The sequence below is a fragment of the Allobacillus halotolerans genome, from assembly GCF_018967645.1.
In the GTDB taxonomy this organism is placed as follows: Bacteria; Bacillota; Bacilli; order Bacillales; family Alkalibacillaceae; genus Allobacillus; species Allobacillus halotolerans.
Genome location: NZ_JAHLZF010000001.1, coordinates 1 through 230,686, shown reverse-complemented (window position 1 = coordinate 230,686; position 230,686 = coordinate 1). Strand labels below are relative to the sequence as shown.

General features: G+C 38.6%; 246 protein-coding genes, 1 other RNA gene and 2 pseudogenes (1 of these 249 cut by a window edge). 188 read left to right on the top strand and 61 right to left on the bottom strand.

Annotation, left to right across the window (positions count from 1 at the left end):
- Nucleotides 1-1,077, top strand: partial view of a vitamin B12-dependent ribonucleotide reductase gene (locus KQ486_RS01220; RefSeq protein WP_216686546.1) — the 3' end only. Its footprint begins 2,610 nt before the window's first position; the window shows 1,077 of its 3,687 coding nt (coding positions 2,611-3,687); its start codon lies beyond the left edge, outside the window; the stop codon is at nucleotides 1,075-1,077.
- A 534-nt stretch (nucleotides 1,078-1,611) separates the two neighbouring features.
- Here the strand turns inward: KQ486_RS01220 and KQ486_RS01215 are convergent.
- Nucleotides 1,612-1,971 (bottom strand): SA1362 family protein, encoded by a 360-nt coding sequence (locus KQ486_RS01215; RefSeq protein ID WP_144158490.1) that lies wholly within the window; start codon nucleotides 1,969-1,971, stop codon nucleotides 1,612-1,614.
- Between the two features lie 123 nt (nucleotides 1,972-2,094).
- Here KQ486_RS01215 and KQ486_RS01210 point away from each other — a divergent pair, with 123 nt between their 5' ends.
- The 31 genes from KQ486_RS01210 to KQ486_RS01065 all read left to right on the top strand — a co-directional run bounded on the left by KQ486_RS01210 (nucleotide 2,095) and on the right by KQ486_RS01065 (nucleotide 29,526).
- On the top strand, nucleotides 2,095-2,577 hold the full coding sequence (locus KQ486_RS01210; protein WP_144158493.1) for a YqhR family membrane protein: 483 nt from the start codon (nucleotides 2,095-2,097) through the stop codon (nucleotides 2,575-2,577).
- A gap of 81 nt (nucleotides 2,578-2,658) precedes the next feature.
- Nucleotides 2,659-3,093, top strand: a complete 435-nt coding sequence (aroQ, locus tag KQ486_RS01205; protein WP_216686545.1) for a type II 3-dehydroquinate dehydratase — start codon at nucleotides 2,659-2,661, stop codon at nucleotides 3,091-3,093.
- Between the two features lie 13 nt (nucleotides 3,094-3,106).
- Complete coding sequence (locus tag KQ486_RS01200; RefSeq protein ID WP_216686544.1) at nucleotides 3,107-4,168, top strand: M24 family metallopeptidase; 1,062 nt, start codon at nucleotides 3,107-3,109, stop codon at nucleotides 4,166-4,168.
- Between the two features lie 23 nt (nucleotides 4,169-4,191).
- On the top strand, nucleotides 4,192-4,752 hold the full coding sequence (efp, locus tag KQ486_RS01195) for an elongation factor P (RefSeq protein WP_144158502.1): 561 nt from the start codon (nucleotides 4,192-4,194) through the stop codon (nucleotides 4,750-4,752).
- 275 nt (nucleotides 4,753-5,027) lie between these two features.
- On the top strand, nucleotides 5,028-6,023 hold the full coding sequence (gene spoIIIAA / locus KQ486_RS01190; protein ID WP_216686543.1) for a stage III sporulation protein AA: 996 nt from the start codon (nucleotides 5,028-5,030) through the stop codon (nucleotides 6,021-6,023).
- Nucleotides 5,965-6,477, top strand: a complete 513-nt coding sequence (gene spoIIIAB / locus KQ486_RS01185; RefSeq protein ID WP_144158508.1) for a stage III sporulation protein SpoIIIAB — start codon at nucleotides 5,965-5,967, stop codon at nucleotides 6,475-6,477. The genes spoIIIAA and spoIIIAB overlap by 59 nt, the downstream gene beginning before the upstream one ends.
- 17 nt (nucleotides 6,478-6,494) lie before the next feature.
- The gene (gene spoIIIAC, locus KQ486_RS01180) at nucleotides 6,495-6,704 is read left to right on the top strand and encodes a stage III sporulation protein AC (RefSeq protein ID WP_144158511.1); all 210 of its coding nucleotides are present in this window, start codon (nucleotides 6,495-6,497) and stop codon (nucleotides 6,702-6,704) included.
- Between the two features lie 13 nt (nucleotides 6,705-6,717).
- A complete protein-coding gene (gene spoIIIAD, locus KQ486_RS01175) occupies nucleotides 6,718-7,110 on the top strand; it encodes a stage III sporulation protein AD (protein ID WP_144158514.1) in 393 nt (130 codons plus the stop codon).
- A 16-nt stretch (nucleotides 7,111-7,126) separates the two neighbouring features.
- The gene (gene spoIIIAE, locus KQ486_RS01170) at nucleotides 7,127-8,293 is read left to right on the top strand and encodes a stage III sporulation protein AE (RefSeq protein WP_144158517.1); all 1,167 of its coding nucleotides are present in this window, start codon (nucleotides 7,127-7,129) and stop codon (nucleotides 8,291-8,293) included.
- 13 nt (nucleotides 8,294-8,306) lie between these two features.
- Entirely contained in the window at nucleotides 8,307-8,903 is a 597-nt protein-coding gene (gene spoIIIAF / locus KQ486_RS01165) for a stage III sporulation protein AF (RefSeq protein WP_216686542.1), read from the top strand.
- Between the two features lie 4 nt (nucleotides 8,904-8,907).
- Nucleotides 8,908-9,519 (top strand): stage III sporulation protein AG, encoded by a 612-nt coding sequence (spoIIIAG, locus tag KQ486_RS01160; protein ID WP_144158523.1) that lies wholly within the window; start codon nucleotides 8,908-8,910, stop codon nucleotides 9,517-9,519.
- A gap of 10 nt (nucleotides 9,520-9,529) precedes the next feature.
- Nucleotides 9,530-10,228, top strand: coding sequence for a SpoIIIAH-like family protein (locus KQ486_RS01155; protein ID WP_216686541.1), 699 nt, complete (start codon nucleotides 9,530-9,532; stop codon nucleotides 10,226-10,228).
- A gap of 257 nt (nucleotides 10,229-10,485) precedes the next feature.
- Nucleotides 10,486-11,004 carry an acetyl-CoA carboxylase biotin carboxyl carrier protein gene (gene accB, locus KQ486_RS01150; protein WP_144158529.1) on the top strand — a complete coding sequence of 173 codons (519 nt, stop codon included), beginning with the start codon at nucleotides 10,486-10,488 and terminating at the stop codon, nucleotides 11,002-11,004.
- A 13-nt stretch (nucleotides 11,005-11,017) separates the two neighbouring features.
- A complete protein-coding gene (gene accC, locus KQ486_RS01145; RefSeq protein ID WP_144158532.1) occupies nucleotides 11,018-12,379 on the top strand; it encodes an acetyl-CoA carboxylase biotin carboxylase subunit in 1,362 nt (453 codons plus the stop codon).
- Nucleotides 12,380-12,395: 16 nt separating this feature from the next.
- Nucleotides 12,396-12,785 carry an Asp23/Gls24 family envelope stress response protein gene (locus KQ486_RS01140; RefSeq protein ID WP_144158535.1) on the top strand — a complete coding sequence of 130 codons (390 nt, stop codon included), beginning with the start codon at nucleotides 12,396-12,398 and terminating at the stop codon, nucleotides 12,783-12,785.
- Between the two features lie 182 nt (nucleotides 12,786-12,967).
- Nucleotides 12,968-13,348 carry a transcription antitermination factor NusB gene (gene nusB / locus KQ486_RS01135; protein WP_144160108.1) on the top strand — a complete coding sequence of 127 codons (381 nt, stop codon included), beginning with the start codon at nucleotides 12,968-12,970 and terminating at the stop codon, nucleotides 13,346-13,348.
- Between the two features lie 13 nt (nucleotides 13,349-13,361).
- Nucleotides 13,362-14,216 carry a bifunctional 5,10-methylenetetrahydrofolate dehydrogenase/5,10-methenyltetrahydrofolate cyclohydrolase gene (locus KQ486_RS01130; protein WP_144158538.1) on the top strand — a complete coding sequence of 285 codons (855 nt, stop codon included), beginning with the start codon at nucleotides 13,362-13,364 and terminating at the stop codon, nucleotides 14,214-14,216.
- Between the two features lie 29 nt (nucleotides 14,217-14,245).
- A complete protein-coding gene (xseA, locus tag KQ486_RS01125; protein WP_144158541.1) occupies nucleotides 14,246-15,598 on the top strand; it encodes an exodeoxyribonuclease VII large subunit in 1,353 nt (450 codons plus the stop codon).
- Nucleotides 15,591-15,848 carry an exodeoxyribonuclease VII small subunit gene (gene xseB, locus KQ486_RS01120; protein WP_144158544.1) on the top strand — a complete coding sequence of 86 codons (258 nt, stop codon included), beginning with the start codon at nucleotides 15,591-15,593 and terminating at the stop codon, nucleotides 15,846-15,848. The genes xseA and xseB overlap by 8 nt, the downstream gene beginning before the upstream one ends.
- Entirely contained in the window at nucleotides 15,838-16,716 is an 879-nt protein-coding gene (locus KQ486_RS01115) for a polyprenyl synthetase family protein (RefSeq protein ID WP_255439594.1), read from the top strand. The genes xseB and KQ486_RS01115 overlap by 11 nt, the downstream gene beginning before the upstream one ends.
- Before the next feature lie 699 nt (nucleotides 16,717-17,415).
- On the top strand, nucleotides 17,416-18,024 hold the full coding sequence (locus tag KQ486_RS01110; RefSeq protein WP_144158550.1) for a CNNM metal transporter family protein: 609 nt from the start codon (nucleotides 17,416-17,418) through the stop codon (nucleotides 18,022-18,024).
- A gap of 17 nt (nucleotides 18,025-18,041) precedes the next feature.
- Nucleotides 18,042-19,934, top strand: coding sequence for a 1-deoxy-D-xylulose-5-phosphate synthase (dxs, locus tag KQ486_RS01105; protein WP_144158553.1), 1,893 nt, complete (start codon nucleotides 18,042-18,044; stop codon nucleotides 19,932-19,934).
- Between the two features lie 3 nt (nucleotides 19,935-19,937).
- Nucleotides 19,938-20,744 carry a TlyA family RNA methyltransferase gene (locus KQ486_RS01100; protein WP_144158556.1) on the top strand — a complete coding sequence of 269 codons (807 nt, stop codon included), beginning with the start codon at nucleotides 19,938-19,940 and terminating at the stop codon, nucleotides 20,742-20,744.
- A 73-nt stretch (nucleotides 20,745-20,817) separates the two neighbouring features.
- Entirely contained in the window at nucleotides 20,818-21,270 is a 453-nt protein-coding gene (gene ahrC, locus KQ486_RS01095; RefSeq protein ID WP_216686540.1) for a transcriptional regulator AhrC/ArgR, read from the top strand.
- 13 nt (nucleotides 21,271-21,283) lie between these two features.
- Nucleotides 21,284-23,005 (top strand): DNA repair protein RecN, encoded by a 1,722-nt coding sequence (gene recN / locus KQ486_RS01090; protein ID WP_144158564.1) that lies wholly within the window; start codon nucleotides 21,284-21,286, stop codon nucleotides 23,003-23,005.
- A gap of 228 nt (nucleotides 23,006-23,233) precedes the next feature.
- The gene (gene spoIVB / locus KQ486_RS01085; protein WP_144158567.1) at nucleotides 23,234-24,307 is read left to right on the top strand and encodes a SpoIVB peptidase; all 1,074 of its coding nucleotides are present in this window, start codon (nucleotides 23,234-23,236) and stop codon (nucleotides 24,305-24,307) included.
- Between the two features lie 218 nt (nucleotides 24,308-24,525).
- Nucleotides 24,526-25,305 carry a sporulation transcription factor Spo0A gene (gene spo0A / locus KQ486_RS01080; RefSeq protein ID WP_216686539.1) on the top strand — a complete coding sequence of 260 codons (780 nt, stop codon included), beginning with the start codon at nucleotides 24,526-24,528 and terminating at the stop codon, nucleotides 25,303-25,305.
- A 138-nt stretch (nucleotides 25,306-25,443) separates the two neighbouring features.
- The gene (locus tag KQ486_RS01075) at nucleotides 25,444-26,805 is read left to right on the top strand and encodes an aspartate kinase (protein WP_216686538.1); all 1,362 of its coding nucleotides are present in this window, start codon (nucleotides 25,444-25,446) and stop codon (nucleotides 26,803-26,805) included.
- Nucleotides 26,806-26,866: 61 nt separating this feature from the next.
- On the top strand, nucleotides 26,867-26,989 hold the full coding sequence (locus KQ486_RS14535; RefSeq protein ID WP_255439595.1) for a hypothetical protein: 123 nt from the start codon (nucleotides 26,867-26,869) through the stop codon (nucleotides 26,987-26,989).
- Complete coding sequence (putP, locus tag KQ486_RS01070; RefSeq protein WP_144158580.1) at nucleotides 26,986-28,485, top strand: sodium/proline symporter PutP; 1,500 nt, start codon at nucleotides 26,986-26,988, stop codon at nucleotides 28,483-28,485. Before KQ486_RS14535 ends, putP begins: the two co-directional genes overlap by 4 nt.
- Nucleotides 28,486-28,575: 90 nt before the next feature.
- Nucleotides 28,576-29,526, top strand: coding sequence for an agmatinase family protein (locus tag KQ486_RS01065; protein WP_375713310.1), 951 nt, complete (start codon nucleotides 28,576-28,578; stop codon nucleotides 29,524-29,526).
- Nucleotides 29,527-30,021: 495 nt separating this feature from the next.
- On the opposite strand, the gene KQ486_RS01060 is transcribed toward KQ486_RS01065, so the two are convergent.
- Nucleotides 30,022-30,276 carry a DUF2627 family protein gene (locus KQ486_RS01060; RefSeq protein ID WP_216686537.1) on the bottom strand — a complete coding sequence of 85 codons (255 nt, stop codon included), beginning with the start codon at nucleotides 30,274-30,276 and terminating at the stop codon, nucleotides 30,022-30,024.
- A 139-nt stretch (nucleotides 30,277-30,415) separates the two neighbouring features.
- Between KQ486_RS01060 and KQ486_RS01055 the strand changes: the two genes are divergently transcribed.
- The 9 genes and pseudogenes from KQ486_RS01055 to KQ486_RS01020 all read left to right on the top strand — a co-directional run bounded on the left by KQ486_RS01055 (nucleotide 30,416) and on the right by KQ486_RS01020 (nucleotide 40,184).
- Nucleotides 30,416-32,482 carry a sigma 54-interacting transcriptional regulator gene (locus KQ486_RS01055; RefSeq protein ID WP_216686536.1) on the top strand — a complete coding sequence of 689 codons (2,067 nt, stop codon included), beginning with the start codon at nucleotides 30,416-30,418 and terminating at the stop codon, nucleotides 32,480-32,482.
- Between the two features lie 61 nt (nucleotides 32,483-32,543).
- Entirely contained in the window at nucleotides 32,544-33,641 is a 1,098-nt protein-coding gene (locus tag KQ486_RS01050; RefSeq protein ID WP_144158589.1) for a Glu/Leu/Phe/Val family dehydrogenase, read from the top strand.
- 87 nt (nucleotides 33,642-33,728) lie between these two features.
- On the top strand, nucleotides 33,729-35,150 hold the full coding sequence (lpdA, locus tag KQ486_RS01045) for a dihydrolipoyl dehydrogenase (protein ID WP_216686535.1): 1,422 nt from the start codon (nucleotides 33,729-33,731) through the stop codon (nucleotides 35,148-35,150).
- Nucleotides 35,151-35,168: 18 nt separating this feature from the next.
- Complete coding sequence (locus KQ486_RS01040) at nucleotides 35,169-36,179, top strand: thiamine pyrophosphate-dependent dehydrogenase E1 component subunit alpha (RefSeq protein ID WP_144158595.1); 1,011 nt, start codon at nucleotides 35,169-35,171, stop codon at nucleotides 36,177-36,179.
- Nucleotide 36,180: 1 nt separating this feature from the next.
- Entirely contained in the window at nucleotides 36,181-37,164 is a 984-nt protein-coding gene (locus tag KQ486_RS01035) for an alpha-ketoacid dehydrogenase subunit beta (RefSeq protein ID WP_216686534.1), read from the top strand.
- Nucleotides 37,165-37,182: 18 nt separating this feature from the next.
- Nucleotides 37,183-37,350: pseudogene (locus KQ486_RS14685) on the top strand (biotin/lipoyl-containing protein); the annotation flags it as partial.
- Between the two features lie 168 nt (nucleotides 37,351-37,518).
- Nucleotides 37,519-38,463, top strand: a pseudogene (locus KQ486_RS01030) (dihydrolipoamide acetyltransferase family protein); the annotation flags it as partial.
- Nucleotides 38,464-38,645: 182 nt separating this feature from the next.
- Nucleotides 38,646-39,077, top strand: coding sequence for a BrxA/BrxB family bacilliredoxin (locus tag KQ486_RS01025; protein ID WP_216686532.1), 432 nt, complete (start codon nucleotides 38,646-38,648; stop codon nucleotides 39,075-39,077).
- 156 nt (nucleotides 39,078-39,233) lie between these two features.
- Nucleotides 39,234-40,184 carry an aromatic acid exporter family protein gene (locus KQ486_RS01020; RefSeq protein ID WP_216686531.1) on the top strand — a complete coding sequence of 317 codons (951 nt, stop codon included), beginning with the start codon at nucleotides 39,234-39,236 and terminating at the stop codon, nucleotides 40,182-40,184.
- Between the two features lie 108 nt (nucleotides 40,185-40,292).
- Here KQ486_RS01020 and prli42 read toward each other — a convergent pair whose 3' ends face one another.
- Nucleotides 40,293-40,436 (bottom strand): stressosome-associated protein Prli42, encoded by a 144-nt coding sequence (gene prli42, locus KQ486_RS01015; protein WP_246065292.1) that lies wholly within the window; start codon nucleotides 40,434-40,436, stop codon nucleotides 40,293-40,295.
- Nucleotides 40,437-40,587: 151 nt separating this feature from the next.
- Here prli42 and KQ486_RS01010 point away from each other — a divergent pair, with 151 nt between their 5' ends.
- The 6 genes from KQ486_RS01010 (at nucleotide 40,588) to KQ486_RS00985 (ending at nucleotide 47,134) form a co-directional block, all read left to right on the top strand.
- On the top strand, nucleotides 40,588-42,246 hold the full coding sequence (locus KQ486_RS01010; protein WP_216686530.1) for an acyl-CoA mutase large subunit family protein: 1,659 nt from the start codon (nucleotides 40,588-40,590) through the stop codon (nucleotides 42,244-42,246).
- A 54-nt stretch (nucleotides 42,247-42,300) separates the two neighbouring features.
- The gene (locus KQ486_RS14585) at nucleotides 42,301-42,705 is read left to right on the top strand and encodes a cobalamin B12-binding domain-containing protein (RefSeq protein ID WP_144158613.1); all 405 of its coding nucleotides are present in this window, start codon (nucleotides 42,301-42,303) and stop codon (nucleotides 42,703-42,705) included.
- A complete protein-coding gene (gene mce / locus KQ486_RS14580; protein WP_144158616.1) occupies nucleotides 42,702-43,109 on the top strand; it encodes a methylmalonyl-CoA epimerase in 408 nt (135 codons plus the stop codon). The genes KQ486_RS14585 and mce overlap by 4 nt, the downstream gene beginning before the upstream one ends.
- 2 nt (nucleotides 43,110-43,111) lie before the next feature.
- Entirely contained in the window at nucleotides 43,112-44,659 is a 1,548-nt protein-coding gene (locus tag KQ486_RS00995) for an acyl-CoA carboxylase subunit beta (RefSeq protein ID WP_144158619.1), read from the top strand.
- Nucleotides 44,660-44,671: 12 nt separating this feature from the next.
- Entirely contained in the window at nucleotides 44,672-45,808 is a 1,137-nt protein-coding gene (locus tag KQ486_RS00990; RefSeq protein WP_144158622.1) for a M20/M25/M40 family metallo-hydrolase, read from the top strand.
- An 81-nt stretch (nucleotides 45,809-45,889) separates the two neighbouring features.
- Nucleotides 45,890-47,134, top strand: a complete 1,245-nt coding sequence (locus tag KQ486_RS00985) for a DNA polymerase IV (protein ID WP_216686529.1) — start codon at nucleotides 45,890-45,892, stop codon at nucleotides 47,132-47,134.
- Nucleotides 47,135-47,231: 97 nt separating this feature from the next.
- Here the strand turns inward: KQ486_RS00985 and KQ486_RS00980 are convergent, their stop codons facing one another.
- The 4 genes from KQ486_RS00980 to KQ486_RS00965 are packed head-to-tail and all read right to left on the bottom strand — an operon-like array spanning nucleotide 47,232 to nucleotide 51,369.
- Nucleotides 47,232-48,602, bottom strand: coding sequence for an aldehyde dehydrogenase (locus KQ486_RS00980; RefSeq protein WP_144158628.1), 1,371 nt, complete (start codon nucleotides 48,600-48,602; stop codon nucleotides 47,232-47,234).
- A gap of 17 nt (nucleotides 48,603-48,619) precedes the next feature.
- Entirely contained in the window at nucleotides 48,620-49,537 is a 918-nt protein-coding gene (rnz, locus tag KQ486_RS00975; protein ID WP_144158631.1) for a ribonuclease Z, read from the bottom strand.
- A 15-nt stretch (nucleotides 49,538-49,552) separates the two neighbouring features.
- Complete coding sequence (namA, locus tag KQ486_RS00970) at nucleotides 49,553-50,578, bottom strand: NADPH dehydrogenase NamA (RefSeq protein WP_144160114.1); 1,026 nt, start codon at nucleotides 50,576-50,578, stop codon at nucleotides 49,553-49,555.
- Between the two features lie 38 nt (nucleotides 50,579-50,616).
- Nucleotides 50,617-51,369: a glycerophosphodiester phosphodiesterase gene (locus KQ486_RS00965; protein WP_144158634.1), complete on the bottom strand. Its 753-nt coding sequence runs from the start codon at nucleotides 51,367-51,369 to the stop codon at nucleotides 50,617-50,619.
- Nucleotides 51,370-51,602: 233 nt separating this feature from the next.
- Between KQ486_RS00965 and KQ486_RS00960 the strand changes: the two genes are divergently transcribed.
- Nucleotides 51,603-52,514 carry an MBL fold metallo-hydrolase gene (locus KQ486_RS00960; RefSeq protein WP_246569038.1) on the top strand — a complete coding sequence of 304 codons (912 nt, stop codon included), beginning with the start codon at nucleotides 51,603-51,605 and terminating at the stop codon, nucleotides 52,512-52,514.
- Between the two features lie 153 nt (nucleotides 52,515-52,667).
- On the opposite strand, the gene KQ486_RS00955 is transcribed toward KQ486_RS00960, so the two are convergent.
- Nucleotides 52,668-53,591 (bottom strand): aldo/keto reductase, encoded by a 924-nt coding sequence (locus tag KQ486_RS00955; RefSeq protein ID WP_144158639.1) that lies wholly within the window; start codon nucleotides 53,589-53,591, stop codon nucleotides 52,668-52,670.
- Between the two features lie 108 nt (nucleotides 53,592-53,699).
- Here KQ486_RS00955 and KQ486_RS00950 point away from each other — a divergent pair, with 108 nt between their 5' ends.
- The 21 genes from KQ486_RS00950 (at nucleotide 53,700) to KQ486_RS00850 (ending at nucleotide 71,903) form a co-directional block, all read left to right on the top strand.
- On the top strand, nucleotides 53,700-54,242 hold the full coding sequence (locus KQ486_RS00950; RefSeq protein ID WP_216686528.1) for an NUDIX domain-containing protein: 543 nt from the start codon (nucleotides 53,700-53,702) through the stop codon (nucleotides 54,240-54,242).
- Nucleotides 54,243-54,245: 3 nt separating this feature from the next.
- Nucleotides 54,246-55,412 carry an endonuclease Q family protein gene (locus KQ486_RS00945; RefSeq protein WP_246569036.1) on the top strand — a complete coding sequence of 389 codons (1,167 nt, stop codon included), beginning with the start codon at nucleotides 54,246-54,248 and terminating at the stop codon, nucleotides 55,410-55,412.
- Between the two features lie 75 nt (nucleotides 55,413-55,487).
- Nucleotides 55,488-56,117 carry a stage II sporulation protein M gene (gene spoIIM, locus KQ486_RS00940; RefSeq protein ID WP_144158645.1) on the top strand — a complete coding sequence of 210 codons (630 nt, stop codon included), beginning with the start codon at nucleotides 55,488-55,490 and terminating at the stop codon, nucleotides 56,115-56,117.
- A gap of 117 nt (nucleotides 56,118-56,234) precedes the next feature.
- Entirely contained in the window at nucleotides 56,235-56,693 is a 459-nt protein-coding gene (gene fur / locus KQ486_RS00935) for a ferric iron uptake transcriptional regulator (protein ID WP_216686527.1), read from the top strand.
- 171 nt (nucleotides 56,694-56,864) lie between these two features.
- Nucleotides 56,865-57,752, top strand: coding sequence for a site-specific tyrosine recombinase XerD (gene xerD / locus KQ486_RS00930; protein WP_144158651.1), 888 nt, complete (start codon nucleotides 56,865-56,867; stop codon nucleotides 57,750-57,752).
- 39 nt (nucleotides 57,753-57,791) lie between these two features.
- The gene (gene deoB / locus KQ486_RS00925; RefSeq protein ID WP_144158654.1) at nucleotides 57,792-58,967 is read left to right on the top strand and encodes a phosphopentomutase; all 1,176 of its coding nucleotides are present in this window, start codon (nucleotides 57,792-57,794) and stop codon (nucleotides 58,965-58,967) included.
- Between the two features lie 22 nt (nucleotides 58,968-58,989).
- Nucleotides 58,990-59,811 (top strand): purine-nucleoside phosphorylase, encoded by an 822-nt coding sequence (locus KQ486_RS00920; protein WP_370512013.1) that lies wholly within the window; start codon nucleotides 58,990-58,992, stop codon nucleotides 59,809-59,811.
- 15 nt (nucleotides 59,812-59,826) lie between these two features.
- Complete coding sequence (locus KQ486_RS00915; protein ID WP_216686526.1) at nucleotides 59,827-61,131, top strand: pyrimidine-nucleoside phosphorylase; 1,305 nt, start codon at nucleotides 59,827-59,829, stop codon at nucleotides 61,129-61,131.
- Nucleotides 61,132-61,316: 185 nt separating this feature from the next.
- Nucleotides 61,317-62,489 (top strand): D-alanyl-D-alanine carboxypeptidase family protein, encoded by a 1,173-nt coding sequence (locus KQ486_RS00910; protein WP_216686525.1) that lies wholly within the window; start codon nucleotides 61,317-61,319, stop codon nucleotides 62,487-62,489.
- Between the two features lie 77 nt (nucleotides 62,490-62,566).
- Nucleotides 62,567-62,920 (top strand): anti-sigma F factor antagonist, encoded by a 354-nt coding sequence (gene spoIIAA, locus KQ486_RS00905; protein ID WP_216686524.1) that lies wholly within the window; start codon nucleotides 62,567-62,569, stop codon nucleotides 62,918-62,920.
- Nucleotides 62,917-63,357, top strand: coding sequence for an anti-sigma F factor (gene spoIIAB / locus KQ486_RS00900; RefSeq protein ID WP_216686523.1), 441 nt, complete (start codon nucleotides 62,917-62,919; stop codon nucleotides 63,355-63,357). The genes spoIIAA and spoIIAB overlap by 4 nt, the downstream gene beginning before the upstream one ends.
- Nucleotides 63,358-63,366: 9 nt before the next feature.
- Nucleotides 63,367-64,119: an RNA polymerase sporulation sigma factor SigF gene (sigF, locus tag KQ486_RS00895; RefSeq protein WP_216686522.1), complete on the top strand. Its 753-nt coding sequence runs from the start codon at nucleotides 63,367-63,369 to the stop codon at nucleotides 64,117-64,119.
- 948 nt (nucleotides 64,120-65,067) lie between these two features.
- Nucleotides 65,068-65,682 (top strand): stage V sporulation protein AA, encoded by a 615-nt coding sequence (locus KQ486_RS00890; protein ID WP_186278479.1) that lies wholly within the window; start codon nucleotides 65,068-65,070, stop codon nucleotides 65,680-65,682.
- On the top strand, nucleotides 65,672-66,091 hold the full coding sequence (locus tag KQ486_RS00885; RefSeq protein ID WP_144158675.1) for a stage V sporulation protein AB: 420 nt from the start codon (nucleotides 65,672-65,674) through the stop codon (nucleotides 66,089-66,091). Before KQ486_RS00890 ends, KQ486_RS00885 begins: the two co-directional genes overlap by 11 nt.
- Nucleotides 66,092-66,105: 14 nt before the next feature.
- On the top strand, nucleotides 66,106-66,552 hold the full coding sequence (gene spoVAC, locus KQ486_RS00880; protein WP_144158678.1) for a stage V sporulation protein AC: 447 nt from the start codon (nucleotides 66,106-66,108) through the stop codon (nucleotides 66,550-66,552).
- Nucleotides 66,553-66,570: 18 nt separating this feature from the next.
- Nucleotides 66,571-67,578 (top strand): stage V sporulation protein AD, encoded by a 1,008-nt coding sequence (spoVAD, locus tag KQ486_RS00875; RefSeq protein WP_144158681.1) that lies wholly within the window; start codon nucleotides 66,571-66,573, stop codon nucleotides 67,576-67,578.
- Nucleotides 67,578-67,934, top strand: coding sequence for a stage V sporulation protein AE (gene spoVAE / locus KQ486_RS00870; protein WP_216686521.1), 357 nt, complete (start codon nucleotides 67,578-67,580; stop codon nucleotides 67,932-67,934). The genes spoVAD and spoVAE overlap by 1 nt, the downstream gene beginning before the upstream one ends.
- Nucleotides 67,935-67,947: 13 nt before the next feature.
- Entirely contained in the window at nucleotides 67,948-69,435 is a 1,488-nt protein-coding gene (locus KQ486_RS00865; protein ID WP_144158687.1) for a spore germination protein, read from the top strand.
- Nucleotides 69,436-69,667: 232 nt separating this feature from the next.
- Complete coding sequence (gene lysA, locus KQ486_RS00860) at nucleotides 69,668-70,945, top strand: diaminopimelate decarboxylase (protein ID WP_144158691.1); 1,278 nt, start codon at nucleotides 69,668-69,670, stop codon at nucleotides 70,943-70,945.
- 20 nt (nucleotides 70,946-70,965) lie between these two features.
- Entirely contained in the window at nucleotides 70,966-71,397 is a 432-nt protein-coding gene (locus tag KQ486_RS00855; RefSeq protein WP_144158694.1) for a peptidylprolyl isomerase, read from the top strand.
- Between the two features lie 158 nt (nucleotides 71,398-71,555).
- Nucleotides 71,556-71,903, top strand: coding sequence for a GNAT family N-acetyltransferase (locus KQ486_RS00850; RefSeq protein WP_144158697.1), 348 nt, complete (start codon nucleotides 71,556-71,558; stop codon nucleotides 71,901-71,903).
- Between the two features lie 152 nt (nucleotides 71,904-72,055).
- Here the strand turns inward: KQ486_RS00850 and KQ486_RS00845 are convergent, their stop codons facing one another.
- Nucleotides 72,056-72,532: a DUF309 domain-containing protein gene (locus tag KQ486_RS00845; protein WP_144158700.1), complete on the bottom strand. Its 477-nt coding sequence runs from the start codon at nucleotides 72,530-72,532 to the stop codon at nucleotides 72,056-72,058.
- Nucleotides 72,533-72,619: 87 nt separating this feature from the next.
- Here KQ486_RS00845 and KQ486_RS00840 point away from each other — a divergent pair, with 87 nt between their 5' ends.
- From KQ486_RS00840 to KQ486_RS00770, 16 genes are all read left to right on the top strand, one after another.
- On the top strand, nucleotides 72,620-73,372 hold the full coding sequence (locus tag KQ486_RS00840) for a segregation/condensation protein A (protein WP_246569034.1): 753 nt from the start codon (nucleotides 72,620-72,622) through the stop codon (nucleotides 73,370-73,372).
- Nucleotides 73,363-73,953 carry an SMC-Scp complex subunit ScpB gene (scpB, locus tag KQ486_RS00835; protein WP_216686519.1) on the top strand — a complete coding sequence of 197 codons (591 nt, stop codon included), beginning with the start codon at nucleotides 73,363-73,365 and terminating at the stop codon, nucleotides 73,951-73,953. The genes KQ486_RS00840 and scpB overlap by 10 nt, the downstream gene beginning before the upstream one ends.
- 24 nt (nucleotides 73,954-73,977) lie before the next feature.
- The gene (locus tag KQ486_RS00830; protein ID WP_144158709.1) at nucleotides 73,978-74,445 is read left to right on the top strand and encodes a DUF3907 family protein; all 468 of its coding nucleotides are present in this window, start codon (nucleotides 73,978-73,980) and stop codon (nucleotides 74,443-74,445) included.
- A gap of 262 nt (nucleotides 74,446-74,707) precedes the next feature.
- Complete coding sequence (locus tag KQ486_RS00825; protein ID WP_144158711.1) at nucleotides 74,708-75,604, top strand: D-alanyl-D-alanine carboxypeptidase family protein; 897 nt, start codon at nucleotides 74,708-74,710, stop codon at nucleotides 75,602-75,604.
- Entirely contained in the window at nucleotides 75,598-76,185 is a 588-nt protein-coding gene (locus KQ486_RS00820; RefSeq protein WP_144158714.1) for a nucleoside recognition domain-containing protein, read from the top strand. The genes KQ486_RS00825 and KQ486_RS00820 overlap by 7 nt, the downstream gene beginning before the upstream one ends.
- On the top strand, nucleotides 76,186-76,710 hold the full coding sequence (locus KQ486_RS00815) for a spore maturation protein (RefSeq protein ID WP_144158716.1): 525 nt from the start codon (nucleotides 76,186-76,188) through the stop codon (nucleotides 76,708-76,710).
- Between the two features lie 161 nt (nucleotides 76,711-76,871).
- Entirely contained in the window at nucleotides 76,872-77,006 is a 135-nt protein-coding gene (locus KQ486_RS14530) for a hypothetical protein (protein WP_274237326.1), read from the top strand.
- Nucleotides 77,007-77,268: 262 nt separating this feature from the next.
- Nucleotides 77,269-78,018, top strand: coding sequence for a pseudouridine synthase (locus KQ486_RS00810; RefSeq protein WP_144160123.1), 750 nt, complete (start codon nucleotides 77,269-77,271; stop codon nucleotides 78,016-78,018).
- Nucleotides 78,019-78,085: 67 nt separating this feature from the next.
- Nucleotides 78,086-78,625, top strand: coding sequence for a thiol-disulfide oxidoreductase ResA (gene resA / locus KQ486_RS00805; RefSeq protein WP_216686518.1), 540 nt, complete (start codon nucleotides 78,086-78,088; stop codon nucleotides 78,623-78,625).
- A gap of 30 nt (nucleotides 78,626-78,655) precedes the next feature.
- Complete coding sequence (resB, locus tag KQ486_RS00800) at nucleotides 78,656-80,293, top strand: cytochrome c biogenesis protein ResB (RefSeq protein WP_246569030.1); 1,638 nt, start codon at nucleotides 78,656-78,658, stop codon at nucleotides 80,291-80,293.
- 25 nt (nucleotides 80,294-80,318) lie between these two features.
- Nucleotides 80,319-81,506 (top strand): c-type cytochrome biogenesis protein CcsB, encoded by a 1,188-nt coding sequence (gene ccsB, locus KQ486_RS00795; protein ID WP_216686517.1) that lies wholly within the window; start codon nucleotides 80,319-80,321, stop codon nucleotides 81,504-81,506.
- 28 nt (nucleotides 81,507-81,534) lie between these two features.
- Nucleotides 81,535-82,251, top strand: coding sequence for a response regulator transcription factor (locus KQ486_RS00790; protein WP_216686516.1), 717 nt, complete (start codon nucleotides 81,535-81,537; stop codon nucleotides 82,249-82,251).
- Entirely contained in the window at nucleotides 82,251-84,026 is a 1,776-nt protein-coding gene (locus KQ486_RS00785) for an ATP-binding protein (RefSeq protein WP_144158731.1), read from the top strand. The genes KQ486_RS00790 and KQ486_RS00785 overlap by 1 nt, the downstream gene beginning before the upstream one ends.
- A gap of 146 nt (nucleotides 84,027-84,172) precedes the next feature.
- The gene (gene sigX, locus KQ486_RS00780) at nucleotides 84,173-84,703 is read left to right on the top strand and encodes an RNA polymerase sigma factor SigX (RefSeq protein WP_144158734.1); all 531 of its coding nucleotides are present in this window, start codon (nucleotides 84,173-84,175) and stop codon (nucleotides 84,701-84,703) included.
- Nucleotides 84,700-85,932 (top strand): RsiX family anti-sigma factor, encoded by a 1,233-nt coding sequence (locus tag KQ486_RS00775; protein ID WP_144158737.1) that lies wholly within the window; start codon nucleotides 84,700-84,702, stop codon nucleotides 85,930-85,932. The genes sigX and KQ486_RS00775 overlap by 4 nt, the downstream gene beginning before the upstream one ends.
- Before the next feature lie 78 nt (nucleotides 85,933-86,010).
- Entirely contained in the window at nucleotides 86,011-86,577 is a 567-nt protein-coding gene (locus tag KQ486_RS00770; RefSeq protein WP_144158740.1) for a DUF4256 domain-containing protein, read from the top strand.
- A 50-nt stretch (nucleotides 86,578-86,627) separates the two neighbouring features.
- Here the strand turns inward: KQ486_RS00770 and KQ486_RS00765 are convergent, their stop codons facing one another.
- Complete coding sequence (locus tag KQ486_RS00765) at nucleotides 86,628-87,119, bottom strand: inorganic diphosphatase (RefSeq protein WP_144158743.1); 492 nt, start codon at nucleotides 87,117-87,119, stop codon at nucleotides 86,628-86,630.
- Between the two features lie 77 nt (nucleotides 87,120-87,196).
- Nucleotides 87,197-87,448 (bottom strand): ferredoxin, encoded by a 252-nt coding sequence (locus tag KQ486_RS00760; protein WP_144158746.1) that lies wholly within the window; start codon nucleotides 87,446-87,448, stop codon nucleotides 87,197-87,199.
- A gap of 143 nt (nucleotides 87,449-87,591) precedes the next feature.
- Between KQ486_RS00760 and KQ486_RS00755 the strand changes: the two genes are divergently transcribed.
- The 41 genes from KQ486_RS00755 (at nucleotide 87,592) to KQ486_RS00555 (ending at nucleotide 123,657) form a co-directional block, all read left to right on the top strand.
- Nucleotides 87,592-88,632, top strand: a complete 1,041-nt coding sequence (locus KQ486_RS00755; RefSeq protein WP_216686515.1) for a YpbB family protein — start codon at nucleotides 87,592-87,594, stop codon at nucleotides 88,630-88,632.
- Between the two features lie 5 nt (nucleotides 88,633-88,637).
- Complete coding sequence (locus tag KQ486_RS00750) at nucleotides 88,638-90,107, top strand: RecQ family ATP-dependent DNA helicase (RefSeq protein ID WP_216686514.1); 1,470 nt, start codon at nucleotides 88,638-88,640, stop codon at nucleotides 90,105-90,107.
- A 4-nt stretch (nucleotides 90,108-90,111) separates the two neighbouring features.
- Nucleotides 90,112-90,696 (top strand): CPBP family intramembrane glutamic endopeptidase, encoded by a 585-nt coding sequence (locus KQ486_RS00745; RefSeq protein WP_216686513.1) that lies wholly within the window; start codon nucleotides 90,112-90,114, stop codon nucleotides 90,694-90,696.
- Between the two features lie 6 nt (nucleotides 90,697-90,702).
- Nucleotides 90,703-90,936 (top strand): hypothetical protein, encoded by a 234-nt coding sequence (locus KQ486_RS00740; protein ID WP_216686512.1) that lies wholly within the window; start codon nucleotides 90,703-90,705, stop codon nucleotides 90,934-90,936.
- A gap of 121 nt (nucleotides 90,937-91,057) precedes the next feature.
- Nucleotides 91,058-91,693, top strand: a complete 636-nt coding sequence (locus KQ486_RS00735; RefSeq protein ID WP_216686511.1) for a CBS domain-containing protein — start codon at nucleotides 91,058-91,060, stop codon at nucleotides 91,691-91,693.
- 176 nt (nucleotides 91,694-91,869) lie between these two features.
- Complete coding sequence (locus KQ486_RS00730) at nucleotides 91,870-92,442, top strand: genetic competence negative regulator (RefSeq protein ID WP_216686510.1); 573 nt, start codon at nucleotides 91,870-91,872, stop codon at nucleotides 92,440-92,442.
- A 21-nt stretch (nucleotides 92,443-92,463) separates the two neighbouring features.
- Nucleotides 92,464-93,396, top strand: a complete 933-nt coding sequence (locus KQ486_RS00725) for a D-alanine--D-alanine ligase family protein (RefSeq protein WP_216686509.1) — start codon at nucleotides 92,464-92,466, stop codon at nucleotides 93,394-93,396.
- A gap of 108 nt (nucleotides 93,397-93,504) precedes the next feature.
- Nucleotides 93,505-94,776 carry a Glu/Leu/Phe/Val family dehydrogenase gene (locus KQ486_RS00720; RefSeq protein ID WP_144158770.1) on the top strand — a complete coding sequence of 424 codons (1,272 nt, stop codon included), beginning with the start codon at nucleotides 93,505-93,507 and terminating at the stop codon, nucleotides 94,774-94,776.
- A 233-nt stretch (nucleotides 94,777-95,009) separates the two neighbouring features.
- Nucleotides 95,010-95,990, top strand: a complete 981-nt coding sequence (locus KQ486_RS00715; RefSeq protein WP_216686508.1) for a YpdA family putative bacillithiol disulfide reductase — start codon at nucleotides 95,010-95,012, stop codon at nucleotides 95,988-95,990.
- A gap of 18 nt (nucleotides 95,991-96,008) precedes the next feature.
- Nucleotides 96,009-96,962, top strand: coding sequence for an asparaginase (locus KQ486_RS00710; RefSeq protein WP_144158776.1), 954 nt, complete (start codon nucleotides 96,009-96,011; stop codon nucleotides 96,960-96,962).
- Nucleotides 96,963-97,257: 295 nt separating this feature from the next.
- Nucleotides 97,258-98,064, top strand: coding sequence for a spore cortex-lytic enzyme (sleB, locus tag KQ486_RS00705; RefSeq protein WP_144158779.1), 807 nt, complete (start codon nucleotides 97,258-97,260; stop codon nucleotides 98,062-98,064).
- 16 nt (nucleotides 98,065-98,080) lie between these two features.
- On the top strand, nucleotides 98,081-99,421 hold the full coding sequence (gene ypeB, locus KQ486_RS00700; protein ID WP_144158782.1) for a germination protein YpeB: 1,341 nt from the start codon (nucleotides 98,081-98,083) through the stop codon (nucleotides 99,419-99,421).
- 91 nt (nucleotides 99,422-99,512) lie between these two features.
- Nucleotides 99,513-100,202 (top strand): flagellar brake protein, encoded by a 690-nt coding sequence (locus KQ486_RS00695; RefSeq protein WP_216686507.1) that lies wholly within the window; start codon nucleotides 99,513-99,515, stop codon nucleotides 100,200-100,202.
- The gene (cmk, locus tag KQ486_RS00690; RefSeq protein WP_144158788.1) at nucleotides 100,199-100,882 is read left to right on the top strand and encodes a (d)CMP kinase; all 684 of its coding nucleotides are present in this window, start codon (nucleotides 100,199-100,201) and stop codon (nucleotides 100,880-100,882) included. The genes KQ486_RS00695 and cmk overlap by 4 nt, the downstream gene beginning before the upstream one ends.
- On the top strand, nucleotides 100,883-101,464 hold the full coding sequence (locus tag KQ486_RS00685; RefSeq protein WP_216686506.1) for a lysophospholipid acyltransferase family protein: 582 nt from the start codon (nucleotides 100,883-100,885) through the stop codon (nucleotides 101,462-101,464).
- Nucleotides 101,465-101,527: 63 nt separating this feature from the next.
- Nucleotides 101,528-102,667 (top strand): 30S ribosomal protein S1, encoded by a 1,140-nt coding sequence (gene rpsA, locus KQ486_RS00680; RefSeq protein WP_216686505.1) that lies wholly within the window; start codon nucleotides 101,528-101,530, stop codon nucleotides 102,665-102,667.
- A gap of 461 nt (nucleotides 102,668-103,128) precedes the next feature.
- Nucleotides 103,129-104,439, top strand: coding sequence for a ribosome biogenesis GTPase Der (der, locus tag KQ486_RS00675; protein WP_144158797.1), 1,311 nt, complete (start codon nucleotides 103,129-103,131; stop codon nucleotides 104,437-104,439).
- 16 nt (nucleotides 104,440-104,455) lie between these two features.
- A complete protein-coding gene (locus KQ486_RS00670) occupies nucleotides 104,456-105,484 on the top strand; it encodes an NAD(P)H-dependent glycerol-3-phosphate dehydrogenase (protein ID WP_216686504.1) in 1,029 nt (342 codons plus the stop codon).
- Between the two features lie 90 nt (nucleotides 105,485-105,574).
- The gene (locus tag KQ486_RS00665; protein ID WP_216686503.1) at nucleotides 105,575-105,838 is read left to right on the top strand and encodes a stage VI sporulation protein F; all 264 of its coding nucleotides are present in this window, start codon (nucleotides 105,575-105,577) and stop codon (nucleotides 105,836-105,838) included.
- Nucleotides 105,839-106,094: 256 nt separating this feature from the next.
- Nucleotides 106,095-106,292: a DUF2768 domain-containing protein gene (locus KQ486_RS00660; RefSeq protein ID WP_144158806.1), complete on the top strand. Its 198-nt coding sequence runs from the start codon at nucleotides 106,095-106,097 to the stop codon at nucleotides 106,290-106,292.
- Nucleotides 106,293-106,306: 14 nt separating this feature from the next.
- Entirely contained in the window at nucleotides 106,307-107,017 is a 711-nt protein-coding gene (locus tag KQ486_RS00655; RefSeq protein WP_216686502.1) for a YphF family lipoprotein, read from the top strand.
- Nucleotides 107,018-107,172: 155 nt separating this feature from the next.
- Nucleotides 107,173-108,651, top strand: a complete 1,479-nt coding sequence (spoIVA, locus tag KQ486_RS00650; protein WP_144158812.1) for a stage IV sporulation protein A — start codon at nucleotides 107,173-107,175, stop codon at nucleotides 108,649-108,651.
- A 330-nt stretch (nucleotides 108,652-108,981) separates the two neighbouring features.
- Nucleotides 108,982-109,254, top strand: coding sequence for a non-specific DNA-binding protein Hbs (gene hbs, locus KQ486_RS00645; RefSeq protein WP_144087326.1), 273 nt, complete (start codon nucleotides 108,982-108,984; stop codon nucleotides 109,252-109,254).
- Nucleotides 109,255-109,577: 323 nt separating this feature from the next.
- On the top strand, nucleotides 109,578-110,231 hold the full coding sequence (locus KQ486_RS00640; protein WP_216686501.1) for a heptaprenyl diphosphate synthase component 1: 654 nt from the start codon (nucleotides 109,578-109,580) through the stop codon (nucleotides 110,229-110,231).
- Between the two features lie 13 nt (nucleotides 110,232-110,244).
- Nucleotides 110,245-110,949 carry a demethylmenaquinone methyltransferase gene (locus tag KQ486_RS00635; RefSeq protein ID WP_216686500.1) on the top strand — a complete coding sequence of 235 codons (705 nt, stop codon included), beginning with the start codon at nucleotides 110,245-110,247 and terminating at the stop codon, nucleotides 110,947-110,949.
- A 17-nt stretch (nucleotides 110,950-110,966) separates the two neighbouring features.
- The gene (locus KQ486_RS00630; protein WP_216686499.1) at nucleotides 110,967-111,941 is read left to right on the top strand and encodes a polyprenyl synthetase family protein; all 975 of its coding nucleotides are present in this window, start codon (nucleotides 110,967-110,969) and stop codon (nucleotides 111,939-111,941) included.
- Between the two features lie 83 nt (nucleotides 111,942-112,024).
- Nucleotides 112,025-112,471: a nucleoside-diphosphate kinase gene (gene ndk, locus KQ486_RS00625; RefSeq protein WP_144158824.1), complete on the top strand. Its 447-nt coding sequence runs from the start codon at nucleotides 112,025-112,027 to the stop codon at nucleotides 112,469-112,471.
- Between the two features lie 162 nt (nucleotides 112,472-112,633).
- On the top strand, nucleotides 112,634-113,407 hold the full coding sequence (locus KQ486_RS00620) for a CheR family methyltransferase (RefSeq protein WP_274237301.1): 774 nt from the start codon (nucleotides 112,634-112,636) through the stop codon (nucleotides 113,405-113,407).
- A 15-nt stretch (nucleotides 113,408-113,422) separates the two neighbouring features.
- Nucleotides 113,423-114,589 (top strand): chorismate synthase, encoded by a 1,167-nt coding sequence (gene aroC, locus KQ486_RS00615; protein ID WP_216686497.1) that lies wholly within the window; start codon nucleotides 113,423-113,425, stop codon nucleotides 114,587-114,589.
- On the top strand, nucleotides 114,586-115,689 hold the full coding sequence (gene aroB / locus KQ486_RS00610) for a 3-dehydroquinate synthase (RefSeq protein WP_216686496.1): 1,104 nt from the start codon (nucleotides 114,586-114,588) through the stop codon (nucleotides 115,687-115,689). The genes aroC and aroB overlap by 4 nt, the downstream gene beginning before the upstream one ends.
- Nucleotides 115,677-116,969 carry a 3-phosphoshikimate 1-carboxyvinyltransferase gene (aroA, locus tag KQ486_RS00605; RefSeq protein ID WP_144158836.1) on the top strand — a complete coding sequence of 431 codons (1,293 nt, stop codon included), beginning with the start codon at nucleotides 115,677-115,679 and terminating at the stop codon, nucleotides 116,967-116,969. Before aroB ends, aroA begins: the two co-directional genes overlap by 13 nt.
- 20 nt (nucleotides 116,970-116,989) lie before the next feature.
- Entirely contained in the window at nucleotides 116,990-118,243 is a 1,254-nt protein-coding gene (locus tag KQ486_RS00600) for a tetratricopeptide repeat protein (RefSeq protein ID WP_186278484.1), read from the top strand.
- 16 nt (nucleotides 118,244-118,259) lie between these two features.
- A complete protein-coding gene (locus tag KQ486_RS00595) occupies nucleotides 118,260-118,808 on the top strand; it encodes a ReoY family proteolytic degradation factor (RefSeq protein ID WP_144158842.1) in 549 nt (182 codons plus the stop codon).
- Nucleotides 118,809-118,823: 15 nt separating this feature from the next.
- A complete protein-coding gene (locus tag KQ486_RS00590; RefSeq protein ID WP_144158845.1) occupies nucleotides 118,824-119,285 on the top strand; it encodes a DUF2487 family protein in 462 nt (153 codons plus the stop codon).
- Nucleotides 119,286-119,418: 133 nt separating this feature from the next.
- On the top strand, nucleotides 119,419-119,928 hold the full coding sequence (locus KQ486_RS00585) for a QcrA and Rieske domain-containing protein (protein WP_144158848.1): 510 nt from the start codon (nucleotides 119,419-119,421) through the stop codon (nucleotides 119,926-119,928).
- Nucleotides 119,929-119,931: 3 nt separating this feature from the next.
- Nucleotides 119,932-120,606 carry a menaquinol-cytochrome c reductase cytochrome b subunit gene (gene qcrB / locus KQ486_RS00580; RefSeq protein WP_144158851.1) on the top strand — a complete coding sequence of 225 codons (675 nt, stop codon included), beginning with the start codon at nucleotides 119,932-119,934 and terminating at the stop codon, nucleotides 120,604-120,606.
- Nucleotides 120,607-120,641: 35 nt separating this feature from the next.
- Nucleotides 120,642-121,478 (top strand): menaquinol-cytochrome c reductase cytochrome b/c subunit, encoded by an 837-nt coding sequence (locus tag KQ486_RS00575; protein ID WP_144158854.1) that lies wholly within the window; start codon nucleotides 120,642-120,644, stop codon nucleotides 121,476-121,478.
- Nucleotides 121,479-121,574: 96 nt separating this feature from the next.
- Entirely contained in the window at nucleotides 121,575-122,159 is a 585-nt protein-coding gene (lhaT, locus tag KQ486_RS00570; protein ID WP_144158857.1) for a lipoprotein heptaprenylglyceryl N-acetyltransferase LhaT, read from the top strand.
- A 39-nt stretch (nucleotides 122,160-122,198) separates the two neighbouring features.
- Nucleotides 122,199-122,387, top strand: a complete 189-nt coding sequence (locus KQ486_RS00565) for a hypothetical protein (RefSeq protein WP_216686495.1) — start codon at nucleotides 122,199-122,201, stop codon at nucleotides 122,385-122,387.
- Between the two features lie 42 nt (nucleotides 122,388-122,429).
- The gene (locus KQ486_RS00560; RefSeq protein ID WP_144158862.1) at nucleotides 122,430-123,110 is read left to right on the top strand and encodes a zinc metallopeptidase; all 681 of its coding nucleotides are present in this window, start codon (nucleotides 122,430-122,432) and stop codon (nucleotides 123,108-123,110) included.
- A 91-nt stretch (nucleotides 123,111-123,201) separates the two neighbouring features.
- Nucleotides 123,202-123,657, top strand: coding sequence for a hypothetical protein (locus tag KQ486_RS00555; protein ID WP_144158865.1), 456 nt, complete (start codon nucleotides 123,202-123,204; stop codon nucleotides 123,655-123,657).
- A gap of 65 nt (nucleotides 123,658-123,722) precedes the next feature.
- Here the strand turns inward: KQ486_RS00555 and KQ486_RS00550 are convergent, their stop codons facing one another.
- Nucleotides 123,723-124,595: a YitT family protein gene (locus tag KQ486_RS00550; protein ID WP_144158868.1), complete on the bottom strand. Its 873-nt coding sequence runs from the start codon at nucleotides 124,593-124,595 to the stop codon at nucleotides 123,723-123,725.
- A gap of 135 nt (nucleotides 124,596-124,730) precedes the next feature.
- On the opposite strand from KQ486_RS00550, the gene KQ486_RS00545 reads away from it, so the two are divergent.
- From KQ486_RS00545 to nth, 16 genes are all read left to right on the top strand, one after another.
- Nucleotides 124,731-125,075: a nucleotide pyrophosphohydrolase gene (locus KQ486_RS00545; protein WP_144158871.1), complete on the top strand. Its 345-nt coding sequence runs from the start codon at nucleotides 124,731-124,733 to the stop codon at nucleotides 125,073-125,075.
- Nucleotides 125,068-125,871 carry a 4-hydroxy-tetrahydrodipicolinate reductase gene (gene dapB / locus KQ486_RS00540; RefSeq protein ID WP_144158874.1) on the top strand — a complete coding sequence of 268 codons (804 nt, stop codon included), beginning with the start codon at nucleotides 125,068-125,070 and terminating at the stop codon, nucleotides 125,869-125,871. The genes KQ486_RS00545 and dapB overlap by 8 nt, the downstream gene beginning before the upstream one ends.
- Nucleotides 125,872-125,882: 11 nt before the next feature.
- Nucleotides 125,883-126,299: a methylglyoxal synthase gene (gene mgsA / locus KQ486_RS00535; protein WP_144158877.1), complete on the top strand. Its 417-nt coding sequence runs from the start codon at nucleotides 125,883-125,885 to the stop codon at nucleotides 126,297-126,299.
- Nucleotides 126,292-127,413 (top strand): N-acetyl-alpha-D-glucosaminyl L-malate synthase BshA, encoded by a 1,122-nt coding sequence (gene bshA / locus KQ486_RS00530; RefSeq protein ID WP_144160126.1) that lies wholly within the window; start codon nucleotides 126,292-126,294, stop codon nucleotides 127,411-127,413. The genes mgsA and bshA overlap by 8 nt, the downstream gene beginning before the upstream one ends.
- Nucleotides 127,414-127,428: 15 nt before the next feature.
- A complete protein-coding gene (locus KQ486_RS00525; protein WP_216686494.1) occupies nucleotides 127,429-128,634 on the top strand; it encodes a CCA tRNA nucleotidyltransferase in 1,206 nt (401 codons plus the stop codon).
- Nucleotides 128,610-129,581 (top strand): biotin--[acetyl-CoA-carboxylase] ligase, encoded by a 972-nt coding sequence (locus KQ486_RS00520; protein ID WP_144158882.1) that lies wholly within the window; start codon nucleotides 128,610-128,612, stop codon nucleotides 129,579-129,581. The genes KQ486_RS00525 and KQ486_RS00520 overlap by 25 nt, the downstream gene beginning before the upstream one ends.
- A gap of 14 nt (nucleotides 129,582-129,595) precedes the next feature.
- Nucleotides 129,596-130,432: a 3-methyl-2-oxobutanoate hydroxymethyltransferase gene (gene panB, locus KQ486_RS00515; RefSeq protein ID WP_216686493.1), complete on the top strand. Its 837-nt coding sequence runs from the start codon at nucleotides 129,596-129,598 to the stop codon at nucleotides 130,430-130,432.
- Nucleotides 130,429-131,310 carry a pantoate--beta-alanine ligase gene (gene panC / locus KQ486_RS00510; protein ID WP_216686492.1) on the top strand — a complete coding sequence of 294 codons (882 nt, stop codon included), beginning with the start codon at nucleotides 130,429-130,431 and terminating at the stop codon, nucleotides 131,308-131,310. Before panB ends, panC begins: the two co-directional genes overlap by 4 nt.
- Nucleotides 131,310-131,693 carry an aspartate 1-decarboxylase gene (panD, locus tag KQ486_RS00505; RefSeq protein ID WP_144158891.1) on the top strand — a complete coding sequence of 128 codons (384 nt, stop codon included), beginning with the start codon at nucleotides 131,310-131,312 and terminating at the stop codon, nucleotides 131,691-131,693. The genes panC and panD overlap by 1 nt, the downstream gene beginning before the upstream one ends.
- Before the next feature lie 62 nt (nucleotides 131,694-131,755).
- Nucleotides 131,756-134,437 (top strand): helicase C-terminal domain-containing protein, encoded by a 2,682-nt coding sequence (locus KQ486_RS00500; RefSeq protein WP_216686491.1) that lies wholly within the window; start codon nucleotides 131,756-131,758, stop codon nucleotides 134,435-134,437.
- A gap of 40 nt (nucleotides 134,438-134,477) precedes the next feature.
- Entirely contained in the window at nucleotides 134,478-135,224 is a 747-nt protein-coding gene (locus tag KQ486_RS00495; RefSeq protein ID WP_216686490.1) for a hypothetical protein, read from the top strand.
- A 103-nt stretch (nucleotides 135,225-135,327) separates the two neighbouring features.
- Nucleotides 135,328-135,834 (top strand): cell wall elongation regulator TseB-like domain-containing protein, encoded by a 507-nt coding sequence (locus KQ486_RS00490; protein ID WP_144158900.1) that lies wholly within the window; start codon nucleotides 135,328-135,330, stop codon nucleotides 135,832-135,834.
- A gap of 30 nt (nucleotides 135,835-135,864) precedes the next feature.
- A complete protein-coding gene (locus KQ486_RS00485; protein WP_216686489.1) occupies nucleotides 135,865-137,052 on the top strand; it encodes a pyridoxal phosphate-dependent aminotransferase in 1,188 nt (395 codons plus the stop codon).
- A gap of 14 nt (nucleotides 137,053-137,066) precedes the next feature.
- Complete coding sequence (gene asnS / locus KQ486_RS00480; RefSeq protein WP_144158906.1) at nucleotides 137,067-138,359, top strand: asparagine--tRNA ligase; 1,293 nt, start codon at nucleotides 137,067-137,069, stop codon at nucleotides 138,357-138,359.
- A 150-nt stretch (nucleotides 138,360-138,509) separates the two neighbouring features.
- Nucleotides 138,510-139,172 (top strand): DnaD domain protein, encoded by a 663-nt coding sequence (locus tag KQ486_RS00475; RefSeq protein WP_246569027.1) that lies wholly within the window; start codon nucleotides 138,510-138,512, stop codon nucleotides 139,170-139,172.
- An 11-nt stretch (nucleotides 139,173-139,183) separates the two neighbouring features.
- Nucleotides 139,184-139,849, top strand: coding sequence for an endonuclease III (gene nth / locus KQ486_RS00470; RefSeq protein ID WP_144158912.1), 666 nt, complete (start codon nucleotides 139,184-139,186; stop codon nucleotides 139,847-139,849).
- A 284-nt stretch (nucleotides 139,850-140,133) separates the two neighbouring features.
- On the opposite strand, the gene KQ486_RS00465 is transcribed toward nth, so the two are convergent.
- Nucleotides 140,134-142,776, bottom strand: coding sequence for a transglycosylase domain-containing protein (locus tag KQ486_RS00465; RefSeq protein WP_144158916.1), 2,643 nt, complete (start codon nucleotides 142,774-142,776; stop codon nucleotides 140,134-140,136).
- Nucleotides 142,777-142,778: 2 nt separating this feature from the next.
- Nucleotides 142,779-143,384 (bottom strand): Holliday junction resolvase RecU, encoded by a 606-nt coding sequence (gene recU, locus KQ486_RS00460; RefSeq protein ID WP_144158919.1) that lies wholly within the window; start codon nucleotides 143,382-143,384, stop codon nucleotides 142,779-142,781.
- Nucleotides 143,385-143,611: 227 nt separating this feature from the next.
- Here recU and KQ486_RS00455 point away from each other — a divergent pair, with 227 nt between their 5' ends.
- From KQ486_RS00455 to KQ486_RS00405, 12 genes are all read left to right on the top strand, one after another.
- On the top strand, nucleotides 143,612-144,574 hold the full coding sequence (locus KQ486_RS00455) for a DUF2515 family protein (protein WP_186278486.1): 963 nt from the start codon (nucleotides 143,612-143,614) through the stop codon (nucleotides 144,572-144,574).
- A gap of 108 nt (nucleotides 144,575-144,682) precedes the next feature.
- Complete coding sequence (locus KQ486_RS14525) at nucleotides 144,683-144,811, top strand: hypothetical protein (protein WP_255439603.1); 129 nt, start codon at nucleotides 144,683-144,685, stop codon at nucleotides 144,809-144,811.
- Between the two features lie 60 nt (nucleotides 144,812-144,871).
- Nucleotides 144,872-145,225: a DUF1798 family protein gene (locus KQ486_RS00450; RefSeq protein WP_186278487.1), complete on the top strand. Its 354-nt coding sequence runs from the start codon at nucleotides 144,872-144,874 to the stop codon at nucleotides 145,223-145,225.
- A gap of 45 nt (nucleotides 145,226-145,270) precedes the next feature.
- Nucleotides 145,271-145,684 carry a cytidine deaminase gene (gene cdd, locus KQ486_RS00445; RefSeq protein ID WP_144158928.1) on the top strand — a complete coding sequence of 138 codons (414 nt, stop codon included), beginning with the start codon at nucleotides 145,271-145,273 and terminating at the stop codon, nucleotides 145,682-145,684.
- A 58-nt stretch (nucleotides 145,685-145,742) separates the two neighbouring features.
- On the top strand, nucleotides 145,743-146,291 hold the full coding sequence (locus KQ486_RS00440; RefSeq protein WP_216686488.1) for an SLOG family protein: 549 nt from the start codon (nucleotides 145,743-145,745) through the stop codon (nucleotides 146,289-146,291).
- A gap of 13 nt (nucleotides 146,292-146,304) precedes the next feature.
- A complete protein-coding gene (gpsB, locus tag KQ486_RS00435; protein ID WP_144158934.1) occupies nucleotides 146,305-146,595 on the top strand; it encodes a cell division regulator GpsB in 291 nt (96 codons plus the stop codon).
- Between the two features lie 86 nt (nucleotides 146,596-146,681).
- Nucleotides 146,682-147,068, top strand: an RNA gene (rnpB, locus tag KQ486_RS00430) — RNase P RNA component class B.
- A 58-nt stretch (nucleotides 147,069-147,126) separates the two neighbouring features.
- Nucleotides 147,127-148,263, top strand: coding sequence for a THUMP domain-containing class I SAM-dependent RNA methyltransferase (locus tag KQ486_RS00425; RefSeq protein WP_246569025.1), 1,137 nt, complete (start codon nucleotides 147,127-147,129; stop codon nucleotides 148,261-148,263).
- 18 nt (nucleotides 148,264-148,281) lie between these two features.
- Entirely contained in the window at nucleotides 148,282-149,784 is a 1,503-nt protein-coding gene (locus KQ486_RS00420) for a carboxypeptidase M32 (protein WP_216686487.1), read from the top strand.
- 32 nt (nucleotides 149,785-149,816) lie between these two features.
- Nucleotides 149,817-150,881, top strand: a complete 1,065-nt coding sequence (locus KQ486_RS00415; RefSeq protein WP_216686486.1) for a type III polyketide synthase — start codon at nucleotides 149,817-149,819, stop codon at nucleotides 150,879-150,881.
- A complete protein-coding gene (locus KQ486_RS00410) occupies nucleotides 150,878-151,399 on the top strand; it encodes an isoprenylcysteine carboxyl methyltransferase family protein (RefSeq protein WP_246569023.1) in 522 nt (173 codons plus the stop codon). The genes KQ486_RS00415 and KQ486_RS00410 overlap by 4 nt, the downstream gene beginning before the upstream one ends.
- On the top strand, nucleotides 151,399-152,229 hold the full coding sequence (locus KQ486_RS00405) for a sulfurtransferase (protein ID WP_216686485.1): 831 nt from the start codon (nucleotides 151,399-151,401) through the stop codon (nucleotides 152,227-152,229). Before KQ486_RS00410 ends, KQ486_RS00405 begins: the two co-directional genes overlap by 1 nt.
- Before the next feature lie 110 nt (nucleotides 152,230-152,339).
- On the opposite strand, the gene KQ486_RS00400 is transcribed toward KQ486_RS00405, so the two are convergent.
- The 3 genes from KQ486_RS00400 to KQ486_RS00390 all read right to left on the bottom strand — a co-directional run bounded on the left by KQ486_RS00400 (nucleotide 152,340) and on the right by KQ486_RS00390 (nucleotide 154,729).
- Nucleotides 152,340-153,020, bottom strand: a complete 681-nt coding sequence (locus KQ486_RS00400) for a queuosine precursor transporter (RefSeq protein ID WP_216686484.1) — start codon at nucleotides 153,018-153,020, stop codon at nucleotides 152,340-152,342.
- Nucleotides 153,021-153,197: 177 nt separating this feature from the next.
- Nucleotides 153,198-153,398, bottom strand: coding sequence for a cold-shock protein (locus KQ486_RS00395; RefSeq protein ID WP_144158949.1), 201 nt, complete (start codon nucleotides 153,396-153,398; stop codon nucleotides 153,198-153,200).
- 299 nt (nucleotides 153,399-153,697) lie between these two features.
- Nucleotides 153,698-154,729: a C40 family peptidase gene (locus KQ486_RS00390; protein WP_144158952.1), complete on the bottom strand. Its 1,032-nt coding sequence runs from the start codon at nucleotides 154,727-154,729 to the stop codon at nucleotides 153,698-153,700.
- A gap of 148 nt (nucleotides 154,730-154,877) precedes the next feature.
- Here KQ486_RS00390 and KQ486_RS00385 point away from each other — a divergent pair, with 148 nt between their 5' ends.
- The 11 genes from KQ486_RS00385 (at nucleotide 154,878) to KQ486_RS00335 (ending at nucleotide 160,823) form a co-directional block, all read left to right on the top strand.
- Nucleotides 154,878-155,834: a thymidylate synthase gene (locus tag KQ486_RS00385; RefSeq protein ID WP_144158955.1), complete on the top strand. Its 957-nt coding sequence runs from the start codon at nucleotides 154,878-154,880 to the stop codon at nucleotides 155,832-155,834.
- A 14-nt stretch (nucleotides 155,835-155,848) separates the two neighbouring features.
- Complete coding sequence (locus tag KQ486_RS00380; protein WP_144158958.1) at nucleotides 155,849-156,334, top strand: dihydrofolate reductase; 486 nt, start codon at nucleotides 155,849-155,851, stop codon at nucleotides 156,332-156,334.
- A gap of 93 nt (nucleotides 156,335-156,427) precedes the next feature.
- Entirely contained in the window at nucleotides 156,428-156,592 is a 165-nt protein-coding gene (gene tatA, locus KQ486_RS00375) for a twin-arginine translocase TatA/TatE family subunit (RefSeq protein ID WP_144158961.1), read from the top strand.
- 43 nt (nucleotides 156,593-156,635) lie between these two features.
- The gene (tatA, locus tag KQ486_RS00370) at nucleotides 156,636-156,836 is read left to right on the top strand and encodes a twin-arginine translocase TatA/TatE family subunit (RefSeq protein ID WP_144158964.1); all 201 of its coding nucleotides are present in this window, start codon (nucleotides 156,636-156,638) and stop codon (nucleotides 156,834-156,836) included.
- 109 nt (nucleotides 156,837-156,945) lie between these two features.
- On the top strand, nucleotides 156,946-157,704 hold the full coding sequence (tatC, locus tag KQ486_RS00365; RefSeq protein ID WP_144158966.1) for a twin-arginine translocase subunit TatC: 759 nt from the start codon (nucleotides 156,946-156,948) through the stop codon (nucleotides 157,702-157,704).
- Nucleotides 157,705-157,719: 15 nt separating this feature from the next.
- Nucleotides 157,720-157,944, top strand: a complete 225-nt coding sequence (locus tag KQ486_RS00360) for a YozE family protein (RefSeq protein ID WP_144158969.1) — start codon at nucleotides 157,720-157,722, stop codon at nucleotides 157,942-157,944.
- Between the two features lie 152 nt (nucleotides 157,945-158,096).
- Complete coding sequence (locus KQ486_RS00355) at nucleotides 158,097-158,345, top strand: DUF2584 family protein (RefSeq protein ID WP_144158971.1); 249 nt, start codon at nucleotides 158,097-158,099, stop codon at nucleotides 158,343-158,345.
- A 76-nt stretch (nucleotides 158,346-158,421) separates the two neighbouring features.
- Nucleotides 158,422-159,087: a uracil-DNA glycosylase gene (locus KQ486_RS00350; RefSeq protein WP_144158974.1), complete on the top strand. Its 666-nt coding sequence runs from the start codon at nucleotides 158,422-158,424 to the stop codon at nucleotides 159,085-159,087.
- Nucleotides 159,088-159,155: 68 nt separating this feature from the next.
- A complete protein-coding gene (vrrA, locus tag KQ486_RS00345) occupies nucleotides 159,156-159,605 on the top strand; it encodes a VrrA/YqfQ family protein (protein WP_216686483.1) in 450 nt (149 codons plus the stop codon).
- 21 nt (nucleotides 159,606-159,626) lie between these two features.
- The gene (gene msrA / locus KQ486_RS00340; RefSeq protein ID WP_144158980.1) at nucleotides 159,627-160,577 is read left to right on the top strand and encodes a peptide-methionine (S)-S-oxide reductase MsrA; all 951 of its coding nucleotides are present in this window, start codon (nucleotides 159,627-159,629) and stop codon (nucleotides 160,575-160,577) included.
- A 45-nt stretch (nucleotides 160,578-160,622) separates the two neighbouring features.
- Nucleotides 160,623-160,823: a DUF6501 family protein gene (locus KQ486_RS00335; RefSeq protein ID WP_144158984.1), complete on the top strand. Its 201-nt coding sequence runs from the start codon at nucleotides 160,623-160,625 to the stop codon at nucleotides 160,821-160,823.
- Nucleotides 160,824-160,926: 103 nt separating this feature from the next.
- Here the strand turns inward: KQ486_RS00335 and KQ486_RS00330 are convergent, their stop codons facing one another.
- Nucleotides 160,927-162,114 (bottom strand): M14 family metallopeptidase, encoded by a 1,188-nt coding sequence (locus KQ486_RS00330; protein ID WP_216686482.1) that lies wholly within the window; start codon nucleotides 162,112-162,114, stop codon nucleotides 160,927-160,929.
- Nucleotides 162,115-162,368: 254 nt separating this feature from the next.
- On the opposite strand from KQ486_RS00330, the gene KQ486_RS00325 reads away from it, so the two are divergent.
- The 4 genes from KQ486_RS00325 (at nucleotide 162,369) to KQ486_RS00310 (ending at nucleotide 169,466) form a co-directional block, all read left to right on the top strand.
- Complete coding sequence (locus tag KQ486_RS00325; RefSeq protein ID WP_144158990.1) at nucleotides 162,369-162,605, top strand: ferredoxin family protein; 237 nt, start codon at nucleotides 162,369-162,371, stop codon at nucleotides 162,603-162,605.
- A 103-nt stretch (nucleotides 162,606-162,708) separates the two neighbouring features.
- Nucleotides 162,709-163,746, top strand: a complete 1,038-nt coding sequence (locus KQ486_RS00320) for a GGDEF domain-containing protein (protein WP_144158993.1) — start codon at nucleotides 162,709-162,711, stop codon at nucleotides 163,744-163,746.
- 48 nt (nucleotides 163,747-163,794) lie between these two features.
- The gene (locus tag KQ486_RS00315) at nucleotides 163,795-167,376 is read left to right on the top strand and encodes a dynamin family protein (protein ID WP_216686481.1); all 3,582 of its coding nucleotides are present in this window, start codon (nucleotides 163,795-163,797) and stop codon (nucleotides 167,374-167,376) included.
- A gap of 101 nt (nucleotides 167,377-167,477) precedes the next feature.
- Entirely contained in the window at nucleotides 167,478-169,466 is a 1,989-nt protein-coding gene (locus KQ486_RS00310) for a S9 family peptidase (protein ID WP_216686480.1), read from the top strand.
- A gap of 44 nt (nucleotides 169,467-169,510) precedes the next feature.
- On the opposite strand, the gene msrA (KQ486_RS00305) is transcribed toward KQ486_RS00310, so the two are convergent.
- Both msrA (KQ486_RS00305) and KQ486_RS00300 read right to left on the bottom strand, forming a co-directional pair.
- Nucleotides 169,511-170,038 (bottom strand): peptide-methionine (S)-S-oxide reductase MsrA, encoded by a 528-nt coding sequence (gene msrA / locus KQ486_RS00305; protein WP_216686479.1) that lies wholly within the window; start codon nucleotides 170,036-170,038, stop codon nucleotides 169,511-169,513.
- A gap of 100 nt (nucleotides 170,039-170,138) precedes the next feature.
- Nucleotides 170,139-170,285: a lmo0937 family membrane protein gene (locus KQ486_RS00300; RefSeq protein ID WP_186278488.1), complete on the bottom strand. Its 147-nt coding sequence runs from the start codon at nucleotides 170,283-170,285 to the stop codon at nucleotides 170,139-170,141.
- A gap of 130 nt (nucleotides 170,286-170,415) precedes the next feature.
- Between KQ486_RS00300 and KQ486_RS00295 the strand changes: the two genes are divergently transcribed.
- Nucleotides 170,416-170,733: an SCP2 sterol-binding domain-containing protein gene (locus tag KQ486_RS00295; protein WP_216686478.1), complete on the top strand. Its 318-nt coding sequence runs from the start codon at nucleotides 170,416-170,418 to the stop codon at nucleotides 170,731-170,733.
- A 52-nt stretch (nucleotides 170,734-170,785) separates the two neighbouring features.
- Entirely contained in the window at nucleotides 170,786-172,828 is a 2,043-nt protein-coding gene (locus tag KQ486_RS00290) for a penicillin-binding transpeptidase domain-containing protein (RefSeq protein WP_216686477.1), read from the top strand.
- Between the two features lie 51 nt (nucleotides 172,829-172,879).
- Here KQ486_RS00290 and KQ486_RS00285 read toward each other — a convergent pair whose 3' ends face one another.
- On the bottom strand, nucleotides 172,880-173,797 hold the full coding sequence (locus KQ486_RS00285) for a glycerophosphodiester phosphodiesterase family protein (protein ID WP_216686476.1): 918 nt from the start codon (nucleotides 173,795-173,797) through the stop codon (nucleotides 172,880-172,882).
- A 186-nt stretch (nucleotides 173,798-173,983) separates the two neighbouring features.
- Here KQ486_RS00285 and KQ486_RS00280 point away from each other — a divergent pair, with 186 nt between their 5' ends.
- Complete coding sequence (locus KQ486_RS00280) at nucleotides 173,984-175,249, top strand: mechanosensitive ion channel (protein WP_144159016.1); 1,266 nt, start codon at nucleotides 173,984-173,986, stop codon at nucleotides 175,247-175,249.
- A gap of 112 nt (nucleotides 175,250-175,361) precedes the next feature.
- On the opposite strand, the gene KQ486_RS00275 is transcribed toward KQ486_RS00280, so the two are convergent.
- The 3 genes from KQ486_RS00275 to KQ486_RS00265 form a co-directional block, all read right to left on the bottom strand.
- A complete protein-coding gene (locus KQ486_RS00275; protein ID WP_216686475.1) occupies nucleotides 175,362-176,342 on the bottom strand; it encodes a superoxide dismutase in 981 nt (326 codons plus the stop codon).
- A 109-nt stretch (nucleotides 176,343-176,451) separates the two neighbouring features.
- On the bottom strand, nucleotides 176,452-176,886 hold the full coding sequence (locus KQ486_RS00270; protein ID WP_216686474.1) for a YndM family protein: 435 nt from the start codon (nucleotides 176,884-176,886) through the stop codon (nucleotides 176,452-176,454).
- An 84-nt stretch (nucleotides 176,887-176,970) separates the two neighbouring features.
- Nucleotides 176,971-177,564 carry a DUF421 domain-containing protein gene (locus KQ486_RS00265; RefSeq protein WP_216686473.1) on the bottom strand — a complete coding sequence of 198 codons (594 nt, stop codon included), beginning with the start codon at nucleotides 177,562-177,564 and terminating at the stop codon, nucleotides 176,971-176,973.
- A 179-nt stretch (nucleotides 177,565-177,743) separates the two neighbouring features.
- On the opposite strand from KQ486_RS00265, the gene KQ486_RS00260 reads away from it, so the two are divergent.
- The 7 genes from KQ486_RS00260 to KQ486_RS00230 all read left to right on the top strand — a co-directional run bounded on the left by KQ486_RS00260 (nucleotide 177,744) and on the right by KQ486_RS00230 (nucleotide 183,521).
- Complete coding sequence (locus KQ486_RS00260) at nucleotides 177,744-178,994, top strand: D-alanyl-D-alanine carboxypeptidase family protein (protein ID WP_216686472.1); 1,251 nt, start codon at nucleotides 177,744-177,746, stop codon at nucleotides 178,992-178,994.
- 174 nt (nucleotides 178,995-179,168) lie between these two features.
- Complete coding sequence (locus tag KQ486_RS00255) at nucleotides 179,169-179,393, top strand: DUF2188 domain-containing protein (RefSeq protein ID WP_144159028.1); 225 nt, start codon at nucleotides 179,169-179,171, stop codon at nucleotides 179,391-179,393.
- Between the two features lie 197 nt (nucleotides 179,394-179,590).
- On the top strand, nucleotides 179,591-179,833 hold the full coding sequence (tatA, locus tag KQ486_RS00250; RefSeq protein ID WP_144159031.1) for a twin-arginine translocase TatA/TatE family subunit: 243 nt from the start codon (nucleotides 179,591-179,593) through the stop codon (nucleotides 179,831-179,833).
- 523 nt (nucleotides 179,834-180,356) lie between these two features.
- A complete protein-coding gene (locus tag KQ486_RS00245) occupies nucleotides 180,357-181,070 on the top strand; it encodes a hypothetical protein (RefSeq protein ID WP_216686471.1) in 714 nt (237 codons plus the stop codon).
- On the top strand, nucleotides 181,067-181,813 hold the full coding sequence (locus KQ486_RS00240; RefSeq protein WP_216686470.1) for a hypothetical protein: 747 nt from the start codon (nucleotides 181,067-181,069) through the stop codon (nucleotides 181,811-181,813). The genes KQ486_RS00245 and KQ486_RS00240 overlap by 4 nt, the downstream gene beginning before the upstream one ends.
- Nucleotides 181,814-181,992: 179 nt before the next feature.
- Complete coding sequence (locus KQ486_RS00235) at nucleotides 181,993-182,547, top strand: ComF family protein (RefSeq protein WP_216686469.1); 555 nt, start codon at nucleotides 181,993-181,995, stop codon at nucleotides 182,545-182,547.
- Between the two features lie 5 nt (nucleotides 182,548-182,552).
- Entirely contained in the window at nucleotides 182,553-183,521 is a 969-nt protein-coding gene (locus tag KQ486_RS00230; protein WP_216686468.1) for a DNA-processing protein DprA, read from the top strand.
- A gap of 128 nt (nucleotides 183,522-183,649) precedes the next feature.
- Here the strand turns inward: KQ486_RS00230 and KQ486_RS14520 are convergent, their stop codons facing one another.
- Nucleotides 183,650-183,775, bottom strand: coding sequence for a hypothetical protein (locus KQ486_RS14520; protein ID WP_274237237.1), 126 nt, complete (start codon nucleotides 183,773-183,775; stop codon nucleotides 183,650-183,652).
- Between the two features lie 92 nt (nucleotides 183,776-183,867).
- On the opposite strand from KQ486_RS14520, the gene KQ486_RS00225 reads away from it, so the two are divergent.
- The 3 genes from KQ486_RS00225 (at nucleotide 183,868) to KQ486_RS00215 (ending at nucleotide 187,226) form a co-directional block, all read left to right on the top strand.
- Nucleotides 183,868-184,074: a hypothetical protein gene (locus KQ486_RS00225; protein WP_144159046.1), complete on the top strand. Its 207-nt coding sequence runs from the start codon at nucleotides 183,868-183,870 to the stop codon at nucleotides 184,072-184,074.
- A gap of 102 nt (nucleotides 184,075-184,176) precedes the next feature.
- Entirely contained in the window at nucleotides 184,177-186,120 is a 1,944-nt protein-coding gene (locus tag KQ486_RS00220) for an AMP-binding protein (protein WP_274237234.1), read from the top strand.
- Between the two features lie 47 nt (nucleotides 186,121-186,167).
- Nucleotides 186,168-187,226, top strand: a complete 1,059-nt coding sequence (locus tag KQ486_RS00215; RefSeq protein ID WP_216686467.1) for a DmpA family aminopeptidase — start codon at nucleotides 186,168-186,170, stop codon at nucleotides 187,224-187,226.
- Between the two features lie 11 nt (nucleotides 187,227-187,237).
- On the opposite strand, the gene ypfJ is transcribed toward KQ486_RS00215, so the two are convergent.
- The 15 genes from ypfJ to KQ486_RS00140 all read right to left on the bottom strand — a co-directional run bounded on the left by ypfJ (nucleotide 187,238) and on the right by KQ486_RS00140 (nucleotide 207,215).
- Entirely contained in the window at nucleotides 187,238-188,092 is an 855-nt protein-coding gene (gene ypfJ, locus KQ486_RS00210; protein WP_144159052.1) for a KPN_02809 family neutral zinc metallopeptidase, read from the bottom strand.
- Nucleotides 188,093-188,539: 447 nt separating this feature from the next.
- Complete coding sequence (locus tag KQ486_RS00205; protein ID WP_144159055.1) at nucleotides 188,540-189,319, bottom strand: Cof-type HAD-IIB family hydrolase; 780 nt, start codon at nucleotides 189,317-189,319, stop codon at nucleotides 188,540-188,542.
- A 179-nt stretch (nucleotides 189,320-189,498) separates the two neighbouring features.
- A complete protein-coding gene (locus tag KQ486_RS00200) occupies nucleotides 189,499-191,145 on the bottom strand; it encodes an FAD-binding dehydrogenase (protein ID WP_216686466.1) in 1,647 nt (548 codons plus the stop codon).
- A 70-nt stretch (nucleotides 191,146-191,215) separates the two neighbouring features.
- A complete protein-coding gene (locus KQ486_RS00195) occupies nucleotides 191,216-192,742 on the bottom strand; it encodes an acyl-CoA carboxylase subunit beta (RefSeq protein ID WP_216686465.1) in 1,527 nt (508 codons plus the stop codon).
- 30 nt (nucleotides 192,743-192,772) lie between these two features.
- Nucleotides 192,773-193,552, bottom strand: coding sequence for an enoyl-CoA hydratase-related protein (locus KQ486_RS00190; protein ID WP_216686464.1), 780 nt, complete (start codon nucleotides 193,550-193,552; stop codon nucleotides 192,773-192,775).
- Nucleotides 193,553-193,567: 15 nt separating this feature from the next.
- Entirely contained in the window at nucleotides 193,568-194,467 is a 900-nt protein-coding gene (locus KQ486_RS00185; RefSeq protein WP_216686463.1) for a hydroxymethylglutaryl-CoA lyase, read from the bottom strand.
- Between the two features lie 22 nt (nucleotides 194,468-194,489).
- A complete protein-coding gene (locus KQ486_RS00180) occupies nucleotides 194,490-194,699 on the bottom strand; it encodes an acetyl-CoA carboxylase biotin carboxyl carrier protein subunit (RefSeq protein WP_144087855.1) in 210 nt (69 codons plus the stop codon).
- Between the two features lie 12 nt (nucleotides 194,700-194,711).
- A complete protein-coding gene (locus KQ486_RS00175) occupies nucleotides 194,712-196,055 on the bottom strand; it encodes an acetyl-CoA carboxylase biotin carboxylase subunit (RefSeq protein ID WP_144159070.1) in 1,344 nt (447 codons plus the stop codon).
- A gap of 22 nt (nucleotides 196,056-196,077) precedes the next feature.
- On the bottom strand, nucleotides 196,078-197,715 hold the full coding sequence (locus KQ486_RS00170) for an AMP-binding protein (protein WP_216686462.1): 1,638 nt from the start codon (nucleotides 197,713-197,715) through the stop codon (nucleotides 196,078-196,080).
- A 20-nt stretch (nucleotides 197,716-197,735) separates the two neighbouring features.
- Complete coding sequence (locus KQ486_RS00165) at nucleotides 197,736-198,878, bottom strand: acyl-CoA dehydrogenase (protein ID WP_144159076.1); 1,143 nt, start codon at nucleotides 198,876-198,878, stop codon at nucleotides 197,736-197,738.
- 118 nt (nucleotides 198,879-198,996) lie between these two features.
- On the bottom strand, nucleotides 198,997-199,617 hold the full coding sequence (locus KQ486_RS00160; protein WP_144159079.1) for a TetR/AcrR family transcriptional regulator: 621 nt from the start codon (nucleotides 199,615-199,617) through the stop codon (nucleotides 198,997-198,999).
- 167 nt (nucleotides 199,618-199,784) lie between these two features.
- On the bottom strand, nucleotides 199,785-202,052 hold the full coding sequence (locus KQ486_RS00155; RefSeq protein ID WP_216686461.1) for a YhgE/Pip domain-containing protein: 2,268 nt from the start codon (nucleotides 202,050-202,052) through the stop codon (nucleotides 199,785-199,787).
- A gap of 219 nt (nucleotides 202,053-202,271) precedes the next feature.
- Nucleotides 202,272-204,719 carry a DNA topoisomerase IV subunit A gene (gene parC, locus KQ486_RS00150; RefSeq protein WP_375713311.1) on the bottom strand — a complete coding sequence of 816 codons (2,448 nt, stop codon included), beginning with the start codon at nucleotides 204,717-204,719 and terminating at the stop codon, nucleotides 202,272-202,274.
- A gap of 11 nt (nucleotides 204,720-204,730) precedes the next feature.
- A complete protein-coding gene (parE, locus tag KQ486_RS00145; RefSeq protein WP_216686460.1) occupies nucleotides 204,731-206,683 on the bottom strand; it encodes a DNA topoisomerase IV subunit B in 1,953 nt (650 codons plus the stop codon).
- 115 nt (nucleotides 206,684-206,798) lie between these two features.
- Nucleotides 206,799-207,215: a CoA-binding protein gene (locus KQ486_RS00140; protein WP_144159087.1), complete on the bottom strand. Its 417-nt coding sequence runs from the start codon at nucleotides 207,213-207,215 to the stop codon at nucleotides 206,799-206,801.
- A gap of 199 nt (nucleotides 207,216-207,414) precedes the next feature.
- Here KQ486_RS00140 and plsY point away from each other — a divergent pair, with 199 nt between their 5' ends.
- The 4 genes from plsY (at nucleotide 207,415) to yidD (ending at nucleotide 210,500) form a co-directional block, all read left to right on the top strand.
- Nucleotides 207,415-207,996: a glycerol-3-phosphate 1-O-acyltransferase PlsY gene (gene plsY, locus KQ486_RS00135; RefSeq protein WP_144159090.1), complete on the top strand. Its 582-nt coding sequence runs from the start codon at nucleotides 207,415-207,417 to the stop codon at nucleotides 207,994-207,996.
- Between the two features lie 44 nt (nucleotides 207,997-208,040).
- Entirely contained in the window at nucleotides 208,041-209,234 is a 1,194-nt protein-coding gene (locus KQ486_RS00130; RefSeq protein WP_338082053.1) for a CapA family protein, read from the top strand.
- An 81-nt stretch (nucleotides 209,235-209,315) separates the two neighbouring features.
- A complete protein-coding gene (folE2, locus tag KQ486_RS00125; protein ID WP_216686459.1) occupies nucleotides 209,316-210,236 on the top strand; it encodes a GTP cyclohydrolase FolE2 in 921 nt (306 codons plus the stop codon).
- Between the two features lie 21 nt (nucleotides 210,237-210,257).
- Nucleotides 210,258-210,500, top strand: coding sequence for a membrane protein insertion efficiency factor YidD (gene yidD, locus KQ486_RS00120; protein ID WP_144159096.1), 243 nt, complete (start codon nucleotides 210,258-210,260; stop codon nucleotides 210,498-210,500).
- Nucleotides 210,501-210,577: 77 nt separating this feature from the next.
- On the opposite strand, the gene KQ486_RS00115 is transcribed toward yidD, so the two are convergent.
- The 7 genes from KQ486_RS00115 to KQ486_RS00085 all read right to left on the bottom strand — a co-directional run bounded on the left by KQ486_RS00115 (nucleotide 210,578) and on the right by KQ486_RS00085 (nucleotide 217,118).
- Nucleotides 210,578-210,874, bottom strand: a complete 297-nt coding sequence (locus KQ486_RS00115; RefSeq protein WP_216686458.1) for a hypothetical protein — start codon at nucleotides 210,872-210,874, stop codon at nucleotides 210,578-210,580.
- 3 nt (nucleotides 210,875-210,877) lie between these two features.
- Nucleotides 210,878-211,297 carry an acyl-CoA thioesterase gene (locus KQ486_RS00110; protein WP_216686457.1) on the bottom strand — a complete coding sequence of 140 codons (420 nt, stop codon included), beginning with the start codon at nucleotides 211,295-211,297 and terminating at the stop codon, nucleotides 210,878-210,880.
- Between the two features lie 239 nt (nucleotides 211,298-211,536).
- Nucleotides 211,537-211,770, bottom strand: a complete 234-nt coding sequence (gene tlp / locus KQ486_RS00105; RefSeq protein ID WP_216686456.1) for a small acid-soluble spore protein Tlp — start codon at nucleotides 211,768-211,770, stop codon at nucleotides 211,537-211,539.
- A gap of 58 nt (nucleotides 211,771-211,828) precedes the next feature.
- Entirely contained in the window at nucleotides 211,829-211,975 is a 147-nt protein-coding gene (locus tag KQ486_RS00100; protein WP_144159108.1) for an FbpB family small basic protein, read from the bottom strand.
- Nucleotides 211,976-212,053: 78 nt separating this feature from the next.
- Nucleotides 212,054-212,632, bottom strand: coding sequence for a TlpA family protein disulfide reductase (locus KQ486_RS00095; RefSeq protein WP_216686455.1), 579 nt, complete (start codon nucleotides 212,630-212,632; stop codon nucleotides 212,054-212,056).
- Nucleotides 212,633-212,845: 213 nt separating this feature from the next.
- Complete coding sequence (gene acnA, locus KQ486_RS00090) at nucleotides 212,846-215,554, bottom strand: aconitate hydratase AcnA (protein ID WP_274237220.1); 2,709 nt, start codon at nucleotides 215,552-215,554, stop codon at nucleotides 212,846-212,848.
- A 517-nt stretch (nucleotides 215,555-216,071) separates the two neighbouring features.
- Nucleotides 216,072-217,118, bottom strand: coding sequence for an ATP-binding protein (locus KQ486_RS00085; protein WP_216686453.1), 1,047 nt, complete (start codon nucleotides 217,116-217,118; stop codon nucleotides 216,072-216,074).
- Between the two features lie 228 nt (nucleotides 217,119-217,346).
- Here KQ486_RS00085 and KQ486_RS00080 point away from each other — a divergent pair, with 228 nt between their 5' ends.
- Nucleotides 217,347-217,778, top strand: coding sequence for a DUF2621 family protein (locus KQ486_RS00080; RefSeq protein ID WP_216686583.1), 432 nt, complete (start codon nucleotides 217,347-217,349; stop codon nucleotides 217,776-217,778).
- Between the two features lie 40 nt (nucleotides 217,779-217,818).
- Here the strand turns inward: KQ486_RS00080 and KQ486_RS00075 are convergent, their stop codons facing one another.
- The 6 genes from KQ486_RS00075 to KQ486_RS00050 form a co-directional block, all read right to left on the bottom strand.
- Nucleotides 217,819-218,295: a CcdC family protein gene (locus tag KQ486_RS00075; RefSeq protein ID WP_216686452.1), complete on the bottom strand. Its 477-nt coding sequence runs from the start codon at nucleotides 218,293-218,295 to the stop codon at nucleotides 217,819-217,821.
- 4 nt (nucleotides 218,296-218,299) lie between these two features.
- Nucleotides 218,300-218,755, bottom strand: coding sequence for a Na(+)/H(+) antiporter subunit B (locus tag KQ486_RS00070; protein WP_216686451.1), 456 nt, complete (start codon nucleotides 218,753-218,755; stop codon nucleotides 218,300-218,302).
- A 76-nt stretch (nucleotides 218,756-218,831) separates the two neighbouring features.
- Nucleotides 218,832-219,536: a cytochrome c biogenesis CcdA family protein gene (locus KQ486_RS00065; RefSeq protein WP_216686450.1), complete on the bottom strand. Its 705-nt coding sequence runs from the start codon at nucleotides 219,534-219,536 to the stop codon at nucleotides 218,832-218,834.
- Nucleotides 219,537-219,690: 154 nt separating this feature from the next.
- Nucleotides 219,691-219,933, bottom strand: coding sequence for a YneF family protein (locus KQ486_RS00060; protein WP_144159132.1), 243 nt, complete (start codon nucleotides 219,931-219,933; stop codon nucleotides 219,691-219,693).
- A gap of 151 nt (nucleotides 219,934-220,084) precedes the next feature.
- Entirely contained in the window at nucleotides 220,085-222,094 is a 2,010-nt protein-coding gene (tkt, locus tag KQ486_RS00055) for a transketolase (protein ID WP_216686449.1), read from the bottom strand.
- A 154-nt stretch (nucleotides 222,095-222,248) separates the two neighbouring features.
- The gene (locus tag KQ486_RS00050; protein WP_144159138.1) at nucleotides 222,249-222,479 is read right to left on the bottom strand and encodes a DUF896 domain-containing protein; all 231 of its coding nucleotides are present in this window, start codon (nucleotides 222,477-222,479) and stop codon (nucleotides 222,249-222,251) included.
- Between the two features lie 156 nt (nucleotides 222,480-222,635).
- Here KQ486_RS00050 and lexA point away from each other — a divergent pair, with 156 nt between their 5' ends.
- A complete protein-coding gene (gene lexA / locus KQ486_RS00045) occupies nucleotides 222,636-223,256 on the top strand; it encodes a transcriptional repressor LexA (RefSeq protein ID WP_144159141.1) in 621 nt (206 codons plus the stop codon).
- An 84-nt stretch (nucleotides 223,257-223,340) separates the two neighbouring features.
- Here lexA and KQ486_RS00040 read toward each other — a convergent pair whose 3' ends face one another.
- The 8 genes from KQ486_RS00040 to KQ486_RS00005 form a co-directional block, all read right to left on the bottom strand.
- Nucleotides 223,341-224,078, bottom strand: a complete 738-nt coding sequence (locus tag KQ486_RS00040; protein WP_216686448.1) for a class I SAM-dependent methyltransferase — start codon at nucleotides 224,076-224,078, stop codon at nucleotides 223,341-223,343.
- Between the two features lie 90 nt (nucleotides 224,079-224,168).
- On the bottom strand, nucleotides 224,169-225,437 hold the full coding sequence (locus KQ486_RS00035; RefSeq protein ID WP_236782476.1) for a DNA polymerase IV: 1,269 nt from the start codon (nucleotides 225,435-225,437) through the stop codon (nucleotides 224,169-224,171).
- Nucleotides 225,438-225,461: 24 nt separating this feature from the next.
- Nucleotides 225,462-225,785, bottom strand: a complete 324-nt coding sequence (locus tag KQ486_RS00030) for a YolD-like family protein (protein ID WP_212367597.1) — start codon at nucleotides 225,783-225,785, stop codon at nucleotides 225,462-225,464.
- Nucleotides 225,786-225,788: 3 nt separating this feature from the next.
- Nucleotides 225,789-226,013 carry a hypothetical protein gene (locus KQ486_RS00025; RefSeq protein WP_144159150.1) on the bottom strand — a complete coding sequence of 75 codons (225 nt, stop codon included), beginning with the start codon at nucleotides 226,011-226,013 and terminating at the stop codon, nucleotides 225,789-225,791.
- Between the two features lie 412 nt (nucleotides 226,014-226,425).
- On the bottom strand, nucleotides 226,426-227,064 hold the full coding sequence (locus KQ486_RS00020) for an Ltp family lipoprotein (protein WP_212367595.1): 639 nt from the start codon (nucleotides 227,062-227,064) through the stop codon (nucleotides 226,426-226,428).
- Between the two features lie 423 nt (nucleotides 227,065-227,487).
- Entirely contained in the window at nucleotides 227,488-228,207 is a 720-nt protein-coding gene (locus KQ486_RS00015) for a hypothetical protein (RefSeq protein WP_212367593.1), read from the bottom strand.
- A 380-nt stretch (nucleotides 228,208-228,587) separates the two neighbouring features.
- On the bottom strand, nucleotides 228,588-229,922 hold the full coding sequence (glnA, locus tag KQ486_RS00010; RefSeq protein WP_216686447.1) for a type I glutamate--ammonia ligase: 1,335 nt from the start codon (nucleotides 229,920-229,922) through the stop codon (nucleotides 228,588-228,590).
- 83 nt (nucleotides 229,923-230,005) lie between these two features.
- Nucleotides 230,006-230,401: a MerR family transcriptional regulator gene (locus KQ486_RS00005; protein ID WP_216686446.1), complete on the bottom strand. Its 396-nt coding sequence runs from the start codon at nucleotides 230,399-230,401 to the stop codon at nucleotides 230,006-230,008.
- Nucleotides 230,402-230,686: the final 285 nt, after the last annotated feature.

The following is a 230,686-nucleotide window of genomic DNA, read 5'->3' as shown; positions in this document are numbered from 1 at the left end:
GTCAATCTAGCAGCCATTGCGGACAAGCAGCAAGCGAAGCCTGATTTTGAAAAGTTGAAAGAAACTGTAAGAGTTGGCGTTCGTATGCAAGATAATGTCATTGACTCAACGCCATATTTTCTTGAGGACAATAGAGTGCAAGCACTAGGAGAAAGAAGAATCGGTTTAGGTGTTATGGGATTACATGATCTCTTGATTTATTGTCAAACGGAATATGGTTCCAATGAAGGTAATCAATTAGTTGATAAAATATTTGAAACGATTGCCACAACAGCCTACCGTGAATCCATTCAACTGGCTAAAGAAAAAGGAAGCTTCCCATTCTTAATCGGGGAGACGGAGGAAGAAACGCAAGAACTTAGACAGCGTTTCATTGAGACAGGGTATATGCAAAAGATGCCAGAAGATATTCGTGAAGGTGTTCTACAATATGGAATTAGAAACTCTCATTTGTTAACAGTTGCACCAACCGGCTCAACAGGAACAATGGTAGGTGTGTCAACAGGATTAGAGCCATATTTCTCCTTCACTTACTATCGTAGTGGAAGACTTGGTAAATTTATCGAAGTTAAAGCGGATATTGTAAACGAATATTTAGAACTTCATCCAGAGCAAGATCCAGATAACCTTCCGAAGTGGTTTGTTACGGCAATGAGTCTATCACCAGAGGCCCACGCAGATACACAATGTGTCATTCAGCGTTGGGTAGACAGCTCTATTTCAAAAACGGTCAATGCGCCTAAAGGGTACCGTGTCGATCAAGTGGAACAAGTGTACAGAAGATTATATAAAGGCGGTGCTAAAGGTGGTACGGTTTATGTAGACGGTAGTCGAGATAGCCAAGTATTAACCTTGAAAGCCGAAGAAAATGATTTCTCTGAGCAGACAGAATTGTTCGAGGAAGAAGAAAAGAAAGTTGTCCTTGTCGATACTGTTAAAGAGTTGGAAAAGACGAATATGAACATCGGTTCTGAAATCGGTGATACTTGCCCGGTTTGTCGCCAAGGGAGTATTGAAGACGTTGGTGGATGCAACACATGCACAAACTGTGGTGCTCAGTTGAAGTGTGGATTGTAGATATTGAATAGAATAAAGAGAAGCAGTCTTTATTCTATGAACAGTGTTCTAAATGAATGGTAGTTTTAAAAATTAACCAATTAATAAAAGATGATCTCGATCGAAATTCGGGATCATCTTTTTTAGTTCGTTTTCATAAGACTCAATTTCATAATTGCTCTTTTTTAAATGCTTTAGTTGAACTAGCTGTATTTCTCTGGATCTAGTCTTCGCTAGATAGACTAGCCAGCTACCTAATACTCGGTCTATTCGACTGAAATCAGAGTCACGCATTCGATTCGGTTGATTAGCCGCTATCTATTCGATCGAAATCAGAATCTCGTTTCCGATTCGGGCATTGATACTCTCTGAACGACGTTTTACGCTTCCCTGACAACGATGAGCGCAAATTTTTGAAATTGATTCATTAAGGTGTTTTAAAAATCGGAAGCCAAATGACAAAATGAAACCCTAGCTTTGGACTTTTTTAATAGTCCACTGGCTAGGGTTATGGTTGCAATCATAGATGTTGTATTACAAGTAGCAAGCATATTATTATTTTTTATTACCTTCAATAACGCGCAACTCTGGTTGATTGCCTGATCTTTTTTTGATCCGCGGCATCCGTTGCAGTTTTGATTGGCCACCTGTCTTTGCTTTCATGTTTGGTTTTACTTTAGCTCCAGATTTTCCATACATCTGTTTTGACTGCTTCAGTGCCTTTTTATAACCACTACTCACATTGCTTCTTCTTCGTACTAAGAAGAAATAGAGTAGAAAACCAACAATGACTGCGACACCAATCATCATCAGCATATTTCGTAAAAAGCCTCCTGGATTGATAATCAGTTGGCCTACTAAACCAATTACAGCAAGAATCGCAATTCCATAAGCTATCCATTTACCCCACTTCATTATTAGGCACTCCTTTCTATCCGACCTTTATTTATCATCATTATACCACTTTTGGATATCTATATACCTATTCTTATTGTATGATTTTCCCTTAATCGTCCAAATTAAAACCGAGGTGATTTGATGAGTGAGGAAAGTTATCCGAGAAAAAATCAAAATTTACTGGTGAAAAGCTTGGTAACTGGTTTTGTCGGTGCGTTATTATGGGGGGCAATCAGTTCGCTTGGTTACTTCATGTCTTTTTCGACTGTTTCGCATGCGAGTTTTATCCTTCGTTCGTTTTTTACAGGAAGCTGGACAGAAGGGTGGTCTGGAGAACTGATCAGCCTTCTCATCCTTGGTTTATTAGGCACCATTCCGGCAATTATTTATTATTATTTCTTTAAAAAGTTCGCACGTGTCATTCATGGGGTAATCTATGGAGTGATCTTATGGGCAGTTTTTTTCATTTTGCTAAACCCATATTTCTCTTACGTTCCAAATTTTAATGAACTAGAAATGGATACGATTGCGGCAACGGTTTGCCAGTTCGTTATGTACGGAGTATTCGTCGCCTACACGATTGCTTTTGATGCGAATGGTGAGCGGATTACTTTTCAAGAATAAGATTACAATTATCGGATGAATAACATGCCTGTACATTTTATGATAAACTAAAATTATTGTAGGAAAAAAAGGGGAATAGGCATGGAGAAGATTCTACTTCTAAATGGACCGAATTTAAATATGCTTGGCAAACGAAATCCTCAAGTGTATGGAACGGTTAATTTTGAAACGATTGAGAAACGTGTGCGAAACTTCTTGGTTGAACACGATATTTCTTTAGAGAGTTTTCAATCGAATCATGAGGGGGAATTAATTGATGCTCTTCATGAAGCGGATGACAACTATTCAGGGATTATTTTTAATCCAGGAGCCTATTCGCATACAAGCATTGCATTAAGAGATGCAGTGGAAGCCATTTCGACACCTGTCGTAGAAGTGCATATTTCCAATATTTATGCTAGAGAATCTTTTCGACAGTATTCGTATCTAGCTCCTGTAGTTTCGGGGCAAATTACCGGATTTGGGATAGAAGGATACTTAATGGCAGCTTATTCATTTTTGAAAAAACAATCATAAAGGGGAGAAAAACATGGAGAAACTACATAAGCTCAGAGAAATCATTAGAGAAGAAAGTGTAGACGGCATGTTGATTACGAATGGACAGAACAGACGTTATATGACTGGATTCACAGGTACTGCCGGAGTCGTATTGGTTACTGAAGATGAAGCTGTTTTCATTACTGATTTTCGGTATACAGAACAAGCGAAGGATCAAGTAAAAGGATTTACGATTGTCGAGCATAAAGGCCCGGTTCACGTCGAAGTGGCAACCCAAGTCGAACAACTGGGAATCAAGAAATTAGGATTCGAGAAACAAGATTTGACTTATGCCATATTTGAACTTTATAAAAATGCGCTAAAGAGTGAATTTGTTCCAGTTAATGGATTAGTGGAGAAATTACGCATTGTAAAATCTGATGAAGAACTTGCAATCATGAAAGAAGCCGGCAAAATTGCAGATGCCGCTTATGAACATATCCAGGGATTCATTAAACCAGGCGTCAAAGAAATTGACGTTTCGAATGAATTAGAATTCTTTATGCGTAAGCAAGGTGCAACGTCATCATCCTTTGATATAATTGTTGCTTCTGGTTACCGAGGAGCTTTACCTCATGGAGTTGCCTCCGATAAGGAAATTCAATCGGGAGAGCTAGTCACCCTTGACTTTGGCGCATTATATAAAGGATATTGTTCAGATATTACCCGTACGTTAGCCGTTGGTGAAGTCAGTGACCAATTAAAAGAAATTTATGATACCGTTTTACAGGCACAGCTCAAGGGAATGGAAGGGACAAAAGCCGGCATGACAGGAAAAGAGGCTGATGCACTTACCCGTGATTATATTGAAGAAAATGGATACGGCTCTTATTTTGGACACTCTACTGGTCACGGATTAGGGATGGATGTACATGAAGCGCCAAGCTTATCTTTGAAATCGGATACCGAGTTGAAACCAGGTATGGTTGTAACCATTGAACCAGGGATCTACATCCCGAATGTCGGCGGTTGCCGAATTGAAGATGATATTGTTATTACTGAAAATGGCAATGAACCACTGAACTTTTCAACAAAAGAATTAATTACTCTTTAAAAGAGAGTAGAGGAGGAATAGGAATGATTTCAGTAAACGATTTTAAAACAGGACAAACAATCGAGCTTGATGGTTCCATTTGGCAAGTTCTCGAATTTCAGCACGTAAAACCGGGTAAAGGTGCAGCGTTTGTTCGGTCGAAATTAAAAAATCTTGAAAACGGGAATACCCAAGAAAAAACGTTCCGAGCTGGAGAGAAAGTGAACACGGCACATTTGGAACGTCGCCCAATGCAATATTTATACTCGGTAGATGAAGACCATACATTTATGGATACAGAAACATATGATCAACTTGATATTCCAGGAGATACGATTAAAGAAGAACTGAACTTCTTAAAAGAAAATAGCCAAGTGACCGTTATGATTTATGACGGAAAAACACTGGGCATTGAATTACCAAAGAACGTTGAACTTGAAGTAATCGAAACCGAACCCGGCATAAAAGGTGATACAGCCAGTGGTGGAACAAAACCTGCAAAACTAGAAACAGGATATTCTGTACAAGTACCTTTCTTTGTCAACCAAGGAGACCGGTTAGTCATAAGTACAAGTGATGGAAAATATGTTTCCAGAGCTCACTAAATTTTGAATGAAAATTAAACCTGTAGTTAACGCCAATTTAGACGTTAACTACAGGTTTTTTTATACCCGGAATAATGTCTTTCTACCACTTTTTAATTACCCTCTGTTTTACTCCTTCTTTAATTAAAATTAATCAGACAACGAAATATATCATGATTCTCGCGAAATTCTCTTAAGCGTTAACGAAATAAGAATCACTTAAGTAATAGATTTCAAACGCATAACTCGAACCTACGCCTCATAGAATGAGATAAGACAAGCAAGGGGGAAGTTTTTTGGAAGAAGTATTAAACGTGTTACCACCATATATTGTAAGCAAAATAAAAGAATCTGTAACAGCGAGTGAACTGAACGAATTAGAAGAAATTCGGCTTCGGGTTCACCGACCGACTGAAGTGGTATTAACGTCAAGATCGATCATGATTGATTCCATTCAGCTGACCCAAGAAGAATCGAAAAGATTTTTAGCTCGAATTAGTCAGCATTCTGTATATCGGTTAGAAGAAGAGCTGAAAAGAGGGTTCATTACTTTACCTGGAGGGCACCGGATAGGTTTGAGTGGATCAGTGAATATCCAAGATGGAATGGTTAAGGCAATTAGCCATGTTTCATCATTTAATATCCGGGTTGCTAGAGCAATTATTGGTTCTGCTCAGATGATTAGTCCAATGATCATGGACAACCATTCAAATGTGTTGAATACGTTGATTGTGGGTCCACCGAAAACAGGAAAAACAACTATTTTGCGAGATATCATCAGGCAAATAAGCGATGCAGAGAATGGTTTTCAGCACCATCGTGTTGGGTTAATTGATGAGCGAAATGAAATTGCAGCGACATTAAACGGTATCCCACAACAGCCTGTCGGAAATCGAACGGATGTAATGTCCGATTGTCCGAAGGCAGAAGGAATCATAATGATGATTCGATCAATGTCTCCAGAAGTGATTGTTGTAGATGAAATTGGCCATGAAAAAGACTCACAAGGGTTACTTGAGGCAGTCTATGCAGGAGTTAAGTTGATCTGTAGTGTTCACGGAGAATCGATAGAAGATATACAGAAAAGACCTTCAATTCAAGCGTTAATTCGTGAAAGAGCCATCGAGCGCTTTGTTTTCCTAGATCGACTGTCCCCACCTGGTACTGTCAAAAACGTATATAACCATCGGTTTGAAGAAATCAAAAGAGCCGAGAGGATAAGGAGTGTACAGCATGAAATGGATCGGCATGCTGCTCATCCTGTTCACGTGCACGTGGGTAGGAATCGATAAATCAAATAAGTTTAAAGGTAGAACCAATCAATTACGCGAATTCATTCAAGCACTGCAATTAATGGAAGCAGAAATGACATTTGGAAAGTTGCCGATTCAGTCATTGTTTGAATTACTTTCTGAACAATTAAGCGAGCCAGTTTCCCACTTTTTCGACGATCTCAATAAGCGACTCACACACGTTGATTATTCACTTCAAGAAGTTTGGCAGGAGACCATTCAAAATCACTTTCATCGGCTGGCACTGACTAAAAAAGATCTCCATGTATTGAAGCAATTTGGAGATACATTAGGATTGCACGATTTAGTGCAACAAAAGAAACAAATTGAGTTAGCATCGATTCATTTACATAAGCAGTTGAATGAATCTGTTGAAGAGGAGAAACGGTTTGCGAATATGAGCCGAACATTGGGATTACTGACAGGCGTTTTAATTGTATTGGTTTTGATTTAGGAGAGGGGGATGAATCGATGCAAGATATTTATATTTTGTTTCAAGTGGCAGGTGTCGGCATTATTGTCGCAATCATTCATACCGTTCTGAAACAAATGGGTAAGGAAGACATTGCTCATTGGGCAACTTTAATTGGCTTTATTATCGTCTTAGTGATTGTCATCGATTACTTATCCCGTTTATTCAACCAAATTAAATCCGTTTTTATCTTACAAATGATCATGTAAAGGAACGGTATACATGGGATCAATTTTACAGCTTTTCGTTATTATCATGGTAGCCGCAATGTTAGTCGTCATCGTCCGTGAACAAAATGAGTCTATTAGTTTTTTACTCGTTTTACTCCTTGGAATTTTTGTTTTTTTGTTTGTGTTAAACCAAGTCGAACAACTATTTAATTTATTTCAGTCCATTGTTTCTAAATTCGATGTATCACTGCTGCACCTAGATACGATGATCAAAGTAATTGGTGTGGCGTATCTGACAGAATTCATCTCACAGCTTTTAAAAGATGCTCAGTTGAACTCAGTTGCCGTCAAGGTCGAAATAGTCGGTAAACTTTTTATCCTATTATTAGCTTTACCGATTTTCATCTCAGTCCTTGAAACATTAATGTCATTTATTCCGCAATAAAAAGGAGATTAGATCGATGCGGTTTTTCGTCGCCTTCTCTGTCGTTGTCTTTATGATTTTAGCTTTTATTCCTGTACATGCAACTGCAGAGGAGCAACAAATGGACTTGGAAATGGATGAGCAATGGATCGACACCGAAGAAATACAAGTCTATTGGCAGGACGCACTCAGACAATATCGTGAATTTATACCACTATCTGCAGATGAACATTGGTTGGATGCTGTAAAAGATGGATCCATCTTTTCGATTAAAGATTGGTTCAATGGGTTCCTACTGTTTTTCTTGGAAGAATGGCGTACAAATGGCAAGTTAATCGGCATGCTATTTTTACTCTCCTTATTGAGTGTCTTTTTGAAAATTCTCGTCGGTTCATTTGAAAATAGCTCAGTCAGTAAGATCAGTTACTTAGTTATTTTTGGTGTTTTATTGACTGTGGCGATATCTAGTTTCTACCAAGCCGTTAATTATACAACAGAAACAATTGAGTCGCTAAGTCACTTTATGTTTGCCTTATTACCACTCATGTTAAGTTTGATGGCTTCATTTGGAAATGTTGCGACGGTTGCTTTTTTTCAACCATTAATACTTGTGTTTACCCAAGTTTCAGGAGTTCTGATCAGTAAGTTGGTTCTACCGTTACTATTCATTTCAGCAATTTTACATATTGCTAGTTTCGTTAACGAGGAGTTTAACGTTTCACGCCTGGCTGATCTATTTAAATATGTTGCTTTTGTCATTATGGGTGCATTTTTAACCTTATTTGTTTCACTCATGTCTTTGCAAGGTGTGAATGCTGCTGTGACAGATGGTGTCGCGATCAGAGCTGCCAAGTATGTGACAAGCAATTTTATTCCTGTCATAGGCCGGATGTTCACAGATGCTACGGATACAGTTCTCTCAGCTTCCATATTATTAAAAAATTCGATCGGGATTGCAGGTGTCATCATCATCTTGTTGATTACTTTATTTCCTGTCATTAAGGTACTTGTGATTGGATTGATTTTCAAAGTGACTTCTGCAGTACTTCAACCGATTGCCGATGGTCCAGTCGTGGATTTAATCGATGTAATGGGAAAATACATTCTATATATTTTAGTTGCTTTATTACTCATGTCACTCATGTTTTTCTTTGCGATTGTGATGTTGATTATTGTCAGTAACATGACGCTGATGATCCGCTAAGGAGGTGTCTCCAATGTCATTTTTAATGAACTGGGTTTCGCAAATCGTCTTATTTATTTTCTTGGCGACAATTGTCTCCTTATTGATACCGAAAAATTCACATGAAAAAGTAATTAAGCTCGTATTTGGATTAATTGTGTTTCTATTATTTCTTCATCCATTGAAAATGATTTTCCAAGTGGAACCTGATCAAATCATTTCGCAAATACAGTTGGAGGAATTCTTACAAGGAGAAAAAGTTATAGAAAAAGAGATTTCTGATAAAAAAATAGAAATACAAGCCTCCACTGATGCATATATATTAGAACAGCTAGAAAAACAAGTAGAAAACACGGTAGGTGAGGAGTTGATGGCTACATATGGCGTAAGTGTTCAAGACATTTCTATCCAGATGAAAGAAAGCGCAACCGAAGAAGAACCTCAAATGGACGAGGTTACATTCAGACTTGCAGAAAATAAGCAAGAATTAGTCGAACCAATTGAAGATGTATCAATCCCTGCTAGTAACCATACAGACCGGAGAGATCGTGATATAGAAATCGCACAGTCGATTTCTTCATTATTAGATCTTCCTCTTCAGGCAGTTGAAATTGAATGGGAAGGAGGATGATCCGATGGGTCTTAAACAGTGGTTTCAAACAGAATCCGAGAAAGGTCAAAAACCTACTAAAAAATCATACGTTTTGCTAATTGGGCTAGTTGGAATCTTGTTCATTCTCGTTTCAAATATCTTTTCAGATTCTTCGAAAGAGGATGAACAACCAATGACAGAAAAGCAAGAAGTATTTCTGAAGAATGAAGCCAAAAAAGAAACAAATGAACGGAACATCACTCAAATTCAAGAGGAAACAGAAGATATGTTGACAGAAGCATTGAATGCTCTTGCAGGCGTATCCGATGTACAAGTTGTCGTTCAATTAAATGCTTCGGATTTAAAAATTTATGAAAAAAACCAAACAACTAGTTATCAAAAAACCGATGAAGATGATCAGAATGGTGGTACGCGCACAGTTGATGACGAAACCGTCGAAGATCAAACAGTGCTAATTCGAAAAAACAATAATGAAGAACCATTGTTGATTCAAACAAGAAACCCTGAGATTCGAGGGGTGTTAGTCATTGCAGAGGGGGTTGATCAAATTCAGGTCAAGCAAATGGTAATCGATTCAGTTTCAAGGTTGTTAGATGTATCTACGCACCGAATAGCAGTAATGCCAAAAAGTTAGGAGGAATATAATGGTTTTAAAGAAACAAACAGTCTGGTTGATTACAATGTTGAGTTTATTGATTGTATTGAGTGTGTACTATATGCTTCCGGGTGATGACCAAGCAGCGATGAGTGATTTAGAGGATGACCAAAAAGAAGAAGAACGTTCAGATGAAGAAGAAGGTGACGATGCTGAAAGTGGAAATTTCGTCGTATCTGAGCTACCAACAGGTGATTATTTCCAAACCATCCGACTCGAAACGGAAGATGCTAGAAGTGAAATGAAAGAAAAGCTCTCCGAAGTCATTTCTTCCACTACAGCGACTAGTGAAGAAAAAAATGACGCCATGGACCAAATCTATTCCATTGAAACCGTTTCTCAAAAAGAATCTTTGTTAGAAAAGATGATCATTCAAGAAAAAGACTATGAAGATGTCCTTGTTCGTAAAGACGATACAAATGTAAATGTTACTGTTATGGCCAATGAGTTGTCCAAAACAGATGCCAACCATATTATGCAAATGGCGCGTGATGAATTTGGTATGTTGGACGTTTCAGTAAAGTATCAAGGTGAAGTCAGTCAACAAGAGGAATCCGGTGATGAACAAGAGCAAGACGAATCTGGTGATAATGAACAGTCACAGCAAGACGAATCCGGTGATGATGAACAATCGGATGATACGCAAGAGGATGAAGAACAAGAGCAAGAACAAGAAGATCAAGCTTAATTATGAATTTGATACATTCATTTATACACCAATCGGGATCATTAATCTTGGTTGGTGTTTTTGTTTTGTTAAGCCTTGATGGATGTAATGTCATCTTCTTAAAATGAATGAGTCTAAAGGCTGAATTGACTTACCTGCGAGCTTGATTTTGTTCGCTATTGGCAAATAGTTGTGAAAATTAAGTTGAACATTGATTGCCATTTATCGTACAATTAAACCATTAACGCATGATTAAATTGAAAAGGAGTGCCAATGATATGCTAAAGGTACAAGAGATTCGCGAACTGATCAAATTAATTGACGAGTCATCAATTACAGAATTTAAGTATGAAACAGATAATGCTGAGGTTCATTTAAAGAAAGGAACAGGAGAAGCGCCGGCTGCTCCAACCGCTCAACCTTCAGTAGTGCAACCAACTGAACAATCAGCTCCAGCATCAACATCTGAGAAACCTGAAGCGGCAAGCCAACCAGAAAAAACAGCTGAAAAACCAGCAGAAAAACAAGAAGAGGCAGTAGATACTCCTACAGATTATGATCATGAAATTACCTCACCGATGGTTGGTACATTTTATGCCTCCCCATCACCAGATGAGGATCCATATGTTAAAACAGGGGATCGAGTAGAAGGTAACTCTGTTGTATGCATTGTAGAAGCAATGAAGCTATTTAATGAAATCGAAGCCGAAGTAAACGGAGAAATTGTAGAAATATTAGTTGAAGACGGCGAGTTGGTTGAATACGGACAACCGTTGTTTAGAATTAAAAAAGCGTAAGGAGGGATTGTCCGTGATTGAACGAATTCTAGTTGCCAACCGCGGTGAAATTGCCGTGCGAATTATACGAGCTTGTAAAGAAATGGGCATTGAGAGTGTTGCTGTATATTCTGAAGCCGATAAAGAGTCATTGCATGTTCAACTGGCAGATGAAGCTTATTGTATCGGACCAACCTCTAGTAAAGACAGTTATTTGAACAAGACAAATATTATGAGTGTTGCGAAGTTAACGAATTGTGATGCCATTCATCCTGGATATGGTTTCTTAGCTGAAAATGCTGATTTCGCAGAGATGTGTGAGGAATGTAACGTCATCTTTATCGGTCCGAGTGCTGAAGCGATTTCTAAGATGGGGACAAAAGATGTTGCGCGAGAAACGATGCAAGACGCCGGCGTCCCAATTGTACCTGGATCAGAAGGTATTATCGCTGATGTGGAAGAGGGTAAAAAAGTAGCTAATGAAATCGGTTATCCTGTCATCATTAAAGCGACAGCTGGCGGTGGCGGAAAAGGGATCCGAGTCGCTAAAAATGAAGAAGAATTGATAAAAGGGATTCGACTTACCCAAAATGAAGCAGAAACAGCTTTCGGAAATCCGGGTGTTTATTTAGAAAAATACATTGAAAATTTCCGTCACGTCGAAATTCAAATCATGGCAGATGGTCATGGGAATGCTGTGCACTTAGGAGAGAGGGATTGTACGGTTCAAAGACGATTGCAGAAGTTGATTGAAGAAACTCCTTCTCCAGCAATTAATGAAAAAACAAGAGCCGATATGGGACAGGCAGCAGTACGTGCAGCTCAAGCAGTTGACTATATCGGCGCAGGAACAGTTGAGTTTATTTACGACTTGGAAGACCAAACATATTATTTCATGGAAATGAATACACGGATTCAAGTAGAGCATCCTGTCACAGAAATGGTTACTGGAATTGATTTAATTAAGGAAATGATTCGTGTATCCAGTGGTGAAGAATTATCGGTCAAGCAAGAGGATATTCAATTCGAAGGTTGGTCAATTGAATGTCGGATTAATGCCGAAGATCCATATAAAAACTTCATGCCTTCTGCAGGAAGAATTGAAATGTATCTGCCACCAGGAGGTTTTGGGGTTCGCGTGGATTCTGCTGCTTATTCCGGTTGGATGATACCGCCTTATTATGATTCCATGATTGCGAAATTAATTACACATGGTGCCACAAGACAAGAAGCTATTGATAAAATGAAGCGTGCTTTAGATGAATTCATGATTGAAGGTATTCACTCAACAATTCCTTTTCATCAACGTATGATGAATCACTCTGTATTCGTTTCAGGTGATTTCAATACGAAATTCCTTGAAAATTATAAAGTAATGGAAGAAGATGGAGAGTAGAAAGAGGTGAGCATTAATGGATGATAAACAACTGTTGAATGTCAGTGATGACGAATCGTTAGGACGTGTAGAAATCGCACCGGAAGTAATTGAAGTCATTGCAGGAATTGCTGCAAATGACGTCAGTGGCGTTGCGAATATGCGTGGAAATATCGCATCGAATGTTTCAGAAAAATTAGGTAAGAAAAGACACGGAAAAGGCGTTAAAGTGGAATTGAAGAATGAAGGGATCAAAATTGATATCTTCACCGTTCTTGATTATGGGATATCTGTTCCAACTGTCGCACAAAAAATACAAGATAATATCCGGACAACATTACGAAATATGACTGCATTAGAGATTCTAGAAATCAATGTTCACGTTGTCGGTATTCAGATTGAAGATAAGTCTGAAGAAAAAGCGTAAAAGTAAAAAGTCTAACAATGGAAAGAGTTCTTTCTGTTGTTAGGCTTTTTTATTGTCATCTGCTGCTAGATGAACTTGTTCAATATATTCTTTTTTATTTCTCATGTTTCATGGTAAACTAACGAAGGATATTATGTATATAATAATAAGTGAAAAGTGGTTAGTTAAGGAGTTTATATATGATTTCAAGAAAACACGCAAGAGAAAAAGCATTTCAAGCATTGTATCAATTGGATATCAACGAAACAGTGAATTATGAGGATTTATTCCGAGCAATTGAGGAAGAAGTGGATGCATACGCTCATGAACTGATCGAAGGGGTCTTTAAATATCGACAGAAAATCGACGCGGCAATCAGTGAAAAATTAGAAAAATGGTCTTTTAATCGTATAGGCACAGTGGAAAAAACAGTACTTCGAATTGCTGTGTATGAAATTTTGTATATAGATGATGTGCCTGTTAAGGTTTCAATCAATGAAGCTGTTGATATAGCGAAACGTTTTAATGAAGAGCAATCCGGAAAATTCATTAACGGTATTTTATCAAAATTCACTACAAAATAAGGGGGAACGCACAATGACCAAAATTATGTACGGAACTGAGTTAGCCAACAAAATGCGTTCCGACTTAAAGAATGAAGTAGAAGACTTGGCGAAAAAAAATATACAACCAGGCTTGGCTGTAATTATTGTTGGCGATGATTACGCTTCGAAAACGTATGTGCGAATAAAGCGAAATGCAGCAGAAAAAATCGGGATCTACTCGAAAATAGTTGAATTCACCGATGATCTACAAGAAGAAACACTCATCAAAAAAATTAATGAATTCAATGAAGATGAAAGTATCCATGGAATACTGGTCCAGCTTCCTCTTCCACCACAAATTGACGAGCGTAAAATCTTAGAAACGATCAAGCCAGAAAAAGACGTAGATGGATTCCATCCCATTAATGTAGGTCGATTATCAAATAATCAACCAGGGTTTATTCCCTGTACTCCACTAGGCATTGAAAAAATGCTTACTTATTATGGAGTGGAAGTAGCAGGTAAACATGCAGTCATTGTCGGACGAAGCAATATTGTCGGAAAGCCGATTGGGCAAATATTATTAAATAAAGATGCAACTGTTACTTTCTGTCATTCAAAAACGAAAAACTTGAAAGAAATCACAAAGCAAGCTGACCTTTTGATCGTTGCGGTTGGTCAAGCACATACCATCACCGAAGATATGATCAAAAAAGGAGCAGTCATTGTTGATGTTGGAAACACTTATTTGGAATCAGGCAAGGTGGTTGGAGATGTTGCTTTTGAAGAAGTAAAAGAAAAAGCGGATTTTATAACACCTGTTCCTAAAGGTGTCGGACCGATGACGATCACAATGCTTTTGTATAATACGGTTCTTTCAGCAAAGACACAAATAAGTCAAGACTAAAAATTATTGGCGTCAAAAGGTGGAGAGAAATGGATAAACGATATTTGACGGTTACTGCCTTAACAAAATATTTAAAGAGAAAGCTTGAAACAGACAAACATTTAAGGAATGTATGGCTACAAGCAGAGATCTCCAATTTCAACCACCACTCACGTGGTCATATGTATTTTACATTAAAAGACCAAAACTCAAGAATTTCTGCCGTCATGTTTTCATTTCAAAATAAGTTTATGAAATTTCGACCTGAGAATGGCATGAAAGTTTTGGTTAAGGGCGAAGTGAATCTCTATGAACCACAGGGACAGTACCAGCTTTATGTACAAGCGATGGAACCTGATGGGATTGGTTCACTTTATTTAGCGTATGAAGAATTAAAGAAAAAACTAACGCAAGAAGGTTTATTCCAAGAAGAACGCAAAAAACAAATACCTTCCTTTCCAAAGCATATCGGCATTATCACTTCGCCTACAGGGGCAGCTATTCGTGATATTTTAACAACAATCGAACGACGCTTTCCGTTTATCAAACGAACATTACTTCCCGTCAATGTCCAAGGACGAGATGCCGCTCCATCGATTGTAAAAGCAATTGAAAAAGCGAATGATGAGTCATTTGATGTGTTGATTATTGGTAGAGGTGGAGGCTCTATTGAAGAGCTTTGGGCTTTCAATGAGGAGCAAGTTGCACGCGCGATCGCAAAATCATCGATTCCGATCATCTCAGCTGTTGGTCATGAAACGGACTTTACGATAAGCGATTTTGTCTCAGATTTACGAGCACCTACACCGACAGCTGCAGCAGAACTCGCTGTACCATCCATGCTTGAATTACATAATCAATTAACCCATCTGGAAAACCGTTTGAATTATCACTTGAACGCAGAAATCAAACGAAAAAAAGAGCAACTCAGATCATTGGAAAACACCTACGCTTTTAAGTATCCGGTTCAACTAACACAACAGAAAGAACAGGATTTTGATCGACTCGTCGCCGGATTAGATCGGAATATGCGGATACTTCTAGATCGAAAAGAGCAACAATTTGAACGTCGGAAAGAACAGATGATCAGCCATTCACCTCGTCACCTTGTTGCGGAAAAGAAGAGCGAGCTACATTATTTATCGCAATCAATCGTGAAGTCTGCATCGAATCTTTTCGATCATAAAGCGACTAAGTTCTTTAATCAATTAGAAAAACTGACAATCTTAAGTCCGTTGGAAACGATGAAAAGAGGCTACGGGATCGTTTACCAATCTTCCGGAGAGCTTATAAAGACAACTGAAAAAGTAAACGTCGGCGACCAAGTTCGTGTATCTTTATCGGATGGAATGATGGATTGTAAAGTGGAACAATTAATCGAAAGGAATGATTCGGATGTCTGAAGAAACAAAGACGGCCAACGAGGAACTGAACTTTGAGCAGGCGATGGAACAATTGGAAGAAATCGTGCGTGCATTGGAAGAGGGTGACGTACCATTGGAAAAAGCGATTGAGCTGTATAAAAAAGGTATGGAACTTTCAAAAATCTGCAATCAAAAATTAACTTCTGTCGAAAAAGAAATGACGCAAATCATGAAAGATAATGGTGCAACGGAAGATTATACAATGGAGGAAGAACCAGGTGAAAATTGATCGTTTCATTTTGGATAAACAAAAATTCATTGATAGCAAGTTAATTGAATTGGTTGGAGATCTTCAAGCACCAGGTCATTTGAAAAAAGCGTTCGACTATGCAATAAAAGCAGGAGGAAAGCGATTACGCCCAATACTAATGATGTCGACGTATGAAGGCTTTTCGAATTCAATAGATAAAGTAACACATCCAGCTCTTGCTTTGGAATTCATTCATACCTACTCTTTAATTCATGATGATTTACCGGCGATGGATGATGACGATTTACGTCGGGGGCAACCTACCTTGCACCGAGAATTTGATGAAGCCACCGCAATATTAGTTGGAGATGGTCTACTGACGTATGCCTTTCAATTGATTTCCTCTTCACCGAACCTGGAAGCCGAGGAAAAAATATATGTCATTCAACAATTGAGCCAAGCAAGCGGCATTGACGGCATGATCGGTGGACAATATTTGGATTTAAAAGCTGAAAACGAAGAAATTGATGAGTATGAATTATCCACCATTCATAATAAGAAAACAGGAGCATTGATTCAAGCGGCGATTAAAGTTGGTGCCTATTTAGGTGGGGCCACACCACCACAAATTGAATCATTGCAATCTTTTGGGTACTATTTAGGTTTAATATTTCAAGTTCAAGATGATCTATTGGATGTTGAAGGCGATGCCACACAACTAGGAAAGCCAATCGGTAGTGATGTAGCTAAAAACAAGAGCACCTATCCGAAACTACTCGGCTTACAAGAGGCAAAAAAACGAAAAAGCCAATATATGGAAAAAGCAAAGGAAGCCTATATAGCTTCTAATGTTGATCAACCATATCTTCTACAGCTTATTGATGTGTTTGGCAACCGTTCAAATTAGGTTCAATAAATTGTATGAACATAACTTCTGTGATAAAATAAAATTAATTAGGGAGTGGAACAGTATTCTAGTCGACCCTCCATTTCTGAAGGCGGGCCTAAAAATCCGCCAAAGGGCACATCGATGAAGTTCCTTGTGTTGGCTTGAGGCGCCCAGCCTGGGGTCAATGCTGGGAGTTAAGGTTGTAGGGCGATCCACAAAGGCATGTGGGCGTAGACCCTGCTTCCGCGGAGGCCCACTATTGTGTTTCGATGATTGCGCTTATCGAGATATGAAGTGGGGTATGAACCTGCTGGATAGGGGGGAACTCTATCGGCAGCGTAGCCTGCCTTGAGTGGTAGTTAGGGGATTGCAATTTAACATGGTGAAACGATTGGCCGTCGTTACAGCGTGTGAGCACAATTGCATGAAATAATTACTGCAAAAGAGGCTAGGAAATGGTCAAAGGTTGTTGAGGAAATCTCCTAGACTGTCGTAACATGCACTTAAATGGGATTATGGTGTGGACTAAGTGGTAATCCAGTCTAGCTGGCGGTGACGCGGCTAAGGTTGCTTTAAAGGGAAACCGCCAATGTGGCAACACATGGTAGTGACTTGGGAAAACCTACTGGACCTAAGCCACAATTTTTACCATTTAAGTGTCCATTCCCTCGATACATATGCGTTATTTGGTTAGTATGCGCTTAGATGAGGGTACTTATGAAAAAAAGTTTGTTAAAACGTTCAATTAAATTTAGTATTGGAATTGCCGTTATCACTGCTGTGTTAGCGGCCATTTTTTCAGTTATATCAAATGCTTCGTTAGAAGGTACAAGCTGGTATTTAGGCTTACTTATTGTTTTATTTATTGTATTGATTGGTGTATTCTTTGATATGATGGGAGTAGCTGCTGCAGCTGCAAATGAAAAGCCATTTCATTCGATGGCTTCTGAAAAAGTGACAGGTGCACGAGAAGCGATTGTCATCGTGAGAAATGCAGATCGATTTGCTACATTTTGTAACGATGTAATCGGGGATATTTCAGGGATCATTAGTGGTGCAGCATCAACTTTAGTCGTCATTCAATTGGCGGCCGTATTTCAATCAAATGATCTAACCAACCTACAATTCATATTAAATATCACACTAACAAGCTTTGTAGCCGCGTTGACGGTTGGTGGAAAAGCAATAGCGAAGACATATGCCATTCACCGCTCAACAGAAATTATATTAGTTGTAGGGAAAATGTTTGCTTTTTTCGATAAAAAGTTGCATATTAAAATTTTACCCGATTTAAAGAAAAAGAAGCGAAAAGAAATAAAAACATAAGGTGAGGGATCCGGATTATGGATCTTAAAGATATTAAGACTCCATCTGATATCAAGCAATGCTCGATCGATGAGTTAAAAAAACTAAGTAAAGAAGTTCGTCATTTTCTAATTGAGGAGCTTTCTAAGACAGGTGGCCACTTAGGTCCCAATTTAGGCGTTGTCGAATTGACGATTGCTCTGCATCATGCTTTTGACAGCCCAAAGGATAAATTTATTTGGGATGTTGGACACCAGGCATACGTCCATAAAATGTTGACGGGACGTATGGAAGGATTCAATACACTAAGACAGTATAAAGGACTTTGCGGGTTTCCTAAGCGTTCGGAAAGTGACCACGATATTTGGGAAACTGGTCACAGTTCCACCTCTTTGTCGGCAGCAATGGGAATGGCAATTGCGAGAGACATTCGTGGCGAAGACCATGCTGTTGTTCCGATTATCGGTGATGGTGCGTTGACCGGTGGAATGGCACTTGAGGCATTAAATCATATCGGACATGAGAAGAAAAATATGATTGTCATTTTAAATGATAACGAAATGTCTATTGCCCCTAACGTAGGCGCTCTGCACAATGTGTTGGGCCGACTTCGGAGTGGACAAAGATACAATTATGTAAAAGACGAAATGGAATATCTTTTGAAAAAAGTTCCTGCAATCGGAGGCCGACTAGCATCAACAGCCGAGCGAATGAAAGACAGTATGAAGTATTTCGTTGTTCCGGGGATGTTCTTTGAAGAGCTTGGATTCACTTACTATGGTCCAATTGATGGACATAGTTATGAAGATTTATTCCGTTCAATTCGTTACGCGAAGAAAACGGAAGGACCAATAATCCTCCATGTGATCACGAAAAAAGGTAAAGGTTATCGTCCAGCGGAATCGGATACGATCGGTACATGGCATGGTGTTGGACCCTATAAAATCGATTCAGGTGAATCATTGAAAAAAAGCAGTTCAGGCCCTGCTTGGAGTAAGGTGATCAGCGATTCCTTGATGAAAATCGCAAAAGACGATGAAGAAGTAGTCGCTATTACTCCAGCAATGACAGTCGGATCAAAGTTAGAAGATTTCAAGAAAGAATTTCCAGATCGTTTATTTGATGTCGGAATTGCTGAACAGCATGCAACAACAGTATCTGGTGGACTGGCAGCTGTTGGAATGAAACCATTCTTATCGATTTATTCGACGTTTTTGCAACGAGGATTTGACCAAGTGGTTCATGATATCGCCAGACAAAACTTACCTGTGACCTTTGGTATTGACCGGGCTGGTCTTGTGGGAGCAGACGGAGAAACACATCAAGGTGTTTTCGACATTTCCTTCTTGCGGCATTTGCCAAATATGAGAATTATGATGCCGAAGGATGCGACTGAGGCACAGAATATGGTTTATACAGCATTGAACCAAACAGATGGTCCAATGGCAATTCGGTATCCTCGTGGGAATGCAAAAGAGGCGCCAAAAGACGTTCCATTTGAAAAGGTTCCAATCGGTTCTTGGGAAGTTCTTAAAAATGGACAAGATGGTGTCATCCTTGCATTTGGTACAATGCTTGATGTGGCGTTGAAAGCTGCTGATCAGTTAAGCGAAGAAGGTTTATCTGTTCGCGTAGTTAACGCGCGCTTTATTAAACCGTTGGATGAGAATATGATTAAACAAATCGTGAAAGAAAATATACCGATTTTAACGATAGAAGAGCATGCCTTACAAGGTGGTTTCGGAAGCGCTGTTCTTGAATTTATTGAACAAGAAGACTATTTATTCCCATATGTTTATCGAATGGGACTTCCAGATTATTTTGTTGAACACGGTAGTGTCGGTGAGCTACTTGAAGAAACAGGTTTAACTGTAGAAAATGTTAAGAAGAAGATTAAACGAATTGTACCATTACAAAAGAAAAGAGCTTAACGTATGAAAAGAGTTCGATTAGATGTCCTTTTAGTCGAAAAAGGTTATTTTGAAACAAGAGAAAAAGCAAAACGATCTATAATGGCCGGTCTTGTTCACTCGGAAAACGAGCTATTGGACAAGCCGGGTGTTAAGATCGATCCAAATACAAAAATTACCGTTAAAGGAAAAGCAGTACCTTATGTAAGTCGAGGTGGCTTGAAGTTAGAAAAAGCGTTAAAAGAATTTAATGTCAATATTGCTAATAAGTTAGTGATGGATATTGGTTCTTCTACAGGTGGTTTTACGGATTGCGCCTTATCTTTTGGTGCCAAGGAAGTTTATGCCATCGATGTAGGATATAACCAGCTTGACTGGAAAATGAGAAGTGATGAACGTGTGCATGTCATGGAGCGAATGAATTTTCGCTATGTCACACCTGAAGATCTAAAATACGGTAATCCGAATTTTGTTGTAACGGATGTTTCATTTATATCTCTGCGATTAATTTTCCCCACGATAAAAAAGCTTGTACAAGATGATACTGATATTATAGCTTTAATTAAACCTCAGTTTGAAGCAGGAAAAGAAGAAGTCGGGAAAAAAGGGATTGTCCGCAATCCAAAGACGCATGAAAAAGTCATCCGTGAGCTAACAGACTTTATCGTTTCTGAGGGCTTTCAAGCCATAGCATTAAGTTATTCACCTATTACGGGTGGTGATGGGAACATCGAATATTTGATTCACGCAAAGTGGTCGACAGAAGGAGAAATAGATCTCATCAGTGATAAAATTAATGAGGTCATTTCATCAGCTCATCAATCTTTATAAGAACCTTGGTTAAAGTCTGTGTACTTGCAATGGTGAAAATGTCGTAACCTTTAGGAATAGTGAGGAATGACAAGTGAAAAAGACGCAACGGTTAATTAAAATGCGTGAGATTATTACAAAGAATGAGATCGAGACGCAAGATGAACTCGTTCGCCAGTTCAATGAACAAGGTTATAATGTAACGCAAGCGACAATCTCACGTGATATTAAAGAACTCCAATTGGTCAAAGTGCCGACGGAAAAAGGAACGTATAAATACAGCTTACCGATTAAATCAACTGGAAATCCTCGTGAAAAGCTCTCCCGGTCTTTAATGGACAATTTAGTGACAATCGATCAGGCCAACTGTTTTATTGTTTTAAAAACATTGCCTGGTAATGCTCAATCGGTTGGTGCTTTAATCGATCAATTGGATTGGGAAAATATGATGGGAACTATTTGTGGAGACGATACTTGCTTAATTATTTGTCGATCGGAAGAAAGTCGTGCGGCAGTATATGAACGATTTATGGAAATGATTTATTAATTGAGGTGACACAATGCTTGGTCAACTTTCAATCAAAGATTTTGCAATCATTGATGAAATAACATTAGATTTTAAAGATGGATTAACCGTGCTTACAGGGGAAACAGGGGCTGGTAAATCCATTATTATTGATGCAATTCAATTGTTGGCAGGTGCACGGGCTTCAGTTGAATTTGTACGTCACAATCAAGACCAAGCAAGGATTGAAGGACTCTTCTTTATTGATGATGAAAAACATGAAGTATATGATGTACTTTCGCATTTTCATTTACCGATTGATGAAGAAGGAAATATCATTTTAGAACGATACATAACGGCTAAAGGAAAAAGTATATGTCGGGTAAATCATAAATTGGTGACTTTAGCAATCCTGAAAGAAGTTGGAAGTAAGCTAATTGATATACATAGCCAACATGAAACACAATCATTAATGAATCCTGAACAGCATATTGAGTTGATGGATCAATTTGATGCAAAAAAAATAACCTCTTCTAAAAATGATTATTTAATGATTTTTAATGAACTGAAGAAAGCTAAAGAACGAATGAAAGAGCTTTCTGAAAGCGAACATAAAACGAACGAACGTCTAGACTTACTGACTTTTCAATTGAGTGAACTTCAAGAAGCTCAACTGGAACCGAATGAAGACGTACAATTGGAAAAAGAACGAAATCAGTTAGCGAATTATGAGCGGATTTTTGATGGACTTCAAACAGCTTATGGCTCCCTTTATGGTGAAAACAGAGGACTTGATTTCTTATCCAATGCGATGAATGCACTCGAACAAATTGAAGATGTAGATGACCAATTACAAAAGATTTCAGAACAAATGAAGTCACATTATTTTGCTTTAGAGGAATTAAGCTTTGATATCCGGCATGAATTAGATCAGATGGAATTTCATCCTGATCGGCTAAATGAGATTGAATCCAGATTATTTGAATTAAATCGACTGAAGAGAAAGTACAATAAAGATTTGGAAGGGCTCATGTCTCATATGGCTAAAATGGAAGAAGAACTTGAGCAACTTCAACATCGCGAAACTCATCTACAGTCTTACGAAAAGCAGATTGATGAACTGACTAAGGATGCCTTAATTGAAGCAGAACAGCTGCATACACTACGGAAAAAGATCAGCGTTGACTTAACGAAAGAAATTCAACAGGAATTGAAGGACTTATATTTAGAAAAAGCGGTTTTTGAAGTTGACTTCACGCAACCTTCAGGTGATGTGAATTGGAAAGATAAATCAATCAGATTGACTCATGAAGGTTTTGATCAAGTGCAATTCAAAATTAGCACAAATCCAGGAGAACCCTTAAAGCCTCTCCACAAAGTGGCTTCAGGCGGTGAAATCTCAAGAATTATGCTTGCGCTAAAACGAATCTTTTCTAAGCACCAAGGGATTACGAGCGTAATTTTCGATGAAGTCGATACAGGAGTCAGTGGCCGGGTCGCACAAGCGATCGCTCAAAAAATCGTTGATATTTCTAAAGGTTCTCAAGTACTCTGTATTTCCCATTTACCGCAAGTAGCGGCAATGGCTGATCAACATTACCGTATTGAAAAAATTCAAAAAAATGGTGAATCGACACGAACAACAGTCAATTTATTGACCGATGAACAGGCGATAGAAGAGATCGGTCGGATGATTTCTGGAGAAACAATGACAGAATCAACTAAACAACATGCCAAAGAACTGATTGAACAATCGATTCAGTTGAAAAATGCATAATAATTATTTTCATGCTATCTGGTAATCGGATAGCTTTTTTTATTATCCAAACCTTTCTTAAATCAAAATCTTCATAAAAAATGCGATCTATACGTCATAATTTCACTCATAAAAGGAAAAGTTAAACTTCATTGCATGGTATTAAGTCGTTTAAAAACCATCGATTTAGCTCAAATTAATGGTGAAACATCAGAAGATGAAAACACCATGAAATGAGGAGTTGAATATATGATTCGTTCCCGCGTCACCCTTTTAATGATTCTCCTTGTTTCGTTCATCACTCCATTCGCATCCGACACCATTGTTTTAGCGGAAGACCAACCAACCGTAACTCACGTCATACCTGGTGGCCAATCAGTAGGCGTACAATTACACACTGCTGGCGTAGTCGTTGCAGGTTTCAGTGAAATCGAGACAGCAGATGGAAAAGTTTCCCCTGCTAAGCAATCAGGTCTACAAGTTGGTGACATTATTATCCGTGTAAACCAAGCTAAAATTGAAAACATGAGCGAATTCACTTCATTATTAGAACGGATGACCAAGAAATCTGACACGGTCGAGTTAATGATCAAAAGGAAAGAAAATATCTTCCCTGTTAACTTGAAGCCGTACGAAATTGATGATGAACTGAAGTTAGGTTTATTCATTAAAGATGCAACTGCAGGTATTGGAACAATGACTTTTTATGATCCAACATTCCAGAAATACGGTGCACTTGGTCATAGGATAACCGATCAGCATTCAAAAAAACCAATGGATATTTATAATGGTAAAATCGTTCAATCACAGGTTACATCAATAAATAAAGGAGAAAATGGTGTCCCTGGTGAGAAAAAAGCACGCTTTTCAATGAAAGATAAAAGCTTAGGCACGATTCAAAAGAACAGTGATTACGGCATTTTTGGCAAAGTTACTAAAGGAGCAGAATTGTTTTCCGAAAAAGAGCCGATCCCTGTAGCCTCATCGGATGAAGTCAAAAAAGGTAAAGCTAAAATATATACAGTCGTTGAAGGCGATGAAGTGGAAAGCTTTGATGTGGAGATTGTCAGTTCAAAACCTTCAAAAAAAGCAGCAACAAAAGGAATGATCATTAAAGTTACCGATGAACGGTTGCTTAAAGAAACAGGTGGCATTGTCCAAGGAATGAGCGGAAGTCCGATTATTCAAGATGGAAAGCTGGTTGGAGCAGTTACTCATGTGTTTTTAAATGATTCAAAAAGCGGATATGGTGTACATGTGGAATGGATGTTAAATGAAGCAGGTCTACAAATAGCAAATAAACAAACAGCCTTAGCAAGCTAACCATTAACCAGTCGGTATCCCGACTGGTTAATTTACATAATATTTTCGACAAATTTTATCATATTTTGTAGAAACTCAACGAAAAATTAAGTAATCATAAGAAAAACACTTGTTTTATAAAATATTTAAAAAAATTTAAAGAAAAAAGAGGAGATTTGGGTTATTTAGAGAAGTTATAACGTAGAAGGAAATGGAATTTACAAAGTTGGAGGGTAATTATGGAAAAAATTAACGTAGCAATTGCAGATGACAACAAAGATTTAGTACATATGTTGGAAAAGTATTTAACAGAAGAAGGAATGGATGTCGTTGGAACAGCTTATAATGGGAAAGAATGTTTAAATATGTTGGAAGAAACCGTTCCAGATGTATTGGTTCTAGATATTATTATGCCACATATCGATGGGTTAGCCGTATTAGAAAATATGCATCAGTTAGATGTCGAAGCTTTACCTAACGTCATCATGTTAACCGCTTTTGGTCATGAATCAGTCACGAAAAAAGCTGTTGATCTAGGGGCTACATACTACATGATGAAGCCTTTTGACATGGAGCAATTGAAACAGCAGATTATTCAAGCGGCTGGTGGTCAATCCATGTCTCCGACGAAAACGCATAGTGTTGGGGTAGTGCAACCGAAGAAAATTGATTTAGATTCCAACATTACATCCATCATACATGAAGTTGGCGTTCCAGCACATATTAAAGGATATATGTATTTACGAGAAGCAATCTCGATGGTTTATCATGATATTGAGTTGCTCGGTTCAATTACGAAAGTTCTTTATCCGGATATCGCAAAGAAATTCAATACAACAGCTTCACGTGTTGAGCGTGCGATACGCCATGCCATTGAGGTAGCTTGGAATCGTGGTAATATTGATTCATTGTCAGCAATATTCGGTTATACTGTGAGCGTTTCCAAAGCGAAACCGACAAACAGTGAGTTCATCGCAATGATTGCGGATAAATTACGATTGGAACATAAGGTTAGTTAAAGTATTCAAAAGCGGCCTACCCGGTCGCTTTTTTTAATTAAATCAATCTTTAATTTGGAAAATCCTGATATGTTAATAATCGTTGTTTCATGTTAAAATAGAACATCTTTAATTCAGTGCAGAAATGAAGGTGTTCACATGAAAGTATCAAAATTTGGCGGAAGCTCAGTAGCAAATGCAGAAATGTTGAAAAAAGTAGCGAATATTATTCAAGCAGACGAAGAACGTAAATTTGTCGTCGTTTCTGCGCCTGGGAAACGCTTTGATGGCGATCATAAAGTGACAGATTTATTTATTGAATTGCTTAATCAATTTACAGCAGGTGTTGACTATCAAGAAACATTAACACAAGTTACAGACCGTTTTCGAATGATTACTCAAGATTTATCATTATCGAATGAGATACCGGATCATCTTGAAAAAAAGATTGTGGAATTATTTTCTTTGAAAAAGAGTCACGAACAATTGATTGATGAGTTAAAATCTTTTGGCGAGGATACATTAGCCCGGATTTTTAGTGATTATTTGACGATGTTGGGAATAAAATCTACATATAAAAACCCTAAAGAAGCTGGAATCATTGTCAGTGACGATTACGGGAATGCGACTATATTGAATGAAGCTTATGAGAAATTATATGAACTTCGGAACCAAGAGGGTGTTGTAGTGATTCCTGGATTTTTTGGATACACAAAAACAGGTGAATTAAGGACCTTTCCACGTGGTGGTTCCGACATTACAGGGTCAATTATTGCTGCAGGGGTCGAAGCTGATCTGTATGAAAACTTTACAGATGTGAGCTCTGTATATTGTGTGAATCCAAAGCTCGTTCACGAGCCGAAAGAGATAACGATGCTGACATACAAAGAGATGCGAGAGTTGTCTTATTCGGGTTTTTCTGTTTTTCATGATGAAGCGTTGATTCCTGCTTTTAAAAAGAAAATTCCCGTTGTTGTCAAAAACACTCATCAACCCGATTGTCCAGGAACAATGATCAAAGCGGAAAAAGAAGATTTTTCTAAGCCTGTTGTGGGTATTGCCAGTGATGAGGGTTTTTCCAGTATTTATGTACGAAAATACTTAATGAACAGAGAGTTGGGTTTCGGACTGAGATTGCTAAAGATCTTAGTTGATGAAAACATTTCTTTTGAGCATGCCCCATCTGGAATTGACGACATGTCCGTGATCGTGCGAACACATCAACTGACGCAAGAAAAAGAAGAAAAGGTTCTAAAACGAATCCAAGAAGAATTACATGTTGATACGATATCCATCCAACATAACTTAGCGATGATCATGTTGGTTGGTGAGGGGATGAGCCAACGCATCAATGTTGCAGCGAAGGCTACAAAAGCAATTGCGGAAGCGACAACGAATATTGAAATGATTAATCAAGGTTCCTCAGAAGTATCCATGATGTTCGGCATTGAATCTGATAAACTTCAGCAAACAGTACAATCCCTATATCGGGAATTTTTTGAGCACTCACCATCAAGTTGACTTAATTATCTGAAAACTTTAATATAATAGTAACAAAATAAAATTGGAAGGGGACTTGATTATGGAAATACTTACTCTAACTAGCTGGACTTGGTTTTGGTTTTTGGTTCCATTACCATTATTAGCTGTTTGGGCAGTAGTCTCTTACTTTACCGATGCACCGAAGGAGGATGATTCAGAGTGAATCCAACGTATATTACGTTCCTTCTGTATTTGATCGTCCTTCTTGCCATTGGTATAACGACGTATCGAATGACAAATACGATGTCCGATTATATTTTAGGTGGGCGCCGTTTAGGAAGTTGGGTAACGGCTTTTTCCGCATCGGCCAGTGACTTTAGCGGGTGGCTTTTATTAGGACTTCCAGGTGCCGCATACGCCGCAGGTTTTGGCCAGTGGAGTTTATGGCTTGCTGTTGGTCTTGCAATTGGAGCAATGTTTAACTGGAGATTCGTTGCTAAAAGGTTACGCGTATATACACAGTTCTCCAAAGATTCAATCACATTACCTGAGTTTTTTGAAAACCGTTTTAGGGATCGTTCGAATTTATTGCGTCTCATCTCGGCCTTATTTATTTTAGCCTTTTTCCTTTTCTATACTGCATCAGGTCTTGTTGCCGGCGCAAAGTTGTTCGAAGGAACATTTGATTTTGATTATCATAATGCATTATTGATCGGTGCTGTTGTCATTGTTGCATATACCTTCCTCGGAGGATTTTTAGCTGTCAGCTTCACAGACTTTATTCAAGCGCTCTTAATGTTCATCGCTTTAGCGATAACAGCTGTTGTCGGCGTATATGAAATCGGTGGCTTCGGTGCTCTATTTGAGAGTATGGGTGATGTTCGAGAAAGTTTAACGGACGCTTTTGCCGGAACAGCATATGACCAAGGAACTGGTGTGATATGGGAGTCTGCAGGAGCAATCGGTATAGTCGGCATTATTTCCGCTTTAGCCTGGGGACTTGGTTATTTCGGCCAACCGCATATTTTGGTTCGTTTTATGGCTATTCGTAGCCACAAGGAAATCCGAAAATCCAGACTTATTGCGATGATCATGGGTGTCGTCATTCCGCTTTATTCATCTTTATTAGTTGGAATGATTGGGATTGTTTCGATTTCGGAACCGTTGGCTGACCCTGAACAAGTATTTATTGTATTGGTCCAAATGACATATAATCCATGGATCGCTGGGTTTTTACTAGCGGCTGTATTGGCTGCTATTATGAGTACAGTCGATTCACAGCTATTGGTTTCATCTAGTGCATTAACTGAAGATTTTTATCGTAGGTTTTTCAGAAGAGCTGCGTCAGAAAAAGAATTGGTATGGGTCGGTCGGATTTCCGTATTGCTCATTGCAGTCATCGCAGTTATTCTAGCATGGAATGAGAGCAGTTCTGTACTTGATCTTGTTTCTTACGCATGGGCTGGCTTTGGTGCTACTTTTGGACCACCGATATTATTCTCCCTATTCTGGAGAAAAACGACTCGAAACGGTGTTCTAGCCGGTATGATTGTCGGTGGTTTAACCGTTATGACATGGTCGTTAACTGGATATGAAATTTATGAAATGGTACCAGGATTCCTGTTCGGTAGTTTAACCATTATATTAGTCAGTGTCATCGGTAAAGCCCCTTCGAAAGAGATTACAGAAGAATACGATAAGGTTGTCAATAATCTTTAATCCATATAAAATAGACATAGAGCGACAAAAAAAGGTTTGGAGTCCACTCCAAACCTTTTCTTGAATATGACAGAAGAGGATGGGATTTTCGTGACAGATTATATTTACGGCAATACCCCTTGTTTTTTAGGGGGTAAAAAAGTTCAAATTGGAACCAACGAAGTAAATGATCGAGACGTATTGATCTATGGTGTACCCTGGGAGGGCGCCGTTACTTGGGGAGACTACACAGGAGCAGAACTCGGTCCAAAATCCATTCGTTTGAATTCCGCACGTTATAGTGGCTACCTTCCTGAACTAGGTGGCATTGATGTACTATCCCATTACCAATTAGGCGACCTAGGTGACGTTGATATTGTTCCTCATGATGTTCCTGATACAATGAATCGAATTGAATCTTTTGCCGGCAAAGTATGGGATACTGGTAAGTTTCCGGTAGCTTTTGGTGGAGACCATGGAATCACTTTTCCGATTGTCAGTGCATTGGGGAAGAAAATCGATGGCAAAGTAGGAATTATTCATTTAGATGCACACTATGACAACATGAATGATTACCAAGGGGAAATGTACGCTCGTTCTACTCCATTCAAACGGTTGTATGAAGATGAAAATGTCCGTAGTGAAAGTATTGTTCATATGGGTATTCACGGACCAAGAAACAAACCGGAAACAGGAAAGTTTGCAGCTGAAGCTGGTGCAACAACGATTACATCAAGAGAAATCCGTTATGTGAATGACATTCAGGCAATGGCGGATAAAGCATACGAAATTGCCAGCGAAGGAACAGAAGCGGTTTACCTTTCTATTTGCAGTGATGTATTGGATTTCGCTTTTAATCCAGGAGGTCCGGTTGATGGAAATGGTCTAACTTCTTTTGAATTAGTTGAATTAGTACATGCTTTTGCTAAAAAAGGAATTATTGGTATGGATTTAGTAGAGATTTATCCTATCCAGGATCCTAATGATTTTTCATCCCATTTGGCTTCAACAATTATCCTTTACGCATTAGCGGGAAATATTTTAAATGATAAAGAAAAATAAATGTAAAAAAGCTGAGCAGTCGAGAAATTCGGCTACTCAGCTTTTTTTTATTAATCACAGGTCCTTCATTTTTTCTTTTTGACAGGCTCTGTTAAAGTTTGGTGTTGATAATAAAGAGATTGTGCATAGTTGATGTATGGTGAAGAGCGGAGGTGGCGATTCCTGCGGGTCAAGAAATAAAGGAACTTCCGCTAAAACCACACACGTCCTGTGTGCAACGCGGGAAGCCAGCACATCCTGTGGAAGTACGTCCTGTGGCCAACGTTGACACTAGCCCGTCCTAGGCGTCGGAACAACACGAGCTGAAGATCCACTTGGGAAGTGTTTTTCTTACCAAGTTAGCTGAAGCTGTGCTCGCGGTAAAGAAGACACTGCGATTTATCGCAGATGTCGCCCTTATGCCCTTTGGGTAAAAGCGTTCACCGTAAGCAAATCACCATAACAACAACGAACTTTAATAGAGCGTCTTGATCAATGCTTTATTTGTCGGCGATTTTATTTATTGTCGACCAACACACAATCTTTTCCTGAATCTTTCGTTTTATTTTTCTTCTGATCTCTTCGATATATAAAACCTCCAATAAAACCAATTCCTATGATGATGAATAAAACCCCGGCTGAAAACTGAATCATGACATTGATGAATAGGGGAGCGACTTCACCAAAAAAGGAATCACGAAGTAATTTAATGCCATAAGCTGCTAAGACGCCAGGTATCAATAATAGAATCAAAGCGATTAAACGAATCATTGCAAACCCTCTTTTCTCTTAATCCCTTACTGATTATATCAAAATAATCAAGAAATCACATATAAAACACTTGATAAATTAAAGCGTTTTCATATATGATGGAAGTATGCAAAAAATTGCAGTGATAAAGGTGAATATAATGCAAAATGTGTTAATCGTTGGAGCAGGAAAAGGTGGAACTGCAATTTTACAACTGTTTTCAGATATCGAATTATTATCTGTGCAAAAAGTTGCAGACATTAATTCAGATGCACCAGGTATGATCGAAGCAAGAAAAAATGGGATAGCAACGTACCCATCTTACATGGAAGCAATCGATGAAACGATAGATATTATTGTTGAAACCACAGGGGATGCGACTGTTTTCCAAGAACTGAGGCAAATGAAACCCAAAAACTGCGTGCTAATTCCTGGAACAGTTGCGCATGTCATTGCGGATCTATTGTATGAAAAAGAAGGATTAATGAATCAAGTTGAAAACGAAGTGAATATGCGGGAGATCCTGCTGTCTTCGATTCACGATGGAATGATTGTGGTAGATACAAATGAACGGATCACATTTGTTAATCAATCCGCTGCTGATATTTTGAATCAGCAGGAAACAGAGATGCTTGGAAAGAAAATCAGAGAAATTATCCCTGACTCTGCTTTGCCCAACATTCTTCAAACAAAAGAGAAAGAGATCAATAAACAACTAATCCTTGAAAATGGAAAAAAAGTGATTACGACAAGAATACCTATAATTGATGATTCGAATCAACTGATTGGTTCTTTTGCGGTTTTCAAAGATATTACCGAAGTCGTGGAACTCGCGGAGAAGGTAACAGATTTAAAAGAAATCCAAACGATGCTTAAAGCAATCATCCAGTCCAGTGAGGAAGCGATCTCGGTAGTGGATGAGAATGGGATTGGATTAATGATCAATCCGGCTTATACAAAAATTACCGGACTTCATGAGGAAGAAATCATCGGAAAGCCAGCAACAACTGATATATCAGAAGGCGAAAGTGTGCACTATGAGGTCTTAAGGACAAGAAAGCCAGTCAGGGGAAGAAAGATGAAAGTGGGCCCCTATGATAAAGATGTTCTTGTCAATGTAGCCCCAATTATTGTTGACGGGAAGTTAAAAGGTAGTGTCGGTGTCATTCATGATCTATCAGAAATCGAGTCACTCAGTGCTGAGTTAAAAAAGGCAAAGCGAATTATTCGCAACCTCGAGGCGAAGTACACATTTGATGACATCATTGCTGATTCAGAGGATATGCGATTAACGCTTGAACAGGCTAAGATTGGCGCAAAAATGCCGACATCGATTCTGTTAAGAGGTGAACCCGGTACAGGTAAAGAGTTGCTTGCCCACGCTATTCACAATGAAAGTCGTCGTAAATTTGATAATTTCATACGCGTGAACTGTGGATTAGTAGATGATGATACGTTACAGAAAGAATTGTTTGGCGATGAATTAGGACCACCTGAAAGGCAAAAAGGACTATTTGAGGAAGCAAGTAATGGAAGTGTATTTCTGGATGATATAGGTGAAATGTCGCTTACGATGCAAGGTAAGTTGTTAAAGGTCCTCGAAGATCAGGAAGTTGTTCGTTTTGGAGGTCATGAACGTATTCCTGTTGATGTTCGGATTATCGCAGCAACGAGCGTTAACTTGGAACGTGCCATTGTTAACGGATCTTTTAAGGAATCGCTCTTTTACCGGCTGAATCGACTACCGATTCATTTACCTCCATTACGGGAAAGAATGGATGACTTAAAACCATTAACGAAACATTTAATGAACCATTTAAATGAAAGTTATGGTAGAAAAATAAACAACATATCCGAGGCAGCTTTAGATAAATTACGGAACTACAGCTTTCCTGGAAACGTCAGGGAATTAGAAAATATTCTCGCACAGGCGTTCATTAAGATGCATCCACATGAACGAGAAATTGAGGAGCATCACATTCCAAGACTTCACAAACATACTTTTGATCAACTGGATTTGTTCCATGATCAACGGGAGGAAGAATTTGCAACGTTGCAAGAAGCAATGGATGACTTTGAAAAACAATTTATTTTAGAAATTTTAGAAGCAAATGATTACATTAAATCCAAAACAGCAAAACAGTTAAATATCTCTATCCGTAATTTATATTACAAAATGGATAAATATAACATCGGCAAACATATAAATTCAGCCGAGGATGGTTGACCTAATCCTTAGCTAATAAAAGTTTCTCAATATAAAGAAAAATATTAAAGGAGGAGTTACTATGGAACTATTTAAATACTTAGAGGAATACGATTATGAACAGGTGATTTTTTGTCATGATAAAAATTCAGGATTAAAAGGAATTATCGCGATCCACGATACAACACTTGGACCTGCTTTAGGTGGTACACGCATGTGGACTTATGATTCAGAAGAAGAAGCTTTGGTGGATGCTTTACGCTTGGCAAGAGGGATGACTTATAAAAATGCTGCAGCCGGCTTAAATCTAGGCGGTGGTAAAACAGTCATTATTGGAGATCCGAAAAAAGATAAAAGTCCAGAACTCTTTCGCGCATTCGGCCGTTACATTCAAGGACTTGCCGGCCGCTATATCACTTCTGTAGACGTCGGTACAAACACTGAGGATATGGATTTCATTTATATGGAGACGGATTATGTGACTGGTAAATCCCCTGAACATGGATCAGCTGGAAGCCCATCACCTGCGACCGCATATGGTGTTTATTTAGGGATTAAAGCATCTGCAAAAGCCGCGTTTGGTTCGGATTCTCTTGAAGGGAAAACCGTTGCCGTTCAAGGTGTAGGAAGTGTTGCGTATACCATGTGTAAATATTTGCATGAAGAAGGCGCGAATCTCATTGTTACGGATATCAATGAAGAAGCTGTCAATCGCGCGGTAGAAGACTTTGGTGCAAAAGCTGTAGGCACAAATGAAATTTATGAAGTGGACTGTGACATTTTCGCTCCGTGTGCTCTTGGTGCCACAATTAATGATGACACAATTAAGCAACTAAAAGCGAAAGTGATCGCTGGTTCTGCCAACAATCAATTGAAGGAAGAAAGACATGGGGAAATCCTTCATGAAAAAGGAATCATTTTCGCGCCTGATTTTGTCATTAATTCTGGTGGTGTCATTAACGTCGCTGATGAATTAAATGGCTACAATAAGGAACGCGCTTATAAACAAGTTGAGAATATCGGTCTTAGTTTGGAAAAAATCTTTGAAATTTCCAAGGAGAAAAACATACCTACTCAAGCTGCCGCAGATCATTTGGCTGAAGAGAGAATTGCCAGTGTGCAGCGTTCTAGAAGTACCTTCTTGACGAATGAATTGAATCCATTATCCAGACTGAAATAAACTGGGAAGAGGGAACGTTTTAGGTTTCCTCTTCACTCATGTTTTGATCAATAATAAATTGATTTAAAGAAGGAAGGGGAGAAACGGATGGCTACAGAATATGATTTGGTTATATTAGGCGGCGGTACAGGCGGCTATGTTGCTGCGATCCGCGCTAGCCAACTCGGATTAAAAACAGCAATTGTCGAAAAAACAGAACTAGGTGGCACTTGTTTACACCGCGGATGTATTCCGTCCAAAGCTTTGTTACGAAGTGCAGAAGTATTTAAACAAACAACGAATGCTGCTGATTTCGGTGTTGAAACAAGTTCTCCGACAGTAAATTTCCCGCGGGTTCAGGAACGAAAGAACTCCATCATTGAACAACTACATAAAGGTGTTCAGGGGCTCATGAAAAAAGGGAAAATCGACATTTATGAAGGGCATGGCAGAATTCTCGGTCCTAGTATTTTTTCACCGACTGCAGGAACAATTTCTGTTGAAATGAATAATGGAGAAGAAAATGAAATGCTTGTTCCGAAAAACGTCATTATCGCAACAGGGTCTTCTCCAAATACGCTTCCAGGACTTGAAATTGATGGACAAACGATTATGACTTCAGAGGAAGCACTTGAGATGGATGAATTACCTGAATCGATCATTATTGTTGGTGGCGGTGTCATCGGAATTGAGTGGGCTTCCATGTTGGCTGACTTTGGCGTAAAAGTATCTGTCCTGGAATATGCTTCAGCAATTTTACCGACAGAAGATGAAGAAATCTCGAAAGAAGCTTTGAAACAGTTGAGGAAAAAAGGAATCGAATTCTTCACTGATACAGAAGTATTAGGAGACTCGGTTACGATTGATAACGGTGTAACAATCCAAGCGAAAATCGATGGTGAAACGAAGACATTCGAAGCAGACCGTCTACTTGTATCTGTCGGCAGAAAACCGAACGTGGACAATATAGGTCTGGATAATACGGATATTGAAACCGAACGTGGAGCGATTAAAGTTAATTCGGTTAATCAGACAAAAGAAAGTCATATTTATGCAATTGGTGATGTGATCGGTGGGATGCAGTTAGCTCACGTAGCCTCACACGAGGGTATTTTAGCTGTTGAACATATTGCTAACGAGCAACCAGAACCGATTCAGTATGATCATGTTGCTTCATGTGTATATTCCAATCCAGAAATTGCAAGTGTTGGTTTAACGGAAAAACAAGCAAAAGAGCAAGGGTATGAATTAGAAGTAGGAAAGTTTCCATTTAAAGCAGTAGGTAAGGCTTTGGTTCATGGAGATTCTGAAGGATTTGTCAAAATTATTTCCAATAAAGAGAACCAGGACATACTTGGAATTCATATGATTGGTCCACACGTGACGGATATGGTTTCAGAAGCAGGGCTTGCAATGGTTCTTGATGCCACACCGTGGGAAATCGGAGAGACCATTCATCCGCATCCGACGCTGTCAGAAGTGATTGGTGAAGCAGCATTGGCTGTAGATGGAAAACAAATACATGGATAATTGAAGGAGGAAAATCGTATGGCTCAAAAAAAGAATCGACATAAAGAGTTAGGGTTGAGTGACGAACAAGTCATTGAAATGTATCGGACCATGTTGCTTGCGAGGAAAGTTGACGAAAGAATGTGGTTACTCAACCGTGCTGGGAAAATTCCTTTTGTTATTTCTTGTCAAGGGCAGGAAGCGGCACAAGTCGGGGCTTCATTCGCTCTCAACAGAGATGAAGATTATGTAGCGCCATATTACCGCGATGTAGGCGTCGTATTAGCGTTTGGCATGACGACGAAAGAATTGTTTTTACACGCATTTGCCAAAGCGGATGATCCGAACTCTGGTGGACGTCAAATGCCAGGACATTTTGGTCAGAAAAAGAACCGTATATTAACAGGATCTTCACCTGTTACAACGCAGTTACCACATGCTGTTGGTGTTGCACTTGCCGCGCGAATGGATAAGAACCCAGCAGTATCCTTTGCTACATTAGGCGAGGGTTCTTCCAACCAAGGTGATTTTCATGAAGGTTTGAACTTTGCAGGTGTGCATAAACTCCCAGTGATTACGATGGTCGAGAACAATAAATATGCCATTTCCGTACCGTTGGAGAAGCAAGTTGCCAGTGAGTCTGTTGCCGTTCGAGGAAGCTCTTACGGAATGCCGGGGCACCAGGTGAACGGCAATGATCCTTTAGAAGTATATAAAGTTGTGAAAGAAGCGCATGAGCGTGCAACCAACGGAGAAGGTCCAACATTGATTGAAGCGATGACCGACCGGATGACCGCTCATTCAAGCGATGATAACGACAAAGCTTACCGTAATGCAGAAGAAATTGAAGAAATGAAGAAGAATGATAATGTGCTGGCGTTTGGAAAATATTTAAAAGAAGTAGGCGTCCTCTCAGAGGAAGAAGAAGAAAAATTAATGAAAGAAATTGACGATGAAGTAAACAAAGCAACAGATGAAGCTGAAAATGCGCCATATGCAGAGCCTGAGCACGCATTGAAATTTGTATATGCTGAAGAAGGAGGGGAATAAGATGGCCGTAATGTCTTATATTCAAGCAGTTACTCTCGCAATGAAAGAAGAGATGGAACGCGATGAGAAAGTATTTGTCTTAGGAGAAGACGTTGGAAAGAAGGGCGGTGTCTTTAAGGCGACTGAAGGTCTATACGATCAATTTGGGGAATCCCGTGTTATTGACACACCACTGGCTGAATCGGCAATTGCTGGTGTAGGGATCGGTGCAGCCATGTATGGCATGCGCCCAGTAGCTGAAATGCAGTTCGCTGACTTCATTATGCCGGCTGTCAACCAAATTATTTCAGAAGCTTCTCGTATTCGTTATCGTTCAAACAATGATTGGAATGCACCCATCACAATCCGAGCTCCGTATGGTGGTGGTGTCCATGGGGCTTTATACCATTCTCAATCCGTTGAAGCCGTTTTTGCCAATCAACCAGGTTTGAAAATTGTCATGCCGTCGACTCCATATGATGTCAAAGGGTTGTTAAAGGCAGCAATTCGTGATGAGGATCCTGTTCTTTTCTTTGAACATAAGCGTGCTTATCGACTAATTAAAGGTGAAGTACCTGAAGATGATTATACATTGCCAATTGGGAAGGCTGATGTAAAACGTGAAGGGGAAGATATTACCGTTATCACTTATGGTTTAAGTGTTCACTTTGCTTTACAAGCAGCTGAAAAGTTGGCAGAAGAAGGTATATCAGCACATATTCTAGATCTTCGAACTGTATATCCACTCGACCAAGAAGCCATTATTGAAGCAGCAAAGAAGACTGGAAAAGTTCTATTAGTTACAGAAGATAACAAAGAAGGAAGCATCATCGGTGAAGTTGCTGCGATTATCGCAGAAAACTGTCTATTTGATTTAGATGCACCCGTACAACGATTGGCGGGACCAGATGTACCATCCATGCCTTATGCACCAACGATGGAAAAATATTTTATGATCAATCCAGATAAAGTCGAAAAAGCAATGCGTGAATTAGCTGAATTTTAATCGGAGGAGGTACAGACCATGGCGGTAGAAAAAGTTACTATGCCCCAGCTTGGGGAGAGTGTAACGGAAGGTACGATCAGTTCCTGGCTTGTTAAAGCTGGCGATCAGGTGAATAAATATGATCCAATTGCAGAAGTAGAAACAGATAAAGTGAATGCGGAAGTCCCTTCTTCTTTTACGGGTACAATCAAAGAGATTGTGGCTAAAGAAGGAGAAACGATCGAAGTTGGCGAGCTTATTTGTTATATGGAAATTGAATCAGCTGGTGAGGATTCAGCCACAGAGGAAAAAAATGAAAAAACAGAAGAAAACAATGAATCTAACGCAGTTGAAGAAAACAAAGATCAATCAATGAAAAAACGTTATTCGCCAGCAGTGATGCGTATGGCTCAAGAAAATGATATTGACTTAAATCTAGTAGACGGGTCAGGAAAAGGTGGACGAATTACACGGAAGGATATTGAGAAAATCATCGCTTCCGGTGACATTCCAAAACCGTCTGCACAAGAAGAAACACCTGCTCAACAAGTAGCGGATGAAACGAAAACGAAGTCTGCTAAAAAGCAATCTCAATCCCCTTCTGTGCCAACGCAAGATGGAGATATTGAGATTCCTGTCACAGGTGTCAGAAAAGCAATTGCACAAAATATGGTTACATCCACAACAGAAATTCCACATGCTTGGATGACGGTCGAAGTTGATGTAACAGATCTTGTTGCATTCAGAGATGCGAAAAAAGTGGAATTCAAGCAAAATGAAGGATTCTCATTAACGTATTTCGCTTTCTTTGTGAAAGCAGTCGCTCAAGCGTTAAAAGAATTTCCACAATTGAACAGTTCTTGGGCAGGAGATAAGATTATCCAGAAAAAAGACATCAATTTATCTATTGCTGTTGCACATGAAGACCGTTTATTTGTGCCAGTGATCAAGAATGCTGATGATAAAAGTATCAAAGGGATTGCTAAAGAAATCGTTGAGCTTGCGAATAAAGCTAAATCAGGCAAGTTAACGAATGATGATATGTCTGGTGGTACATTCACCGTCAATAACACAGGTTCTTTCGGATCTGTACAATCGATGGGTATCATTAATCATCCACAAGCAGCGATCCTCCAAGTCGAATCCATCGTGAAGAAACCTGTCTTCATGGAAAATGGAATGTTTGGAGCACGAGATATGGTAAATCTATGCTTATCGTTAGATCACCGAGTACTGGATGGCTTAATATGTGGCCAGTTCTTAGCTCGTGTGAAAGAAATTTTAGAAAATATGTCTGAGAAAAATACATCTGTTTATTAATTATAACGGAGAAAAAGAACCAGCAATGCTTTCACCCTTTTGCTGGTTCTTTTATGAAATAAGCTATATAATCTTTTTTATTACCGTCAAATGGTAATTTTTCCGATTGCAAATAAATTGAAAAGCTTGTTCGAAGCTGATAGGATGAAATTGACACTTAGAAAATTAGGGGGTACACATAAATGGATTTTAGCCTATATATGGAAGATATGTCTAAAGAAGCACGTGCAGAGCTTACGAATGCTGGCTATGAAGAATTAACAACACCTAAAGAAGTCGATCAGGCACTAACGAGAGAAGGAACTACACTTGTCGCTATTAACTCAATGTGCGGCTGTGCTGGCGGAGTTGCACGTCCAGCTGCTGCCAATTCAATTCATTTTGATAAAAGACCAGATCATTTAGTGACAGTTTTTGCAGGTCAAGATCGTGAAGCAACAGACCGAGCAAGAGATTATTTTGAAGGTTTTCCACCATCTTCACCATCGTTTGCACTATTGAAGGATGGGAAAATTCTTGAGATGGTTCCACGTGAAGAAATTGAAAGCTCCATGCCGATGGAGGTCGTTCAGAAGCTACAATCTCTATTTGATGAACACTGTGAAGAATATTAAATCTTTCTTTTTAAAAGAAAGGGATATGATTACTGACGGCGACATTCTATCCCGTCAGTTTTTTCTGTAAACATGTAACGTATATAGTTATTCCTTTTTAACGTAATTTTCTATGAAGTATTCATTTAAGATTAAATTCAGTAAGAGAGGGAAATCATGTTTAAAATCGGCTACCGAACGATCAAAACAGCCATCGGCGCACCCGTTGCCATATTTATCGCTCAGTTACTTCAATTGGATTATGCTATTTCAGCTGCAGTCATAACGATGTTATGTATCCAAACAACACGTAGAGCTTCTTATTTAAAAGCTTGGTCAAGGTTTTATTCATTCATGATCGGTGTGACAATAGGTGGGTTGGTATTTGAATTCATCGGCTATTCACCGCTCACCTTTAGTTTGACGCTATTGCTGTTTATCCCGATTGCAGTGAAAGTAAAAGCGACGGAAGGAATCATAACAAGCACGGTTATTATTCTTCATATTTATAATGCGGGTGCGTTAACGGTAGGTTTAGTCATTAATGAAGTGATTTTGCTTTCCATTGGAATTACCATTGGAATTGTACTCAATTTATATATGCCTAGCTTAACGGATGATATCGTCGCGATTCGAAAGGAAATCGAAAAAAACTTTTCACGTATATTACATGAGGTTGCACGGTTCATTGAAACGGGAGATCATTCATGGTCCGGTGAAGAACTGGCTGAAACAGCTCAGTTACTTGAGAAAGCGCAGGACTTAGCAAATAAAGATGTAGAGAATCACCTTCTGCGCACCCGGCATCCATACATTGACTATTTTCATATGCGAGAAAAGCAATTTGAGATTTTAGAACGGATGCTCCCGTTCATAACTCATCTGAATGCAACGGACAACCAATATAAATATATTGCTAAGTTGTTTAAAGATTTATCAAAAAATGTACATCCAGGGGATACATCCATTCAATATTTGGAGCGATTACGTAATATTCGACAGCGATTTAACAAAGAGGAATTGCCTGTCAGCCGAGAAGAGTTTGAAAGACAAGCTAATTTATATATTCTTTTAAATGAAATCGAACAATATTTAACGTTGAAACGTTCGATCAAGAGTTTTAAATAACGGCGTATAATGATGAGAAATCAGACTTCAAAGCATACAGTTGTGAAAAATACAAAAATAAAAAGCAACCACCAGAACATTTAATGAACTTGGTGGTTGCTTTCTTTTTTATACAAACATAGCTGCTCCCGCAAGCAATGAGCTTAAAAGCATTGCGATAATCATTGCATAAATGACAATTGTCGTCCATTTAGCTTTTTTTCTTCTATTTGACGAAAACGGTGCTCTCGTTTTCTTTTTTTGATTAGCCAAGTGTATTCCTCCCTGCATTCTTATCCATTACCTCTTATTTTATATAAAAACTTACGGTTGGACAAGTGTCTTTTTTCTATTAAACTATGAAGAAGATTAAAAATTCCTTATATTTATAGTAGAATGGTTACTAGAAGGGAGAGTTTTATCAATGAGTGAACATTTTTCAGAACAAAAAAAGATATGGGAACAACAAAGTGAAAAAGTAAAAGAACGCTTTCCGGAAAGAAAAGATCCATTTACAAATCTATCCGGAATTCCTATTGAACCTTTATATGTACCTGAAAACGAATCGAATTTTGATGACTATGCAGAAAAGTTAGGGTTTCCTGGACAATACCCATTTACTCGAGGAATCCAGCCGACAATGTACCGTAATCGATTTTGGACAATGCGCCAATATGCTGGTTTCGGATCCGCAAAAGAAACAAATGAACGTTTCCGTTACTTATTAGATCAAGGACAAACGGGTTTATCCGTCGCATTCGACCTGCCGACTCAAATCGGTTATGACTCAGATGATCATATGGCAGAAGGTGAAGTCGGAAAAGTTGGTGTAGCAATCGACTCATTAGAAGATATGGAGATCTTATTGGATCAAATCCCGCTTGACAAAGTAAGTACGTCCATGACGATTAATGCACCAGCGTCTGTTTTGCTATGTATGTATATAGCTGTTGCTGAAAAGCAAGGTGTTCCAAAAGAAAAGATTACTGGAACCATTCAAAATGATATTTTAAAAGAATATATTGCAAGAGGAACATATATTTATCCGCCTAAACCGTCTATGCGATTGATCACGAATATCTTTGAATATTGTCGTGACAACGTACCGAAATTTAATACAATCAGTATATCGGGATATCACATCAGAGAAGCTGGCTCTACAGCTGTACAAGAAGCAGCCTTCACGATTGCTGATGGTCTTGCATATGTTGATGCAGCACTTGAAAGCGGTTTAGAAATTGATGAATTTGCTCCACGTTTAGCCTTTTTCTTCAATGCGCATAATAACTTTTTTGAAGAAGTGGCAAAATTCAGGGCTGCGAGAAGAGTATGGGCAGACTTGATGAAAAACAAATATAAAGCGCAAAATGAAAAAAGCTGGCGCTTACGTTTTCATACGCAAACAGGAGGTTCTACACTTACTGCTCAGCAACCGGATAACAATATCGTACGTGTAGCACTACAAGCCTTATCGGCTGTTATGGGAGGCACACAAAGCTTGCATACAAACTCTCGTGATGAAGCATTGGCACTACCTACAGAAGAGTCTGCAAGGATTGCGCTCCGTACGCAACAAATTATTGCTCATGAGAGTGGCGTGGCGGATACGGTAGATCCATTAGCCGGTTCTTATTATGTTGAGCAGATGACTGACGAAATCGAAAAACAGATTCGTGAGTATTTAGATAAAATTGAAGATATGGGTGGAGCTGTACAAGCTGTTGAAGAAGGGTATATGCAACGTGAAATACACCAGGCAGCTTATGAAGCGCAAAAACGTATTGAATCGAAAGAAGATATTATTGTGGGTATGAACGAATTTACAACCGATGAAGAAACCCACGCAGATTTATTGAAAGTGGATGAAAAGTTAGAGCAAGAACAGATTGAGCGACTGGGAGAGATTCGCGCCAATCGTGATCAACAGCTTGTTGATAAAAGGTTACAAGATTTGAAAGAAACAGCAAAGAATCCTGATGAAAACTTGATGCCTCATATTTTAGCGAGTGTGAAAGCTTATGCAACAGTCGGAGAGATTTGTCATACAATGCGAGACGTGTTCGGCGAATATACAGGTGCTTAATGGTCAGCGATCGTGTAAGAAAGGTTTGTAGTTTTTAAGAGAGGTGAAGAAGAAATGAATAGAAAAATACGTGTACTAGTCGCTAAACCTGGTCTTGACGGACATGACCGTGGTGCTCTAGTCATTGCACAGACATTGAGAGATCGTGGAATGGAAGTCATCTATACGGGGTTAAGACAATCGGCCGCACAAATTGCCCAGACGGCCATTCAGGAAGATGTGGATGTAATTGGTCTTTCCTCTTTATCCGGTGCGCATAAATCATTATTTCCGAAAGTAATGGAGGAATTAAAGAAGAGAGAGGCAGAAGACATTCCTGTTATTGGTGGCGGCGTTATTCCAGAAGAGGACATCCAATTTTTATTAGACCATGGAATACAGAAAATTTTCACGCCGGGAACCCCAATGACTGCTGTTGCTGACTTCATTGAGGAACGAGTTCAGGGTGATTCTGTATGAAGAAAATCAATCACATCGGAATCGCTGTAAGAAACTTGGATGAAACGTTACCATTCTATACGGAAACACTTGGTTTAACGTTCAAAGGTGTGGATAAAGTCGAGAGTGAAGGGGTGAAAGTAGCTTTTTTGTCCATTGGTGAAAGTAATTTTGAGTTATTGGAGCCACTTCATGAGGAATCACCAATTGCTAAATTTATCGAGAAACGAGGAGAAGGTATTCATCACATCGCTTTAGAAGTAGATGATATTCAGGCGAGGTTGGAACAATTCAAAACTGAAGGAATTCGTATGATCAATGACCAGCCGAAGCAAGGAGCTCATGATACGCAAGTAGCCTTCTTACATCCAAAAGCAGCGAACGGCGTCCTATTAGAACTTTGTCAGCCAAAACAGGAGGATTAGTAATGGATATTTACGATAAAATTAATGAACTCTATGACAAACGCCGCGAAATTGAGTTGGGCGGTGGAGATGACAAAATTGAAAAACAAAAAGATAAAGGGAAGATGACAGCGAGAGAACGAATCGATTATTTGTTAGATGATGGGTCATTTGTGGAACTGAACGCATTCATGGAACATCGAGTCACCGATTTTGGTATGGCAGGAAAAAAAGCTCCGGGAGAAGGTGTTGTCACCGGTTTTGGTAAAATCGATGGAAGACCCGTATACTTATTCGCTCAAGATTTCACGGTTTATGGTGGAGCTCTTGGTGAAATGCACGGTAAAAAGATCGCCGCAGTCATGGACTTAGCAGCCAAAAACGGAACACCTTTCATAGGACTGAATGACTCAGGTGGAGCCCGGATTCAAGAGGGAGTGGCTTCGCTTGATGGGTATGGTCATGTGTTTTACCGGAATTCTATTTATTCCGGAGTGATTCCGCAAATTTCGGTTATTATGGGTCCAAGTGCAGGTGGAGCTGTCTATTCACCAGCGATTACCGATTTTGTTATCATGGTTGAAAAAACATCGCAAATGTTTATTACAGGCCCAAAAGTCATTGAAACGGTAACAGGAGAAAAAATCTCTGCTGAAGATTTAGGTGGAGCAGATGTACATAATGCAACCAGTGGAAATGCACATCTGAAAGCGGCTACCGAGGAAGAAGCATTAGACCAAGTGAAAGAGTTGGTACGTTATTTACCGCAAAACAATAACGAAAAGCCTCCTGAGGTCGAAGTGGAGGAAGTGGATGATTACCGTCCAAATATGACGGATATTATTCCTTTTGATTCCATCCGACCTTATGATGTACGTGTCATTATCGAAGAAGTCGTTGATGAAAATTCTTTCTTTGAAATTCATAAACAATTTGCGAAAAATATTGTTGTCGGCTTTGCAAAAGTAAAAGGTAAGACCGTCGGATTGATTTGTAATCAACCGAAATTCATGGCGGGTGGATTGGATATTGACTCAAGTGACAAAGCTTCTCGATTCATTCGTTTTTGCGACTCCTTTAATATTCCATTGATTACATTTGAAGATGTTACTGGATTTTTCCCTGGCGTTAAGCAAGAGCATGGTGGCATCATTCGTCATGGAGCTAAGATTTTATATGCCTATTCGGAAGCGACTGTGCCAAAAATTACAGTCATAACGCGTAAGGCCTATGGCGGTGCATATGTTGCATTAAACAGTAAATCAATTGGAGCCGATTTGGTTTATGCATGGCCAAATGCGGAAATTGCAGTAATGGGACCAGAGGGAGCCGCGAATATTATCTTCGCTCGTGAGATTAACGAGAGCGACAATCCTGAAGCGACTCGTAAAGAAAAGATTGACGAGTACAGGGAGAAATTCGCAAACCCATATGTTGCCGCAGGTCTAGGTATGGTCGATGATGTTATCGATCCACGTGAGACAAGAGAAAAACTGGTCCAAGCATTAGACATTTTACAAAATAAACAGGAAGAACGACCGAAGAAGAAACACGGAAATATTCCATTATAAGGAGGTTTTCTTTTGATTCAAGCAGATCGAGAACGATTGGTCAGTGAATTTATTGAGCTGGTCAAAATTGATTCAGAGACAGGTTACGAAGAAAAGATATCGGTTGTTCTTAAAGCAAAATTTGAAGCTTTAGGTTTTAAAGTTGAAGAGGATGACGCCAAAGAAAAAACCGGTCATGAATCCAACAACTTGATTTGTACATTGGAAGGTACAAAAGAAGGTGTCGAGCCGATCTTCTTCAACTCACATATGGACACAGTCGTCCCTGGTAAAGATATTCAACCACAAATCGAAGGTGATACCATTCGGTCTGATGGCACGACAATTTTAGGTGCAGATGATAAAGCAGGAATTGCTGCGATTATTGAGATGGTCCGTCTTCTGAAGGATTATGATATTGAACACGGCCAGATTCAAGTTGTCCTTACGATTGGCGAAGAATCAGGTTTGATTGGTGCAAAAGCATTGGATGCGAGCCTGATCGATGCAAAATATGGATATGCAGTGGATAGTCACGGAGATGTGGGCGGCTTAATCGTCGCTTCTCCTACGCAGGCGAAATTTGAAATAACTTGCCATGGAAAAACAGCTCATGCAGGTGTGGCACCTGAAGAAGGTATTTCTGCGATTACGTTAGCTTCAAAGGCCATTTCAAAAATGAAATTAGGTCGAATTGATGAAGACACCACTGCAAATATCGGTCGATTTGAAGGCGGAAAAGCAACGAATATCGTTAGTGATGAAGCGGTTGTTATTGCTGAGGCACGTTCGCTTGTCCGTGAAAAATTAGATCGTCAAATCGAGCAAATAAAAGAAGCTTGCCGACAAGCAGAGGAAGAAGTCGGTGGCTCAATTGATGTTGATGTTAAAATTATGTATAAAGGTTATAAGCATGATGAAAATGCACAAGTTGTAAAAGTAGCGAGTCAAGCAGCTAAGCGCATTGGATTAGAACCACAACTCAAAGCGACTGGCGGCGGAAGTGACGCCAACGTGATCAGTAGCTATGGTTTTCCAATGGTTAACCTATGTGTCGGTTATCAAAACATTCATACACCAGAAGAAGAAATTTCAATCAATGAGATGATGAATATTTCTGCTTTGCTTACAGGGATTGTAATCGAAGCTGCTGAAGAAGGAACGGCTTAATCGATTGAACAATTCTTACTTCCGTTGTAAACTAGCCTCATTCAATAATTGAATGGGGCTTCCATTGTGTAGGTGAGAAAAATGAGCAAAGGTCGAGTAATTTTCCATGTCGATATGAACAGTTTTTATGCTTCGGTTGAAATCGCAGAACGCCCGGAGCTAAAAGGGAAACCTGTTGCTATTGCTGGGGCTCCTGAAAAACGAAAAGGGATTATTGTCACAAGTAGCTATGAAGCAAGAGCGAAAGGTGTCAAAACGACAATGCCATTATGGAAGGCTTATGAATTATGTCCAAATCTAATCGCATTGCAACCCAATTTTGAGAAATATCGAGAAGCTTCAAGTAAGATGTTTTCAATTCTTTATGAAGTTTCACCAATCGTCCAGCCAGTGTCGATTGATGAAGGGTATCTCGATGTAACGGACCATAACTTCGGAATGAACGGAATCAAGCTTGCTGAGTGGCTTCAAGATAAGATATACCAAGAGTTGAATTTGCCTTGTAGCATTGGTATTGCACCGAATAAATTTCTGGCCAAGATGGCATCTGATATGAAAAAGCCGATGGGAATTACTGTTCTTCGAAAGCGGGAGATCCAGCAAAAATTATGGGTGCTTCCAATTGGCGAGATGTATGGTGTTGGTGACCGGACAGAGGAAAAGTTACAAAAGCTTGGCATTCAAACGATTGGAGATTTAGCAAATCATGATGTCGTGGCATTGAAGCAGCTTTTAGGGATCAATGGTGAGCGTCTCCATACTCGTGCAAATGGGCATGATAATCGTCCGGTCGACCCAGATGCAATCTACGAATTTAAAAGTATCGGAAATTCAAGAACGTTACCACACGACACAACAGACCAACTAGAAATTGATTCGTTATTGGATCAATTGGCCGAAAAAGTATCTGCGAGATTGCGCTATAAAGATGTAGTTTCAGAAAACATTCAAATTATGATCCGTTATCACGACCGGAAGACGGTTACTCGGAGTAGGCAATTACGTGATTTCGTTGAAAAAAAAGATGAAGTTTTCATGATTGCGAAAATGTTATTCGATGAACATTGGAACGGGGAACCGATCAGACTATTGGGGATTACTGCACAAGATCTCGTACCAAAGCACGAACTTTCCAAGCAATTGGATTTATTTACATATCAAGAAGAAGCGGAAAAAGAAAAACTTTATCAAACCGTAGAGGATATGAAAGAAAAGTACGGAAATGATGTTTTCATTCAACCAAAAGAAAAAACTCGACCAAATTTATCAACGAGTTTTCAGAAAGATTTTTTAAATGATTTTAAAAAGGATAAAAGAGAGGACTAAAAAAGTCTGTACTTTTATAAAGAAAACCCTGAGCAAGGACAATAAATCCTTTGACTCAGGGTATTTCGTATAGCAGGATTCTTTTTAATGTGACCTGCTATTTTTTAAATAATTTTTTCATGATTTGCTCTCCGAATTTCGAATTTGGATAGCGGAAAGATAAGTCGAATGCCGTTGTTTGTTTCAGGACACTTTTGCGGTGTGTGAACGTACGGAAACTTTCATAACCGTGATAAGCCCCTATTCCACTCGCGCCAATTCCACCGAAGGGCAGGTGAGATGTCCCGATATGCATAATCGTATCATTGATTGACCCGCCACCGAACGAGACATTATTTACAACCCATTGTTGTTTCTGTTCATTCTCAGAAAAATAATACAGCGCTAGAGGATTTCTGGAATGTTCAATCTCATCAACAACTTTCTCTAAATGACTAAACGATCGGATGGGTAAAATCGGACCAAAGATTTCTTCTTGCATGATCGGTCGTTCCCATGATGGTTCATCGATCAATGTAGGATTCATTTTGCGGTTATCTCGATTAACTTCACCACCAAAAATGACATTTTCACCTTCAAGTAGCTTTGCCAAGCGATCTAGATGATTATCATGAATGAGTTGAGTGTAATCTGGATGTTCCATTGGTTGCTCTCCATAGAATGACGATAATTCATTTTTTAACGCTTTAATAAATTCATCTTTTACGGATTCATGGACGAGCGCATAGTCGGGAGCTATACACGTCTGGCCAGCGTTTAATAACTTGCCCCAAGCAATCCGTTTTGCGGCTAATGGAATCTTGGCGTCTTCATCAATAATGACCGGACTCTTACCACCAAGTTCAAGCGTCACAGGAATTAGATGTTTACTTGCTTTCTCCATGACGATTTGACCAACCTTCTGGCTACCCGTAAAAAAGATATAGTCGAATTCCAACTCAAGTAGTTCTTGTGATATTTCTTTACCGCCTTGAATGACTGTAATGTATTTTTCCTCAAAATTATCAGCAATCATTTCAGCTAGTAGCTCACTTGTATTTGGCGTAAACTCTGATGGTTTTAAAAAGGCTGTGTTCCCACCGGCAATGGCGCCAATCAATGGTGTAATACTTAAGTTCAATGGATAGTTCCAAGGGCTAATAATCAAAACCGTTCCATAGGGTTGTTTGTAAATATAGCTTTTGGCTCCCTTATGGGTGGTGGGCGTTTTCACTCTCTCTGTACGCATCCATTCTTTTAAATTTCGAATGACATGATCAAGTTCACTATAAAGCACTCCTAATTCGGTCATTAAAATCTCGTAATCCGATTTTCCTAAATCTTTTTTGATTGCTTGATAGATTCGTTTTTCATTCCGATTCAACATGTCTTTTAGTTTCTGTAGTTGATGAATGCGATATGTGTGTGTCATGGTCTTTCCAGCTCTATACATTGTTTTGTGATCGGACAAGATTGTTGATAAATGCATGGTTTCACACTCCTTCCTTACTTTACAGTAAATTCCATAAAATCTTCGACAAATTGTAAAGGTGAGAATATATCCTTTAACCGAGTCTGTTCATCTTCAAGTAGATCTTGTTGATAGCGAGAAGATATATGGTTCATGAGTAAATAATTCACTTGTGCTTTCTTAGCTAGCCGAGTTGCATCGGCTGCTGTTGAATGAGAATAATCATTTGCCAATTGTTCATCCGCTTCCATAAATGTCGCTTCATGGATCAAAACATCGACACCTTGGACCCATTGTGCGAGCGATTCTACTGGTTTTGTATCACCACAGATGGCAATGCGTCTACCGGGAATATCCGGACCTGTCACATCGTTTCGGTGAACCTCCGTACCATTTGGAAGTACTGTAGTTGGTTGATTTTTAATCGTTTCATAAATAGGACCAGGGGAGACGCCGAGTTTTTTCAATCGTTCGGGAAGCAATGGACCGATTTTATCCGCTTCCTCAATTTTGTATGCATAAGAAGGCATTCCGTGTTGTAATTTTTTTGCAGAAACTTTAATATCTTGATCTTGATAAATGATTCCTTCTGCAATAGGTTTAAAAATCAATGGATAATTCAAGTGTGTTCCTGTTGTTTTCAAAGACGTTTCTACAAACTCTTTTAGACTTGGCGGACCATACAGTTCGACCGCTGATTCACCGTCTTGAAAAGATCTACTGCTGAGTAAGCCTGGAAGACCTAACACATGATCCCCATGCATATGTGTAATAAAAATTTTAGCTATTTTCCGTGGTTTGATTGTCGTTTTCATAATTTGATGTTGAGTAGCTTCCCCGCAATCGAATAACCAAACTTCATCACGCTCTTGCAACATTTTTAGAGCTAAAGAAGAAACGTTTCGATTTTTAGAGGGCATGCCGGAACCTGTACCTAAAAAAGTGATTTCCACAAAGATATCCTCCCACTAAATCCATCCACGCTTGTATTGTTTAGGTGCTTCGATTTCCACTTGTAAATCATCCGCCGCTTGTTTAGGCCAGTAAGGGTTGTTTAACATGGCTCTGCCAATGAATACAAGGTCTGCACGGTCATTTCTTAAGATTTCTTCGGCTTGATTGCCGTCCCGTATCCAACCGACCGCTCCTGTTGGAATATCCGCTTCAAGTCTGATTGTTTCTGAATAACGAACTTGATAGCTAGGATAGACTTCGATTGGTGTTTGTGCATGTACGACTCCACCTGAACTACAGTCAATGAGGTCAACTCCATCTGACTTCATCTCTTTCACAAGATCAATATAGTCATCAACATCATAACCCTTCTCGTGATATTCATTTGCTGAGATTCGAACAAATAGAGGTCCATCCCAAATGTCTCGAACAGCTTGAATAATTTGTTTCAAAAATCGGTATCTGTTTTCTTTTGTACCTCCGTATGCATCTTTTCGAACATTGGCAAGAGGGGAGAGGAATTCATTGATTAAGTACCCATGTGCTCCGTGCAGTTCAATAACATCAAAGCCGGCGTCAGATGCTCGACGGGCACCATCTTTAAAGGCTTGGATCGTTTGATTAATCTCATTGATCGTCATTTCAGTCGGTGTTCGTGATTGGTCATCAAAAGGGATGGCACTCGGTGCGAATATTTCATCGTTTACTTTAGATTTCCGGCCAGCATGGGCTAATTGAATTGCACTTTTGGCACCATGTGAATGAATACGTTCATTTAATTGTTGATAGGCGGCGACATGGTCATCTGACCAAATACCTAAGTCTTGTTGTGAAATTCTTCCTTCTGGTAAGACAGCAGTTGCTTCAACCATAATGAGACCTGCTTGACCAATTGCTCGACTTTCATAATGTGTATAGTGAAAAGGGGTTAATAAGCCATCTTCTTTAAAACTAGAATACATACACATTGGCGACATGACAATGCGGTTTTTTAACTGTATACCCTTGATTGTATAGGGAGAGAATAGTTTATTCATTATTGTTTTCATCCTTTATTCATTCGTTAATGATCATTCACTCATGACTTATCCAATTTTTTTGCCTTTTGATGGTCAGTTAGGCTCATAGAGAACAAGTCGGGTCGGTCGGTAATGATTCCTGACGCGTTTTTATCAACAGATTGTTTAAAAGTACTTCTTCTATTTACGGTATAAACACGAAAAGGAATATCATGTTGATTCATCGCTTGAACCATTCTTGAAGATAGAAGACGTGATTTTATGTGCATCACATTGGCGCCTGTATCCGATAAGTATTGTTGAATATTTCGGAAGGCAATTTTGCTTAAAAGAGCTAGCTCAATGTTTGGATGAAGCTCTCGCATCCGATAAAGTGTATGTGGGTTAAAGCTTGAAATGATCACACGATTTTCTAAGCCATATTCACGGATTAATTGGAACACAATTTTTTCGATATTCGGGTATTTAATGACTTTTGTTTTCATTTCAATATTAACGAACAAGTCTTTTGGTAAGATCCATGCAAAAAACTCCTCAAGCGATAGGATTCGTTCATCCGAAAACCGTTCACTGAACCAACTACCCGCATCAAATTGTTGGAGTTCTTTATACGTATATTTTTGAACAAACCCTCGCCCATTTGTTGTTCGCTTAATGTCTTCGTCATGGATGATGACAGGTATTTGATCTTTTGTCAGATGGATATCTAACTCTATACCGTCTGCACCCATCTTTTCTGCCAATTTAAATGCAGCAAGGGTGTTTTCTGGAGCAAATTTACTCGCGCCTCGGTGAGCGATAATTTGTGTCACAGTTAAAAACACCTCGAATCGTTATCTGTTTTGATTGTCTTGTATCGGTTGGAAAAAGTCAATAATCAAGCTAGCTGTATATCAATTTTCATTTTTTTCACGAATGAAAATACTTTTGTAGTATAATCAATGAATAACCATTCAATCAACTAGATGAAAGGAGCCTACAATTGTCAAACCAATCGTTCCACCAAATAACCGTACCTACACCTTATGCTGTAGGGGATGTGCACATGTATGTTTATAGAGGTGAGTCTGTCTCATTAATAGATGCAGGTGTGAATACAGATACAGCGTGGGATCAGTTAGTCGTTGGTCTCAAGGAAATTAACTTAAAACCATCGGATATCGAGCAGATTATTTTAACCCATCATCACCCTGATCACATTGGTCTGACAGGACGTTTCGAACACGAACCAATTATTTATGGACACAAATTAGTTGAGCCGTGGCTGAACCAATCTAATCAATTCTTTGATCAGTATCTTGATTTTTTTAATGGTCTATATGAAAAGTGGGGTGTACCACATCATTTTCGCAATATCGAAAAAACAATAGCTGTTACCAAAAAGTATTCTTCTAAAAGCGAATTGCATCATTATTTGGTTGAGGGAGACGTTATTGAAGGAATTCCCGGCATGAGAGTAATCGAAACACCGGGACACGCACAGAGTCATTTATCTTTTTGGGATGAAAAAAATCGCCAAATGATTGTCGGAGATGTTTTGTTAAAGCACATATCTTCCAATCCATTGTTAGAACCGCCAAAGAATCAAGGTGACGCTAGGCCAAAACCATTACTGGAATACCGGAATTCATTAGAAAAATTGCTGGACTATGATGTCGATCAATTTCTTCCGGGGCACGGAAAGCCGTTTCGTGAACATAAAGAGTTAATCGAGCGACGACTTGAAAAGCAGTCGAAACGAGCAGAAAATGTATTCGCTTATTTAAAAGAAAAAGGTCCAAAGACGCCGTACGAGATTTGTACGTGGTTATTTGCCAGACAGTATGAAACCCAGTTTGGCTTGACGATGTCCGAAACGATCGGCCAATTAGATTATCTTGAAAGTATCGGTGCGGTCAGTAGCGTGGAAACAGATGGTATAAGCTACTATGCACCCTCGATGATTCATCAAAAGTAACGGACAGAAGCCCTTTTAATAATTTTAAAATAAGAACGGGATTGATCACTACTTAAGGATCAATCCCGTTCTTATAGGTATAAACGCGTATTGAGTTATGAAGCGAATACGATAACCTGTGACCATTGAAATCGTTACATGGTGTAGAGTGAATTAAACGCGATGATTCTCATATCGTTGTGACTTAGTTATTGTTCGCAACTCGTCGTACATTTCATCGGTTATGGATGCTTGTTCATAGGCTTTCATGTTCTTTTCAATTTGACTGGCTTCACTTGCACCAATAACCAAACTGCCAAGTGCTTTGTTTTTTAATAAGTAAGCCATGGCTAGTGACTGTAATGGTTGGCTGTTTTCTTTTGATAGTGCAAGCAATTCCTTGATTGTATGACGTAGTTCTTTCCCAGAATAATCAAGAAAGCCATCTTGCCCTTTTTGTTCCCACTTATCCAAACCATGCTCTGTGAGCATACCTTTAGCCAAGCTGCCTCTAGCCATGATGCTTACCTCCTGTTGATGAAGGGTATCTTCAAACTCTTCTGGTCTTCGGTCGAGTAAACTATACTGCATCATATTACTGACGACTTTGGAACGGTCTAGAAATTGTTGAATGACGTTTGGTCGAATAGATGAAATGCCGTAGTAACGAATCAATCCTTCTTGCTGCATTTCTTCTAATGCTTCAAGTACTTCATCAAAAGGATCCTCAATTGTCCCTCCGTGTAATTGATAAAGATCAATTTCATCAATACCTAATCGATATAAGCTGTTTTTAACGGCTTCTTTCAAATAAGTTTTGGATGGATCCCAAAACCAATCTCCTTTGTCTTTGTCAAAGTGATTACCGCCTTTCGTTGCAATGACTACTTCATCGCGTCGTCCTTTAATCGCTTCCCCAACAATTTTTTCATTTTCTCCAAAGTCATATAAATCCGCAGTATCCAAATAGTTAATTCCTGATTGGATGGCCTCATGAATAATATCCTTTGCACGACTGGTGTCCGTGCCAAGACTCATACAACCCAGGCCAATTTCGCTCACATGAAGATCTGTGTTTCCGAGTTTACGTTTATTCATTGATTCTTCACCCCTTTGTCATTCATTGTAGAATTGACGAATAAGAAAGACAAATGATTGGTAACAGACGATTGTGGTAAAATAATCGAATAGTAGGAGGCATGCGAAGTGAATAAATTCGAAGAGAAAACAATACACACCGAAAAAGTTTATCAAGGAAAAATTATCGATTTAGAGATTGACGATGTTATTTTACCCAACGAGCAAACATCGAAGCGGGAGATTGTTCGTCACCCAGGTGCTGTTGCCATATTGGCACTCACGGATGAAGGAAAAATCATCATGGTTGAGCAGTACCGTAAGCCTTTAGGAAAAAGTATTATTGAAATTCCAGCCGGGAAATTAGAACCTGGAGAAAAGTCAGAAAAGACAGCTGAGCGTGAATTGGAAGAAGAAACAGGGTATGCGGCACGCCAGTTTGAATTTATTATGTCTTACTATACTTCGCCTGGTTTTGCGGATGAAAAAATCGAGTTATTTCTAGCAAAAGATCTTTATAAAGTAGAAGAACAATCTATGGGTGATGAGGATGAGTTTGTCGAATTAATTGAACTAACTCCAACACAAGCGATTGAATACATTAAACAAGAAAAAATTCATGATGCCAAAACCATTCATGCTGTGTACTATACGGTAATGAAGGAAGTGTAACCATTGAGTTTATCGACTTTCTATGCAGATATTCATATTCATATCGGAGAAACGATGTATGGGAAGCCAGTGAAGATTTCTGCTTCCAACCAATTAAAACTGTCAACGATCATGGAATTTGTAAAAGAGAAGAAGGGGCTGGATCTAATTGGAATCATCGATGCCCACGTTCCGGCTGTTCTTGAAGAAATCGAATTATCCATAAAGAATAATGAGTATATCGAATTACCTGATGGCGGTATTTCCAACGGGTCGGTAACCGTTTTACTAGGTTCGGAAATAGAGATATATGATTCAAAGAGTAATGGCCCGATTCATATTCTTTGCTTTTTTCCAACGCTTGAACGAATGAAGAACTTTGCCCAATGGTATCGTCAATACGTCAGTAATCCAGAACTAAGCTCTCAACGAATTTACACTGAAGGAAAGGCACTCCAAAAAAAGGTGAAGGAATTACAAGGTTTATTTATTCCTGCACATATTTTCACACCCTTTAAAAGCTTATATGGAAAGGGAGTGAAGAAGAGCTTGTCAGAGGTCTTTGACCCAGCGCAGATTGATGCTGTTGAATTAGGATTAAGCTCAGATACGGACATGGTCAGGAATATCGAAGAAATAAAATCTTATCCTTTCCTCACCAATTCGGATGCTCATTCATTGGAAAAGATTGCTCGTGAATACAACGCACTGCAATTAAAAGAAGCAACGTTCAAGGAATTTGAGAAAGCTTTAAAGAAAGAAGCGGGAAGAAAGATTCAAGCAAATTATGGAATGAATCCACATTTAGGAAAATATCATCATACGGTGTGCAAAGCTTGTCAGACAACCGAGATCATTGGGACGGTTTGTCCAAACTGTGGCTCGACCAATGTGATTCGAGGAGTCAGTGAGCGTATAAAGGACTTATCTTCAAACCGTAATAGCACTATCGAAAGACCACCTTACATTCATCAGGTTCCTTTGGATTATATTCCAGGATTAGGTCCTAAAACACTCGAACGCTTAAGAAAGCATTTACATCACGATATGTATATCATTCATCAAGCTAGCTTCGACCAGTTGAAAGAGAATTCCAATGAACGAATTGCTAGAAAAATATTAGATTTACGAGAAGGGAAAATCTCTGTTCAAGCTGGTGGTGGTGGCGTTTACGGTAAAATCATCGATTAATTCATGATCTTTCGTTCTAGTTTTATGATTCCTCACATAGATTTTTAATAGGAAATTGAGATTGGGGGATCTGAAATGAAACGATGGATCAAAGGGTCGTTATATACAATCGAACCCTATATCAGCTTATATGTCTTTTTGTTTGTCTTATTTGTGATTGGTGTTATTTTTGGAGCGAATTTGGTCGGGAACTTGAATTTTTTACAACAACAAGACCTGTTATTCTTTGTCGAAAACTATTTTCAAATGCTTGAAAGACCAGCAGATCAAGCGATTATGGATAGCTTTCTGAACATCTTGTATACACACGGTAAATATATGATATTTTTATTCCTTTTTGGTTTATCATTTGTTGGTCTCCCCATTGTATGGTTTTTATTATTTTTAAAAGGGGTAGTCGTTGGTTTTACAGTTGGTTTTCTCGTTCATCAATTGGCTTGGGATGGTTTTTTTATCTCACTCGTTTCGATCGCTCCACAAAATTTGTTGATCATCCCAGCTTATCTATTCTTGGCTGCAGGAAGTATGATTTTCAGTATCCGTGTGATGCGCTTATTATTTAGCCGGTTGGGCAACAAAGCTTCGATTGGAGAAGTGTTGAGGAACTATTTTAAGAATCTAGCCATTTCCTTTTGTATTCTTTTGGCAGGATGTGTAGTAGAAATATTGATTTCCAGCCAAGCGATCCACTTAGTTATCAATTAATAATGATTATAGGATGATATTCATTATAATCTGCTATTAATAATCATTTTAATTTGACACGTTCAACACTCTTACTTATAATAAAACTTGAACGAGTAAGAGGAGAGGTGCATAAAAGTGGAGAACCGCATTGAAAAGATCAAAAAACAACTTTCATCTCAAAGCTATAAGTTGACACCACAGCGCGAAGCCACCGTGCGTGTATTGCTGGAACATGAAGAAGACCACTTAAGTGCCGAAGATGTTTATCTCCTCGTAAAGGAAAAAGCACCGGAAATTGGGTTGGCCACGGTATATCGAACATTGGAATTGTTATCTGAATTAAAAGTGGTCGACAAAATCAACTTTGGCGATGGTGTTTCTCGTTATGACCTCAGAAAAGAAGGGGCAGAACATTTTCATCACCATCTCGTTTGTGTGGAGTGTGGCTCCGTAAAGGAAATTGAAGAGGATTTACTCGGTGATGTTGAAGCCATTGTTCAGACAAGATGGTCTTTTGAAGTGAAAGATCACCGCTTAACCTTTCATGGTGTTTGTGAACAGTGTCAAACAATTTCCAGCAAAGTCAATTCGTAAAATAAAATAAATAACAGATGATAAGATGATCTCGGAGTGTTCGGGTTCATCTTTTTAATTTTCTTGGATATTCTTTCGTACATATAGTTTTTTAGTGAAATGAAGGGCTGTAGTATGATAAATTCTTACTATAGCCTTTTTTATGTCACACCATTTGAGGGAGATACCGTCATGGATAATGAAATTGCTGATTTTGTTCACTATTTGACGATTGAAAAGGGATTGGCAGAAAATACGGTAAAATCGTATGAGAGAGATTTAAAACAATACCAATTTTTCTTGGAAAACGAATACACCATCCATCAAGTCAAGCAGATTGAGCGACCACACATTAAACATTTTTTGCTGTCTTTAAAGGAACAAGATAAATCAACGGCTTCAATATCTCGAATGATATCAACCATTCGTTCTTTTCATCATTTTTTGATCTATGAGCGTTTAGCGGAGCATGATCCGAGCCTACATATTGAAACGCCTAAAAAAGAACGGATGTTGCCGAAAGTTCTTTCAAGTCAAGAAGTAGAGTCTTTACTCGACATTCAAGGTGACTCACCTTTTGACCTCCGGAACAAAGCAATGTTGGAGATGCTGTATGCAACCGGACTACGAATTTCTGAATTACTATCCTTGGAATTGGATGATCTTCATTTAACGATGGGATTCGTACGAATAACGGGAAAAGGCGGGAAGGAGCGTATTGTACCGCTTGGAAAACATGCACAAGAGGCAATAGAAGGTTATGTGGAGATGGCTCGTTCTCAATTGGAAAAAAAGAACCAATCAGACGCTCTATTTCTGAATCATCACGGGAATCCGATGAGCCGACAAGGTTTTTGGAAAGTGTTAAAGGGAATTGTCTTAAAGAAAGGGATTCAAAAAGATGTATCGCCACATATGTTGCGCCATTCTTTTGCTACACACTTGTTAGAGAATGGGGCTGACTTGCGTGCTGTTCAAGAAATGTTGGGCCATTCGGATATTTCAACAACGCAGATTTACACACATGTGACAAAAACAAGGTTAAAAGATATTTATCATACCTATCATCCTCGGGCATAATACGAATTGGAAACTAACACAAAACGGAGGAGTTTTTTTATGGATTTTAAACGCGTATTTTTAATCGTTATGGATTCTGTAGGAATTGGAGAAGCACCTGATGCAAAGGAATTTAAAGATGTAGGTGCCGATACCCTCGGACACATAGCAGAAAAAATGAACGGATTGACTATGCCGAATATGAGTAAGCTTGGTTTAAGTAATATTCGTGAAATTCAAGGGATTGAGAAAGCGGAACAACCAAAGTCACATTTTACAAAAATGGAAGAAGCATCGAGTGGAAAGGATACAATGACTGGACACTGGGAAATGATGGGTCTTCGCATTGATCAGCCTTTCCGTACATTTCCTGATGGATTTCCAAATGAGTTAATTGAAAAGATTGAGAATAAATTCGGACGCAAAATCATTGGAAACAAACCTGCATCCGGTACGGAAATCATTAAAGAACTTGGTGAGGCACATGTAGAAACTGGTGCATTAATCGTATATACTTCAGCTGATTCTGTTTTACAAATCGCAGCTCATGAGGAAGTTGTTCCGCTTGATGAATTATATGAAATCTGTGAGTATGTAAGAGAAATTACGAAAGACGAGCCATATATGATCGGTCGGATTATCGCACGACCTTTTATTGGAAAACCTGGTGAGTTCGAACGTACTTCCAACCGTCATGACTATGCATTGAAACCATTCGGTCGTACAGTCATGAATGAACTGAAAGACAGCAACTATGATGTCATTGCGATCGGAAAAATTTCAGACATCTATGATGGTGAAGGAATTACGAAAGCCATTCGAACAAAAGACAATATGGATGGAATGGATCAAATTCATCAAACGATGAAAATGGATTTCACCGGTATCAGTTTCTTGAATTTAGTTGATTTTGATGCGAAGTTCGGCCATAGAAGGGACCCAATTGGATACGGTGAAGCTTTGGAAGCTTTTGACGAACGTCTACCTGAGCTACTTGAACAGTTGACAGAAGATGATTTACTCATCATCACTGCCGATCATGGTAACGATCCTGTGCACCACGGAACAGACCATACGAGGGAGTATGTTCCTTTACTGGTTCATCATAAGAACATCAATACGGGTGAGGAATTACCAATTCGTAAAACATTCGCAGATGTTGGGGCGACCATTGCTGATAATTTCAACATTAAACTACCAACACACGGCGAAAGCTTTTTAAAAGACATTCGATAAGTAGTAAAGGGGCGTTAATGAAATGCAGTTAATGAATCAAATTGAAGAAGCTAAACAATTTATTCAACGTAAATTAAACAAGCAAGAACCTACGATTGGACTGATTCTCGGTTCAGGGTTAGGTGTATTGGCTGATTATATCGAGGAACCTACAACCATTCCTTATGAACAGATTCCTCACTTTCCAAAGTCCACAGTAGCTGGGCATAAGGGGCAGTTGGTCATTGGTGAACTTGAAGGACAATCGGTTTTGGCCATGCAAGGTAGGTTTCATTATTATGAGGGCTATCCAATGGAAGCTGTGACATTTCCAGTGCTGGTGATGAATGCACTAGGTATTGATCAATTAATCGTTACGAATGCTGCAGGTGGTATTAATGAAAATTTTGAACCTGGCGATTTAATGATTATTCAGGATCATATTAATATGATGGGAACAAATCCATTAATTGGCCCCAATCCTGATGAACTTGGACCTCGGTTCCCGGATATGTCTCAAGCTTATAATAAAACGTTACGTAACATTGCTGAAGAAACAGCAAATGAGCTAGGACATACCATTCGTAAAGGCGTATATGTAGGGAATTCAGGGCCAACTTATGAAACAAGCAGCGAAATAAAAATGTTACGTATTCTCGGCGGCGATGCCGTTGGAATGTCAACTGTTCCTGAGGTTATTGTTGCGAACCACTCAGGAATGAGTGTTTTAGGGATTTCTTGTATTTCCAATATGGCAGCAGGTATATTGGACCAACCGTTGTCTCATGAAGAAGTGATCGAGACAACTGAGCGTGTGCGTGCGGATTTCATCCAAATCGTTCGCTCGATTCTAACGAAAATGTAAAACGGAGTGAACAATATGAGAATGTACGATATTATTGCCAAAAAGCGTGATGGGGAAGTTTTGACCCAAGAGGAAATCCAATTCTTCATCGATGGTTACACTTCTGGGGAAATTCCTGATTATCAAGCAAGTGCCTTTGCCATGGCGCTTTATTTCCAAGGCATGAACAAAGAAGAACGTGCAGCCATTACGATGGCGATGGCACAATCCGGTGACATGATCGATTTATCAGAAATAGAAGGAACGAAAGTCGATAAACATTCGACTGGTGGCGTTGGCGACACGACTACATTGATTCTCGCTCCACTGGTTGCTTCTGTTGGTGTACCAGTTGCGAAGATGAGTGGAAGAGGTCTCGGCCATACTGGTGGAACGATTGATAAGCTCGAATCTGTACCAGGATTTCATGTAGAACTATCCAAAGAAGAGTTTATTCAAAACGTCAATGAGAGAAAAGTATCCGTCATTGGTCAATCTGGAAATTTAACACCGGCAGATAAAAAATTATATGCACTTCGTGACGTTACTGCGACTGTCAACTCCATTCCGTTGATTGCCAGTTCGATTATGAGTAAAAAAATAGCTGCAGGCGCAGATGCGATTGTTTTGGATGTAAAAACGGGTGTCGGTGCATTTATGAAAAAAGAAAGTGAATCCGTTGATTTAGCTAAAGCAATGGTTGAGATCGGAAACTCCGTTGGCAGAAATACAATGGCGGTGATCAGTGATATGAGTCAACCGCTTGGAAATGCAATCGGAAATGCCTTAGAGGTTAAGGAAGCAATTGATACCTTAAATGGGACTGGACCCGAAGATTTAACGAAGTTATCGTTAACGCTAGGTAGTCAAATGGTTGTTTTAGCAGGTCAAGCAGAAAACCTTACCGAAGCATGGTCATTATTAGAAAAAAGTATTGAAAATGGGGATGCTTTGAAAAAATTCAAAGAGTTTTTAGCTTCACAAGGCGGAGATGCGTCCGTTGTCGATGAACCTACTTTATTGCCACAGGCAAAGCATCAATTTGAGGTTCTTGCTGATGAATCTGGTTATATTCACGAGATTGTAGCAGATGAAGTTGGTCATGCAGCAAGTATGTTAGGTGCTGGAAGGTTAACAAAGGATGCAGAAATCGACCTTTCTGTTGGAATTGTATTGCAGAAAAAAGTAGGCGATACCATTGAAAAAGGAGAGCCATTATTGACGATTCATAGCAATCATGAAGAAGTTAAAGAAGTTCAAGAAAAGCTAAAAGAAAATATCAAAATTTCACCAGAACCATTGATTCCGCCAGATTTAATCCGTCAAATCATTACGGAATAAGCGAGCTGTGCAGAATGAACCCAAGCTAAGGTACTCCAACCTTTGCTTGGGTTTTTTTAATGGTGTTCTATTCGAAAATAAGACATTTATATAGCTTTCCTTTTCATTAAATACTAAAACAGTGTAATAATTTCTCGAATCATGGAAAAAATATCAAGCAGAACTAATGGAGGGAAGGGAAGTTTATGATTCGTAAGGTATCCATTCTTATGTTGATTATTTTCGTAATGATTCCAGGCTTTTCTGTATTCGGAGAAGAAGCGGAATTAACTGATCATTCATCAAGCTCTTTTTTAATGGAGGTAGATACAGGTACAGTGCTACATGAGAAAAATGCCCACAAACCGTTACCACCTGCAAGTATGACAAAGCTTATGACACTACTATTGATCATGGAGGAGATTGACCAAGGAAAGTTAACATTAAGTGAATCCGTGCGTGTTAGCGAATATGCTGCATCAATGGGTGGTTCTCAAATTTTTTTAGAACCAAACGAGGAAATGTCGGTTGAAGATTTACTGAAGAGTATTGCGATCGCATCAGCTAATGACTCATCGGTTGCTTTAGCTGAAAGAATTGCCGTATCTGAAGAAAATTTCGTTAAGCGTATGAATAAGCGAGCAAAAGAATTAGGGCTTAAAAACACAACGTTCAAAAACGTAACAGGACTACACGCGGAAGGCCATGTAAGCTCTGCTTATGATCTGGCTAAAATTGCGCAAGAGCTTTTGAAGCATGATGAAATCACTTCTTATACTAAAATTTATGAAGATTATTTACGAAAAGGGACCGATGAAGAATTTTGGTTAGTCAATACAAATAAATTGGTGAAATTTTATCAAGGTGTCGACGGATTAAAAACAGGATATACAGATGAAGCGAAATACGGTCTGACTGCCACTGCAAAGCGTGGAGATATGCGGGTGATCGCGGTCTCCATGGGAGCGAAAACCGTCAAAGATCGAAATGCTGACGTGACCAATATGTTGGACTATGCGTTCAGTCATTATGAACTCCATAAATTGCATGATAAAGAAACGCCTTTGTTTACGTGGTCCCACTTAAAATCAAAACAAGACGAATTGAACTTAGTCGCCGATCAAAATGTTTCTGTCCTATTATCAAAAGGAGAAGAGATGGAAGACTATGAAACGGTCGTTAAACCTGGAAATATAGACAAGTGGCCAATCAAGCAAGGGGAACAATTAGGTGATCTGCACGTTAAGAAAGGCGACACCACAATCAAAAAAATTCCACTCTACGTAAAAGAAGACGTAGAAGAAGCGAGATTGTTAAAATTGTTTAATCGTGTCGGAAAGTTCTTGCATCAAGGATATAAAACGTCGAATATGAACTAGTTTTGTCAGTGAGAAGGATTTTTCATAAGAAGTAAAGAAAGACTCAAGTAGCTAAAACCAAGAGGAGGGGTATGGCCTTGAGTCTTACTTATGATTTTGAACAGAAACAAGATGTCTTATTGGTTCGACTGACAGGTGAGTTGGATCATCATGAAGCGGAGCAGTTAAAAAACGATTGGCAGTCGTATTTACAAAACGGAATGACAAAACATGTTGTCGTTAATCTGGAAAATCTACACTTTATGGATTCGTCAGGGTTAGGTGTATTTCTCGGCCGATATAAAGAAGTGAAGGAAATTGGCGGTGAAATGGTCATCTGCTCAATTAATTATGATGTTCAACGATTATTTGAGTTATCGGGATTGTTTAAAATTATCGATGCAGCAGATAATGAAGCAGCAGCACTCGCTCGTTTGGGGGTGACGCTATGAGTAATTTCATGAAAGTGGAGTTTGCCGCCAAAAGTGAAAATGAATCATTTGCGCGTACAACCGTTGCTGCTTTCATTGCTCAATTAGACCCAACGGTTGAAGAGCTGACGGAAATTAAGACAGTCGTCTCTGAGGCAGTAACCAATGCAATTATTCATGGATATGAAGAAAATGAAGAAGGAACCGTGTTGATCGAATGCGAACTCAAAGACCAAGATATCTCCTTGACGATCCGCGACTTCGGCAATGGGATTGAGGATGTTGATGAAGCCATTCAACCAATGTATACATCGAAACCAGAGTTAGAACGATCTGGAATGGGTTTTACCATTATGGAAAATTTCATGGATCACTTTGAAATTGAATCAATTCCCAACCACGGGACAACGGTCACGCTGAGAAAAAAGTTCCTAAACAATCAATCGGCTTACAATTAGGTGATGCCGATGAGCCAAAATAGTCAGATCAAAAAGAATATATCACTCAGTAATGAAACAGTCCGTGAATTGATTGAAAGAAGTCAAAGTGGTGATGAAAACGCCCGTGATGAAATCGTCGAACATAACACCCGGCTCGTATGGTCTGTTGTCCAACGGTTTTTGAATCGAGGATATGAACCAGATGATCTATTTCAAATTGGATGTATTGGATTGATTAAATCCATTGATAAATTCGATTTGTCTTATGATGTGCGATTCTCTACATACGCTGTACCAATGATCATCGGGGAAATTCAGCGTTTTATCAGAGATGATGGCTCTTTGAAGGTGAGTCGCTCCCTAAAGGAATTGAATAATAAGATTCGTATTAAAAAAGACGAACTAACGAAGCAACTCGGTGAATCACCATCCATTTCGATGCTAAGTGAAGAGATGAATATTCCGAAAGAGGATATCCTCTTGGCACTTGAGGCAAATCAGCAACCTCATTCGATTCACGAAACGGTTTATGAAAATGAAGGAGATCCGATCACATTAATGGATCAAATAGCCGACCAGAACACCGAGTGGTTTGACCACATTGCTTTGAAGGAAGCCGTTCGGCACTTAAATGAACGAGAGCGCCTCATTGTATATTTGCGCTACTATAAAGACCAAACTCAATCGGAAGTAGCTGAACGACTGAGTATTTCTCAAGTGCAAGTATCTCGATTGGAAAAAAGCATCCTTCAGCACTTAAAAGAATATTTGAATCAATAGAAACCGATACAAAAAATAAAAGTTGTTGAAAGAGACGAATCGTTAAATAACAAAAGAAGTAAATTGGATAGGAAGCGAAATCATAACACGAAGACGCCTGCGGGTCAGGAAATAAAAGGAACTTCCGCTAAAACCGCACACGTCCTGTGTGCAACGCGGGAAGCCACCACTTCCTGTGGATGTACGTCCTGTGGCCAACGTTGACACTAGCCCGTCCTGGGCATCTGAATAGCACGTGTCACGAGAACCTACAGGGCATGTTTTAAGGCCAAGGTGGCTCTGCGAAAAACGAAGTGTATTGATGGAGCGTTATTCAAGCAAGAAACCCGAACGATTTAGATAAATAAATCGTTCGGGTTTTAACTTTGTTCTAGCCACTAATAAAAAAGAGTGGGGCAAATGTATTTACGTACATTCAGTTCCAAATAATGTTTTAGGATAGAACATTATAGCGAGGCGAGATCCATTCTATTTGTATGTAGAGCATGGTTTTTGTGCTCTACCCCCGATTAGAGCACTTCTATTCAGGGGTAGAGCAAGAATATTACCCGCTATCCCCGATTAGAGCACTTCAATTCAGGGGTAGAGCAAGAATTTTACCTGCTACCCCCGATTAGAGCACTTCTATTCAGGGGTAGAGCACTAATTTTGCATTCTACCTCTGATTAGGCCATTTTTAAGCCAATCGAGGTTAATACCAAACTACGCGTAAGATCATTTTCATCATTTTAAAAGAACGCAATTCTTCATATGATGTTTTGCCCGCCTTCGCTTCCACAAAATTGCGTGGACTCTTACCACTAAATACAACCTAATTATTCTCAGTACGGAACCTCTTTTTAAATCCCAAAATCTAAGCTGGTTAAACTTAAATTTCCAATCGAAATACATGCTTTAAAGATGAACGTACATACTAACGGCTAGAGTCGATTAGTGAAGGTGAAGATGATGGCACATGTGATTTACATTAAATTAAAACACCATAAAACAGTTCAGTCGAATGAAAAAGTTTTTCTGAGGGACATTGCTTGGATTCAAGCTGAGGATGAAGTGAAAAGAAAACTTGAACAGCTTTTCATTTCGGAAGTCAAAAAAGAAGACCTGACTTATAAGGTTCTAGACATATTTACAATTATCGAGAAAATCAGAAAGCTTTATCCGGAATATGAAATAGAAACAATCGGCCCTGCACAAACTATACTTAAACTCCAAAAGAAGCATTCAAAAATATTTCCGTTATACGTTGTTTTTATTTGGTGTCTTTTGTTTATCGGTTCGGCGATGGCCATAATAAATTTTCATTATGACGTTAGCATGGAAGAAGTACAAGAGCGTATCCATTATATGATAACTGGTGAAGAGGGGCGAAGTATTTTATGGTTTCAAATACCTTATTCACTCGGGTTAGGTCTCGGTATGATTTTGTTTTTTAATCATATTTTCAAGAAAAAATTAAATGAAGAGCCAAGCCCATTAGACATTGAAATGCATAACTATGATGAAGATATTCGACGTTATGTTTCTTATCATGAAAATGAACTGGTCGAGCGAAATGAAGATTAATTATTTAGTTGACTTATTTATTGGCTTAGCAGCTGGTTTTACTGTTGGCGCTGGGTTTGTCGCTTTCTTGGCAGTTTTAGGAATCATTCCACGGTTAGCTCAACTGTCAAAGTCAAGAACCTTTATTCACTTTTATGAAAACGCCGTAACTGCTGGTGCAGTGTTCGGTACCTACTTATCGTTTCAGACAGCCATGATTTCAGTTCCGATTCCGATAGAAGTGTTGTGGGGACTGTTACACGGAATTTTTATCGGCATGCTTGCTGCCGCTTTAACCGAAGTGCTCAATGTGTTTCCGATTCTTTTTAAACGTATTCGGTTGAATCGTTATCTATTGACACTCTTACTTGCAATTGTATTAGGCAAAATTTTTGGCTCGCTTTTTCAATGGACAATCTTTGATTTTTAGAAAGGAGCATCTAAATGATTACAAAAGATAACTATAAAGAGAGTGTGAAACCATATCAAGGTAAACCACCACTATTAAAGAATTGCCTGAAAGCTTTTATTGTTGGGGGTCTGATCTGTGTGATCGGACAAGGGTTGACCTATTTTTATATGTACGTATTTGATTTTACAGAAAAACAAGCAGGGAATCCGACGGTAACAACACTGATATTGATATCTGCATTATTGACCGGTTTTGGCGTGTACGATCGCTTAGGAAGTTTTGCAGGCGCAGGTGCTGCTGTACCCGTTACAGGCTTCGCCAACTCGATCACAAGTGCTGCTTTAGAGCATAAGAGTGAAGGAATTCTTTTTGGGATATCAACAAACATGTTTAAGCTAGCTGGGTCTGTAATCGTTTTTGGTACGGTATCTGCTTATGTCGTCGGTTTAATTCGGTATACAATCCAGCAATTACTCTAACAATAGAGGTGATCGCAAGTGAAACAAGGAAAAAATTCATGGAAATTTACAAATGGAGTTTATATTGATGGAAACGCCACGGTAACTGGACCAAAGGAAGCAAAGGGGCCATTGGCAGATACGTTTGATTATAGTTTTGACGATTTATATTGCAACGAAAAAACGTGGGAAAAAGCAGAGCAGGCTTTATTGAAAAAATCAATCGGACTGACGTTATCCAAAACAAATACACGGCAAGATGCTGTCGACCTATTCATTAGTGGTGACCTACTGAATCAAACCATCTCATCCAGCTATGTCGCAAGGGACATGGACATCCCTTTTTTCGGCGTATTCGGTGCTTGCTCAACATCGATGGAAACTGTGGCAATAAGTTCCTCGTTCGTTGACGCAGGTCATTGTTCCAAAGTTGTTGCCGGTACAAGCAGTCATTATTCAACAGCTGAAAGACAATTTCGCTATCCAACAGAGTACGGAATACAAAAACCGAATACTGCACATTGTACAGTGACTGGAGCTGGGTCGGTCTTAGTCCAAAAGGAAAAGGCGGCAATCCAAGTGGAAGGAGCGACAATTGGAAAAGTGATTGACTATGGTGTGACTGATCCGTTGGATATGGGTTCTGCGATGGCACCAGCCGCAGCCAATACGATCGTACAACACTTCAAAGATTTTGGTCGCCAACCAGATGATTACGATATCATCTTGACCGGCGACTTAGCCAGTGTAGGTACACCAATATTAAAAAAATTAACAGAGCAATCAGGCTATGATATCGAGGATGTGCATCAAGATTGTGGACTAATGATTTATCATGATAGCCAAAAAGTGAACGCAGGAGGAAGTGGATGTGCAAGCTCAGCTGTTGTCACTTATGGATATATCATGCAACAAATGATGGATCATAAGCTTGATAAAGTGCTTGTCGTTGCAACTGGTGCATTACTCAGTCCAACGATTGTCCAACAAAAAGAATCCATTCCTTGTATTGCACATGGCGTGGTTATAAAGCGGGTGAAAGACTGATGTTTTTACAGTTTTTATGGGCATTTTTAGTTGGTGGAGCGATCTGTGTAGTAGGTCAACTGTTATTTGATGTCGCAAAGCTTACTCCTGCACATGTAATGTCTTCCTTTGTAGTCGCTGGCGCCGTTTTAGACGGTTTTGATTTATACGACAAATTGATTGAGTTCGCTGGCGCAGGAGCGACCGTGCCGATCACAAGTTTTGGACATAATCTTCTTCACGGCGCCATGGCACAATCAGAAGAACATGGGTTTATGGGAATAGCTCTTGGTATTTTTCAATTGACTTCAGCAGGTATTTCTTCCGCTATTTTATTTGGATTTATCATTGCCTTAATTTTCAAACCAAAAGGCTAAAAGGGGTAATCAAATGGCTCAAGATGTAAAAGGTAAAACAATTGATGCGTCTATCAAAAAAAGCCGTAAAGTCTTCGGTGATCAATTAGGAATCGGAACCTCGTTCGATGTTGGTAGACGCTCACTCCTTGTTTTAGAACATGATGTCGATATTTATTTTGTGAACGGTTTGACTGATTCTGAATATACGATTGAAATCATAAAGAAACTGGTTGAAATCAATGATTTTGAGTCGGAGAAACGGAAATTGGCCGAAATCATAAAAAACCGACTGATGAATCATCAAGTAGAAGAGTTTAAAACTTATGATGATGCCATTAACCAATTATTATCGGGTTTGGTGGTTGTCACCATTGACGGGGAATCATTTGCTCTTGTCGTTGATGTAAGGAATTATCCAGGTCGTGGACCAAAAGAGCCGGATACAGAGAAGGTCGTGCGAGGTGCACGTGACGGATTCACAGAAAATATTATAGAAAACTCAGGGCTAACCAGGAGAAGGATACGAGATGATCGTTTACGCATGGAGATTATGCGTGTCGGTGAGCGCTCACAAACCGATGTATCCATTGCTTATTTAAAAGATGTTGCAGACCCCGGATTGGTCGATGTCATTAAGAAAGAAATTAGTAAAATTAATGTGGACGGCATGGCGATGTCTGATAAAGCATTGGAAGAATTCCTCGTTTCTCAAAGTATTAATCCGTTTCCTTTAGTTCGATACACAGAAAGGCCGGATGTCGCATCAGCTCATTTATTTGAAGGCCATGTCCTCATCTATGTGGATACATCGCCCAGTGTCATGATTACACCGACAACGTTCTTTCATCATGTTCAACATGCAGAAGAAAGTCGGCAAGTTCCATCAGTCGGTACGTTCATTCGTTGGGTGAGATTCTTTGGTGTTATTTTATCAATCTTTTTGCTGCCATTATGGGTACTATTCGCAACACAACCTGAATACTTACCACCGGAGTTATCGTTTATTGGCTTAAAAGAAGAAGGTAATCTGCCAATTATTGTGCAAGTGTTACTGGCAGATATTGGATTGGAATTCATGAGGATTGCGGCCATTCACACACCGACCGCCCTATCGACCGCTATGGGACTTATTGCGGCGGTGTTGATTGGCGAGATCGCAATCACAGTCGGTTTGTTCAGTCCAGAAATTATCTTATACGTAGCAATTAGTGCGATTGGTACCTACTCGACACCAAGCCATGAATTAGGTGTTGCTAATAAACTGGTGAGGATTATGTTGGTCATTGCTGTATCGATATGGGGAGCTGCCGGATTTATAATTGGTGTAACACTGTATTTGCTCCACTTAGTGCGAACAATCTCGCTGAATACGCCTTATTTTTGGCCATTGATTCCTTTTAATGGGAGAGCACTATGGCACGTGTTTATCCGAATGACGGTTCCTCACCAACGTTTCCGTCCGAGCATTGTTCATCCACAATCAGCCGCACGAATGCCTAAGGGAGAAAACACAAAGTAATAAAAAAGTTGTTAAATCAAGTGATTGGGATATAGTTTTACAAATGTTTGACACCCGTACGATGATTAATCGATCTTAATCGTCATACGGGTGTTACTTGATTCTTTCGCCAAAACACCAACCGTCATCAATAGTTGTCATAAAAATGTAGTATTAAAATTGAAAAGTGTGTGTAACTTGTGATAAGTTATTTTTATTAGCTTTGCTTCAAAGAGAAAAGGTGAGATAATTAATGAGTAATAACCATTTGCATATTGGTGGTATTGATTCAATCGATTTGATCGAGAAGTATGGGACACCTTTGTTTGTCTATGACGTTAAAAAGATTAGAGAAAATGCTCGTGCTTTTGTCAGAACTTTTGAAGAATCGGGGATTCCTTTTCAGGTCGCATATGCGAGTAAGGCCTTTTCTTCTATAGCAATGCTTCAAGTAGCAAAGCAAGAGAAACTAAGCTTGGATGTCGTTTCTCAAGGAGAATTACATACTGCATTAGAAGCTGGTTTTCCTGTAGAAAAAATTCATATGCATGGAAACAACAAAAGCGAAGATGAGTTAAAAATGGCAATTGAGAGTGGGATCGGTTGTATTGTCGTTGACAATTTTTATGAAATCTCTTTGTTGGAAGCTTTGCTTGAGGAAAAAGATACAGCTGTGGAAGTATTGCTTCGAGTCACGCCAGGAATTGAAGCACATACACATGATTATATATTGACTGGTCAAGAAGACTCCAAGTTTGGTTTTGATTTGAATAGTGACCAAGCTGACGAGGCATTGAAACGACTACTTAATCATCCACGATTCCATGTGTTAGGAATTCACTCACATATTGGATCCCAAATATTTGAGACAACGGGTTTTGAAATGGCGATTAAAAAGCTCTTTCAATTACTTGATCATTGGAAAAAACAATTTCAATACGATGCCGAAGTTGTCAATCTGGGCGGAGGGTTCGGCATTAAGTATACGGAGAGCGATCAACCGTTGCCTTTGAATCAATATGTTGTTACATTGACAGATTGTGTCAAAATGGAAGCACAAAGGTTGAATTTAGCCATCCCAGAAATTTGGATTGAACCAGGCAGGTCTATTGTCGGCGATGCTGGAACAACATTATATACTGTCGGATCATTGAAGGAAGTTGAGAACGTTCGAAAATATGCGTCCGTAGACGGTGGCATGACAGATAATATTCGCCCGGCACTTTACCAAGCTAAGTATCAAGCGGTTGTCGCAAATAAAATAAATGAACCGTTGTCCGAAGAAGTATCAATTGCTGGTAAATGTTGTGAGTCTGGTGATATGCTTATCTGGGACTTGAAGACCCCGACAATCGAATCCGGTGACTACTTAGCTGTGTTTTCTACAGGTGCTTACGGGTATGCAATGGCAAGCCATTATAACCGCTTTCCTAAAGCTGCGGTTGTGTTTGTTGAAGATGGAAAAGATCAGCTCGTTGTCCAACGTGAAAAATACACGGATTTAACTCGATTTGATTTAAGCTATGAATAAACGAATTGGAGGAATAAACAATGAAAAAAGCAACAATTCAATTTGAAAACGGTGAACAAATTAAGATCGATTTATTTGAAGAAGATGCTCCAGGAACGGTTGAAAACTTCGTCAGCTTAGCAAAAAAGAATTTTTATGATGGTTTAACGTTCCACCGAGTGATTCCAGGATTCGTCATTCAGGGTGGCGACCCAAATGGTAATGGAACAGGCGGTCCAGGATATACGATTAAATGTGAAACGGAAGGAAATCCGAATAAACATGAGAGAGGTTCTTTATCCATGGCACATGCCGGTAAAGATACAGGTGGAAGCCAGTTCTTCATTTGTTTTGAAGCTCAACCTCATTTAGACGGTGTTCATACCGTATTCGGAAAAGTGGTTGAAGGCATGGACGTTGTAGACCGAGTAAAAGTCGGCGATGTGATGCAGAAGGTGACGATCGAAGAATAGAACATCAATCGTATTGAATCTTGATTTTTGGGATAAAATGGTGTTACTATTACTACTCGACAAACTTTTTTTGTGAATTTTTCAGTGAATTGTAATTCATAGAATTCTCAAAGATTGAAGGATTGAAAGAGAAATCCTTTTGTTAAAGAGGGGTTAATATGTTAATCAAGTTTAAGAAAAGTTTTGAAAAAATTGCCATGGGTCTTCTTTCCTTTATGCCCGAAGAAAAAAAAGTAAAGAAACTACAAGAAACAATCAATGAATATGAAAGTAATGAGAATTGGCAATTGTACTTGTGGAAAGAGGAAGAGGTTCTAGGGACAATTGGTGTCCGCCTGGAAGACGAAAAAGTTGTCGTCCAACATATTAGCGTTAATCCATCGTATCGAAACCAAGGAATTGGCAAGAAGATGGTTCAAGCAGTTAAAGAGCTTTATGAGGAACGCGATGTGTGCGGTAATGAATTCACCAATGAATTTTTCGAAGCTTGTAAAGAAGAAGAATAAATAAACTGCCCAATTCACTCGAGTAATGAGTAGGATGGGCAGTTTGTTTTTATACAGGAAAAAGTAGAGAAATGAGTGTGAGAATTTCAGGAAAAGATGAATGAGAATCGCATACTCAAATGACGTTTACAAATGTGTGGAATATCGAAGACTTAATGATCATTACGAAATTCTTTGAGGTGACGGTGGATGACTCGCTCGTCGGTAACCTGATAAGCATATTCCGTGTGCTCATTTTTTTGAATGGCGAAGTGTTGGAGTTTTTCTTTTAATTTTTCACTGGCGATTGGTAAGTCAACACTTTTGTACGGCACATTGGCATCAATATTATATTGAAGATCTGATACGAGTGTGAGTAGTTCGCGGTTAGACAAGCCTAAGCAATCTAACTCATCTGGATGCTCCATTAACTTTTCATTGCAACGATCGATTAATTTTTTTGCACCTACCATATTCCCACGCCTGTAATGATATAAGCTGACAGCTAATTGAATCAACCCAGTCCAAACCGAATCTCGTTTCATTTCCGTCTTGTTTTTCCAAAAATCCTCTAACACCTCATGACACTCAAAATAGTCTCTTGTATAATGGAATTCGTAAAGATATTCAAGAAATTGTTTCGGATACATAGGCCGTCTCCCTTATTGTTATTCCCTTTCATTCGAAAATTTGATAGAATCTCAATATACACTGTCGGTCACGAAAGAGTGATGCATTTGTCCAATAACCATACTTATCAAGTGAAATTCGATACCTTTGAAGGTCCTTTAGATTTATTATTGCATTTAGTTAATCAATATGAAATCGATATATATGAGGTTCCTTTAAAGGATGTCGCAGACCAATACATGAATTACATACGTACAATGCAAGAACTGCAGTTGGACATTGCCAGTGAATACTTGGTCATGGCCGCAACATTGCTTGCGATCAAGAGTCAAATGCTTTTGCCGAAGCAAGAAGTGGAAATGGAGGACGAGTATGAAGAGGACTTACGAGATGAGCTAATTGCTAAACTGATTGAATACCGTAAGTTTAAGGAAGCAGCCGCTGGACTAAAAGAAAGAGAGCAGGAACATTTTCGGACGCACATGCGACCGGCCACTGACCTTTCCGTTTATCAAAGCGAAATAAAAGTCGAAAGAAGTAATGAACTAGATATTGTTGATCTGACACAAGCTTTTCAAAAAGTGTTACGCAGAAAACAATTATTAGCTCCAATGGAAACAACTGTACAGAGACAGGAAATCTCGATTGAGAAAAGAATGGATGAAGTTTTAAATGCATTAAATGACCACCATGGTAAAAAATCCTTTGATGAACTTTTCTCTTATCAAAAAAGAGCAGAAGTTGTTGCGACATTTCTCGCGATCTTGGAATTAATGAAAAGCATGCAAGTCACCTGTATTCAAAACCAAAACTTCGACTCAATTACGGTCCAGCTAACGGGGGAAATTCAATGGAGTTAAATGAAATGAAAGGTGTCCTGGAAGGTTTGTTGTTTGTTTCCGGTGATGAGGGGTTATCAAATAAACAAATCAAGAATATTCTTGATATAGATGAGGATGCTATTAAATTATTAATAAACGAATTAAAATATGACTATGAACATGGACAACGTGGATTATCTATTTTAGAAGTAAGGGGCATCCACTATCTGACAACCAAGCCAGACCATGCTGCTTATTATGAAAAAATGCAACAGTCCAATGTATCCTCGCGGTTATCACAGGCATCCTTAGAAACATTAGCGATTATAGCTTATAAACAACCAATCACAAAAGTCGAAATGGAAGAAATTCGCGGTGTGAAATGTGATGGGCCAGTTCAGACGTTAATGTCTCGATATTTAATAGAGGAAGCCGGGAGAAAAGATACAAGTGGTCGACCGATTCTTTATCAAACAACAAGAGAATTTTTGACATTCTTCGGATTAACTTCGTTAGATGATTTACCACCATTAACGGAAGAGGATTTAGACGAAGCATTACTGGAATCAGACTTATTTTTTAATGAACTGGCTGAAGAGAACGAAAAGGCAGCTCAATAATATTAAGGGGGTCCCTACCAACCAATGCGTACAGGAAGAAAGTCACAAGCACAAAAAGTTTTTGACGAGCTTGGACGTATAGAGAATATTTTAGAAGACTTTCATAATCATCATTCTGCCGAACACTTGGTTAATGGAAATAAGGAATTAAGAAAAGAATATATTCAACAAGTCATTAAACAATTCAGACTGCTAGAAGCCTATTCAACAGAAGGTAAGAGGGCGATTTATCCATTCGCAAATGGAAAAAATATCAATGCAAAGAACATCGATCGTATCTTAAGAGGAATTTCCGTAAAATGTGTCGATTCTTTTTTCTCACCGAATGTTGACTTATGGTTTGAGGACAGCCGGGCTTCTTATCAAAATAAGAATGCAATTGATTTTATTGAAAATCCTGGAGAGGAAATCAACGAATTAACGCGGAAACTTGAGCCGATATTTTTGGACTTACGAAACCAATTAGAATATTTATCACAAGAAATCTCTTAAATTAAAACAGTTTGATCAACAAGAAGAATTTATGTAAACCCGAACTAAGACAGTTACCAAGTGATCTTAGTTCGGGTTTTTTTGTGGAGTTCGCTTTCTAAAAAGTCATTCACGTCTCACAGTCACCGATTACCCCATCATGACCATTCCATCGATCGTCCTTTTGCGCTACAGTCTTTTTTCAATTAGGCAATCATATCAGCAAGTATCAGTTCATATCTATAAATAACTAGACAAGCATGAATGGATGTGAAATTGGACAATGAAAAAGCTGGCTATTTTTCTGTCATTGATCGTAACAGCAATGTTGGTGAATCCATACGGCACGGATGCGTCACCTGATATTTCTGCAGAAAAAGCTGTTGTTTTAGATATGAATACGATGGAAGTACTTTACGATAAACAAATGAATGAAAAATCCTCCGTCGCAAGTATCACCAAAATCGTGACTGCCTTTGTTGCATTAGAGCACGGCAGCTTGGACGACCAAGTACGTATATCAAAAGAAGCATCGATGATGGAAGGATCGTCGATTTATTTAGAAGTAGATCAGCAATATTCATTGGAAGACTTAATTTATGGACTCATGCTTCGTTCAGGTAATGACGCAGCAACGGCAATCGCTGAACACGTCGGCGGAAGTGTGAAAGGGTTTGCCTTCTTGATGAATGAGACGGTGGATTGGCTAGGAATGAAGAATAGTTCATTTCAGAATCCACATGGACTAGAAGAAGAAAATCATTATTCCAGTGCATATGATATGGCGCTCATTACAGCCCATGCAATGAATAAAAACGACGATTTCAGAGAGATTTTTGGAACGGAAAAGCACCTGCCGATAAACGGTGATTACTATTGGTTCAACAAAAACAAGTTGCTGACAACTTACGGTGAATATTGTACTGGCGGGAAGACAGGATTTACCAAAAAAGCTGGTCGAACACTCGTCACGACAGCTGAGCATGAAGGAGAAGAAATTGTTGTTGTGACACTTCATGCATCTGATGATTGGAATGATCATAAAAAACTTTATGACTATGCATTTCAAGAATTAGCTAAAAAACCGGATTTACCGATTCATGCAGATGCTAGTGACTCCTATTTTCTAGAACTCTATATCGAAACATTCCGTCAAATGCAGGGGGCTTCTATATGGTAAATATCATATGGGCAGGACTGGCTTCAATCGGAATTATTTATGCCTTGTTTAATGGAACGATGGAAGAAGTCAACGAAGCAATTTTCGCTGGAGCAGAAGAAGCGGTTGCTTTAACGATTACACTCGTCAGTGTTTTGGTATTTTGGTTAGGGCTTATGCAAATAGCGGAAAAAGCAGGATTGCTGGACAAGCTAGCAAAACTTTTTCGTCCGTTATTTAAGCGATTATTTCCTGATATCCCACGAGATCATCCCGCCATGGGTTATATTTTATCGAACTTTTCTTCAAACATTTTTGGTCTCGGTCATGCCGCTACACCGTTCGGCATAAAAGCTATGCAATCATTGAAGAAGTTGAATCATGACCGCCCGGAAGCTTCACGATCAATGATTACATTTTTAGCACTGAATACATCCAGTGTTACGTTAATACCCACAACCATGATTGCAATACGGATGAAATATGATTCGATTGCACCAACCGAAATTGTCGGAGCAACCATTATGGCAACATTAGTATCCACCATAGGGGCGTTGTTAATTGATCGTTTCTTTTATTACCGGAGACAAAGGAGCTTATAAATGCTTGTTCACGTGAGTAACATGATTATTCCGCTCCTCATTTTATCGGTTTTACTTTATGGAACTTATAAAAAAGTACCTACGTATGAAGCTTTTGTTGAAGGTGGTAAGGAAGGGGTCTCGATGGCTGTTTCATTACTTCCTTTCTTATTAGGTATGCTCGTGTCCATTACAATCTTTCGTGCTTCCGGAGCATTGGATGCTTTTGTTCATCTGCTGGAACCGATTTTGTCCATTTTCCATATTCCGCCGGATATCGTACCATTAGCATTGACTCGACCGATCTCTGGTACAGCTTCCCTAGGTGTTGCGACAGATATTATCCAAAACGAAGGACCTGATTCTTTTTTAGGAAAATTAGCTTCTACCATGCAAGGGAGTACGGATACGACGTTATATGTATTGACTGTTTACTTCGGTGCTGTTCAAATCAAAAAAATGGGTGATGCGTTAAAAGTAGGATTGTTGGCCGATTTGATCGGAATTACTGCTTCGTTAATTGTTTGTTACTTATTATTTGGTTAATGGATTGCATTCGATGGAATTAACTGGATCTAAATAAAAACGAATCGTTGAATTCAGCTAAAATACATAGACTTGCGTATCAAAGGTAAGCTCGATTTCAATGGCAAAGAATGATCATACGAATAAAGTAGGCACTGACTTTGGTCGGTGCTTGTTTTTTTATGTGCGAAAGCTTGAATGTTGAAGCCATGCTGATTAATGTTGAAGTCACCCGAGTTAATGTTGAAGTCTTGTTAATCAATGTTGAAGCAAATCGAATTAATGTAGTAGTATTTCTCATTAACGTTGAAGAATAGCGATTTAATGTAGTAGTAGACGCGGTCCTGATAACAAAAATTTTGATAAGTGCGCACTGAAAACAAAAAGTGTTTTTATAGCGAATGATTTATATACCAACAATTTAATCGTTCGAAGTTGGCTTTGATTTTATCCATTCGTTTTAGTGTCATTTTATGTTGTCTTTGAGAACGGAGTCCTTTTTTGTCGTATGTAAATATGTACATATGTTAAGATACTTATAGACTTCGAAGAAAATAGGTGAGATTGTTGGCAAATCATATGGAACGACTACAGAAAGTTATCGCAAAAAGCGGGGTCACTTCCCGACGCAAAGCTGAAATGTATATTACAGAGGGCCGCGTTAAAGTGAATGGAAAAACAGTAACCGAATTAGGTACAAAGGTTTCTCCTTCTGATCGAGTAGAGGTTGATCAAATTGAACTCGAAAAAGAGGAACCGGTTTACTATATGGTCAATAAACCACGAGGTGTTATTTCTGCTGTAAAAGATGATAAAGACAGGAAAGTGGTGACTGACTTACTACCGGAAGAAATTGAAGAACGACTTTTTCCGGTCGGTCGACTTGATTACGATACGTCAGGGTTACTATTGTTGACAAATGACGGTGAGTTTACCCAACGACTCATTCACCCTAAATATCAAATGGACAAGGTGTATGTAGCAAAAGTTAATGGACTCGTTTCTAAAGAAGAGCTTACGAAGCTTAAAAAAGGAATCGTTGACCAAGGCGAGCGATTAAAATGTGTGAAGGCAAGGATCATAGACAGTAATGTAAAAAAAGGGAAAGAAGTAAAGGAAGGTAAAAGTATTGTCGAACTTACCTTACATCAAGGAAAAAATCGACAAGTACGCAGAATGTTTGAAGCACTTGGATACCGTGTGGAAAAGTTGAAACGCGATCGGTTTGGTAGCTTAAGTTTAGGCAACTTGCCAACAGGAGAATATAGAAAGCTTACGCCGCATGAAGTTAAACAATTGATTGCCCTCTCAAAACAAAATGTTAAATAATGTTCAAACGTTGAATTATGGAGATTATACTCTAGTGATATAATTGCCCAGAAGAGGGGTGGATACTGTGCATAAAAAGAAAAAGAGACTGATCATCCGAACGGTTATATTATCTGTTTTGGTCCTAACATTAATTGGTGTTTTATACGTTAATTTTTCCTCAGAACAGCCTGTTGTGGCTGAGGGGGATGAAGCACCAAATTTTAAGCTTAAACGATTGGACGTTGAAGGCGAAACGATTGAATTAAAGGATCTTGAAGGAAAGGGCGTCATGTTGAATTTTTGGGCAACTTACTGCGAACCATGTAAAGAAGAAATGCCATACATGAATGAACTTTATCAAGAGTATAAGGATAAAGGAATTGAAATCGTTGCCATAAGTGTTGATTCAAATGAATTTGTCATTAATAACTTCTATAATAAACTAGGATTAAGTTTCCCAAGTGTCCATGACAAGAAGGGAACAGTAATGGAAGCGTACGACATTGTACCATTACCAACATCGTTTTTTGTCAATCCAGATGGAACGATTGAGCGAGTCGTTAAAGGCGCGTTAACATTGGAACGATTAGAGGGGTATTTACAGGAAATTCTCCCTACGAATTAAAATTAATCGCAGACTTAAAGAGGGATAAACATGAGTGTGAAAACTGTAAAATGTGAATGTGGACATATTAATCACGAAGGTACGGTTCTTTGTGAAGCTTGCGGTAAGCCAATTAAAGGCAACCAACACCTTGATGGGAACGACGATCAAAAAGTTCTTGAAATGCGTTATGACGGCAGTGCCCGCCGCTCAAAAACCTACAAACGAACATTTATCGATAAAACGTGGGCATTCTTTTCATCCGTTAAAGTCGGCGTATGGCTAATCATCATTACGTTGATTTTCTCTGCATTGGGGACACTTTACCCACAAGAACCTTTTAAAAACTCACCTTTGCCTGCTTCTCAATTTTATGAAACAGAATACGGGCTGACTGGTAAAATCTTTTATCAACTTGGTTTTCATAATATGTATGATTCTTGGTGGTACATTATTTTAGTAGCCTTGATTGGTATATCACTTGTTATTTGCAGTCTTGATCGCTACATACCGTTAAGACGAGCATTAAAGAATCAAAAGATCAAACGACATCCGACATTCGTGAAACGTCAAAGGGTTGTCAGTTCAACAGACAAACTATCCGATGAAAACTATCAAATGATCAAAGAACGTTTGAAGAAAAAGAGATATAAGGTCAAGGAAGAAGACGGACATCTCTTTGCGGAAAAAAACCGTTTTTCTCGTTGGGGCCCTTATGTTAACCATATTGGTTTGATCATCATACTCAGTGCAGCAATCTTGCGGATGTTTCATGTGATGCATGTTGATGACTATGTATGGGTGCGCGAAGGTGAAACGAGAGTTATTCCTGGTACAAATCAAGAGTATTATATCAAAAATGAAAATTTTAGTTATGATTTCTTTGATGCAGAGGAAGATGAAGACATACGCTTCCGTGAAGCATTAAAGAATGCGAATGGACCTATTCCAAAAGATTTTCAAACCGATGCGATCATCTACAAAGTCAAAGGGGAAACGGTCATCGGTCAAGAACCTGAGCTTGAAGAAGTTAAGCGTGGACAAATTCGTGTAAATCATCCGATTCAGTTTGATGGATATTCACTGTATCAAGCAGGTAACCAAATGGAGAGCGAGTACGATCGCATATCATTTAAAGTTAATGGAGAAAACAATCAAGAGTTAGGTGAATTCACTTTCGAAACGGATGAAGCACCTTACCAAGTTGAATTAGATAATGGTATGATTGTTAGAGTGGATGATTACTATCCTCAGTTAGAGTTCACGGATAAAGGTCCTTCATCTTTTTCAAAGTTTCCTAGAAACCCTGGGATCATCTTCTCTGTATTGAATGAGGGGAAAGAAGAAGGTGAACGCTTTTTCTACTTAGGAGAAGAAGTGATTGGACTTTCGGAAGGAAACACATTTTCAATGTCAGTTACTGATATTGAAAAACGTTCGGCTTCAGGTTTGACCGTTAAAAAAGACTATAGCTTGCCATTTTTCTTAGTCGGCGCAATCATTTTTATGATTGGCGTTGTTCAAGGCTTGTATTGGTACCATCGTAGAATATGGATTCATCCGACGGAAAATGAATACCTTGTCGGTTCTCATACGAACAAAAACTGGTTTGGTATGAAGAAAGAACTGGATGAAATTTTTGAAGAAACTGGATTTGCTGAATTCAAGGATCAAAGTGAATTGAAGTAATTGACTCAATAAAGGAGGTCCTCTCATGGATTTTTATGAAATAAGTAGTAGTCTATTGTCTATTTCCTTTTTTATCTATTTGATTGCCGTAGTGTTTTTTGGAGCAATATTAGGTAAGAAAAGGGATGAGAAACAAAAATCAAAACTTACAATGATCGGAATTATATTAACGATTATTGGATTTATCGGACAAGTTGCTTCATTCATATTCAGATGGATCGAAGCCGGGCATATACCTGTAAGTAATATGTTTGAATTCATTTACTTCTTCAGTATGTGTCTAATATTTGCCTTCTTATTAATTTATTTTATTTATCGTTATTCGATTTTAGGAATTGTAGCACTTCCGATTGCCATCGTATTAATCGGATATGGCAGTGTCTTCCCAACTGAAGTCACCCCATTGGTTGACTCATTGCAATCGAATTGGTTATACATCCATGTGACGACGGTTGCATTGGCACAAGCTATTCTATCGATTAGTTTTGTTGCTGGATTGTTATATTTGATCGTGAAAGTGAACCAAGAGAAACGTAGCAAAGAAACCTCTTATTTGGAATTAATTATGTATTTTGTCGTCTCGGTTATTGCGTTCATTATCCTGTCATTCTCATTCGGTGCGGCCGATTACGAAGCTGTTTTTAATTTACCAGAGAATGAGGACCTTACTGACATTTCTTATACATTACCTGCTTTAATTGGTCCAACTGATTCAGAGTTGGCTACTACCGACCATTTTTACACTGGAATCGAAGCACCTAGCTTTATGAATGGTCCGGATGCAGCACGTAAATTTAATACATTGATTTGGTCGTTAGTGACAGGGCTTATACTATATGGACTACTACGTTTATTGACACGCAAACGTTTAGGTGAATATTTACAAGATAAATTTGGTAAAGTCAATCCGGATGTCGTGGATGATATTATGTATCGTGCTATCGCAATCGGTTTCCCATTATTCACATTAGGTGGATTGATCTTTGCGGCGATTTGGGCTCAACAAGCTTGGGGACGCTTCTGGGGCTGGGATCCTAAAGAAGTTTGGGCGCTTATTACATGGTTATTCTATGCTGCCTTCTTACATCTAAGACTCACGCGTGGCTGGCATGGTAAAAAATCTGCTTGGCTCGCGGTGATCGGATTCGCCATCATCATGTTTAACTTGATTGCGGTCAACTTAGTTATTTCCGGCTTGCATTCCTACGCATAATATATTGATGAAGAAGGAGTAATGTGTGATGTCAGAAGAAGGTAAAATTTTAATTGTAGAAGACGAAGAGCGGATTCGTCGTCTACTCAAACTCTATTTATCTCGTGAGGGTTATACGCTAGAAGAAGTCGAAAATGGCGAAGAGGCTCTCCAAATGGCACTAGAAAATGATTATGATTTAATTCTATTGGATTTGATGTTACCAGGTATGAACGGTGAAGAAGTTTGTGAGAAACTTCGTGAGCGAAAAGCGACTCCAGTAATCATGTTGACAGCTAAAGGAGAAGAGGGAAATCGTGTACAAGGCTTTGAAGTCGGTGCAGACGATTATATCGTGAAGCCGTTCAGCCCTCGTGAAGTCGTTCTACGAGTGAAAGCTTTATTAAGACGTTCTTCTGCGACGAAGTATTTGGAAACCTCACCGGAAACAAACGATGTCCTTGTGTTTCCGCATCTGAGTATCGATAAAGATGCTCATAGAGTCATGGTGCATAATACAGAAGTTAACTTAACACCAAAAGAATATGAGTTACTTTATTATTTAGCGAAAACACCGGATAAGGTATTCGACCGAGAAGAATTGTTAAAAGAGGTCTGGGAATATGAGTTCTTTGGAGATCTTCGAACGGTAGATACCCATGTAAAACGGTTACGTGAGAAGTTAAATCGTGTTTCTGAGGATGCTGCCAAAATGATCGTAACGGTTTGGGGAGTCGGATATAAGTTTGAGGTTAAAGACTTATAATGTTTTGGCGTAGTGTCGTTTTTAAGTTATGGTTCACCATTATTTTAATGGTGGCCTTTGTTTTATTCATTCTAACCGTACTTTTACTTGAATTCTTCGAGAATTACTACGTCGAAGAAGCAGAAAAAAATCTGTTGAACCAAGCAGAAAGTGTAGCAACACTTATTGAAAGTCACGGTGAGGATAATCTACAGATTCAAACAATCAATGAAGTCACTGCCCCGACAACTCGCGTTATTATTTTCTATAGCGAGCATGAGTATTGGATGAATGATAACTCAGAATCTAATCCGTTACCAGAGGTGGAACCGACTTGGTTTTTAACGAATACGGATTTGCATCAAACGATTACAGACCAGAATGAAATCATGAAAATTGCACCTTTGCCTAATTCGGAGTCGAAGGTCGTACTGGTCGGTATTCCCTTTGACCTGAAGGGTAATCAAGGTGCCATTTACGCCTATCAATCACTGGCAGTAATCGAAGAAACTACAACAAAAACAACGCGAATTATTTTAATTGCTGCATCCATTTCAATTATTTTAACAACCATTTTTGCATTCTTTTTATCAACAAGAATCACAGCACCTTTGATTAAAATGAGAAAAGCGGCAGGAGAATTATCTCGAGGCGAATTTTATACGAAAGTGCCTGTCTTAACACATGACGAGATTGGTGAGCTGGCGATTTCATTCAACCGGATGCGCCGTCAATTAAATGATCACATATCTGCACTAAACCAAGAAAAATCTCATTTATCCAGTATCTTAAAATCAATGGCAGATGGTGTTATTACAATCAATAAAAAATATGAAATTATGGTGATGAACCCACCAGCGAAATCCGTTTTGGAACAGTTAGGGTATCAATTTGATGATAAGGTCAATAAAATACCTGCCGAATTGCAAGGCTACTTCGAAAATGTACTCGAAGAAGAACAAGAAAGCGTTTCAGAAATATCTGTTCAAGGTAGAACTTATGTTTTACTTCTGACGCCATTATATACAAACGGTGTCATCAGGGGAGTTGTAGCAATATTAAGAGATATGACAGAGGAAAGACAAACGGATAAACTTCGTAAAGACTTTCTAGCTAATGTCTCTCATGAGCTTCGAACGCCGATTTCTCTTATGCAAGGTTACTCAGAAGCAATAGTCGATGATATTGCAGCTTCCAATGAAGAAAAACGTGAACTGGCTCAAATTATTTATGATGAATCACTCCGCATGAGTCGTTTAGTGAACGAGCTACTAGACCTAGCAAGAATGGAAGCGGGTCATATTCAACTGAATCTCGAGAAAGTTGAAATCAGTGATTACGTCAACCGGGTAGCGAAAAAGTTCCGTACAGTAGCGGCAGACCAAAATATTCATCTTGATCTCTCTTTAAATAATCAAACAGAATTAGTATTTCTCGATCCTGATCGAATGGAACAAGTATTAACGAACTTGATCGACAATGCCATTCGTCATTCAGCGAGTGGTGACTCAATAACAATTACATTAGATGAACTATCGAATGAATTCATCATTTATGTGAAGGATGAAGGTTCGGGGATACCTGAAGAAGACGTGCCGTTTATTTTTGAACGATTTTATAAAAGTGACAAAGCACGCACAAGGAAAAAAGAAGTGAAAGGAACAGGTCTCGGTCTTTCCATTGCAAAACATATTGTTGAAGCACATAAAGGGCGAATCTCTGTTCAAAGTCATGAGAATGAAGGTACTAAGTTTACAATTACCTTACCGAAAAATCCAAATAAAGATTATTCTTGATGAAAACAGCCTGAAGGACTTATAAAACCTTCAGGCTGCTTTACTGTGTATAGACTAAGAATTATTTACCTCTTTTTGTGTTAAAATGAACAAAGTTGTAACTATTTTTATTTTAACTCGACAAATTATATGAATGGAGGGCGAGCATGAAAGCCATCTTTCAGGACCTCTATGACCGTTATCATCAAGATTTATATCAATTTATTTATTATATGGTAAAAAATCGAACGACAGCTGAAGATCTAGTCCAAGAAGTATATATCAAAGTCTTTAAATCGTATGACACTTTTAAAGGCGAGAGTAGTCCAAAGACTTGGATGTTTTCAATTGCTCGCCATGTCACCATTGACTTTTTTCGCAAAGAAGAAAGGCGTCAAAATCGATCAGCTGATTATTATGAATGGCATGACCATGATGAACAATTGAGTGATGTCCAACCCTTGCCAGATGAAATCGCTGAAAAAAATGAAGAAATTCAACTGCTCTATCGCTGTCTTGATGATTGTACAGAAGATCAACGCGTCGTTGTCATATTACGGTACATACAAGAATTATCGATTCAAGAGACTGCTGAAGTCTTAAACTGGACAGTGAGTAAAGTAAAAACCACCCAACACCGCGCCATCAAGTTTTTGACAAAAAGAATGAATGAAGTGGAAGGAGGGCATAGTGGATGAGTAAATTTGATGAAAAAGAGATAGAAAAATTGCTTGGACATATGCCCGAAATAAAAGATGAGCAATCAAGTGATTATTATTATAAAAATATTGATCAGGAAATACAGTTCAATCGAACGAAAAGGCGAAATAAAAAGAAGTCAAAGCTTTTACCAGTTGTAGCCAGCATAGCAGCATTGTTTATGGTCACGTTATTGTCCATGGAATATTTGCCTATTGGTAATTCGTCTTTTGATGAGAGCTCTGATATAGAACTAGATGAATTCGAGTCAGATACAGATATGAAAAAGTATGCGAATGATGAGCAAGCCGAAAGTTCGATTGAACAAGGAGAAGAAGAGTCAATGGAAAGTGCTGAAATTAATTCGGAGGATTCTGTAGAAGAAAGTACAACCGAAACGTTTACGCGGTTAGTTCATTCCGATGAGGAAGGAAATGAAAATTTAGTCACGTATTTCTTTCCAGATGAACAACTACAGTTGCTCATACCCGTTACCTTTGAACAACAAGTAGCTGATCCCTTTGAGGCTTTTAATCATGTTCAAGATGTAATTCCTGAAGATTATCCGCTAAATGCTGATTTTTACGAGTATCTTTCATTTAAAGAAACTGACTCAAACGGCGTGCCAGTTGTTGAAGTAGATGTCAACGGTTTCCGTGCTGAATATCCAGGAGGTTCCACGGTAGAATCTTATCTTTTACAGACAGTTCAAGCTTACTTCGCGCAGCTTAATGAGAATGTTGTCAAATTAGAAAATGAAAATGGAGAGAGTGTTACATTTTCACACACAGGTGAAATTGATCAGCCACTTGAAAGTAAATCAGTAAAAAAGCAACCTTATAAAATCATCCATTTAAATGGAATAGATGAACCGTTTTATGTACAGGTTCCTGACTACTCTGGAACTTCTATAGAACCATTGTCTATTGAGGATGCATTCCAACGGATGAAGCAAGAAGGTGAATTTACAGATGCAGCGCCTTCTTTACCAAGCGATTGGTCGATTCAAATAGACAATCAGACAGATGACCGATTATATCTGTCAATTGAAAATGTAGATGGTGAGAATGAACAAAATCGTATCATTGCGATTGAAACGATCTTATTAACAGCCAAAAGTTTTGGATTTGAGAATGTAGTCCTTGCGATTGATGACATTGAGAAAATCGGTCGTTATCCAATTGGCCAACCGATTCAAGTACCTACGTTTGTCAATCCGCACAATTAAGTTTGTGTCATTGCATGTAAGTAATTACGATCCGCTTACTGAATTGAATAGATGAATTGAGGGAGGCTTCGAATTTTCATGGATATGAATAAAAAAGGTTTGTCATTAGAGAAACAGAATGAACTTCTGAACCTATTAAAAGAACGTTTTGAACAAAATATCCATCGTCATGAAAACATGGATTGGAACGACATCGAAACAAAATTAAAAAACAGCCCTGAAAAGTTATGGTCACTCAATGAAATGGAATCAACAGAAGGTGAACCGGACGTTATTGGTTATGATCAAGTAACAGGTGAATATATTTTTTGCGATTGCTCAAAGGAAAGTCCTAAAGGTCGGAGAAAAGTGTGCTATGATCGAGAAGCTTTAGAAGCACGAAAGAAGTATAAACCAGAAAATAATGCAATCGACATGGCCAATGATATGGGTATTGAAGTGCTTACTGAAGAACAATATCGTGAGTTACAAAACCTTGAACCTTTTGATATAAAAACATCAAGCTGGATTCAAACACCCGACGCTGTCAGAAATCTCGGTGGGGCTTTGTTCGGCGATTATCGCTATGGACAAGTTTTCATTTATCATAATGGTGCGGACTCTTATTATGGCGTGCGAGGATTTCGTGGTTTACTTCGGGTTTAATTAATTCAGAATAAAAAAGAGCGGCCATAAAGGGCTGCTCTTTTTCGATATTATTGATTTTGATAGCGGGCAATGCACTCATCAATTAATTTAGCCGCTTCTTCAGGGCCTTCCCACTCACCGATTTCTGTTTTCTTGCCTTGTAGATCTTTATATGTTTTAAAGAAATGAGATATTTCATCGAGGACATGTTTCGGTACATCTTCGAGTGTATAAACATCTTTAAAACGTGGATCTTCTACAGGAACGGTTAATAGTTTTTGATCTTCTTCACCATCATCAATCATATTTAAAAACCCGATAACGCGAGCATCGATGACACAACCAGGGAACGTAGGGTTCGTAACTAAAACCAATGCATCTAATGGATCGTCATCTAAGGCTAATGTTTGTTTAAGATATCCATACTCAGCTGGATAGAATTGTGGTGAGAATAATACTCGATCTAATTTGAATACACCTTTTTCTTCATCGTATTCATACTTGTTTTGGCTTCCTGTTGGAATTTCAACAAAAACTTCTACAATTTTGTTTTCTGCCATGTTTTCTTCCTCCTTCAATCTCCAAAGTCCTATTTATTATAACAATATTTACTTTAATAGGCTATATATAGCCAGAGTCAATCCTCAAATTTATTCGGATCTCCTTCAAAGGGAGCTTCCGCTAATCGAATCGATTCTGTTGGACATCCTTCAAATGCATCTTCAACGTCTTCCATCCACTCGGCGGGTATTGGTTTGTTTCCTTTATTGTCATCTAATAGCGAAAATGCAACACCCTCATCGTTGTAATCGAATACCTCCGGTGACGTTGCTCCACATGCACCACAAGCAATGCATGTATCTTGATCGACGATTGTATATTTGGCCATAATTATCCTCCGAAAAAACATTTCATTGTTTCATTGTAATTATTGGCACCATTTAATTCAATAAATTGATATAATAAAGGCACAGACAATGTTCGATGTATTTCGAGGAACTTAAAAATTGCATTGATTGTAAGGAGTTCACCATGCATTATCGAGAATTGTTATTATTTTTATTCAAAAAGTTAGAACATGAACGATCAGTAAATGCAGTATTTCACTTGTTAAAAGGTAAAAAATCAGCTCAGACATTGCAAGATGCATATCTTTTTCAAATCGAAAATTTTTATGGTATCGATCGTAAATTGAAAAAAACGACTTTCAATAATCATGTGAAGGATTTAATAGAAAACCATTATATTCAAGTGGCGAATGACCAAGCACTATTGACAGAACAAGGTGATCAATATCTCAGTGGTAAGCGTCTTCAAAGTTATTATCAGATGAAAGGACATAAATACCATCAAATTGACCGAGAGTTCAAGCAAGGTCTATTCCTATTAATTCAAACGGTTTCAATGCTCATTCATGAAGAGAATAAGTTTATTCCAATCGTAGACCAATCATATATTCAAGCGAAAGTGAGAGAACTTTTACGAGATTATTCCATGCAGTTCGACACGATTGCTGAGCAACTATATGGTGAATTACATACCGTTTTATCAACGATTGATGATTGCCTTGCTACGGTTTTGCTAAAACAATGTTCCGGATATGATCGGGTGGGTATGAGTGAACAGCAAATCGCCGATGAAGAAAATGTTTACAAAGAAGATCTACATCTTCAGTCGATCGCCGCAATCCATAACATTCTTGAGACAATCACAGAACATCCTGAGCAGTATTCATTACTCACAAGGTTAATTTGGAAAAAAACGAACCGACTAACCGCTTCAGCGCAAGAAACATTTGACCTTTATCAGGCTGGACATACGCTTGATGAAATTGCTTCCCTTCGCCAGTTAAAAGTCAGTACGATTCAAGATCACTTTGTGGAAATTGCAACGCATAAGAAAAATTTCAATATTTATTCATTCATTTCCGAACAAGTTTTAGATCAAATTCAGGAAGCCATACAAAATACATCGACTAGAAAATTGAAACCTATCAAAGAACGACTCCATGAAGAAATCGATTATTTCCACATCCGCTTGGCTATTGCCACTATGAATGATGATAAGGAGTAATACAGATGAACTCAACAGCACCTCATGATATCGAACATGCGTTAATCAAACTATTTGGCTATAAACAATTCCGATTTGGTCAACGAGAGATCATTGAATCTATTAGGAATGGAAATCATACATTGGCCACTTTACCGACTGGAAGTGGTAAGTCCATATGTTATCAGCTTCCAGCTTTAATCGGGGAAGGTTTGACCATTGTTGTTTCTCCACTAATTTCGTTAATGATCGATCAAGTCAAACTATTGAAAGCACAAGGGATTAAGCGGGTGGCAAGCTTAAACAGCATGATGAGTGCCAAACAGAAATTAGCCGTCATGAACCAACTAGGTGCCTATAAATTACTTTATTGTTCACCAGAAATGCTACAACAAGAGCAAGTGCAACAAGTACTATCAAACAAAAAAATTGATTACTTTGTCATTGATGAAGCACACTGTATCAGTCAATGGGGACATGAATTTCGACCAGATTTTTTACGGCTTAAGGATGTCATTAAAAAATTTAACAACCCAACTGTACTGGCACTAAGCGCAACAGCAACACCTTCCATTCGTCAAGATATCATCAAGCAATTAGAACTTCCCATGAAGCAGCTCATCTACCCAATTGATCGACCAAATATAACATTTTCAGTAGATGAAGTGATTCCGAATCGAAAAGACGAACGGTTGATTGAATTGATTGAGCAAAAGAGTATCCCGACAATGATTTATTTCTCTTCTCGAAAAGTGAGCGAGTCTATAAGCCGGTTGCTGCAAACAAAATTCCCTGACCGGCGAGTCGCTTATTACCATGGTGGGATGGAACAAGATGAGCGGTTGTTGATTCAGCAACAGTTTATGAACAATCAATTGGATATCATTTGCTGTACGAGTGCTTTTGGTATGGGTGTCAATAAATCAAACATTCGTCTAGTGATCCATTACCATATGCCTGCCACAATCGAATCTTTTATTCAGGAGGTTGGAAGAGCGGGGAGAGACGGTGAACAAAGTGTTTCGATATTACTGTATGCTCCAGGAGACGAATTTCTACCTTTCCAACTGATACAGACTGAATTGCCTACAGAAGATGAAGTGAACTTATTTCTTAGGGAGAATCTAAACGGGCAACTGGAAGATTATTTGAATGAAACGAAGATACGGTTTTTAGAACTGCAAACAGAACAACATCAACAACTTCATCAAGACGATCGAAGAAGGGAAATTATCCAATACAGAGATGAACGGGAAAGGATCAAACAACAGAGCATATTCAAACTAGTCGATTGGATCAAATCAGCTACATGCCGCCGCGTTGGTCTGTTTTATCATTTTCAGAAAGAAGTAACCAAGGCTCAATATGAATGTTGTGATTCCTGTGATTTCCGACTAGAGAATTGGCGACATACTTTTGAATCCTACCAAAAGAAAGAGAGATCTATACAAAAAAACTGGAAAGCATTACTTGATGAATTGCTAATTAGAGGGTGAGTAAATGGGACAAAAGAAAAGAAAAAAGCAAGCTGAGTTAATCCAGGAACTAACCGATCAAGAACTCGTTTGGAATGTTGTCGCATCTCAATTGATCTTTTTATTTTTGGCGGCCATTGCTAGTTTTTTTCTATTTTCTTGGAATGAATTATTTGGATTATTTGATTTTCAATGGATGGAGATTTTTCTTTACGGGCTTATTCCCGGAACCGTTGTGGTGATCATTGATCTGCTTCTTATACGGTTCGTCCCAAAGAAACACTGGGACGACGGTGGTGTGAATGAAAAAATCTTCCGTTCCCTAAATGCTGGTCAAATCTTTTTGTTGGCTACTGTCATTGGTGTATCCGAAGAATTCCTTTTTCGTGGCGTTATTCATACAGAATTAGGGTATATAGTAGCAAGTTCTATTTTTGCTCTCGTTCACGTGAGATACTTACGTAAGCCTGTATTATTGGTTTCTGTTATCCTCTTGTCCTTCCTGATTGGCTATATGTATGAGATAACCGGCAACTTACTCGTGCCAATCGTAGCACATATTTGGATCGACTTTTTGCTGGGAATATATTATCGATATCGATTGAGGTGATTGGATATGCAAGAAGCAAAGAAATCAGTTGAATTAGACAAGCAAATCCTCACAACACAACAAAGTGAAATCATGGATGATGTAACACTTCCGAGTCGACGGGAACGTAAAACCCGGAGAAACCATAGAGCCCAAAAAGAGACTGTTGACAAAGAATTTTTCTTTTCTCATTTATTTCTAAACGGAATGGTTATTGTTTTTATACTATTGATCTTATCAATCCCTTTTTTTTATTTATAAATATTCATGTAGATGAAAGAATTTTTACAGCAGAAATAGAACATCAAAATTCAGAAGATAGAAGGACTCTTTCGATTGGATGTTGAATACTATCATAACAGTCGAAAAAGGAGGAATGCCTGTGTTTGTCAGAAGTGTGATGATGCCAAAAACCCAGTGTCTTTTCGTTGAAGGCGAAGAAACACTGCAAGAAGTATTAGATATATTCAATAAAAATGATATTGAAGGTATGCCAGTTGTCGAACAAGGAAAATATAAAGGAATGATTACGAAGCAACGAATTTATGAACATTATTTTGAGATCGTTGAAGAGAACAAGCAATTATTTTTAGAAAATCATCGTGTTAATGAGGTGCTCAGCAATGAAAATGTCTATGTTCATAAAGACGAAGTATTCGAAAGTGCTTTCACCACATTAAAAGGCGCACCGATTATTGCAGTAGTCGATCATGACAACACGTTTTTGGGAATCGTCACAAGATACGATGTCATCGAACAATTCGAAAGTGTCTTTGGAATGAAAAAACAAGGGACACGTATTACATTTTCAACAACTGAGCAAGAAGGTATATTATACAGATTGACTGATATTATTCGTTCTTACCAAGTAAATGTGATTTCATTGACGACGTTCGATGAAACAGGTAAATTAACAAGGAGGATCGTTATTAAAATCGATACGAAAGAAAACACACAGCAGTTTATCGATGAGCTCGAAAAGAATGGTTTTCGAATATTGGATGTGAAAGAGCTTTAATGAAAGTGACTCCAGTTAAGCGACTGGAGTCCGTTTTGTACATAAAATCGGGGCAAGCTCTTTTTAATGTTGGTTGGATGCTTTAAAATAAGGAATTATGACTTTTTGATTTTGACCAGGCTTTATTTGTTGGATGAAATCATATAGTAGTATAAAATACTTTTGGGGGTGGTTACGTGCGTTTAGAGAGATTAAGCGTTAACCAATTCAAAATTTTTTTGACATACAATGATCTAAAGGAACGCGGATACTCTAAAGAAGAATTGTGGAACAACTTACCAAAAGCTAACGAGCTTTTTCAAGATATGTTATATGAAGCTTGCGACGAACTCGGTATTGAACTGGATGGAAAATTAGTCGTTCAGGTTTATATGTTGCAAGCTCAAGGTATGGTAATTGTAGTTACTCAAAATAACGAAGGAATGTCGAATGAAGATTTCATCGAGTTGAAAGTCACTATGGATGAGAGCAAAGAATTGATGTTTGTGTTTGATGATTTTGAAGATGTCATTCAAGCCGCTGGTTCATTTAAGAAGCTTACTGAACGTCAAGCATCTCTGTATTATTATGAAGGCTATTATTTCGTCAAAATACATGATGAAGAACTAAATGACCAATCAAAAGAGGAAATTATCTCGATGGTATCAGAATTTTCTTCTCCATCGACAATGACTTCTTATGTACTGAATGAATATGGGAAATGTATAGTTGAACAAAATGCCTTTGAAATCATTCAAAAGTATTTTTAAATCTGAATAAAGGGTGACAGGATGAGAATTGCAGTTTTATATGGTGGGACATCGAAAGAAAGAGAAGTATCTTTATCAACAGGAGAAGGTATGATCAAAGCGCTTCGCCATTTAGGACACGATGTCGTTGCGATTGACTTTAATCCCGCCAAACTTACTCAACATATCAACGATTTAGAAAATGTAGATTTTGTATTAATTGGATTACACGGTAAACAAGGGGAAGATGGAAGGGTTCAAGGTTTCTTGGAATTGTTGGATCTCCCATATCTCGGCTCGGGTGTTCTTGCTTCCTCTTTAGCTATGGATAAATCCCGAGCAAAGCAAATTTTTGCAAATGAAGGGTTACCGATTGCTCGAAGTCAGACGTTTAGCAAAAAAATGAACATCAAAGAAATTTATCAAACAGTGATCGAGACGTTTGACTATCCATTCGTCATTAAACCGAATCAAGAAGGTTCAACACTAGGGCTAACGTTCGTTCATCAACAGGAAGAAGTTGAAAAAGCCCTTCATCTTGCTTTTTCACATGATGATCAATTGATTGTTGAAGACTTTGTTGAAGGTAGAGAGTTGACAGTGTCTGTTTTTGGCGATCAGGGTGAAGAAGAAGCTTTGCCAATCATTGAAATTATCCCTAAAAATAAATATTATGATTATGAAGCAAAATATAGTGAAGGCGGGAGTCAACATATTGTTCCTGCAAATATTGCAGAGTCGCTGACAAACCGTATTCAATCCTTGGCTGTTAAGGCACACCAGGCATTAGGTTGCGAATCCTATTCACGTGTGGACTTTATTTTGAATAATCAAGGCGAACCGATTATCTTGGAGGTTAATACTTTACCCGGTATGACTCCGACAAGTTTATATCCAGATGCAGCTGCAGCAATTGGTTTAAGCTACGAGGATATGTTGGAAAAATTGGTTCGTTTAGCTATGAAAAATTATTGATAAAAATCTCATAAATTATGGTTGCATAAAGTTATATTGGATGTATACTAATCATTGAAAGCCTGTTTAATGATCGATATAGGTTGCTTAATTTTAGGAGGTAAATGAATGGTAGCCGAAAATTCAGCAGATTCCAAAAACGAAAAAAATGATATTTTATTATCCACCCAAGAAGTGATTAAGGAAGCTTTAGATAAATTAGGCTATCCGAACGAAGCATTTGAGTTGATGAAAGAGCCAATGCGGATGATTACTGTTCGGATTCCAGTACGGATGGATGATGGAAAAACAAAAGTGTTTACGGGTTACCGGGCACAGCACAATGATGCCATTGGACCGACAAAAGGTGGCGTACGTTTCCATCCGAATGTGACTGAAAAGGAAGTTAGTGCCTTGTCCATTTGGATGACGTTAAAATCCGGAATTGTCGACCTTCCATATGGTGGAGGTAAAGGTGGAATCATTTGTGATCCAAGAGAAATGTCTTTTCGTGAATTAGAGGCATTGAGTAGAGGTTATGTTCGTGCACTCTCTCAAGTAGTTGGACCGACGAAGGACATTCCAGCTCCTGACGTCTTCACAAACTCACAGATCATGGCTTGGATGATGGATGAGTATAGTCGAATTGACGAATTCAACAGTCCTGGTTTCATTACTGGAAAACCAATTGTACTTGGTGGTTCTCACGGACGGGAATCTGCTACAGCAAAAGGTGTAACAATTTGTATCGAAGAAGCAGCGAAAAAGCGCGGAATTAGTGTTAAAGGAGCGAGAGTTATTGTACAAGGCTTCGGAAATGCGGGCAGTTTCTTAGCGAAGTTTATGCACGACATGGGTGCTAAAGTCATTGCCATTTCTGATGCTGAAGGTGCATTACACGACCCAGACGGATTGGATATAGACTATCTATTGGATAGAAGAGATAGCTTCGGAACTGTAACCAATCTGTTTGATGACACAATCACAAACCAAGAAATGCTTGAACTGGATACGGATATTTTGGTTCCTGCAGCTGTACAAAATCAGATTACAGAAGAAAATGCTCACAATATCAAAGCAGATATTGTTGTTGAAGCAGCGAATGGTCCAACAACATTAGAAGCGACTAAAATATTGACAGAGCGTGGAATCTTGCTTGTGCCGGATGTTCTTGCATCCTCTGGCGGAGTTACTGTATCTTATTTTGAATGGGTACAAAATAACCAAGGATATTACTGGAAAGACGAAGAGGTTCAAGAGAAACTTCGTGAAGTACTTGTTCGTTCTTTCAATAATGTATACACAACCTCTCAGAATCGTCAAATCGATATGCGTTTAGCGGCATATATGGTTGGTGTACGGAGAGCGACAGAAGCAGCAAGATATAGAGGTTGGATTTAATATTTTGTTTATTTATCAATATAGCCAATGGATGGAATATACGTTCATTGGCTTTTTATTGTCTTTGTGGGCCCTAAATAAACGAAGAACGTAATGACCACAAAGTTTAGCTTAATTGATTGATTCTGTATGCTTCTTCTCCTATCATTAATTTTGGTAGGATTTTTTATATGTTTAATTTGAATGGATGAAATAGGTGCTTAGAAGCGTTTAACTAACAGGAGTGTATAAAGATGAAAAAGGAAAAAGTAATTATTATTGGTGCGGGACCTTGTGGTCTATCAACCGCTATTGAATTGAAGAACATCGGAATCGACCCACTCATCATTGAAAAAGGAAGTGTGGTAGATGCGATATATAATTATCCGACACATCAAATGTTTTTTAGTTCGTCTGATCGATTGGAAATTGGACAAATACCGTTTGTATCCGAAAGACAAAAGCCGATTCGAAATGAAGCATTGAACTATTATCGAACTGTTGCTTCACGAATAGGACTTCGAATCAATACCTTTGAGGAAGTTCAACACGTTCAAAAACAATCGGATTACTTTCAAGTACAGTCGATTGATGATAAAGAAAATGAGAACGTATACCAAGCAGATTATGTAGTTATGGCTACCGGGTATTATGGACAGCCGAACTACATGGGAATCAAGGGTGAGCATTTACCGCATGTTTCCCATTATTTTAAAGAGGCACATCCTTTTTTCAATAAAAAGATTGTCATCATTGGCGGAAAGAATTCAGCAGTGGATGCTACATTAGAATTAGAGAAAGCAGGTGCAGAAGTAACTGTTCTTTACAGAGGCTCTGATTATTCTGCCAGTGTTAAGCCGTGGATCTTACCGCTGTTCGATTCATTGATGCGCAATGAGAAAGCAACGATTCACTTTAATGCAATTCCTAAAGAAATCACTAAAAGTCATGTCGTTTATGAAAAAAATGGGGAGGAACATTCGGTTGAGGCAGATTATGTTTTTGCAATGACAGGCTATCAACCAGATCAACCGTTCTTAAGAGAAAGTGGTATTCAGCTCGATCAGTCGGCTTGCCCGATGTATGATCCTGACACGATGGAAACCAATGTTGAAAATCTCTACATTGCCGGTGTTGTAGCTGCTGGATATAACAATAATAAAATTTTCATCGAAAATGGTCGATTTCATGGTGGCTTGATTGCCGAGAATATTCGACAAAAAATTATGCAATAAGAATGGTGGGTGGTTTATTTGAAAAAAGTTGTACTGATTACAACAGGCGGAACGATTGCCAGCAAACCGAAAGAACCGAGTGGAAAGTTGGACTCTGGTGCGATGTCTGGTGAAGAACTTGCAGAGTTATGTGACTTGCCACAAGATATTGATGTAGAAATTGATTCTGCCATTCAGAAGCCCAGTATTCATTTGACTGGTGATGATTGGATTTTATTAAAAAATAGAATTGAAGAACATTTCGATAACCCAGAAATAGATGGTGTCGTTGTTACGCATGGGACAGACACATTGGAAGAGACAGCCTATTTTTTTGATTTAACAATCGCTGATGAACGTCCTGTCGTCGTGACAGGATCGCAACGGTCAATTGCCGATTTAGGTAGTGATGTATACATTAATTTACGTCACGCCATTTACTCAGCCTGCCATCCTGACCTGAAAAAGTGTGGCACAGTTGTTGTTTTCAATGAGCGAATTTTCGCAGCACGCTATGTTAAAAAGGAACATGCGAGCAACATTCAAGGATTTAATGCTTTTGGATTTGGTTATTTGGGAATTATCGATAATGATGATGTTTATTTATTTCAAAAACCTGCAAACCGAGAGTATTATCAAGTGAACAGTACCTTGCCTCGCGTAGACATCGTGAAGTGTCATATTGATAGTGATGGTGTCATGTTAGATGCATTAGCAAATGCGGGAAGTGAAGGAATTATTATCGAAGGTGTAGGCCGCGGTCAAGTGGCCCCCTCCATGATGCCCGCAATCAAACGTTGTATTGAAAAAGGAATCTATGTGGTCATAACAACATCTTCAGAAGAGGGTTCTGTCTATCCAACCTATGATTATCCTGGAAGCGCTCATAATTTACACAATGAGCAAGTAGTCCTTGGCCGAGATTTTGATAGCAAAAAAGCCCGTGTGCGATTAAGTGTTCAACTGGCCGCAAAAGAAAATGTGCAATTTTAACTAGCAATGAATCAATTTTATAAATTAGAGACTATGTACTCCTGCGGAAAACGAAGTGGATCCGGAGAAACACAGATAGCACAACTAAATCTTTCTTTAAAAAACGATTTTGAAATACTGTAAGTTTTAAATTTCTCAAATTGGTTCAGGATGAATTATATATTTCCTTGATTGAAAAAAACTGAGAACTGGAGGATGTTTTTCTCCGGTTCTCAGTTTTTTGTGTTTCTGTCGCATAAATTTTGAACTCAGGCGAAAAATATGGAAAGTCACAGTGAATCGAGGAGGTTAATCTATGGACCAGAAAAAGTTGAAGTTAATGATTATGCCATTATTACTTGTTGCAGGTTTGACATTTTTTGCCCCCCAAAAGCCAGCAGAAGCATTTACAAACCAAGTTATACAGCAAGGGTCTGTTGGTGAAGATGTCATCGAATTACAAGCAAGACTTCAGTATATTGGTTTTTACAATGGTGATATTGATGGTGTTTTTGGATGGCAAACATATTGGGCAACTCGAAATTTTCAATACGAATTCGGCATCAAAGTAGATGGTTATGTAGGTGAAAAAACAAAGCAAGCCCTCGAACGAGCGACAGAATATGATCAAAGTTATGTACAAGAACAAAGGAATCAAGGCAAAGACTTCACGCATTATGGAGGCCAAGATAATAATCAGGAACAACAAGCGACCGGCCAAGAGTCAGAAGCTCCAGCACCAACTGCTGTGAACGTACCAAAAGGTTTTTCACAAAACGATATTCGTTTGATGGCTCAGGCTGTTTATGGCGAAGCGAGAGGGGAGCCATATGAGGGACAAGTTGCTGTTGCAGCTGTAATTTTAAACAGAATTGAAAGCTCGACATTCCCTGACACGATTTCTGGGGTGGTTTTTGAACCACTTGCATTTACAGCAGTCGCAGATGGACAAATTTACATGGAGCCGAATGAAACAGCAAAAGAAGCTGTCATGGACGCCATTAATGGTTGGGATCCCTCTGGTGGAGCGACCTATTATTTCAATCCGGATACAGCAACTTCGGACTGGATTTGGGGAAGACCTCAAATTAAACGGATTGGGAAACACATTTTTTGTAATTAAAACGGAGGTGTGACTATTGGTTCGATGGATAACGATCACAGTGTTAAGCGTTGTGTTGATTGGTGTTGGAATATGGGGTTATCAAGAACACCAAGACAAGAATGCAGTACTTGTTCATGCTGAAAACGGATATCAACGAGCATTTCACGATTTAACTTATCGCATTGATCTCTTGAATGATAAGATTAGTACGGTTATGGCTACCAATACGCCTGAACGGCTCTCGCCACAGATGGCGGATATTTGGAAAATCACTTCAGAAGCACATAGTGATGTCGGTATGTTACCACTATCCCTTTTGCCGTTTAATAAAACGCAGGAATTTTTAAGTAACATCGGTGAATATTCATATCGTGTGGCTGTTCGTCAACTTGATGATGATCCATTGGAACAAAAAGAACTGGATTATTTGGCTGAACTATATGAGCAGTCAAATGAAGTTAAAAGGGACTTAAGAAAAGTTCAACATGAAGTATTGAATGAAGGGTTACGCTGGATGGATGTAGAAATTGCCTTAGCAACAAATGAACCTGGTGATAACACGGTTATTGATGGATTTCAAACGGTCGAGACCAATGCAGAAAGTTACGTCGAAGCTGGAAGTCAGTTCGGATTGACAGCAACGGCAGAAGATGAAAAAGATATTCAGCTGGAAGGTGATCCGATAACAGAAGAAGAAGCCAGTCAATTTATTCGCAAGCACTTTGATTTAGAAGAGTCTCTTGAATTAAATGTTTCTGAATCGATGGATGGATCCGACTTACCTGTGTATTATTTTTCCTTTGAAAATGACACACACCGTGGCTATGCAGAGATTACGAAACAGAGTGGTCACGTTGTTTCATTTATATTGAATCGAGACTTCCAAGAACGTGAAATAAGCTTACACGAGGGGATGAACCGGGCGGCTGAGCAACTGAAAGATCTAGGTTATGAAAATATGGAGCCAACCGAATCGATGCAATATGAAAAAGTCGGCGTTTACACCTTTGTTCGGACAGAGGATGATGTCTTTTATCAACCGGATCGCATCCAAATAAAAGTGGCATTGGATAATGGTGAAATTACAGCTTTATCAGCTCGAGATTATTTAGTTAATCATTATTCGAGGTCCGATGTTGATTACGAACAAAATATCACAGAACAAGAAGCAATGGAATTAGTCAATCCACAACTCGAAGTGGGAGAATCGAAGTTGGCCGTGATTAAAAACGATTTAGGCGATGAAGTATTGACTTATGAATTTATTGGACAAGCAAACGACTCTACCTACAAAGTGTATATTAATGCAGATGACGGGTTTGAAGAAGGCGTTGAACGTCTAAAAAATAGTGAACGAATTTTTGAATCCTCTTAACATGAAAAAGGGAAAGACAAAAACATGTCTTTTCCTTTTTCGTTTTTTTTGTAATAATAAGTATATCTACTCACGAAGGGAAATGGTGGCGATGTTTACAATAGGTATGCGAGTCACACTAGAAATGGACCAAAATGGAGAAAAAGAGCAATATACGAGTAAGGTAATCGAATTTGATAGAAATTATCTGTATCTTACATATCCTTCCCACCAACGTAAGGGGACAACAACTTATGTAGAAGATGGGAAGCCTGCTGACCTATCAGTCATCGGTTCCAATAATGTCGTTTATAAATTTTCTTCAGAAATATTAGGTAGAAAAAAGATCAAGAAAATTCCTGTCCTCTATATTCGTATACCTCATTCAACAGAAGTCAAAAAAATTCAACGTAGACAGTACGTTCGTGTGGAAAGTGCACTGGATGTTGCAGTATACTCTTTAGATGAAGAGAAATCTCCGTTAATTACAAGATCCGTCGATATCAGTGGTGGTGGATTAGCTGTCGTGGCTGATTCGAAAGATCGGTTCGAACCAGATGAGACTGTTCAGTTAACCATCGTGTTACCGTTTAATTCTAATCGCTATGAATATATTGAATGCTCCGGACAAGTCATTCGTTATTTTATGGATCAGCAACATGCAGAACCGCGCATATCCGTTAAATTTACCGATATTCAATCACAAAACCGAGAAAAAATTATTAAGTTTATTTTTGAAAAACAATTAGAAGAACGAAGGAAATTAAGTAATTATCAAAATACCAGGAGGAAGCGTATATGAGAATTGCAATAGATGGACCTGCAGCTGCGGGGAAGAGTACTGTAGCTAAATTATTGGCGAAAGAGTTAGGTTATTTATACATAGATACAGGAGCGATGTATCGCGCTTTGACATTAGCTGCCTTAAAATCCTCTGTAGACTTAGAGAAAGAACATGAATTAGTTGAATTGGCGAATGATACATCCATTACATTCCAAGCAGGAGCAGACGGACAGCAAGAAATTTATGTAAACGAAATCAATGTTTCGAAAGCCATTCGTGATAAAGATGTGACGAATCACGTTTCGATTGTGGCCAAACATCGATTGATACGTGAAAAAATGGTTTCGATGCAACAGCAATTAGCGGAAAAAGGGAATGTCGTTATGGATGGAAGAGACATAGGAACGCACGTCCTTCCAAATGCAGAAGTAAAAATCTTTTTAATCGCTTCAGTTACTGAAAGGGCAGAGCGGCGACATAAAGAGAATGTAGAGAATGGGTTTGATTCTGACTTAGAAACGTTAAAAGATGAAATTCGTAAACGCGATCAATTAGATTCTGAACGGGATGTCTCACCGTTGGTAAAAGCTGATGATGCCATTGAATTGGATACGACATCGATGAGTATAAATGAAGTGAAAGACCAGATTCTTTCAATTGTCATTCAAAAAGAAGTAAGTGAGGAAGGGAAATCATAAATGTTATATCCATTGGGGAAATTTCTTGTTTCTGTATTATTCAAAATTCTATTCAAAATCAAGGTCATCGGCAAAGAAAATATACCTAAGAATGGACCTGTAATCATTTGTTCCAATCACATATCAAATTATGACCCACCAACCGTTGGAATGACGGCTCCTCGAACCATTCATTTCATGGCTAAAGAAGAGTTGTTTGAGAAAAAAGGGCTAGGTTTTATTTTAAGAAATGTCAATGCTTTTCCTGTTAAACGTGGCATGCGTGACCGGAATGCTTTACGAAAAGGTTTGAAACTGTTGGATGAAGGGAAAGTATTAGGACTATTTCCAGAAGGCACTAGGAGTAAAGATGGCGTAGTTAAAAAAGGACTTGCTGGAGCCGGTTTTTTCGCTATGCGATCAAATGCAACAGTCATTCCTTGTGCAATCATCGGTCAGTATGAACGTTCCAAACCATTGACGGTTATTTATGGGAATCCGATTGAGTTTCAAACTTTGAAAAACAGCAAGCCATCCGCTCAAGAGGTTACCGATGAAATTATGGAAAATATACAGCGATTATTAGATGAATATAGAAAATGATGTTATGATTTATTTAGTGAAATATTAATGATGAAGAGTTTGGGTACGAAGGAGGATTTGGACATGGTAGAGAATCAAGAGAACCATGAAGTAAATGTGTTGAATGTTGGAGATGAATTGAATGTATCTGTATTGAAATTAGAGGAAAAGCAAGTAGTTGTCGATACAGGAACGAAATATGATGGTGTCATCCCTATTTCTGAACTTTCACATTTACATGTAGATCATACAAGCGAAGTGTTATCTGAAGGGGAAGAAGTGAGTGTCGTTGTCAAAAAAGTAGAAGAAGATACGATCATTCTTTCAAAAAAGATGAAAGACCGCGAAGTAGCATTTCAACAGTTGACTGAACGATTCGAAAATGAAGATGTTTTCGACGTGGAAGTCATTGAATCAGTCAATGGCGGTTTAGTCGTAAATGCTGGATTGAGTGCCTTTATGCCAGCTTCTCATGTGGAAACACACTATGTTGAAGACTTAAGTGCATATAAAGGTAAAACCTTATCTGTAAAAATTATTGAAATGGATGAAGAGAAAAATCGAATCATCGTTTCACATAAAGCAGTAGCCGAAAAAGAATTGGAAGCGAAAAAGCAAGAATTGCTTCAAGATCTCGAAATCGGTGACATTGTTGAAGGAACCGTTCAACGACTAGCCCCATTTGGTGTTTTTGTTGATTTAGGTGGAATGGATGGATTGGTTCACATTTCACAGTTATCCCATCAACATATTGACCAACCAAGCGATGTCGTAAGTGAAGGTGACCAATTGAAAGTAAAAGTCATTTCCGTCGATCGTGACAATGAACGAATTGGTCTCTCAGTGAAAGAAACACTGCCTGGTCCATGGGATCGAATTGAAGACCAAATTAATGAAGGAGAAATTGTAGAAGGAAATGTTGTTCGTCTCGTTCATTTTGGCGCTTTCGTAGAAGTACTTCCTGGAGTTGAGGGACTTGTGCATATTTCACAAATTTCGAAAGAACATATTGGTAGACCAGAAGAAGTACTGGAAGAAGGACAGAAAGTAAAAGCTAAAGTGCTTGAAGTCAATGGCGAAAAGAAACGGATCTCTTTAAGTATCCGTGAAATTGAAGAAGATCAAGATCGTTCAGAATATCAAAAGTATCAAAAGGACCAAGACGATCACACTTTCCAACTGGGTGACCTTGTTGGAGACAAGCTTAAAAAAATGAGAGATTAAAGATACACGAATTTTTTAAATGGAGTATCATCTTACAATATAATGATTGGATAGGCTGGGACTTAACTTACATTTATTAATCAGAAGGTGAACAGTGAATATGCTGAGCATTGAAATATACGTAGAATTTCAGGATGAAGAGAACTGGCATGGTCAAGGAACCATGATCAGAAGATGAGTTCTCTACAGTGATTTCTGAAAGGATCGTATTGATCTCTGAAACACAGACTATCACTTGTTTGTTCTTCTGATATAAAACAAATTTTGTCCCAGCTTTTTTATCCAATTGATCTTATTGGTTTTTACGGAAAGAAAATAAGCGAATGTACATCATAAACTCGCCTATTGATAAGTAAGTTTTATTGATTTAAATATCCGTTTTAGGATCCCTGAAAATCCATCGTTTATTTCTTTATACGTGCGTTAAAAAAATCTACTTAAGTTGTTAGGAATGAAATATTATGAGAAAGTCGACTATTGCTATCGTGGGCAGACCGAATGTCGGTAAATCAACTATTTTCAACCGTTTAGTTGGAGAACGAATTTCGATTGTTGAGGACACACCAGGTGTAACCCGTGATCGTATCTACGCAAAAGCAGAATGGTTAAATACAGAATTTAATATTATTGATACAGGTGGAATTGATTTAAGCGATGAGCCACTACTTGTCCAAGTAAGAGAGCAAGCTGAGATTGCAATTCATGAAGCGGATGTAATTGTCTTTTTGGTCAATGGCCGAGAAGGCATTACAAGTGCGGATGAAGAAGTGGCAAAAATGTTATATCGTTCCAATAAACCGGTTGTGCTGGCTGTGAATAAAGTTGATAGTTATGAAATGCAACATTTGATTTATGAGTATTACGCGCTAGGTTTTGGCCAGCCATTTCCGATTTCCGGTACACACGGTTTAGGATTAGGAGACCTATTGGATGAGGTCGTCAAACATTTTCCTGATCGAAGCAATGAAGTCGAAGATGAAGATCGGATCTATTTTTCCTTAATCGGAAGACCGAATGTCGGTAAATCCTCTCTTGTTAATTCTCTCTTAGGCGTAGAGCGTGTCATCGTCAGTGATATCGAAGGAACAACAAAAGATGCTGTTGACACTTCATTTACTAGGGAAGGAAGAGACTTTACGATTATTGATACGGCAGGGATGCGTAAAAGAGGAAAAGTATATGAAACGACCGAAAAGTATAGCGTCCTCCGTGCGATGAAAGCAATCGAACGTTCAGATGTCGCTCTTATTTTAATCGATGCTGACACAGGGATTCGAGAGCAAGATAAAAAAATCGCTGGTTACGCACACGATGCAGGACGTGCGATTGTTATTGTCGTAAACAAATGGGATACTGTTGAAAGCAGCCAGGATGCTATGCACAAATTCGAACAAGAGATCAGGAAACAATTTCAATTTTTGAGTTATGCACCAATTGTGTTTTTATCAGCAAAAACCAAAAAAAGACTACACACATTATTGCCGAAAATTGTCATGGCCGGTGAGAATCATGCCAAACGGGTGAAAACCAACGTCTTGAATGAAGTAATCGAAGACGCTTTGGCTGTCAATCCGACTCCGTCGATAAAAGGACAAAAACTAAAAATACTTTATGCTACTCAAGTGGCTACAAAGCCGCCAACATTTGTCGTATTCGTTAATGACCCACAGTTAATGCATTTCACATACGAACGGTTTCTTGAAAATCGAATACGAGAAGCTTTTGGTTTTGAGGGTACGCCCGTCAATATCTATGCCAGAAGAAGAAATTAATTGATGAGGTGGAATAATGAAAAAGGTTACAGTACTCGGTGCTGGGAGCTGGGGAACAGCTTTAGCCATGGTGCTGGCTCATAACGGACACGATGTTAGGTTATGGTCACACCGGAAAGATCAAGCAAATGAAATTAACGAACAGCAAACGAATGACAAATACTTGCCGGGCATACGGTTACCGGATGAAATCACTGGCTATCATGAGTTGAGTTTAGCTTTAGATAATGCAGACGCTGTTTTATTTGTCGTTCCGACGAAAGCGATGCGGGACGTTATTAAACAAGCTAAAGAGCATCTGACAAGCGAACAGGTTCTCATGCATGCATCAAAAGGTATTGAGCCTGAAACACATAAACGAATCTCTGAAATGATTGCCGAAGAATTAGGGGAACCATATGGTGAAAAAATAGTTGTTTTATCAGGTCCAAGCCATGCTGAAGAAGTTGCTTTGAAACAGCCAACAACAGTGACTGTTTCTTCACTACAGTTAAGCGAGTCTGAAAAAGCACAAGATTTGTTTATGAATAATGTTTTTCGGGTTTATACAAATGAAGATTTTATCGGTGTCGAGATTGGCGGAGCACTCAAAAATATAATCGCTCTCGGTGCTGGTATTTCAGATGGACTTGGATATGGAGATAATGCTAAAGCAGCACTGATCACTAGAGGTTTAGCTGAAATGGCAAAGCTTGGTGTTAAGTTGGGCGCAACACCATTAACCTTCGCAGGATTAACAGGTATAGGTGACCTCATTGTCACATGTACAAGCCAGCATAGTCGTAACTACCGAGCTGGACATATGTTAGGTGAAGGGTATAATTTACCCGATGTGCTTGATAAAATGGGAATGGTTGTCGAGGGTGTACGAACGACGAAGGCAGTCCATCAACTAGCTGAAAAAGAGGCTGTTGACATGCCGATTACAAGTGGTATTTACGACTTGCTTTTTGAAGGAAAAGATCCACGGCAGGTTGTAGACGACTTGATGCAACGAGGAAAAACAAATGAATTAAACGCTCTCTCAGTTGATTTTAAAAATTAAAATTAATCACGTATCCTTCAAGCGTCAAAACGAACAGCTTTCTCCACAATGCATATAGTAATATGAATGCATTCACAAGGAGGAAAATGTATGAAGGATGACGTTACAAATTCAATTATGGATCATCTGAGCAAGAAAGCTGATATTTCACCACAGGAAATCATGCAAGTAGCAAATGCTATGCAGCAAGCAAATTTCTCGGATGAAAATACGGTTAGAAATCTTGTCAGGAAGTTAGGAAAAATAGCCAATCGTCCGGTAACAAAAGAGAAAGAAGACCGAATTGTTGAATTGGTTACAAAAAAGAATCAATCAATGGATGCGAACATGCTTCAACAAATTTTTAAAAAATAGCAATTGTATAGGCTAGCGAACGTTCAAACCCACACGATTGTCATATGATATGGTGAAAGATTGATGAGCTGCTTGTGAGGAATTAGTCTGAGAGGTGTATGCCCCTACACCTCTTTTTTCTTTTTTTTGGTTTGTTATATCGTTTTCACCTGACCTGTACATTTGCCCTAAGAATTCACAAAGCTTTCAAGTTCAATACTTATAAGCGAATGATAGAATGTGATATAATCAGTGGGGAAGAAAGTGAGGTTGTAACATGTCTCAATCAATGCTGAATATGTACATATCATTTGGAGGAATGGTTTTACTCTTTGCTGCAACTGGATTAATTATTTTGGCCCGAAACAAGCTGTCAGGTATTTTGCGATTTATCGTTTCTTTAACGGCTTACATATGTTTGATAGTCGGAGCAATCATTATTTTCTATATTGTTCTAAGTGGACCTACTGAATAAATGAGGGATGAAGAATGATGCGTATTCTTTTATTGATCTTTTCGAGCATCCTTTTAACTGGGTGTCTTTATCCGAATGATCAGCTTACTGAAAACCAAGCAACGAATGATGAACAATTAAATCGTGTACAAGAAGCTGTTGATGAATACCGAAAAGCAACAGACGGATTGTTGCCAATTGAAACAAAAGATCAAAACACACCTATTTTTATTAAATACCCTATTGATTTCCAAGTGTTACGAGAAAAAGGAATAATGGGTGAAGTACCTAGCAACTCATTCGCAGGTGGAGGAGCTTATTCTTATGTTCTAATTAATCCAGAGAACGATCCAACCGTAAAGGTCGTTGACGCACGAATTACACAGCGTTTAAGAACAGTCAATTATCAAATCAATTTATATCGAAATGAACATGATTTTGCACCCTTTGGTGATCGGTTAGGTAAAGGGGTTTTCTCCATAGATCAGGAAAAATTAAGACTAAAAGATGGTTATACAGTCGATAGTCCCTATACCGAACAAACGTTAGATCTCGTTATCGGTAAAGGAGGAGAAGCAAAAGTCGACTTCAGGCCAGATGTATACCAATTAATGGAGGAAGAAGGGATTGAGGAATACGAAGGAGACCTTCGTTACCTTCTTACAGAGCATTACCCAATCGTGCCAGCCTATTCACCAGCCATGTTTTTGGATAATGGAGAAATTATATTGGAGTCATCCGAATAACTTTTAATCTTATGACATAGAGATTCTACTAAGGAAACTGTAGGATCTCTATTTTTTTATGTGTTTCTGGCATATTCAAGTAGGACAACGTCATAAGTTAATAGTGCATATGAATAACAGTTAATCGATACTGTATAAAAGGTCGGAGGGATAAGATGGATAATTTCAACGTGTTTCACGACATATCAAAGCGGACCAACGGAGATATTTACCTAGGTGTTGTAGGTGCTGTGCGAACAGGTAAATCCACGTTCATCAAAAAATTCATGAATCAGATTGTTTTGCCAAACATTGAATCTGAAGATGAGCGTGATCGTGCTACGGACGAACTTCCACAAAGTGCAGCCGGAAAAACAATTATGACGACAGAACCTAAGTTTATACCGAACAACGCAGTGGAAATTTCCGTTGATGAAGGTTTGGATGTCAAAGTCAGATTAGTTGATTGTGTAGGGTATACGGTTAATGGAGCAAAAGGTTTTGAAGATGAGAATGGCCCACGAATGATTCATACACCTTGGTATGAAGAGGCTATACCTTTTCCGGATGCAGCGGAAATTGGAACAAGAAAAGTTATTCAAGAGCATTCGACGATTGGCGTTGTCGTGACAACAGATGGGTCTTTTGGTGAAATTCCAAGGGATGAATATGTGGATGCGGAAGCTCGTGTGGTAGAAGAATTAAAAGAGGTGGGAAAACCTTTTATTATGGTGCTCAATTCCTCTAGGCCACATGAACAGGAAACGATCGAGCTTCGTAATGAATTGGCGGAGGAATATGATATTCCTGTCATCTCAGTATCTGTGGAAGATATGAGAGAAGATGACATTCACAATATTTTACGGGAAGCATTGTATGAGTTTCCAGTCATTGAAGTCAATGTGAATCTACCAAGTTGGGTCATGTCCTTAAAAGAAGAACATTGGCTTAGAAAGCAATTTCAAGAGGCCATACAAGAAACGGTCAAAGATGTTCGGCGCCTGAGAGATGTCGACCAAGTAGTAGGTAATTTTTATGATTATGATTTCGTCACCGATGCCAGATTGTCCGGAATGGAGATGGGCGAAGGTATTGCTGAAGTTGAGTTACACACATCAGATGAGTTATATGATCAAGTATTGAATGAAATTGTTGGTGTTGAAATACGTGGTAAAGATCATTTACTTGAATTGATTCAGGATTATGCAGATGCCAAAAGAGAATACGATCAGTATCAAGATGCGATTGCTATGGTCAGGCAGACCGGTTATGGGGTTGCAAATCCTACCTTAGAAGATATGAAATTGGAAGAGCCTGAAATTATACGTCAAGGTCCTCGATATGGAGTCAGGTTAAAGGCTGTTGCTCCTTCCATTCATATGATTAAAGTGGATGTCGAATCGGAATTCGCTCCGATTATTGGAACAGAAAAACAAAGTGAAGAGCTTGTTCGCTATTTAATGCAAGATTTTGAAGAAGATCCTTTATCCATTTGGAAGTCAGACATTTTTGGGCGTTCATTGAGTTCTATTGTCCGAGAAGGAATACATGCTAAGTTAACACTCATGCCAGAACACGCACGATATAAACTGAAAGATACACTAGAGCGAATCATTAATGAAGGAAGCGGCGGGTTGATTGCCATTATCCTATAAATTTGCAAAAGCGACAAAAAGTTGTCGCTTTTTTTCTGTTTAAAATGAGAAAAATGTCTTAAAACGTTGATAAATTAGGGCTTTTAGGCATTTTTATATTGAAAGGTGGATATGCTTGTGATACTATTCAAATACAGCTAGCGAGCCTAGAGGATATAGGCTTTGTAAAGCTTAGAAGCCAATGTTCCGGTTTGTGAATTGAAAACAAGCAACACAAGTAAACGATGCAGAATTATCATTTCGTGTAAATTATGGTTAAGTTGCAATTGTATAAATTCTACAATGTGCAATTTAATATAGTTACTCACTCTTTGAGAGGAGGTGAGACGGATGAACAAAACAGACTTAATTAATGCAGTTGCAGAGCAAGCTGATCTTTCTAAAAAAGATGCTTCCAACGCTGTTGATGCAGTATTTGATGCAATCACTGGTTCATTGAAAAAATCAGAAAAAGTACAATTAATCGGTTTCGGTAACTTTGAGGTACGTGAGCGTTCTGCTCGTAAGGGACGTAACCCTCAAACTGGTGAACAAATTGACATCCCTGCAAGTAAAGTTCCAGCATTTAAAGCTGGTAAAGCCCTAAAAGATGCTGTGAAATAACAGTACATAGGGTGTTCCCTAAAAAGGAGGTTTAACCTCCTTTTTTTATTTTTGTCTATAATAACGATAGAGATAATTTTTGACCTCGTTTATATTGTTTTTTTGGTCAAATTAGCGAATCGTTTAAATCAGATCCAAAGGTGTAACCGGGGAGTCAATATATCCTGTAAGAAGTCGAACTAAACGAATGAGGAATAAAAAATCGATTTTCAATTTAAATCAGTAAATGAAATTTTGATTTTTCCCTTCATCTTGTTAGCGAATTTCACTCGGACATGCTAAAATATCATAGGAGTCCTAGAACGTAATAGTTGGTGATTTAATTGAATTCAGTAAATGAGTATCAGGATCAATTGGTCCATACATTTATAGAACAATACAAACATACATACGTAAAAGCAGACCGTTATGACATGACCGGTCTTAAGCATCACCTACGTTTTTTTAGGGAATTAAAACCTGAACTGGATAGTCGGGAGCAGGTTATTTATGATGCTGTCATTCATATGCAAGTTTCCCTTCAAATCCACGACCGTGTCGAGTTTGATTTTTTACCAAATGACCGCACATATAACATGGTTGGATCGATACAAATGAATGCACTGATTGGGGATTATCATAGTTCCTGGTTCTATAAACTGTTATCTGGCAGTGGTGAACTAAGCGCTCTGGATCACTTTCTTGAACCAGTTAAGCAAGTTAACCGTACGAAAATTGAGCTTCTACATAATGAACAGTTATCCGCTATAGAGATCCTTAATAAAGTCGAGGATATTTATATCGGTTTATATGATGCTTATGCCTCGTATTATCAGCTTACTGACTATAATTACCTGCGCAAACAAATTATTTATCATTTTGTCTATCGGCAACAGCCATTTTGGATTGAAAAGATGATTAAACAAAACAGCCAAGTAATAGAGAAATGGCTAGAACGAAAATCACAGTTTGAAGAGACTTCAATTAACTGTGAATGAAAGTAGGAGACAAATGGACCCTCAAACAAAATCTGAAAAAGTACATTCTGTATTTGAAAAAATATATAGCCGTTACGATAAAATGAATTCAATCATATCATTTCAACGCCACAAAGCATGGCGCAAAGATGTAATGAAGCGAATGGCTGTGGAACAAGGCTCGGATTGCTTGGATGTTTGCTGTGGGACTGGCGATTGGACAATTGCCTTATCTGAAGCAACCGGACAAGATGGCCATGTCGTCGGCTTGGATTTTAGTCAAAATATGCTTTCGGTCGGAAAGAAAAAGATCGCAGACCAAAAAATTGAGAACATCACCTTCACTCATGGAGATGCAATGAATTTGCCGTATGCGGATAACTCATTCGACTATGTCACTATCGGATTCGGTTTACGTAATGTTCCTGATTACGATCGTGTATTGCAAGAGATGTACCGCGTTGTTAAACCCGGTGGAAAAGTTGTCTGTCTCGAGACATCACAGCCAACATTACCGGTTTATAAGCAACTGTATTTCTTTTATTTCCGACATATCATGCCTTTGTTTGGTAAGTTATTTGCAAAAAGTTATGACGAATACGTCTGGTTAAATGAATCAACAAAAAACTTTCCCGATAAAGCAACACTGAAAAAAATGTTTTTAAAAGCAGGATTTAAGAAAGTCCAAGTGAAATCATACGCACTTGGCGCAGCAGCAATGCATAAAGGCACTAAATAAAGAAAAGGTGAAAACGGATGAAACTTGCAGCGACTTTATCATCAATCAAGCCAGAGATGGATCAAGTTGAACGTAAAATCAAAGAGATAACCTCTGCTGAACCGTCTATGATCAGCAATACATCCAATCACCTATTGGAAGCGGGTGGCAAGCGGATTCGTCCGGTGTTTGTCTTGCTAGCATCCAAATTTGGTGCTTCAAAACAGGGAGATGTTATTGAAGTTGCCGTTGCACTTGAATTGATCCACATGGCTTCGCTTGTCCATGACGATGTCATTGACCGAGCAACAATACGGAGAGGGCGACCGACTGTAAACGATCGTTGGGATAATGGCACAGCTATGTTTACGGGTGATTTTATCTTTGCTCGGTCAGTGGAATTATTGCAACAATTGAATGAACCGAGACTTCACCACGTTTTATCCCATACGATTCATCAGCTTACTTTAGGTGAGATTGAACAATTGAAAGATCGTTACTTGATCGGTCAAAATTTATTTCGGTATTTTAGAAGGATCAAGCGTAAAACAGCTCTATTAATTGCTTCGAGTACGGAGCTTGGAGCAATCTCTTCGAAATGCAACGATGAAGAAATCATTCAGCTGAAGAAGTTTGGCTACTATATCGGAATGGCTTATCAAATCATCGATGATATTCTTGATTTCACTTCAACCGAAGAAAAACTTGGTAAACCCGTTGGAAGTGATTTGCTGAATGGCCACCTTACATTGCCGACGATTTTAGCCATTCAAAATGATGATGCTTCCCGTTCATCGATTGAAGCTTATTTTAAAGATCCAACTGAATACAATAAAGGTCTGATTAAACAAACCATCCAAGATATCAGCAGTTCACCTTCAATTGATGAAGCTTATGCTTGGAGTGATGCCTATTTAGACAGAGCGCTAAATGCATTAGAGTCGTTACCGTCTCATCCGATTAAAAAAACGCTACGAAAAATCGCAGTCTACTTAGGAAAACGTAAATATTAATATTTAAATTGTAATTTTCGTCAATCTTTGATAAACTTTTTACGGTTTGAAGAATGCATAAATATATTAAAGAGGTGTTATCTATGGAAAGAACTTTCGTTATGGTCAAGCCTGATGGTGTACAACGTAATCTAGTAGGAGATATTGTATCTCGCTTTGAAAACAAAGGATTTAAACTAGCAGGCGCTAAATTAATGCAAATCTCCCAGAACTTAGCTGAAACACATTACGGTGAGCATAGTGATAAACCATTCTTCGGTGAGTTGGTTAACTTCATCACTTCCGGACCTGTCTTTGCAATGGTATGGGAAGGTGAAAATGTTATTGCAACAGCACGTAAAATGATGGGTGCAACAAACCCGAAAGATGCAGACGTTGCAACAATTCGCGGTGATTTTGGTTTAACAGTTGGGAAGAACATCATTCATGGTTCTGATTCTGAAGAGTCAGCAAAACGTGAGATCGAACTATTTTTCCTAAATGAAGAGCTAGTTGATTATCAAAAAGATCAAGATACTTGGGTTTACTAATTATCTAAATGCCCTTAAAACCAGCTACAAATCGTAGCTGGTTTTTTGCTGTTTGTTTAAATGATTGAATTAATTTCATATACTTGAGCTTATGGAACAATGGCATTATATCGTTATTATCTTTATAATAAGAAGTATTACAGATATAGGAGAGTAAAAGTTGTGGGGAATGATTATACTGAATTTGTACGTTCGATTAAACAGCAAACAGGTATTGATTTAGGGTTATACAAAGAGAAACAAATGAAACGAAGATTGACTTCTCTAAGGGATAAGCGAGGGTTTGACACGTTTTCTGGCTATTTCGATGCAGTAAAGAATAATCGAGATTTATTAACAGAACTGTTAGACCGAATGACAATCAATGTATCCGAATTTTTTCGAAATCGTTCAAGATGGGATCGGCTGAAGTTTAATTTATTGCCTGAATTGATAAAAGATAAAAATCAAATCAACGTATGGAGTGCTGCTTGTTCAACAGGTGAAGAACCTTACACGCTCGCAATTCTTTTACATGAGTTCTTACGTTGGGATCAAATGAAGATCTTGGCAACGGACTTGGATGAAACCGTATTACATAAAGCACAACAAGGTATTTATCATGAACGTTCATTGAAAGAAGTTACAACTGGACAAAAGAGAAAGTATTTTCATCAAAACAGTCAAGTTTTTCAAGTCAACAATGCATTAAAAGAGGTCATATCATTTAAACAACATAATTTACTCGCTGATCCTTATACAGGAATGTATGATCTAATTTGTTGCAGAAACGTATTAATTTATTTTACGGACGAAGCGAAGACGAAAATATATACACAATTTGCGAATCATTTAAAGCAGGGTGGAATTTTATTTGTAGGGAGTACAGAACAAATATTTCAACCTGAAAAATATGGTCTACAAGCGATTGATTCATTTTTTTATCAAAAGGTTTAAAAGGAGTCTTGAGCAATGCGTTACTTAACTGCAGGAGAATCACATGGAAAACAACTTACTACCATTATCGAAGGGATACCAGCTCATTTACAATTACTAGCTGAGGATATCAATCACTCATTGATCCGTAGACAAGGTGGCTACGGCAGAGGCCGTCGAATGAAAATCGAAAAAGATTTAATTGAGATTACTTCCGGAGTCAGACACGGATCTACTTTAGGTTCACCGATTAGTCTAGTACTAAAAAATGATGATTTTAAGCATTGGACGGATATCATGGGAGCAGAACCACTGCAGGATGATACCGAAATCCGTAGGCAAGTAACGAAGCCTCGTCCAGGGCACGCCGATTTGAACGGTGCGTTAAAGTACAATCATCGGGACATGCGCAATATCCTTGAGCGTTCTTCGGCTCGTGAAACAGCTGCGAGGGTGGCAGCTGGGTCAGTTGCCAAACAGTTATTACGTGAAATCGGTATTGAAGTGTTGGGTTTTGTCAAACAAATTTATCAAGTAAAAGCAAATGACCAACCCAAGCTAACGATGCAAGAAAAACAAGAAATTTCTCATCAATCAGCACTGCATGTCATTGATCCTTCAGTTGAAGAAGATATGAAAGCTGCTATTGATCAGGCGAAACAAGATGGCGACTCCATAGGTGGCATATGTGAAGTGCATGTAGAGGGTGTACCAGTAGGATTGGGGTCGCATGTTCATTTTGATCGGAAACTGGACGGGAAGATAGCTGGAAGTGTGATGAGTATCAATGCATTCAAAGGAGTAGAGTTTGGCGAAGGATTCGAGGTAGCAAACAAACGCGGAAGTGACATTCACGATGAGATTAGCTATAGTGAGCAAAATGGATATCAACGAGAAACGAATCGATTAGGTGGTTTTGAAGGCGGCATGACAACGGGGATGCCAATCGTCGTAAAAGGAGTAATGAAGCCAATTCCCACTTTGTATAAACCATTAAACAGTGTTGATATCGATACGAAAGAAACGTTTAAAGCGAGTATCGAACGGTCAGATTCTTGTGCTGTTCCGGCCGCTGCTGTTGTCATGGAACATGTTGTTGCTTGGGAAGTCGCTAACGCAATTCTTGATCAGTTTTCAGCTGACTTCATGGATCAATTGAAAAAATCAGTTGCAGAATACAGAGAAAGGACTCGTTTATTTTGATCGAACTTTCGGTTACAGCAGCGTCGCATAATTATCGTATCTCAATTGATGCAGGCATACGCCATAAATTGGCTGAACTTCTTGATCCATCGATTGAAAAACTTGTGATTGTTACCGATGAGCATGTACAAAAGTATTATCTCGATGATTGCTTACATGCATTGAACTCATCTTTTCCGACTGACGTATACGTCATCCCGCCTGGTGAGCAATCAAAGTCGTTGGAAGAATATAAAAGCTTACAACAATTTCTATTAAGACAACGAATGACAAGGAAATCAGCCATTCTCGCACTTGGTGGTGGGGTTGTTGGTGATTTAGCAGGCTTTGCTGCTGCTACCTATGCGAGAGGCATTGGTTTTATTCAAATGCCATCTACAATTCTTGCACACGATAGTAGTATTGGAGGGAAAGTTGCTGTCAATTTGGATGGAAAGAAAAATATCATCGGTAGCTTTTATCCCCCTCACCAAGTTATTTTTGATCTCGACATGTTCCAAACACTGAATGACCAAGAAATACGCTCAGGCCTAGCTGAAATGGTGAAACATGGTCTAATTGCCGATCGACGGTTGTATGATGATTTACTGACATTCACCCGAATGGGCATGGACCTTTCTTCAAGTGACTTTAAGCATTTACTCGTACGATCGATCCAAGTGAAAAACAACATTGTTCAATTGGATGAAAAAGAAACGAACATCCGTCAATTTTTGAACTTCGGCCACTCATTTGGTCATGCATTGGAAGCCGTCCGAATGAACGAACGTACACATGGTGAATGTGTGATGCTTGGTATGATTTTTGCTTTATGGGTATCGAACGAAAAGTTTAATCACCTAAACGATTTATCAATACAAGAATTGATCCATTGGGTGAAAAAGATGGATTACCCATTAAACTTGGATAACGTAACAAGTGAAGAAATTCTGAATCTCATGAAATTTGATAAAAAAAATACACGTGATGATTTTCAATTCGTCCTTTTAGAACAGGTTGGAAAACCTTACTTACAAAAAATAGATGTGAATACAATGGAAAACTATCTCAATGAATTTATGACAAAGTGGAATCAGGGTGAATTTAATTGGCTCAAATAAACGCATTACACGGAACAATCAGCATCCCTGGTGACAAATCCATCTCCCATCGTGCAGCCATTTTAGCAAGCTTATCTACTGGAAAAACTGTCATTGACAATTTTTTGTTCTCAGACGATTGTTTACGTACGTTAGATGCTTTTCAAGCGATGGGTGTTCAAGTGAAGAAGCAGGACCAGCAAGTCATCATAGATAGTGAAGGTGCATCGAAGCTATCCGCACCTACAGATGCGATTGACCTCGGTAATTCAGGTACGACAGCTCGGTTATTGGCAGGTGTGTTGGCTGCCATGCCGTTTCAAACGGAATTAGTAGGTGATCCCTCTTTATCAAAGCGACCGATGAAGCGGGTGTCCCAACCACTCTCTATGATGGGAGCAACGGTTGAATTTTTGACAGAAGATGGACATTTGCCAATGAAAATTGTTGGTGGGTCACTAAAGAAAATTGAGTATGATATGCCTGTTGCCAGTGCTCAAGTAAAATCAGCCATTCTTTTAGCAGGATTAACCGGACAAGTTAATGTTACGGTGACGGAACAAACTAAATCAAGAGATCATACTGAACGCATGCTCGAAGCTTACGGGGTTCATATCACGGATGAAAATGGTACAATTACATTAAAAGAAAACCAAGTGTTACATGCAAAAAACATAAAAGTCCCTGGAGATTTTTCTTCAGCTGCCTATTGGATTGCTGCGGCAGTCATTACACCGGGAAGTGAATTGACCATTGAACGAGTCGGCCTTAATCCGACGAGAATCGGCTTTCTGAATGTACTGAAGAGAATGGGAGCATCCATCGAAGTTATACAGAAGCCGAACATGATGAACGAACCTGTCGGAACAATTATTGCTAAGCATTCAACATTAAAAGCGACAACATTGAAAGAAGAGGAGATACCAACTTTAATTGATGAGATACCGATTTTAGCTTTGGTCGCATCACAGGCAAAAGGTATATCTCGCTTTCATCATTTAAGAGAGTTACGCTTTAAGGAGACGGACCGAATTCAAGCAACTGTTCAAGGGTTAGCCGCATTGGGTGTATCGATTAAAGCGGAAGAGGATGGAATGATTGTACAAGGCCAGAGTCGACTACATGGCGGGATGGTCAAAACATTTCATGATCACCGAATAGCCATGACAGCGATGATCGCCTCATTGATTACAAATGATGCCGTTACAATCGATGATTATGATTGTGTTAAAATCTCTTATCCTAATTTCTTTGAACAATTTAACCAACTCAAGCAACCGGAACATTCACCAAAAGATTGAAAGAAAGGTGACCGATGACAATGGATATTATTAATCAGGCACTTCAATTGAAGGACCAAGACAAAATTAATGATGCAATTCAGCTCCTGCAGGAATATCAACGGAGTGCTGGAGAAGAGGAGCGTCTAGAAATTGCCCAACTTTTTCAAGACTGGGGGTTAATGAATGATGCCATAGCCATTTATGAAGACATGTTATTGCTTTACCCAGAAGATTCACATATTAAATTACTATTGGCTGAAATATATACCGATATCGGTGATGACGAGAAAGTCATCGAGTTAATGGAGGCCATCAGTCCTGAGGAAGAAGCATATGTGCCAGCTTTAGTTCAATTAGCGGATTTATATCAAACACAAGGGTTGTTTGAAGTATCGGAACAGAAGTTATTGGAAGCAAAAGACCTCGCCCCCACTGAGCCAATCATTGATTTGGCATTAGCTGAATTGGCTTTCTCAAATGGTGAATTTCAAAAAGCCATTCCATACTATGAACGGATTGAACGATTGGATGAAGAAGTATCTATTGTCAATGTTAAGGAACGATTGGCTGAATCACTATCATCACTGGGTAATTGGGAAGAAGCATTACGTTACTATGAAATGATTACTCTGGAGCATCCAGATCAATTATTTAAATATGGATATACAGCTTATCAATTGGAAAGATATCAGGTAGCGATTGAAGCTTGGCGAAAACTGCTTGAAATTGACCAAGACTATACAAGTGTTTATCCCCTATTGGCAACCTCCTTACATGAAGAAGGTGCCGTACAAGAGGCTTTTGAAGCATTAGAACAGGGAATCCAAAAAGATGAATTCAACAATGAATTATACTTATTGGCAGCAGAGTACGCTGTTGAGCTAGGAAGACGAGAGGATGCAGAAGCGTATTTGAAGCAATCTCTATCGTTAGATCCTGGATTTGAAGAAGCTGCTGAACGGTTGCTAGAGCTATATGAAGATGATTTGGATTATGAGGCGGCAAATGACTTATTGGATGAACTGTTAAGCTATGAAGCCTACCCAGACCTATTATTATGGCGAAAAGCTCAAGTTTCTGTCGAACTGGAACAGTTTAAAGAAGCTAAGAAAGCCTACGAAAAGGCTTATCCGTCATTTCGAGAGCAACCAGACTTTTTAAAAGAATATGGTTACTTTATGAACGAAGAAGGCAATCGCGAACAAAGTCTATCGTTGTTGGAAAGTTATTTGACGTTTCGTCCCGAAGATGAAGAGGTTAGTGAATTTGTCAGTCGTTTGACGAATGAGTAAAGGCAGGTGAGCCGAAATGCAAGTACCTTCTGAAAAGAAAAAGGCTTTCATTGAATGGTTTTTAGCCACACATCCGCCAGAACAGCGAGAAGTCGTGTGGTTACTTCAATATATGTCAAAAAGGGATCAATTGCTTAGTCGCATTCATTTCATCTATGAAGCTCACTTAACACCACGAAGTATCATTATTTCTACCGAAGCGGCTGAAAATAGACCCTTCCGCTTTTACAAAGAGCATATTGTGACCACAGACGTTGATAAAGCATTTCATGACATTCGTTTAAATCAAGATCAAGAACTGTTTGTGGAATTCATATTTGAAGACGTCCGTCATTCAGCTGAATATGCAGAAGTATTAGAAGAAAATCCATACCTACCTGATGATTATTATTTAGAAAACACGGATTATCATGCGATCGAACAATTTCTACAGGCAACCTCCCAAGAAAATAAGAGACAATCCTTGCGAAAAAGGGTGAATGAAGCATTAGACCAGGGAGATGAGAAAGCTTTTCTAAAGTGGAGCAAGTTATTGAATAATCACAACAAAGAACACTCCGAATGAGAAGGGAAGTATAATATGAAATATATTGAAGAAGATATAAAAATGTATATTGCCGAAAAAGAATATATTGATACAGCAATCATTCCACTCGTTCCTTATGCGATTGATGATGATCAAGAAATGATTTTGACATCATTCCAACAAGAGCTAATGACTTTATATTCCCATCAACTTGAACAAAGATTGAAAGGCCGGTTATTTCTTTTCCCGGTTTATACGTACTTAAATAATAGTTTGATTGAAAATGAAATTGATCGAATCAATCAGCTGATCGATGAAGTGAAAAAACAACCTTTCAACGAAGTGTTTCTATTAACGTTTGATAAACAATGGCGTAAACATGGAACTTCATTAAAAGGTGAATTAGTATGGCTACCGGCAATCAAAAACGGTAATTTACAATCCAATGAAGTTCGTGAAGTCATTCAATCTCAAATTATCGATATCGAAGAATTAATCAAAGAAAGTTGGTCTTAATTTTGAAAAATTTTCGTCGAAATAGGATTTTTATTGACCGTAATGATGGGATACGCTATCATTGTATTGTCCTAATAAATAATCGTTACGAAAGACCCTATGCGTTGCATCAGATGGTAGAGGGGGGAAAAGAATGAGCAATAAAAAGAATAACCAAGTTTCTCGTCGACAATTTTTGAACTATACCTTAACAGGTGTTGGTGGTTTTATGGGTGCTGCATTGATAGCTCCGATGGTTGGATTTGCAGTAGATCCACTATTGAAAGGTGAGAAATCTGGTGACTTTGTTTACGTTTTGGACGTAGATGAGATCACGGAGACACCACAGAAAGTCTCATTCCAAGTCGATCAAACAGATGGTTGGTATGAATCGAAAGTTGAAAAAAATGCTTTCGTATTTTATGACAGTAATGGTGATATTTTAGCTTTATCACCAGTATGTACGCACTTAGGTTGTACAGTAGACTGGGCGACAGAAAAGGAAAACGAGTTTTTCTGCCCATGTCATGATGGTCGTTACAACGCTGAAGGAGAAAACATTGCAGGTACTCCTCCAACTGAACCATTACATGAGTATACGTTTAAGGTTGAAGAAGGAAAACTGTATCTAAGTCCAGAAACGCATGCAAGAGGGGGGGCATAATACGTGTTAAACAAAATTTATGACTGGATTGATGAACGATTGGATGTGACGCCAATCTGGCGTGATATTGCCGATCACGAAGTTCCTGAGCACGTAAACCCAGCCCACCATTTCTCAGCTTTTGTTTATTGTTTTGGTGGATTAACGTTTTTCGTTGTCGTCATTCAAATTCTATCTGGTATGTTTTTAACGATGTACTATGTACCGGATATTGAAAACGCTTGGGAATCTGTTCGCTACTTGCAAACAGAAGTTGCTCACGGGCAGATCGTTCGAGGAATGCACCACTGGGGTGCCAGTGTAGTAATCGTTATGATTTTCTTACATACACTGCGTGTGTTTTTCCAAGGTGCATACAAAAAACCTCGCGAATTGAACTGGATTGTTGGTGTATTATTATTCTTTGTCATTTTAGGTTTAGGGTTTACTGGTTACCTATTACCATGGGACAACAAAGCATTTTTCGCTACACAAGTTGGGTTGGAAATTGCTGAAAGTGTACCATTTATAGGAACTGAGATTAAAACGCTTCTAGCTGGTGATCCTACGATAGTTGGTGCACAGACCCTGACCAGATTCTTTGCGATTCATGTGTTCTTCTTGCCAGCTGTTTTATTTGGTTTATTAGCAGCTCACTTTATCATGATTCGTCGTCAAGGAATCAGCGGACCACTATAAGTTATATTTAGTGAATACAAAAAGGAGGGAACACTGTGCAAAAAGGTAAAGGTATGAAGTTTGTTGGCGATTCCCGTATTAAAGTGGGACCAAAGCAAACCATTCCAAAAGACTATTCAGAATATCCTGGTAGGACAGAACCATTTTGGCCAAACTTTCTATTGAAAGAATGGTTAGTGGGTGCTGTATTCTTAATTGGTTTTCTATGCTTGGTTGCTGCTCACCCATCTCCATTAGAGATTAAAGCAGATCCAAATACATCAGGCTATATTCCGTTGCCTGACTGGTATTTCTTGTTTTTATATGAACTGTTGAAATATGAGTACGCGGCTGCAGAGTATGTGGTAATCGGTACGATCGGAATTCCAGGACTAGCTTTCGGTGCACTATTACTTGCACCTTTCCTAGATACAAAACCTGGTCGTCGTCCGACACAACGACCAATTGCAGTTATCCTTATGCTTTTAGCGGTTACTTCCGTGATCTGGTTAACGTATGAATCTGCTTCTGCAGTTAACTGGGAAGAGCGCGCTGAATATTCCGTTGCAAATATGACGGAAGTTGAAGTAGATACAGACCATGCAGGTTATGAAGTATATGCGAATAACTGTATGAGCTGTCACGGTGACAGTTTGCAAGGTGTCCCTGGAATGGCTCCAGAATTAATAGGTCTTCCATACGATGCTGAAGCAATTAAAGACATTGCACAAAATGGTATCGGAGAAATGCCTGCAGACATGTTTAGCGGCACTGATGAAGAATTAAACCAGCTTGCTGAATTTATCGTCGCAACCAATTCCGACGGTGAAGGTTCAGAAGGAGAGAGCTCTGGTTCTGAAAGTAGCAATGAAGGTGAAGATTCTTCTGAGTAAAGTAATAATTTAAAGAAGTAGACCGGCAAAATCGATTAATTGATTTTGTCGGTCTTTTTCACATAAGCATTCAAGAAAGTGCGGGTTGAAAAATACATGTTTAAATACTTATTGATGGATCGAACGTTTCTTATTCTTTTATTAATCATCAACATCTTAGGTACAATATATGGGTACATTTGGTATGGTTGGCAGCTTGAGATAACCCCACCGATCTTTATTCCTTTCGTTCCCGATTCTCCTACAGCATCTTTGTTTTTCGTTATTGTTTTAATTGGCTTCTTATTAGGACGAAATTTTAAATACATAGAAGCTTTAGCTATGCTGACATTATTCAAATATGGTGTGTGGGCTGTTGTTATGAATGGTTTAACATTTATTCAATTGTCTTCTGTATCCGCTGTCGGTTTAATGTTGGTCGTTTCACATGGAGCTATGGCTGTACAAGGATTACTGTATGCTAAATTTTATCGAATCGAAATGAAGCACTTGGTTGTTGCGGCAATTTGGACATTACACAATGATGTCATTGACTATGTATATGGTATGATGCCAATCTATCACCAATTGACCGATTCGATGAACCATGTCGGTTATTTCACCTTTTGGTTAAGTATACTCTCAATTTGGCTCGTCTATCGATATGGCATAAAATCCACTCGTTCTAATTGGACACTATAAGCGCATAAAATGAACAAAGCCTTATAGAGGGGTGGAGCTGTGGATTACAAATGGCATCTGATTAGTTCTTTTTTTGCATTAAGCAGAACGCCCAGCTGGGGACAATTCTTTCTTATTGTGGCCATTATTTTTACCATTGTTATCAGTTCATTAATTTACGTTTCATGGAAAAAATATAAACAGACGCAACAGAGCAAAAGTGTTGAAAACGATGATGAATTTGACTAAAATTGACCTATAGAGAGAGAAAGAAATATGGGAGGAACGACTATGACAATCGGTTCAATGTTAGTTTATTTCGGAATATTGCTCCTACTACCCTTATGGGCGAGTAACAGAGTAAAGAAAACGTATCAAAAATATTCAAAAGTACGTAACTCCTCTGGCATGACTGGAAGAGATGTCGCTTTAAAAATATTACAGGATAATGGTTTATACGATGTGCGCGTTGAGGAAACGAAGGGCGTGCTATCCGACCATTATGATCCACGGCAAAAAGTTGTCCGATTATCGTCGGATAACTATCACCGACCTTCACAAGCAGCTGCAGCCATTGCAGCTCACGAGGTAGGACATGCTATCCAGCATGCGCAAGATTATGCATTCTTGCGTTTTAGAACGGCTTTGGTTCCAATGGCGAGTTTAGGTTCCAATATGTCGTACTTTTTGATTTTAGGTGGTATATTCCTTGGCCTCGGAGAACTTTATCTAGCTGGAATCGTCCTAATGGCTTTTGCCGTACTGTTCCAGTTGGTCACATTACCTGTTGAATTTGATGCTTCTAACCGAGCGATGAATCAACTGGTCTCAACAGGCGTTGTGACAAGTAGTGAACATCGTGAAACGAAGAAAGTATTGAATGCCGCAGCTTTAACATATGTTGCTGCAGCAGCAGTAGCAGTTATGGAGCTTCTCCGTTTTGTTCTGTTGTATTTAAACAGTGATAACTAATAACCTGAAGCAGGAAAAAAATTAATATTCATACATGGCATACTAGGCGTTACATACTGGTATGCCATTTTTTATTAGAGGGATGATGCTGATGAAATCATATTCAAAATACATACTCTTAATTTTATCACTCAATATAATGTTAACAGCTTGCAGTGAAACAGAAGTAACCGAACATATCGAAGTGTTTGTATCAGAAAGTCTTGAAGCAAACGAAGAAGGGATGTTTGAAAGGAAGGGTTATGAGAAAATAAATTCCATAACAACGACTGAGAGGAGTGAGAATCATATCAATACAACAATCAAAGCGATTAAGGATTATTATGACGCAGAGGGGCGTTATTTGCATACAGAGATTATTCATTCCTATTTCGAAAAATCAACAGTGACACAGTTCGAGGATGGAAACGAACAAAAGAAGACAACCACAACACCATTAACGATATTCATTCCGCAAGAAAACTTTGAGCAGTTTAGCAAAACATTATCAGCCGACGAAAAGAAAAAAGTGAAGAAGCATGTTTCATCATTCGTGGATGATTTGTAAACCTAATTTATAACATTAAAATGCCTGAATAAAGAGGCGTTTGCAACTTCATTCAGGCAATGAAATTATGAATCAATCGGATTTTTATTTTCATCCAGAGTGAATCCTTCTCCTAGAACGTCATGAACAGTCATCATGGAAACGAAGGCATGTGGGTCAATTTCGTTAATTAAATTTTTCAATCGAATAATCTCATTTCGTCCGACTACACAGTAAATAACTCTCTTATCTTCGCCTGTGTAACTTCCACTTCCATGTAAGAGCGTCACTCCACGATCCATATCCTTCAATATCTTACTGGCAATTGCATCTTGGTGCTCTGATACAATCAATGCACCTCTTGCAGCGTAAGCACCATCTACCATGAAATCAATCACTCGAGCGGCGATAAATACGGCAACTAACGTATACATTCCTTCAATTTCATTTAGATAAAGAATCACGGATGCAACAATAACGACAGCATCAAACAAAAACATCGTTCGTCCCATTCCCCAGCCAACATATTTATTGACTAGCCGGGCAATGATGTCGACTCCGCCAGTTGTACCTCCATAGCGGAAAATAATTCCCAATCCTACACCAATAAAGGAACCGGCAAACAATGCTGCCAATGTCATATCGTTTTGTAACGAAAAACCGTACGGAAAGATTTGAAATACCCATAGAAATACAGAAACCATAACTGTTCCGATTACCGTATAAATAAACGTCGACACTCCTAATAAACGCCACCCTACAATAAATACCGGGATATTCAGAACAAGGTTCATAATTGCGGGATCCCAAGAAAATAGAAAGTATAATAGAAGGGTGATACCGGTAAATCCACCTTCTGTTAAATTGTTCGCCATGTTGAAATTGACGACTCCGAATGAAAAGATTGCAGAACCAATGATAATAAACAGTGTATTCTTCATTTTAATCGGTATTTTCATTTAACCACTCCAAACATATCTCCAGAATATTATAGACAAATAAATCAGATTCATCAAACAAAGTTTAATGATTTGTCAAAATTCGTCTGTTTAGCTACCATATGATTAGATGTTTTCATGAAGGAGACGTATATCATGGAGAAACAATCAGTAACATTGAAAGAATCTCAAGAACGTGTTGATCGGTTTATCAGTCAATTTGAAGAGGGTTATTTTTCTCCACTTTCTATGATGGCTAGGTTTACTGAAGAAATGGGTGAGCTAGCTCGAGAAATTAATCATTACTACGGAGAAAAGCCAAAAAAATCAACAGAAAAAGAGAAATCGATTGAAGATGAGCTAGGTGATGTTTATTTTGTGTTGGTAACACTAGCTAATTCACTTGGCATTCAGCTTGATGAAGCATTTGATCGAAGTATGTCAAAAATAGAACAAAGAGACCAAAATCGTTGGACGAAGAAGGAGAATCAACATGAATAAGACCATTAATATGATCGTTGCCGGTCCCCGCGGTAAAATGGGGCAAGAAGCTTTAGCATTAATTGAACGAACGGACCATTTTCATTTAGTCGGTTGTATCGACCGGAAGAATAATGGAAAGAAACTACGTGATCTAGAAGGTCTGCCGGCATTCGATGCACCTATTTTCACAGATGCGACGGAAGCATTCGATCAGGTGAATGCTGATGTATTAATCGAATTGACGAACCCTGAGGCCGGGTATCACCATGCGAAGCAAGCACTGATTCATCACGTACGTCCAGTGGTTGGTACTTCTGGATTTTCGGAAGATCAGTTGCAAGAACTTAAAGACTTAAGTACGTCGAATGCAACAGGCATTGTCATTGCACCGAATTTTGCGATTGGTGCTATTTTAATGATGCGGTTTGCGAAAGAGGCTGCTAAATATTTTCCTGATGTGGAAATTATTGAAAAACATCATGACAATAAGCTGGATGCGCCATCTGGAACAGCAGTCAAAACAGCTAAGCTCATTCAAGAAGTAAGGGAAAAGCATAAACAAGGCCACCCAGATGAAAAAGAAACGATTGAAGGAGCACGAGGAGCTGATGTGGATGGGATGAAAATTCATAGCATGCGACTCCCAGGGTATATTGCACAGCAAGAGGTTGTGTTTGGAATGAGTGGACAAACTTTAACCATTAATCATAATTCAGCAGATAGAGCTTCGTTTATGAGTGGTGTTGAATTTGCGGTCAATGAAGTTGTGAACCGTGAAGATTTCGTTTATGGACTTGAAAACTTAATGGAATAGGTTGTGAAATAATGAAAATCGCATTAATCGCACATGACAAAAGAAAAAGAAATTTACTCAATTTCGTTACAGCTTACAAAGATATCTTTAGTGATTATGAATTGTTTGCTACAGGTACAACAGGAAAAATGATTCAAGAAGAGATTGGGTTGGATGTTCATCGGTTTCAATCAGGTCCATTAGGTGGCGACCAGCAAATCGGTGCTAAAATCGCAGCCAATGATTTAGATTTGGTTGTTTTCTTTAGAGATCCATTGACAGCTCAGCCACATGAACCAGATGTGACTGCATTATTAAGATTATGCGATGTATATCGAATCCCTCTCGCAACCAACGAAGCATCTGCTGAAATTATGATACGAGGCATTCAAAGCGGATGGCTTGATTGGAGAAACGTCAAGGAGTCAACATCCCTATATGATGAATAAAAAAATAGGTATCGTTTGCTATCCAACAGTCGGGGGATCTGGCGTGGTAGCAACTGAACTAGGTATGCACTTATCGGATCATGATTATGAAATTCATTTCATTTCACAGACAATGCCGTTTCGCTTAAAACGTCTAGACCCAAATATCTTTTTTCATGAAGTGGATGTTGCAAATTATCCGGTATTTAAGCATCCACCTTATGATTTATCACTGGCCAGTAAAATCGCTGAGGTCATCGATCGTGAACAATTAGATATTATTCATGCCCACTATGCTATGCCTCATGCAATTTGTGCGTTGTTGGCGAAACAAATGGCTAAAAAAGATGTTCGTGTCATTACGACTCTTCACGGTACAGATATTACCGTGCTGGGAATTGATCCGAGTTTGACTAATTTAATTCGTTTTGGTATCGAAGAGTCAGATGCAGTCACCGCTGTTTCTTATAGTTTAAGAGATCAAACAAAGAAATTATTGAATATACAAAAAGAAATTCAAGTTGTTCATAATTTTATCGATACAGACAAGCTGGAGGAACCGAGTGATACTGATAAATTAAAAAGAAGACTGAATATTCAATCAGACGAAAAAGTAATGATTCATATCTCTAACTTTCGTAAAGTGAAGAGAGTTCAAGATGTCATTCATGTTTTTCACCGAGTCCAGCAATCGATTAAAACAAAACTTCTTTTAGTGGGCGATGGACCAGAATATGGAGATGCATATCAACTTGTTCAAAATCTAGGTTTACAAGATAAAGTTATTTTTATGGGGAGACAGGACAATATACATGATTTATTCGCAATGAGTGATTTAAATCTATTGGTTTCTGAGAAGGAGAGTTTTGGACTGGTGCTTTTGGAAGCTATGATCTCTGGAGTACCATCTATTGGGTCGAACACCGGTGGAATCCCTGAAGTGATCGATGATGGAGAAACAGGGTATATTTGTGAAGTTGGCGATGTTGAAACCATGAGCAAGAGAGCCATTCATCTATTATCCGAAGAGTCCGAGTGGAAACGGCAATCCCTTCTTTCCAAGGCTCGTGTAAAAGAGTTATTTGATGCTGAACAAATTATTAAGCGCTATGAGAATATTTATTATGAAGTATAGAAGGCGGTAGATCCTATGGTTGGTAAACCATTCAATCAAGCGGCACCAATTATACATACATTCAATAATAATGGATATGAGTGTTTCTTTGTGGGTGGGTCCGTGCGTGATTATCAATTGAAACGACCGATTGGGGATATTGATCTGGCCACGAATGCCGATCCATACACCGTTCAACGTTTATTTGATCGAACCGTACCTGTTGGCATCGATCATGGAACGATATTGGTTTTATTGGGTGATGAATCCTATGAAGTAACGACTTATCGGACAGAAGGGGAGTATAAAGATCACCGCCATCCAGAACAAGTGTTTTTTGTAGAGAATATCGAAGAAGACTTAAGTCGAAGAGATTTCACTATTAATGCTATGGCTATGGGTCTTGATGGTAAGATTATCGATCCATTTAATGGCCTGCAGGACTTAAAACTAAAACGAATCCAGACCGTTAGATATGCACAAGACCGTTTCAGCGAGGACGCACTTCGGATGTTACGGGCCATTCGATTCTCCAGTCAATTGAATTTCAGCATCGATGATGAGGTCATTACCGCTATCAAGGAAAACCGTACACTTTTAGAGGCGATTTCTGTAGAACGAATTACAGTGGAATTGACCAAAATGTTCGGCGGAATGGGTGTTGGCAAAGCGCTGGATTATTTAAACGAAACATCTCTTTACCAACAATTGCCGATATTTGGAATGAATGAGAATGTTTTTTCACTGGTACATGAACAACTTTCAGAACCAATTGCCGATGCAGCTGTTTTGGTCGCTTACTTTCACTATATGGACCCGTCGATATCAATTTCAACATGGGTAAAAGCCTATAAACTGTCTAACGCAGTCAAACGAAAAGCGACTATTATTTATGAAGCTTTTGACAAACATCAAGAACAGGGTTTAACAAAAGGCCTCCTGTATCAATTGACGTATGAGCACATCCAACCATGGAACGATTTTGTTCGCTTCGTTGCAGGGAAATCGTATGTGTTAGAAGAACTTTATTCAATGTACGATCAATTGCCCATTCAGCAAAAGAGCGACTTGGCGATTAATGGTACTGACTTGATTCGTCTATTCCCTGAACGGAAACAAGGAAAATGGATCAGTGATTATCTCCGTGAATTAGAACATTTAGTACTTTGTGGGGAGTTACAGAATCAAAAAGATACATTGGAAGGACAAGTGAAAGCATGGAATCAAACCGGACAAAACTAATCGAGTTGCTTTCAAATCATTCAGATACGTATGTATCAGGTGAAAGTTTATCTAAGCAACTCGGCATTTCCAGGTCAGCGATCTGGAAGCATATGAATGAGTTGAAGAAAGTTGGCTATCAAATTGAAGCAGTAAGAAACAAAGGGTACCGTATTACAGGGGTTCCGAGTGAATTATCAGCCTCTTCCTTACAATGGGGTCTTTCTACAAATTGGCTTGGAAAAAACTTGATTCACCATAAATCTATCGATTCAACTCAATTTTCAGGTCACGACTTAGCGAGAGAGGATGCACCACACGGGACCGTCATTATCGCTGATCATCAAACGAAAGGTCGTGGCAGGCTTAAAAGACAATGGCATTCTGAGGACAAGCACGGACTTTGGTTTACTGTTATTTTAAGGCCTACATCTCTTGAACCCAAAGATGCCAACCAATTAACACTGGTTGCTGCAGTTGCGTTGGTTGAAACCTTTCGTCATTTAGGTCTTGACGTTAAAATTAAGTGGCCGAACGATGTTTTTTCGAGAGGTTTTAAATTAACGGGAATTTTGACCGAAATGCAAGCTGAACAAGATCAAATTGAATATATATTGCTTGGAATCGGAATGAATATTAATCAAGAGCGAGAACATTTTCCTGAAGAACTTAGAGATAAAGTGACATCCTTAAAGATTGAAACGGGTAAGGCAAACGATTTAGCACATGTTTTTCATGAGGTTGCACAGCGGTTGGAAGAAAAGTATGATACATTTATAAAAGAAGGATTTCAACCGATCAAGAGAGAGTGGGAGCAGCACGCTTACCGATTAAATGAATGGTTGACAATAAAGACAAAAGATTCTTTCCAAGCGAAATTTGTTGGAATTCAACACGATGGCGCTCTTCTTATCGAAGATGAATATGGAAAACAAACAGCATTGTATTCGGCAGAAATATATTGGTGAAGGAGGCATTGATTTTGAAAACAAGACGGAGTTTCGAAAAAATGAAACGGGAAAATGAAAAAATTACCATGTTAACGGCCTATGATTATCCATCTGCCAAAACAGCAGAAACAGCAGGTGTTGACATGATCTTAGTAGGAGATTCGTTGGGGATGGTTGTCCTTGGCTACGACTCAACGATTCCCGTGACAGTAGATGACATGATTCATCACGGAAAAGCCGTGAAGCGCGGGGCACCCAATACATTTACCGTAGTTGATTTGCCTTTTATGTCTTTTCATATTTCCGAAGCAGATGCGATGAGAAATGCTGCTCGTATTGTTCAGGAAGCTGGTGCAGATGCAGTGAAATTAGAAGGCGGAAAAGAACTTGTGCCAATTATTCGTAAACTGACACAAGCAGGCATTCCAGTGGTCGGGCATATCGGACTGACACCTCAAACATTCCAAGTGTTGGGTGGCTATCGTGTTCAAGGTAAAACAACAGAAGAAGCGAGACAATTAATTGAAGATGCTGTCGCTTTAAATGAAGCAGGTGTTATTTCTATTGTTCTTGAATGTGTTCCTGCGAAACTTGCCACGAATGTAACTAAGAACTCCAAAGTGCCGACAATTGGTATTGGAGCAGGGAATGGAACAGATGGGCAAGTGCTTGTCTATCATGATCTCTTGCAATACGGTGTCGACCGTCTAGCGAAATTCGTGAAACCACAAACCAATTTAAATGAAAGTATCGATCAGGCTATTAGAAGCTACATAAACGAAGTAAAAACGACTGCTTTTCCGTCTGATGAGCATACATATGCCATTGACGATGATGTGCTTGATGGGTTGTATGGTGGAGAAAAATGATACACATTGAAACGATCAAAGAAATGAGAGACAAATCGCAAGCCGCTCGACAGAATGGGCAGTCGATCGGCTTCGTGGCTACAATGGGCTTTTTGCACGAAGGCCATCTGCAATTGGTGAAAAATGCAAGGAAAGAAAATGACTTAGTCGTCGTCAGTATTTTCGTAAATCCATTACAATTCAATCAATCGAGTGATTTAGCTACTTATCCAAGAGATTTAGCTCGAGACACTGCACTTTTGGAAGCAGAAGGTGTTGATATTGTTTTTCATCCGAGCGTCGAAGAAATGTACCCTAAACAAAGCGTTGTCCAAATGAGTCTTCTCAGTAGACAGGACGTTCTTTGTGGAGCAAGTAGACCAGGTCATTTCGAAGGAGTTCTGAAAGTCCTTTCAAAATTATTTTTGATCATTCAACCAACAAAGACTTATTTCGGAATAAAAGATGCACAACAAGTAGCAGTCGTTGAAGCATTAATTGAGGAATTAAACTTCGATATTACACTTGTTCCTGTTCCAACTATACGTGAGCCAGATGGATTGGCCTTAAGCAGTCGAAATGTTCGTTTATCTCCTGAAGAGCGAAAGGATGCAACGAATATCTATCAAGCGTTGCGTGCTGGCCAACAATACATTCGTTCCAATGAATATTGGTCGCGCGATCAAGTGATCGACTATATGGAACATATACTCCGAGAACGGATCAGTGGTAAGGTTGATTACGTGAATTGTTTGACTTACCCAGATTTACAGCCTTTAATAAATGAAAATGATTCGGTCATATTAGCGGTAGCTGTGTATTATGAGAATGCCCGGTTAATTGATAATCTCATTCTTGATCAATCGGGCGAAGAAATCTACAGGAGTGACAAAAAATAATGATCCATACCATGATGAACGCAAAGCTTCATAGAGCGACAGTGACAGAAGCAAACTTAAACTATGTTGGAAGCATCACAATTGATTCTACATTGTTGAAAGAGGTAGGCATCTTGCCTCATGAAAAGGTTCAGATTGTCAATAATAATAATGGTGAGCGGATTGAAACCTATGTGATCGCCGGTGAACCAAACAGCGGGATCATTTGTCTGAATGGAGCTGCAGCACGGAAGTTTCAACCGGGGGATCATGTTATTATTATTTCATATGTCCAAGTTGATGCGAAGGAACTTAGCGACCACAAACCATCCATCGCTATTTTGAATGAAAATAATCAAATTGAACAGCAGCTTGAAGAGGAACCGCCATTAATGATCCTATAACTCCCATTTCAAGTGGGAGTTTGTTTTGTTAGTTACTATTAATGGTAGAGAGGAGGAGAAAAATGACTCGGTTTGTATCAGTCGATTTAGAAACGACGGGAAACTCGGTAAAAAACGGAGACGAAATTATAGAAATTGGCATTGTGGTTATCGAAGACGGCAAAATTATCGATGAGTATGAAACACATGTCAGACCGAATGGGTCGATTCCACCGTTCGTATCACAATTGACAGGAATCAACGAAAGCGATTTAGTCGACGCCCCGACATTCAAGGAAGTGATCCCTGAAATCTTACCTTACTTTGATGATTGCTTTTTCATTGCACATCCGGTTCATTTTGATTATGAGTTTTTAAATCAAAGTTTGGTTAAAGCGGGACACTCTCCGATTGCTTGTGCAGTCATCGATACAGTGGAATTGTCACGTGTTTTTTTCCCTTCGGCACCCGGTTATCGACTTCAAGATTTGACAAATTATTTAAACATCAAGCATTTCAAACCACATCGTGCGCTATCTGATGCATATGTAACGGCTCTTATTTTTCTGGAAATCGTTCAAAAAATGAATGGACTCCCACTAGAAACACTGCTACAACTGAAGCCGTTAATTAGTAATTTTCAAACGGACACGGAGTTTTTCTTCGATGATTTGATCAATGAAAAAAGAAAACATAATGACTCGAATTATGCGCTTGATTTTCGTTATGGATTGGCGATCAAGCAGAGTAATAGTATTGGCAAGGAAAACGACATAGAACTTAGTGATTTTAATTACTTTTTGAATGAAACTTTGTCAGGTCCTTTGTTTGAAAAGCGTGAAGGTCAGCAAGAAATTGCTGGTGAGATTTACCAAGGCTTTCAGATGAGACAGCATCGGGTGATCGAGGCACCTTCAGGATTAGGGAAAACGTTAGCTTATTTATTAGCTGCCTATGCATATAGCCGTAAGTATGATGTCCGTACGATCATCAGTACATACACCTTGCAGCTTCAAAAACAAATTGAGCGTTATAGCGAACGCTTTCCGGAATTATTTCCAGCTGGGAGTCTTGCACTACTGAAGAGTCCTCATAATTATTTGCATGTGCGAAGATTTAAGGCATTTTACGACCGCTCCATTAAGGATGCATCCAATTTTGATATTACGTTATCGTTAGCGATTATTCTCGTCTGGTTAACAGAAACGGAAACGGGTGATGTAGAAGAGCTGCAATTACCATCTCGAGGCCAAGATATTTGGAAATTGATCTCTTGTGATCATGATGATGAACCTACGGACCAATCATCTTATTTTTTTTCCGCCAAAGAAAGAGCGAAAAATGCATCGATTGTTATTGTAAACCATGCATTTTTGACAGCTGACTTTAAAAAAGGAAGAAAAGCAATTCCACCAAGTAGACAGATTATAGTAGATGAAGCTCATCAGTTTGAAAATGTCACAAGAAACCAACTATCAAATCAAATTGACTATATTTCCACATTACAGTTGTTTCAGTCACTTGCTCGAATCGGTATGGGCGAGGTGATTGAAACTGCCAAAGTAAATGCAGACTCTTTTTTTAGGCTTATTTATCAGGCGGTTGATTTTCTTCACTCGCCAAAGGACCCAGTATCAGACACCGGAAAAATCCAACTTTCTGTTGATGAAGAAGCTTTAGAGATGATTTTCAGCGGTGAAATTCGTGAACAATTAAATCAATTCTTGTTAAGTTGCGACCAGTTACGGAATTCAATGCTGAAAAAATATTTAAAAACGGATCTTGAACGTTCCATTCAAATGAAAGCGAATCGACAGTTAGAAGAAATTATAGACTTTTTAACAACGTTTTTCCATCAAGGAAAGAAGATGGTACGTTGGATTGAAATTGATCAACAAGGGGCCAAAAATGCAGCCTCATTAAATATTGAGCAACTTGACTTGAGTGAGCAGTTAAATAATTGGTATGAGCAATACACGAATAGTGTCGTTTTCATGAGTTCTACTTTACAATTAAAAAATTCGTTTCAACATTTTTTAACACAGATTGGTTTACCAGAAGAAACGCCTACTTCCATATATCCATTACCAAGTTCCTATGCGAATCGTTCAGAAGTTTTGATTCCTGCAGATTTCCCGAATATAACGGATGTAAGCGCGAAAACCTACGCACAACACGTCGCTTCGTTTGTCGATCGCTTTCATGCACAAACGAATAAAAAAATGCTCGTGTTATTCACGTCTCATCAGTTATTAAAAGATACGTACGAACGGTTGCAACCAACATCTCGTACAATGACGATATTGGCTCAAGGGATTCAATCCAGCAGTAGAGATAAATTGAAAAAACTTTTTGAAGAAACGGATGATGGCATATTATTGGGAACGAATTCATTTTGGGAAGGCGTAGATCTTCTAAATGATACCGATAAGATTATTTGCATGGCTCGGCTTCCATTTGAGTCGCCGAATCACCCCGTATTCCAGGCGAAGTGGAATTTGCTTAAACAACAAAAAGAAAATCCTTTTGAGCAGCTAGCCTTACCACTAGCAATTACACGATTTCGTCAGGCATTTGGACGATTAATCAGACATTCTGGAGATCGCGGATTATTAATCATTTTGGACAAACGGATCATGAGTAAGCATTATGGGAAGCAATTCATCCAATCACTTGGTGAAACTGCTGTACTTTATGAAGATACGCCGCAAATGATTGACCATGCAAAAAAATGGCTCTCATATGATAAAGACAATGACAGATGATAAGAGGGATGTCAGAAATCTTTATGGATAGGTGAAGCCATTGAAACTAATTCTTGCTCTACTAATCGGTATAACTTCTTTTCCGCTATTTCAAACGGATCATAATGATGAATTAATTTACTATCCACTGAATGAAGGGAATATTGCTTTCCTGAAAGTGAATGAGACGGATATCTATTTATTCAACACAGGGCATGAACTTGATCGACAACAAATTTTAAACCAATTAGATCAATGGGATGATTATACAATTCGTGGAATTGTTATTACGAAAATCGATGAGCACAACTGTGGAAACTTAACATTTCTCACAAAAAAATATTCTGTGGACCAATTAATAATTCCCGAACGATCAAAAACTTGTACAGTGAATCAAAAAGATGTCCAAGTCATCGATTTATCGAAAGAAAAATCCGTCCATTTTAACGATGAATACCAAGTGAAGTATTATCCATCCAAACATGGAATAACAGGAAACCTGGAATTAAAGCGTGATAACTTTTCTGCCTATTGGTATGAAACTTCGTCGGTCAAGCAGTACAGCGACCGAACGACCGTCGTTTATGTTCCTTCATATATTTATGAATCAGATTTAGATATAGGATTCTTGGATAAACTGGATCCACGCGTTGCAGTCATTCAGGAAAAAGCGAAGAAAAAACAAATGAGGTTACTGAATGACGTGTTTTCAAAGGAGTGGATTGAAGCGTTCTTTTTAACCAATCAACTATCTGTTCATATAGAATTAGGAAATAATCCTTATCGAATCTTCCTTGTCAGACGATAACCAATGAATTTGGGTGAAAACAATGAAAAAAATTGTTGATTACTGTTATAATGAACAGTGTGCTTAAATAGTCTAAAGAAAACGCAAGGTAGGTTCCACAGAAATGCAAATAAAGAAAAAATATATTGTCATCGGGATTATTACACTGATCGTTTTGTTCTTGGTTGCTCTTTTCAGTATTCTCATGGTTACATCTTATAACACAAAGAAAGATCATAAGGATCACATGGAACGTGTAGCGGAAATTGCTCTTGAGCACGGTCCAATTGAGTCCGTAGATGAATCGTTTGAATTCAATGGTGAATCATCTTATTTTGTCTATTTAGGTAAAAATAATGAAGATAAGGCTTACTATGTATTTGTACCAAAGACAGAAAAAGTTGAAGAAATGAAAACACTTGAGCAAGAGAACGGGTTGACAAAAGAAGAGATGCTGAACCAATGGTCTTCTCAATGCACGAACTGTGAACTCGTGTCCATCTCACCAGGAATTATCCAAGATCGTTTTATTTGGGAAGTGATCTACACAACGAGTGAGCAATATTACTTCCAGAACTTCCATTTTAGTGACGGAGAAATTTACGATTCAATCTCGTTTCAAAAAGAATAATGAAATCGAAATGAAGGAGTGGTGTTACATATGGAATTAGCCGATCGCGTTCAAGCATTGACCCCATCAACGACTTTAGCTATTACATCTAAAGCGAAGGCATTAAAAGAAGAAGGCCATGATGTGATTGGTCTTGGTGCTGGAGAACCTGATTTCAACACACCGGAAGACATTTTGAATGTAGCCAAAAAAGCGATGGATGAAGGAAAGACAACTTACACACCTGCTGGTGGTATTCCTGCATTAAAACAAGCGATCATTAAAAAATTGCAAGAAGATCAAGGGTTACAGTATACGGAAGAAGAAATTATCGTAACGACTGGTGCCAAGCATGCCTTGTATAATCTGTTTCAAGTGTTGTTGAACCGTGGCGACGAGGTCGTTATTCCTGTTCCTTACTGGGTAAGTTATCCAGAACAAGTAAAATTAGCAGAGGGGCAGCCCGTCTATGTAAAAGCTTCAGAAGAAAATGACTTTAAAATAACACCAGAGCAGCTGGAAAATTCGATAACGGATTACACGAAGGCTGTTATTTTAAATTCACCTTCAAACCCAACAGGCACACTTTATACAGAAGAAGAATTGAAAGCACTTGGAGAAGTTGCTCTTAAACACGAGTTAATCATCGTTTCTGATGAAATCTATGAGAAGTTAATTTATGGATCCGACGATCATGTCTCGATCGCTCAGTTATCCGATGATTTAAAAGAACATACGGTTGTCATTAACGGAGTGAGCAAGTCGCATGCCATGACAGGTTGGCGTATTGGATATGCCGCTGGAAATCAACAAATTATTCAAGCGATGAGTAACTTGTCATCTCATTCGACATCGAACCCGACAACCATTTCGCAGTTTGCTGCCATTGGTGCATACTCCATGGATCAGCATAAATTGAACGAAATGAAAAAAGCATTTGAAGAACGACTGAACAAATTATATGAATGGATGACAGATATTCCTGGTATTTCTTGTGTAAAGCCTAAAGGAGCATTTTATTTGTTCCCGAACATATCTGAAGTTGTAGCAAATTCGCCTTTTGATTCAACAGATGAATGGGTGAAACAATTACTAGAGGAAGAAAAAGTAGCCGTCGTTCCTGGTTCTGGCTTTGGTTCGCCAGAAAACATACGTCTATCATACGCGACATCACTTGAGAATTTAGAAGAAGCATCCAAACGAATTGCTCGCTTTGTGAAGAAGCATTCGTCGAATTAAGGAGGAAGTAATAAATGAAAACAACAATCGCAGAAGTCGGCAAACATGTAAATGAATCGGTAACGATTGGTGTCTGGCTTCATAATAAACGTTCTAGTGGAAAAATTGCATTTTTACAATTACGTGATGGAACAGGGTTTATCCAAGGAGTTATTGTAAAGTCTGTTGTGGGAGAAGAATTATTCGAACAAGCGAAGCATTTGAATCAAGAAACTTCTCTCTATGTAACAGGTGAAATTGTAGAAGACAAAAGAAGCCCTTTAGGCTATGAATTACAAGTAACAGGCTTTGAGATCATTCAAGAAGCTCATGATTACCCAATTACACCAAAAGAACACGGACCAGAATTTCTAATGGATCACCGCCATTTATGGTTACGTTCAAAAAAACAACATGCCATTATGAAAGTGAGAAATGAAATTATTCGTGCAACTTACGAATTTTTCAATGATGAAGGTTTTGTTAAAATCGATCCACCAATTTTAACCGGAGCTTCAGCGGAAGGAACAACGGAATTATTCCACACGAAATACTTTGATGAAGATGCCTATTTATCTCAAAGTGGCCAGCTTTATTTAGAAGCTGCTGCGATGGCGCTAGGTAAAGTTTTTTCATTCGGTCCGACTTTCCGTGCAGAAAAATCAAAAACACGACGCCATTTAATTGAATTCTGGATGATCGAACCAGAAATGGCTTTCATGGATCATGACGATAGTTTAGTCATTCAAGAAAATTACGTACAGCATCTAGTTCAATCTGTTTTGAAAAACTGTGATATGGAATTGGATGTATTGGAACGAGATAAAGAACAATTAGAGAAAATCAAAGCACCATTCCCACGGATTACGTATGATGATGCTATTGAATTCTTGAAAAAAGAAGGTTTTGAAGATATTGATTGGGGCGATGATTTTGGTGCGCCACATGAGACGGCGATTGCGAAAGCACATGATCAACCCGTATTCATCACGCACTTCCCGACGGAAATTAAAGCATTTTATATGCAACCCGATCCAAACAACGAGAAAGTCGCTCTTTGCGCTGATTTGATCGCTCCTGAAGGCTATGGTGAAATTATCGGTGGTTCCGAAAGAATATACGACTATGAATTAATGAAAAAACGCTACGAAGAACATGGGCTAGAAGGTCCTGCATATGAGTGGTATTTACAGTTACGCGAATACGGAAGTGTACCACATTCCGGGTTCGGACTCGGGTTGGAACGTACAGTTGCATGGATTTCCGGAACAGAACATATCCGTGAAACGATTCCATTCCCACGCTTATTAAATCGATTGTATCCTTAAGAAGACAGATGGCTCAATTTATATTGAGTCATCTTTTTAAGAGATTAAGTGACTTACCTTCTCAACGATTATCATGAAAGTTTTAGAATTTCTATACAAACAGCGGTTATACACTTCAGGAATATGAACGGCCTAGAAAGAGGGATCGTTTTGGATATACCATTTTCTTATCAAAAAATGATGATGCATCAGATCAGTGTTCCAACGGAGTTAATTCGTTCTTATCGAAAACTTGACCTCGTTGAACAAGATGTCATTGTTATTTTGCAACTGATCACTTTACAGCAACAAGGAGATTTATTGCCTTCATTTGAATTTATCTCCGAAAATATGCAACTATCTCCACATGAAGTAGCAAATATTTTAAAGAAACTTAAAAATAACGGTTATTTACGAATTGAACAAATAGAGGATGAACAGCGCATGGTGCATGAATGGTATTCTCTTGAACCGTTAATTAATAAATTATACGAAGGCTCTACCTCGACAAAAGAAGAAGAGAAGAAGGAAGAAGGAAAGCTTTTCGGATTATTTGAGCAGGAATTCGGTCGTGCGTTGTCACCTATAGAGATTGAAACCGTAAGCCACTGGCTTGATCAAGATCAATTTAAACCAGCTTTAATTAAAGCAGCTCTTCGTGAAGCTGTTTTAATGGGGAAAATGAATTTCCGCTATATTGATCGGATTTTGGCAGAGTGGAAGAAGAGAGGTATACGGAGTTCAGCGGATATGAACCAAACGAAAGAGCCGATACAAGAAAAACCAAAAGAGAAACGGGATACATCGGTTTATTATAATTGGTTGGAAGAGTAGGGGGGAAAACCTTGCTGACGAAGAAACAAATAAGAGTTGTTCTAGATACTTTCGAAGATATGTTTCCAGATGCTGAGTGTGAATTGACTCATTCAAACGAATTTGAACTATTGATTGCCGTCGTTTTATCAGCCCAAGCAACAGATGCGCTCATTAACAAAGTAACTCCCGATCTTTTTAAGAAATATCAATCACCAGAAGACTATTTAAATGTTCCATTAGAAGAATTGGAAAATGATATCCGACGGATCGGACTCTTTAGAAGTAAAGCAAAAAACATTCGCAAACTTTCCGAAGATTTGATTGCAAACTATGATGGGAAAGTACCGAATGATTATGATCAATTAATTGGTTTGGCTGGTGTAGGAAGAAAAACAGCCAATGTTGTGATGTCTGTCGCTTTTGGTATGCCAGCAATAGCTGTTGATACACATGTTGAGCGTGTTTCAAAGCGACTGGGAATCTGTCGTTGGAAGGATTCAGTACTTGAAGTAGAAAAAACATTAATGCGAAAAATCCCAAAGGAAGAATGGAGCGATACGCATCACCGAATGATTTTCTTCGGTCGTTATCATTGTAGAGCAAAGTCACCAAACTGTCCAGAATGTCCTTTACTGGAACTCTGCAGGGAAGGCCAAAAGCGGATGAAGAAAAAGGAAGTCATTTCGAAAACGTAACTGAACAAAACAATCGCCAGCTTCTATTGAGAAGCTGGCTTTCATATGTTGAAGATCTTTAGATTAATGCTGAAGAATGATTGATTAGTGTTGAAGAATTGAAAGTTAATGTTGAAGCCCAGCTAATTAACGTTGAACAAATAAAAATAAATGTTGAAGCGTAGCCAATTAATGTTGAAGATAAGCATATTAACCGTGAAGACATACACTCAGGGAGTAGCACGAAAATAAAACATCACAAAAAAGACATTGAGAACTGAATCTCAATGTCTTTTTGTTTTTATTTATGCAGCGTCTTCTTGATTTTCAGAAGACTGGTTTCCTGAAGAGTCATTCGTTGTGTTATCAGTTTCTTCACTATCAGGCTCAGTCTCCGTGTTATCATTTCCATTTTGTTCTTCGGTTTGATCTTGTTCTTGGTCACCTTCTTGACTATCATTGTCGTCGCCAGAATTAGTGTTGCCACCATTAGTGTTTTCATCGTTATTACTGTCATCGTTACCATTTCCACTATTACCGTCGTTACCATTTTCGTTATTACCATTGTTTTCTTGATTTTCTTCTTCATTTTCTTCTTCCGATTCTTCCTCGTCTTGCTCTGGTTCTTCTTCCTCTTCTTCAGGAATTTCTACTGAGGCAGTGACAGGATCACTTTGGTTTTCACTATTATTGGCATCAATCGCAACGAGTTCAAACGCATAAGTAGATCCTGGTTCAATTTCATCGAATGTGAATTCTGTCTCAGGTGTCGTTGTGACAGATTGCATGTCACTACCATCTACAGAGACACTTAGTTCAAATTCAACATCGATATCTCGATCAGAATCACCAAGTAATGGATGCTCCCAGAACAAGTTAATGAGCTGATCTTCTTCCTCATAGATTGCATCAAAGTTGGAAACAGGATCCATTTCAACATAGGTATCAGATGTTTCAGTAGGTTCATGACCTTTTACAAATAACTCTGTAACGATCTGACTAGATGGTGTATAATCACTAGCTAATTTTGCTGGACGAGAACCTTTTTCGACCGCAACTTCTATGACAGAGCTTGGTCGTGCGAAATCAGCTGTTTCTATACCTTCAGACATATGGTTCATCAGTTGACTGAATAATCGTTGAGATATTGATTTATCCGGAATTGATTTTTGTTCCTCAGCGTAACCACTCCAAACGGATATCGTGAAATTGGTTGAATAACCGACCAACCACGAATCCTTGTCGTCATTAGTCGTACCTGTTTTCGCAGCAACAGGAACGCTCACATTGGTATATCTTGAACCAGTACCAATTCTAGGTACATCTTTCAATACATCCGTAATCATATAAGCGGTGTAATCAGACATAGCTACACGAGACTCTGGGTTGATTTCAATTTCTTCTCCATCGCTCATAACGACTTTTTTGACTGAGTGAGGTTCATTGTAAATTCCCTCATTTCCAAAGGCTGTAAAAGCTCCGGCCATTTCAAGTGGATTCGTTTCCAATTTGCCACCACCGATTGAATCAGCAGGAACGAGGTGTTCTGGCATTTTCATACCTAAGCCTTCAGCAAACTCATATGCTTTCTCAGCACCAACTTCATCAAACGCTTTGTAGGCTGTCGTGTTATAGGATTGGTACAATGCCTCGCGCATTGTCATCCAGCCATGATAACCTCTCCCTGCGTTTCGAATTGGTTCATCTTTACCAGGAAAAGATATTGGCTCATCATTCATTTGATGATACGTAGACCATTTTAAATGTTCAATGGCAGGTCCAAAATCCAATACAGGTTTAATGGCTGAACCTGGTGGACGGTTTGAACTTAATGCATAGTTAAAACCAGCACCAATACCGTCTTTTTTGTTCCGACCGCCACCAATTGCTAAAATTTCACCTGTCTTTGTATCAATTGCGGCAATCCCTGCTTCCATTTCGTCATCCGGGAAGCTTACAGGTGAATCGTCACTTAACAGATATTCAACATGTTCTTGGGCAGATCGATCAAGTGTCGTATGAATCGTTAATCCAGAAGAGAAGATGTCAACATCATCGCCTAATTCATCTTCCGTTTCACGAATGACTTGTTCGATGAATGAATCATAAGGTATTTCTGTTTCATAACCATCTTGAATCATATCGGCTACAGCTACTTGTTTAGCTTCTTCAGCCTGCTCTTCGGTAATTTTATCGTGGTGAACCATTAAGTCCAATACCGTATTCCGACGCTCTTCAGCTAAATCCGGGTTCTTGATCGGATCATAAGCGGAAGGTCGCTGTGGAATCCCTGCCAGTAATGCCGCTTCGGCAATCGTCAATTCTTCCAAGTCTTTCTTTCCAAAGTAAACCTCTGAAGCTTTGGCAACACCGTAAAGCCCGTTACCATAATAAATTTTATTTAAGTACATCATCAAGATTTGTTGCTTTGAGTATTCTTGTTCTAATTGAATGGCCAAGTATTGTTCTTGGACTTTACGCTTAATTTTCTTATCTTTCGTTAAAAATGCATTTTTGACGACTTGTTGAGTAATTGTACTTCCGCCTTGTGATCCAAAGCCGTCTGTAATGTTCGCAACGACTGCAGCTGCTGTACGCCTGAAATCAATGCCGTTGTGATCCCAAAATCGTACATCCTCCGTAGCCAATACGGCGTCTTCCATTAATGGAGACAGTTCTTCATAAGTAATCTTACGTCTTTTTTCTGAACCTAGTTCGCCTACAAAATCACCGTTTCTATCTAAGATTATTGTAGAAAGTGGATCTTCAAGCTGTTCAGCATCTAAGCTTGGTGCATCGCTAATAAAAGATATCGCAACAGCTACAGCAATCACTGTACCTAATAAACCGACAATCAATAAGCTGATAAATAATTTTTTCCAACTAAACTTTTTCTTCTTTTTATTTTGTTGTTTCTTAGCCTTTCGACTTTTTGTTTCTTGACTCATAATTAATCTCCTCCGTTAATGTATACCTTCTCGATGACTTTGATGTAATCAACTTTTGCTTGTAATCTAAAAGGAATTTCAAAGCCTTTTTCTTTAATAAAAGTGTAGGGTAGGGATTTTCGTTTTCCATCAAACTCCGTATCCCATGCTCGTATAAATGGACGTATCGGTAACAAATAAGTTTCATTTAAAGGTTTGAATCGAATAATGAAAAAGCAAATACCTCCATGTTGATCGACATTTCGCATATGTTCTACCTGGTGGTCATGAATATTGGAAAATGGCAAAGATGTCTTATTATTCGTTTCTTTTGCTTCAAAGTCAATATATCTGCCTTTATACAAGCCATTGAAGTCTGTAGTCGAGGGTCTTCGATAATAAGCTTCCTTAATGACCGCTGCACTACGTTTCGGATAATCGACTTGTACGACTTGAACAGGTGTCGGTTTTTTATGAATGACAGCAATATTTGTATCTAAATAAAACTTATTCGTTTCCACAATTTCATTTTCGAGGGTCATTCCGCGATTACCGTATGTATTCAGTATGTTTTTTGATTGATTGATCGTCGCTTTTGGTGTGGCTTTTTTTCCATTCGGATAATTCATGGATACCTTCCTTTCATGGAACCCTGACATTATTGTATCAGAAGTGTAGTCATTGCCGTTTTACAATATCGTTAAATCGTACACTGACAAACGTGTGTTTCCTATCTATTTTACCAAACAATAGAGTAGGTTCCTATTGTGAATCAATAAAATGAAGCAGAATGAACGTTTTTGAATCGACTCATTTGTACATACTGTATAAAAACAGCGCGCAAAGGAAGAGGTACATGATACAGCTATGGATTCACTATATTAAGGACCAAACAGAAAAACATAATATCGATAATGTATCTAGAACGAAAGCATATTTAGAGTTCTATGAACGTTACCCAGATATACAGTGGGCATTTTTAGCAAGTTTTGTTTCTCGGAATGCAGGATGGAATATGACAGATTTATCGACTGAGACATACCAAAATTTATTATCAAAACAAGAACTGAAATCTCTCTATTTGACGTATGAAAGTACCAATTGGTATATATTCCAAGATGCGTATCCTCAATTACTCATCTACCATTTATCTGTAGAACAAAATAGGCCGATGTTTTTTCTACTGAAATACTTCCATGTTTCTTCATTCATGGAAGAGATGTGGTATGAATTTTTTAAGAATAAAGACCTTAATCAACTAATGTATGCCCAAATCATCAATGAACAAAACTTAATCCAGCATCCAATCATTGAAAACGAACCTTATCGAAAAAAGGTATTCCGCCGGATTCCTTATCATCTCCAGTCAATCTTTAACTTGAATGCTGTGTTATTACCCACGTTAAACGGCGAACTATACGGCGACTTTGTTCCACGTTTCAAACAAGTAACAAAGCGCATTCAATTTGGAAAAAAAATTGCCTCTATTTTGTTTGAGCAAGATCACTACCCATTATTTAAGGCGTTCTCGGATCAAGTGGAAGTGACCGGAAGCCGAATGGAATATGAACAGTTTTTATTTGAGAAACGAATTGAGACACCTACACTTGATCAAACATTTTCAGACACAAAACATTATTTGTTTGAAAGACGAACAGATTGGTTTGATCGAAAGAGAGTCAAAAAACGTTGGTTCAAAGATATTAAAATAAAAGAAATCAAACCGATCGGGGAGCAATTTTATGCGAAACGAGGCGGATTGGCAAATTTGACGAATACAATCGAAAAGGTGAAAAATCCATTTGCCGAGAAGAGGTGATTCAACAGATTCTTTGTCGGTATCCTTCTAGTTTTGTCAGGCTTGAAGGAGATTCTTTATAAGGTGTGTAAACGTATAGCTAAGCGAAAACAAAGGAGGACGATACTGATGAAGAAGCCGATTATAAGAGAAGATCACGTTCGAAAGGAATTACTGTTGAAATCACTAGGACGTTTGGAGAAAGAATTGACCATTTTAGAAGATCGTTTTTTTTCAAAAGCGCATGTAAAAAAATAAATGAATGATTGGCGCAATAGGCTATTTCATGATACATTATCATCACTGGTAGGTGAGATCATGGAAGAATTTATCGCGTTTACTAAAGATTTAAAAGAAAACTTACTCGAGGACTTATTTTACAAATATACAGAAGGCAGAAAGTTTAATCGAAAAGATTATGACGATTTTGCTATTGTTAAAAAAGAAAGTTATCCGCTTTTCGATCAAATAGAAAAATGGGAGACAGAGGCCCAGGCTATCGTTCATAAACTCCCGATTTTTCCCAATCAAATAACAAACACGAAAGATAACCTCGAAATCATGATCTTACATAGTTATTTTCACGACGTCAGAAGAAAGAGGTTTATGGAGCTATATCACTCGGTTTTATATAACTTCGATTTGGTTTTAGACCAATTTGACGCACAGTAATTATGAAGATCAATAGTAAACTGAGATAGGGTAGGGGGAAGCAAAATGGATCGAGATCGATTAATGAACCTGGCAAAAGAAATGCTGGACAAAGCGTATGTTCCTTATTCTGAATTCCCAGTAGGAGCTGCTTTGGTAACGAAAAGCGGGAAAGTTTACCAAGGATGTAATATTGAAAATGCCGCTTATCCAGTTAGCTGTTGTGCAGAACGTGTCGCTATTTTCAAAGCTGTTTCAGAAGGGGAAAAAGACTTTGACCAACTTGCGGTCATTGCTAATACGGACCGGCCAGTTGCACCGTGTGGCTCTTGTAGGCAAGTGATGGCCGAATTCTTTTCAGCTGATACACCGATCTATATGGGGAATCGAACGGGCGAAATTGAAGAAACGACTATTGGGAATTTATTACCTTATTCATTCACTACAGCAGACCTACGATCAGGTCAAGAAAAAAATTAGATGGAATTATGTCAGAAGAGCTAGAGAAATCTAGCTCTTTTTTTGATATACTGATATTATGACGATGAATGCAATTACCATTACAGGTTATAAACCATATGAATTGAATATCCGAGATGACAAAGATGAGAAAATCCTTGTTATTAAAGAAGCCATTAAACGATCTCTCTTGCGCTATCTGGAGAACGGCGTAGAATGGGTATTGCTTTCTGGGCAACCAGGTGTGGAAACATGGGCATTTGATCTCATTCAAGAACTAAAAGAAGCATACACCATCTATACAGCCATCGTTCCACCATTTATGGAACAAGAAAAAGTATGGAAAGAGCCCGTTCAGGAAAAATATTACCAAATGATTCAACAAGCTGATTTTTATCAACCTTTAATGAACAAACCTTACGAACATCCGCGGCAGTATGTCACCAAGGATAAATGGTTTATTGAAAAAACAGACGCTTGTATACTCGTTTATGAAGAAGAACATGGAGGCTCACCGAAATATTTCGAAGAATTGGCAAGAACGTACCAAGAAAGTCATATGTATGAAATGGATGTTATTTCATCTTTTACATTAGAGGATATTGCTAGAGAGATGAATGAGTTATAGATCGTGGAGGTGAATGGAAGTGAAAGGAATTAATTTAACGTCACAGGAAATACTGGATAAAGAGTTCAAAACAACGATGCGAGGTTATAACCAAGATGAAGTGGACGAGTTTTTAGATGTTGTCATTCAGGATTATGAACAGTTTCAAAAAGAAATCACGCGTCTGAAAGAAGAAGTAAGCAGATTAACACAAGCGAGCTCAACAAACACATCGACTGGTTCAACGCCACGTTCTCAAGTGAATGCGGATGTGTTACAACGTTTGTCGAACCTTGAAAAAGCTGTATTTGGAAAAAAATACTAAAACGATTATGATTAAAATTCCAGCAAATTACTTATACTGGCCCTTCTTCCTATGTTATAATAGATGAACTAAACCAAATATGATAAATGCTCAAGTAACCGCTCGCACATGTTTGCGAGAGGAAAGTCCATGCTCACACAAGCTGAGATGCTTGTAGTGTTCGTGCTTGACGAAACAATAAGTCAAGGCAGCGAAGAATCGCTGACGGCAGGGTTTCGACCTACGTCCTTAATGGATATGGTCCATGACCCTTTAAAGTGCCACAGAGACGAGCTTGATTGGAAACAATCAAGGTGGAACGCGGTAAACCCCTCGAGTGAGAAACCCAAAATAAGGTAGGGGCGCTCTATTGCAGGGAATTCAACCTAGCATAGAGGCAGGCTTGCTAGACAAGTCTGCAGATAGATGGTTACACCGGAGTACGAGGCTGACCACCGTTTGCAGTACAAAGGAACAGAACATGGCTTATGTAGCATTTATCGGTCATTTTTTTATACATATAGAGGGAGCCCTAGAAGGGAATGAATACTTTTGAAAGACAACGTAACATTGATTGCTACAGCAGCAATGGGGCTCGAAGGTCTTGTCAAAGAAGAAATTAAACAACTAGGTTATGAAAACATTCAAACGGAAAATGGTCGTGTCATATTTGAATCCGATTTAGCAGGGATCGCCCGAACGAATATTTGGTTGCGAACCGCTGATCGAATTAAAATTATGATAGGGCAATTTTCCGCTTTTTCGTTTGAAGAACTATTTGACCAGACATTTGAGCTTCCATGGCACGAATGGATTGAAGAAGAAGGTTTTATTCATGTCGTAGGTAAATCACATAAATCGAAACTCTATTCGGTACCGGATAGTCAACGTATTGTCAAAAAAGCAATTGTGAAAAAAATTCAAGAGCGAAAGAAAATTTATACTGCGTTGCCAGAAACGGGACCTCGGTACAAAGTTGAAGTTTCCATATTAAAAGACCAAGTCACTTTATCACTGGATGCTTCCGGAGCAGGATTGCATAAAAGAGGCTACCGGATTGACCAAGTGGAAGCACCCCTGAAAGAAACATTGGCAGCTGCTTTAATTCAGTTGACTAATTGGCGACCGGACCGGACATTTGTCGATCCATTCGCCGGTTCTGGAACGATTCCAATTGAAGCCGCTTTAATCGGTCAAAATATCGCCCCTGGATTCAATCGTAGCTTCGCGGCTGAAGAGTGGAATACACTTCCACAGGATATTTGGGATCGGGCGCTGGAAGAAGCTGAGGACTTAGCCAATTATGATCAACCTCTTGATATTCACGGCAGTGATTTAGATCCAAAAGCGATTCAAATTTCAAAACAGAACGCTTTAGAAGCCGGACTTGGAGATCTCATCCAGTTTAAACAAATGCGTGTCGAGGATTTCAAACCTAGGACTGAAGGTGGCTACTTGATTGGAAATCCGCCTTATGGGGATCGGATTGGTGAAAAGAAAGATGTCGAGAAAATGTATCAATCCTTAGGAAGTATTATGAAAGACTATCCGACATGGAGTGTATATATACTAACCTCGAACGAAAATTTTGAACAACTTTATGGCAAAAAAGCCACAAAGAAAAGAAAGTTATTCAATGGATTTATTCGAACGGACTATTATCAATATTTCGGAAGAAAACCAAAGTAGGAAGCAGGTGCTCCAGCAATGAAATTAACAAAAAGTGAACAGCTATTTCTAGAAGAATATAAAACGATTTCACACTACAGAGAAGCAAGTAGTTTAATTGCTTGGGATCTTCGGACAAAAGCACCGAGAAAAGGCATCAAACAACGTTCCGAAACATTATCTTATTTATCTGAGAGACTCCATCAATTACAGACATCTGACCGGATGAAAGAATTCATTGATGAGCTACAATCATCAGAAAATCCATATATTCGTCGCTCGATTGAATTAGTGCAACGTGAATACGAGTTTCATCATAAAATTCCAGTTGAAGAGTTCAAAGCGTTTGTTCAGTTAACTTCTGAATCCGAATCGGTTTGGCAGGAAGCAAAGGACAAAAATGATTATTCCATGTTTCAACCTTATTTAGAAAAGATCGTCGATTATAATATTCGGTTTGCGAATTACTGGGGATACGAAGGACATATTTACAATGCGCATTTAAAGCATTATGAGCCGGGCATGACTGTCGATACGTTAGACGGTGTATTTCCTAAGTTGCAAAAAGATTTATCTCGTATGATCGAACAGGTAAAAGCATCACCGATCAAACCAAAAATCGATCAAATTACCGTTCAATTTCCAAAAGAGAAGCAAGAGGCATTTGCCTTATATGTGCTAGATCAAATGGGATACGATTTTGAAGCAGGTAGGCTAGATGAAACCGTTCATCCTTTTGCAATTGAAATCAATCCACAAGACGTTCGAGTTACCACGAATTATGATGAAAAAGATTTCCGAACAGCAGTTTTCGGAACGATTCATGAAGGTGGACACGCCTTGTATGAACAAGGATTCGATCCTAAGCTCTATGGGTTACCGGTTTGTTCTGCCACTTCAATGGGAATACATGAATCACAATCATTATTTTGGGAAAACTTCATTGGTAGAAGCAAAACATTTTGGGATACGAATTATCCTACATTCTTAAACTATGCACCTGAATCGTTTAAAGATCTTGCAACAGAGGATTTTTACCGAGCGATCAATGAAGTGAAACCGTCGTTTATTCGAATTGAAGCTGACGAAATGACCTATGCACTGCATATCATGCTACGCTATGAAATTGAAAAAGGCTTATTGAACGGCGATTTAAAGGTAAAAGATTTACCTGAAATTTGGAATGACAAAATGGAAACATACTTAGGCATCCAGCCACCATCAGACCGTCAAGGCGTGTTACAGGATATTCATTGGGCTGGCGGAGACTTTGGTTATTTTCCTTCTTATGCACTGGGCTATATGTATGGCGCTCAGTTTAAACATACACTTGAAAAAGAAATCAATATCGAACAAGCAATTGAACAAAACGAACTAGGAAAGATTAAAGAATGGTTAAATCACCATATTCACCAACATGGTAGCATGAAAGAACCTCTCGATTTATTGCACGATGTAACAGGTGAAGGGTTAAACCATCAATATCTTGTCGAATACCTGACGAGTAAGTATTCGGATATTTATGGAATTTCTCTTTCTTAAATTAGACCTGAATTTGAAGGAGGAACATCTATATGGCGATGATTCATTCGGTTGGTACAGCTGTTCCTGAACAGCAATTAACACAAGAAGACGCAAAAAAATTCATCAGTTCTTTTGTGTCTGATCGACGATTGCGACGCTTTTTGAATGTATTTGACCAAGCGGATATCAGCAAACGCCATTTTGTTGTTCATCCTTCTTTTTTTCAGCAACAAAGATCGTTTCGGGAACGAAACAAATTATATGAAGAACATGGCGTTCAACTTGCTTTTGAAGCTGTTAAAAAATGCCTCAACAATCAACATGAAGTGCAGGTACCGGATATTGATGCCATCATCACCGTCAATAGCACCGGGGTATTAACGCCAACCTTGGACGCCCAACTCATCAACCGGTTAGATTTGAACGACCGGATTATACGCATGCCTTTATTTGGCCTAGGTTGTGCAGGTGGCGCCAGTGGTCTGGCTCGTGCGTATGATTACTTGAAAGCGCATCCAACGAAATCTGTTTTACTCGTTGCTACCGAATTGGCGAGTGTCGCCTTTCATCCGGATGACCTAACACCTAAGGATATTGTCGGTACAGCCTTATTTTCAGATGGGGCAGGGGCTGTATTGCTGTTGGGAACGGACCATCCATCAAATGAAAATGGTCCGAGTTTTCAATTGACCGCATCCAGTTCACGAATTAAGAAAAATTCCATGGATCTTATGGGATGGGATGTAAAAGATGATGGGTTCCACGTCATCTTTTCTCGCGAAATACCTGAACTCGTCCATACTTTTTGGAAAAATCACTTGAATGATTTCCTTGCAAATAACAGCATAGATTTAAGTGAAATCAATCAGTTAATCGCTCATCCTGGCGGTAAAAAAATACTTAAAAATATAGAAGAATTACTCTATCCCCATCAAGATGCCCACCTGTCCTCAATCGTTTTACGGCAATTCGGGAACATGTCATCAGCGACCGTACTTTTTGTCTTAGAGGCATTTTTGAATGAAGAAACGTCTAAAAAAGAAGGAAAACACTTAGTGACTGCTTTAGGGCCAGGATTTTCATCAGAGATGCTATTAATGGAGCGTAGCGAATGATTTATCTTGGCATCTGGTTTTATCTTATCTTACAACGGCTTTATGAATTACGTCTGGCCAAATCGAATGAAAAATATCAGAAAGCCCGAGGAGCAATCGAAATCCAAGATCCTTATTATCATTGGATTGTTTGGGTGCACACAATATTTTTCTTGGCGTTGTTGATTGAAGCCTATTTTAACCATCAACTACAAGCTACTTTATCTGCCATATGGTTGATTAGCTTTGTCGTGCTACAACTCTTGCGTTTTTGGTTGCTCCACACTATGGGGCGATTTTGGAACACGAAAATCATTGTGCTACCAGGCGCAAGGTTAGTGAATAGAGGACTTTTTCGTTTTGTAAGACATCCAAATTATTGGATTGTGTTCCTAGAATTCATCGTAATTTCTTTATTGTTTCATGCCTATTGGTCAGCAATTATATTCCCCATTTTACACATCGTGCTAATGTCCAAACGAATTCCGATGGAAAATAGAGCTTTAGAAAAATATAACGAGGGAAGGGGAGAGGTTTAATGTTTATTTCAGTAGATGAGGCTTATCAAAAATGGAAAGATTCGAACGTACAGTTTGTGGATTGCCGCTTCGATTTACAAGACACATCGAAAGGGGAAATGGATTATCGTTCCGCCCATATACCTGGTGCCGTCTATTTCAACTTAGACAGTGATCTCAGTGACCCTGTGCATGAACATCGAATTGGTGGTAGGCATCCGCTTCCAGATTGGCAAGCATTTGCTCAAAAACTAGGCGATCGAGGAATTGACCGGAATACCGAAGTCATTGTTTATGATGATAATCATGCTTTTGCTTCTAGGATGTATTGGATGCTAATGGTCATCGGCCATTCAAACATTTCGATATTGAATGGGGGTTTCACTGCGTGGAAAGATCATGGTTTTCCTACTGAATCGGGTTCGGTCGAAAAAGAACCTGTAACGTACGGAGATTTTCAAGTAAACGAAAAGCTTATGGTCAATCAGAAAGAAGTGAAACAAAAGCTCAATAATGAAGATGTAACCTTGATTGATTCACGAAGTGCTGAAAGGTATAGTGGAAAAATCGAACCAATCGACCACAAAGCAGGGCATATACCAGGTGCTGTGAATTATGATTGGTCACAACTTTTTGAAGATGGACAGTTGAAAAGCCAGCCAGAAATTAATAAACATTTTCAAGAAATCGACCGGAATAAGGAAGTGATTGTTTATTGTGGCTCTGGTGTAACGGCAACACCGAATGTCTTAGCCTTATTGCAAGCAGGCTACGAGAATGTGAAGCTATACCCGGGAAGTTTCAGTGACTGGATTTCGAATGACCAGAATCCCGTAGAAACCAAAAAATAGGTGAAGTGAATGTAAAAAAAAGGATGTCTACGTGTTCATAAGACTTGTAGCATCCTTTTTTTATGGTTCTGTTAAGTATTAACGTTGATTACTTTAACAGGGGAATTCAATTATGATTTATGGATTTTCTTGGCCATATACATAAACGGTGTGTCCAGTGCTGATACGAGAAATTTGATGACATAAGTTGAAAGGAAAATGGAAAGCCACACACTCATATCCGTCGTTAGGAAATGCCAAAATGCTATAACTGAGAAGATCGTCGTATCAATCAACTGACTGATCATAGTACTTAAGTTATTACGTATCCATAAAAATTTCGTTCCGGCAAATTTGCTCTTTAATTTCGCAAATATAACGACATCAATGTTCTGACTGATGATATATGCCAGCAAACTACCAACCGCCACTTGCGGAACAAGACTGAAAATATCCGAAAGTGCTTCATGGGCAACATCTGATTCATGCGGTTGAAATAGCAAGGCAAATTGCATGACAATAGTCATCGTAATCAACGTGTAAAAGCCTAACCACACTGCTTTTCGTGCTTCTTCTTTACCGTATTTTTCGTTGATGATGTCTGTTGCGAGAAAAATCGTTCCATAAACGATATTCCCTAACGTCGCCGTCACACCAAATAATTCTACTGTTTTCAACACCTGCATATTTGCGAGTACGGTGGACATCCCAATCCAAACAATCAAACCATTTTTCCCAAAAATACGATAGATAAATATGACCAATAAGAAATTGACCAATGCAAAAATTAACCATAATACTTCGTTTGACATTCAAACCACTCCTTAGTTTTGATTACGCAGGATTTTGCGAACTGCGTTTAAAACAACTATAAGCATAATAAAGAATTAGAAAATAAACAATAGCTGATTGAAAATTTTATGTGTGTTTATCAAAAAGAAAACTGGCCAAACCTACGATAGGCTTGGCCAGGGTATATTTTTTGTTTATTATTTTTTATTTACATTAGCTGCTTGTGGTCCGCGGTCGCCTTCCACAATTTCAAATTCAACTTCTTGACCTTCATCTAATGTTTTGAATCCTTCTTCTTGAATTGCAGAGTAGTGTACGAATACATCGTCTCCACCTTCAACTTGAATGAATCCATAGCCCTTTTCAGCATTAAACCATTTTACTACGCCGTTTTCCATTTAAATAAATCCTCCTAAAAACTTTCACCTGATGGTGTGTGATATTCACAATAACATGTAAAGTGACTAGTTCGTTTGCAAGATCAATGATTCACCATCTGAAATTCATCAATCACTTGCCAAAAAAAACCAAATCCTTCACATCTTTATTGCACTTTCAGTATACTGAATAGTCAGTTTAGCGTCAAGCAATAACATATTAGCCAGTGAACCAGCAGAACAAAAAGAATTGAGCAAGAATAGTATACACAAAAAAGGATCATCCGATTCACCCAGAGAATCGATGATCCTTTTTAATGTTAACGGACGGATTTTGCACCGATATATCGTGACTTCCAGTAGTTATTATCTAAATGACTAATGGTCACACCCGTTGACGCACCCGCATGAATAAACTTGCCATTACCAAGATAAATACCGGCGTGAGAAGGACCTGAGCGGTAGGTTTCAAAAAACACTAAATCACCGATACTTGGTTGATCCACCGATTTTGTCGAATTCCAAATGGAACTCACTGTTCTTGGCAGCGAAATGCCATGCTGATTATATACATATTGTAAGAATCCACTACAATCGAATCCAGTAGGCGTTTCTCCACCCCAAACATAAGGTGTTCCAATATGAGATTGAGCTGTTTTCATAACCGATGCGTGGCTCGCTTTGCTTGTTGTTTTAGTCTTCGTAACGGATTGTTCTTTAGGTTTCGTTGACGCTGATTGCGATTGTGTTACTTGTGAACGGTTGGTTGGACTATTGGAAGACTGCACTTGCTGGACAGTCGGTTCAGGTGTCTTCAATGTGTCCAAAGCCAGGTCGAATCCTTCAATATCTCCATAGCTTTCCAATGCGTTTTTTGTTTTTACACCAGCAATCCCGTCAATCGCAAAATCGTAATAGCCAAAGTAGCTTAGCGCGCGTTGAACATTTTTGACCCGATTGGATTGTTCACCATATGTTAATTTTTCAGCATAACGACGAATCGATTCATGGTAATGTTGTTCCATTTCATCTTCCAAGGCAATAATGGTTTCATCGTTCACTGCACCGCTGACTTCTAGTGAGTGTTCTGATTGAAAACTCTTCACAGCGTGTTCAGTTAGGATATTGTAATTGGGTGTATACTCACCTTGATAATGTCTAAGTACCTTTAATTTTCGTTGTAGTTCAACAACCGCTTGTTCATGGTCTCCATACTTCAATTGTTTAAGCTCTGATATTTGTTCTTTTGTTTGAGCGTCAACGGGTACATGAAGGATGAGGGGTGAACTGATGGCCAAACTACCTGCAACGGTTCCCAACAACATTGGTCTTCCTCTTTTTTTGCGTAACATCTTTTCATCACCCTTTGCACTTTGATATTAAAACTTTTATGAGTGGGCATGATTAATTATTCGGATTAAGACTATTTGTTATATGATTGTCATAATCGCTGAAAATTAGGTACAATATGAATAAGAAACAGATAGGGAGGCATAAGTGGTGAATAAAAATGAACACGCTTATTTAGATTTATGCAAGCAAGTAATGGAAAATGGCTCTGACCGAGATGATCGAACGAAAACAGGAACAAGGTCGATCTTTGGTTATCAAATGCGATTTGATTTAAATGAAAACTTTCCATTATTGACAACAAAAAAAGTGCCTCTCCGATTAATCGTCAGTGAATTACTCTGGTTCATCAAAGGTGATACAAATATTCGTTATTTATTGGAGCACAACAACAATATTTGGAACGAGTGGGCTTTTAAATCTTGGGTGGAAAGTGAAGAATATGACGGGCCTGACATGACCGATTTTGGTATTCGATCACAAAAAGATCCTGAATTTAAAAAGCAATACGAAAAGCAATTAGCGATTTTTAAAGAAAATATTCTTACTGACGATGAGTTCGCCAATCGTTTTGGCGAACTGGGAAATGTATATGGAAAACAGTGGCGAGATTGGCGTGGACCAGCCGATGAAACGGTTGACCAGCTAAAACAAGTCATTGAACAAATTAAACAAAATCCTTCGTCAAGAAGGTTAATTGTTTCTGCATGGAACCCGGTAGATGTTCCATCAATGGCTTTACCACCCTGCCACACATTATTCCAATTCTATGTAGAAAACGGGAAACTTTCCTGTCAGCTTTACCAAAGAAGTGGTGATGTTTTCCTTGGTATTCCATTCAATATTGCAAGTTATGCTTTATTGACTCATCTTGTCGCCCATGAATGTCAACTTGAAGTCGGTGAGTTTATCCATACGATTGGGGACGCTCATATTTACCATAATCATTTTGAGCAAATAAACACGTTACTTTCCCGAACACCTAAAACGGGGCCAACATTAACACTGAATAAAGACAAACAACATATTTTCGATTTTAATGTGGAAGATATTCAGATCGAGAACTATCATCCGCACCCACCAATTAAAGCACCTGTTGCGGTTTAAGGAGTGATGACAGCATGTATTCGTTAATGGTTGCATTTGATGAAAATCAAGTCATCGGTCATCAGAACGGAATGCCTTGGCATCTACCGAATGACCTAAAATATTTTAAAAAAGTGACTACAGGTAAACCCATCGTAATGGGACGGAAAACGTTTGAATCCATTGGAAGGCCCTTGCCGAATAGAGAGAATATTATCATGACCAGAGATGAAAAATATGAGCAGGAAGGTTGTACCGTCATTCATTCATGGGACGAGCTAGATCGCTTTAAATCTTATGATGAAATCATCATCATCGGTGGTTCGCAACTATTTGAAAAAGCGATTGATTTTGTCGACCGAATGTATGTCACAAAAATTCATGAAACATTTGAAGGGGACACTTATTTTCCTGAAGTCAATTGGAGTCAATGGGAGGAAGTATCCAGTCAAAAAGGTATTGTGGATGAGAAAAATAAATATGAGCATGTATTTTATGTTTACGAACGAGATAAAACGTGAATATTTTACAACAAATGAACCTTATGTTTGCAATATTTCTCCAAATCGGTGAAAATAAGAAGGTAACAGATGAAGAAATGGCAGGTGTGAGCCGTGCATGTAGGAATTCCAGGATTAATATTAATTCTATTAATTTTACTTGTTTTATTCGGGCCAAAAAAACTGCCCGAATTAGGTAAAGCATTTGGACAAACGTTCAAAGAATTCAAAAATTCATCAAAAAGTGAAAAAGAAGATGAAAAGGAAAATAATCGTTAAGTTCATTGAAATAAACTAACTTATTATCGTGAGGTGCATTTTTATGTCACTTGGAGGAATTGGTATTCCTGGCTTGATTTTGATTCTAATTGTTGCATTGTTGGTATTCGGACCTTCTAAGCTTCCTGAAGTCGGAAAGGCCTTTGGTAGCACGTTGAAAGAATTTAAAAAAGCAACAAACGATTTAGTGAATGATGACTCCTCTTCAAAAGATCAAAAAGATACGAATCAAAAAGATCAATAAATACGTTGGGAACTGAAAGGTGTAAGGACTCCCTTACATCTTCTTTTATTCTTAATACTTGTTTTATTCGTTCAAAAGAGTAAGCTTTGTCGTTAGAAGGGTGAAAGATATGGCAAAAAACACACAAACAATTCCAGAAGATATGCATTGGACAGGTCACCTAGGTGAGTTAAGAAAAAGATTGTTCATTTCTCTAGGTGTATTTATTGTCTTTTTTGGACTTGGATTTTATTTCGCAAAAGATATCTACTTTTACGTTGAAGGCGATGTACCTTTCCAGCTGACAATTTTGAGCCCTTTTGAAATTATTTGGGTCTACATTATGATTGCCACGATGGCAGGATTGATCATTACCTTGCCATTTCTAGGATTACAATTGTGGCTATTCATCAGCCCAGGATTAACGAAAAAGGAACGGAAAGTGAGTTTGTTATACATTCCCGCAATGTTTTTGTTGTTTGTATTGGGTCTTGGTTTTGGCTTCTTTTTCATTAAAGACTTAATTTTACATTTTCTTTTGGATTTAAGTGAGGGTGTTGTACAAGAAATGTACACAGCCAGAAATTATTTTAAATTCATCATGCAAACAACCATTCCTTTTGCGTTCTTTTTCGAAGTTCCATTAATTGCAATGTTTCTAACGAGTTTAGGTATTTTGGATCCAAAGGTAATGAAGAAAACAAGAAAGTACGCTTATTTAATTCTTGTTATTCTAGGAGCGATGTTATCTCCTCCAGACTTCGTATTACAATTACTCGTTGCTGGACCGTTAATTTTGTTATATGAAATAGCAATCTTTATGTCTGGTATCGTTTACCGAAGAAGAATGAGACACTTGAAATCATTGTATACAGATACTGATGAATAATGTAGGTGAGTTTAATTGAGAAGTTTTTATCATTTTGCCATGAGCTATCGAGGTATTCGAGATCGACATAATAATAAAAAAAGGCTCGCTGACTGGATGTTTCAAGAACATGACTTTCCAAAACAAACAACCAGTTATGCCGAGCTGACAGATTACCTTGAATTCAATAGTCCTTTTCCGGAGGCATTATCCATATTCGATGAATTATGGACGGAATACTTAAATTACGAAAATGACTAACCGAAAGCTGTACTCAGAGTCATAGATTTGACTAGTTGAGTGCAGCTTTCCTTTGTCTATAGCACAAATTGAGAATGTTCATGACAAATATCTTGAAACTTAACCTGTCTATCGTCTAGGATAATAGTAAGGAACAGAGGAGAGGTGAAAGGATGTCCAATCACTTTGTGATGCAATGGAAGATCGTTACGGAAGGTCAGGAACGTCGAATCTCTGAGGAAAACGATTTATTTGAAATAATTTTTGATGGATACCATATATTTCCGATGGAAGAACCAATTGATATCCAGCGGTCACTTGATTCAGACCAAATTGGCACTGCAAAAGTTGCTAAATTATCATTTTCTAAAGGTCTTACCATTTGCCAATATCAATTAATTTCACTATATAGCGTCAATTAATGACATAATCCTTTCATAATCATGTCGAATGTCTACGTTTCCTGCGCTTTCCCAGGAAATAATAAGGGGAAATACTATGCAAATAATTACCGATTGGAACGAAGAATTAGCGAATGAATTTAAACAGCCTTATTTTCAACAATTAATACAGGCAGTGCAGCATGCATATGAGAAAGAAACCGTTTTTCCAGCTAAACAGGATTTATTCCGTGCATTCAATGAAACACCTTTTAACCAAACGAAAGTGGTCATTATCGGACAAGATCCTTATCACGGCGTTAATCAAGCAAACGGATTAAGTTTCTCTGTCGCAAAAGGACAGACGATTCCACCATCATTACGGAACATTTTTAAAGAATTAAGTGACGATATGCAAATAAGCGAACCAAAACATGGCGACTTAACCGGTTGGGCAAACCAAGGTGTTCTGTTACTGAATTCAGTTTTGACCGTGCGAGATGGTGAGGCATTCTCTCACCAAAATCTAGGCTGGGAGCAGTTTACAGATCATGTCATTGAGAAAATTAGTAAGCAAAAAGAAAATGTGGTGTTTATTCTTTGGGGAAAACATGCATTAAAAAAAGGGCAAACCATTAATCCATTCAAACATCTGGTCATCCACTCTGCACATCCAAGCCCTCTATCCGCATATAGGGGCTTCTTTGGCAGCAAACCGTTCTCGAAAACGAATCAGTACTTAATCGAGAAAGGTAAAAATCCAATTGATTGGAGAATATCGTAAAATCGCCCATACGTGATAGCTGTCCTATTCGTAGACTATAAGTAGTAGTCTATGAGGAGGTTTTCTTTATGTATCCTTTTAATTTTTATCAACAGCCGCCGGCACAGAAGCCACCATTTTTGCAACAGGTACTCAATTACTTACCTGCGAAGGCACAGGATGTACCACCATACGCCATGCCACCCAATGCAGGCTTAGCACCGTATTCACAAACGAGTAGTCTCGTAAATTCAATTACGAAAGTCCATAAAGGTTTACAGGTTGTTCAGCAAGTTTTGCCCATTTGGAAACAATACGCACCACTAATAAAAAACGCACCGATGTTGATTGATATGGCTAAAATCATGTTAACTGAAGAGTCAGAGGATCAGGAAGAAGAGTCACTTACCGAAGACCAAGAGGATGGAGGCTCGATTCAAGCAGCTGATTCTGGTGATAAGCAGCTACAGAAACAACCAGATACAACCGATCATAAAAACGAAATTGATGGAATACCAGGACCTAAACTATATATTTAGCCATTCAGAAAGGAGCTTATTATGGAACAACAATTAAAAAAAGCAACATTCGCGGGAGGATGCTTCTGGTGTATGGTCGAACCATTTGACCGAAGACCAGGAATAGAGAAGATTGTTTCTGGCTATACAGGTGGATCTGTTGAAAATCCTACCTATCAAGAGGTATGTTCGGAAACGACAGGTCACCTGGAAGCAGTACAAATCACATACAATCCAAACATTTTTCCTTATGATGAGTTGTTGGAGATTTATTGGCAACAAATTGATCCAACTGATGCAGAGGGTCAGTTTGCCGACCGCGGGGAGTCCTATAAACCAGCTATTTTTTACCATGATGATGAACAAAAGCAATTAGCCGAACAATCGAAACAGAAAATGGAGGAGAGCAATAAATTCGACCAACCCATTGTTGTAGAAATTCGTCCGGCAGAAACGTTCTATGAAGCTGAAGAAGAACACCAAGATTATTACAAAAAAAATTCTTTTCATTACCAACTGTATAAAAAAGGATCAGGAAGAAAGCAATTTATTGAAAACACTTGGAAAGACCAAGATAAAGAGGACCTTCGCAATCGTCTGAATGAAATGCAATATATTGTCACACAAGAAAATGGCACTGAACCACCCTACCAAAACGAATATTGGGATCATGAAGAAGAAGGGATTTATGTAGACATCGTGAGTGGAGAACCACTATTCTCTTCAAATGAGAAGTATGATGCGAATTGCGGGTGGCCAAGCTTCACTAAACCAATTGCTCCATTGAACGAAGAACTCGATACATCATTCGGTATGCGGAGAGTGGAAGTTCGTAGTGGACATGCTGATTCACATCTTGGCCACGTATTCAATGACGGACCACAAGATCAAGGTGGCATGAGATATTGCATCAATTCTGCAGCACTGCGATTCATCCCAAAAGAGGACTTAGAAAAAGAAGGTTACGGGAAGTACAAGCAATTATTTGAGTAAAATCTAAGAATTAATCATACGTTTGATTAAAAGGTGGAGTAGTCGATGATTCATAAAACATGGAATGAAAATAAAACATTAAAAGAAATTAAGTGTGTCAATACGGATGCAGAAAAGTTCACCGTCACAGACTGTCTTACAGTCGGAAAGACTTATCAAGTGAAGAATGAAACGGAAGAATTTTATTTTGTGATTGATGATACCGGTAAAATGGGCGGATTCTACAAAAACTATTTTGAAGAATAAGTATTATAAAGTAGAGTCAATTTCATAATTGTTCTTTTTAAAATGATTAAAGAGAGTTACACCTTTACTATAGTCATTGAGAGGTGTACTCTCTTTTTTGTGTTTAAATATAATAATTGGCCAGGAAAATACCCAACATTTCTTCATAAAGAACATCAAACTGACTAATTGGGAGTGGGTTCACACCTTTACCTAATTCAATAGTGAAGCCTGGTCTTCGGAACTCTTGAATAAACCAATCTTTATAGCCTGCATGACTGTCGACATAACGGATCGGTGTATATGAACTGACTTGTTGATACTCCAATGCAATCTGTTCCGCTTCAGGTGGTTCAAGACCCTCATATCCCCAATAAATAACCTCACCTTGTGTATGAAGTGCTAGAACGCGGTCAAATTGCTCTTCAAATGCAAGATTATATAAAGCCAATGCTTCTGGTTCCGTCAACGGGCCAAACCCAGGGAAATTACGTGGTTGGGGTGTTTTGGGTTTTCTTTGTTGCTCAATCGTCCACCCTGCAGGATATTGATTATTCAAATCGACCCCTCTGATATTCGCCTTCCACGAGCGAAAATCTGTGCTACCGTTATTGATTTCAATTACCTGTTCACGAATTTCCTGATCGCTCGGTAATTGTCCATTCACTAAATCAACACCATCGGGATTGACTAAGGGAACAACTGAAAGCCGAACCTCTCTAAAAAATGAACTCATATCAATTCCACGAATGGGATCTTGATTAACCATTGAATATGCATAATTCTCTATAAAAGCCATAATAACATTCGTCGTAATCGACTCATTCGCATGGAATGAACCATTTATATGAACGAGCTTATCTCCTGTCCCGATATGCAGCTCATAAATTGGTTTTCCCAAGACGGATTCTCCAATTGTTCGAAGTTCCATAAAAGGATAGCGAGAGATAAGTAACATCAATTCATCTTCCACGCGTTCGGACGTATATGGCTTACGTACATTCGTGATTCGTTGTTCTGTTATTCGAGGTATTTCCAACGTTTGGCCGATTTCAAGCCTTGTCGGTTCAACTTGGTTAATCAGTAATAATTGCTCTATAGGTACATCGTAAGTCGTCCCTAATTGATAAAGCGTATCACCCGATTGAATCCGATGAGAAACCGTTTCATAACCAGGTATTTTTATAACTTGGCCTGGAATCAACTGATCGGGTTCCAAGAAACGATTGGATTTCAATAATAGATCCAATGAAATGCCGAACGTCCGAGAAAGATCGTAAAACGTCATTCCCGGTTGAACAATAATTTCCAAAGCTTATCCCTCCAAATGTCTGATCGAATGATGGTAGACTGTTTAGCTGTGAAGCGTATTAGCATGAGTTTTTGCCGTGAAAAGACAGGTTTATAAATAGCCAATGAACTGGTATAGAATATGCAACCGATGTAGCACTGTTGCAAGTTTGGCGAAAAGTACATATAATTTTCATGGGAGAGGGTTTATTTCTGCTTGGTGGTTGTTTAAAATAATGATAGGATAAAGATATACATGAATAAGGAGGAATTATTGTGGCATTTGTCATTACATCACCGTGTAAAGATGAAAAAGCGGGTGAATGCGTCGAAGTATGTCCTGTAGATTGTATTGAAGAAGGTAAGGACATGTTCTATATAGATCCTGATATTTGTATCGACTGTGGGGCTTGTGAAGCAGTTTGCCCAGTTGAAGCCATTTATCATGAGGATGAGGTTCCTGCGGAAGAAACTGAATACATCGAGTTAAACAGAAGGTTCTTCCAAGAATAGTAAGCCAATGAACCAAAGTAAGAGGCTGGATGTTTATTCAGCCTCTTTTTAGTGTATAAATTCTGCAAGAAATTTTCGACAAAACATATATAGGGGAATCCATATGATCTACACAGATAATTTTCGAAAATCAGAGCACTATTTTTCAATTGTCCGTTGGTTGATTTTTATCGGAGTGGTTTTTCTTGTTTATTTTTCAACTTATCTGGACTACCTAAAAACTCACGAAGATCTATTTTTATACTTTATTGGATTCGCCTTCATTTACACCGTAGTCATTCAAATCATTTTGTGGATTAAACCGTTATTTCATCAGTATTATCGTGTTTTTGCTCTTATATCAATTGGCATGGACCTGGTCGCCATTTTATGGTTAATTTTCATCACCGGTGGCGTCAACAGTCTGTTTGCTCCTTTTTTATTGCTCGTCATCATCCACGGACTCATTTATTGGCGTCTCGTTGGCTTCATAATCATATTTGCATTCATCTCCATAGGGTACACAGGTATATGGGTTTTTCAAGAACAATATACCGACGAATGGCATTTATGGGTATATGGTTTTTATATGACTTTTCTCTTATTAGTGGGTATTTCGTTATTCATCGTTACAAAACAACGGAAACCTGAACCACTTGAAATCCGTTATTTTGATGACGCTGTTGTTAAAGATCCATTAACAGGTTTGTATAATCACAGATCTTTTCACAATACGACTGAAAAACTCGTGCAGAACGAACGGAAATTCGCTCTTGTGTTAATGGATATTGATGACTTTAATGAAATCAATCAGAAATATGGTTATATCATTGGCGACCATGTCCTTACAGCATTGGGTCATACACTTAGGAATTCCATATCACGTAATGACGGTTATTGTTTTCGCTATCGTGGCGAAGACTTCGCCGTGCTTGCATTTTCCACTGATTTGCATGAGATCCAGAAAGCAATTACTTTCTGGAACAATGACTTCAACACGAACTTGGATTCCATTATAGAGCTTGAGGATGAATGGATTACACTCAGTTACGGCATAGCTTTCCATAGAAAAGACGAGTCGAAGGAAGAACTTCTGAACCGAGCAACTAACCATTTACGTCTCGCTAAAGAGAAAGGTAAGAACCAAATCGTTCATGATTGAATGCTGAAATCAATGTAGAAAAACTACAAGACTAGGGAGATCGAGAAAATGAGCAAGCAAGTAAAGAATAAATCGAATTGGATTAACTTCGATCCATTGATGAATTTATTATCAGAAAGTGACCACAATCAACTCAGTGATAAAGTGATCGACTTATATGAAAAGTGGCAAAAAAAAGAAGTGACCATTGGATTTACTGGCCATTTTTCTGCCGGTAAATCTTCAATGATCAATGCGTTGTTAGGTGAAACCATTTTACCTTCCAGTCCAATTCCTACGAGTGCGAATATTGTAGAGATCAGGGCGGGGAAAGATAAAGCCATTTATCAATTAAACGATGGCACTTATACAGAAGACGACCATGTCGATGAGCAACGAATTAAGCAACTTTCTAAAAATGGGGAAGTCGTGCAAGCAGTTCAAATCTATAAGCAAAACGATTTTTTGCGTCATCAAGTAACGATAATGGATACGCCGGGGATTGACTCTTCAGACGATGCAGAATTCGATCGTACGTTAAATCAAATCCATTTAATTGATTTATTTGTTTACGTTATGGATTATAACCATGTTTTATCTGAGGTCAATTTTCGATTTTTAAAAGAATTACAACGACGAGAAGTCCCATTCATCATTGTCATTAACCAAATTGATAAGCATCGTGAAAAAGAATTGCTGTTTGATTCTTATAAGCAACGTTTACGAGTCAGTTATGAAGAATGGGACTTATATCCAGATGCTATGTTTTTTACTTCATTGAAGGATTCAGAGTCCCCATTGAATCAATTCAGTTTATTCAAAAAAACATTACAAAAACGTATGGAAGAGCTTCCGGATCAACTGGATTCAAAAATCAAACGGGAATTGGACTTGGTTATTGAAAAATGGGAGAGCGACCAAACAGGAAATACGGGTCAAGAGCAATTATTGAACCGGTTAGAGTTAATTGAAGAACAAAAAGAAAACATTCACGAAAAAATTGGCTCTGTTAAACAATCGCTTCAACAAGAATTGAGTACCATTTTATCCAATGCGTACTTAATGACCTTTGAAACACGTGAGTTGGCAAAGGAATTTTTAACATCACAGCAACAAAATTTTAAAGTTGGTAGTCTTTTTACCAAGAAAAAAACAGAAGCAGCAAAACAAGAACGAATGACTAACTTCATCCATCAATTAAATAGCCGGATTCAGTCGGAAATGGTTTGGGCTGTGCGTTCTCACTTAGAAGAGACTGTACGCGAACTGACCAATGAAAAAAAACTTTTACAACAAGTTCAGTCGGTCTCTTTTCAAGCAGATAAAGAATTAATACAAAGTAACGTAAATCCTTCTGCTCAGGTGACTGGTGATTATGTATTGATTTATACAAAATCGTTACATCAATCCATTCAATCGAAGTTGATCCAAGAAATCTATCCGCTAATCGAAATCATTAGCGAAAAAAAATCCAACGAATTAAAGCGTCAATTAGATGAGCTTGTCAAAGAAGAAGAAGCGATTCGGTCAGAGACCAACCAAGACTTCGCTGAAGAAATCAAACAAGTCATCCATCGATTGCGAAATCAAATGTTTAATCCTGCAGATGCACAGCAAATCAATCAGGAAATAGAACGTTCTTGGCAAGATAAGTCAATTCAACGAAAAAAGAAGAGTCTTGAGCAACTGATTCAAGCAGCAGATGAAAAAGAAAAAGATGAATCAATCACAAATGCTGACCCTTTTATGAAAGAAATCTCGGATCAATCATTAGATTACACACAGATTGAATCGGATGCTGAATTAGTCATCCGTCAAGCTGAACAATTACCGATCGTTGACCAACTGACGACTAAATTAAAAGCTCGCTATAAGCAAGTTCAAGAAAAAGAGTATACGGTTGCATTATTCGGAGCTTTCAGTGCAGGTAAATCATCGTTCGCCAATGTATTGCTCGGGAATCCATTATTGCCGGTTTCACCAAATCCGACAACCGCTGCAATCAATAAAATTAGACCTGTATCGGAAGAAAATGAGCATGGAAAAGTTATCGTACGGTTTAAATCGGATGAAATGCTTCAAGAGCAATTACAGTTAATTCTTGAACCATATACACGAAAGAAATTCACTAGCATTCCAGAAATTACAAAATACTTAAAAAAAGAATGGAATACATTAAGAGCTTACTTCGAACGGACGGAAGCTTCCTTTATTGATGCATTTTTGCAAGGAATTCAACAAGCTAAGACATGGCTTAGTCAAACAAAAGTAGAGACATTGAATACGTTTTCGGACTATGTGACGAAAGAACACATTTCTTGTTTCGTCAACGAAGTAGAAATTTTTTATGATTGTGCGTTAACACAAGAAGGGATCACTCTTGTGGACACACCTGGAGCCGATTCGATCCATGCAAGACATACCAATGTTTCACTCCAATACATTAAGCAAGCCGATGTTATTTTATATGTAAATTATTATAACCATGCTTTTTCACGTGCCGACCGTGAATTTTTAAGACAATTAGGTCGACTAAGCGAAACCATTACCGCTGGAAAAATGTTTTTTGTCTTAAATGCCGCTGACTTAGCTGATTCCGACCAAGAGTTAGATGATGTGAAAAATTATTTGCAATCACAGCTAAAACAATACGGAATCCGTCAACCAGCAATTTTCCCTATATCCAGTAAGGAGCTTTTGACTGAACAACCAGCAGATTTTGCTGCCAAACAGCTAGATCAGCTTCAAACAGTGTTTTATCAATTCATGGACTTAGGCGCGAAAGGAATTGTCTTTCAAAACCTGATTGGAGAGCTGACTCATTTAGAACAATTTATTGCAGAAACAATTCAGGAAGCGAGCTTGGACGAAGAAGAAAAACAAGAAAAACTGTCGAAAGAGCTAGAAGAAAGAAACGAACTTGAAAAGAAATTAGGTAGTTTTGATGCTGGTGTATTAGAAAACCAGCTCACGCAAGAAGCAACTGAACTGACACACTATTTAGCAGAACGAATCGATATTCAGTCAATTGAATGGCTAAAGGCAACGATCAATCCAGCAGTCATCCAATCAAACGGCAAAAAAGGAAAAGAAGAGCTAGCGAATGCATTACAACAAACCGTCCAATCCATTCAACATAAACTAACAAAAGAATGGTACGAGATCGATTTATTATTGGATGACCAAATGAATCGAATCAAAAATCAACTGATTGATGAATTCAATGAATTCATTGAAGAAAGCTTTCCACAAGAAAAGCTATTTTTTGAAACCGAGGATTATACGGGTACAGAGCTTCCAGCCTTCTCGTTCCAAATGACGGATGATGAACAAAAACAATTCTTAAAATACTTTAAAAATAAAAAGGACTTCTTTGAAGAAAACACACGGAGCGAACTATTCGAGGAAATCACTCGGTGGATCGGTAATAAGAAAACAGACGTCATTAAACAATTTAACGATACATTGCACACTTCCTTTGTGAAGAAATTACACACTACCAAAGATGCGTTGATGGATGAAATCTTAACGAATATCGATTTAGAACGAAAACACAAACAATTGATTTTTGAAAGTAAAGAAGTCATCACATCACTAGAACAGCTTCAGATAAGACTGAATGAAATTCTTGCCGAACATCAGTTGAATTAATTTGTAATCGACAAAAATTATCTTTTAATTTATAATAATCTTAATCTATCAAAGCTAGTAGAGATCATTCTACTAGCTTTTCATTTTCTAGGGGGGTACTTATGGCTGAGAAAAAATTCATGCAAGCAGATGATCTGTTTCATATTTCATCGATTTCCGATCCACGATTTTCACCAGACGGAAGTGAAGCTCTTTTCATCCGAACAGAAATGGATAAAGAGAAGAATACGTATGTTTCGAACTTATACCATTGGGATCGAGCGACAAATACAACAGGTGCTTGGACCCATGGTAAAGACAGAGTGTCTGGTATCCAGTGGGCACCAAATGGAGAACAATTTCTATTTTTATCAACAAGAAATGAGAAAAACCAAGTATTCTTGATGTCCAAGAATGGAGGAGAAGCAAAACAGATCACTGACGAAGAAAAAGGTGTAAATAGTGCAATCTTTTCCCCAGACGGAAAAAAAGTAATCTATCACGTTTCTGCAGAAAAAGATGAAAATAAAAACGGTGATGAAAAGGCAGAAGAAAAAGATGAAAAAGATCTTCCAAAGCCTAAAGTCATTGAACGGATGAAATATAAAGCAGATAGTGTTGGATTATTAGAAGAGAGCTTTCAACAGGTCAAACTAGTTAACCTTGAAGACGAAAAAGTTGAGACCTTATTAAGTGGCAAGCAAAATTTCAATGTCCTGGATTGGATACCTAATGGGCAATCTTTCTTCTATGTAACTGATGAAGAAGTCGATCAAGACTTTAATTTTAATATGAATCTTTATCGGTATGATCTAGACAGCAAGCAATCTAGTCTAATCGAAACAGAGGAAGGATATGTCTCAGGTTTACGGGTTTCCCCAGACGGAAAACAATTGTTGTTTGTTGAAATGGGAAGAACCTATGAAAATGCAACCCATACAGAATTATATCACTATGATCTTGAAACAGGGATTAAAACATGCTTGACAGAAGGATTAGACGCACCTGTCGGAGATTTTGTCGTGGCTGATATTCAGCAGCAGCCCGTCTTGCAATTGGTAGTCTGGGCAAGCAATCGTGATTTTTATTTTCCAGTTTCGACACAAGGAAATCTCGTTCTTTATTATGGAAATGTCGATGGTGAATTGTACCCAGCATTACAAGATGACTTCCATATCTATGGCTTTGATGTGAATGGCGAAAACCAACAAGCATTGTTGACGGTCAGTACACCAACAAATCCAAGTGAGCTTTACTCTTTGGATATTCCATCAGGTGAGTTAACGCAAGTCACTCATTTCCATCAATCTTTTTTAGAAAAAACGGAAGTAGTTAAACCAGAATCCATTTCTTATACAAGTAAAGATGATTGGACAGTTCATGGATGGTTTATGAAGCCGGCTGGCTATGAAGAAGGAAAGAAATATCCAATGATTGTGAATATTCACGGTGGGCCACACGCTTTTTACGCCAATACATTCTTTCATGAAATGCAATTATTGGCCGCAAAAGGCTATGCAGTTCTATATGTTAACCCGCGCGGCAGTCACAGTTATAGCCAAGAATTCGTCGATGCGGTAAGAGGCGATTATGGAAATGGTGATTATGAAGATATTATGAACGGTGTTGACTATATTACAAATCGATACGATTGGATTGATCAAGAACGATTAGGAGTGACTGGAGGCAGTTATGGTGGTTTCATGACAAACTGGATTGTTGGTCATACAAATCGTTTTAAAGCAGCTGTAACACAGCGAAGTATTTCCAACTGGATTAGTTTCCGCGGCGTCAGCGATATCGGTTACTATTTCAGCGATTGGCAAATCCAAGCGGAATTTTCGGATGTAGAAAAGTTATGGAAGCACTCACCGATTGCTTACGTCGATCAGATGGAAACTCCTTTATTGATTATTCATAACGAAAATGATTTTCGCTGTCCAATCGAACAAGCGGAACAGTTGTTCATAGCATTAAAATATCGTCAACAAAAAACAAAGTTCGTTCGTTTCCCTGAAGCTGACCACAACTTATCACGAACAGGAAAACCGAACCTCCGTCTGGAGCGGTTAAATCACATTGTCGGTTGGTTTGATGAATATTTACAGTAAATACAAAAAGCAGCATTCCCGGTTATTCCGAGAATGCTGCTTTTTTAATTCCAATTCTGGTCGATAAATTCATCTCGACCTGATTTTTCACGATCTTTTAAATAATATTCCTCATTCTTTTTATAAAAGTCTTGGTGTTCTTCCTCTGCAGGATAGAAGGTGGAAGCTTTTAAAATTTCGGTGACAATCGGTTGTTTAAAACGGCCGGATTGTTCCAACTCTCGTTTCGATTGTTCCGCCAATCGTTTTTGTTGCTCGTTCTGGTAAAATATTGCTGTCCGATATTGTGATCCGCGATCATGAAACTGACCACCTGGGTCCGTCGGATCAATTTGTTTCCAGTAGAGGTCCAAAATAAATTCATAAGAAACTTTACTTGGATCAAAGACAATCTCTACCGCTTCATAATGACCTGAATTTCCTTCTTTCACTTGTTCATATGTAGGATTTGTTACATGTCCACCTGTGTAGCCGGAAGTAACAGAATAAACACCATCCCATTGATCAAATGGCTTTACCATACACCAAAAACATCCGCCTGCAAACACGGCTTTTTCTTTATGTTCAGTCAATGCACTACACCCCTTTCACAATACACTGAATTATAACAGTTGAAGGGCTTTTGCAAAATAAAAAAGCCTTGAGTGTTGATGCACACCCAAGACTCATCAGTCATAATTTTCTTTTTCCCGTAATCAATTGGAAGACAAATACAATTCCTGCGACGATCAATAATAAGTGAATGAGTCCCCCAGCGATGTCCAATATAAAACCAATTAACCAGATCGCGAGTATAATCCCTATAATCCACCAGAGCATTTTCTTCACCTCTTCATTTTTCTATTTATTAGTAACGTACCCATGCGACACGGTATTCAAACTTCAGTTCTATCGAAACGTAGAATATTTGTTATAATGAAATAAGTAAGAAATAATAGGGGATGATGAGATGAGAGAGACTTTACAAAAATTAGTTGATAAAATGAATGAGGACCCAAGTGGATTAGATCATTTGTCCGCTACTTATAATTTCATATTGAGTGAAGGGGGACAATACTCCATTGAATTTTTTGACCAAGGTGTGGAGTTGAATGAAGAAGCAACCGATCATGCTAAATGTAGCTTGCGATTGAAAAAAGAAAACTTACATAAGTTGATCGATGGGCAATTGAATGCCACCTCTGCTTTTATGATGGGGAAAATTAAAGTAGATGGAAACATTGGTCTCGCGTTAAAACTACAGAATGTGCTAAACAACTATCGTTAATCATTAAAATTTGAAGCTAATGAATTTGATTAGAGAAGCTAGGAGGTCAATAATGAAAAAAGCGGTTGTTTTATTTCTGGTGACAGTTTTATTTTTGACTGCGTGTTCAGAAGAGGAGACACAATATCCGAATCCAAACGATACAGCTGATGAATACATGGAGCAATGGATGGAATATGACTTTGAAAAATTGTATGAAAACTATTTGAGCGAGCAAACAAAATCAACTTTTTCTCAAGAAGATTTTGTAGAACGTTATAATCATTTATATGAAGCTCTTTCTGTGGACCAAGTTACCATTGAGCGTACAGAGCCGGTAGAAGAGCTGACAAATGAGGAACTCGAGACGATGACGGAATATGAGGTGCCTATTCAAATCTCGTTTAATACGTTAGCTGGTCAAATTCAATATGAAAATACATTACAGTTAACACGCCCGTTGAATGAAAAGGAAGAAGAAGAAGAAAATGAAGAAGATCGCTGGTTTGTTGAATGGGATACAACTTTCATCATGCCTGAAATGCAGGCAGAAGATGAGGTGCGATATCAAACAACACTGGCATCACGGGGAGAGATTTTAGACCGAAATGGCAATCGCATCGCAGCGAATGGTGAGGTATATGAAGTAGGAATAACACCTATGGACTTCAATGAAAATACGCTCTCAGAATTAGCGAATATCTTGAAGGTTTCACCAGAATCTATTAAAGAAAAGTATACACAAAGCTGGGTTGATGAAGATCATTTCGTACCCGTCAAGAAATTCATGTTAGACGATAAAGACATCGTTCAGAATGCTGTATCAATAGGAGGCGTATCCTCCCGAGTTGAGGTTGACCGAATATACCCATATAAAGATGTGTTAGGGCACTTAACAGGTTACATTGGCCAAGTAACAGCTGAAGACTTGGAAGAGCTTGAAGGAAAAGGATATTCATCAAGTGATGTTGTAGGGAAAAGAGGACTTGAACAGTTATATGAAGACCAACTACGGGGGATTAATGGTATTGAGCTTTATATAGAAAAGCCGGATGGCTCCAAAACACCTGTAGTTGAACAAGAGGCAAAAGATGGTGAAGATATAAAGGTTACCATTGATGCTGAACTTCAATCGAAATTATACTCCGTTTTAGAAGGAGAGAAGGGAACTGCTACAACCATCGATCCTGAGACTGGAGAAGTAACGAGTTTAGTTAGTTTGCCTAGTTTTGACCCTAATTTATTCGTTCACGGAATCACCGATGAACAATATAGCCAGTTATCTAAAAATCCTGATCAACCATTAATTAATCGTTTCTCTTCTACTTATTCACCTGGTTCAACAATGAAGCTTCTAACGACGGTTGCGGGATTAAATGCAGGTACACTTGATCCAAATGAAGCATTGGAGATCGAAGGGAAACGCTGGCAAAAAGATGACTCATGGGGTGATTTCAAAGTAACCCGTGTCAGTACGAATCATACCAATGTTGACTTGGAAACAGGCTTCAAGCATTCTGATAATATTTACTTTGCGATGCAAGGATTAAAAATGGGTGGCGAAACATTCCAAGAAGAATTAGAAGCCTTAGGATTTGCAGAATCCATTCCATTCGCATATCCAATGGCTACATCTCAAGTATCTAACAGCGGAGAATTCAGCTCTGAAGGTCAATTAGCTGATTCAGCTTACGGTCAAGGAGAAGTTTTAATCAATATCGTTCATCTGTCATCCATTTATGGCGGAATTGCAAACGACGGAAACATCCAGAAACCATTATTGCTCGCATCAGAATCTCCAGAGGTGTGGCTGAGCGAAATCACTACGGGTGAGAACGTAGAACGATTACAAAACTTATTGCGAAAAGTTGTAACGGAAGGGACAGCAACATCTGCCGAAATCGAAGGAAGAGCGATTGCTGGAAAAACAGGAACAGCTGAGTTAAAAGCTAGTCATGAGGATGAAAATGATGAGCAAAATGGTCTATTCATTTCTTATGATCAAAATCAACCCGATTTCGTGTTAGGAATTCTTTTGGAAGGTGTGCAGGATCAAGGCGGCAGTGGATATGCTGTTAAGAAAGCGAAAATGTTTTATGAAAAAATGAGTCAATAATAGTAAAAGACTGCATGGACGCGGATCACTTCCATGCAGTCTTTTTTGTTGTCAGTAACCTAATTGGTTTAATATTTCAATCAATAGATCAGGTCGATCGGTAATAATGCCATCAGCACCGTTTTCAATCAATCTTCGCATATCATCCGGATCATTAATCGTCCAATAGTGAAGGTTCATGCCAATTCGTTCAGCACCTTCAACAATAGATTTTGTCGTTAAATCAAAGCCGCTTTCTGATTGAGGGATTTGCAGTGCCTCTACTTGAGGGCGATAGAAATTCTTTAAAAAGAATTTGTTCAAGATGACAAATTTCGTCACTTCACCTCTGCCGCCTGATGTAACTATTCCAGGACCTGCTTGACTTCGAAATTGTTCGACTACTTCTTGATCAAATGATCCAATGAGTACTTTCTCTCTCATTCCATATGTATCAATTAAGTGAACCAACCGATTGATGAGCGGGTCGATCTTCTCACTTGGATTTGTATTTTTAATTTCCAATATGAACCGCATATCAGGAAAACGTTGAAATAATTCTTCGATGGTAACCAATTGAATCCCTTGATTTCGATAAGGATGTTTACCGTTCTTCTCGAAATAATAGCCTGCATCTAATTGCTTCAACTCATCTAAGTTGAAATCAACAACCTTACCACTACCGTCTGTCGTCCGGTTGACGGTTGGATCATGAATGGCAACTAGATAACCATCCTTAGATATATGGATATCCGTTTCTATTACATCCACGCCAAGTTCTTTTGCATGTTCAAAAGCAATCATTGTGTTTGAAGGTCTTAAATGCTCCCCACCCTGATGTGCAACAACCAATGGCTTGTCTCCATTTTCGAAAAAAGGATGAGCTTCTACGTGGTGAACCGGTAATATATTTAAGAATATGTAGATTGCACCTAAAATCAGTAACAGCGTACGTAATGCTCTAAATGGATTTCGCTTTCTTTTTCTCAAGTTAATGGCCTCCTTTTCTTTTGAGATTATATCATTCTATTAAATCTATAAAAGGTGATTTTTATACCTTTAAAAAATTACCTTCTACTTAACTATGTGTTTAATAGCGGGCAAAATGTTTAGTCGGGTTTATGATAGGTAATATGTTTATTGAGTCATTATTTAATGATAAAGGAGAGTGGAAAAATGAATAACATTAGCGATTCTTTTCAATCAATGTTAACTCAATTGATCCAAGCCATTCCGAATGTCATTTATGCATTACTACTTCTTTTATTAGCTTGGATTATTGCCAAGGGTGTCAAAGCACTCATCACAAAGGGCTTTGTAAAGATGGGCTTCCATAAAGCTCTTAGCAAAGCACCGATTATTCAAAATAAAGAGCAAGGCGAAGATATTCTAAGTATAATCGGCAACATTGTTTACTACCTCATATTCATCCTATTCTTACCTTCAATTCTTAATGCATTAGGGATGAATTCCGTATCTGAACCGATTACCAACATGATGGACCGGATGCTATCGTTTATTCCAAACTTGATCGCAGCGGCAATCATCCTCGTTTTAGGTGTATTTATTGCCAGACTCATTAAAGATTTGGTATTTAAATTCCTACAAAGTTTACACATCGATAGTTGGTATCAAAAGCTAAATCCAGATTCAGCGGGTGAGGCACCTAATCAATACGCTTTATCCAATGTTTTGGCAAACATTGTTTACGTTTTCGTATTGATTCCAGTTATCACGATGGCTTTGGATGCATTAAACATCCAATCGATAACAGAACCGGTAACAGCTGTTCTAAATAGTGTTCTGAATATGATTCCGAACATTTTCGTTGCAATCATACTAGCCGTATTAGGCTATTACATTGCAAAATTCGTCGGCAACTTACTATTCAGTGTACTCAAAGGTGCTGGTATCGATCGAATTTATCGAGCTGTTGGGTTGAGTGAAAGTGAAGAGCCATCCTTTGATTTGTCGAAAGTAATCACCAATGTGGTTAAATTCATCATTATCTTATTCTTTACTGTCGAGGCGTTAAATGTCTTACAGTTAGAGGTATTGAATAACATTGGTAGTGCCATTCTTGAATACCTACCATTATTAGTAAGTGCTTTATTGATCTTAGGTATTGGATTCTTCTTGGCGAACCTCTTGGATAAATGGATTCGTCGATACACTGGAAGCAAAGCATCTGCAACGATCATCAAATATGTGATCATTGTATTTGCAGTATTTATGACACTTGATCAGTTGAAATTCGCAACTTCCATTGTGAATCTAGGTTTCCTATTGATTCTTGGCGGTCTCATGACAGCCTTTGCGATTTCCTTTGGTATTGGCGGTAGAGAATTTGCCAAAAATCAATTAAGCAAAGCTGAAAAGAAAATGAATAAGAAAACACAACAAAATCAGCCTGGTTCCAATGATGAACCACCAACTTTATAACAGTGAAAACCGTCCACTTGACCCAATAGGGCAATGGACGGTTTTTCATTAATAAAAAATTATAATGTATTGATCAACATACATAATTAAAAAACGTTTTAATTTATGGTCATTAATAAGGTTGCCACGTCAATTTTTTCGCTTGGTCAAATCGTTTAGAAACCGAATCCCAGCAAACTACATTCCACCAATTGTCTACATACTCATCTCGATTATTTTTGTATTGTAAGTAATAAGCATGTTCCCATACATCCAATACAAGTAGCGGAATGACATCCCACTGAGTTAGGACTTGGTGTTTTTCTGATTGTAAGATTTCTAACCGATGTGAACGGGGGGACCAAACGAGAATTGCCCAGCCAACACCTTCAACATTTTTAGCCGCTTCAGAGAAATGTTTCTTGAATGCATCAAAGCTATGAAAGGACTTCTTTATCGCTTTCAGTAAATCTCCTTTGGGCTTGCCGCCACCTTTCGGATTCATGATGTCCCAAAATATCGTATGCAAATAATGACCTGCACCATGAAATGCCGCTTCTCGTTCCCAATGCTTAATCAGATGATAGTCATTATTCCTTCTTGCTTTCTCCATCTCACGTTCAGCCTTATTCAAGCCATCAACATAACTTTGATGATGTTTTTGATGATGTAACTTCATGATTTCGTTATCTATATAAGGCTCCAAAGCGTCGTATGAATAGGGTAGGGGAGGGAGTTTATGTTCTCCAATGGGAACGAACCCAGATGGTTTTTCTGAGATCTCCTTAGGGTTTGTTTTCATTTTCTTTTCTTTCATTGATTTTTGTTGCTCTTTCTTTGAATTCGATTGAAGAAGTGATCGATATCCATTATATAAAGCAGATGCCTCTTTTTGTAAGTCATTCATCAAGTCTTTGTGTAGTTCTTGAGGGGTGTTTTTATAATAATTTATATCAGTCACTAGTTTATTGAGCTGTTTTTGTATATTTGGGAGTGTGTCGTTGTTGAGCACCACACTTGGATTCTTTTCCAGCTCTTGCATGGTATATTGGAATTGCTCGAGCCAATTTTCCATTTCTACGACGTATTGATAAAGCGAATTACGGTCTTCCATATTTTATACCTCCTTATGTCATCGTTTTATTGTATGTATGACATAGGTGAATGGTTATAGGAAAAAATCACTTCTGTTTTTTTAGGACAGAAGTGATTATCCTTTATTATTAATCAGTCCGATTCTCATCCTCAATGAGTGGGTCAATTTCTTCTGAGACCTCTGTTTGTAAATTATATCTCCGTCTGTCTACATTGTTTTCTTCTTCCATTTGAGTCTGGACCGAGTTATGGAAAAACACTTCGAATAAAGTGACCCCAATTGCAGATAGCAGGCTTGCCGTAAATAAGTTTCCTTCAAAAGCGTACGCATCCACTAAAAAGTAAATTACCGCAAAACTCATAACGAAATCTACAACTGATGCAACCATATTATTGGTTCTTGGTAAAATAAGCAAATCGCCAATTAGATAAGAAACGATTGAAAAAGTCAAAGTGACCCAAAAAACACTCATGAAATTCACACCGAATATAATTCCGAGGATAATATACAGTAAAACCAACATCGCAACAAATTTGCTTAAAATTAAACTGAAATGATTCATTTAGCTAACTCCTTCCCGATATTTACCTATAGCTTTTGAAATTCATCAAAAGTTATTCTTTCAATAGTATGGAAAAATCAATATCTACTTTAGATGATCAGGAGACTGTGGCGTCTCGACATTCTTTTTCATTTCATCAAAAATATTGGATGTTTGTTGATGATTATTTTGATTTTGTTGAACTTGTAAGCCTGTATACAAACTCATTAATTCTTTAAACTCTCTGACAGTAATTGGTTTTGCATCCGGAAACAATTCATAGCCGAGCTGTCCATTGGGTTCAAGTGTCGCTGTTTTCACATCACTAATCCGATTAATTCCTTGTTGACGCAATCGCATTTCCAACTGATCGGCAGTAAAACGTAATTTTTTCATGTTTTTCGTTTTTAATTCACCTTGCTCAATCACGATTTTTGATTTACCTGTAATGAAGTTTTCCATGAAATTGAATTTTACTTGTAAATACTCCATCACGATTAACGCCAATATAAACATTGAAGCAGCTAACAACGTCCGCCAAACACTCGACTCTACAATGGGTTGAATAATAATGGACCCTATCGAAATCATGACAACTGTTTGAGCGAGTGACATTTGTGATATAGATTTTCTGCCGGCAAAACGCAACAAAAATAATCCTGCAACAACCATCAAAAGCGATTCCCAGACAACAACCATTCAACCACCTACTTTTATATTGTTATTTATATTTTGGATGTACCAGCGCATCTTATACCAATTGAATCAGATCATAATAATCTGAATTTCCTTGATAAGCAATTGCACAATATGTTTTGATTCCTTATACTTTTAGTAGATGAAAACGACAAAAATCGATCAATTTTAGGAGCCTTCTGATGAATATACTGAGAATCATTTCAATATTAATGATCACTTCCTTGTTATTTTGGAGTAGTCCTATTTATGCACACACTGAAGAAGAACTCGAATTGTACAGTGAGTCAGCCATTTTAATGGATGCCAACTCAGGCGTTATTCTCTATGAAAAGCAAAAAGACAAAGAAATGTACCCAGCCAGCATCACAAAAATCGTTAGTGGATTGCTTGCGATTAAAGAAGGCAATTTGGAGGACATCGTAACCGTCAGCCAAAATGCCCGGGAAGCCGAAGGGACACGCGTTTATTTGGAAGAGGGGGAAGAGGTAACACTAGAAAAACTTATCCAGGGGTTGCTTATTAATTCCGGAAATGATGCAGGAATTGCCATTGCTGAACATCTCGATGGTTCAGAAGAAGCATTCGCTGAGCGGATGACTGAGTTTGTCCAAGAAAAGGTTGGAGTAACCGACTCTACGTTTAAAAACCCACATGGACTACCGGATCCTGAACACGTAACAACTGCTCATGATATGGCAAGGATTACTGCCTATGCGATGGAGAATCAAACATTCCGGAAAATCGTCGGGACGAAAGAATTAAAATGGGTAGGAGAAAGCTGGGATACAACCCTACGGAATCACCACCAGCTTGTTTTGCAACGAGATGATGTAACAGGCGTGAAAAATGGCTACACTGACGATGCTGGATTTACTCTGTCAACAACTGCTGAAAATGATGAGATTGAGTTAGTCGTAGTCACACTTAATGCAGAACATCCGAGGCATGCATATATGGATACTGAGCGATTGATTGAATATGGATATCAATTCCAGACAGAAACAATACCAGCCGGTAAGGAATTCACAGATGAAGAAGGCGAGCAATATATTTTAGATGAAACAATCAATTTTACTGTTAAAAAGGGACAAGATTGGACAACTCAGATCAACACAGACGGCCTTTTGTCCATTAAAAATAAAGCCAATGAACTGATTTTTGAATATCAATTTCCAATAGAAGAAACCATGACGGATGATAAACCAGTGTACGGTTCAACAGCAGGAGGGGAAGCCAACCCAAATCCAACAGGTTCTGATGGACCTGGATTATGGCGAATCATTATGTACACTATACTCTTTAGCAGCATACTGATTGTTGCTGGGTTGTTGTTTATGCGATTTAAGAAGAAAAGAACGACGAAACCAGAACAATCACCAATCGTTATCGAATCATACAAAGACCCTCGTCCTTGGCGGAAAAATTGGTGAGTGAAGAAAAAGAAGTTGAGAATAGGTTAGGGTGTTTGAGCGGTTAAGACACATTTTATAGATCGGACCAGAAATAAATATATTTTGTCATATGAATTTAACACGATAAATCGTTATTTCCACCATTTGAACGGGAAAATAATAAATATCATCATAAAAATGAGGTGAAGGATTATGGCAAATAACAATCCAACCGTTCACACAGTGCCGAATGGTAGTGAGTGGAAAAACGTTCAAGATGGTAAAACGATAGATTTATATGAAACAAAAGGGTTAGCTGTTGAAGCAGGACGTGAAAAAGCTAAAAATGATGAAACAGAACACGTCATTCATAACCGCAATGGAAAAATCAGCGAATCAAATAGCTACGGCAACGATCCATTTCCACCTAGAGGATAGTATTTTAAATAACTCTAATTAAACGTGATTGGATTCTTCTAGCAAAATACAGAACTTCTATCCATAATAAATAGAAGTTCTGTTTTATCTAAATTTAATGTATGAATTAAGATATTTCTTTAGCTTGAATTTATTTGATGTTATGATTAGATAAGTAAGGATAAGAATACGTCATTTCAGCAAGAGAGGTGTAATAAATGGGATTCACTCAAATTGGTATACCGGGATTAATTTTGATCGTTATTATATTATTAGTTATATTCGGACCGAAAAAATTACCTGAATTCGGTAAAGCAGCGGGTCAAACATTGAAAGAATTCAAAAACTCCACGAATGACTTAATAAGTGAACATGAAAAAGACGAAAAAGATGCAAAAGATGAAACTGAAGAAGATCAGTCCTCTGAAAATGTCGATCAAAAAACAGACAACCATTCATAAGATAGACTTTGATTATACAGAACGAGCAAATAATAAGAGGCTGGGACTAAACCTTCAAAGTTGACTCAGATACGAATAATATAATTTAGTAATCCGGAAATATCCGCTTCGGAAATATACTCCGCTTTTCGCGGGCAGCTGTTGAGCCTCCTCGTGCTTCGCACTGCGGGGTCTCACCTAGGCTTTTGCTCCCGACGCTCAGGACGGGCTAGTGTCAACGTTGGCCACAGGACGTGGCCGCATTTAGTTGACCGCAGAAGTCTCCGTATATTTCCTACGCTAAGTTAGATTGCTATTCGTGTTTCTGAGTGTAAAACTTTAATTTGTCCCAGCCTCTTATTTTTTTGAAAACATTTTTAGTACCGACTGTTATACTGGTTTCATCAAGGGAGTAACAAGCTTACAAATAAAGGTAATATAATATTAGTGAATCAAAAGGTTCTACTTGGAGAACCACATACTTACAGTGTGATTACATACATTGCGATAATGAAAGGTTCACATGATTTAAGTGAGGTGACTTATGGGAGACGTAAGTGTTATAACAACTATATTTACGATAATTTCTTGGTTTTCTATTTTTGCGATTGCTTATTTTACATATAAGAAATTGCAGGAGAAACCGGCTTTTTGGAAGGTTTTAGTGGTTACTTTTATCGGTATTTTAGCGTTTACGGTCAATCTAGAGGTATTCGGTTCCTGGATTCGGCTACCAATCTTGCCGTTAGGTGTTTGGATTTTGATGGTTTTTTTTATAGGCAAAAAAGGGAGATGGGAAATGTATCGTCCCTTTGCTTGGATTGGATTTGCGGGTCAATTTATTTTTCTCTTCACTTCTTTGTTGACTATTCCACTCAACCATCTCGTTTACCCGGAAGATCAACTCTCTACATACATAGCGAATGCCGATCATGCTTCAGTCATCTCAATCCACCCATCTGCTGAAGAGTTTTCGTTTAATAAAAATGAGTTTACTAAGCAATTGAAGGACTTAAACAGGGCAGCGATTCATAGTGACAAGTGGTACGACGAAGTCGCAACCAGCATGACTCCACAAGCTGAAGCTATCGATGAGAGGTTTCCATACTTTTTGACGGAATTCGATTCAAAGTGGGGAAGTGGAGTGAGTTCAGCTATTTACATAGAGAAAGATGGAAGAGGTCTACTAATAACCACTCCAGAGAGTCAATACTATTTTCGATCAGATGAATTATTATTAAAGGTAGGAGAGCAATGACAAAAAGAAAATTATTTACAATCACTGCTCCGGTCTTTATTCTGATTATCCTTTTCTTCATCTATTGGTACTATTTTTCCAAGCCAACTGGGTTTCTATCAGATGAACAATTAGTCAAGCAAATCAATGAAACATTTCCTCAAGCTGAAGTAGATCAAATCCAGGACACCATTCAATTGGATCGTGAGCACGTTTTTGTCCCGTTTATATCTAAATCTGAGAAATATGGGGTCAGCTACTGGGAGTGGAGCAGTAGAAAGTGGGAACCTATTCACATAAATACAAGCGGAGAACCTCTTATGTGGAAGATAGATGCTGAAAAACCGTCTACGTTCCATATTTTATGGAACTTTAACCCAAAAGACGAACTAAGCTCTCTGAAGTACTACATTATTCGAGATCGTAATTATCAAATTTCCAGTGGTAATCATATGTACACACCACGGGTACAAATTGAACGAGAGATTCCTGTAGGAGAGAATTCCTTTGGCGTGTTTACATTGCCTGAAGATTGGCAATCCTTCTATAAAAATACTGCGAATTTAGCCATTCCAGACAGACAAGGGTTGAATTTGTTTAGTCACATGGGCTTGAATCATTTAATCTATTTTGGCTGGACATCGTACAATGAATTTGATGAAAGAACTTTTCCAGAAAACTCATTAAACGGACACGGCTTCAGCAGTGGATCCACAACAACGGATTTTGTCCGATGGTTTAATGAGAGTGATCTTGAGAAGTAGACTGAAAGTGATAGAGTAAGTTAGAGAATAGTGCATCTTATGAATTTTTCCTTATCAATTTTATACGATTCATAACAAAAATGGTTTCATCATACACATTACAGAAGACATCATAAAAATCACTGAACTTATGATGATTGAACTTATGATGATTGAACGTATGATGAAGGGGAGAGTTTATGCCATTTTTGAATGAGGAATATAATAATCCTAATCAGATAATATTTTTAAATACTTATTATCCCTATCGGATTAAAAATGAGTGGGGAAAGTTAGTCAGAAATCCAAATTTCAATTCCTTTTCTGGCCTAGTGTTAGATTTAAAAGAAGGAAAACCCGGAGCAATTAACCATTTCTTTAATCTATTAAATCCCCATTTAAAAGATAATATTTTATTAACCTATGTACCTTCTCACATCCCAGCTAATAAAGACTCCGGTGTAAAAAGATTAGCTACAAAGCTCGCTTCACAAAACAATAGAGTTGATGCAACCTCTTGTTTAGTTAGACACTCTAAAATTGCAAAATTAACAAACGGAGGCGACAGAAATCAAGAGGTTCACTTGCAATCGATTCATTTAGAGAATTCACACTTAATTGAAGGAAAAACAGTTCTTATTTTAGATGATGTAACGACAACATATAACTCTTTGTTTGCTTGTCAAAAGATCCTCTTAGATCATGGCGCAAAGAAGGTCAATTGTTTAGCAATTGGGGAGACAGGAGGATACTAGTCTAGATGTTACATACAGAACATATTCTTACTTTGTTAAAATTACCAGGTATAGGAAGAGTGAAAGTTACTGAAATAATCCATACTACAACAGAAACACCTAGCAACTTAAAGGAATTATGGGGATTAATCAAGCACACAAATAACAACAACTCCAAGATTAAAGTCCCTGAATGGGAAACATTAATAAAATCGAATGATAAAGCAAGAGCAGAAATTGAACTATGTAAAAAATTAAACATTCATGTTATAGGGATCTGCGATGAAATGTATCCTAAACGCTTGAAACGAATACCGGATGCGCCCGTATTAATTTATGCAAAAGGTAATCTTAATTGTTTAAATGATCAAAAACTAGTAGCAATTGTAGGAACTCGTAAACCCTCAGAGTATGGAAGTACGTGTAGTCACTTATTTGGAAAGAACTTTGCTGAAAGAGGAATAGTTGTAGTAAGTGGCTTAGCAAAAGGAATAGATACTTTAGCCCATAAAGGTTGTATAGAAGTTAACGGGAAAACGATAGCAGTTCTAGCGCAGGGTTTAGATACTCCTATATACCCTAAGGAAAACAGGCCGCTAGCAGATAAAATAATAGCTGCGGGTGGATGTTTACTTAGTGAATATGGCTTAGGTGTGAGAGGTAGACCTAATTATTTTGTTGAGAGAAATAGAATCCAAAGTGGAGTAAGTGATGGTGTAGCTGTAATTGAAACCGATGTTAAGGGCGGAACCATGCATACTGTAGATTTTTGTCTTAAACAAAGAAAACCACTTGGTTGTTTAAATCACCCGAATAAATTTCTTGTAAATAATGATCAAGCTAGTGGCAATCAATTATTATTAGAAAAGAATCAAGCAATGCCGTTATTTACTCCAAAAGACTTTGAGAAATTTATTCAAAGCCTAAATAGCGTTGGAGAATCTAAGAAGGATTCCGATTCTGATAAGAATGATGAGCAGTTATCTTTATTCTAATTCTGCAACAATGAGATGGAGTAAAGGTAACTGATCCCAATCAGTGAATAAATTTATTTGCTAGTTTACATAATATATATTATCGGAAGTTAGATTAAAACAAATTATTAAGCTACTTCATTGGTTATTTAGCATTCTTCAGTGTTGATTAAGTCAGCTTCAACGTTTATTTCAAATTCTTCAGTGTTAATTGAGCCTACTTCAGTGTTAATTCCAAATCCTTCAGCGTTAACATTCAATCCTTCAAAGTTCATTTAAATTCCTTCCGACGTTCATACGTATTTGACAAATATTCATTAATCAGCAAATATATAAGTAATAATATTCAGATAAGTGAGGTGTTTTTATGTTGACAATTAATTGGTTTGACTTTATCACACCGACTACACCCTTTGCATCTATTATTTTCGGACTTGTATTTACGTTAATCATTGGTTTGCTCGTTTGGTTTGATACAAAAGAAATGAAAATGACGTCTATAGTCACCGTTGGATCTTTGTTGGTTGTTTTTACCGGCGTATATTTATTAAAAGCAATTGGTTTCTATGGATAAATCCCCTCCCCTCTCGATAAGTCTTTCCTTCTCAACAATGCGCATCTAAGTTATAATAAACATATATTCAGAATATTCTACACCGAATGCAGGAGGGATTTTGTGACAAAAGCAGTTTGGAATCCAAGTTCAGATTATGTAAAAAACACACGTCTTTATCAATTTATGCAACGGTTTAATCACGAAAATTATGATGAATTCTTTCAGGAAAGCATACAAGACATCGGACGATTTTGGGGTGAAGTTGACCTCGAATTAAACTTACAATGGTTTGAACCATATCAAAGTGTCTTAAATCTTGAAAACGGTAACAAATATCCCAAATGGTTTGATGGCGGTAAAATGAATGTTGCTTATAATGCCCTTGATCGCTTCGCAAATGATGTGGAAACACAAAACAATCAAGCAATTATTTGGGAAGGCGATAACGGAGAGGTTATCACGTATACTTATAAAGATCTTCAAGATCAAGTAAACCAAGTTGCCAACGGATTGGTTGCTCAAGGAGCTAAATCTGGGGATCGGTTTACAATATTTATGCCGATGATTCCTGAAACGGTCATCGCGATGCTCGCGGTTTCAAAGATTGGTGCTATCTTTTGTCCAGCATTTTCCGGTTATAAGTCTGAAGCGATTGCTACGAGAATCAATGCCGCTCAGGCCAGATATTTAATTACAGCAGATGGTTTTTATCGTGGCGGCAAACAAATCAATCTAAAGGAAGAAGCAGATCAAGCAGTCGCCGACTCCTCTTCCATCGAGAAGGTGTTTGTCGTACGTCGAACAAATGAAGAAGTTTCATGGAATGCGGATAAAGATGTTGACTGGGAACAATTAAAAACGTTAGATACTCATTTCGAAAGTGTTCATACAAATGGTGATGACCCTTATATGATCATCTTCACTTCTGGTACAACGGGTAAACCAAAAGGGACATTGCATACACATCATGGATTTCCAGTTAAAGCAGCGTTTGATGCGGGTGTCATGATGGATGTCACTGAACAAGACAATATTTTCTGGTATACAGATATGGGCTGGATGATGGGGCCTTTCTTAGTTTATGGTGGATTAATGAATGGTGCGACCATTACTGTTTTCGAAGGCACGCCAACCTATCCAGAACCTAGTCGGATTTGGGAGTTAGTTGAAAAGCATCAAGTGACTCATTTAGGAATCTCCCCTACTTTAATTCGTACGTTAATGACAATGGATGAATCGTATGCGACAAAGCATGATTTATCGACGTTGAAAATGGTCGGATCGACAGGTGAACCTTGGAACGACGAGCCTTGGATGTGGCTATTTGAAAAGGTTCTCAATCGCAAGGTTCCGATTATCAACTACTCAGGAGGAACGGAGATTTCTGGGGGTATCTTAACAAATGTGCTCGTTAAACCGATCGCTCCGGTGGCTTTTAATGCTGCTGTTCCTGGAATGGATGTAGATATTTATGATGAAAACGGCCAATCCGTAAAAAATGAAGTTGGTGAATTAGTCATTAAACAACCGTGGGTAGGCATGACGAAAGGATTCTATCAAGATAATGAACGCTATGAAAAAACGTATTGGAACCGTTATCCGGATACGTGGTGTCATGGTGATTGGGTCATTTGTGATGAGGAAGGTTTTTATACGATTACTGGACGGTCAGATGATACGTTGAATGTCGCTGGTAAACGGATCGGACCGGCTGAGTTGGAGTCCATTTATGTAGAACATGAAGCTGTTGTCGAAGCTGGTGTGATCGGAGTTCCACATGAAGTCAAAGGTGAATCTCCTATTGCCTTCGTCGTTATAAAAGAAAATCGCAAACCCGAAAGCGAATTGATTGAAGAGTTAACGAGCCATGCGATTCATCGATTAGGGAAAGCAATTGCACCTCGAGAAGTATATATTGTTGAGGATTTACCAAAAACGCGCAATGCGAAAGTGATGCGCCGCGCCATTCGGACGGCATATCTTGGTGAAGATGCCGGTGACTTGTCTGCTTTGGAGAACCCCGAATCAGTGGATTATATTAAAAGACTAAATACAGTAAAATAATAGTCAAAGCCCACTTTACGTGGGCTTTTCCAATGTAGGTGATTAAAATGAAAAAACAGTATCGATTAAGAGATTATGAGATAAAAATTGGACAGCTGCAACCAGGAAAAAAGAATGCGATAACAGACGTGAAAGGCGTACAAGTAGGTCATTCGACAATCAGAGAAGGAGCTATTCAAACAGGGGTGACGTCCATCCTGCCCCATTCTGGAAATCTATTTAAAGAAAAAGTCATAGGTGCTTCTCATGTTATCAACGGATTCGGAAAAACAATTGGACTTACCCAGTTGGATGAACTTGGCACAATCGAAACACCGATCTTACTGACAAACACATTAAGTGCCGGAATAACTGCGAACCACCTGGTCGATTATATGCTTGAGTCCAATCCTGAAATTGGCCGAACAACTGGTACGATCAATCCTATTGTCGGTGAATGTAATGATATGATTTTAAATGATATCCGACAGAAAGCGATATCGAAGCAACATGTTTTGGCAGCCATTGACAATGCAACTGATCACTTTGAAGAAGGTGCGGTCGGTGCTGGTAGAGGAATGGTTTGTTATTCCTTAAAAGGCGGTATTGGCTCTGCGTCAAGACTGATGACTATTGGGGAAAAACAATATACATTAGGTGTCTTAGTTTTATCCAATTTTGGCAATCTAGGTGATTTAACGATGGATGGTCGAGCGATTGGCATGGAACTAGACAAACATTTAAATGATTCAAAATCACCTGATAAAGGCTCAATCATGATTATTTTAGCAACCGACCTTCCAGTATTCGACCGACAGCTGAAGCGCATTTTGAAGCGAACAGTTACGGGTCTCTCTAGAACAGGCTCAATCATCGGACACGGGAGTGGTGATATCGCGATTGGTTTTTCAACAGCAACAAAAATCCCACATTCACCGGTTCCTGAACCGTTAGCCTTTTCCTTTATTCATGAAGAATTGCTTGAAGATGCTTTCAGAGCTGCTGGTGAAGCAACTGAAGAGGCTATTTTAAATTCATTAGTGACAGCTAACACCGTGACAGGTAGAGATAAGAACACACGTTACGGAATCATTGATCTTTTAAATAAATATGGAATGAGCTTATAATTAAAAACTATTTATTGGTCTAAATCCAATGGTTGTCCGCCCTCGATCGTACCTTTTTCATAACCTTCTTGAAACCATGTACGCCGTTGTTCGGCTGTTCCGTGTGTGAAACTATCGGGGACGACATACCCTTGGGTCCTTTTTTGAATGGTGTCATCTCCAACAGCAGTAGCTGCGTTTAATGCCTCTTCGATATCACCCTGTTCCAAATAACCTAAATCTTCAACGTGATGCGCCCAAACCCCAGCGTAATAATCCGCTTGCAATTCAAAACGAACGGAATACTCATTGAATTCATTTTGACTAAGTTCCTGTCGCAATTGATTTAATTGCTTACTTTTACCAAGCAATGTTTGTACATGATGACCCACCTCATGCGCAATGACATATGCCATCGCAAAATCACCTGATGCGTTGAATTCCGTTTTCAACTGGTTATAGAAGCTTAAATCAATATATAACTTTTGATCGCCAGGACAATAAAAAGGACCTACTGCAGAGCTCGAAAATCCACAGGCTGTTTGAACTGCGTCCGTATACAGTACTAATGTCGGCTCCTTATAAGTCATGCCATTTTCTTCGAATCGTTCAGACCAGACTGCTTCTGTATCGTTTAACACCACCGAAACAAAATCTGCAAGTTCCTGATCTTCTTCTGTTTCTGTATAAGGAGCTGTCGTAGATTGTTGTTCCCCTTGGATGCCGAGTAATTGCTCTAAAATCATTGTCGGATTTCCGGTAATCAGTGCAATTGCCACCATAATAATGATTCCGACTCCACCAAGTCCGGCAATTCCCTTACCAGATATACTTTTCCCACGACGATCTTCTACGTTGCTACTCTTTTTCCTTCCTCGCCATTTCATATGTGAATCCCTCACCTTGCTATGTTCTATTTATTCACTTCCCCTTTCTGTAAATAGATATTCCTCAACAACTCGCTGGTTAAGTTATAGGCTCTGTTAAAGATTTGTGTTGGTTTTCAAATAATATAGAGCTGAGTAGTTGAATTTGAATCACATCGGTGACGATATCTAGCGGGCAAAATGAAAGATTTTCCGATAAAACCACACGTCCCATGGGGTAACATCGTTCTGCCGATAAACCATGTGAAGCCGTCGAAAAACTGAACGAAGCCATCGAAAAACCGAGTGAAGCCGTCGATAAATTGGACAAAGCCATCGAAAAACCGTGCGAAGCCGTCGATAAATCAGGGAGAAATCAATACTTAATCATCAACAGCGAACTTTAACAAAGCCAAGTTATAAACCAATCAACAAAAAAGCTTGGTGATATTCCACCAAGCTTTCGATTCAGATAATACCTAAGTTTTTCATACCATGATAAATGCCATCATCATCGACTGAGTGTGTCACATGTCGCGCAGCGGCTTTAACCTCTGTTAATGCATTCCCCATAGCCACACCATGTTCCACGTCCGTTAACATTTCAATATCATTCAGCCCATCACCAAAGGCATAAATGTTTTCACTCGGTACATCTAGGTGACTTAACATTTTTTGAATACCAAGCGATTTGGATCCGCCTTTTGGCAAGACATCCACGGACAATGGGTGCCAACGAATAAAATCAAAGTCTGTGAATTTTTCTTCGTATCTCGCTTCTTCCCCTTCTTCACAGAACAATAATGTTTGATATAAATCCCTACCTTTATAGTAGTACGGATCATGGGTAGGAAAATGATTGATTTTTAACGTCATTATACTCTCTTCGATAAAAGGATGTTCAGGTACATTTGCTTTCATATCCTCATGGTCCATAAATACAACAGGATGATTATGGTGAAGTGCATCATTTGTTAACTCAATTAATGAATCAATATTTAAAGGATTTGTAAAAATTACTTCTCCGTTTAGAACAACAAATTGACCGTTATAGCTCACGAACGAATCTAGAGCAAGCTCTTTCAGTAAATCTGTAAACATAAAAGGTGCCCGCCCAGTCGCTATAATAACATGATGACCTTGGCGTTTAGCTTCTTGAATGGCTTCCTTTGTAGATTGAGGTATTTCTTTATCCGAATTCAGGATCGTTCCGTCGATATCGATAAAAATAACTTTTTGATCTTTCATGTCAGTCACTCTTTTCTATTTATCAAAATGCTAGCTCTATTATATCGAGGAATATTAAAAACGCCAAATTATCACGAACCTAGTTTACATAAGAGTAATATGGTCACCTGTTCAGTTTACATAATAAAATTATACTCAACTATTCGGTTAACATAATAAGTTTATGATAATCTAGATTTCTAGAAGTTCCCAATTGTAGTGCCTGCGACTTTACCAGTGAATAAACAGCCACCCAGAAAGGTTCCTTCGAGTGCTCGGTAGCCATGGATCCCTCCTCCACCAAACCCGCTAGCTTCTCCAGCAGCATACAAGCCTTTCAATGAATTACCATCTTCACCCAAAACACGTCCTGATAAATCAGTTTGCAATCCGCCCAGAGTTTTCCGGCTCAGAATATTTAATCGGACAGCAATCAAGGGACCATTTTTAGGATCTAAAATTTTATGTGGTTTTGCTGTCCGGATGATCCGGTCTCCACGAAAAAATCGAGAACCTCTAAGAGCAGCTACTTGAAGATCTTTCGTAAATTTATGATCGATTTGTCGATCCCTTGCTACCAACTGGTGCTTAACTTTCTCATAATCGAGTAATTCCTCTCCACTCAATGCGTTCATTTTGTCCACTAAAGTTTCTAAGTCATCTTCAACAATGAAGTCTTCACCGTGTTTTTTAAACGCTTCTACAGGCTCTGGAGCACCAGAACCCAAACGCTTTAACAGTTGCTTAATGCTTTTACCGGTTAAATCCGGGTTTTGTTCCGAACCGGATAATGCGAATTCTTTCTCGATAATACTCTGCGTTAAAATAAACCAAGAATAATCATAGCCTGTTTTCATGATAGCTTCAAGTGTACTTAACGTATCAAACCCTGGATAATTTGGAGCCTCGAATCGATTTCCTTCAGCATCTAACCAAATGGATGAGGGTCCAGGTAATATGCGAATGCCATGTGCAGACCAGACGGGATTCCAATTTTTTATCCCTTCTGTATAATGCCACATGCGGTCACGGTTAACGATTCGTGCACCTGCTTTCTCCGTTATTTCGATCATTCTGCCATCGACATAATCGGGAACACCTGAAAGCATGCTCTTCGGCGGATTACCCAGTCGCTTTGGCCAATTCTGACGAATCAAATCAAAATTCGCTCCTACTCCCCCGCTCGCAACGACCACTGAATCGCCTTGATATTGAAACTCGCCTGCTTTATCTCTTGAACTTTTCTCTCCTCGTTCAACTGGATCATCGATTAAAATGGTACCTGATACACCAGTAACTTCGTTGTTTTGAACAATTAAATCATCAACTTGGTGACGTGGCTTATATGTAACGTTTCCTTTTTGAATGTGTTCTCGAACACGTTTATCAAATGGTGCAACTACTCCAGGGCCTGTTCCCCATGTAATGTGAAAACGAGGAACTGAATTCCCGTGTCCGTCCGCTAATCCACCACCTCGTTCAGCCCAGCCGATGACCGGAAAGAATTTGATACCCATCTTACGTAACCATGAGCGTTTTTCACCCGCAGCAAAATCCAAGTACGCTTCTGCCCATTTTTTCCCCCAATAATCTTCTTCATCACGATCAAAGTTCGCTGAACCGAACCAATCCTGCCTAGCCAATTCATACGAGTCACGAATTCCCATTCGTCTCTGTTCCGGTGAATCAATCAAAAATAGTCCGCCAAAAGACCACCAAGCTTGGCCACCGAAAGAACTTTCTGGTTCTTGGTCCAATAACAATACTTTCTTTCCTCTGTCAGCAATCTCGGCCGTCGCTACTAACCCAGACAACCCTGCTCCAATAACAATTGCATCAAACTTCATATAAATCTCCTCCTAAGTGAAAAACCAGCAGCCGTTTGTCATCAGCTGCTGGTTCTATTACTATGAAATATTAAACTGGATAAACACCATGTTTTCTTTCGGTAAAGTGAAGATTTTTAGATTGATAGGCATCTAACCGAAGTTCTAACGCTTTTCTTAGATTGTCCGGTTCGACAATATCATCAATAACCATTTCAGAAGCTAATCGATATATATCGATATTCTCTTGGTATTCCTTATGTTTTTCTTGGATGAATGCTGGTCGCTCTTCTTCTGGAAGTTCGGCAATCTTATTCGCATATACAGCATTTACTGCAGCCTCTGGTCCCATGACGGCAATTTGGGCTGTTGGTAAGGCAATCGTTACATCCGGTTCAAACGCTGGTCCAGCCATAGCGTAAAGTCCTGCACCGTAAGCTTTGCGAACAACAACAGAGATTTTCGGTACGGTTGCTTCACTCATTGCAGAAATCATTTTTGCTCCATGTCGAATGATTCCAGCCTGCTCAACACGTGTTCCAATCATAAAGCCTGGAATGTCAGCTAAGAACACTAGCGGTATATTAAATGCATCGCATAATTGAATGAACTTTGCTGCTTTATCGGCGGAATCATGGAATAATACGCCACCTTTCATTCGTGGTTGATTGGCGATGATTCCAACGGCTTTTCCATCAATTCGAGCAAGACCGGTAATTAACTCCTTGGCGAAGTTTTTCTTTATTTCACAAAAACTATCTGCGTCAATCAAACGTTTGATTAATTGATGCATATCAAACGGAGCGTTTTGGTTTTCGGGAATTATTTCACTGATGGTCTTTTCGAATGAAGCCGGAGATTTGGTTTCAGCTACTGGTGGTTTGCTTCTAAAGTTCTCAGGAAAATACGTTAAATACTTTTGTGTATATGCAATTGCTTCAGACTCGTCTTTTACTAACACATCACCTACACCAGAAACGGATGTGTGCATTTTAGCTCCGCCCATTTCCTCGAGGCTTACTTTTTCACCAATGACCTTTTCTGCCATTCTTGGTGAACCGAGATACATGGAAGCATTGCCATCAACCATAATAACAACATCGCAAAACGCCGGTATGTAGGCGCCGCCTGCAGCAGATGGACCGAATAATAAACAAACCTGTGGCACTCTTCCAGAAAGTTTCACTTGATTGTAAAAAATTCGTCCTGCTCCCCTTCTATTTGGAAACATGTCGATTTGGTCAGTAATACGAGCACCTGCCGAATCGACTAAATAAAGCATAGGCAGCTCTAATTTCATCGCGGTTTCTTGAATTCTAAGAATCTTTTCGACTGTGCGTTTTCCCCAAGATCCTGCTTTTACTGTTGAATCATTCGCCATGATACAGACACGTTGGCCATTCACTTTTCCAATGCCAGTGACAACACCATCTGCCGGAAGTGATCCGTCCATACAGTTGGCAAAAAAGGCATCTTCAACATCAAGATCGTCATCCAGCAGTTCTTTTAATCGATCACGGACAAACATTTTCCCTTTTTCTTTATTTTTTTCATGATATTTTTCCGCACCGCCGGACTCAATATTCCGACGTAATTCTTCATGATTTTCTGTCGTCATGTCGTTACACCCTTTCTGTCTCTTTGCAACCTATTTCCCTTGATACTGTGGTTTTCGTTTTTCTTTGAATGCTTGTAATCCTTCTAATCGATCTGCCGTCGGGATCGTTTCTAAATAACACTCTCGCTCGACTTTCAATCCATCAGTTTTAGATAGTTCATAACCTTTGTCGATTGCTTTTTTAGCCATTTTGACACCGACTGGTCCATTGCCAGCAATCTGTTTGGCCATCGATAATGCTTGTTCTTCAAGATCCGTTGGTTCAAAAATCTCTTGAACCAAACCGATTTGTTTAGCTTCATCACTTCCAAATCGCTTCGCTGTCAAAATATAATATTTAGCGTTCGCAAGTCCAATGAGTCTTGAAAGACGTTGGGTTCCACCTGCCCCTGGAATAATAGCTAATGATGTTTCAGTCAATCCCATTTTCGCTGAACGGCTTGCTATACGAATATCGCAGCCAAGCGTTAGCTCTAATCCTCCACCGAAAGCAGCACCATTAATAGCCGCAATCGTCGGAATCTTAAGCTGTTCAACCCGTGAGACGAGGTCGCCAATTTTACCTACCGTTTTAACAACCTCTTCTTCACCCATCGAAGCTCGCTCTTTCAAATCTGCGCCCGCACAAAACACTTTTTCACCGACGGCTGTGATGATGAGTACACGCAGCTGGTCATTTTGCTCAATATCATCTAACTGCTGATTAAAGTCATCCAGCAATTTCAATGAAAAAGCATTAGCGGCATTCGGTCGATTCAGCTTTAAAATTCCGATCGTTTCATCGACAATCTGAAAATCAATTGTATCCATTGTTTCTCACACCTTTTATTCTTTTGCTCTTACTTGCATTTGCTTACTTGGTAATGCCTGACCAATTTTATCCTGGATAAAGAACCCCGCGTCCGTCAGTCTGTCTAGATCAACACCTGTATCAATGCCCATTTCATGAATCATATGGACAAGGTCGTCCGTTGCAAGGTTTCCTGTAGCCCCTTTGGCATATGGACATCCACCAAGGCCACCCAGTGAACCGTCAAAGGTATGATATCCTAACTGTAAGGCAGTTACCGTGTTTGCTAGCGCCATACCTCTCGTGTCGTGAAAATGCAATGCAATCTGATCTTTTAAAAGAATATGTTCCATTTTGCACAAGAAATCGTGAACTTGACGAGGGTTTGCCACACCAATCGTGTCACCTAGTGAAAGCTCGTCAATTCCCATATCAAAAAGACGCTGACAAACATCGACTACTTGATTTTCATCTACTGAACCTTCATAAGGGCAACCAAAAACAGTTGATACATAGCCTCTGACTGTTTTTCCGGCTTCTTTAGCACCAGTGACAACTTCCTGCAGCACTGGATAAGTTTCTTCAATGGATTTATTAATATTTTTCTTATTATGCGTTTCGCTGGCTGACATGAAAATCGATACTTCATCTACGTCAGCTTCCAATGCTCGCTCCAACCCCTTCATGTTTGGGACTAGAGCTGCATACGTAACGCCTTCTTTACGTTTGATGGACTGAGCAACCTCAACGGCGTCCTTTAGTTGTGGAATCCAGTTCGGGTGTACAAATGAAGTGATCTCAATGTAGGACAAGCCTGACTCAGAGAGTTGATTGATCCATGCAATTTTATCTTCCGTAGATATTTCCTTCTTTTCATTTTGCAAGCCATCGCGTGGGCCGACTTCTTTAATCGTAACTTGTTCTGGTAAATCCATAAATGTTCGGTGCCTCCCTAGCTTATTCAATGACAGCGAGAACATCTCCTTCGTTTACAAAGTCACCTTCCGATACTTTTAATTCTTTAATCGTGCCAGCTGATTCTGCCGGAATTGGAATTTCCATTTTCATCGATTCCAAGATGACTACATCTTGATCTTCTTCCACTTGGTCACCTTCATTCAAAACAATTTTCCATACGTTTCCTGCCATTGATGATTTTAATTCCATTTTATATTCCTCCTATTTGTTTGTTATGTGTTCTTGGATAAATGATGTTTGTGTATTACCATCTTGAAATGCTTGATTAGCAGCTATATTTAACAATAGTGGGATGTTCGTCTTTATTCCTTCTACTTTGTACATGGATAGGGCCGTCTCTAATCGACTGATCGCTTCGTTTCGGTCTTTGCCTTTAACAATCAACTTCGCAACCATTGGATCGTAAAAAGGTGTGATTTTAAATCCTTTTTTTATGGATTGATCATTCCGAATGAATTCCTCTTTTGGAATGATTAAGTCTTCGATTGTACCTGGAGACGGAAAAAACGTCTTCGGATCCTCTGCATAAATGCGGGCTTCAATTGCATGACCCTGGATTTGTACCAGCCCTTGATTAATCGCGAGTTCTTCACCACTGGCAATACGAATCTGTTGTTCAACAAGATCGATGCCTGTGATCTCTTCGGTAACTGGGTGTTCCACTTGAAGTCTTGTATTCATTTCAAGAAAATAATAGTTTTGATCTTCGTCTACTAAAAATTCAAGTGTCCCGGCATTCCGATAGCCTAAGGATTTGACGGCTTGCACCGCCTTTTCACCCATTTCACGTCTTGTTTCTTCCGTTAAAAGTGGTGATGGTGCTTCTTCAATGACTTTCTGATGTCGACGTTGAATGGAACACTCACGATCATATAAATGAACCGCATTTCCGTGATGGTCACCTAGCACTTGGATTTCAACATGGTGGGCATCTTCTATGACTTTTTCAATAAATAGAGTGCCGTTACCGAAAAATTGTTCCGCACGGTGTGCATTGGATTCAATCGCTTTTTCCAGCTCCGATTCGCTTTTCACAATCTCCATTCCAATACCGCCACCGCCGTATGACGCCTTTACCATTACAGGGTAACCGATCTCATTCGCAACCTCTTTTGCCGCGTCAACTGTTTCAACGGGTTCGTTTGTACCCGGAATAATGGGAACTCCCGCTTCTTCCATCGCTTTTCTTGCGGATAATTTACTGCCCATTTTTTCAATCACATCTGGTGTCGGTCCAATAAAGGTAATGCCCTCTTCCTCGCAACGTCTAGCAAATGAAGCATTTTCACTTAATAGTCCATACCCTGGGTGAATCGCTTCTACTTCGGCTTCTTTGGCAATTTCGAAGATTTTATCCATGTTTAAATAGCTTTCATTGACACGTGATCCCCCAAGAGGATAAGCAACATCTGCTTCTTCCACATACGGTGAGTCTTCATCCGGGTCGGAATATACGGCCACGGACTTAATGTTTAATTGCTTACATGTTTTGATGATACGTGAAGCTATTTCTCCTCTGTTTGCGATTAGAATAGATTGAAACATAATAACCTCCTGTAACTGTGACTTAGTCGATTTGAATTAAATCTTTTGCTTGTTCTCTTAATCGGTATTTTTGAACTTTCCCACTTGCTGTCATTGGGTATTCTTCTGTCAACTCAATGTATTTCGGAATTTTATGATGCGAGATTTTACCTTTACAGAACGATTTGATGTTTTCTTCTGTTAAATTGGCACCTTCTTTTGGAATGATCCAGGCCATTAACTCTTCACCGTATTTTGGATCTGGTACACCGACGACTTGAACATCCAACACATCCGGATGTGTAATGATGAATTCTTCAATCTCCCGTGGGTAAATATTTTCTCCACCACGGATGACCATGTCTTTCATTCTACCAGTCACTTGGAAATAACCATCTTCATCCATGATTCCGATATCACCCGTATGCAGCCATCCATCCTCATCAATCGTCGCATTCGTCTCTTCTTCATTTTTATAATAACCTGCCATGACGTGGTAACCACGAGTCACGATTTCACCAGGTTCATTTGGAGGAAGTGTTTGATTTGTACCTGGTTCAACGATCTTTGCTTCGACATTCGGATGAACTTTTCCAACGGATGTCGTTCGGATTTCTATTGAATCAGTCGGTCGAGTTTGTGTAAAAACGGGCGATGTTTCTGTTTGTCCGTAACAGATGGTTACTTCAGAAGCACCCATTTTATGAATGACATCATTCATGACTTCTTTCGGACAATTGGAACCGGCCATGATTCCTGTACGAATTGACGAGAGATCAAATTGGTCAAATTCAGGATTATTCAACTCTCCAATGAACATTGTCGGAACACCGTGTAATGCTGTACATTTTTCATCTTGAACAGCTTGTAAAACAACTTCAGGATTGTATTGTTCAATCATCACCATTGTGCCTCCTTTGGAGACTGTTGCTAACGTACTCATCACACAGCCGAAACAGTGAAAGAGTGGCACTGGCACACATAAACGATCTTCACCTGTAAAATTCATTCCCTCGGCAACCTGTTTTCCGTTGTTGACGATATTATAGTGGGTCAACATCACACCTTTAGGAAAACCGGTTGTACCTGAAGTGTATTGCATGTTGATAATGTCATCGTGATGAAGTGATTCTTTTCTTTTTCGTAGATCTTCATCTGAAACATCTTTTGCTTTTTGCAGTAACTCATCCCATGTGTAGCAGCCTGCAATTTGTTTTTCCCCTAGAACGATGACTCGTTTTAATTTCGGAACTTTATCACTGTTCAGTTGCCCCGGTTCACTGTTTTTCAGTTCGGGAGCTACTTCATTAACGATATCTACATAGGATGTTCCTTTAAAATTTTCTGCTAGAATTAATGTTGTTGTGTCTGATTGATTCAGTAAATATTCCAATTCTGCTGCTTGATAACTGGTATTCACCGTCACTAATACAGCGCCCATTTTTCCTGTAGCAAACTGAGTCAAGACCCATTCCGGTTTATTGTCAGCCCAAATTGCGATATGCTCACCTTTTTCAACACCGAGAGCCATAAGCGCTTTAGCTGTCTCATTCACTTTTTCATCGAACTCTTGATAAGTCCAACGAATACCCTTCTCAGGATAAACGACAGCTTCATGGTTTGGTCTCTCATCCACTTTTTCTTCTAGCAATTCGCCAATGGTTGACGTCAGTAGACTCATATGCAATCCTCCTTTTTAATCTAGCATCCTAATTGCCGAGCGATCACCATTCGTTGAATTTCTGAGGTTCCCTCACCGATTTCCAACAGCTTGGCATCCCGTAAAAATCGTTCAACTTCGTATTCTCTCATGTAACCATAACCACCAAGTATTTGAATTGCTTGGTTTGCTGATCGCGTCGCCGTTTCTGTTGCAAACAATTTTGCATAAGCAGCTTCTTTCGTAAACGGCTTTCCGTTATCTTTCAGCCATGCGGCTTTCATAACCATATTGCGAGCCAATTCGACTTCCATAGCCATATCGGCCAATTTAAATTGAATCGCTTGGAAGGAAGAAATTGGTTTCCCAAACTGTTTCCTTTCCTTCGCATAAGCCAACGCGCGGTCCAGCGAAGCTTGAGCAATTCCGACACCTAACGCTGCAATTGAAATTCTTCCGCCATCTAACGTACGCAAAAATTGCTTGAAGCCAGCGTCAGGATCACCTAATAGATTCTCTTTTGGAACTCTTACATCTTCTAATACAATTTCAGCTGTGTTAGAACCTCTGACACCCATTTTATCGTAATTATCAGAAATTTTTAAGCCTGGACTATCGGTTGGAACGATAATTGCTGAAATGATATTTTTACCTCGAGAATCTTTTCCGGTAACGGCCGTTACAATAATTTGCTTGGCATAGGAAGCATTTGTAATAAAGCACTTCTCTCCGTTGATTACGTATTCGTCACCTTCCAGGTTGGCTGTTGTTTTTGTCCCACCGGCATCAGAGCCTGCATTTGGCTCCGTCAATCCGAATGATCCTAGCGCTTCCCCTTCTGCAAGCGGTTTCAAAAATTTCTTTCTTTGTTCGTCCGTTCCAAACATATAAATCGGACTGGAACCAAGTGAAACAGCTGCCGCATAGCTTAGTCCTGTACTCCCACATACACGACCAATTTCTTCAACGGCTAGTGCATAGGTTACAGTATCGCCGCCAGAACCACCCTCTTCTTCCGGAAAAGGAATTCCCAGTAACCCTAGTTCACCCATTTCTTTAAATAGATCTTCGGGAAAATCAGCCTTTGTGTCAATATCAATTGCCCTTGGCTTGATTTTGTCTACCGCAAAATCGCGAACCATCTTTCTCGTCATTTCCTGTTCTTTCGTCAATTCGAAATTCATGAACATTCCTCCCTTAATTGCTTTTATTGAATTTCAAAGCCACACACTATTGAGACCGACTGGTTGGTCTGTAAACTCTTAAATAAAAACGCTTTGAATTAAGCGATTGTTAGATACTTCAAAAATTCAATTCGACGTATAATGAAGAAGCTTCATACTCTTTTAGGGCTTCATCTGTCAGTAAGCCATGCATTAAAAGGTCTATATAGACAGATGACACTTGTTCAATATCCTTCTCACCATCTCGTTGATACCATTTATACGTCCAGTTGACCATGCCTAGAATTGACATCGTGGTGATCGTTGGAGGTAAACTTCCTCTGAAATCTCCAGATTGCTGACCATCATTGATCACTTCATAGATGATTCGTTTGAACTCATTCCGTTTTTGTTTAATGATTTCTTCATATTCTTGTTTTAAATACTTATTTTCTTGATAAAAAACGGTAATATGTTCATTGTACAGGTCAAACACACGAACAAAAGACTTTAAAATTTCATGCAACTGTTTCATTGGGCGGTCATATTTTTCTTTTGCCGAGTGTGCTTCACTTAGAACATATGTAATAAACTTATCGTGGATGACATATAAAAGTTCATCTTTTGATGAAAAATGATGATAAAATCCGCCTTTTGATGTCGCAGAATCATTCACTAAATCTTGAACGCTCACACCGTGGAAGCCTTTCTCAGAAAATAACTTCAATGATGAAGCGATGATTTTCTCACGTAAACTCATGACCCCTCCCCACCTTTTTTATCATATTATCACATTTGTTAAAAAAGTAAAACAATTCACTTATTTTTTTAATGATAAAGAGGCTGAGATCACATTGTTGTCATCTCAGCCTCTTTTAAATAACACTGTATTTTGTTTAGATTGATTTTTTTCTCTACCGATTAAAATCAATGAAATAAACCGGCGTCCTTAGATTTTTTCATCAATTTGTCTGTATGTTTGTTAATTACATTTTTCAGTAACGTTCCGAATAACAAGGCTCCGATCCCAAATAAACTGAGAATAATCATGTCGTGAATTGCCGACTCCCATATAATGCCCCCGACCGCTTCACGCATTAAATCAATTGCATAGGTGAAAGGAAGGAATGGGCTAATTGCCTGGAACAGTTTTGGTAATAAAATAACTGGGTACGTACCACCTGCACCAGCAATTTGCAGAACGAGTAAAACAATGACCATTGCTTTTCCGACATCGCCAAAGACCGATACGAGTGTATAGATCAATGTCATAAAAACGATACTAATTATCAATCCGAATAAGACAAACCAAACAGGATGTGCAATATACGAACCAATCAATAACCAGTCACCTAACGTTACGACAAGAGTTTGCAATAATCCGATTGTAAGGAAGGTAAACATCCTACCAAAGTAACGTTCTCGGCCAGTTAGACCTTCTCTATCATGTACATCAACGGCCAGTAATGAAATCAGCAACAAACCACCGACCCATATAGCTAAAACAGTATAAAATGGCGTCATTCCTGAACCATAGTTTGGAATTGGGAAGAGCTCATTTTTGCTCAACTTGACAGGTTCCTCAAAAAAGTTTTTTTCTGCTTCAGGATCATTCCGTAATAATTCGATCATTTCATTAATATCTGTTTCACCCTGAATTTCTCGAATTCGATCCGCGAGTTCATTGATTTTACTATTCACATATGGATATTCACCAAGAATCGTATTCAACATTCCTTGACCATCACCAATATGGGTTTCAGTACTGGACAAGACTTCTTTAACTTCCGGAATTGTTGACTTGATCTCTGACAAAATATCATCTGCACTCGTTAACGTTTGTTGAGCATCGCTAATTTTTTGTTTCACTACCGGCTCAATATTTTCTTTATAGTCTTTCAAAAAATCCCCTATTTTATTTGCTGTGTTAGCAGATAACTCCTCTAAGTCTGTGACAACAGAGTCGACTTCCTGTTTTTTATCCTCAATAAATGCAGTGATATTTTGACCATTATCTTGCACTTCCTCAAGCGCCTCACGTAATATGCTTAGTCGTTCCAATGCATCATCAATCACTTGATCATTATCACTGTTGTTATTTTGGATGTCCTGTTGGTTACCATTTTGCTCATGATTTTCCTGATCTGTTGAACCGTCTCCATTGCTCTCATTTTCTTGCTCACTGTCTTTATTTTGTTGTGCTTGATTCATTTCTTTCAGCTGTTTTAAATCACTTTCAATTTCATCCAAACGACTAGTCGCATCATCCAATGAACGATCAATGCTTTGTTGCAGCTCTTTCCCTTCACTGAAGTCAATATTCATATTTTTTGCATCTTGAAGTAGTTTGTTAATATCTTCCGCGGTGTTTTGAGCCTTCTCCAAATCCGTTTCAATTTGGGGTGCCATTTCATTTAACCGATCTTCAGCTTTTGATAATAAATCAGCTGTTTCATTCACAGTTTGAAGACCATCATTTGTTGTCCGTTCAGCTTTTGGCAATTTGTTTTGGGCTTTATTAATAATCGATTGTGCATTTTTCGTGTCTTCAAGTCCGTTCGAGACCAACTCGTATATTTCTGGTAACTGTTTCTCCATCTCAAAAATATAATTTTCAAACTGCTTGATATCTGGTAACTTATCGTTCAACTCTATGCCAATATCATCAAACATCTCAAAAATAACGCCATTCACTGCAGAAATAAAATTACTGCTAACCTGTTGTACTATCGTGCTAGCACCTTTATCCGTTATTTTTGGTGAAACAGCATTAATTTTTTCGTTTACGTAATATTCCATCTCGCTCTTTTTAGGTTCATTGGATATAACCGATGATAAATTTTCCGAGAAATCCTCTGGTATGACAATAACCGCGAAATAATCACCATATTTTAAATTTTTCATTGCTTTTTCTCGGTTCGTGAAATGCCAATCCATTGACTGATTGTTTTCAAGTGTTTCGACTAGGTCTGTACCCACATTAATTTTGTTTTCCTTAATCTCGCCTCCTGAATCTTCATTGACAACACCGATTGGAATTTGATCGGTTTGACTATAGGGATCCCATGAGGCTTCTATATTAAACCACGCGTATAAAGAGGGTAATAAAATAAGTCCGCCAATTAAAATAGCAGCGACCCAATTACGTGATATATTCTTCAAATCTTGGAAGTAAATTTTCCAGCTGTTCTTCATGTATATACCTTCTTTACTTTTGATCGTTTAGGTTTTGCTCTTATTTAGGATGATCAAAATCGCTAGAATATTTTGTTATGAATAATCAAGGGTCTCCATGCCTTTACTTCTTACTACATACTAACCCATTTTAAGACCTCACAGAAATGCCCGTGATAACGGAGTATCATGGACAAGATATTGTTTCTTCATTAAGAATTTTCTCCAGGATCAATGAGATTACTCACCCGAAGTGAAATACTCCCGGTAACGAGCCTCTACTTGCGTATCGATCACTGGTCCGGTTTGATCTGTGTCTACCACAAATGACCCATTACTGTACCTGTCGGCTGTTTTTAGGTTCAATGGCATAACTGTTTCAATTATACCTTTCTCTGTTCGTAGCTGGACGGTTGTGTCTTCGCTAACTAAATGGAAACCAACAAGCTGATGTGCATTCCGCTTCAGTTCTCTCAGCATCGCTAACCCACGTTTCGCTCGAGTGCTTTGCTCGAACTGTGACAGATTCATTCGTTTACATGCACCACGATGTGTGACGACAAAAAGTGACGGATCACTTAAGTCATCAAAAATCTCACCATTAATAATGTATTCGTCTTTCTTCAGCTGCATGGATTTTACACCACCGGCTTTAATTCCTATAGGGTTAACTTCTGACTCATGGAACCAGAGACCAAACCCTTTATTGTTAGCAATGAATATCTCTTGATTTCCATCCGTCAAATGTACATTGATCACTTCATCTTCTTTTTTCAGATTCATTCCATTAATCGGTCGTGAATACCGCTGAACTTTATACAGATTTAATGAAGTCTTTTTGATCATGCCATTTTTCGTGACCGATAAAATATATTGCGTCTCAGTAAATTCTCGTACTGGAATGGCTTTGATCACTTTTTCATCACTAGGAATAGAAATGATGTTCGCTACGTGTTGTCCCATGTCTTTCCATTTTATATCTGGAAGTTCATGGATAGGGATGTATAAGTAGTTTCCTTTGTTTGTGAACACAAGTAACGTATCAGTTGTGTTAACCTCCATTAATTGAATAAGTTCATCGCCCTCTTTTCGCTGGAGATCTTCAATGCTTGAGGCACCAAATGAACGAGTGCTTGTCCGCTTGATATAACCATCCCGCGTCAGCGACACAACGATATCTTCTGAAGGGACCAAAACTTCTAAATTGATGGTTAAGTCTTCTATCTCATCTTCAATCCGAGTACGTCGCTCATCATTATGATTTTTCTTGACTAGTCGAAGCTCGTCCTTGATGACTTTCTTCAGAACTTCTTCATTACCGAGAATTTCTTGTAAGCGCTCGATCGTTTCATTTAACTTACTTGCCTCTTCTTCCAAGTCGGTCACATCAGTATTCGTTAAACGATATAATTGAAGCATGACGATGGCTTCTGCTTGTTTTTCTGTAAAGTTGTAAGCGGCGATTAACCGTTCTTTTGCATCTTTTTTGTTTTGTGAAGCACGAATAGTCGCGATGACATCGTCTAAGATTGAAATAGCGTAAATTAAACCTTCAACGATATGTGCTCTTGCTTGGGCTTTATTCAAATCATATTCAGACTGGCGTATAATAACATCTCGCTGGTGATCGATATAAGCATCTAAAAGAACCGGTAAGCTCATTAGCGTTGGTGTACGATTGGATATTGCAATCATATTGAAATTATAATTCACTTGAAGGTCTGTATTTTTATAAAGGTAATTTAAAACCCCTTGACTATCTGCATCTTTCCTCAGTTCAACGACAATTCGTAAACCCGTTCGATCTGTTTCATCGCGAATTTCGTTGATGCCTTCGACTTTCCGGTCAATGCGAAGTTCATCCATCCGTTTGACTAAGTTTGCCTTATTCACCTCATAAGGGATTTCTGTAATGACAATTTGCTTCCGGCCACCTCTTAGCTCTTCTATTTCAGCCAACCCTCGAACGACTACTCTTCCTCTTCCGGTTTCATAAGCTTTTTTAATTCCTTCTTTTCCTTGAATAATTCCTCCAGTCGGAAAGTCAGGTGCTGGCATTTTTTCCATTAATTTATCCAGCGAGGCATTCGGATGGTCAATTTTGTAAATGACTGCATCGATGACTTCCCCTAGGTTATGAGGAGGTATATCAGTTGCATAACCGGAAGAAATACCTGTAGATCCATTGACGAGTAGATTTGGGAACTTTGCTGGCAATACGACAGGTTCATAAGATGTATCATCAAAATTCTCAATGAACTCAACCGTATCTTTACCGATATCCCTCAATAATTCGGAAGCAATACCGGAAAGGCGTGCTTCTGTATAACGCATGGCTGCTGGTGGATCACCATCAACGCTCCCATTATTCCCATGCATTTCAACAAGTTCTTGACGTAATTTCCACTTTTGACTCATCCTTACCAATGCTTCGTATACAGAACTGTCGCCGTGTGGATGGTAGTTACCGATGACTGTCCCTACCGTTTTAGCCGATTTTCGGAAAGCTTTATCATGTGTATTTCCTTCCTCGTGCATCGCATATAAAATTCTTCGTTGTACAGGTTTGAGTCCATCCCGTACATCAGGAAGGGCGCGCTCTTGAATAATATATTTACTATAGCGTCCAAACCGGTCGCCTATAACTTCTTCTAAAGGTAAATCCATTAAATTCGCTTCTTCGGCCACTTTGTTCACTCCTAGTTAACCAATCTATCATTTTCCAGTATTGTGTCGTTCTCTTCTAATCCGAATTCGACATTGCTTTCGATCCATTTCCTTCTTGGTTCAACTTTATCACCCATCAACGTTGCTACACGTCGTTCTGCTTTCGCAACGTCTTCAATGGTTACACGTATAAGCGTTCTGGTTTCTGGGTTCATTGTCGTTTCCCATAACTGGTCATCATTCATTTCACCAAGACCTTTATATCTTTGAATGGTATAACCGGATTTATATTCTTTCAATAATTGATCCATTGCACGCTCGTCCCAAGCATAGTCTTCCTTGTATGTCTTCCCCTTACCTTTGGAAATTTTAAATAAAGGTGGAAGGGCAATGTAGATCTTCCCATGCTCTATTAGTGGTCTCATATATCGATAGAAAAAAGTCAGCAAAAGCACTTGAATGTGCGCGCCGTCCGTATCAGCATCCGTCATGATGATGACTTTTTCATAATTCGAATCTTCTATCGAAAAATCTGCTCCGACGCCTGCATTAATCGTATGAATGATGGTTGAAATCTCTTCGTTTTTGAAAATATCATCGATTTTGGCCTTTTCTGTGTTAATGACCTTGCCTCGAAGCGGAAGAATGGCTTGAAAACGCCTGTCTCTTCCTTGCTTTGCGGAACCACCTGCGGAATCACCCTCTACGAGAAACAACTCGTTTTTGTTTGGGTTTTTCGATTGCGCAGGCGTTAATTTACCACTAAGTAACGCATCTTTTCGTTTGCGCTTTTTACCATTTCTTGCATCTTCACGTGCTTTGCGGGCAGCTTCTCTTGCTTCTCTTGCTTTAATCGCCTTTTTAATCAACAACTGTGCAATTTCAGGATTTTCTTCAAAGAAAAAGGTCAACTTTTCACCCAAGACATTTTCCATGGCACTTTTTGCTTCAGGTGTCCCGAGTTTACTTTTCGTCTGCCCTTCAAATTGCAATAAATCTTCTGGAATACGGACTGAAATAACAGCTGTCAAACCTTCACGAATATCGTTTCCATCTAAATTTTTAGCCTTTTCTTTCAATAACTGCTTGTTTCTTGCATATTCATTGACTGTACGGGTAATCGCCGTTTTCGCTCCAGACTCATGCGTTCCTCCGTCGATTGTTCGCACATTATTGACAAATGACAGGATGTTCTCTGAGTAACCATCATTGTATTGGAATGAAAAATCGACTTCAATTTCATTGTGGATACCTTCAAATGAAATGATTTCATGTAATCCGTCTTTTTCTTCATTCAGATAAGCAACAAATGCTTCAAGACCTTCTTCATACAAGAATTCATCTTTCATGTCATTTCGCTCATCAATCAATTCAATTTTGACACCTTTTAATAGAAAGGCAGTTTCTCTTAGACGCTCAGCTAATAATTCATATTGAAAACGTACCGTTGAAAAAATCGTCGGATCCGCTTTAAAGGTGATTTTTGTACCAGTTTTATTCGTATTTCCATGTTCTTCTAGTGTGGTGACTGGTTTTCCACCGTTTTCAAATCGCTGACGAAACTTCTTTCCATTCCGGAAAATATCAACTTCAAGCCATTCAGAGAGTGCGTTAACAACGGAAGCACCAACCCCGTGCAAGCCACCACTGGTCTTGTAACCACCTTGGCCGAATTTACCTCCTGCATGAAGTACCGTCAGAATAACTTCCGGCGTTGGCTTTCCGGTCTTATGCATGCCTGTTGGCATTCCGCGTCCCGCATCAATGACTGAAATTGACTCATCTTTATGTATCTTTACGGTAATCACTTGTCCATAACCCGCTAACACTTCATCAACAGCGTTATCAACAATTTCAAAAACTAAATGATGCAGTCCCCTATGATCCGTGCTGCCAATATACATACCAGGCCTTTTACGGACTGCGTCTAGACCTTCGAGCACCTGAATCGATTCATCGGTGTAATTCTGCTTATGATCACTCAATCAAATAACTCCCTTCCAAAACAACTCATCTATTTAATTTCGCTAATTGTTCTCTGTACATTTCACGATAGAAACAGAAAATCCCTGCAAGAGAGCAGAGATTTCAACCAATTGGTTAAGAATTTCCGATTTGTACAGCATGTACAACTTTAATGCATAAGTCCATTATGACGGTAAAATCATGTTCTTTCAATATACCATAAGCTTCTTCATTTTCTACACCTAGTTGAGCCCAAAAGACTTTGCAATCGGTTGTGACTGCATCTTTAGCGATATCCGGAAGAAATTCAGATCGTCTGAACACATTGATGATATCAATTGACTCTGGTACTTCAGCTAATGTTGGATAACTTTTTTCACCAAGCACTTCATCGACTGTAGGGTTGACGGGAATAATCCGATATCCATTTTCCTGCATGATTTTCGCTATTTGATAGGATGTTCTTTCCGGCTTATCGGATAGACCTACGACAGCAATGGTTTTGGCATTCTGTAAAATATTTTTTAGCGTTTCGTTCGAAGGGTTCTGCATAACCGTTCACTCCTTTGCGCTTCTTACCTATTAGAATAGCTTTTTTTGAAATTATTCTCAACTAATCAGTTAGGTACTTGCATAATTACTTCTTCTTTATTGCTATAACTTCTGATAAAATAACACTAGGTCTTAAAGACAGATGGTAACTACCTTACAAGAAACATGTTACAAAATTATTTGTAAAGGGAGAGTTTCAATGGACTATGTTATATATTCTATTATTGCATATTTATTAGGGTCAATTCCGTTCAGTTTGGTCATCGGTAAAACTTTTTATCAAACGGACATTCGCGAACACGGTAGTGGAAATCTTGGAGGCACCAACACATTTCGAGTACTCGGATGGAAAGCCGGTTTGGCTGTAACCATTTTGGACATCTTAAAAGGTACACTTGCTGTTGTGCTTGTCTATCTTTTTGCCGCACAGTTGGAACCCTTAATCGTTGGTGCATTTGCGGTAATCGGGCACTCATTTCCGTTGTTTGCCAAATTTAAAGGCGGGAAGGCTGTAGCCACTTCTGGTGGTGTGCTTCTTGGGGTTAGTCCATTATTATTTGCTATTATTTTTGTTTCGTTTTTCGTCTTTTTAAAGATATCAAAATACGTCTCCCTATCATCCATGCTAACAGGCGTTGTCGCCGTTATTGTTGCGCTATTCATGAGACATATCGGATTGATTATCGTGACGGTGTTATTGGCTACTTTTGTAATCTATCGTCACACGGATAATATTAAACGAATCAAAAATAAAACGGAACCAAAAATTACATGGCTTTAGAGTTTGAGTGATGGGAATAAAGAACAATAAGAGGTGAATATACAGTGAAAAAGATACATGCGTATCGCTTGATGATTGGAATGCTCTTCGTAATCGTTCTCATTTTATTGTTCTTGCCAACACTTTCCGACAAAGAAACAGAAACGTCCTTCGACTCTGAAGCACACGAAGAAGTTCGATATTCTAACCTTTCCTCTAAAAACAAACCTAGCTACGAAACATCCATTACATTGAATGCTATTGGTGATATCCTCGTGCACCAACCGGTTTATGAAGACGCCAAAACAGAAGATGGGTATAATTTCAAGCCAATGTTCGAACCTGTAAAGTCATTGATTTCGGATGCAGACATAACCATCGCTAACCAAGAAACGATTTTAGGTGGTGCAGAACTTGGCCTTTCAACATATCCCTCATTCAACTCACCGTATGAGGTAGCGGATGCTCTCCAATATGTCGGCGTGGATATCGTGTCCATGGCAAACAATCATACATTGGACCGTGGTGAGCAAGCAATCATGAATGCAACGGATTATTTAAGGAAAATTGATATGCGCTATGTTGGATCCTATCGTAATGAAGAAGATCGAAACACACCTCGTATCCTGACTAAAAAAGATATTTCAGTCGGCTTTCTTTCTTATACGTATGGAACGAATGGCATTCCGGTCCCAGAGGGAAAAGACTATTTAGTCAATTATATTGATCAGGAAAAAATAGTAACGGATATTGAAAATTTACAAGACAAAACAGATTTCGTTGTTGTCAGTATGCATTTCGGCACACAATACGAACCTTTGCCGAATGACGAACAAATTTATCTAGCCGATTTACTCACGAATAACGGAGCCGATGTCATCATCGGTCACCACCCTCATGTGTTGCAACCCGTGGATTGGGTCTCAAGCGAAAATAGCCATGATCGTTTTGTTATGTACTCACTAGGTAACTTTTTATCCAATCAAGATGGACTTGATCGAAATATCCGTGCGATCTCACAAATTAAACTCACAAAGAAAAGAACACACAATGAAACAAGTTATCAGATTTCAGATGCTCAAATGATTCCAACGTATAATTACTCAGAGAACAATCGGAATTTTAAGATTGTCCCTCTTTCAGATGCTGATCAATATGGCTTAAAAAATGCTGATCAAATTTACCAAGAAACCATCAAACATTTGCAATCATTCACCGATAAAATTGACTTTCCGACAAACTTCGGGGCGGTTCAATAAATTGAAACAATCCTTTTGAATCGTGTATACTAGAGGTTGTGGTTACAGTGAGATTGCTTTAACCAGAAAGGAGATCTAGATATGGACAACTCATACAATCCAAAACAACTTCCCAGTAAAGAAGAAAGACATAAATTATTCGGTTCTGTACCGCCAGGACCTCGAACAAAGCCTCATGAAAAAGAAAAAATGAAGGATTTACAAAATACAAAGCAAAATTTCTTATTTGAATTAGATGCAGTTGGTATTTCAAATGTTAAACATCCGATTAAAATTACTAGTTCGATGGTACCGGAGACACAGACGACAATCGGTAAATTCTACTTTGCTTCCTCGATCTCCCAAGATTCAAAAGGAACAAATATGAGCCGATTTACTGAACAATTGCATCATTATCATAGCGAAGGTTTTACCTTGAGCATTGAATCATTGAAGCAATTTACCCGTGATTTAAAAGAACGACTTGAACAAAAAGACGCAGAAGTGAAAGTCGAGTTCCCTTGGTTTTTTGAACGTAAAGCCCCTTATACAGATATGGCTGGGATGAACCATGCAGATGCTTGGATTCACGTTCGTTATGATGAGCATGATCATCACCAAATAACTGTCGGCCTTTCCGGTAAAGTGACTACTTTATGTCCTTGTTCTAAGGAAATTAGTGAATATAGCGCGCACAATCAACGAGGTAACATGACGATGGAAGTTGAGCTTGTCGAAGATTTTGATGAGCGTCAAACAGATTGGAAGGCCATGTTGCTTGAAGCTGCGGAATCCAATGCCAGTGCAAGAATCCATCCTGTTTTAAAACGACCGGATGAAAAAATGGTTACTGAGCAGGCTTATGAAAATCCACGATTTGTCGAAGATATGGTACGCCTTGTAGCTGCTGATCTTTATGAACTTGATATCATTGAAAAGTTTTACGTTGCGTGTGAAAACGAAGAATCCATTCATCTACATGATGCAATCGCTTCGGTAACTTATGATAAACGTACGGAATAATGATAAAAAGGTCTGTTGTGTATGAAATATTTGTTGATTGGGCTAGTCAAATTGTATCGGAAATGGATTTCACCACTTCTAGGACCCTCATGTAGGTTTCAGCCTACATGCTCTGAATTTAGCTTAACCGCTATCCAGCGCTTTGGCGCTTTTAAAGGGTTGTATTTAAGTATAAAAAGAATCTTGAAATGCCATCCATTCCATCCTGGCGGCTTCGATCCTGTACCTGACCTGAAGAAACAGGAAAAATCTAACCATTCATAAGGTTGATTGTCAATTTGAAATAGGCATAAAAAAAAGCTGTTCCTTTCCATCCGTTTGGATTAAAGGAACAGCTTTCTCTATTTAAATCGATTTAATTGTTCAAGCATACCTTCTGCTTTTAAAATATCTTCTTGGAAACTTCCAATCAGGTCATAATGAGGATACTTTTCGTGGAAATCAATCCATTCTCTTTTCAACCCATGTTTCTTTCCCCAAGCAACTAGCTTCTCTACATCACAACAACCGACTTTAGTGACGGTTTTCATGGATGGAAAACGATGATCTAACCAATAATGTGTTAAAAAAGCAATTTCTCCGTTTTCAACTTCTTTTTTCCATTGAACAAGCTCTTCTCTTTTAATTCCAAATGCCATTTTTTACGACTCCACTGCATTTAAATAAGTCTCATGTAGTTTAGGGAAATGCTTTTTGATTGAAATCGGTCTAAAATTCGATTTTTTGACGCAAACATGGGTCGATGTACCAGTAACAGATAGCTGATTATCTTCTGTATAAACCTTATATGAATATGTTACTCGAAAACCGTTATATTCTGATATTTTCGTTTCGACTCTCGCAGTTTGTCCATATCTCACAGGCGTCTTATAAGATGCTTGTATGTCTATGACTGGTGCTAAAATCCCCTCTTCTTCCATCGCTAAATAATCAAATCCTAACTGCTCAATTAGCCGGGTCCGTCCGATCTCAAACCAAACAAAATAATTTGAATGATAGACAACCCCCATTTGGTCTGTTTCTTGATAACGTACTACAACATCTGTTTCATTGATAACCATTTTGCTTCTCCCTTTCTTTTCTCTTTAATCTTATCTTATCGTATCATATTTTTTGGTAAATCCGCATGAATGAAAAGGAGTTATCGCCCATGCTTGATATTTTAAAGAGGGAATATTTTCTCAAGGAAGATGATCACTTTAGTTTACATAATAATAGTTATGTAATCTAAAATGTTTTGTGCGATGTAAAAATACCCCGTACAAAGAAAAAATCCTTTCGTACGAGGTAGTCCATAAGTTTAATCTTCTAGACGTTGCTGATACGCATGTTCATCTCGAACTTCATCTCTCATCGCTTCTAGTGATTCTCTTCTTTTCTCATTCTTTTGTCGTATTTGTTCCTTCTGTTCGTCAGAAGCTGTTTCCATTGATGCTTCTGCTTCTCTGAGATTTTGAATCGTATGTTGAATATTTGCTTGTAGTTTCTCAACGTTATCCGAACGATCATCTGGATTTGGATTTCTATCTGACACAATAACCACTCTCCTTCTATTCTTTATTCATTGAGTAGTTTGTCAGAATAGGTGAATGTTATGCATGAGGACTAGCCTGCTTGACCACTTCAAACTTCTGATCCAACCGATCATATATTTTATCGATTTCTTTTGGATCTTTCATGATTCGGTCTTTTTCCTGTTGAATCAGTGTTTGAAAAGATACTTGGTTATTTCTTCGCATCAATCATAACTTCCTTCCTACATAGATTTTCGATTTACATCTACTATGTAGAATTGTCCAATTAAATCTTTTTTATACTTAATCGAGCTTTTTTATTTTTTCCTCCATCTCTTCATATGTCATCGGGCCCACTTGTTTAGGAAGCTGAATGATGCCTTCAGAATTCACGAAATATGTGACGGGCAGGCTCATTGCTTGATAGCGAAGCGTTACTTCACCGGATTCGTCTAGCAGGATTGGAAAAGTAAGATCCCTCTCCTCAACAAATTCTCGCACTTTGTCTACAGATGTTTCAGAGTTCAAAGCATTCACAGCAACGATTTCAACATCATCATACTTGTCTTGAATTTCTTGCATATGAGGCATCTCCTTTCGGCAAGGCGGACACCAGGTTGCCCAGAAATTCACGAAAACCTTTTTACCTTTAAAATCTTGCAACTGTTTTGTTTGTCCATCAAGGGTCTCTAATTGGAAGTTCGGCGGCACGTCTCCAGCCTCAATATCCGTTGTATCTACATCCATGCCATCCGGCTGTATGAAGATCATTCCGTCATCAGAACCGTTTTGAGCATTCTGGTCATCGTCAACAAGATTATATATAATCACTGCACTTAATGTAAGTATGACACCGAGTGCGATCAATCTTTTGAAGATCATTTGCTTTCTTCCTCCTCGATCATTCTCATTCACATTACTGTGATGATGCTAGGGTAAAACCTACTTTATTTACTCTATCATATCAAAAATATGAATAACCATTGACTCGGAAGATAACAAAACTGTGAATACATGACCGATTGGAGAACGTTAAATGCAAAACAAAACCCGAAAGCCGTTAGAACGACTTTCGGGTTTATATGATATTTATACTTACACAGTTTCTAGTTTGTTACGTAGGACGAGTTGTAAGATACCACCATGACGGTAATAATCTAACTCAACGTCACTGTCGAAACGTGCAACGACTTCGAATTCAGTCTTCTTGCCGTCTTCATCAGTCGCAGTTACTTTTACGAGACTTCCTGGTTTAACGTCTTCATTAACGTCAACATCAAATGTCTCTTTACCAGTTAGACCAAGTGATTCAATCGTATCGCCTTTTTGGAACTGAAGTGGCAATACACCCATCATCACTAAGTTTGAACGGTGAATTCTTTCAAAGCTTTCAGCAATTACCGTTTTGATCCCTAGTAAGTCTGTACCTTTGGCAGCCCAGTCACGGGAGCTTCCCATTCCGTAGTCACTACCTGCGATAACAACCAAACCAGTGTCATCCTCTTGATAACGCATTGCTGCATCATAAATAGGCATAACTTCTCCAGTTGGCCAGTACGTTGTATAACCGCCTTCTTTTCCGTTGGCAATTTCATTACGGATTCGGATATTTCCGAATGTACCTCTCATCATAATTTCATGGTTACCACGACGAGAACCGTAAGAGTTAAAGTTACGTGGTGAAACATCTTTTTCCATCAAGAACCTACCTGCTGGCATATCTTTTGGAATCGCACCAGCTGGTGAGATATGGTCTGTTGTTACTGAATCACCAAACTTACCGATGACACGTAGTCCATTAAGTGGTTTGATACTTTCAGGATCTTTCGCCATGTTCTCGAAGAATGGAGGATTTTGAATATATGTTGAATTCTCATCAAAATCGTACAATGGCTGATCCGTTGTTTCAATTTGGTTCCATTTTTCATTGGAGTTGAAAACAGATTCATATTCTTTACGGAAGATCTCTGGTGTGACAACTGCATCAATTTGTTTTTGAATTTCATCAGATGCTGGCCAGATATCTTTAAAGAACACATCGTTTCCTTCACGATCTTGACCTAATGGTTCATTCATAAGATCGATATCGACTGTACCAGCAAGTGCATAAGCAACAACTAATGGTGGTGAAGCCAAGTAGTTTGCACGTACAAGTGGGTGGATTCGACCTTCAAAGTTCCGGTTACCGGAAAGAACAGAAGAAACAGTTAAATCAGAATCTGCAATTGCTTTTTCGATCTCCGGTAATAATGGTCCAGAGTTACCGATACAAGTTGTACAACCGTAACCAACCAAGTTAAACCCTAACTGATTTAAGTATTCCATTAAACCTGAGTTTTCAAGGTAGTTTGTAACAACTTTTGAACCTGGTGCCAATGAAGTTTTAACATAAGCAGGAACATTCAATCCTTTTTCTACAGCATTTTTCGCAAGCAAGCCGGCACCTAACATAACATGTGGGTTAGATGTGTTGGTACAGGACGTAATTGCTGCAATGGCTAATGCACCTGTTTTCATTGTAGCTTCAGTACCATCGTTAAATTTAACGACAGCTTCTTTAGCAACTTCTTCATCACTCAATCCAAATCCTTGGTTACCTTGTGGAGCAGTCAGGGACTTGTTGAATGATTCTTTCATATCAGAAAGTCTGATCAAGTCTTGAGGACGTTTTGGTCCAGATAGATTTGGCTCAATCTCAGAAAGATCGATTTCAACCAAGTCTGTGAATTTAGGGTCTTCTTGATCAGGTGTATAGAATAAATCGTTCTTCTGTAAATATTCTTTGACAAGAGCGATATGCTCTTCTGAACGACCTGTCAAACGTAAGTATTTAAGTGCTTCTTCATCAACTGGGAAGAAACCACAAGTTGCTCCGTATTCAGGTGCCATGTTGGAGATTGTTGCACGGTCAGCAAGCGGCATAGATGTTAATCCATCTCCAAAGTACTCTACGAATTTACCAACAACGTTTTTCTCACGTAGAACTTGTGTAACTTTTAGCGCTAAGTCAGTTGCTGTTGCACCTTCTGGGAATTTACCAGTTAATTTAACACCAATTACTTCTGGTGCAGGGAAATATGAAGGCTGACCAAGCATTCCAGCTTCAGCTTCAATACCACCGACACCCCAGCCTAATACACCTAGACCATTGATCATCGTTGTATGTGAGTCAGTACCGAACAATGTATCAGGGAATGCATCATACGTACCGTCGTCTTTTTCGATTTCATGGACAACATTTGCAAGGTACTCCAAGTTTACTTGGTGAACAATACCTGTTGCTGGTGGAACAGCGCGGTAGTTGTCAAAAGCTTTCTGAGCCCAATGCAAGAATTCATAACGCTCCATGTTACGGTCAAATTCCATTTCCATATTCACGCGAAGTGCATCAGGTGAACCATATGCGTCTACTTGTACGGAGTGGTCAATAACTAGATCAACAGGTACTTCAGGGTTGATTTGGTCTGGGCTTCCACCCATATCTACCATTGCTTTACGCAAAGAAGCCAAATCTACTACAGCTGGAACACCAGTGAAGTCTTGCAAAATGACACGAGAAGGTTTAAATGGAACATCCACCTTTTCACCTTTCACCCACTGAGCTAATTTCTCAACATGCTCATCCTTGATGACGTGTCCATCATACTGTCTTAAAACAGATTCTAGTAGGACACGGATTGAAAAAGGTAATTCGGAGATCTTTCCTAGACCTTTTTCTTCCAATGCTTTCATGTGATAATAATTGTACGTTTTGCCATTCAATTCAAATTGTTTTTTGGCATTAAAAGCATTATTGTCTGCCATCATTGTTACCCCCTTAATTATGTAGTTTGATTGTTTAATAGATTACTTAAAGACATAGTTACAGAATTCTCATTGACTCTGCCGTATTACATTTTATATGAAAATAGATTATAAGTAAAATAATTGACCGGAAATTTTTCTTTAGTATGCGACAATTCACTTAAAAACATGACACTTACGGCACAAAGATCTTTGATGACACTTAGTTGGAGTACCCGATACAGTCGAGTGAACAAAGATAATACCGGTAAGTCCTATAGAAGTGTGCTATAACCTCGAGCGAGCTGAAAAGTTCGCAGGAATGTCCTATAGAAGTGCTCTATACCCTTAAACGAGCTAAAAAACGACTTCGGAAAGTCTTATAGAAGCACTCTATAACCTCGAGTCAGCTGGAATGTATATCGGAATGTCCTATAGGAGCCTTCTATAACCTCAAGTCAGCTGAGATATATGTCGGAATGTCCTATAGAAGCTCGCTATAACCCCGAGTCAGCTGGAGAGTACTTCGGAAAGCTACTTACGTTTCAAATAGGATTCGAAAGTTGCTGCCTCCCACATCTCGGTCTTCTATCTCTAAGTTCGCACCATGATTTTTTATGATTTGCTTGGTCACCATTAAACCGAGGCCTGTCCCATTTTGTTTCGTTGTAAAAAATGGTTCTCCGATTCTTTCTTTCATTTCTTCAGGGACACCTGGACCTTCATCCAATACTTCGATCAATAATTGATCTTTCGTATGGATGTGGATCTCTATCGTCCCACTCTCTCCCATTGCTTCTATGGCATTTTTGATTAAATTAATTAGCACCTGTTTGATCTGTGATCGGTCACAATTCAACATATATTCTTCTCGGTCAAATTTCTTACTTAATCGGATGTCATGCATACGAGCTTGGGAATTCATCAACAGACATACTTCTCCTGCCAATTCCATCAAATTCTCTTCTTTGAATTCATTGGGTGAGGGTTTGGCAATAAATAGTAATTCTTTTGAGATTGCTTCGATTTTTTCAATTTCTTCTTTCATGATTTTTAAGTAAGTATCTCCATTATCCATGCCTGCTTCCATGAGTTGTAAAAATCCTTTTAATGAAGTGAGCGGATTGCGAATCTCATGAGCGACACTTGCCGCTAGTTGGCCAGCGCTTGACAGTTTCTCCGATTGGATCAATAAATTTTTAGTTTCCAGAATGCGCGTAATATCTTTTGATAAAAAAATATAAAACGTTTCCCCTGTTTGATCGTATACCATTTTCCCCATAGATATTTCATGACGTTTCAGCTCATTGTTTACATTAATGACTCGAAAAACATCTTTTTTAATGGAATTAACTTTCAGTTGATTGACCTCTTGTTGGAATTTTTCAGAATCAATTGAATCAATGAATGTAAAGGCAGATTTGCCAATTACCTTTTCTCGTGAGAATCCAACTTTCTCTATTGAATATGATACATATTGAATAATTAATTGTTCATCACAGATAAAAAAATAATCACTCATCTGCCCATCAATCCATTCAAAAACTTTCTCTAAAAATTCTTCATTACAACCATTTTCATGCATTCATTCTCCACCAACCCTCTTTGTTAAAACATTAATACAAATTATGAGGAGAGATAACAGATTATTACACCTGTTTATAATAATAGCCAAAAAGAAGTAAATTGTCTAAAATTTTTAAATTATCAAGTGACATTTTCATGAATTTGTAACGGTTATTCGATTGAGAATCGTCACTCTTCGTCGTATAATGAGAATAGAATTGTATTGATTTATTGAAGAGAGTGAAGGATATTGGATACATTCATAGCATTACTGATTATTGGTTGGACAACATTGTTGGTCGTTCTGATGGGAATCGGTGGCTTTTTCATGTTTCGGAAGTTCTTGAAAAAGATGCCTAAAGCAGATGGGAAATCAATTATTGACTGGGAAGAATATTATATCGATGAATCACTGCATATGTGGGATGACGATTCGAAAAAACTTCTCAATGAATTAGTTGAACCTGTACCTCAGTTATTTAGGGATGTCGCTAAACAAAAAATCGCTGCGAAGATTGCCGAGCTAGCGTTAGCAAGACGTAAAGAAAAGATCACGTTAGATGTCATGATTGAAGGATATATTAAAGCAACACCTAAAAGAGACCATAAATTTTTGGTCAAAACGCTCAATGAAAAAAATATCGATTTTAACCGATATGAACACTTGTTAGAATTATAAAAGGTAAAGAGCTGCATGAATACTTGCAACTCTTTACCTTTTATTTTGGAATCATTTGTTTTTGAAAGCTCAAGAATTTGATAAGCATGACCATCCGCCATGTAAATAGCATACCGAATGCAAGCAAGTAAAACATCCCCGCTAACTCACCGAGTTCAATGTATTGACCCATGTATTGTTTGGCAAAAAGTCGAACGACTAATAAAACTACTAAAATAATCGGAAATATTTTGGAAGGTTTTAAATAAATATTTCCATCTTTATACTCGAAATTTGATGTAAAAATGAGAAATATCGAAAATATAACCCCAACACCGATTGCTTCAGCTACTTGAATCCATTCTATTCTGAAATATGGAAAAATGAACATCAATGCTCCTGTGCTCATGAACAACGGCGGCAATACGATTCGCTTTACCGATGTTGGTCTATTCGCTGCTTTCATCCGAACAAAAACCATTCCGATCGCCATAAAAAAAGCAACAATGGATGCAGTGATGACAAAGAACGTTTTCATAAGCTTACATCCCTGCCTGTTCTTGTGAATCTTCCTTTTGGTCCGTAGCGATTGTCAAAATAATTGTCATTGTGACACCGACAACAGTTAAGTACACCCCTAAGTCAAAAATCATTGCGGTCGCCAGCTCTGTTTCACCCATAATTGGCAAATTAAAATAACCGAACGTCTGTGTTAAGAACGGTTCACCGAAAACAAAAGCTCCAATGCCTGATAACGTCGCAACCAACAAACCGATTGTCAGCACTGCACGAAAATTGATTGGCAATACTTTTGACATATTATCAAATCCATAAGTGATGTACATGAGAATAAATGCTGCCGCGGTCATTAATCCGCCAATAAATCCCCCACCTGGCGAATTATGACCAGCAAAGAACAAATACACAGAGAACCCTAATAGAATGAAGGCGATTAACTGTGTCATTGTGCGTAAAATTAGGTCATTGTAATTTTTCATCAGTAAAATGCTCCCTCAGACGATTTGTTCTAAAGCTTATTTTAATATACTTGTGTAACAGGAATCAAATCTGTGCTTAAAAGCCTGTGAAACCGAACAAGTTTGCTAAATAAGCTGTCAAAATGCGTAACCAATCAAGAAACAATGCAATTCCAAGTAGAATCAGGATATAGCCACCGATTCTCATGATTTTTTGTGAATTTCGTTTTAACCAACCCATCCGATCGATAAAGAATGACAGGATGAAAAACGGAATCGCAAAACCTAAGGAATACGCAGACATTAAGATAACGCCAGATTCCGGGTTGGTATAGGCCAACGAGATGACTGCTGCTAAAATCGGTCCCGTACATGGTGTCCAACTCATGGAGAAAGCTGCACCAATTAAAACAGAACCAAAGTATCCTGATGGCCGATTTTTAAAGGTGACTTTTCGTTCTTTCATTAGAAAATCAAAGTTAAATACACCCAACATGACAAACCCAAAGAAGATAATTAATAGCGCACCCACTTGGCGAATTAAATCACGGTATTGAATGAGAAAATCTCCAATTACGTATCCTGAAAATCCAAGCATAATGAAAATGGAAGAAAAACCGATTAAGAAAAAGAGTGTATGTAGCATACTTCGTTTTCTTAACATACCCTTCTCATTTTTCAATTCTTCTAAACTCATTCCAGTAATATAGGAAAGAAATACCGGATAAAGCGGCAATACACATGGTGAAATAAACGAAAGAAATCCCGCTCCAAATGCGAGGAATATATTTACGTCCGCCAATTCGCTCACGCTCCAATCAAATTAAAACTTTAACCCACTTTCAGATTAACAGATCGACCGCCAAATATAGAATAAAAGGATTGACAGTTTCATGACGATCTATTAGAAAGACAAAAAAGGGTAAGCATTCGATCCGCCTGCTCACCCTTCATCGTTATTTTTTCTTCTTTTTGTCTTGATTTTCCATTTGTTGTGTCATACCACGCATCATTTGATTGATCTTTTTCTGTGATGGTTTCTGACCCATTTGCATCATCATTGTACGTAACATTTGCTCATTAATTGGTGGGTTTTTCTTCAAGTAATTCATCATTGTCTTTCTGGCGATAAAGAAACCTAAGATCAGCCCGATTACCAATGTTGCAAGAGCAATTAATACAACCCAAATCGTGCTCATGCTTCTACTTCCTCCTTCTTGTTGACTCGTACACATTATATTAAAACGAATCACTAAAAACAATAGCAATATTCATATGAATAATAACAAATTTTATGAATAGTTCACATAATCAAGTGAGGTTCCGTAAAAGAACCTCACTTTGAGATTATTATTTACCCATAAGCTCTTTTGCTTCTTTAACAACATTTTCTACTGTAAATCCGTATTTTTCAATGACGACATCTCCTGGTGCTGATGCGCCGAATTGATCAATTCCGAGCACAGTTCCGTCTAAGCCGACATAGCGTTCCCAACCGAATGGTGAGGCCATTTCGACGGCCAGTCGTTTAGTGACTGCTTTCGGTAATACTTCACTTTTGTATTCAGTAGATTGTTTTTCAAATCGATCCCAGGATGGCATACTGACCACTTGTACATCAATACCATCTTCTTTTAATTTTTTACTTGCCTCATAAACCAATTGGACTTCTGATCCTGAAGCCATCAGGAGTAAATCTGGAATCTCTTTCTCAGCTTCTTTTAGAATGTAGGCACCTTTTTGTACACCTTCACTTGCACGTTCATTAGTCTCCGGAAGTACAGGAAGTCCTTGACGTGTCAATACGAGTGCTGTTGGGTGTCCTTCTGCTTGAATAGCCTGCTCCCATGCAGCTTTTGTCTCATTCGCATCTGCTGGACGAATTAACGACAAGTTTGGCATTGCACGTAAAGAAGATAGCTGTTCGATTGGTTCGTGTGTCGGTCCATCCTCACCAACAGCGATTGAATCATGTGTAAACACATAGGTTACCGGTACACCCATTAGTGCAGATAAACGAATGGCTGGGCGCATGTAATCACTGAATACGAAGAATGTTCCTCCGTATACTCTTAAGCCGCCATGAAGCGCCATTCCATTCATGGCACAAGCCATCGCAAACTCTCTGACACCAAACCACACATTCCGACCGCTGTATGTTGGATATTTAAAATCATCTTCTTCTTTTACAGCTGTCTTATTTGAACCAGCTAGATCGGCACTTCCACCGATGAAGTTTGTGATTTTTGATGAAATTGCATTGATAATTTCACCAGAGACGGCTCTCGTTGCAACAGGCTTTGTGTTTTCGTCATAGCTAGGTAGGTCAACATTCCAGCCTTCCGCTAAATTTCCTGCCAATGCGTTTTCAAATTCTTTTGCCAACTCTGGATAAGCTTCTTTATACTTCTCCATCATTTCATTCCATTGGTTTTCAGCTTGCTGGCCACGCTCAGCTACTGTTTTTTCAAAGTGCTCTTTCACTTCTTCTGGAATATAAAAATCTTCTTCGAATGTCCACTTATAATATTCTTTTGTCATTTTCGCTTCATCAGAGCCTAATGGTGCTCCGTGAGCATCTGATTTACCGGATTTCGACGGTGAACCATAACCGATGACCGTTTTAACTTCAATCATTGTCGGTTGCTCTTTATTTGCTTTCGCATCCTTCAACGCTTGCTCAATCGCTTCCGTATCATTTCCGTCTTCCACGCGAATGACTTGCCATCCGTAAGCTTTATAGCGATCTTCTACACTTTCTGAGAACGCACGATCCAAGTCACCGTCCAATGAAATATCGTTTGAATCATACATCACAATTAACTTTCCTAGCTTTAAGTGACCTGCAAGGGAAGCTGACTCTTGAGAAACACCTTCCATTAGGTCACCATCACCGCAAATCGCATACGTGTAATGATCAACGACTTCAAAATCATCACGATTATACTGGGAAGCCATATATCTTTCAGCCATCGCCATACCAGTAGCCATTGCAATTCCTTGGCCCAGTGGTCCAGTTGTTGCTTCCACACCGTCTGTATGACCGAATTCCGGATGTCCTGGTGTATTCGAACCCCACTGACGGAAGTTTTTAATGTCATCTAGAGAAACTTGATAACCTGATAAATGTAACAATGAATATAACAACATTGAACCATGACCAGCAGAAAGAACAAATCGATCACGATCAAACCAATTTGAATTCTTTGGATTCTGATTCATTACCTTTGTCCATAACGTATAGGCCATTGGAGCAGCCCCCATTGGCATACCTGGGTGACCAGAATTTGCTTTTTCAACTGCATCAATCGACAACGTTCGAATCGTATTTATTGCTAAGGACTCAATATTCTCGCTCATCTTATAGAAGACTCCCTTCACTTCTTTATTCCATTCTCAATGCTATAATTAATTTGTTCATTTGACAAGTTATTTCAAAGGTCACACAAACTCTTTCGAAATTCCGACAAATTTGTCATTTTAAAAAGGTGCAAACCAAATCTGATTTGCACGTTTAATGTTCTTTACGTCTTTTTTCTTCTTTTAATTTCTCCGGTGTCACATCGGTACCCTCTGGATCGACTACTTTAATGGATTTCAAATGATTTTTGAATGCTCCGCGAAATTCCTGTAAATATTCTTCTCTCAATTCGCGCTGTTCTTCTTTTTCGCTTTTAGACAATCCTTCCGATTTACTTTTCTTCGATAGTTCACTGATGCGGTTCAATTTATCTTTAGAAAGCATGAAATAAACTCCTTTTTTCAACTATTTATCCGTATTTTAAATGGTTTTGTGATTTTAAACAAGAATTCTGTATAAACAACGAACGAACGTTTGCTATCCAGGCTCTTTATTGGTATACTACAAATAGTAAATAAAGACGTAGGGGTGAAAGAAAGTATGAAGAAACTATCCAAACGTCAGAAGGACATATTCGACTTTTTAGTAAGCGAAGTAAAATCAAAAGGATATCCACCTTCTGTTCGTGAAATTGGAAAAGCTGTCGGGCTTGCATCCAGCTCAACCGTCCATGGTCACCTATCCAGGCTAGAAGACAAAGGCTTTATTCGTCGCGACCCGACAAAGCCACGCGCCATTGAAATCATCTATGTAGACGAAAATGCTGTACATGAACGGGAAGCAATCTATGCACCCTTAGTCGGAAAAGTAACAGCCGGTGAGCCAATAACGGCCGTCGAAAACATTGAAGAATATATTCCTCTTCCAGCTGGGATTGCCGCTTCCGAAGAGAACATATTCGTCCTTACCGTTCAAGGTGATAGTATGATAGAGGCCGGGATTTTTAATGAAGATCTTGTGATTGTTCGGAAACAAGCAACCGCTGATAACGGAGATATTGTAGTCGCGATGACTGAAGAAAATGAAGCAACTGTTAAACGGTTTTTCAAAGATAAAAACAACTACCGTTTGGAGCCAGAAAACCCAACGATGGAACCGATCATCTTGGATCAGGTTACCGTTTTGGGTAAAGTGATCGGACTGTATAGAAATATTCATTAATACGCCAAACACTTGAATCGACAACCGGTTCAGGTGTTTTTTATGACATTCAACTAAATAAAACACATGAATTTAACCACAAATTCACGTATTTTGATCTATTTTCATTTCTGATTGAAAACCGTTACTTTGTTCGTTTTTTCGGACTACATAAGTTATTGCTCTAGCATACAACCACATGGATTCACCACCACGAACGGTTTGAAACGCCAAAGGTTCAATAAAACGATTAATTTTTTCCCATCCCTTATAGTGAAGATCCAACTCTGACAGCAACTCCTCAGTTGGCTTGTCAATCTCCATCGTCTTTTCTTCTTGTTGATCAGATGCTTCTGCATTAATGATGATGCAGTTGATGCCTCCTGGCTTCGTCCCTCTTTCCATGCGCGTTAGTACTTCTCTAAATGCAGTTTCTGAGCTTGTATGTTCCAAACTGGATACAGCGATAATAAAATCAAATTGATTTTCTTTCATTCGATAGTCTCCTATATCGGATTGTACAGCTTCAACTACTTGCTGAACGTCATATTCCTTCGCATAATGATTCAGGTTTTCAACAGCTTCCTCGAGTAAGTCGACACAAACTATTATACCGCCCCGGCTCTTGATATCTTTTGCGATTGGAATGCTATGCCGGCCGACTCCAGACCCTAAATCCAGTATGCGTAAATTTGGTTTTTGTCGAATGAGCTGAAAGGCATCCATGACGGAAGGAATCGGTTCCTCCAACCAAGTTCCCTCTTCAAATAATTCATGTTCTTGATAAAATTGTTGGTGATATTCTACTTCTTCTTGGCGAATTTGCTTCGTTTCTTTGTCCATGGGTACCTCCGAATGTTTTTTATTTATCTATACCCCACTCGGCTCTAGCCATAACAAAAAAGAAGCAGTTAGTTACTTCTCTAACCACTTCTATGCAAAATGCCCACCGATTTTCTTGCTTCGATCTAAAGCAATTCCCCCCGTCGTATAGCTGCTCGCCCGAAGAATGGCTGTTGAACCATATTTTTCGCGAATGTGGTCCATGACTTCCCCGACACTTCTTTTTTTCACTTGATTTTCAAATAAATCGAGCTGTGTGCCTACTTCATCATTTAGGTTGGTTAGCGTGACAAATGCCCGACGAATTTTACTTTCTCCATCATAAAATTTATGGAATAAATGCAGACACATCTCATAAATATCTAAGGTTTCATTGCTGGCGACATCCCGTGAAACCGAGCGACTGAATCCGCCTCCTGTTTCAGTTGAATAGCCGATCCCCAGATGTACGGTGCGCCCTTCTTTTTCATCTCTTCTCGCCCGTCTGCATGCTTCTTCACATAAATCAAGTAAGCAAGCATAGATTTCACTTTTTTCATAATCTCTTAAAAGCGTCATTCCGTGGCCGTAGCCTTTTTGCTCGTCTTTGGTGAAGTTGCCGGTAACCGGACTTAAATCAACACCCCACGCATGCCAATAAAGCTGTTCGCCCATAATTCCAAAACGTTTTTTCAATGCAGTCAGTGGCGTATGAGCCAATTGGCCAAGTGTAACGATTCCCATTCGGTTCAAGTTGCGCATCATTCGCGAACCGATGCCCCAAATCTTTTCGATGGGAATTGGCCATAGCAATCGCGAGACGTCTTCGTACCGACATTCGGCAATTCCGTCGGCTGCTTTTTTGGCATGAATGTCCATGACGACCTTTGCCAAGAATTTATTGTCACCGATCCCGACAACACACTCCATACCAAATTGATCACGGATATTTTGTTGCAGGAGTTCAGCGATTTCATACACCGATCCATATAAACGTTCCAATCCATCGACGGTCACCCATAATTCATCCACCGAATAAACGTGGACGGACTCTTTCGGAACGAAGTCGGTGATCATTTTTGTGATTTCCACAGAAACGTTTAAATAATCTCCCATATGTGCTGGTGCAATTAAAATATCTGGTTCATCCGGCAACTCAAAATAACGGCTGACATTGGAGATGCCATATTTTTTCTTTAAGGCGGGAGAAGCGGCGAGCACAATGCTTCCACTTCGATTCGGATCTCCCACCACTGCAAGCAACGTCGTTTGTGGATCAAGTCCACGCTTGATGCACTCGACACTTGCGTAAAAAGACCTCATATCAATACATAACACATCATGTCTCGGATAGATTGAATAATCCACTGTTTCTTCCATCCTGTCTTCTCCTTCCACGCATCGTTATTCAATCTGTAAAATGTTTTCAATCGAAATATATTTTCGATCATCTTGTTGGTCTGTAAAACGAATCGATCGTGTACTTGGTTCCATATACATTACACGCAAACGCTCTTTGTGATATGTGCCTGCGTTATAATGCGTAACTTGAATCAGTGATTGATTTATATAAGCCTCTTGAAGCAATTGTTCGTTCCATTCCATTTGTTGTTCATCAATAGTCGGTTTCTTTTCATAACGGTCCTCTTGCCATAACTCTTGCAAAATTTCCACATGCTCAGGCAGCATGAGCGAGGACCACTTCATCGTTCCACGGTCCTTATGCATCGATTATGCCCCCATTTGCTCTTTTCTTGTTCCTACCGGCAGTGCAGCTAAAATATTTTCTCGATTAAAACGTCTCACCTGACGCTTATAAAAACAATAAGCAAGGATATGATCCTCGGAAACAGCAATCACTCGAACCACACGCTGGGTAGTCGTGCCATTTTTCTTTATATAAATCACTTCAAGTTTTGTTTTTTCTCTCAATGAACGATTGAATAAGTTATTCATTAGCCACCCCTCCAATAGAACGTTTGTTTTGTGAACGTCTGTTCGTAGTATACCACAAAACTTAATTTTGTAATACGGGGGATCTATGATTTTTTTCGTAAAAAGAAGTTATCAGTCAATGAATGCGCTTACAATTAAATTTAAAGAAAAAAACTTAATAAGGTTAACTATTGATATTGGCATCCGTTATCGGGTAAACATCATACTCACCAATAAAAAAATCCCACCAATATTTCGGCAGGATTTTAACCAGCGAAGCTGATGAAAAAAGTATTAGTAAAAAACAACTTCATAATCATTTAAAGCCCGATATCACTCAAGCGAACTTTTATACTTTTTATTTCGCTTCTTTCTGTTTTAATCATAAACATAGTAAGATACTTACTCACTCAGCCAAGCAGCTAGCTATACATTAGTATCCAACTGCATCTGCTGCATTATTAGCGTGTTCCTCGCTGAAACCTTCGAAGATTAATTGCTCAATTAATCCACTTCTTGAAAAAGACATATTATCAAGATAATCTTTTGCCTTGAGAGTTGCCTGCTCTTGCCAATCTACTGTTATATTATCTACCGCAAACTCTGCATCTTCCGTACTGTATCCTTCATATTCTAATTGCTCGATAAGTCCTGACTTAGAAAAGGCCATCATGCTCAAATAATTTTCAGCTTGCTGAATCGCATTTTTTTGACCCATTGTTAAATCCTTTTTTTCCTCTGATTCATTTGATTCGCCTGAATCATCATTCGTTGTTTCTTGTTGTTCTTGATTATCTGCTGAATCTTCTTGCTCATGATTCTCTGATGACTCTTCTTTTTCATTTTCTTTTACTGGCTCTTCCTCATCCGATTCTGAAGAATTATTCTCACTTTCCTCTTGACTGCTATCCTCACTTTGACTATCTGCTTCCACTTCTTCAACTTGCTCACTGTTCGTATCGTCGACCGTTTCACTTTCTTCCCCTGATGTTCCAATACCAATAAGCACGACGACTACAATTAACCATACCCACCACTTTTTATATATAGGTTTCTTAGTTTTTTCTGACATTACTATCCTCTCCTTCTTGTATAGAACTCTAGATAACTCTTTTAGAACAACTAATTTATTAAATCAAGTTACATCCTTGTTTCAAATCAATCCAAAGTTTCTTATAAAAACTAACACACCTCCCGAATTCACTATGTCATTTACATTATATTCTAATTGAGAATATAATAAAAGAGCTATTTGTAACAAAATATTTTCAAATATTTACACGCTCTGTCTTAGCTTTTGCTATAAAATTATTGCAGTGTGTATTCTCTCGTGTTCAAAAAATTGGATGCGAAGTGAATGGATGACATTGGACTCTTTTTAATAGATTAAGATGACTAAAAATATTTTTATGGTCGATTTGTAACCAAAAGTGTTTTGGTGAAATGTAAGATTGGCCACAAACCAACAAGAAAAATGGAACCTAAATTGGCTCCATTAATATCTTTCCGCTCTTTTAATCAAATTTTCCAATTCGTCAACATCATGTAAATTCAACCTATTTTCTTCCCACATTTGATCATTTAACATTTCTATGTAAAACTGAATATCATCTGACAGCTCATTGTGCATATAATAAGTATCATTAACTTTTAAATGTTCTGAAGTATAATTTTGCAAAAAAGAATCTACTACATAGGTGTCTGTGATTGTTCCTTCTGCTTCGTCAAAGAAATTAAAAACTTTTTTAGCATCCTCGACAAAAGTTTCATTAACACCATTCTGTTTTTCATAGGTCATATGTTTGTCAACGAGCTCATCGGGAATTTCTTCTGCATCCAATAATTCATCTACGTTTTCTCTAAAAACATCATAGCCGCTCTTCTCACTGGATAAACTTTCACTTGGATTAACAAATAATGCCAAGCTGGAAACCCTACGTACAAGTTCCTTTTCTAAATCATTCATTTCATACTCACTATTACTATTACCATCATAAAACTTTCCGACGTAATATTTGTATTTGTAATCGTCGAATAGACTTCTCTCGTTCACTTCTAGTTCTCTTTTTTCTTCATTCGCTTTTTCAGTGATTTTAAGAAGTTGATCAGTATCAGAGCGGATGTCATCGTGAATTAATTCCCCATCTGCACTAGCACTGCATGCCGATAAAACAAATAATACAAAAGCTAATAATATATATATCTTTTTCTGCATTTAACTACCTCCCTTTCCACCAACATTATACAATATTATGGTGAATTCACAATAGATAGTGAATTAGTAACAAATGATGAAAAAGAGTAGTAAACAGATAATGAATTGCTTATGCCGATTATATTTTTTAAGTTAGCTCTTTATCAGCCAATAGATTTTAATTTTATTCAAAAAATTAAATGTTCTTCATATTGAGATAGATAACACCAATTTTATTGTTATTGTTTCGAATGTCAAAAATCCACATTATTGTGATAGAGTGTTTTCTAAATAAAAAATCTGCGGAAAGTATGGGAGGAGATGATTTACTAATGTTTCTTTATCATCATTCCCACAATTTCCAACAGATATTAAACTCAAATATGTCAACTTTTATCCTATTAAAATCCGTTCAAATATTGCTCTCTTTCCCATGGATGGACTTGGGTTCTAAACATATCCCATTCAATCTCTTTGGATTCAACAAAATGATTCAATAGGTGTTCACCCATCGCCTCTCTCATGACTTCATCTTCCACTAATTTTTGAAGGGCTTCATAGAGAGTAGCAGGTAAATCAAGTACACCATTTTCTTCTCTTTCTTTTTTGTTCATCGCATAAATATTACGGTCGACTGGTGTTGGCACATCAAGGTCATTTTCAATGCCGTCCAATCCTGCCGCCAGCATAACTGCCATTGCCATGTATGGATTTGCAGCTGGATCGACACTGCGCACCTCAATCCGTGTGCTCAATCCACGAGATGTTGGTACACGAACAAGCGGGCTACGGTTTTGTGTTGACCAGGCGACGTAACATGGAGCTTCATAGCCTGGGACCAATCGTTTATAAGAGTTTACAGTCGGATTGGTGACTGCTGTAAAGTTCACAGCATGTTTCAAAACTCCAGCTGTAAACTGATAAGCCGTTTTACTTAACTGTTCTTCACCATTCTCATCAAAAAATACGTTTTCGCCTTCTTTGAATAGTGACATATTCGCATGCATTCCGGATCCGTTTACACCGAATAATGGTTTCGGCATAAAGGTCGCGTGTAAACCATGTTTACGTGCAATTGTTTTAACAACCAGTTTAAACGTCTGAATATCATCACAGTGTCTGATCGCGTCTGAATATTTAAAGTCGATTTCGTGCTGGCCTGGTGCGACTTCGTGGTGGGATGCTTCAATTTCAAAGCCCATTTCTTCAAGTTCTAACACGATATCACGTCGGCAATTTTCACCTAAATCCGTCGGTGCCAGATCGAAATAACCGCCTTTATCGTTTAATTCCATCGATGGTTCACCCATCTCATCTAATTTGAATAAGAAGAACTCGGGCTCTGTTCCAATATTGAATGCTGTAAAGCCTAGTTTTTCCATTCGTTCTAAGTTTCGTTTTAAGTTATAGCGTGGACAACCTTCGAAAGGTGTTCCGTCAGGATTATAAATATCGCAAATGAAACGAGCGACTTTTCCTTTTTCGGAGGTCCATGGAAAAACAACGAACGTATCCAAATCTGGATGTAGACGCATGTCGGACTCTTCAATACGGACAAAGCCTTCGATTGAAGAACCATCAAACATCATTTCGTTATTTAAAGCTTTTTCGAGTTGTCCTAATGGAATTTCAACGTTTTTGATTGTTCCAAGTAAATCGGTAAATTGAAGTCGGATAAATCGAACATTCTCCTCTTCAATCCTTTTGTACACATCTTCTTTTGTGATTTTTGACACTGTTTTTTATTCCTCCTGATATCATAAAAACTTTTTATTTTGAGGGGATCAAAATAGTAACGATGTTGACGCTCATACATATATTAGGGATGATAAAACCGAGACAAGTCTCCGCGATTGATGGAAGAATGATTAACATATCCGGATTCCATCAATTCACTTCTCAATAAACGATGCAACTCATCTTCCGTTAAATCTTTACGATAGCTTTCGATCGCCCTTTCACTTATTCCCTTTTTTTCCATTCCTAAAACTTCTTTTATTCCTGCAATATTAACGCCTTTATCTTTCAATTTTTTGATTTCCAATAGTCGATCAACATCATAAAAAGAAAACAGACGTTGTTTCCCTTTAGATCGGGTTGGTGCAATCAATCCTTTTTCTTCATAGTAACGAATTTGCCTAGGCGTTAATTCAGTGAGTGACGTTACAATACTAATCGAGAATAACGGCAATTCTTTTCGGTCCATCGCTACCATTTTCATCCCTCCATAAGTAAAGTATATTTTTAGAAAATTAAGTTGTCAAGGAATGTTAAGAAAGTTGACACACACCTGACTTGAAACATTAGCTCGTCATTGGGTTGTATTTATTGAATTATTCTTTGGTAATCTGGTAATCATTTAAAATTAAAAATGAATCTGGACCAAAAGAAACCTGCCGGTGAAAAAATGAATATTTCTTGAGAAGAAGGTGCGTCTAACCACAAATATCGGGCGGATTGATTCATGTATCGGGCGGTTAGAGCGGCTGATCGGGTGGCT

Excerpts from the sequence above, each read along its gene's own strand:
- KQ486_RS00465 (WP_144158916.1), bottom strand. The coding sequence starts at position 142,776 with ATGAGTCAAGAAACAAAAAGTCGAAAGGCTAAGAAACAACAAAATAAA.
- lexA (WP_144159141.1), top strand. The coding sequence starts at position 222,636 with ATGAAGAAACTATCCAAACGTCAGAAGGACATATTCGACTTTTTAGTA.
- spoIVB (WP_144158567.1), top strand. The coding sequence starts at position 23,234 with ATGATTCGTTCCCGCGTCACCCTTTTAATGATTCTCCTTGTTTCGTTC.
- KQ486_RS00630 (WP_216686499.1), top strand. The coding sequence starts at position 110,967 with ATGAAACTTGCAGCGACTTTATCATCAATCAAGCCAGAGATGGATCAA.
- KQ486_RS00275 (WP_216686475.1), bottom strand. The coding sequence starts at position 176,342 with ATGGAAGACCGTAATTCGCTTTATCAATACGTCGTAGAAATGGAAAAT.
- KQ486_RS01110 (WP_144158550.1), top strand. The coding sequence starts at position 17,416 with ATGAAAAAAAGTTTGTTAAAACGTTCAATTAAATTTAGTATTGGAATT.
- KQ486_RS01100 (WP_144158556.1), top strand. The coding sequence starts at position 19,938 with ATGAAAAGAGTTCGATTAGATGTCCTTTTAGTCGAAAAAGGTTATTTT.
- KQ486_RS00405 (WP_216686485.1), top strand. The coding sequence starts at position 151,399 with ATGTTTATTTCAGTAGATGAGGCTTATCAAAAATGGAAAGATTCGAAC.
- KQ486_RS00520 (WP_144158882.1), top strand. The coding sequence starts at position 128,610 with ATGGAATCAAACCGGACAAAACTAATCGAGTTGCTTTCAAATCATTCA.
- bshA (WP_144160126.1), top strand. The coding sequence starts at position 126,292 with ATGAATAAAAAAATAGGTATCGTTTGCTATCCAACAGTCGGGGGATCT.
- scpB (WP_216686519.1), top strand. The coding sequence starts at position 73,363 with ATGGAGTTAAATGAAATGAAAGGTGTCCTGGAAGGTTTGTTGTTTGTT.
- resB (WP_246569030.1), top strand. The coding sequence starts at position 78,656 with ATGAGTGTGAAAACTGTAAAATGTGAATGTGGACATATTAATCACGAA.
- spoIIAB (WP_216686523.1), top strand. The coding sequence starts at position 62,917 with ATGAGTAATTTCATGAAAGTGGAGTTTGCCGCCAAAAGTGAAAATGAA.
- asnS (WP_144158906.1), top strand. The coding sequence starts at position 137,067 with ATGAAAACAACAATCGCAGAAGTCGGCAAACATGTAAATGAATCGGTA.
- panD (WP_144158891.1), top strand. The coding sequence starts at position 131,310 with ATGATCCATACCATGATGAACGCAAAGCTTCATAGAGCGACAGTGACA.
- KQ486_RS00060 (WP_144159132.1), bottom strand. The coding sequence starts at position 219,933 with ATGAGCACGATTTGGGTTGTATTAATTGCTCTTGCAACATTGGTAATC.
- sleB (WP_144158779.1), top strand. The coding sequence starts at position 97,258 with ATGGACCAGAAAAAGTTGAAGTTAATGATTATGCCATTATTACTTGTT.
- vrrA (WP_216686483.1), top strand. The coding sequence starts at position 159,156 with ATGTATCCTTTTAATTTTTATCAACAGCCGCCGGCACAGAAGCCACCA.
- rpsA (WP_216686505.1), top strand. The coding sequence starts at position 101,528 with ATGGTAGAGAATCAAGAGAACCATGAAGTAAATGTGTTGAATGTTGGA.
- KQ486_RS00030 (WP_212367597.1), bottom strand. The coding sequence starts at position 225,785 with ATGCATAAGGACCGTGGAACGATGAAGTGGTCCTCGCTCATGCTGCCT.
- KQ486_RS00300 (WP_186278488.1), bottom strand. The coding sequence starts at position 170,285 with ATGCTCTGGTGGATTATAGGGATTATACTCGCGATCTGGTTAATTGGT.
- KQ486_RS00560 (WP_144158862.1), top strand. The coding sequence starts at position 122,430 with ATGACAATCGGTTCAATGTTAGTTTATTTCGGAATATTGCTCCTACTA.
- KQ486_RS00015 (WP_212367593.1), bottom strand. The coding sequence starts at position 228,207 with ATGCAGAAAAAGATATATATATTATTAGCTTTTGTATTATTTGTTTTA.
- KQ486_RS01155 (WP_216686541.1), top strand. The coding sequence starts at position 9,530 with ATGGTTTTAAAGAAACAAACAGTCTGGTTGATTACAATGTTGAGTTTA.
- KQ486_RS00395 (WP_144158949.1), bottom strand. The coding sequence starts at position 153,398 with ATGGAAAACGGCGTAGTAAAATGGTTTAATGCTGAAAAGGGCTATGGA.
- KQ486_RS00455 (WP_186278486.1), top strand. The coding sequence starts at position 143,612 with ATGATACAGCTATGGATTCACTATATTAAGGACCAAACAGAAAAACAT.
- KQ486_RS00725 (WP_216686509.1), top strand. The coding sequence starts at position 92,464 with ATGAGAATTGCAGTTTTATATGGTGGGACATCGAAAGAAAGAGAAGTA.
- KQ486_RS00785 (WP_144158731.1), top strand. The coding sequence starts at position 82,251 with ATGTTTTGGCGTAGTGTCGTTTTTAAGTTATGGTTCACCATTATTTTA.
- KQ486_RS00075 (WP_216686452.1), bottom strand. The coding sequence starts at position 218,295 with ATGAAAACGTTCTTTGTCATCACTGCATCCATTGTTGCTTTTTTTATG.
- aroQ (WP_216686545.1), top strand. The coding sequence starts at position 2,659 with ATGGAGAAGATTCTACTTCTAAATGGACCGAATTTAAATATGCTTGGC.
- spoIIIAG (WP_144158523.1), top strand. The coding sequence starts at position 8,908 with ATGGGTCTTAAACAGTGGTTTCAAACAGAATCCGAGAAAGGTCAAAAA.
- panC (WP_216686492.1), top strand. The coding sequence starts at position 130,429 with ATGATACACATTGAAACGATCAAAGAAATGAGAGACAAATCGCAAGCC.
- KQ486_RS01025 (WP_216686532.1), top strand. The coding sequence starts at position 38,646 with ATGGATTTTAGCCTATATATGGAAGATATGTCTAAAGAAGCACGTGCA.
- KQ486_RS00140 (WP_144159087.1), bottom strand. The coding sequence starts at position 207,215 with ATGCAGAACCCTTCGAACGAAACGCTAAAAAATATTTTACAGAATGCC.
- KQ486_RS00810 (WP_144160123.1), top strand. The coding sequence starts at position 77,269 with ATGGAACGACTACAGAAAGTTATCGCAAAAAGCGGGGTCACTTCCCGA.
- KQ486_RS00685 (WP_216686506.1), top strand. The coding sequence starts at position 100,883 with ATGTTATATCCATTGGGGAAATTTCTTGTTTCTGTATTATTCAAAATT.
- hbs (WP_144087326.1), top strand. The coding sequence starts at position 108,982 with ATGAACAAAACAGACTTAATTAATGCAGTTGCAGAGCAAGCTGATCTT.
- KQ486_RS00820 (WP_144158714.1), top strand. The coding sequence starts at position 75,598 with ATGGTAAATATCATATGGGCAGGACTGGCTTCAATCGGAATTATTTAT.
- KQ486_RS00545 (WP_144158871.1), top strand. The coding sequence starts at position 124,731 with ATGGAGAAACAATCAGTAACATTGAAAGAATCTCAAGAACGTGTTGAT.
- KQ486_RS14525 (WP_255439603.1), top strand. The coding sequence starts at position 144,683 with ATGAAGAAGCCGATTATAAGAGAAGATCACGTTCGAAAGGAATTACTG.
- KQ486_RS00525 (WP_216686494.1), top strand. The coding sequence starts at position 127,429 with ATGGTTGGTAAACCATTCAATCAAGCGGCACCAATTATACATACATTC.
- dapB (WP_144158874.1), top strand. The coding sequence starts at position 125,068 with ATGAATAAGACCATTAATATGATCGTTGCCGGTCCCCGCGGTAAAATG.
- xseB (WP_144158544.1), top strand. The coding sequence starts at position 15,591 with ATGTCTGAAGAAACAAAGACGGCCAACGAGGAACTGAACTTTGAGCAG.
- KQ486_RS01200 (WP_216686544.1), top strand. The coding sequence starts at position 3,107 with ATGGAGAAACTACATAAGCTCAGAGAAATCATTAGAGAAGAAAGTGTA.
- KQ486_RS00240 (WP_216686470.1), top strand. The coding sequence starts at position 181,067 with ATGACAAAAAGAAAATTATTTACAATCACTGCTCCGGTCTTTATTCTG.
- KQ486_RS00960 (WP_246569038.1), top strand. The coding sequence starts at position 51,603 with ATGTATGTTTATAGAGGTGAGTCTGTCTCATTAATAGATGCAGGTGTG.
- KQ486_RS00085 (WP_216686453.1), bottom strand. The coding sequence starts at position 217,118 with ATGCATGAAAATGGTTGTAATGAAGAATTTTTAGAGAAAGTTTTTGAA.
- KQ486_RS00825 (WP_144158711.1), top strand. The coding sequence starts at position 74,708 with ATGAAAAAGCTGGCTATTTTTCTGTCATTGATCGTAACAGCAATGTTG.
- KQ486_RS00165 (WP_144159076.1), bottom strand. The coding sequence starts at position 198,878 with ATGAATTTCGAATTGACGAAAGAACAGGAAATGACGAGAAAGATGGTT.
- KQ486_RS00750 (WP_216686514.1), top strand. The coding sequence starts at position 88,638 with ATGAACTCAACAGCACCTCATGATATCGAACATGCGTTAATCAAACTA.
- KQ486_RS00290 (WP_216686477.1), top strand. The coding sequence starts at position 170,786 with ATGAAAAAAGCGGTTGTTTTATTTCTGGTGACAGTTTTATTTTTGACT.
- KQ486_RS00775 (WP_144158737.1), top strand. The coding sequence starts at position 84,700 with ATGAGTAAATTTGATGAAAAAGAGATAGAAAAATTGCTTGGACATATG.
- mce (WP_144158616.1), top strand. The coding sequence starts at position 42,702 with ATGAAGAAAATCAATCACATCGGAATCGCTGTAAGAAACTTGGATGAA.
- KQ486_RS00550 (WP_144158868.1), bottom strand. The coding sequence starts at position 124,595 with ATGAAAATACCGATTAAAATGAAGAATACACTGTTTATTATCATTGGT.
- KQ486_RS00310 (WP_216686480.1), top strand. The coding sequence starts at position 167,478 with ATGGCTGAGAAAAAATTCATGCAAGCAGATGATCTGTTTCATATTTCA.
- xerD (WP_144158651.1), top strand. The coding sequence starts at position 56,865 with ATGGATAATGAAATTGCTGATTTTGTTCACTATTTGACGATTGAAAAG.
- cdd (WP_144158928.1), top strand. The coding sequence starts at position 145,271 with ATGGATCGAGATCGATTAATGAACCTGGCAAAAGAAATGCTGGACAAA.
- KQ486_RS01075 (WP_216686538.1), top strand. The coding sequence starts at position 25,444 with ATGAAAGTATCAAAATTTGGCGGAAGCTCAGTAGCAAATGCAGAAATG.
- KQ486_RS00380 (WP_144158958.1), top strand. The coding sequence starts at position 155,849 with ATGTATTCGTTAATGGTTGCATTTGATGAAAATCAAGTCATCGGTCAT.
- KQ486_RS00450 (WP_186278487.1), top strand. The coding sequence starts at position 144,872 with ATGGAAGAATTTATCGCGTTTACTAAAGATTTAAAAGAAAACTTACTC.
- der (WP_144158797.1), top strand. The coding sequence starts at position 103,129 with ATGAGAAAGTCGACTATTGCTATCGTGGGCAGACCGAATGTCGGTAAA.
- KQ486_RS00160 (WP_144159079.1), bottom strand. The coding sequence starts at position 199,617 with ATGAGTTTACGTGAGAAAATCATCGCTTCATCATTGAAGTTATTTTCT.
- cmk (WP_144158788.1), top strand. The coding sequence starts at position 100,199 with ATGAGAATTGCAATAGATGGACCTGCAGCTGCGGGGAAGAGTACTGTA.
- KQ486_RS00765 (WP_144158743.1), bottom strand. The coding sequence starts at position 87,119 with ATGGCAGAAAACAAAATTGTAGAAGTTTTTGTTGAAATTCCAACAGGA.
- spoIIIAF (WP_216686542.1), top strand. The coding sequence starts at position 8,307 with ATGTCATTTTTAATGAACTGGGTTTCGCAAATCGTCTTATTTATTTTC.
- lhaT (WP_144158857.1), top strand. The coding sequence starts at position 121,575 with ATGTTTAAATACTTATTGATGGATCGAACGTTTCTTATTCTTTTATTA.
- folE2 (WP_216686459.1), top strand. The coding sequence starts at position 209,316 with ATGGACAACTCATACAATCCAAAACAACTTCCCAGTAAAGAAGAAAGA.
- KQ486_RS00760 (WP_144158746.1), bottom strand. The coding sequence starts at position 87,448 with ATGGCCAAATATACAATCGTCGATCAAGATACATGCATTGCTTGTGGT.
- KQ486_RS00355 (WP_144158971.1), top strand. The coding sequence starts at position 158,097 with ATGTCCAATCACTTTGTGATGCAATGGAAGATCGTTACGGAAGGTCAG.
- KQ486_RS01060 (WP_216686537.1), bottom strand. The coding sequence starts at position 30,276 with ATGATTCGTTTAATCGCTTTGATTCTATTATTGATACCTGGCGTCTTA.
- tkt (WP_216686449.1), bottom strand. The coding sequence starts at position 222,094 with ATGAGCGAGAATATTGAGTCCTTAGCAATAAATACGATTCGAACGTTG.
- KQ486_RS00845 (WP_144158700.1), bottom strand. The coding sequence starts at position 72,532 with ATGTATCCGAAACAATTTCTTGAATATCTTTACGAATTCCATTATACA.
- KQ486_RS00745 (WP_216686513.1), top strand. The coding sequence starts at position 90,112 with ATGGGACAAAAGAAAAGAAAAAAGCAAGCTGAGTTAATCCAGGAACTA.
- KQ486_RS00320 (WP_144158993.1), top strand. The coding sequence starts at position 162,709 with ATGATCTACACAGATAATTTTCGAAAATCAGAGCACTATTTTTCAATT.
- spoIVA (WP_144158812.1), top strand. The coding sequence starts at position 107,173 with ATGGATAATTTCAACGTGTTTCACGACATATCAAAGCGGACCAACGGA.
- xseA (WP_144158541.1), top strand. The coding sequence starts at position 14,246 with ATGGATAAACGATATTTGACGGTTACTGCCTTAACAAAATATTTAAAG.
- KQ486_RS00490 (WP_144158900.1), top strand. The coding sequence starts at position 135,328 with ATGCAAATAAAGAAAAAATATATTGTCATCGGGATTATTACACTGATC.
- KQ486_RS00070 (WP_216686451.1), bottom strand. The coding sequence starts at position 218,755 with ATGAAAAATTACAATGACCTAATTTTACGCACAATGACACAGTTAATC.
- KQ486_RS00035 (WP_236782476.1), bottom strand. The coding sequence starts at position 225,437 with ATGGAAGAAACAGTGGATTATTCAATCTATCCGAGACATGATGTGTTA.
- sigX (WP_144158734.1), top strand. The coding sequence starts at position 84,173 with ATGAAAGCCATCTTTCAGGACCTCTATGACCGTTATCATCAAGATTTA.
- spoIIIAB (WP_144158508.1), top strand. The coding sequence starts at position 5,965 with ATGAAATGGATCGGCATGCTGCTCATCCTGTTCACGTGCACGTGGGTA.
- KQ486_RS00225 (WP_144159046.1), top strand. The coding sequence starts at position 183,868 with ATGTTGACAATTAATTGGTTTGACTTTATCACACCGACTACACCCTTT.
- gpsB (WP_144158934.1), top strand. The coding sequence starts at position 146,305 with ATGGAAGTGAAAGGAATTAATTTAACGTCACAGGAAATACTGGATAAA.
- KQ486_RS00920 (WP_370512013.1), top strand. The coding sequence starts at position 58,990 with ATGCAGTTAATGAATCAAATTGAAGAAGCTAAACAATTTATTCAACGT.
- KQ486_RS00235 (WP_216686469.1), top strand. The coding sequence starts at position 181,993 with ATGCCATTTTTGAATGAGGAATATAATAATCCTAATCAGATAATATTT.
- KQ486_RS00115 (WP_216686458.1), bottom strand. The coding sequence starts at position 210,874 with ATGGCATTTGGAATTAAAAGAGAAGAGCTTGTTCAATGGAAAAAAGAA.
- KQ486_RS00885 (WP_144158675.1), top strand. The coding sequence starts at position 65,672 with ATGAAGATTAATTATTTAGTTGACTTATTTATTGGCTTAGCAGCTGGT.
- KQ486_RS00890 (WP_186278479.1), top strand. The coding sequence starts at position 65,068 with ATGGCACATGTGATTTACATTAAATTAAAACACCATAAAACAGTTCAG.
- KQ486_RS00855 (WP_144158694.1), top strand. The coding sequence starts at position 70,966 with ATGAAAAAAGCAACAATTCAATTTGAAAACGGTGAACAAATTAAGATC.
- aroC (WP_216686497.1), top strand. The coding sequence starts at position 113,423 with ATGCGTTACTTAACTGCAGGAGAATCACATGGAAAACAACTTACTACC.
- KQ486_RS00980 (WP_144158628.1), bottom strand. The coding sequence starts at position 48,602 with ATGCATTTATCAACAATCTTGTCCGATCACAAAACAATGTATAGAGCT.
- tatC (WP_144158966.1), top strand. The coding sequence starts at position 156,946 with ATGGCAAAAAACACACAAACAATTCCAGAAGATATGCATTGGACAGGT.
- KQ486_RS00175 (WP_144159070.1), bottom strand. The coding sequence starts at position 196,055 with ATGTTTCAATCTATTCTAATCGCAAACAGAGGAGAAATAGCTTCACGT.
- acnA (WP_274237220.1), bottom strand. The coding sequence starts at position 215,554 with ATGGCAGACAATAATGCTTTTAATGCCAAAAAACAATTTGAATTGAAT.
- KQ486_RS00255 (WP_144159028.1), top strand. The coding sequence starts at position 179,169 with ATGGCAAATAACAATCCAACCGTTCACACAGTGCCGAATGGTAGTGAG.
- accB (WP_144158529.1), top strand. The coding sequence starts at position 10,486 with ATGCTAAAGGTACAAGAGATTCGCGAACTGATCAAATTAATTGACGAG.
- KQ486_RS00245 (WP_216686471.1), top strand. The coding sequence starts at position 180,357 with ATGGGAGACGTAAGTGTTATAACAACTATATTTACGATAATTTCTTGG.
- KQ486_RS00170 (WP_216686462.1), bottom strand. The coding sequence starts at position 197,715 with ATGAGTCTACTGACGTCAACCATTGGCGAATTGCTAGAAGAAAAAGTG.
- KQ486_RS00590 (WP_144158845.1), top strand. The coding sequence starts at position 118,824 with ATGAAATATATTGAAGAAGATATAAAAATGTATATTGCCGAAAAAGAA.
- KQ486_RS00740 (WP_216686512.1), top strand. The coding sequence starts at position 90,703 with ATGCAAGAAGCAAAGAAATCAGTTGAATTAGACAAGCAAATCCTCACA.
- KQ486_RS01040 (WP_144158595.1), top strand. The coding sequence starts at position 35,169 with ATGGCTCAAAAAAAGAATCGACATAAAGAGTTAGGGTTGAGTGACGAA.
- KQ486_RS00985 (WP_216686529.1), top strand. The coding sequence starts at position 45,890 with ATGAGCAAAGGTCGAGTAATTTTCCATGTCGATATGAACAGTTTTTAT.
- KQ486_RS00915 (WP_216686526.1), top strand. The coding sequence starts at position 59,827 with ATGAGAATGTACGATATTATTGCCAAAAAGCGTGATGGGGAAGTTTTG.
- plsY (WP_144159090.1), top strand. The coding sequence starts at position 207,415 with ATGGACTATGTTATATATTCTATTATTGCATATTTATTAGGGTCAATT.
- KQ486_RS01055 (WP_216686536.1), top strand. The coding sequence starts at position 30,416 with ATGCAAAATGTGTTAATCGTTGGAGCAGGAAAAGGTGGAACTGCAATT.
- KQ486_RS00350 (WP_144158974.1), top strand. The coding sequence starts at position 158,422 with ATGCAAATAATTACCGATTGGAACGAAGAATTAGCGAATGAATTTAAA.
- KQ486_RS14520 (WP_274237237.1), bottom strand. The coding sequence starts at position 183,775 with ATGAACTTTGAAGGATTGAATGTTAACGCTGAAGGATTTGGAATTAAC.
- spoIIIAD (WP_144158514.1), top strand. The coding sequence starts at position 6,718 with ATGGGATCAATTTTACAGCTTTTCGTTATTATCATGGTAGCCGCAATG.
- KQ486_RS00005 (WP_216686446.1), bottom strand. The coding sequence starts at position 230,401 with ATGGTAGCGATGGACCGAAAAGAATTGCCGTTATTCTCGATTAGTATT.
- KQ486_RS01050 (WP_144158589.1), top strand. The coding sequence starts at position 32,544 with ATGGAACTATTTAAATACTTAGAGGAATACGATTATGAACAGGTGATT.
- KQ486_RS00585 (WP_144158848.1), top strand. The coding sequence starts at position 119,419 with ATGAGCAATAAAAAGAATAACCAAGTTTCTCGTCGACAATTTTTGAAC.
- KQ486_RS00955 (WP_144158639.1), bottom strand. The coding sequence starts at position 53,591 with ATGAATAAACGTAAACTCGGAAACACAGATCTTCATGTGAGCGAAATT.
- KQ486_RS00260 (WP_216686472.1), top strand. The coding sequence starts at position 177,744 with ATGAATATACTGAGAATCATTTCAATATTAATGATCACTTCCTTGTTA.
- KQ486_RS00790 (WP_216686516.1), top strand. The coding sequence starts at position 81,535 with ATGTCAGAAGAAGGTAAAATTTTAATTGTAGAAGACGAAGAGCGGATT.
- KQ486_RS01140 (WP_144158535.1), top strand. The coding sequence starts at position 12,396 with ATGGATGATAAACAACTGTTGAATGTCAGTGATGACGAATCGTTAGGA.
- KQ486_RS00295 (WP_216686478.1), top strand. The coding sequence starts at position 170,416 with ATGAGAGAGACTTTACAAAAATTAGTTGATAAAATGAATGAGGACCCA.
- KQ486_RS01035 (WP_216686534.1), top strand. The coding sequence starts at position 36,181 with ATGGCCGTAATGTCTTATATTCAAGCAGTTACTCTCGCAATGAAAGAA.
- KQ486_RS00190 (WP_216686464.1), bottom strand. The coding sequence starts at position 193,552 with ATGGATACAATTGATTTTCAGATTGTCGATGAAACGATCGGAATTTTA.
- KQ486_RS00230 (WP_216686468.1), top strand. The coding sequence starts at position 182,553 with ATGTTACATACAGAACATATTCTTACTTTGTTAAAATTACCAGGTATA.
- KQ486_RS00110 (WP_216686457.1), bottom strand. The coding sequence starts at position 211,297 with ATGGTTATCAATGAAACAGATGTTGTAGTACGTTATCAAGAAACAGAC.
- KQ486_RS00755 (WP_216686515.1), top strand. The coding sequence starts at position 87,592 with ATGCATTATCGAGAATTGTTATTATTTTTATTCAAAAAGTTAGAACAT.
- KQ486_RS00440 (WP_216686488.1), top strand. The coding sequence starts at position 145,743 with ATGACGATGAATGCAATTACCATTACAGGTTATAAACCATATGAATTG.
- KQ486_RS00660 (WP_144158806.1), top strand. The coding sequence starts at position 106,095 with ATGTCTCAATCAATGCTGAATATGTACATATCATTTGGAGGAATGGTT.
- ypfJ (WP_144159052.1), bottom strand. The coding sequence starts at position 188,092 with ATGAAATGGCGAGGAAGGAAAAAGAGTAGCAACGTAGAAGATCGTCGT.
- KQ486_RS00910 (WP_216686525.1), top strand. The coding sequence starts at position 61,317 with ATGATTCGTAAGGTATCCATTCTTATGTTGATTATTTTCGTAATGATT.
- yidD (WP_144159096.1), top strand. The coding sequence starts at position 210,258 with ATGAAATATTTGTTGATTGGGCTAGTCAAATTGTATCGGAAATGGATT.
- KQ486_RS00485 (WP_216686489.1), top strand. The coding sequence starts at position 135,865 with ATGGAATTAGCCGATCGCGTTCAAGCATTGACCCCATCAACGACTTTA.
- spoIIIAC (WP_144158511.1), top strand. The coding sequence starts at position 6,495 with ATGCAAGATATTTATATTTTGTTTCAAGTGGCAGGTGTCGGCATTATT.
- KQ486_RS00390 (WP_144158952.1), bottom strand. The coding sequence starts at position 154,729 with ATGTTACGCAAAAAAAGAGGAAGACCAATGTTGTTGGGAACCGTTGCA.
- KQ486_RS01130 (WP_144158538.1), top strand. The coding sequence starts at position 13,362 with ATGACCAAAATTATGTACGGAACTGAGTTAGCCAACAAAATGCGTTCC.
- KQ486_RS00195 (WP_216686465.1), bottom strand. The coding sequence starts at position 192,742 with ATGACGACAGAAAATCATGAAGAATTACGTCGGAATATTGAGTCCGGC.
- spoVAC (WP_144158678.1), top strand. The coding sequence starts at position 66,106 with ATGATTACAAAAGATAACTATAAAGAGAGTGTGAAACCATATCAAGGT.
- KQ486_RS00205 (WP_144159055.1), bottom strand. The coding sequence starts at position 189,319 with ATGAAAGATCAAAAAGTTATTTTTATCGATATCGACGGAACGATCCTG.
- KQ486_RS00315 (WP_216686481.1), top strand. The coding sequence starts at position 163,795 with ATGAGCAAGCAAGTAAAGAATAAATCGAATTGGATTAACTTCGATCCA.
- KQ486_RS00400 (WP_216686484.1), bottom strand. The coding sequence starts at position 153,020 with ATGTCAAACGAAGTATTATGGTTAATTTTTGCATTGGTCAATTTCTTA.
- KQ486_RS00670 (WP_216686504.1), top strand. The coding sequence starts at position 104,456 with ATGAAAAAGGTTACAGTACTCGGTGCTGGGAGCTGGGGAACAGCTTTA.
- KQ486_RS14535 (WP_255439595.1), top strand. The coding sequence starts at position 26,867 with ATGGAAATACTTACTCTAACTAGCTGGACTTGGTTTTGGTTTTTGGTT.
- msrA (WP_144158980.1), top strand. The coding sequence starts at position 159,627 with ATGGAACAACAATTAAAAAAAGCAACATTCGCGGGAGGATGCTTCTGG.
- KQ486_RS14530 (WP_274237326.1), top strand. The coding sequence starts at position 76,872 with ATGTGCGAAAGCTTGAATGTTGAAGCCATGCTGATTAATGTTGAAGTC.
- KQ486_RS00270 (WP_216686474.1), bottom strand. The coding sequence starts at position 176,886 with ATGAATCATTTCAGTTTAATTTTAAGCAAATTTGTTGCGATGTTGGTT.
- KQ486_RS00720 (WP_144158770.1), top strand. The coding sequence starts at position 93,505 with ATGGTAGCCGAAAATTCAGCAGATTCCAAAAACGAAAAAAATGATATT.
- KQ486_RS00865 (WP_144158687.1), top strand. The coding sequence starts at position 67,948 with ATGGCTCAAGATGTAAAAGGTAAAACAATTGATGCGTCTATCAAAAAA.
- KQ486_RS00280 (WP_144159016.1), top strand. The coding sequence starts at position 173,984 with ATGAATAACATTAGCGATTCTTTTCAATCAATGTTAACTCAATTGATC.
- KQ486_RS00095 (WP_216686455.1), bottom strand. The coding sequence starts at position 212,632 with ATGATCTTCAAAAGATTGATCGCACTCGGTGTCATACTTACATTAAGT.
- KQ486_RS00995 (WP_144158619.1), top strand. The coding sequence starts at position 43,112 with ATGGATATTTACGATAAAATTAATGAACTCTATGACAAACGCCGCGAA.
- sigF (WP_216686522.1), top strand. The coding sequence starts at position 63,367 with ATGAGCCAAAATAGTCAGATCAAAAAGAATATATCACTCAGTAATGAA.
- KQ486_RS00635 (WP_216686500.1), top strand. The coding sequence starts at position 110,245 with ATGGACCCTCAAACAAAATCTGAAAAAGTACATTCTGTATTTGAAAAA.
- deoB (WP_144158654.1), top strand. The coding sequence starts at position 57,792 with ATGGATTTTAAACGCGTATTTTTAATCGTTATGGATTCTGTAGGAATT.
- tatA (WP_144159031.1), top strand. The coding sequence starts at position 179,591 with ATGGGATTCACTCAAATTGGTATACCGGGATTAATTTTGATCGTTATT.
- lysA (WP_144158691.1), top strand. The coding sequence starts at position 69,668 with ATGAGTAATAACCATTTGCATATTGGTGGTATTGATTCAATCGATTTG.
- KQ486_RS00180 (WP_144087855.1), bottom strand. The coding sequence starts at position 194,699 with ATGGAATTAAAATCATCAATGGCAGGAAACGTATGGAAAATTGTTTTG.
- KQ486_RS00850 (WP_144158697.1), top strand. The coding sequence starts at position 71,556 with ATGTTAATCAAGTTTAAGAAAAGTTTTGAAAAAATTGCCATGGGTCTT.
- KQ486_RS00185 (WP_216686463.1), bottom strand. The coding sequence starts at position 194,467 with ATGGATTTACCAGAACAAGTTACGATTAAAGAAGTCGGCCCACGCGAT.
- KQ486_RS00040 (WP_216686448.1), bottom strand. The coding sequence starts at position 224,078 with ATGGACAAAGAAACGAAGCAAATTCGCCAAGAAGAAGTAGAATATCAC.
- KQ486_RS00415 (WP_216686486.1), top strand. The coding sequence starts at position 149,817 with ATGGCGATGATTCATTCGGTTGGTACAGCTGTTCCTGAACAGCAATTA.
- dxs (WP_144158553.1), top strand. The coding sequence starts at position 18,042 with ATGGATCTTAAAGATATTAAGACTCCATCTGATATCAAGCAATGCTCG.
- KQ486_RS00410 (WP_246569023.1), top strand. The coding sequence starts at position 150,878 with ATGATTTATCTTGGCATCTGGTTTTATCTTATCTTACAACGGCTTTAT.
- efp (WP_144158502.1), top strand. The coding sequence starts at position 4,192 with ATGATTTCAGTAAACGATTTTAAAACAGGACAAACAATCGAGCTTGAT.
- KQ486_RS00595 (WP_144158842.1), top strand. The coding sequence starts at position 118,260 with ATGCAAGTACCTTCTGAAAAGAAAAAGGCTTTCATTGAATGGTTTTTA.
- KQ486_RS00050 (WP_144159138.1), bottom strand. The coding sequence starts at position 222,479 with ATGCTTTCTAAAGATAAATTGAACCGCATCAGTGAACTATCGAAGAAA.
- KQ486_RS01010 (WP_216686530.1), top strand. The coding sequence starts at position 40,588 with ATGAGTGAACATTTTTCAGAACAAAAAAAGATATGGGAACAACAAAGT.
- KQ486_RS00420 (WP_216686487.1), top strand. The coding sequence starts at position 148,282 with ATGAAATTAACAAAAAGTGAACAGCTATTTCTAGAAGAATATAAAACG.
- KQ486_RS01215 (WP_144158490.1), bottom strand. The coding sequence starts at position 1,971 with ATGAAGTGGGGTAAATGGATAGCTTATGGAATTGCGATTCTTGCTGTA.
- KQ486_RS00155 (WP_216686461.1), bottom strand. The coding sequence starts at position 202,052 with ATGAAGAACAGCTGGAAAATTTACTTCCAAGATTTGAAGAATATATCA.
- spoIIIAE (WP_144158517.1), top strand. The coding sequence starts at position 7,127 with ATGCGGTTTTTCGTCGCCTTCTCTGTCGTTGTCTTTATGATTTTAGCT.
- KQ486_RS00215 (WP_216686467.1), top strand. The coding sequence starts at position 186,168 with ATGAAAAAACAGTATCGATTAAGAGATTATGAGATAAAAATTGGACAG.
- KQ486_RS14585 (WP_144158613.1), top strand. The coding sequence starts at position 42,301 with ATGAATAGAAAAATACGTGTACTAGTCGCTAAACCTGGTCTTGACGGA.
- KQ486_RS01210 (WP_144158493.1), top strand. The coding sequence starts at position 2,095 with ATGAGTGAGGAAAGTTATCCGAGAAAAAATCAAAATTTACTGGTGAAA.
- KQ486_RS00555 (WP_144158865.1), top strand. The coding sequence starts at position 123,202 with ATGAAATCATATTCAAAATACATACTCTTAATTTTATCACTCAATATA.
- KQ486_RS00025 (WP_144159150.1), bottom strand. The coding sequence starts at position 226,013 with ATGAATAACTTATTCAATCGTTCATTGAGAGAAAAAACAAAACTTGAA.
- spo0A (WP_216686539.1), top strand. The coding sequence starts at position 24,526 with ATGGAAAAAATTAACGTAGCAATTGCAGATGACAACAAAGATTTAGTA.
- recN (WP_144158564.1), top strand. The coding sequence starts at position 21,284 with ATGCTTGGTCAACTTTCAATCAAAGATTTTGCAATCATTGATGAAATA.
- KQ486_RS00655 (WP_216686502.1), top strand. The coding sequence starts at position 106,307 with ATGATGCGTATTCTTTTATTGATCTTTTCGAGCATCCTTTTAACTGGG.
- KQ486_RS00815 (WP_144158716.1), top strand. The coding sequence starts at position 76,186 with ATGCTTGTTCACGTGAGTAACATGATTATTCCGCTCCTCATTTTATCG.
- KQ486_RS00600 (WP_186278484.1), top strand. The coding sequence starts at position 116,990 with ATGGATATTATTAATCAGGCACTTCAATTGAAGGACCAAGACAAAATT.
- KQ486_RS00335 (WP_144158984.1), top strand. The coding sequence starts at position 160,623 with ATGATTCATAAAACATGGAATGAAAATAAAACATTAAAAGAAATTAAG.
- recU (WP_144158919.1), bottom strand. The coding sequence starts at position 143,384 with ATGAATTATCCGAATGGAAAAAAAGCCACACCAAAAGCGACGATCAAT.
- tatA (WP_144158964.1), top strand. The coding sequence starts at position 156,636 with ATGTCACTTGGAGGAATTGGTATTCCTGGCTTGATTTTGATTCTAATT.
- KQ486_RS00770 (WP_144158740.1), top strand. The coding sequence starts at position 86,011 with ATGGATATGAATAAAAAAGGTTTGTCATTAGAGAAACAGAATGAACTT.
- KQ486_RS00695 (WP_216686507.1), top strand. The coding sequence starts at position 99,513 with ATGTTTACAATAGGTATGCGAGTCACACTAGAAATGGACCAAAATGGA.
- KQ486_RS01020 (WP_216686531.1), top strand. The coding sequence starts at position 39,234 with ATGTTTAAAATCGGCTACCGAACGATCAAAACAGCCATCGGCGCACCC.
- KQ486_RS00020 (WP_212367595.1), bottom strand. The coding sequence starts at position 227,064 with ATGTCAGAAAAAACTAAGAAACCTATATATAAAAAGTGGTGGGTATGG.
- KQ486_RS00830 (WP_144158709.1), top strand. The coding sequence starts at position 73,978 with ATGCGTACAGGAAGAAAGTCACAAGCACAAAAAGTTTTTGACGAGCTT.
- KQ486_RS00715 (WP_216686508.1), top strand. The coding sequence starts at position 95,010 with ATGAAAAAGGAAAAAGTAATTATTATTGGTGCGGGACCTTGTGGTCTA.
- KQ486_RS00500 (WP_216686491.1), top strand. The coding sequence starts at position 131,756 with ATGACTCGGTTTGTATCAGTCGATTTAGAAACGACGGGAAACTCGGTA.
- spoIIM (WP_144158645.1), top strand. The coding sequence starts at position 55,488 with ATGAAACGATGGATCAAAGGGTCGTTATATACAATCGAACCCTATATC.
- KQ486_RS00200 (WP_216686466.1), bottom strand. The coding sequence starts at position 191,145 with ATGAAGTTTGATGCAATTGTTATTGGAGCAGGGTTGTCTGGGTTAGTA.
- KQ486_RS00665 (WP_216686503.1), top strand. The coding sequence starts at position 105,575 with ATGAAGGATGACGTTACAAATTCAATTATGGATCATCTGAGCAAGAAA.
- ccsB (WP_216686517.1), top strand. The coding sequence starts at position 80,319 with ATGGATTTTTATGAAATAAGTAGTAGTCTATTGTCTATTTCCTTTTTT.
- KQ486_RS00265 (WP_216686473.1), bottom strand. The coding sequence starts at position 177,564 with ATGGTTGTTGTCTGGGAATCGCTTTTGATGGTTGTTGCAGGATTATTT.
- spoVAE (WP_216686521.1), top strand. The coding sequence starts at position 67,578 with ATGTTTTTACAGTTTTTATGGGCATTTTTAGTTGGTGGAGCGATCTGT.
- ndk (WP_144158824.1), top strand. The coding sequence starts at position 112,025 with ATGGAAAGAACTTTCGTTATGGTCAAGCCTGATGGTGTACAACGTAAT.
- mgsA (WP_144158877.1), top strand. The coding sequence starts at position 125,883 with ATGAAAATCGCATTAATCGCACATGACAAAAGAAAAAGAAATTTACTC.
- lpdA (WP_216686535.1), top strand. The coding sequence starts at position 33,729 with ATGGCTACAGAATATGATTTGGTTATATTAGGCGGCGGTACAGGCGGC.
- KQ486_RS00100 (WP_144159108.1), bottom strand. The coding sequence starts at position 211,975 with ATGCGAAGAAATAACCAAGTATCTTTTCAAACACTGATTCAACAGGAA.